Origin of the sequence: Bacillus sp. TH30 (genome assembly GCF_016650875.1) — a bacterium.
Lineage (GTDB): Bacteria > Bacillota > Bacilli > Bacillales > Bacillaceae_G > Bacillus_A > Bacillus_A mycoides.
The window spans coordinates 1,901,222-2,131,907 of sequence record NZ_JAEKEY010000002.1; the positions used below are offsets into that span (position 1 = coordinate 1,901,222).

A 230,686-nucleotide genomic window follows, 5' to 3' on the forward strand; every position below is an offset into this window, starting at 1 on the left:
TGCCGGGATCTCGAATAAAAGATGGAATCATTACTGCATTAGCATTTTTATATTCCATATGGGTTATTAAAACGGGAACTGCTGATTTAAAAACATTCTTCTTAGGCATTGGTTTGTTTGTATTAGGTCTTATTCTTTATCCAGTTTTAATGAAAGATTCACAAAAAAAACAATAAAAAAGAGAAGCTTTTCGCTTCTCTTTTTTTATTAAAAATCAGTTAATAACTTTTCTTTTAGTTCCCCTATATCTAACGGTTTCGCATAATAAAAACCTTGTACAAAGTCGCAACTCATTGATTTTAATAAACTTTCTTGTTCTACCGTTTCTACCCCTTCAGCAACCACTAATAAATTTAAACTATGGGCGATTTCAATAACCGATTTTACAATCGTTCGCTCTGGTTGTGCATGATCATAATGAAACTCACGAATAAAATTACGATCAATTTTCACAATATCAAGTGGTAGTTGTTTTAAATAATATAATGAGGAATACCCTGTTCCGAAATCGTCTAAAGCGATTAAAATTCCCATACTTCTTAATTCTTGTAATGTAGCAATAATATAATCAAAATGACGTACAGCTATACTTTCTGTTATTTCTAATATTAAACGATTTGGCGGAAACCCTGTTCGCTTCAATATACTACGAACAGATAAAATAAATCGCTTTTGCATCAATTGTTGTATTGATAAATTAACAGATAACTTCAGTCCCTCTTGATAATCTGGTAAAGTTTTAAACAGTCGACATGACTTTTCTAGTACCCAGTCTCCTAGTTTTATAATAAGTCCACACTCTTCAGCTACAGGGATAAATTCACTTGGTGAAATAGGACCTTCTTCTGTCTTACAGCGTACTAAAGCCTCAATACCAGTACATTTCTTTGTTTTCAAATCAATAATGGGTTGTAATGCCACTTTTAATTCTTCGTCACGAATCGCTTTTTGCAAAGCAAATTCTATTTTCATTCTACGGTTTATTTTCGCACGTAATTCATCTGTAAAGAAGCACGCCGCATTTCTTCCTTGCTCTTTCGCACTATACATGGCTAAATCCGAATTTTTTAATAACGTTTCAACGTCTTTTCCATCTTGCGGATAGGAACAAAGTCCTAGACTAGCTGAAATATATACTTCATGACCTTCAAGCATAAATGGCGCTTGAAAGCATGATAACACGGATGTCGCTAACTGCCTCATCTCATCATGTGTATGAGTTTTTGTTAACAGCACAAATTCGTCGCCACCAAGCCTAGCCAGAACATCTTTCTCTCCTAGCACATAATGCAACCGTGAAGCAACTTCGCTTAAAAGTAAATCTCCTATCATATGACCTAACGTATCATTCACTAATTTAAAACGATCTAAATCAAAGTAAATCATGCCAAACTCTATTTTCTCTGCAATCATCTTATTTACAGTCGTAATTAACTGTAAACGGTTCGGTAAACTTGTTAACGCATCATGATAAGCAAGTTCCCTATAACGACTTTCGCTTAATCGTAATCTTTGTTCTGCTTCTTTCCTACTACTTATATCATTTCGAATTGCAATAAATTGATAAGGTTCTCCCTTTTCATTTAAAAATGGAACAATTGTTGTTTTAACCCAATAATACGTACCATCTTTTGCTTGATTTCGAATTTCCCCTGTCCAGACTTTTCCACTCAAAATACGCTTCCATAGGATTTGAAAAAATGCTTTCGGATGATATCCGGAATTTAAAATACGGTGATCTTTTCCTATTAACTCTTCTCTTTTATATTTTGAGATTTTACAAAATTTATCGTTCACATATGTAATAAGACCATTTCGGTCTGTAATAGCAACAATTGAAGACTCATCTAATGCTAATTTTAAATCTTGCAATGAAGAGTCATATAATGCATGACCTCTTTGTTCTAGCATGCGCACCTCTCCTTGCTTCCTATCTGACTAAAACACAACTCGTTTCTCTTCATAGAAATAGAGATATTTCATTTTCTAACAATACGCCTTTACATAAAATGAAACTTTAATCAGTGGGGGGGTTGTCCATCCCCCACTGATTATTAGCCTTCACCAATCGGGCTTTTATCTCCCACCTAACTTCCTCACATTCACCGAATTTTGAGGTGGGAGTCTTACTGCCCGTTAATGCGGGATAAATCACAATTTTTTTCTAAATAGGCCAATTAAAATAACATAATATTATTTATAAAAAAAAGCAATATGGTGCTGTTTTAATTATAGTAGAAGCTTCTCATCTCTCTACTTATCTAAGCTTATTATACAGTATTCTCTTACATTCTTTGAATTTGTAAAGTGACAATTTCATCACTATTAGCCTCTGCTCCCTACTAATACGACCTCACACCTAACCTCTTTTATTTCATTAAATGTTAAGATGTAAATCTAACTGCCGATACATAATGAAATAGAGATTAATATACAAAATGCAACGATTCACGAATAATAATATAAAGTGAAACTTTAATCAGTGGGGGTTTTGTTCATCCCAACTGATCACCAATCGGGCTTTTACGGGTAGCAGGGCTTCCACCTAACTTCTTTGTTCCAGCTGAATTTTGAGGTGGGGGTTTTACTGCCCACAAATAGCGGGATAAAGCCAAAATTTGCATTTAACATATTGAATTATAATAACAAAATATTAACATATTTTCACCTTGTTTTTGGAAATATTTTATAAATAAATTATTAAACTAAAAAAGAGGATATCCTCTTTTTTAGTTTAATACTGATATGGTATTTGTTGATAACCCGGGTATGGCATTGGATATGGTGCTGGGTATGTTACTGGGTACGGTGCTGGATAGTAGCCTCCACCTGCCGCACCCGTTAATGCGCCAGCTGTAAGCCCACCTAACATGCCTCCAGCAAAACTTCCTGGGAAAAATCCTCCGCCCCACGAGCCGCCACCCCAGCCCCATCCACCACCGTGATGATGATGATGATCATAATGATTGTGTCCTCCATGTTGATTATGCCCTCCATGGTGATTATGCCCTCCCCCACCATGATGATTACGATAATATCCTCCGTGATTTAGCATATAGTTCATTTCTCTTCCTCTCCTTTTCAATTTCCCTACTTTAATATGTGTTGTATGAATAGTAAGGATACTGTTAATAATCCGTATAGTATGGATAGCAATATCCGCCATAACCAAACGCAGGACTAAGTAAAGCCCCTTCCAGGAAAGAATCCTCCTCCTAAAAATGGAGAATGTACAAATCCACCAAATGGAAGATCGTACATTTTATTCATCCCCTTTTCTATATAAAAATGTAATAATATACTGTATGTAGGACAAATGCGGAAAGCATGGGGAAAATGTCTATATTTTGTAAAAAAAACAAAACACTTTATAATAAGAATGTCAGATTACACCTTTTATATAAGAAGTCTATATTTAAGAAAGATTTGAGGAATTTTATAGAAATGAAGAAACCTATCGTTCAATTATTATTAATATTTACAATCGTATCTATCGTTCTTTTCCTATTAAATACATCGGTTATTTCGTTATATACGTTTGTTGGTGCTCTATGGTCCATCACAATCGTAGGAATTTCATTCGTTATTTTTATCGAAAATAGATCACCCCAAAGTACCTTAGCGTGGTTTTTAGTATTAGCACTTCTTCCTGTTGTAGGTGTACTTTTATACTCTATTTTCGGGCGTAGCCGTTGGAGAAGAAAAAAACATCTTCATCGTTCAGAAGAACAAAGAAAGTTATTCCGCGAAATATTAGAAGGAAGACGACTAGAATTATCACTCACAGTCCCATTACATGAACGTTCTATACATTTAACAGAAGTCGTACAAAAATTCGGAGGCGGGCCTGCCGCAGATAGAACGACAACAAAACTTTTAACAAACGGTAATCAAACCTTTTCAGAAATTTTGAACGCAATCGAGAATGCAAAACATCACATACATATTCAATACTATATTTATAAATCTGATGAGATTGGTACAAAAGTACGAGATGCTTTAATACAAAAAGCAAAAGATGGTGTTATTGTACGCTTCCTTTATGATGGACTCGGAAGTAATACGTTAAGACGACGATTTTTACAACCTATGAAAAAAGCTGGAATTGAAATTGTCGAATTTGACCCTATTTTTTCAGCTTGGTTACTCGAGACAGTTAATTATCGTAATCACCGTAAAATCGTCATTGTAGATGGAGAAATTGGTTTTACCGGAGGGCTCAACGTCGGTGATGAATATCTTGGTCGCTCAAAAAAATTCCCTGTTTGGCGTGATAGTCATTTAAAAATAGAAGGAAAAGCATTGTATAAATTACAAGCCATCTTTCTAGAAGATTGGCTTTATGCGTCTAGTGGATTGAATACTTATTCTTGGGATCAATTTATGAATAGACACTACTTCCCAGGAAAAGAAATTCCGGATGCAGAAGGTGCGGTGCAAATTGTAGCAAGTGGACCAAGCTCAGATGATAAAAGTATTCGTAATACATTACTAGCTGTTATGGGCTCAGCCAAAAAATCTATTTGGATCGCTACACCATACTTTATTCCGGATCAAGAAACTTTAACATTATTACGCTTAAGTGCAATATCTGGCATAGATGTACGCATTTTATATCCTGGTAAGAGTGATAGTATTATTAGCGATCAAGCATCTCAATCCTATTTCACTCCACTTTTAAAAGCTGGTGCTTCTATTTACAGTTATAAAGATGGATTTATGCACGCAAAGATTGTACTCGTTGACGATAAAATTGCAACAATCGGAACAGCAAATATGGATGTACGTAGCTTTGAATTGAATTATGAAATTATTAGCGTACTATATGAATCAGAAACCGTTCATGATATTAAACGCGATTTTGAAGAAGACTTTAAACACTCCACTGAAATTAAATGGAACTCGTTCCAAAAAAGAAGTATCAAAAAAAGAATATTAGAGTCCTTTATGCGACTCATTTCTCCTTTACTATAAGCAATCAATGTGATATTGATTGCTTTTTCTTTTATATTTCCCCCTTCTCCTTTTCTTTGCATACCATATTAAAACAAGTTATCATAAGATGTATTACTTTATGAAAATAATGTTAGGTGGGAAATACATGTTAGAACAATTTCATATACATTCTGATTTAAAACAGCAGCTTTCTACAATTCATGAAAAGAATAAACAAGAAGCTGGTGAAAATGCACATTTAATTGGCAAGAAAATATATAAAGCATCTGATAACAGCATTATTGAAGATGCCATTACAGCACTTTTACTTGGTAAAAACATTCTATTAAAAGGACCAACTGGTAGTGGTAAAACAGTACTAGCGGAAACTCTTTCTTCTTTATTCCAAAAACCAATGCATAGCATTAACTGTTCTGTCGACTTAGATGTAGAAGGTATTTTAGGATACAACACATTACAAACAAAAGACGGCGCATCTGAAGTTACATTCGTTAACGGTCCTCTTATGAAGGCAATGAAAAACGGTCATTTCCTTTATATTGATGAAATCAATATGGCAAAACCTGAAACGTTACCACTTCTTCATGGTGCGTTAGATTACCGCAAAATGATTACAAACCCATTTACACAAGAAGTTGTATACGGTGATGACGAATATCGCGTAATTGCTGCGATTAACGAAGGTTATGTTGGGACAAGTGAACTAAACGAAGCGTTAAAAAACCGTTTCGTTATTATTGAAGTTCCTTACATTCAAGGTGATACATTAAAAGAACTATTACTATCTGAATCAAAATTAAATGATGTTGCAACAATTGAAAAGTTCGTTGCATTCGCAAGCGATCTTATGCCTTTAGCTCGTGATGGGCGCGTAAGTGAAGAAGCAGCTAGTATTCGTGGCATTATCGATGCATGTGATTTAGGTGTATATATTCCTGTTATGCGTGCAATTGAACGTAGTATTATCGCAAAATTAAACGATGAAACAGAACAAATGACTGTCCGTGAATTAGCAGAAAGTTATTTCTTTGAGGGATAATTCATGAGACAAATTTTTAGTGACAAAAAAATTGATGCGTCGCTGTTTCTACAAATGGAAAACTTAATGTATGCTCTTCTAAAAGAAGACGATGCCTATCTTGAGTATGGCTATAAAGCATACTACGACGAAATTGAAAAAAAGGTTGTCATTAGTCACTTTTGGGATGATCGAAAAGAAGAGGATACAGTAATCGGATTAAAAAGCGAAGTGTTCTTAAAGGCACTTGGTAATAAACATTACTCGGACATGACTTTAATTCGTTCTTATGCGATTGAGTTACAAGAATCGCCTCTAAAAAAGTTTTTAACACAATTATTTGTTCTATTAGAAGATTTACGTGTTGAGGAAATCGTCAAAAATTTACGTCCTGGCACAAAACATATTTTTAAACGCCGAAAAGAAATGTATCGCAATTACTTTGGCTCACAAAATGAAATAAATCGTGTTCGTAACTATCACGGTGATCGTCTATTTTGTCTATGCTATCTTTCATTAACGAGTGATAAATATGAAATGTTTAATAATGAATATTTCGAGCTAATTGAATCAATTTTGCATGAAACATTCCAAGCTCGTAATACGGAAGATATTATGTATATTGTTGAGAAAATTCGCTATCGTTTAGAAGGACTTCTTGAAAGTGATATGCTTAATAATTATTTCGGACATGCACCGCTTTATTTATCTGTGATTGCAGATGAGAAAGACAGTCGCGCTGAAAAATTAGCAAATGATGATACGCAGCTCCTAGATGACGATGATAACAAAAACAAAATGGATGAAAGCTTCTCGACATGGCACCGTGAAAATAAAAACAATGAAAACGAGAACTTTTTACGCTTTGATTTAGAAAGCGGAACAAAAACAAATATGATGGGTGATACTGCTCGTGAATCAGAAGATGGTGACCAAGCACTTGGTTCTGTACAAGGTACTTCCCAAAAAAGTACACAATCTAACTTTGATGGTGCTGATACAGAGGAAGCAAGAGCGTCTCATGCTTCTAGCCAAAACGACGGTGCATACGGCAAGTATAATGTGGGAGCTTCTCATACATTTAAAGAAGCTCGCAAATCGAATCCTGATGAGAAAAAAGATTACCAAGCTATCAAATCAGTCGTTAATAAAGATGTAAAAGAATTAAAGAAAATTATCGAAAAAACAATTGAAAACAAAACGAATGCAAACAGTGATAAATATTACGGAAGGCTTCGTAAGAAATTCCTTCGTATTTATACTGAAAAGCAGCCGCGTATGTTTTATAAAAAAGGACAAGAATCACAAGAGCTCGACGTTGCATTCCAACTATTAGTGGACTGCTCTGGTTCTATGTATAACAAAATGGAAGAAACGAAGAAGAGTGTGGTCCTATTCCATGAAGCTTTAAAATCTTTAAAAATCCCGCACGCTATTAGTGGATTTTGGGAAGATGCTTCTAGTGCTAAACCTGAAGATAAACCGAACGTTATCCATGAAGTTGTTACGTATAAAAACTCAACGTTACCAAACGTCGGTCCAGAAATTATGCAACTTCGCGAAGAAGAAGATAACCGCGACGGGTATATTATTCGTATCGTTTCCGAAAAGCTTGCGAAAAGACCAGAAAAACATAAATTCTTACTTGTCTTTACAGACGGTGAACCTTCTGCACTAGACTATCAACAAGACGGAATTTTAGATACGCACGAAGCAGTCAAACTTGCTCGTAAAAGTGGTATGGAAGTAATCGGCATCTTTATCGAAGAAGGCGAAGCGAAAGAAGCGACTTATCAACTAATGAAAAACATTTATAACCATCACTTCTTAGTTGCAAATCATGCTGAAGATTTACGCCTGAAGATTAAACCATTGTTGAAGAAACTATTACTGAAGACGATTGAATAGAAAAACAGGAGCCTCGTGGCTCCTGTTTTTCTTCGTTAACTTACTTTGTTTCTGGTTGAAACTTGTATGGAATGGAAACTTCTAATAATAATTCGAACCCTCCATCGTAGTATGGGAATCGCTCATTCGCGATTTTTCTATCTACCCACTCGATTGCGGAAATTTCTCCTTCATCTTCTGCACCAAGTTCACCTGTTACAACATTTGCTCGGAATGTAAAAAATAATGCATGATGTCCCTTCTCTTCAAAAAACTTCTCATTTATTGCAACAAGTCCACTGAGTGTAGCAGTTAAACCTATCTCTTCTTTCACTTCTCTTACTAGTGCTTGCTCTAACGTTTCACCTTTTTCAACAGCCCCGCCCGGCAGTGACCAAACGTTTTGTTCTACATTATGTACCATTAATATTTTATCTTTTTCGCTATCGTGTATTAGTGCATATACAACATCAACTCTTTGCATGTTGCTTTTCTCCCTTCCTAAAATAAGTAAGAGCCAATTCCTAAGAATCGGCTCTTACTATTAATTCGTCACTAACTCAGCTGCAAGCTTTTTTTTTAACTTAGCAAGCATATCAGTTGTCATTTTGTCTAAATCATATTCTGATTTAAAGCCCCACTCTTTCATTGCTGCTGTTGCGTCAATAGAGTTCGGCCAGCTATCAGCGATTGTTTGACGAGCTGGATCTACAGCGTAATCCATTGTAAAGTTCGGAATGTGTTTACGAATTGACGCTGCGATTTGCTCTGGTTCAAAGCTCATTGCTGTAATGTTAAATGCATTTCTATGCACGAGTTTACTTGAATCAGCTTCCATTAATGAAATGATCGCTTGTAAAGCATCTGGCATATACATCATATCCATGTATGTTCCTTCAGCAATGTATGAGGTGTATGTACCTTTTTTAATCGCCTCATAATAAATTTCAACTGCATAATCAGTTGTTCCGCCTCCTGGAGGAGCTACGTAAGAAACTAAGCCTGGGAAACGTACGCCGCGCGTATCAACGCCGAACTTTTGATGATAATAATCACATAGTAATTCTCCTGCTACTTTGTTTACCCCATACATTGTAGTAGGACGTTGAATTGTATCTTGTGGTGTATTATCTTTTGGCGTTGATGGACCAAATGCACCGATAGAACTTGGCGTGAAAAACTTACAGTTTAATTCACGTGCTGCTTCTAATGCATTTACAAGTCCGCCCATATTTAAATTCCAAGCAAATAACGGATTTTTTTCTGCAGTTGCTGAAAGTAAAGCCGCTAAATGAATAATTGTATCTACTTCATTACGCTTTGCAATATCATGTAATTTTTGTCCATCCGTTACATCTAACGTTTCAAATGGACCAGACGTTACTACTTCACTGTCTGTTTCACGAATATCTGTTGCAATAACATTTGATGCGCCGTATACATCACGAAGTTTCATTACTAGTTCAGAACCAATTTGCCCTAAAGAACCGGTTACTAGAATTTTTTTCATTTTTCCCACTCCCCATTTGCAAGCTATTCAAAAGATGTCGTTACTTAAATGATACCCATTTCTTTCCCTACTTTTTCATACTTACGAATTGCTTCATCTAGCATTTCTTTCGTATGAGCTGCTGTAGGCATATTACGAACGCGTCCCATTCCTTTTGCTACGGTTGGGAATACGATAGATTTTGCGTATACGCCTTCTTCATTTAGACGTTTACTAAATTCTTGTGTTAATACTTCATCACCAATAATACAAGGCGTAATTGGTGTCTCACTTTCTCCAATGTTAAAGCCTAGTTCTTTTAACCCTTGTTTTAAATAGCGACCATTTTCCCATAAACGATCGTGTAACTCTGTGCTTTCCATTAAAATTTCAATTGATCTCATACAAGCAGCTGCATCAGCTGGTGTTAAAGCTGTTGAGAATAAGAATGGACGTGAACGCACTTTTAACCAATCGATTAAGTTTTGTTTCCCAGCTACATATCCACCAATTACCCCAATTGCTTTTGATAATGTACCGATTTGGAAATCAACTTTATCAGAAAGACCGAAATGTTTTACAGTACCTGCACCTTTGCCAAGTACACCTGAACCGTGTGCATCATCTACATATGTCATTAAATCCAGCTCTTCTGCAATTTCAACAATTTCTGGTAATTTTGCAATATCTCCATCCATTGAGAAAACACCGTCTGTAATAACCATTAATTTATTATAAAGACCTGATTCTTTTGCCTCGATTGCTTTTTTGCGTAAATCTTCCATATCAGAATGCTTATAAACGATAATTTTCGCTCTTGATAGACGACTACCATCAATAATAGATGCATGGTTTAATTCATCTGAAAGAATCGCATCATTTTTATCCATAACAGCTGAAATCGCTGCCATATTACAGTTAAATCCTGATTGATAAGCAATTGCTGCTTCTGTATGTTTAAACTTTGCAATTGTTTCTTCTAATTTAATATGCAAATCTAAAGTACCGTTAATTGTACGAACAGCTCCTGCTCCAACGCCGTACTTATGAATTGCACCAATTGCTGCTTCTTGTAAGCGATTATCAGTCGCTAATCCAAGATAGTTGTTTGAAGATAAGTTAATATATTCTTTTCCGCCAATTGTAATAATCGGTCCATTTGGACTTTCAAGCGGATCAATTACGTTATAAAGCCCCTTTGATTTTAAATCCTCTAAATTTTCTTCTAAAAAGTTTGCAAGTGTTTTACTAGACATCGTGAAGCCTCCCATCGTTCATGTAAGCGGATTATTATCTTAATAGTTCTAATAATCCCTCTACTAGCTTAACACGTTTTCAGAATTTATTATAGAAAAATAGTTTAAAGAAACCGCTTACAATTTTAGATTATATATGATTCATTACAAGAAATCTATCATTTACTTTTCATATTTGATAGAATTAAAAAAATATTTAGGAGGCTTTTAAAATGGCATTTACTGAATCTGATGTATATAATAACGAATCGTTTTTAGAGCAATATATGCAGCGAAGATATCGAGAAAATAGTCCAAACGAATCCCTTGAAAAACCAGCATTCTTTCAGCTCATTGACAATGTAACAGGAAAACAAATCCTCGATTTAGGTTGTGGTGATGCTAAATTCGGCGAAGAATTATTAGAACATGGATGCCACTCTTACACTGGTATTGAAGGCTCCGAGCTTATGTATGAAAAAGCTAAAAAACAACTAGAAAATAAAAATGGCACCGTTCATTTTTTAAACCTCAAAGACTACACATACCCTCCTTCTACTTTTGATTTAGTAACATCTAGACTCGCCTTACATTATATTGAACACCTTGATATCATTTTTCAAAATGTGTTTCAAACTTTAAAAACAAACGGAACCTTCACCTTTAGCGTTCAACATCCCGTTATTACCTCTTCATTTGAAAGCTTGCAAACGAGTGGTAAAAGAACTAGTTGGCTCGTCGATGATTATTTCGAAACAGGAAAACGAGTTGAGCCCTGGATTGATCAAGAAGTTATTAAATATCACCGGACTACGGAAGAATATTTTACATTATTACAACAAGCCGGATTTACGATTACAAGCTTAAAAGAAGCTACACCAAATCGAAACTGTTTTCAAGATGAAGAAGAATATGAACGACGTTTACGTATTCCCCTTTTTCTATTATTTTCTTGCCGAAAATAAAGTCAAACTTTAATCAGTGGGGGATGTTCATCCCCCACTGATTATTAGCCCGCACCAATCGGGCTTTTACGGGCAGTTGATCCCCCAACCAGCTTCTTTGCTTTCGCTGAATTTTGAGATGGGGATCTTACTGCCCACAAATAGCGGGGTAAAAAAGACGATGAATACTCATCGTCTTTTTTCGTTATCTCATCGCCTGAACAGCCTCTTTAAGTACACGTCTTCCTCTTCCATGCGGGATACAGAGCGGTGTCCCAAATAACGGATCAGCGCTTATTTGACACTCCATACGGAATACATCCCGAACTAACTTCTGGTCAATAACTTCTTCTGGTTTACCTTGCGCATATATTTGTTTATCTTGAATAGCTACAATGTTGTCTGCATAACGACATGCCAAATTTAAATCGTGCAATACCATAACAATCGTTCTTTGCTCTGTTTCATTTAATTCGAATAATAAATCTAACACTTCAATTTGGTGCGTCATATCTAAATATGTAGTCGGCTCATCAAGCAAAATAATATCTGTATCTTGTGCAAGGGTCATTGCAATCCAAGCACGTTGACGTTGTCCACCTGAAAGGGCATGAACATCACGCTCAGCAAATTCTGTCATACCCGTTGCAGCAAGCGCTTTTTGTACCATTTCCTCATCTTTTTCGGACCATTGCTTCAGCCATGTTTGATAAGGATAACGTCCTTGCTTTACAAGTTGTAATACCGTAAGTCCTTCCGGTGCTTGTGGCCCTTGCGGTAAAATCGCCATTTGACGAGCGATTTGCTTCGTTTGCATACTTTGAATTGCTTGATTATCTAACAAAATGTCACCGGTTGTTGGCTTTAATAATCTAGCTAGTGAACGTAATAAAGTTGATTTCCCACAACCGTTAGAACCGATGAAGATTGTAATTTCCCCTTTTGGAATTTCTAAATTCAGCTCATCAATAATAATCGTTTCACCATACGACAGCGTCAAGCGTTTCGTCTCCAATGCTTTTTGCATATTCATCTCCCTTTATGAATTCCGACTTTTATAAAGTAAATAAATAAAATAAGGTGCACCAATTGCTGATGTAAATACCCCTGCTGGAATTTCAAGTGGTGTGAAAACTGTACGCCCAATTAAATCTGCAGCGAGTACTAGAATTGCACCGATAATCGCCGCAACTGGGAGCAATGCACCGTAGAAAGAGCCAACTAATCTTCGCGAAATATGAGGTGCCATTAAACCAACAAATCCAATTCCTCCTGCAAAGGCAACTGCCCCGCCAATTAAAGCTGTACTAAGTAACAACATAAATACACGCGACTTCGTTAAAGGAACACCAAGTCCCACTGCTATATCATCCCCTAGCTCTTGTGCATTTAAATGTCTCGCAGCGATAAATGATATTGTCGTTAAAATGAGAACCCACGGCGCAAGTACCATAACATTTTGCCATGAAGAACCGTAAACAGTACCTGTGATCCATACATTCGCTTGACTTGCTTGATAAATTGGTGCTAACAACATAAATAAAGTTGTTGCTGCTTTCGTTAATGCCCAAAATCCAACACCAATTAAAACAAGACTAATCGGTGATAATCCATCATTTTTCCAGGCAAATAAATATACAAAAAACGCTACAATTGTTGCCCCAGCAAAAGCTGCTAGCGGCATATAATGAATGCTTACTGTTAACGCATTGTTTTTATCACTAAATATAGCTAAAAAGAGTACAACTGCAACACTTGCCCCGCCCGTAATTCCGATGATATCAGGAGAAGCAAGTGGGTTTCGAACGAGCCCTTGTAAAATACAGCCCGCTACCGCAAGCGCAATTCCTACGAGGATAGCAATTAAAATACGCGGCATACGAAATTTATTTACAACCATATTTGACATCGCATCACCATTTCCGGTAATCGCTTGCCATACGTCATAAGGAGCAATTTTCATATCCCCCATACCTGCACTCGCAAAAAATAATCCTATTAAAACAACTAGTAAACTCAATAAGACGAGACAAGCTCGTTTATACATTAAAAACGAGAGCTCGCCTTTTCCAATACGAAACGGAATATACTTCTTCATTTGCTAAGCCCTCTCTTACGTGCAATATAAATAAAGAATGGGGCCCCGATAAATGCTGTCATAACCCCTACTGGTACTTCTTGTGGCATAATGACATATCTTGCTGCTATATCAGCCAAGATTAATAGTATTGCACCTAACAATCCGCTATAGGGTACTCTCCATCTGTGATCTACCCCAACAAGAGCTCTTGCGAAATGAGGAGTAACGATGCCAATAAATCCAATTGGACCAGCAACCGCAACTGAACCACCAGACAACAGTACAATAATAAGTAACACGAATGATTTCATTAAAATCGTTCGTTGTCCGAGCCCCTTTGCGACATCTTCCCCCATCATTAATGTATTTACTTTCCCTGCCATCATAAAAGATGCAATCCAGCCTATTAATAAATACGGGAATACTGATTGTAAAATCTCTAACTTTCTTCCTTGCACAGATCCGGCAAGCCAAAACAACACTTCTTCAAATGCTTTTTCATTTAATACAAGTAACCCTTGTGTTAATGATGAAAATAAAGCGCTTATCGCTACACCTGCTAATGTTAACTTAAGAGGCGTTGTCCCTTCTTTTCCTAAAGAACTAGAGGCAAATACAAGTACTGCTGCAACTGCCGCTCCTAAAAAGGCAATCCATGTAAAAGCTGATAATGATGTCACGGAAAAGAGTACAATTGCTACAACTATAAAGAACGCAGCGCCTGAATTTAATCCAATAAAATCTGGAGAAGCAAGCGGATTCTTTGTTAAAGTTTGCATCAAACAACCCGCAATGGCTAAACTAGCACCAACACTTGCTGCAATTAACGCCCTTGGTAGACGCACATTTTGAATAATAATATGCTCATTTGAACCATTAAAATGGAAAAAAGCATCTAAAGCTAATTTCCAGCTCGTATTTGTATATCCGAAAATAATACTTCCCCAAATACAAATAACGACTGCAACGATTCCAACAAATAATCCAATCCATTTTGCTTGATTTGTTTTTAATAACATGCAGCGTTTCCCCTTCAATGTATAATGATACGTTGTTAGTTTATTTCAACTTAATTCGCATTGTCAACGATAATGAGAATTATTTTCATTGACAATCGAACCAAAAAGTTTTAATATCATGCTTGCTATTGAAAAATATTCTCAACATGTAGGGGGTACATAATGAATTTCATGCAAAAGAAATCGTTTACAGCATTTGTATTTCTACTAGCTTTTTCACTTCTTTTAAGTGCTTGTGGAAAATCAAATAACAAAGAAGAATCAACAAAAGAAGATAATAAAAAAGAAATGATTACAGTTGAGCACGCAATGGGTAAAACAGAAGTTCCTGCCAATCCAAAACGTGTAGTTATTTTAACTAATGAAGGAACTGAAGCTTTACTTGAATTAGGTGTAAAACCAGTTGGGGCTGTAAAGTCTTGGACAGGTGACCCATGGTATCCACATATTAAAGATAAAATGAAAGATGTCAAAGTTGTTGGTGATGAAGGACAAGTTAACGTTGAAACTATCGCTTCTTTAAAACCAGACTTAATTATCGGTAACAAAATGCGTCACGAAAAAGTGTACGAGCAACTAAAAGCTATTGCACCTACTGTTTTCTCGGAAACATTACGTGGTGAATGGAAAGATAACTTCAAATTTTATGCAAAAGCATTAAATAAAGAAAAAGAAGGTCAAAAGGTTTTAACTGATTACGAAGCACGTATGAAAGATTTAAAAGGCAAACTTGGCGATAAAGTAAATCAAGAAATTTCTATGGTACGTTTTATGCCTGGTGATGTTCGTATTTATCATGGAGATACATTCTCTGGCGTTATTTTAAAAGAACTTGGATTTAAACGCCCTGGTGATCAAAATAAAGATGATTTCGCAGAGCGTAACGTATCTAAAGAGCGTATTTCTGCAATGGATGGTGATGTATTATTCTACTTCACATTCGATAAAGGCGACGAGAAAAAAGGTTCTGAACTCGAAAAAGAGTATATAAACGATCCTCTATTTAAAAACTTAAATGCAGTAAAGAACGGAAAAGCATACAAAGTTGACGACGTTATTTGGAATACAGCTGGCGGTGTAATGGCTGCTAACTTACTACTAGACGACATTGAAAAACGCTTTGCTAAATAATTTCATTCTAACCAGCTCCCTCTTTTATGGAGCTGTTTTTTTCATTTCACTGAAGTGTCACATTATTTCATTTTGTATTTTTATTCCCGATATGTTATATTATAAAAGTAAATATAGAATATTTTCTCTATATCAGAATAAATATTCTAATCTAAATTTTCTGATTTATCACTATTTTACTTTATTTTAGAATTCAATTACTACATTTGAAAACGCTTATTATCTTGTTTTCAGGGGAAAATATAATAACGGTTGAAGAAAAATAGATTTTTTCATAAATTTTCTTGCTATTTCCATATAATTCTATTGACTTCTAAATATTTTGTGAATTAAAATAATTACATAAATATCCGTTATACAGGATTAGGGGGAAACAAACATGGATGCAGCTTTAAAATTAGACAAAGCTGGAGAGCAACAATCACCAAAAAAACATCCACCAGGATTATATTTGTTGTTCTTTACAGAGGCATGGGAAAGATTTAGTTATTACGGAATGCGTGGCTTATTAGTTCTTTATTTAACAACGAGCTTAGTAAGTGGCGGTTTAGGCTTTGATAAAGCAGTTGCTGTACAAATTTACGGTATTTTCACAATGTTAGTATACTTCACACCGATTATTGGTGGTTGGCTAACTGACCATTTCATTACGAAACGACACGCCATTACCATCGGTGGTATCATTATGGCACTTGGTAACTTTGTACTATTTTCCATGAACACTAAAACTGGACTTTTCTTAGGATTAGGATTATTAGTTATCGGTAATGGATTCTTCAAACCAAATATTTCGACTTTATTAGGTCAATTATATAGCGAAAATGATTCTCGTCGTGATAGTGCCTTCACTATCTTCTACATGGGAATTAACTTAGGAGCTTTTATCGCTCCATTCATTTGCGGTTATTTCACAGATTATAAATACGGATTCTTAACAGCTTGTATCGGTATGATCATTGGTCAGATTGCCTTTAATTTCTTAGCGCCTCGTTACTTAGGTACAATCGGAACAACTGTTGTCGGTAAACAATCTAAAGAGCAAAACGCAAAAGTAATTGAGAAAAAACCTTTAACACCACAAGAGAAAAAACGTACAGCTGCAATTTTAATTTTAACTTGTTTCGTTGTATTCTTCTGGGCAGGATTTGAACAAGCTGGTAGTTCTTTAACACTTTATACAGATAAATTCGTAGATCGTACAATTGGTGGATTTACAATTCCAACACCTTGGTTCCAATCTGTAAACCCATTGTTCATCATCTTATTAGCATTACCTGTTTCTGCATTATGGATTAAACTTTCAAAAACAAAAAATGGTGATTTAAAAATCCCAACAAAAATGGCATTAGGTATGATTTTACTAGGAGTTGGATATTTAATTCTAACTTTAGCTGTTTTAAAAACTGGTAGCGATGAAGGTAACATTACAATGAAAGCAAACTTACTGTTCATTGTGTTCACTTACATGTTCCATACAATTGGTGAATTATTCTTATCACCAATCGGATTATCTATGGTAAGTGCAATCGCTCCTCTTAAATTAGCATCTTTATTAATGGGTGTATGGTTAGCTGGTACTGGCTGTGCAAACTTATTAGCAGGACAATTAGCTGCTTTCACTCAATCTTTAGGATATTTAGAAGTATTCGCAAGCATCGGTGTTATCGTAATCGTGCTAGGATTAGTACTTCTTATGTTCTCTAAGAAAATTGCACATATGATGGAATAGTAAATAAAAAAGACGCTTCTACAATTAGAAGCGTCTTTTCTATTACATCTCTTCTAAAGCCGTGACATCCACGTGAACGCTCTCTCCTGGGTTGGATACGTCATACACTTGAGCACTACCCTTCTGCTCATCACAGCTCTCAATCCATACGGGGACTCCCTCGTATGTAACATCAATTCTACTTGAAGAAGATAATATCTGTTTCACACGTTTTACATCCATTATATTATTCCTCCTTTGGCTTACAACACTCCTTTCTATCTTTTCATATCCCTTCAGAATATATTCCGTCAATTTAGCACTTCAACCGATAGTTTGTTTCTTTCTAACGCGCTAATATATACGCTCTCAAATCTTCCTATTATTAGATCCTTTCCAAATAAAAAAAGACGTATATTTCACACGTCTTCTTTCCATAATATTCAAAAATTAAGAAAATAATGTTTTTACTACTTCACTTACTTTATCGTTATGAATTTGATAGTACACTTCTAACCCGCGTCTCTCAAAGCGTACTACTTTATTTTGTTTTAATTTCGTTAAATGCTGCGAAACAGTTGATTGCGGAATTTCTAATACCTCTTGTAATTGTGTTACATTACATGTTCCACGCTGCATCAGTTCCATTACTAAACGTAGACGCAATGGATGAGCTAATGCTCTTAACATCTGTACGTCTTCTTCTGAAATACGACAGTCAAATTGGTTTTGGTTCATAAAATTCCCCTCATTTTCATTTTTTATTTTCTCTTTATTTATTTATATATCTGTTCTTATATTTCCTGTTACGACATAACTTTATCAACCTATAATGCTGAGAAAATTTTCCGACTTTTATCAGCACACAGTTCAAGAAAAAATCCCACCTGATTTTGAATATTATACTATATGATACAATAAAAAAGCAAAACAAAGGGCTAGCAATACTTTGCTTACAAACGTTGTTTTATCAGGCTTTTTGTTATATTTTCACCTTACTGAAATGTACAGTAATGATATTGTAAAATATCGTCCATAATTGATAACCTATCGTAAAGTAATTTGACCATATTTAACCACTTTGTTACGATAAAAAGGAAATTTAAGTAAGGAGGATGATGTAATATTAAAAAATGGTTTATTATTGCGTTAATTAGCATTGCGGTTAGCTGGACTATTATCGATCACTTCCTATTAGACAACAAAGAAGATATAGCTTCAAAATCAAACACCCCCATTGGAACTGAAGTTGGAAATGTTGCCCACAATTTCCTTCTGGAAACAACCACTGGTCAAGAAGTTCGTCTTACAGACTATAAAGGAAAAAAAGTAATATTGAATTTTTGGGCAAGCTGGTGTGGTCCATGCAAAATAGAAATGCCTGATATGGAAAAGTTTTATCACGATACTAAAGATATGGGGATTGAAATTGTCGCTATAAATGCGACAGCTACTGAAAAAGACCCGAATAATGTAAAACAATTTCTTGAAGAAAACAAATATACCTTCCCCGTCCTATTAGATCAGAAAGGCCAGGCAAGTGCCGCATATCAAATTATCAGTATTCCAACATCTTTTGTCATCGATACAAACGGTGTCATTCAATATAAGCATGTAGGACCAATGACATATGAAAAAATGAAAGAATATGTAAATAATTTATAGAAGCGTAATCAAATCAATTTGATTACGCTTTTTGTCTACTTTATGAACAAAATGTTACTTTTAATACTATTATGGAATAATTATACTTTTTCACGTTGACAATAGTGTTGAAGGAGAATATACTAAGCATGTAAGTTGATTGTGAATAGTTTCACAAATAATGTGAATTTCTTCACATATAATAGATAGGAGTTGTCATTATTATGAGTACTTGGACACAAATTTATGACCCATTAAACAATATTTGGTTATCTGCACTAATCGCAGCACTCCCAATTTTTTGCTTCATTATTTGTTTAGTGGGATTCAAAATGAAGGGTTACATGGCTGGGCTTTATAGTGTGATCGTCGCTATTATTCTTGCTATATTTGTTTATAAAATGCCCGCAACTGTAGCTGTAGCATCTGCCGGATTCGGTGTTTTATCTGGATTTTATCCAATTTGTACTATCGTTATCGCAGCTATCTTCCTTTACAAATTAACTGTTAAAACAGAACAATTCAATGTCATTCGTGATAGCATTTCAAGTATTACAAATGATCAGCGTTTACAAGTATTATTAATCGCTTATTCTTTCGGTGCTTTCTTAGAAGGCGCAGCTGGTTTCGGTGTTCCAGTTGCTATTACAGCTGCATTACTTGTAGGTATGGGCTTTAATCCATTAAAAGCAGCAGGTATTTGCTTAGTAGCTAATATCGCTGGTGGTGCTATGGGTGCTATGGGTATTCCAGTTACAGTACCTGCACAATTAACTGGGCTAGATGCATTAACTGTCGGTCGTCAAGCTGTTTACATTTTGCCATTCATTAGCATTGTTTTACCGTTCTTACTTGTTTCAATGGTAGATGGATTTAAAGGCATTAAAGAAACTTGGCAAGGTATTCTTGTAAGTGGTGTTTCTTTCGCAATTACTCAGTTCCTTGTGACTTACTTCTTAGGCGCTGAACTTACTAATATTTTCGCAGCAGTCGTAAGTATGGTCGCTCTTACATTATTCTTACGTGTTTGGCAACCAAAATCTTCTGCTAAAGAAGAAAAACAAGAAGAAAAAGAATCTCATACATTCAATCAAATTTTATATGCTTGGTCCCCATTCGTATTCTTAACTGCATTTGTAACAATCTTTAATTTAAAACCAATTAAAGCTTTATTTGCTCCGGATGGTCCATTGGCAAACTTAGTATTTAACATTCAATTCCCTGGTCTTCATAATGCGGTTATGAAAACTGCACCAATTACAAAGGCTGATACACCTTTCGCAGCGATTTTCAAACTAGATGTATTCTCTTCTACAACTACTGCGATTGTATTAGCAATCATCGTTTCACTTATCGTCTACCGTGTAAACGGCAAAATGATTAAAGAATTAATGATCGAAACAATAAAAGAACTAAAAGTTCCAGTATATACAATTTGTAGCGTTATCGCTTTAGCTTACGTAGAAAACTACTCTGGTATGTCATCTACACTTGGACTTGCATTCTCTTCTACAGGAAATGCATTCCCAGTTCTTTCTCCAATCTTAGGATGGATTGGCGTATTCATTACAGGTTCAGTCGTATCAAGTGGTTCATTATTCGCACCACTTCAAGCAGTAACTGCCGATCAGTTAAACATCGTACCATCTACTCTCGTTTCATTAAACGTAGTTGGTGGTACAATCGCAAAAATGGTTTCACCACAATCTGTAGCAGTTGCTTGTGCAGCAGTTGGACTAGTTGGTCAAGAATCTGCTCTATTTAAAATAGTAATGAAATATAGTTTAATCTTCTTAGCTATTATTAGCTTACTTCAACTTAACTCTGTATTTAATATCTTCTAAAAAAAGCACCGATCCAAATGGATCGGTGCTTTTTACATTACATTTTTTTATTCTTTAATAAAGAAGCACCAGCAATTTCGGGATGCGTCATTTCATATGGATCCAAAATAATATCAAGCTCTTCTGCTGTAAGTACACCATGTTCTAAACATAGCTCCCTAACAGATTTTCCTGTCGCAATTGCTTCACGTGCAATGCGAGAAGCTGCTTCATAACCAATATGAGGATTCACTGCTGTAATAACTCCAACACTTTTTTCAACATATTGCTTAAGCAACTCTTCATTCGCTGTAATTCCCTTTATACAGTATTCACGGAATACACGGAAACCGTTATTCATAATACTGATGGATTGAATTAAATTAAATACTAATACCGGCTCCATTACATTTAACTCTAATTGTCCAGCTTCTGACGCTAAGCAAATTGTATGGTCATTTCCAATTACTTGGAAAGCAACTTGGTTAATTACTTCTGCCATAACTGGATTTACTTTACCCGGCATAATAGATGAACCTGGTTGACGAGCTGGTAATTGAATTTCCGCCAACCCAACACGTGGACCAGACGCCATAATACGAAGGTCATTTGCAATTTTAGACATATTCATCATACATACTTTTAGTGCTGCAGATACTTCTGTATATGCATCTGTGTTTTGCGTCGCATCAACTAAGTGCTCTGCACCAACAAGAGGGAAACCACTAAAAGTTCGTAAATGCTTCACAACTTGTTCTATATAAGTAGGGTTTGCATTTAATCCCGTACCGACAGCTGTCGCACCCATATTAACTTCGTATAAATGTTGACGAGACTGTTTAATTCTTTTTATATCACGCTCTAGCACTCTGCTATATGCTTCAAATTCTTGCCCAAGGCGAATTGGAACTGCATCTTGCAAATGCGTACGCCCCATTTTAATAACGTGATCAAACTCTTTTGCTTTATCATGAAAAGCAGAGTGAAGTTCTTCCATTGTAACAAGAAGTTCTTCCAGCATCATAAGAGTTGCTATATGAATCCCAGTTGGGAACGCATCATTTGTTGATTGGGCCATGTTCACATGAGTGTTTGGGCTAATTTTCGCATATTCACCTTTTTCGTATCCCATACGTTCCAAGGCTCTATTTGCAATTACTTCATTAGTATTCATATTAATTGAAGTACCTGCTCCGCCTTGAATCGGGTCTACGATAAATTGATCATGGAACTTTCCATCAACAATCTCTTGTGCCGCTTCTGCAATTTCTTGTCCGATATCTTTAGCTAAGTAACCTGTATCTATATTCGCAAGCGCTGCCGCTTTTTTTACAATTGCCATTGCCGTAATGAGTGACGGATGAATGCGGTATCCTGTAATAGGAAAGTTTTCTACGGCACGTAATGTTTGTACACCATAATAAGCTACACTCGGTACTTCCTTTTCACCTAAAAAATCTTTTTCTATACGTATATCCTTCGTTGCTATCATTTTTCATCACCTATACTTTTCATTCTAAATCCTTATCTAAAGAATTCGCCCTATAAAATACGAGTATCATTAAATGAATTCTTCAGTATCCACTTTCACTATATAGCACCTTTTTTGAAAGCGCAAACATTTATTTTTCTATATATACTTTTTATTAAAGTTTATATAATAGAAAATCCATTCATTCTTCTACTTTCTTTATTTCAACTCGCTTAATTTGATGCATATCCTTTTCAAGAACTTTAAAAGAAAAGCCGTGTTTCTCAATAATATCCCCCTCAGCAACGATCTGTTTTTGTACCATAATCCAACCACCAATTGTATCAACATCATCAGCGACCAAATGTATGCCAAATAAATCATTTACTTCGCTAATAAGCACTTTCCCCTCTACAATTTTACACACTTCACTTATATGTTCTATAGGCGGGTGTTCATCTTCATCGTATTCATCTCGGATTTCTCCAACAATTTCTTCTAAAATATCTTCTAGTGTAACGATCCCCGCTGTACCACCATATTCATCATATAATACAGCTAATGGAATTCGTTTTCTTTGCATTTGTAATAGCAAATCATGAATAGGGATATTTTCTAACACTTCAATAACTGGCCTTGTATATGGCGTAATCGAGCACCCCTCTTCTCGATTACCATCCATATAACGAATAAATAAATCCTTTACATTAACCATCCCAATAATTTCATCTTTATCTTCACCAAATACGGGATATCTCGTGTACTTTTCTTGTGCGATTATTTTAATATGTGTTTCAAATGGTTCGTCCTCATATAAACCTACAACTTCCGTACGAGGTACCATAATTTCCTTTGCGACTCTATTATCGAATTCAAAAATATTATTTACATATTTAAATTCCCTTTGATTAATCTCTCCACTCTCATAACTCTCAGATAAGATTAATCGTAATTCTTCCTCCGAATGAGCTACTTCATGTTCAGAAGCCGGATGTAATCCGAATAACCCTGTTACAAGCCTTGCAGAACCATTTAAAGCCCAAATAAACGGATACATTACTCGGTAAAAGTAAATAATTGGCTTCGATAATAATAAGCTAACTTGCTCTGCCCTTTGTATAGCGAGCGTCTTCGGAGCAAGTTCACCAATGACAACATGTAAAAACGTAATAACTGCAAAGGCAATAATAAATGAAACTGTACTTGCAATTGCAGGAGATAGGTGTAGTTTTAAAAACAACGGCTCGAGTATATGTTTTATAGTGGGCTCTCCTAACCACCCAAGCCCTAAAGCAGTAATTGTAATACCTAACTGACATGCTGATAAATACTCATCTAAATTCGAAGTTACTTTTTTAGCTGCCAATGCTCCTCGTCGTTTTTCACTAACGAGTTGATCAATACGACTGCTACGCACCTTAATAATTGCAAACTCAACAGCCACAAAAAATGCTGTTAACGCAATAAGGATGGCTACCATCAGTAATTTTAAAATATCCACATATGTCCTTTAGCTTTCTTAGCTAAAGTTACACCTCCTTTAAAAAAGAAGTTTCACTTTAGTTTCTTCATTTATTTGAAAGCAACCCTATATAAAATTCACCAATTTCAAGCCTCATACAATTCTAAAGGCAAGCCATCAGGATCTTGGAAAAAGACAAATTTTTTATCCGTAATTTCATCCATACGTATCGCTTCAGTCTCCACACCGCATTGTTTTAAATGGTTTACAGCTTCTTCTATATTTGTAACAGCAAATGCTAAATGTCTAAGTCCAGCTGCTTCTGGAAAACTTGGGCGCTCAGGTGGACTAGGAAATGAAAATAATTCAATTTGATATTCTTCCCCTACACATAAATCTAACTTATAAGAATCTCGTTCTTTTCTATATACTTCATTTATCGCTTTAAAACCTAATATCCGAGTATAAAAATCCTTTGACAGTTCATAATTCGAACAAATAATTGCAACGTGGTGCACTCTACATATATTCATGCTCTCTCTATTCCTTTCTTTACCAAAGATGCATATTCTCCCTTGAAATGAAAAACATATATAGCAGAATATCTCTTTTAGGGGGCTTACTATGAAATTTATTACTTTTTTCGTGGGACTTATCGTTGTTTTCTTCCTTGCTTATATTGCTAGCAACAATAAGAAACATATTAAATTTAAACCAATTTTCATCATGCTTATTATACAATTGATTTTAACCTATTTATTATTAAATACAGAAATCGGCCTCATCCTTATTACGATAATTTCCAACCTGTTTACAAAGTTACTCGACTATGCTGCATCTGGTATAAATTTTGTGTTTGGAGGTCTTGCAAACAAAGGTGAAATGCCATTTTTCCTTAATGTATTATTACCGATTGTGTTTATTTCCGTCTTAATTGGTATATTACAACATTTCAAAATACTACCATTATTTATTCATTGGATTGGTTTCTTTCTTAGCAAAATAAATGGTCTTGGGAAATTAGAATCTTACAACGCCATCGCTTCCGCTATTGTCGGCCAATCAGAAGTTTTTATTACGGTAAAAAAACAATTAGCTCAAATCCCAAAACATCGACTTTATACACTTTGCGCCTCTGCTATGTCTACCGTATCTATGTCCATTGTTGGTGCCTATATGACGATGATCGAACCAAAATATGTAGTAACCGCACTCGTTCTGAACTTATTTAGCGGTTTTATTATCGTACTCATTATTAATCCTTACGATGTTAACGACGAAGAAGATATTTTAGAAATAAAAGGTGAAAAGCAAAGTTTTTTTGAAATGCTCGGAGAATACATCCTTGATGGTTTTCGCGTAGCAATTGTCGTCGGCGCTATGCTCATTGGATTCGTCGCATTAATGAGTTGTATTAATGACCTATTCCTCATTATATTTGGAGTTACTTTCCAACAAATAATAGGCTATGTATTCGCCCCTATTGCATTTCTTATCGGCGTACCAAGTTCTGAGATTGTCACAGCTGGTAGCATTATGGCAACAAAGCTTGTAACAAATGAGTTTGTAGCAATGATGGATCTTAGCAAAATTTCCAGCACTCTCTCTATCCGTACAGTTGGTATTATTTCTGTCTTCCTCGTTTCTTTTGCCAACTTTTCTTCCATTGGAATTATTTCCGGTGCTGTAAAAGGGTTAAACGAAGAACAAGGAAATGTTGTTGCCCGCTTCGGCCTAAAATTACTATACGGCGCTACTCTTGTTAGTATTTTATCTGCGATTATTGTAAGTATTATGCTTTAATTAGGTAAAATTTTATCATTTTCTTATCCCTGTCTTTTGTATACAATAACGAATAGATGTCTTATAAAGTGAAACTTTAATCAGAGGAGGCTATCCCCCTCTGATTATTAGTTGAACCAATCGGGCATTTACGGGCAGTTATCTCCCACCTAACTTCCTTGCATTCGCTGGACTTTGAGGTGGGAGTTTTACTGCCCGTTAATGCGGGATAAATAATCGAGACATCTATTTTTTATACATGTACAATCGCTTTTATTTAGCGTAAAATATTTTTTATGTGTTTTAATACGCTTCTAGATATATACACTTTGATAGTTTTAAAGGAGAACAAATGATGAAATCCGACGTTAACAAAAATAATCGAACCACAAAAAAACACTTAAAGAAAAAACGCCTACTTTGGTTCATTCTCATTCCATTACTTATTGTAGCAATGGGAGCAGGAGGCTATTCCTTCCATATATACAGTAAAGCAAAATCTGTCTTAAGCAATGCTTATTCTGAACTCGGCCGGGGAGATAAATCCAGCAAACGTGAAAAAGCTGTTAAACCTATGACTGACAACATTTCTGTCCTTATTATGGGTGTTGATGAAAGTGATATCAGGGAAAAAGGTTACGGAAAAGCGACTCGTACAGATGCATTACTACTTGCAACAATTAATAAAAATGATAAATCAGTTAAACTCGTCAGCATTCCACGTGACTCACGCGTCTACATTAAATCACGTGATAAATATGATAAAATCACACATGCACATGTATTTGGTGGTGTAGACAGCACAATTGATACAGTAGAAAACTTTTTAGATGTCCCAGTTGATTACTATGTAAAATTTAATTTCAAATCCTTTATCAAGATCGTTGATTCTCTAGGTGGTATAACTGTCGACGTTCCCGTTGAGTTCACAGAACAAAATAGTAGCGACGAAGCAGATGCAATTCACCTAAAAAAAGGACGTCAACATTTAAATGGAGAAGAAGCACTTGCACTAGCTAGAACTCGCCATATTGACAGTGATTATATGCGCGGTCAACGACAACAACTTGTTTTAGAAGCTATTGCTGAAAAAGCACTATCTCTCAATTCCATTAATAAAATCGGAAGCCTATTAGATGCTGTTGATACAGACTTAAAAACAAATTTAACTTTTGATGATATGATGACTATTGCAAAAAATTCAATGGATTCAAATTTAAAAATGGATAAATTACAAGTGGAAGGTACTGATAAATATATAGATGGTATTTATTATTACGTTCCAAACGAAAAGAGTGTTAATGATATATCGACAACACTTCAAGAACATCTCGGTGTTACGAATAAAAATGAGCATAAAAAATTATAATAAAAAGGCTGCTAGATTTTTCTAAGCAGCCTTTTTATTATAATTTTCAACATATTTCTCATGCATATTGTGACAAAAAGAGACAATTATTACAACAGTGTAACGTTTTTTATGAAAACATTACACACGTAGTGAAAATAATAGTATACTAGGACGTACATAATGTTATTTTCATCATTTTTATACAAAAAATGTAATACATATATTTATACAAATTTTTCTGGGGGGAAATAAATGAAGCTAAGCAAAATACTGATTGGTTCCGCTATTGCTGGTGGCATATTACTTTGTGTTGGTGGTATTGGTGGATATCAATATGTATCCAAATTAAATAATCAACTAAATACAACTGCACTACCAAACACTACATTTGAAGGTATTTCTCTTGATGGAAAAAATAAAGCAGATATTCAAGCCCTTGTTAATCAAAAGATGAATGAATTAAATCAAAAATCTCTTAACTACGTATTCCAAAATGATAAGCAAAATTACACGTGGAAAGATTTAGGAGTAGATTATAAAGAGAAGGATATTGTCGACAATATCTTTAAAGAACAAGAAGGGAACGTAATGAATCGTTACAACATGCGTAAGCAAGCTGAAAACGGTGAAGTAAAACGTGACTATAAATTAACACCACAATTAAATACAACAACTTATGAAACCTTTATAAAGGATAAATATAATGAAACATTAAAAAATCCTGTCAACGCCGAATTAAGTGTTGAAGGCTCTACAGTAAATATTAGCCAAAGTCAAAATGGGGAAAAAATTGATAAAGGAAAATTAACCGATTTAACAAGCGCAGCTATTACTTCTGGCACACCCGATGTTGTATTACCAGTTACACTAATAAAACCTGAACGTTCTACAGAAGATATACAACAAATGGGGATTAAAGAAGTGATTGCTGAATACTCTACCCCAATGGCTGGCCGTAATGGAAATCAGTCCTATAACGTAAATAAGTCAGCTAATACTTTAAGTGGAGTTATTGTAGCACCTGATGAAACGTTTAGTTTTAATGGCCGTGTTGGCGTAACTGATGCTGCACATGGTTATAAATCCGCAGCAGTATATTCACAAGGTAAAGTTATACAAAGTGCAGGCGGAGGCGTTTGCCAAGTAAGTAGTACTTTATACAGCGCAGCTTTAAGGGCAGATTTAGGAATTGTTTCTCGAAGCAATCATTCTATGCCCGTAAATTATTTACCACTTGGGCAGGATGCAGCAGTGGCAGATTATGGTCCGGATTTAAAATTTAAAAACAATACAGGTAAGCATATTTACATTCAAGCATTTTCAAATGGCGGTAGTATTACTACACGTATTTTCGGTACAAATACTGGTAAAAATGTTGAAGTTTCTTCTCAAGTAATTAGTAATACTGGTGATAAAATAACAGCGGTTACGTATAAAAAAGTAACACAAAACGGTGAAGTACTCTCAAATGGACAAATTTCAAAAAGCGTATATAAAAGTGCCCCAAAACAATGAGATAATATCAAACGGACAAATTTCAAAAAGCGTATACAAAAAGGCGTGATCTACTCACGCCTTTTTCTTTTGCAATAATAGTAAAAAAATTTCCAGATGATCTTTCGTTTCTTCTAAAGACCACACACGATTGCCTTGCTTCGCAGCTAATACGCACGCTTCTTCCCACGCGTTCTTTTTCTTCATATTTACTAATTCATCGCGTAATTTCAAAACAATCTCTTCGTCCTCTTGCTCTATAAACTCTTCCATCACGCTTACTATTTCATCCTCACGAATACTTAACGTACAGTACGATTTAAGAAAGTATTGTAATGTTGGATACATATATACTCCCCCCTTTATTTATCTGATGGATAAGAAGTAATAATCTTAAATCCTAGATTTCCTGATTTATCTCTCGCTAAAACAGTAACAGTCTTCACTAGTTTGTCTTTTACATTCATATTTTTCTTTATTACTGTTTTTCCAACTGGGAATGAATGAGTTGTATTCAATACAAGACGAGCCTCTTTAGAGTTTTTCAACCAATCCTGAATTTCTTTATCATGTTGTTTTAAACTATCTTTCACAGCCTTTGTCGCTGTTTCCTTATCATAGTATGTACTTGCCGCTGAAACTTTATCTGTCTTCAAACGATTCTTCAAATCCTCTTCTGATTTGCCTACATGCCTTTCAATCGTATGACCATTTTTAGGTGGCCCTTCCATTTCATCTAAAATATTATCACTAATTTTTTCTACTGATGTAGAATGATCCTCTTTTGGTTTTTCTGTTTTTTGTTCTTTTCCTGCACATCCACTTAAAATCAGCATTAGTGCCAATAAACTACTCAAGAAAAGACTACTTAATCGTTTCATCGTATCACCTCTTCCATGATTATTATCGTAACTCCACTAAAAGTCAATTTCACAAAGAAAAAATGGATACAGTTTTAAAATCCTCATTCATTTTTCTATATTTCCCCCCCCCTTTCATCAAATCACTGTTTTTCGCCCTTTTTAAAATATACCCCCATGTTTTTATAATTATTTCCCAGATTAAAACACCAATCGAAAAAATCCATAAACCCTTTAAATACAGGATTTACGGAGTGTTTTTCAAACAAACTAAATATACCCCTACTTTCATATACCCAATACCTATATAAGGTATACAAATACCTTTCTATCAACTATTTTTTACATTATGTAAATTTGCACTTGCCTATACAATGTAAATATGGTGTAATGCAAAAAAAGATAAAGGATTTTAAAGAATGGCTGAAACAATTCAAAACTTCTTAACAGACTATTATTCAATCGCAATTCCACTTAGTATATTAATCAACATCATCATCAGTCTTTTAGGTTTTATCCCTAGTATTTTTTTGACCGCCATTAATATACAGCTGTTCGGTGTAACAAATGGCACAATCATTTCGATCGCAGGTGAGGCATTAGGGGCTATTATCTCGTTTTATATTTATCGTATAGGCCTTCAAAAGTTCACTCACGATAAAGTAAATACGTATCCAAAGGTAGAACGCCTTCTTTACGTAGAAGGCAGAGAGGCATTTCTACTAGTCCTATCTTTTCGTTTTATTCCTTTCATTCCGTCCAGTATCGTTACTTTATTTGCAGCTCTAGGCAAAATGTCATTACTCTCTTTCAGTATTGCCAGCACAATAGGGAAAATACCGGCTTTATTGATTGAAGTATATTCTGCATATCATGTCATTAACGGAACAAATGTAGCGAAATGGATTATTACAATCGCAGGTTGTGTTGGATTATTTTATTTGTGGAAAAAATGGAGAAAAAAATAAAGAAGGAGCATAGGCTCCTTCTTTATTTTTGAGGTATTTTATTAATAACTATCCCTTAAAGCCTTAGTTTACACCAACAGCACTAAATGATTGCTTAACTGCTGCTACTTCTGCAGAGCTAGCACCATATAAATCAGCTGCAGCTTGTACTGCACCAGCACGAGCTTGACTAAATGTAGTAGATTGCGTGAAATACTGTGTATTTGCACGGTAGTAAATCGCACCTAATTTATCTTTACCGATACCAGTTACAGTTACACCAGAATGCGTACCACCATTTGCTAGTAAATAAGCTTGTTTGTTAATAATACCACTGTTTGTATGAACGCCACCGTTATCACTTGAACCAGTGTAACGCTTAGAATAATGGTCTGGGTCACCATATTTCGCTGGATCACTCATAGAACGAAGTGCATCTCCCGCCTTACCAGGTGTATAAATATCTTCACCAATCTCCCAATCTGGGTTACGGTTATCATAGAATTCTACTAAAGTACCAAAAATATCAGAAATTGCTTCATTTAATGCTCCTGATTCATTTTGATAAATTAAATTCGAGCTATTTTCCGTAACTGCATGCGTTAATTCGTGACCAATTACGTCAATACCACCAGATAATGAAGTGAATGTTACACCATCACCATCTCCGTATACCATTTGTGAACCGTTCCAGAATGCATTATTATACTTACTTCCGTAATGAACAGTTGATTTTAATGGTGCTCCTGCATCATTAATAGAATTTCGGTTAAATGTATCTTTATAGTAATCATATGTTTTACCTGCATAGTAATGAGCATCTACTGCTGCTGCATCATACGCTGCATTGAAAACATTATCTGCATCTGCCCATAATGTTCCTGGTAACGTCGAACGATTTTTCGCATCATATGTGAAAATTGTTGCTCCGCGCGTATTATCTTGCAAGTAGTAAGATGATCCAGATAACGTTGTATTAAGCGATTTCGTATCTCCTAATACACCTTTACCAGTTCCTACTTTATTCGTTCCTGTTACAGGCTTTATAACCGCTTTCGCATCCTGTTTAGGAGCATCTTGTTTAACAGGAGACTTATCATCATTTGTTACATGATCAATTGTATTAAACTTATTTAATACTTTACCGCTTTCCGCCTCAATGAAATAGTAGTAATTTCCTGGGCTTGGATCTAAGAAGTTTAGATTTACAACGTATGCATATGTCGTTTCTTCACCGTTTTGATATACATATAAGTCCGCTTTTGGTTCTACCTCATATTTAGGTGTTACTCCTAAATCTTGCTGCGCGATTTCAATTGCTTTTGCGCCTTCAATCTTATTTTTGTTTTTTAACTTTTCCTTTTTGTCTAAATCAGGCGCAACTGTTCCAGACAATACCTTTAAAGAACCATCTTTACTTACGTGAGCTACTTGAGTAGACCCCCATACAGGTACTCCCTCGTAAACTTGTTGCATACGTACTACTGTTGAATCAGTTACAGCATCTTTTTTCACTTGTTTTACTTTGAAAGAATCTTGCGCACTCTTTTCCCCTAGCTTATAATCACCTTTTGCCGCGTTTAAGTAATCAAACACAACAGATTCCGCTTTCTTACCAGTCGCTCCAGTTAGATCACCAGAAATAAACTCAGGTGACTGTACCGTCTCATTGTACTTCTTAGTAGAGAGTACATTTTTAGAATCCGCAAATGCAGAGCCTGTCCCTCCGAACGTAGTAACTGCCATTCCTGCCGCTAACACTAACGCTAAACTCTTCTTTTTCATCTAACATTCCCCCTAATAAAAAATTTTTGAAAAAGAGTAGTTTCATATTATCATTATGTTTCCACTATTAATATACTAAAAATTCAATTAATTTCTTTCTCAAGTGTTGTAGAATTTTGAGGAACAAATATTGAAAAAAAACCCTTTCCGTTGGGAAAGGGTTTTTTTTATAAATTAATTTGTTCAACTGTTTTAGCTTCTTGCCCTAGAGTATCCGGCTTCCAAGCATACTGAATATCCAATACTACAGCTGCAATTGCCATAACCACAAATGTTCCTGCAATTAACTTTTTCATACTATCCCTCCTCTTTACTCTTCTAATAAAGTAATCGCTAATTTATAATAGCGATTACTTTCTTTAAAATCTGAGCATTCTTCTAAGTATTCAGCTAGTTCTAAGTATACTTTCTTTAAATCTTTTATATTTTCCTCTGTTTTAAAGAAAGGAACTACTTCTGTTTCTAGAAATTTTTTATAGAGGTCTCTTTCTTCAAAATATTTATATCTTAAATTTAACAATAAATATAACATCCCTTTGTATCTATCATCTTTCCTTGCAGCAAGGATACCTTTTTCAATCCATTCAGCCGCTTCCTCAAGTTCTCCTAATTGAATACACTGTAACGAGAGCTCATACATGGCATCAATATAATTCATATCCTCTTCTTTTTTATACTTTAAGCATTCTATATAATACTCTTTCGCCTTGGCATAATTTTTTTGTCGGTAGTACAGATAACCAATATTATTTAAAGCAATAGAAAGAATATTATCTTTATCAGCAAAAGAAGTTGCTTCTCTTATGATATGATTATAGATTTCCATAGCTTCATTATATTGTTTTTTTCTAGTATAACTAAACGCAATTAAAAACTTACAATTAATTATATTTCTAAATTTATATTCACTTTTAAAACCTTCTAATGCCACATTAGCAAAATATAATGTCATATGGTCTATTTCCATCTGACTATATGTCAATGCTAAATTATAATATATTCCTGTTTCATAATATCCTAACTCTTTCGCCATCGATTCCGTCTTTAACAGATATTCTAATGCCTGCGTATATTTGTACTGCACAGAATATAATAATGCCTTATTATACGTATATAACATCTTCTGAAAAGGCGAGTATTTCTTATACACTTTCTTCAATCCGTCCAATTCTTCTTCAACAGCAGGGAGATCCCGCTTCATCATTAAATAACGTGTATACAACAGCTTATAATAATTTATAATTTCAAAATCCAACACATGCTTCATTTCACCTTGCAACTCTTCGTATATGCGCTCTACTTGTTGCTTGTCCAAATGAACTAATGCATTCAACCACTCGTCCAACTTCACCTTCACATCTTCTTCTACATCTCTCAAATCCGTCACAGCAATTTCTAGTCTTGTGCAGAGCAATTGTAGAATTTCTTCTGATGCTTCAATCTTTCCATTTTCGATCTTACTTAAGTATGAGACAGAACAAATGCCCTGACATAATTCTTCTTGTGTCATTTTTTGCTGTAGCCGTTTATAAAAAACTTGCTTGCCTATTTTTTCTAATGTTTGTTGCATTGTCCTCCTCCATTCTCATTACCCCCACTACTCTAATAATACATAAAATCTAGAGAAATATAAATTGATAAATGTAAATTTTCTAAAAAATATGCATTATTTCATTTTTTTCTCTCTTGACTTCAATCGCCTATTACTTCTTTGCTACGAAAGGGGAAAAATTGGTATACTATAACCAAATTACGGAGGTGTTTTCGCAATGAATCATTATAAAGACGATAGTTACGCCTTACATACAGATTTATATCAAATCAACATGGCTTATACATATTGGAAAGATGGTATTCATACTCGCCGTTCTGTTTTTGATCTATACTTTCGAAAGCTTCCATTCGAAAACGGCTATGCTGTTTTTGCTGGTCTTGAAAAAATTGTAGAGTACATAGAAAATTTCAGCTTTACCGAAAGTGACATCGCTTATTTAGCAGAGCTGCAATTTGAAGAAGACTTCCTTCATTATTTACAAAACATGAAATTTACTGGCACGATTCGTAGTATGCAAGAAGGCGAAGTTGTTTTTAATAACGAACCATTATTACGTGTTGATGCACCGCTTGGCGAGGCACAAATAATTGAAACTGCCCTCTTAAATATTGTAAATTACCAAACATTAATTGCTACAAAAGCTGCACGTATGAAGCACGCTGCAAATAATGATGAGCTTTTAGAGTTCGGTACAAGACGCGCTCATGAGTTTGATGCTGCCCTTTGGGGAACACGAGCTGCCTTTATTGGTGGTTTTTCATCTACAAGTAACGTTCGCGCAGGGAAACGATTTGGCATCCCTGTAGCTGGCACACATGCCCATTCTTTCGTTCAAGCATATCGCGATGAATATGTTGCATTTAAAAAATATGCTGAAACACATAAAAAATGTGTATTTCTTGTCGATACATACGACACATTAAAATCTGGTGTTCCAAATGCGATTCGTGTTGCAAAAGAGTTCGGGGATCGTATCGATTTTTATGGCATTCGCCTTGATAGTGGTGATATGGCATATTTATCAAAGGAGGCCAGAAAACAACTTGATGCAGCTGGATTTACAAACACAAAAATTATCGCTTCTAGCGATTTAGATGAATATACGATTATGCACTTGAAATCTCAAGGGGCAAAAATTGATGTATGGGGTGTTGGTACAAAGCTGATTACATCCTTTGAGCAGCCAGCATTAGGGGCTGTTTACAAACTAGTTGCGATTGAAGATACTGACGGGAAATTAAATGACACGATTAAAATTTCATCTAACCCTGAAAAGATTACAACTCCAGGGCTTAAACGAATTTATCGTATTATTAACCGTGTTAACGATCATGCAGAGGGCGATTATATTGCTTTAGAGTCAGAAGAACCCGGAAAAGAAGAGCGTTTAAAAATGTTTCATCCAGTTCATACATATATAAGTAAATTCGTAACAAGCTTTGAAGCACGCGAACTGCATCAAGATATTTTCATTAACGGTAAAAGAGCGTATGAATTACCTAATATATTAGATATTCAAAAGTATAATGAACGCAGTCTCTCACTATTTTGGGAAGAGTATATGCGAACTTTAAACCCTGAAGAGTACCCTGTCGATTTAAGCCAAGAATGTTGGGATCATAAAATGAATTATATTCAAACTGTTCGAGAACAGGTTGAAAAAAACATACAAAAATAAAGTGAAGCTTTAATCAGTGGGTTTTGTCCCTCCCCCACTTCTCCATTTTTCAATACTATATGGATATTTGTAAAAAATATATTGAAATAATAAGAAGAATATTTTTTTGTAAATTTATATATTACATTTTTCAAAAACAAAATAATATTTGATATTATTTTCTTGAGTCCATTTCAACAAAATAACCAATAAAAAAGAGGACACAATTGCGTCCTCTTTTTTATAAATCTTTTACTCGTAGTACACGCATTGCATTTAATACTGCAAGTAAAGTCACACCAACATCTGAGAAGACTGCTTCCCACATTGTTGCAATACCAAAGGCGCCGAGTAATAACACTAACCCTTTTACCCCTAATGCAAATATAATATTTTGCCATACGATGCTACGTGTACGTTTTGCAATTTTTACTGCTGTCGCAATTTTTGAAGGCTCATCAGTCATAATAACGATGTCAGCAGCTTCAATTGCTGCATCTGACCCTAAGCCGCCCATCGCAATACCAACGTCTGCCCTTGCTAGTACTGGCGTATCATTAATACCATCACCGACGAATGCAATCTTTTCTTTACCGCGTTTTGCTGCATCAATTTTTTCGATTTCTTCTACTTTTTGGTGTGGTAATAATTCGGCATGAACTTCGTCTAAACCTAATTCTTTACCAACAGCTTCCCCGACTGATTTTGCATCACCAGTTAACATGACTGTCTTCTTAATACCTAGTTCTTTTAACTTTTGAATTGCTTGTTTTGAATCCTCTTTTACCTCATCAGAGATAACAATATACCCTGCATATTTACCATCTACAGCAACATGAACTAGTGTACCTACTGTATTTGGTTGCTTAAATGTAATGTTTTCTTTGCTCATTAATTTAGCATTACCTGCGAAAATTTCTTTTCCTTGTACTTTTACAACCGTACCATGACCAGAAATTTCACTATAGTCTTCAATAGCATTTTCATCGATTGATTTTCCATATGCATTTCGAATAGATTGTGCAATCGGATGATTTGAATATACTTCTGCAAATGCTGCATATTCTAATAGCTCTTCAGCTGTGATACCTTCACTAGGCTCCATCTTCGTAACTTTAAAGACACCTTTTGTTAATGTTCCTGTTTTATCAAAAACGATATATTTCACATCATTCAATGCTTCTAAATAGTTACTTCCTTTTACTAAAATACCACTTTTAGATGCCCCACCAATACCGCCAAAGAATCCAAGAGGAATCGATACAACGAGCGCACATGGACAAGAGATTACTAAGAACACTAAAGCTCTATAAATCCAATCGGAGAATGTAGCACCCTCTAAAATAAGTGGTGGAATAAATGCCATTATTGCTGCTGTTATAACTACAACAGGAGTATAATAACGTGCAAACTTTGTAATAAAGTTTTCTGTTGGCGCTTTTTTGCTACTTGCATTTTGTACTAAGTCTAAAATTTTCAATACAGTGGATTCACCGAACTCTTTTGTAACTTCGACAATTAATACACCATTTTGGTTTACAAAACCACTTAATACGTCATTACCAACTTCTACTTCCCTCGGTACAGACTCACCTGTTAACGCTGAAGTATCCATCATTGATGTTCCCTCAACTACTTTCCCGTCTAACGGTACTTTTTCACCTGGTTTTACGATAATATACTCACCAATTTGCACATCTTCTGGTGATACTTGTTTCGTTTCGTTTCCAACTTTCACATTCGCATAGTCAGGACGAATATCCATTAATGACGTAATTGATTTTCGAGAACGATTTACTGCAATACTTTGGAACAGTTCCCCTACTTGGTAAAATAGCATAACTGCTACCGCTTCTGGATATTGTTGAATCGCGAAAGCTCCTAAAGTTGCAATTGCCATTAAAAAGTTTTCATCGAACACTTGGCCGCGAGTTATGTTCCTTACCGCTCTCCAAACGATATCTCCACCTATTAATAAATAAGCAAGGACGAATAATGGAATTGTTATCATTTGCGGTAATCCGGCTAACGCAGCAATTCCTGTCAAAATTCCACCGACTACTAATCTTCCTATCATCTTTTTCACATTTCCATCACCATGATCATGGTCGTGTCCTTTTTCCTCTTCACGAACAACTTTTACATCAGGCTCTAATTTTTGAACAACATTTTTTATATTTTGTACAGTCGATTCAAGTTCTCGTTTATTTGCAACTTCTACTCGTAATTTCTTTGATACGAAATCAACAGTCGCTTCTGAAATTGTTGGCATTTCCTTTACCTTATTTTCAATCTTCATTGCACAATTTGCACAGTCTAAGCCTTCTAATACAAATACTTCTTTTACTGATTTTGTTTTTTGCTCTTCTTGCACTTTAATATGTGGCTCTAATTTTGTAACAAGTTGCTTCGCTTCCGTAACAACTTGATTTTCTTTATTTTGCGGTGTTTCTAAAAGCATCGTTTTTGTTGCAAAGTTTACGGAACAAGATGTTACCCCTTCTATATTCCCAACACCTTTTTCAATTTTCATTGCACAATTTGCACAATCTAAACCTTCTAGCATAAGTTTCTTTTTCACTAATGCTTCTGCCATCGTTCTCCCTCCTCGCTTTTTTATTCTTCCTCGTTTACGTGTTCAAACGCTTGCTCGAAGATATGAATTACGTGTTGATCAGCTAATGAGTAATAAACTACCTTTCCTTCTTTACGGTTCTTTACAAGCTTTGCTTGCTTTAATACACGAAGCTGATGTGAGATTGAAGATTGCGTCATTCCTAATAAATAAGCTAAATCACAAACACACATTTCAGCTTCAAATAATGCATGTAATATTCTCGTACGTGTACGGTCACCTAATACTTTAAATAATTCTGCTACTTTACTTAAACTTTCATCAGTCGGAATTGTTTGTTTTACTTGATCCACGATTTCCTCGTGAATTACCGTTTGAGAACATGCTTCCTGTTGCGTTTCTACTTTATTTTCAGCCATCACAGCTCACCTCTTCATTTGAACATATGAACAACTATTCATATGTCTTATACCTTTATTATATGAGCGTCCATTCATATGTGTCAATGAATTCTCATACATTTTTTAAAACATTTCGTTCACATTTCAAAATAAACATATAAATATTCTCCGCATCTATCATGCTCTTCATACAAAAAGGATGCACGAATATCGTACATCCTTTTCTTATTTATTAACTTTCACTGCATCCACAATTAACGAAGCGAATCCTAACTTTCCATCTTGATTTCTATGGTCAAAGCGCTTCGAACGATAAATAAAACCTCCTTGCTCATTCCAATCATTATAATGAAATTCTCCATTTTCATCGCAATACTCTAGCAACTTTACTTGAAAACCCGCTGCTTCAAACATTGATACAATCGTTTTATAGTTATGTACAATTTTATGACTTGCAGCTGGATGATCTAACGGACCGGGTCCTCCCACTTGCACACCACGCTGATATTCTTCATTGGGGAAACATCCATCCGGCACTGCACAACGAATATAACCATCATCTTGTAAAAACTCATAGCATATTTTAGCTGCTTCTATACCTTCTTCATACGATAAATGTTCCCATACGTGCTCAGCCAAAATTACTGATAAAGAATTAGTCTGAAATTTATTAATCCACGTTTCTCTTCTTAATAAATTTAATTCATCCCCATTTGTATGTAACCAACCTGGGTTATTATTATACCCCTCTGCTCCAACGACAACTTTCCTCTCCATCTTTCCACCCCATTTTCATATTCCGACATATAAAATTCGACAAAATAACATAGGTCCCCTTTATTTGCACAAAAAAAACCTTGCGCGCTCCCTAGACGCACAAGGCTTACTACTTTATATCCCTTTAATTAGCTTCTTCTAAATTATCCTGCGAACTTCCATCGTCTTTTAAATGACTATGTTTTTTCGAATAAACAAAGTATACAACTACACCAAGTGCTAACCAAATACCGAAGTATATCCATGTTGTTAATGGTAAATTTACCATTAAGAATAGACAACATGCAACTGAAATAATCGGTAAGATTGGTACAAGTGGTACCATAAATCCGCGTTGTAATTTCGGATGTGTTTTACGAAGAATGATGACAGTTACACCAACCATCGCAAATGTTAATAACGCTCCAATATTCGCTAAATTTGACAATTCTTTTAAATCGATAAATCCAGCAATTAAAGCACTACCAATTCCTGTTAACCAAACTGAGAATGTTGGTGCTTCTGTCTTCTTGTTAATTTTCGCAAAAGATTTTGGTAATAAACCGTCACGGCTCATCGCGAAGAATACACGTGTTGTTGCATAAATGTAAGCAAAAATTACAGCCATAATACCAATTACAGCTCCAATTGCGATTATACCTGCTACTTTGTCTTGTCCTACAACTTCTAACACATATGCCATAGCTTCTGGTACATCTAATTCTTTATAAGAAACCATACCTGTCATAACGAGACAAACTACAACATAAATGATTGTACAAATGACTAATGAAGCAATAATACCAATTGGTAGATCACGTTGCGGATTTTTTACTTCTTCAGCAGAAGTTGCTAATGCATCAAATCCTAAGAAAGCGAAGAATACTGCTGCTCCTCCGGCGAAGACTCCACTTAAGCCGTACGGTGCAAATGGTATCCAGTTTTCTGGTTTAACGTAGAATACACCAACTGCAATGAATAAAACGACAATACCAATTTTAATTAATACCATTATGTTATTCACACGCTTACTTTCTTTTGTACCTCGTGATAATAACCAGGTTATCACCAACGTAATGATAACTGCGGGTAAGTTCACCATACCACCTTGCGATGGAATCGTTAACAATGCTTTTGGAATTTCAAGTCCCAATCCACTCACTAAATTATTGAAATAACCTGTCCATCCGCCAGCTACTGCGGCAGTCGTTACGACATATACGGATAGCAATGTCCATCCCATTAAATGGGCAACAAACTCACCAATTGTTGCATATGAATATGTGTACACACTACCTGAAACAGGAAGTGCAGATGCAACCTCTGCATAACATAAAGCTGCAAATCCACAAACAATTGCTGCAATCATGAATGAAAAAATAACTGCTGGACCAGCATCTCTTGCTGCTACTAATCCCGTTAATACTAGAACTCCTGTACCAATTATCGCACCAATCCCTAGCATTGTTAGGTCAAATGCCCCTAGCGTTTTCGTCAAAGTTTTACTTTTACTTTCCCCTAACAATTGCGTAACGGATTTCTTTTTAAATAGGTTGGCCACGATGAATGCCCCCTTTTACCAAGAAGAGCTAAGAGGTATTATCTCTTAGCTCTTATCATGTTGTTTTATATATTGTTCGATTTTGTTTTGTATAATGCTTCTATTAGCAAGATACTGTTTCTGCTTCTAATAATTCTTTAGCACCTTTGTACTCTACACCGTGAGCTTCTGCAACTGCTTCGAATGTTACGTAGCCTTCTAATGTATTAATACCTTTTAATAATGCAGTATTGCCTAGGCAAGCTTCTTTGTAGCCTTTGTTAGCAATTTGTACTGCATATGGTACTGTTACGTTTGTTAATGCAAGAGTTGATGTACGTGGAACCGCACCTGGCATATTTGCAACTGCATAATGAACAACGCCGTGTTTTTCATAAGTTGGGTTATCATGAGTTGTAATACGGTCAGTTGTTTCGAAAATACCACCTTGGTCAATCGCGATATCTACAACAACAGAACCTTGTTCCATTGATTTAATCATTTCTTCTGTTACAAGTTTTGGCGCTTTTGCACCTGGGATTAATACTGCACCGATTACAAGATCAGATTCTTTTACAGCTTCTGCAATGTTGTACGGGTTAGACATTAAAGTTTTTACTTGGTTTCCGAAAATGTCATCTAATTGACGAAGACGTTCTGCACTTAAGTCGATGATTGTTACATCCGCACCTAGTCCAACTGCAATTTTAGCAGCATTTGTACCAGCTTGTCCACCACCGATAATTGTTACTTTACCACGTTTAACTCCTGGAACACCTGCAAGTAAGATACCTTTACCGCCTTTGTTTTTCTCAAGGAATTGCGCACCGATTTGTGCAGCCATACGACCAGCTACTTCACTCATAGGTGCAAGTAATGGTAATGAACGGTTTTCTAATTGTACTGTTTCATATGCGATAGCAACAACTTTCTTTTCAATTAACGCTTTTGTTAATTCTGGTTCTGGAGCTAAGTGTAAGTATGTGAATAAGATTAAACCTTCGCTGAAGTGTTTGTATTCGCTTTCAACTGGTTCCTTAACTTTCATAACCATTTCCATGTTCCAAGCTTCTTCAGCCGTATCAACAATTTTCGCTCCCGCTTCAACATACTGAGCATCTGTGAAACCAGATCCTACACCTGCGTCCTTTTGAATGAATACTTCGTGATTGTTACGAACTAAATGTACAACACCTGCTGGTGTCATTGCCACACGGTTTTCGTTGTTTTTAATTTCTGCTGGTACCCCAATACGCATAATGAAATGCCCCCTTATAATTAACAGAAAAAAGGAATTCTTTTTTCTTTTTTAAATAATTAATAACTTATGTCCTTATTCTAGCATAACTTAAAAGTTATGAAAACGCTAACATACTATTTTTTTAAAGTTTATATATTTAGAATAGTGTAAATATATAAAACATTGATTTTATTGGGTTCTTCGTACCACTCCATCATCTATTACTCTATTTTTATTATATCCATTCAAAATGCATAGTAATTATTTATTATTTGACAATAATGTAACAATGTAAAAAAACTAAGCAATGACGTATACATATACACTTATTACTTTGTTCAATACTTTAGAAATATATTCTTTTCACAAAAAAACAGCTACTGGCATTTAGCCAGCAGCTGAGTAAATCATAAATAACTTCGAAAATAAATCTTCTGTCGTTTCAGTAATTTTATCAAACATATCACTTTCACGATCTTCTTGCTCTTTTAACATCTTAATTGTTTCACGTGCTTCTTCAGGGTAATCGGTAATGATACCATCCACGTTTAACTTATAATATGCCTTTAAACTTTCCATATCATTTACTGTCCATACGTAAATTGGCTTGTTTAACTTCCTTGCTTCTTTTACTAATTTCTTATTTAACATGTATTCTTCTGCTACATAAAAATCAGCCTTCACATTCTTTAAGTTAGCTCTACTCGCATACAGTATATATCCTACTTTTATATTTGGATTTGCACGTTTAAACTCTTTAATAAGCGGATAGTGTAACGTTTGAATGACACATTGCTTCTCAAATTCATTATCTTTAATCGCTTTTAATACTTTGTTTACGAAATCTTTTTCGCCACCATGAAGCTTCACTTCAATATTAAGTTTGATTTTTCCTTTTGCCAGCTTAATGATCTCATCAAGTGTACTTATTTGTCCTGAAAACCCATCTTGACTAAGGGTAAGCTGTCTTAACTCCTCCATCGTTAAATCTGACACGTGAACATTAGCATTCGCAAGACGTTTTAGCTTCAAATCATGTATAACTGCTAGTTCACCGTCTTTTGTTTGCAGTACATCAATTTCAGCGTAGTCTGCTTTGGCATCAATAGCCCCCTGCAGAGCTTCTTTCGTATTCTCTACACCTTTTGAAATATAACCACGATGAGCCATAATAATTGGTTCTTTATATGAATTTGAAATAAACGTTACAATGAAGGCAACGACCATTCCGGCAGTAATAATTCCTACAATATATACACCAATAAATTTCCAACGATGTTTTTGGAAGAAACATTTATCTGCTTTTGTTTTCGAATAATCTAATCCTTCTTCTAATAAAACATCTTCAACCGGAACCTTTTGTAAATACAATCGTGTTATTGCCATAATATAAAATGGCGTCACGATAAAACTAAATAAATACAATGTACTCGTTAAAAATACAGACATTGTTGATTCTGCTAATAATGCAAATGTTCCCTGTGGATTTGTAAATTCATACATGCCCCATAGACACAATAAATACATTCCAAAAAATACACCGTACACAATCCCTATTGAAATAAAAAATCCTACTAAAAAGAATAGTACTTTAAAAAAACTTTCTTTTACTAACGTTGCACTTTTACGTGCTGCTGTGCGAAACGGCTTTTGCTCTAAAACAACAATAGGTAGAACAAAAATCCAGCGAAGGTTCAAATACGCAACTACAGCAAAGAACGTGTAATAACCAACTTGTCCCATCGTTGTCTTAAACAGTTCTCCTGTAATAAAGTTAGGAATTTGAATTTGCGGAATTAATGCCGTTTCATATCCAAGATTTAAAAGAGGTAACAATACGACAGCATATAAAATAAATCCTGGTAAGCAATATGTGAAAAGAGTAGGTAAATACGTTACGGTTTTATATAAAATCGGACGTAATTTCACCTTTTGTCTTTTATGAGCGAAGTACGAAATGATAATAAGCACCGCAAATTCCGTAAAGATAAGAAACAGTGCTAACAATGATAAAATTACGATTGCCAAAATGCCGTATGGTGTCTTTAAAAACGCTAATAATTCATCATTCGTCGCATTTGCATAACCACCAAAATACAATAACTTATTAAAAATGATCCCAAATAGCGGGACAAATACAATCGCTGCTAATAATTTATAAGCAAGTTGAAAGGTTAATACATTCCAAAAAGCAAATCTAACTGTTTGAAAGGAATGTCCCATTACCCCTGGTATAGATAGTCTTTTACGGTGTTGCATATATTCCTCCACATTCTAAAACGATATTTGAGATGGATTCCACATTTCCATTTCCAACCCATCTTTTTAATAATAATATATTCCGCTTAACATGAACACTCTTATACATACAATGAAAAAGTGATGGCTACTTGCCATCACTTTTTCATTTACTCTATTTTTTCTCTAACCCTTGACCAAATGCTTTCAAGAAGCTAAAACCGAATGTAATTGCTCTATTGATATCTGGATCTTTTAACACTTTAAAGAAATCCATCACTTTTGTTTTCTTTCCGTTTTTCAGCTCATCCGTTGCAAATTGTAATCCAGTGACTAAACTAGATGTTATTTGTTTCGTTATTTCTGGGTCCACTGAAGATAATGCCTCTCCTGCCCCCATCATATTGTTTAATGCGTTTTTTACTGGTTCACGATTCAATTGTTCAACAGCTATTTTGGAAACATCTTCTTTTGCAGCAAGTAAACTAATTGCTGCATCTAAAATTCCAGCTTTTTGCAACTGCGCTAATAGCTGCATCGTCTCTTCTACTGCTTCTCTATTTTCAGCTAGATCATTTAACAACTCATCTGTTACTTGCTGTTTTTTTTCTTCTTCTGTTACAATCTTCTTTTTAATTAAAGTAATCTCTTTTGCCATTATCTCCGCCCCCTAATTCTGGTCCACAAGTGATACGTATTGTTTTCTTTGCCACTTTCGCTCGATTTCAACACCATTTTGCGGATGACGTTTTTTATCTCTCGGGTTTGAAGATGGTAACGGACGATTTCCTTTTTCACGTAATACGCGCAGTTTCACCATTGTTTGTTTATAAGCTGGTGTACACGTATAAATGTCTGTTGCTGTTCCTGTTAAAATATTGATTGCCTCTTCATTTACTGTCGCATGCATCGGCAAATATAACTCATTTCCAGTTACACGATCTGTAACAAGCGCTTGTACTTTGATTTTTCCAAATGGTGATGCTAACTCTACAAGACCACCATCTTTCACATTGCGTTCTTTAGCAAGTTCAGGTGAAATTTCAACAAATACTTCAGACACTTTAGATAAAATACCAGCCGACTTATTCGTCATATTCCCTTCATGGAAATGCTCTAGCATACGGCCATTATTTAATAGTAAATCATACTCATCTGGTGCTATAACTGGCGGAACCCATTCATCTAGTGATAAACGTGCTAGTTTGTCTGGGAAGTTAAATCCATCTACATATAATAATGGTGTATCACTACCATCATGGCTACCCCAACATAAACTATTCCAGCCTTCTAGACGGTCGTACGTCGCTTGAGAGTATAACGGTGCAAGCGATGCAATTTCGTCCATAATTTCACTTGGACTTCCATAATTCCAGTCTCCGCCCAGTGCACGAGCTACTTTTTGTAAAATCCACCAATCTGGTTTTGAATCACCAAGCGGTTTCAATACTTCGTATAATCTTTGAATACGGCGCTCTGTATTCGTAAACGTTCCTTCTTTTTCTAAGCTTGGTGCTGCTGGTAAAATAACATCGGCGAAACGAGCTGTTTTCGATAAGAACATATCTTGAACAACAAGGAAGTCTAAATTCGCTAAAATATGTTGTACATGGTTGGCATTTGAATCTACTAAAGCCATTTCTTCTCCCATAACATACATACCACGCAGTTTTCCTTCTTCGGCCGCAAGTAACATTGCGATATTATTTAATCCCGGTTCTTTCGGAATGGTAGTACCGTATGCTTTTTCAAATTTCGCACGATGCACATCATCTGAAACAGCTTGGTAACCCGGAAGCCAGTTCGGTAATGTCGCCATATCACAAGCACCTTGTACGTTATTATGCCCGCGTAACGGATACGCACCGGCACCAGGACGACGGTAGTTACCTGTAACGAGAAGTAAATTTGAAATTGCTGCTGACGTTGTACTTCCTCCTGTATTTTGAGTTACACCCATTCCCCAAAGTACACAAGTACCATCTGCTTCATATACCATACGAGCCATTTCTTTTAACTGAGCTTTAGAAATCCCTGTAATTCCCTCAGTATAATCAAGCGTATATTTTTCTAGCATTTTGCTATATTCATCAAAATTCTTTACATTTTCAGCTATGAACTTTTTATCGTGCCAATCTTGATCGATAATGTATTTCGTTATCCCAGCAAGCCATACATAATCCGTCCCTTGACTCGGGTGAACAAATATATCAGCACGCTCCGCCATTTCATGTTTACGAAGGTCTGCGACAATTAGTTTTTGTTCATGTAATTTATGAGCACGCTTCACTCTAGTTGCAAGTACAGGATGTCCTTCTGTTGGATTTGCCCCAACAATAATAACAAGACCTGCCTCAGCAATATCTTTCACTGTTCCAGCATCTCCGCCCATACCGACAGTTTTAAATAAACCGTCTGTTGCTGGAGATTGGCAATAACGGGAGCAGTTATCTACATTATTTGTTCCATATATTTGACGAGCTAGTTTTTGCATAAGATAGTTTTCTTCATTTGTTACTTTCGAAGAAGAAATAAACCCAAACGCATCGCTACCATACTCTGATTTAATATGTTGCATATTAGATGCAACAACTTCAAGAGCCTCTTCCCATGAAGCCTCAACAAACATATCCCCTTGGCGAATTAACGGCTTTGTAATACGCTCTTCACTGTTCACAAAGTCCCATCCGAATTTTCCTTTTACACATGTGGAAATACCATTAACCGGTGCATCTGAAACAGGTTGCACTTTTAAAATTTGACGATCTTTCGTCCATACTTCAAATGAACAACCTACACCACAAAATGTACAAACTGTTTTTGTCTTATTAATTTTCGTCTTACGCATCGCGGACTCTACTTCTGAAACTGCTAAAATACTGCTATATCCAGGCTCTACATCTTTTACAAAATCAATCATTGGATTAAGCACATCTGGTTTTAAACCAGTCATAAATCCAGCTTCTCCTAGCATCGTTTTTTCCATTAATGCATTACAAGGACAAACTGTTACACATTGCCCACAGCTAACACAAGACGAGTCATTTATACTCACACCATTGTCCCAAATAACACGTGGACGGTCTAAACTCCAATCAATCGATAAAGTTTCATTTACTTGTAAATTTTGGCATACTTCTACACACTGCCCACAAGCAATACATTGATTTGGATCGTATCGATAGAATGGATGCGACGTATCCACTTCGCATGCACTTACTTTCGGTTCATATGGATATTTCTGTTCTTCAATCTCCATCATATGTACTGTATTATGGACTTTACAGTTACCATTATTGTTATCACATACTGTACAATACAATAAATGATTCTCTAATATTCGATCCATCGCTTCAGTTTGTGCTTCCTTTGCACGTTCCGATTGCCTCTCAATATGCATGCCATCTTCCAACTTCGTCGAACAGGCACGTAGTAAACTTCCATTCACTTCTACAATACATGTATCACAAGTTTGAATAGGATCTACCTCTGGTACATGACAAATTTGAGGATGTTCTAAATTACTTTCGTTAAACAATTGGAGTATCGTCTTTTCACCTGATACGAAAAATTCTTTACCATCAACGGTTACACGGACTGTCTGTTCTGTCATAGTTTCCCCTCTCCTTACAACTAACTGTACAACACAATTATGAATCCGTTTTCATAATTGTGTTGTACATATTTTTGAAGCGCCCTGTTGAAATACTTTCCTTTGGAAGTCGATTCTAGATGTTATAAGGTATAACTACGAAAGCTTGAAAATGTCGCTATTCTACAAATCTATTATATCGTACATATACAATAATAACCAAAATAATCTGCCATCTTCTTGTTAGTAGATGCTTTTGTTTTTTCGATGTTTTATGATAAATATGGAGAAAAATACATATAAAGGGGAATTTAATATGGGGCCTATTCAAGAAACATATACAATTGTACGTTATCAATCTGGTACATTTTCAAAACAAACCGATGAGGTTGTTACGGAATCTCCTATTACAATTAAATTAAATAGCGAAGAATACGTAACAGTTGTATGCACTCCTAATTACATTGAAGATATGGTAACCGGTTTTTTAATTTCTGAAGGAATTATTTCTTCTTATAAAGATATTGAAGAATTATGGATCCAAAAAGAAAACGGAATTGTCCATGTAAAATCATCAAAAATTAATCCGCTCTATCAAACTTTATATAATAAACGGTACGTAACTTCTTGTTGCGGGAAAAGTAGACAAGGCTTTGTTTTCGTCAACGATGCAGCAAAAGCAAAAAAGTTACATGATATACATATAACTATTACTCCGGAAGAATGTTTTCACCTAATGACTTCCTTACAACAATCTTCAACTACATTTCGCCAAACGGGTGGTGTGCATAATACCGCTTTATGTGATCGAAATAACATTCTTTTATCAAGAATGGATATCGGAAGACATAATGCGCTAGATAAAATATACGGTCATTGTTTACGAAACAATATCTCTGTTCAAGGGAAAATCATTGCGTTTAGCGGACGCATCTCATCTGAAATTTTGTTAAAGGTTTCAAAAATAGGTTGCGAAATTGTTCTATCTAAATCAGCTCCAACTAAACTAGCTCTGCAACTCGCCCACGATTTAGGTATTACCGTAGTAGGATTTATTCGAAATGGATCTTGCAATATTTATACACATCCGGAACGAATCGATGGCTACAAAATAAACGATTGAATACGTAAAAGAAAGTGAAAATTTAATCAGTGGAGGGTTTTTCCCTCCTCACTGATTATTAGCCCAACCAATCGGGCTTTTACGGGCAATCCGACTCCCACGAATAGTTGGATAAAAATGACTCCTTTACAAAGCGGGAATTTTAGTTATAAAAATGTAACATATTAAAACCTTGAATAGTTAATAAAGTTAATATATAATTTCATTACATAAAGTGAAACTATAATCAGTGGGGGTGTTCATCCCCCACTGATTATTAGCCTTCACCAATCGGGCTTTTACGGGCAGCCCGACTCCCACCTAACTTCTTTGCTCCAGCCGAATTTTGAGGTAGGAGTTTTACTGCCCGCAAATAGCGGGATAAATAAAATGAAAACATAGTAGCATAATCTTTTCATTCTTTTACAAATTAAGAAAGAATAGTCACAGAATACATTTAACTAAACTTAATCTTACAAAGTTAATGAATTAAATTTGAATCAATCTAGGAGGTTACAACTATGGAAATTCGCTTATTAACAACAGAGGATGCAGAAATTTATTTGAAAGTGTGTATGGAAGGTTTAATGAAAAACCCTGAGGCTTTTAGCTCTTCTTATGAAGATGTTCTTAAACAGGAAAACCCTGTCGCTGCTATGGCAAAGCGATTAAGCAATCCGGATAAGTATACTCTAGGTGTCTTCAAAGATAATGATTTAATCGGTATTGCTACTCTAGAAACAAAACCATTTATTAAGCAAGAGCATAAGGCAAAAATCGGCTCCGTTTTTGTTTCTCCAAAAGCGCGTGGCCTCGGTGCAGGACGAGCTTTAATTAAAGCGATTATTGAAAATGCCGATAAATTACATGTAGAACAGCTTATGCTTGATGTTGTCGCTGATAACACTGCTGCAAAAAAATTATATGAGTCCCTCGGCTTCCAAACTTACGGTGTGCAAGAACGGTCCTTAAAACATAATGGCCAATATTGGGACGAAGAGCATATGGTTTTATTCTTAAATAATTAACATTTTAATATAATTTTTCAAAAGCATCTTCTTATTAATTAAGATGCTTTTTTCATTACAACAATGTAATCTTCATGTCACCTTTATCGATCGTTCCAATCCTTTCCATTCGTTATACTAAAAATATAAAGTGAAACTTCACTCAGCGAGGAGGATCCGTCTCCCGCTAATTATTAAATGAACGTATAGCATGCAATTGATATGTGGAGGAGAATGTAACATGAAACAAAACAAACAAGCTATCTTTTTAATATTTGCTACAGCAATTATAACTTCTGGACTGGCAATTCTACCTTGGTTTATTATATAGAACACATTAAAAAAGCTTATTGCTTCTTAAGAAGCAATAAGCTTTTTTCTATTATAAAATCCCGAAAAATTTATTTACACAACTTATCATAATAAGCATAGATACCGCAACACACATTACAATCGCATTACGATCTTGCTTTTCTTTTTGTAAAAGTTCTACTTTTTTACTCATGTGTACAATCCCCTTTATATTAAAAAAAGTGTGAGATAGGAAATTTTTCTTATCCGATGCGAGGTGAATACGAAAACCCTCTCTATCTCACATACACAATAGAATGGAATTGTCATTTTATAAATAAAATGACATGACGTTATGTCGCAACATAGGGTATTTGTGTCGCTACGTTTTCTATTATAAAAAATAGTTGTGCAAAACTAGTGCATTTTTTATGTCAATTGCCCTGATTGAAAAAATCAGCCATCCATTCAATCACATAAAAAGAGTTTTTTATTATTTTCATGTAAACTATACAAGTAGAATGAATAGTTTGGGGTGCACAAGATTATGGTGAAAATTTTATTAGTAGACGATGAAGAACGTATGTTACGATTGTTAGATCTGTTCTTAAGCCCTCGTGGCTATTTTTGTATGAAAGCTACTTCTGGCCTTGAGGCGCTAGAATTAATCGAACAAAAGGACTTCGATATTATTTTATTAGATGTTATGATGCCGAATATGGATGGGTGGGATACTTGCTATCAAATCCGTCAAATTTCCAACGTTCCAATTATTATGCTAACAGCTCGCAACCAAAATTATGATATGGTCAAAGGCCTGACCATGGGAGCAGATGACTATATTACAAAACCATTTGATGAGCATGTATTAGTTGCACGAATTGAGGCCATATTACGCCGTACGAAGAAAGACGGATTTGTTAGCTTCAATGGTATTGAGTGGGATAAAACGAAACATACTGTTACCGTTTATGGTGAAAGAATCTCACTAACTCCTATTGAATTCTCGTTACTTGGACTCTTTTTACAAAATACAAACCGTGCTTACAGCCGTGATGATTTAATTGAAAAAATTTGGGGATATCAAACAGACATCGAATACAGAACTATCGATTCACATATTCGTAATATCCGTGATAAATTACGCAAAAAAGAATTTCCAGTTGAAGATTACTTAGAAACCGTCTATAAAGTCGGATATAAATGGAAAAGTGAATAATTACTTTAATCAGTGGGGATGGATAAAACCCCACTGATTAAAGTTTCACTCTATATGAAATAAGGTATGGTGAGAAAATGAGCAAACTTTCCCTTAAAGTTGGGACATACTTTTTAATATTAGCTTTATGTATTGAGACAATCGCTTTCGTATCTTTTTATAAGAACCTTTCAAACATACGCATTGAAGAGGAAACTCTTGCTCTTTTAGAGAAAGGAAATCGCTATAGTAAAATGATTAAAAACCGCGCGAAGTGGGGTGCATATTCTAAAGAAAAGAAACTCACAGAAAGCGCTGAACACAGTAAACGGCCTAAACGTGCTGTGTACCCCGAGTTTGATATCAACACTGCGGCTGAACACTTAGTTGAATCAGAATTAATTGCTAACTCTGATATAGCTATCATTATAACAGACAATAACGGCAAAATTATTTCTACCTCAGAACCCGTAACGAAAGAAATGCAAAAACAACTTACTTGTAAAACAGAGACTATCCCAGAAGGTGGATTAATCGTTGAAAAAAACTGGAAAAAATCAAAATTCATCTCAACAGTAAGCCCGCTGGAAATTCAAGGATTTCAAGGTAAGTTATATATGTTATTAAAGACATCTTTCTTAGAAAATATGTTACTTAAACTCATGAATCAATTTCTTATCATTAGTGTTTTGACAATTATTTTAACTACTATTTCTGTCTTTGTTTTTTCTCGTGTTATTACAGAACCGCTTATAAAAATGAAGCGGGCGACAGAAAAAATGTCGAAATTAAATAAGCCGATTCAATTAGGAATTAAACGAAATGATGAACTTGGAAGCTTAGCAAAAACGATTGAAGATTTATCTAGTGAACTTACGTATATGAAAAAAGAACGAAACGAATTTCTCGCTAGTGTAGCGCATGAATTACTAACCCCATTAACCTATATGAAAGGTTATGCAAAGGTAGCAAAAAGAGATTCTCTAACGAAAGAAGAACGTGAAGAATACTTACAAATCATTGAAGACGAAACGGATAGTGTAACTGATCTCGTACAAGATTTATTTATGCTCGTACAATTAGAGCAACATCAATTCGTTATTAAAAAACAAAAAATGCTCCTGAGGCCATTTTTAGAACGCATGGTTGAAAAAACAAAAACAACATTAACGAACAAACAAATGCAAATTCATGTATACTGTAAAAATGATTTAGAAGTTTGTATAGATGAAAGGCGTATGGAACAAGTGATGTTAAATTTATTGCATAATGCTTATCAACATTCGCTAGAAAACACTTCTATAACAATACGTGTACTAGCCAGTGCGAATACTTTTACAATAAGTATACAAGATGAAGGTGAAGGTATTCCTGAAGAAGATATCCCACACATTTTCGATCGCTTTTATCGTGTCGATAAATCTAGAACACGAGCTACAGGTGGAAAAGGTATCGGGCTGGCTGTTGCAAAAGAAATTGTAGAACTTCATAATGGTTCTATTGAAGTTAAAAGCGAAGTAGAAGTCGGAACAGAATTTATAATTGAATTACCATTTGAATAATATATGCGTAAAATCACCAGTAGTAGTCAACACTACTGGTGCTATTTTATTTATAAAACCAACTATTATAAGCTAAGCTTTTGAAATTATTCTTATTTCAATATAAAATATAGGTATAACTGTCAAAGATTTGGAGGGTGATACAATTGGATATCCATGTATTAACAAAAGACGAAGCAGCAATTTACTTAGAACTTCGAGTAGAAGGATTAAAACAAAATCCGGAAGCTTTCAGCTCTTCTTATGAAGATATTATTAATAAAGAGTGTGCTATTGAATATAAAGCCCAAAAATTAGCACAAGATGAGAACTATACGCTAGGTGCATTTAAAGATGGCACTTTAATCGGAGTTGCAACACTGGAAACGAAACCATATGTAAAACAAGAACATAAAGCAAAAATCGGTTCAGTATACGTGTCTCCAAAAGCACGTGGACTTGGAGCGGGAAAAGCACTTATTAAAGAATGTCTTGAGCTTGCTAAATCTTTAGAAGTAGAGCAAGTTATGCTTGATGTTGTTGTCGGAAACGATGGTGCAAAAAAACTTTATGAGTCATTAGGCTTTAAAACATTTGGCGTGCAAGAACGTTCATTAAAATATAACGGACAATATTGGGATGAAGAGCATATGGTTCTTTTCCTAGATGAAGAAAAGTAATAAAAAAACATCCTCCATTTATGAGGATGTTTTTTTACTTTCTTGTAAACCATGCTGTATATAATAATTGAATGGCCTCTTCAATTTCTTCCTCTAATAAAGTCGCAAATCCGAGCAATACTGTACTTTTGGGAGAAGTCCCTTCCTTATAATATATCGAAGCAGGATACACTTTAATACTCCTTTCAGCTGCAGCTTCCATTAATTCTTTCTCTTCCATCCCATTATGCACTTTTAATAAAATATGTAGGCCGGAATCTTCCCCTATTACTTCAATGCGATTAGAAAAATATTTTTCTAATACAGAAACAAGACGGTCTCTCTTCTTTCGGTACACAACACGCATTTTATGAATATGTTTTTCCCAATGCCCGTCATTTAAAAATTTCCTAATGATCTCTTGATCCATTCTTGAAACGCTTTGTGTGTAAAATAAATATTGCTCCTGATACTGCTTAATGAGCGGTTTTGGCAACACCATATAACTCATTCGTAATGATGGCAATAGCGCTTTAGACAGCGTCCCCATATAAATTACTTTCCCATCTCTATCTAACCCTTGCAGCGCTGGAATCGGCTTTCCTGAATAACGGAATTCACTATCATAATCATCTTCAATAATATATCTTCCTTCATCTTTTTTTGACCATTGTAAGAGCTGCATCCTTCTCGTAATCGGCATAATCATCCCATATGGAAACTGATGAGAAGGTGTAACAAACACAATATTAGCTGAACTATTTTCTAACTCTGAAATACAAATACCATCTTTATCTAAAGATAACATTTGAACATTTTGTTCACCCTGCTCGAAAACAACCATCTTTCGGTGGTAGCCTGGATTTTCAACTGCATAACCACTTCCTTTTAACAATTGAAATAACAACTTCACTAATATTTGCGTACCAGCTCCGATTACAATTTGACTAGCCGAACATCGCACACCTCTTGATTCATATATATAGCTCGCTATTTCTTCACGCAAGCTCACTTCACCTTGTGGATGTCCAAGAAAAAGTAATTCTTTATTCTCTAATTGCCATACCTCGTTCGTAATTTTTCGATATACATGAAACGGAAAAGTATTAGTATCCACACCCGTTTGAGTGAAATCAAATTTATACTCCTTATCTTGAAAAGGTGCTTCTCCTATTACCTCTTCGCTGCCTTCCACATGAATCATTTGCTCGATTTCACATACAAAATAACCTTTTCTAGAAATCGACTCAATATATCCTTCGGCAAGAAGTTGCTCATAAGCAGCTTCAACTGTATTTTTACTCACTTGTAAATATGTCGCCAGCTTCCTCTTAGCCGGTAATTTCGTAAGGGCCGAAATCGTTCCATCTTTAATTTCTTTTTTTATATATTCATACAATTGTACATACAATGCCGTCTTACTATTTGCATTCAAATTAGGCGTTAATTCTAACACAATAACTGACCCCTTTCAAAAACACATAACTGATACTTTTTACAGTATCAGAAGTTCTATATAATTCCTTTTATCATGTAACGCATTAATAATCAAATACTAGAGAGGAGATGCATGATAATGAACAAAAGTAGACGTACTGGACTTATTATGATTATTACAGGAGCCACATTATGGGGATTATCTGGACCGATGATTCAATGGCTATTTCAACATACTAACGTATCATCACTTGATTTTTTAACAATTCGCTTGTTGCTTGCAGGAATATTTATTTTGTCTTTCTTACTAATAAAGAAACAAAACATATTTCAAATTTGGAAACACCCTAGACATTCTATACAGCTTATTATTTTCTCTATTCTTGGCATGCTTGGTGCGCAGTACGCTTTTATCGAAACTGTTCATATTAGTAATGCGGTCACAGCAACACTCTTTCAATTTCTAGGCCCTGTTCTTATTACAATGTATGTTGCATTTGAGCAAAGAAAATTCCCTGCTTCTATGCAAATACTCGCAATTATAACTGCGCTAACAGGAACATACTTTATTATTACAAATGGCTCAATCGAAAATATTGTTTTATCTAAAGCAGCCATTATTTTCGGACTATTAACGGCAATAGGATTTGCATTTTATACCCTTCATCCAGCTTCTCTCATTAAAGAATGCGGAACAACTGTAGTAATTGGTTGGGGGATGTCAATTGGAGGGATTGCACTGCTTATTTGTAATCGTTCTTTTGGGTGGAGTCAGATTTCGCAAACTTTCACACTTCAAACTTTTTCTATGCTTATTCTTATCATTATAAGTGGCACTCTTTCTTTCCTTCTTTATATCGGGAGTCTTAAATATTTAGCAGCAACAGAAACAAGTATTTTATCTAGCATTGAACCACTTGTAGCTGCCATCGTTTCAATCGCTTGGCTTAATGAATCTTTTGGAGCATATCAATTATTAGGCGGAGTATGTATCGTCCTTTCTGTTATTTTCTTAACAATGCCTCAAAAAGAGAGAGAACCAACCTTTTCAACTGAACAAATATAAAGTGAAACTTTAATCAGTGGGGGGTTCCATCCCCCACTGATTATTAGCCCTCACCAATTGGGATAGAAAATGTCAAAAGAGGTCGTACAAAACTTACGACCTCTTTTTATGATTTAAAGGAATTGTCTCGTCTTCTAGCAAATACAATTACACTAACAATAAAAATTAGGAGTGTGGCACCATGAAAAAAATCGGAACTATGCTACTTTTCTCCTTCCTCATTACTGGCTGCGCGCAATCGCAACCCGATTCAAATGTACCTAAAAAAGAAGTAATAGAAACGTCATCCTCTCAAATTAACGCACCTTCCTTTTTTCACCTTAGTGTCTTAAAAGATGTAAATTGGGAAGAAGCACCATCATTCGTAGAAGGAAAAATACCGTTAAAAGGCATTGAAAGAAAAATTGCAATGGCTGATAGCTCTATTATCGCAAATGAGCAAAATGAAATAATGTGGTTCTTCCTAGATCCTGAAATGCCAACTGGAAAACTATCTATTATCGCGTTAAAACAAGGAACTACAACTCCAACACCAGTACTCTTTCAAAAAGAAACCTCCAAACAAACTTGGACTACTTCAAATACAGTCGATACAACCGTAAAGGAACTCCCTCTCGTAATGTCACTACCTTCATCTGGATTATGGGTATTAAACATATATGTGAATGAAAGATATTATGATCAATTTGTAATCAATGCCGAATAAAGTGACAAAACTGAAACACTTCCTTACAACAATGTAATTTCTACGTCACGTACTTCGATAGGTGGATTATCTCTCTTCTCTTATACTTAAAGTAAGAAATGACGCGAGGAGAGATGAGAGATGAAAAAAATGATAGAAGTGATCGTAGCAGTAACTGAGGTTTTAATAAATGGTAAACAAGTTGCAATGGAGTTAAATAAATAATGAAAGGGGCTTGAATAAATTTACACTTCTTCATTATTTTGATTTCTTATCTCAAAAAAAGCAGTGCCTTTTTAAGGCGCTGCTTTTGACTATTTATAACTTGGCATTTTCGTAATTTGTGCCACACCTGAATCAATGGCTGCTTTCGCTACTACTTCTGCAACACTTGGAACAACTCTTTTATCTAATGGATTTGGAATTACATAATTCGCATTACGCTCTTCGTCCGTAATTATGTTAGCGATCCCATATGCTGCTGCTAATTTCATCTCTTCTGTAATATCAGTCGCGCGTACGTCTAATGCACCACGGAATATACCAGGGAACGCTAATACATTATTTACTTGATTTGAATAATCAGAACGACCAGTTCCAACTACAGCAGCTCCAGCTTCTAATGCATCTTCTGGGAATATTTCTGGAATTGGATTCGCCATTGCAAACACAATCGCTTTCTCATTCATCGTCTGTACAAGTTCTTTCGTTAATACGTTAGGAGCAGATACGCCAATGAAAATATCAGCCTGATGAATCGCTTCTTTTAATGTTCCACGCACATATTCACGATTTGTCTTCTTTGAAACTTCGATTTGTGCTTCGTTCATCCATGTTTCACCTTCACAAACAATACCTTCTAAGCTAACTAACGTAATATGTTTTGCGCCAGCTTTTAATAATAATTTCCCAATTGCAATTCCTGCCGAACCCGCACCGTTAATAACAATTTTCACATCATCCATTTGTTTACTTACAACTTTTAATGCATTAATAACAGCTGCTAAAACGACAATAGCCGTCCCATGCTGATCATCATGAAATACAGGAATATTCGTTTCTTCTTTTAATCGTTTTTCAATTTCAAAGCAACGTGGCGCTGCAATATCTTCTAAATTAATACCTGCAAATGTAGGTTCTAAATTTTTCACAAGGGTAACGATTTCATCCACATCAGTCGTACCTAAACATAGCGGGAAAGCATCTACATTCGCAAACTTCTTAAATAAAATACTTTTCCCTTCCATAACAGGCATAGCCGCTTTCGGTCCAATATTCCCTAAACCAAGTACTGCAGTTCCATCTGAAACAACTGCAACCATATTCCCTCGTGCTGTATAGTCATAAGCTGTTTCCTCATCTGCCGCAATTGCTTTGCAAGACTCCGCTACACCTGGTGTATAAGTCAAACTTAAATCATCCGCTGTATTCACTTCTACTTTACTTGTAATCTCAATTTTCCCTACTAACTCTTTATGCAATAACAATGATCTTTCATTAATTTGATTTTCTAACATACTTATAATCTCCCCTTAATTTGACAAGCTAGCTATATGAATATAGCTAGCTTGTTTGATCATGAAAACATTTTTAATAAAATTGTCGCTGTTACGACCATTGCAGCCCCACCTAAACGCGTTGAAATTTGTGCGAACGGCATTAATTCCATACGATTTGAAGCTGATAAAATAGCAACATCTCCAGTTCCACCTAAGCCACTATGACATCCAGTTACAATCGCTGATTCAACTGGATACATTTTCATCACTTTCCCTACAAGAAAACCTGACGCTACCATTGTAAGAACAACCGATGCGCACACAACAACATATCCTACCGAAAGAACTGCTGCTACGTCTTTTAACGGAATATATAGCAATCCTAACCCGACCATTAACGGCCAAGTTAAATTCTTTGAAATAAATTTATATAAATGGAATGCTCCTTGCTCCATTTTTGCTGGCATTAATTTAAAGTATTTCACAAGTGCTGCTGAGAAAATCATAATGATTGCCCCAGGAATACCGATGAACTTAGAAGCAAATCCTCCGAAGATGAAGAACGTACATGCAATTAATAAACCTGCTCCCATTAATGAGAAGTCAATTGGCTTCTCTGTATTTTGTTCTTTTAATAAATCTGCTTGATTGCCTGTTTTCACTAATACACCGTTACCACTAAGCTCCGGTTTCTTCTCACCTAAACGCTTCATATACCCTGCACTCACGATTGCAAACATATTCCCAATAATAGCTGCCGGAATAAGCTGTGATACAAATGTTGCTGATGATTCATTTAAAATATCACTATAAGCTAGCGACAATGGTAAAATCCCTTCCCCGATACCACCACTCACAATTGGTACGATGATAAAGAAGAATGTCTGCTTCATTTTAAATCCAAATAGTGAACCGACTAATAAGCCCACTGCTACAGAAGCTAACGTCCCTACTACTAAAGGAATAAACATACGAACGAAACCCTGCACTAACACTTTACGGTTCATTCCTAAAATACTTCCAACTACTAAACAAGAAATATATAAATATAAAAAGTTCGATTTTTTCATTAACATAGTCGCAGCTTCCATTGAAGCTGGATTCATCCAGTTAAAAAATACAAGTAACGATGGAATAAATAATGAGAGAATTGCTGGACCACCGATATTTTTTAATATCGGAATTCTCATTCCAATATCACCTAAGAAAATACCCATGATCATAATAACTGCAAAACCACCAATCATATCTGCTGGTAATTTATTATATACAGATGCTCCATAAATAATAGCAGCCAATACTACGTATAACGGTAAAGGTATAACACCGATTTTAACGTTCATAATTTTAGAAGCGAAAGATTCACTTTTCAATTCATTGCCTTCAGAAAATGATACCGCTTCCACATTCTTTTGAATTCCCATATGGCACCCCCTTGTTTTCTTAATAACAATATTAAAACGCTTTCAATAGTAAAAATAGTTTTTGTAAGTTTTGTAATTGGTTTTGTAATTAAAAAAAGTATAAGCGACCTATAATAAGTCGCTTATACGTAAAAGTCTATTTTATTCCGGTCAATACACCTTAATTTACTCACCGGTCTTCCCACATTTTGATACACCATTTCATTCTCTAATACTCCGATTTCAGTCAAAAACATTACATACTTTCGAATAGAAACTCTCGAAACCCCTACTAATTGCGCCATTTCATCAGTTGTAAATGCTTGTCCATTAAGCGATGCGATTTTCTGCCAAATGAGTTGCAATGTTTGCTTTGTTAATCCTTTCGGAAGCTCTTTAGTGACAGTTGGCTCTCTTCTTTCTTTTTGCAAAATTAATGAATCTAATTCCGATTGACTAATTTTTTGTTGTTCTTTCATGAAAGTAAATTTTTCTCGATATACAGTTAACGCCTCTTTAAATCGTTCAAATGTAAAGGGTTTAATTAAATAATCTACAACCCCGTATTGTAATGCTTTTTTGATACTTCCCATATCATGCACAGCCGAAATCATCATAATATCAATTTCTTTTTCTTGATTTCGAATATACATTAACAGCTCAAATCCAGTCTCCTCAGGCATAAAAATATCAAGTAATATGAAGTCTACCCGTGACTTCTCTAATACTTCTATCGCTTCTTTAACTGAGTTAACTGCATGAACAAGTTCAAATCCTCCCACTTGCTCTAAATAATGTGTATTTAACATTGCCACCATCGGATCATCTTCTACAATTAAAACTTTAATCATATTTGCTTCTCATCCCTACTATTAGGTATTTCAATTGTTATCGTTGTTCCTTCTCCTACCAATGAATGAATATGAATTTCCCCATTTATTCGCTGTATACTTTCTTTTACAAGATACAAACCATAACCGCGATTATCTCCCTTTGTGGAATAACCTTTTGTAAATAATGCATCCATCTCCTCTTCTTGTATACCTTTCCCCGCATCTTGTACTGTAATAGTTAATGTGTCTGTGTCCCCATACTGTATACCAACTTCAACTTGCTTCTTTTTACAATTCGCTACCGCATCTAACGCATTATCAATTAAGTTTCCGACAATCGTAATAAGTTCATGAATCATACTTTCATCATATATTTCTGGTAAATAAGAGCCTTCACTTATAATTAACTTTATATTTTTCTCTCTAGCATAGCTAAGTTTACCTAATAAAAAACCAGCAAATACTGGGCTTTGAATTTTTTTCATAATCCCCCCAATTTCATATTGATGCTCTGATACCATACTACTTACATATTTCTGCAATTCTTCATACTGTTTCATATGTGTTAGCCCTAATACGACATGCATTTTATTCATAAATTCATGAGATTGTGCCCGTAATGCTTCCGCATATAGCCTAATACCAGTTAATTCTTCTGCCAATTTTCTGATTTCTGTTTTATCACGAAATGTTGCAATCGCACCAACTATTTCTCCTTTTACATATAAAGGAACACGATTCGTAACAATCGTAATCCCATAAATTTTTTGTTCTTCGTTTAATTGTACCTCTCCTGTTTGCAACACTTCTTTTATACGTGAATTCGGCATATACAATTCAACATCTTTACCAATAAAGTCTTCTTCAAGTCCACTTTTCTTAAATAGCCGTTTTGCTTCATTATTAATTAACGTTACTTTCGCTTCTTTATCTACAGCAATAATACCTTCTTTGACCGATTGTAACATCGTATTTCTTTCTTCAAGAATTTTCGCTATCCTGTGCGGTTCCAGACCAAACAGACTCTTCTTTATATGTCTAGCTAGCAATATCGCTCCTATAATGCCAATTAACAATCCAACTCCGACACCAATATAAATAATATGTCTACTTTCCTTAACTCTTTCTTTTACATTATCTGCTGAAATACCAACAGCAACCGCACCAAGCTGTTCACCTGTGTCAGCAAAAACAGGAACGAATACTCGCATTGAAATCCCTAAAGTTCCTTCTGCTAAAGATACGTGTTCCTTTCCCTTCAATACCGTTCCTTCATCCCCTCCAACGAAATGAAGACCTATTTTTTGAGGATTTGGATGAGACTTTCTTATCCCATCCATGTCCATAACGACAATAAATTGAACACCTGTATTTTTTAATATCCTATTTGTATACGTTTGGATGGCGGATGTATCTGCTTTCCCAATTAAACCATCGATTACCACCGAATCATTCGCTACAATATGTGCAATCGTTTTTGCCTTCTCTGCTTGGCTTTCTTCTGTCGTTCGTTCAACATTATGGCTGATTAAAATATCTGTCACAAGTAAAGAAAAAATGACAACGGTACATACTAATAATGTAATCGTTTTCCATAAATTCCATAGTCTTTTTCTTTTTTCATCCCGTTAATGACTCCCCTAATTGCTGAATAGAAAAATAAGTAAGGTGATATTATTTTCACCTTACTTATTTGCTGTTATTATACTTTAAATTTACTAGTCATTGCTTGTAGTTCTTCGGCCATCTCAGCTAAGTTTTGTGAAGCTGAACTAATTTCTTCCATCGAATTTACTTGTTCTTCTGTTGAAGCTGCAACACTTTGCATACTAGCTGTATTTTCTTCTGCCGCCGCTGCAATTTCATCAATAGCATTTGTCACTTCATTTGCATCTCCAGCGATTCTCTTCGTTGTTTCTACCATTTGATTAACTTGAGAAACAATATGAGTAGTAGAACTTAAAATTTCTGTAAAACTTACTTTCGTTTTTGTTACAACCTCTAAGCCCTGCTGAACTTCCCCACTCACATTATCCATCGCCTTAACAGTATGTTCAATATCAGCCTTAATTTCTGCAATTAAATTTGCAATCTCTCCAGATGACTCTCCTGATTGCTCTGCTAACTTTCTTACTTCATCTGCTACAATAGCAAAGCCTCGGCCCTGTTCCCCTGCTCTTGCTGCCTCAATAGCCGCATTTAAAGCTAATAAGTTCGTTTGAGTAGCAATGGTTTGAATTGCTTCAGAAATAGCTCCTACCTGCTTTGATTTCTCATCAAGAAGTTTAATAATAGCATCTGACTGGGATACCGACCTAGAAATAGACTGCATTTGTTTTGCGGTTTGTTCAACCAATTCTTCTCCCTCTTCAGCTCTTTCTCTCGCATGTAATGAGGATATGGAAATTGACTCCGCGCTTCCAGTTACATTTTGAATCGCTGTATTTACTTGTTGTAATGTAGCCGCACCTTCTTCAACACCTTGGCTTTGTGATTCAGCCCCACCTGATACTTGTTCCATTGCAATTGTAATTTGATCTGTCGCATCATTCGCTTGCTGTACGCTCGCTGTTAATTCTTCTGCCGATGCTGCAACATGTTCTGCTGAAAAGCTAATTTGGGTAATCACATCTTGTAAAGAGGTAGACATTTCATTAAATGAATCCCCTAATTTTCCTATATCATCCTTGGAGTAAATAGTAATTTTTTCTGTCAAATCCCCCTTACTAATCTTATGTGCCGAATCAGCTATTTTTCGTAATGGCCTTGTAATAGAATTTGTAATGAAATAAATTAATACACTACCAAATGCAATAGCGATAGCAATGACAATCAAAGTTTTATAAAATACTGGATTCGCAGCTTGGGTAATTTCTTCGTCAAACATAACTCCAACTATCTTCCATCCTGTTTTCTCATTTGTTGCAAAGATTAAATTCTTTTTATCATCTTGTTCTGTATAAGATACATTTCCTTGTTTGTCTTCATAAATTGGTTTAATCCAAGGCTCAGTAACCTTTGAACCTGGTTTTCTAGACGGATGACTAACAATTTGCTTATTTTGATCTAAAATAACTGCATAGCCTTTTTCACCAATGTTAATCATTTTTGAAACCTTTAGGATGTTATCCAAATTCAAGTTAATGCCTATAACACCTTTACCATCTTTTACTTCCTTAGCAATTGTCACTACCATATTTTTTGTAGATGCTGATTGATACGGTGCAGTAACAATTACCTTTCCTTTATTTTCATGCGCTTCTTTATACCACGATCTATCTGTTGGATTATAGCCATCAGACATTTGAATAAATGGTTCTCTTATAAACTTCCCCGTCTGCGTTCCAATATAAATACCTTCTACTTCTGGATGAAGCTTTATATATTGTGCTAACTTCGTTCTTACTATTTCTTCTTGTCCATTTGGATATGTATCCTCTGTTAAGATTTCTGCAAAGTACGTCGCATCAACAAATTTCTCTTCTATATTTTGAGAAATAACAGTATTTAAAACTGAAATATTCTCCTTTGCTTTATCTGTCATTTGATGTTCAAAATTTGTTTTGGCAGTTTGATATGAAACACCACCGATAATAAGTCCTGGTATAGTTAAAATAATAAAAAATGAAATGATTAATTTTTTCTTGATACTCATGCTTTTTACCCAATTGAATATATTTTGCATAATAAGCCTCCTTTATGTAATAGAACACTTGTGTAATTTTATACAATCAACATGCATAAAACAACATATAATGATAACATGTAATTTTTTCGTCAATTATGCATTTTTACATATCCGCTTCTCCTAAACATTTTAATCCTAAAAAATAAGAGAACTTTAGCATATATAATAAGCTAAAGTTCTCTTATTTCTTAACAGCTTCTCTTCAAAAAAAATCTGCAAAACTTCTCTTACAATTCCTTAAATCTTTATCCTTCATCTTATAGTTATATAGTTCATGCTCTTCTTCCTAATTTATTTGGAGTTATTTACATAGCTAATTGCCTGGCTCCCCATCTGCACCCATGCCTGTTCAAAGTTTCCTCTTGGCACTTTTACATCTAAGCTATCATCGAGGGGATCTCGAATATATACAGATTCCTTATCGTACCCAACAAGTACAACACAATGTTCATTATACGTAATAGAAACATCCCCACTATTTGTTTCCCATGTAGTAAATTCATCTTCATCTAAAGGAGCATATGTTGCATTCGTAATCATGACTACCGGTTGCCCTGCTTTTACACTCTTATAAATTTCTTCTATACTCTTCCCTGTTAAGTCCACAGCTTTATTAGGTAAATATTTTTTCGCTAACTGAAAAAGTGGTCCGTGATATACACCGTATCCAGATTCAGAAAAGGTATAAATATTCCCTACAAATCCTTCATTCGGATTCCCACGTACACCATCTTCCATAAAATTAACTTTTTTTATTTCATTTGCTAATTTCATCTTATCTACAGAAACACCTGCGTATTGTAACATCATCGCTAAGCTTGTCACTTCGCAGCCTCTCTCTAGCTCTGGTAACTGCTGAATTAAAGGCACATTTGATAACATGACTTTTTCATCGTTATTACTAAACTCTATTCGTTTTTGACTTTGTATACTTGATAATAGTAATCCCTTTACTTTCTCCACATACTCTGTAATCCCATTTGTATATGCACCCCATATTCCTATACATAGTACGGACATACATATATACCACTTCCATTTTCGTATCACTCTCACGCCCTTTTTAATTCGTTAAATACGAATAAAACGCATCAGCATCTGTTTGAATCATCGGTACAAATTTTAGTTCGTTTCCTTTTTCAGGTTGTTCTCGTTTTATTTTTTCCGCTAGCTCTTGAATGCCTATATTCGTTCTATCCATATTAAGCTCATTTGCCATTTCTACTACTTTTTGTTCATTAATTTCTCTTAATACTTGATATATATCTTTGCCGTATAAATCAATATGATATTTTTTTGCTTCTCCCTGCACTTTTTGTTCGTACACTTCTTGTGCTAAATCTTCCATCTCTTTTCCTTTTTGAGAAATACCTAACTTTCCTGCTTCTTCTCTTACTTTCGTTCCATAGATTTCTTCGGCAATGTCTTCTATTTCTTTTCCATTTGTCGAAATACCTAATTTATCCGCTTCATCATTAATTTTAATCGTATTAATTTGAGTAATCAAATTCACAATCGATGTATTATCTATAGATATGCCTAGTTTTGACGCTTCTTGCTTCACTTTTGTTTCATAGATTTCTTCTGAAAGAGTTCCGACATCTTTTCCTTCTGCCGAAATACCTAATTGTTCTGCTTCTCTTCCTACCTCAGTCTCATGAATTTCTTTTTCTAACGTAATTTGTTCTTTCCCATCCGTTTCAATGCCTAACTTTTCCGCTTTTTCTTCCGTATGCATTGCATGTATTTTCCCATCATTTAATTGTTCTTTACTACGCTGCGTGTAATCTGTCTTTCCTTTTTTCATTCCAGAAGGAGAGGCACCCCCTAATATACTTAAACTCATTACTCCAATAGTGAATACCGTCATCATTTTCTTTTGCAAAATTAATTCCTCCCTCTCACGCTTTCTTTTCCCAGCTTTCCCATAATTTTTTTTATACTATACATAAACTTCATCTCTGTTAGAAATAACCTTATGATTTATCCAGTTCATTCAAAAAAACCTTACAGCTTTTCTTTCCATCACAAGCTTCCATGATGTAATACATGATACAAGTTGTTCCTTAACTTTCCCTTAAAAAAAGACGACCTTGTAAAAAACAAGGTCGCCTTCTCACTTATAATCTTTGGTTTTTAGGAAAAATCACTTCAAAACAAGTTCCTTCTCCCCATTTGCTCTCTACCGATATTTTCCCATAATGCTTTTCTACAATCCAATTAGCGATTGAAAGACCTAACCCAGCTCCTTCTGACATACTTCTTGCTTTGTCTCCTTGATAAAAACGATCAAATAAATTTGGAATATCTTCTTCTTTAACTCCTATCCCATTATCTTTCACCCGTATACGAATTGAATTACTCGTTTGTGTGCAATCAATTTGAATATGCCCATCTTCATTCGTATACTTCATCGCATTATCTAACAATATGACCATCATTTGATGGATTCTCTCTCTATCACCCATAAACGTTATATCACGTTCTACTTTTAATATCATCGCTTTTTCTTGATAAGAGGCAATTTCTTTATATGGATTTATAATTTCTTCTAACAACTTATCCAGTTCGAATGTTTTCTTATCCATCTCAATTTGATTAGAATCCGAACGTGCTAACAACAATAAATTGCTAACGAGTTTCGATAGCCGCCTACATTCTTTTGAAATTGTAGAGATATCCACGGCTTTTTCTTCTATCGTAGCAGATGGGGACTGGAATAATACATCCGTTTTTGATTGAATAACTGCAAGCGGTGTTCTTAATTCATGTGATGCATCGGAAACGAATTGCTGCTGTTTCTCCCATGAATTTTGAATAGGTATGAGTGCCCTGCCAGCTAGGAAAAAACCGATACCTATTGCACATAGACTTCCTATGCTACAACCTATTATGAGAATTAAAAATAAAGTATTTAGCATTTCTTCTTCAGCTGTTGTATCACGTACAATTTGAACTATTTTTCCATCTTCTTGAAACGCAAACGTTCTAAAATATCGTCCTTGCACTTCAATATCTTGCAAATCCCCTACCTTTTTGGGAGAAAACTTTTCCAAATCCTCTTCAAAGTTAGAGCGAAATTTATGGTTATCGCCTTCTATCTCCACTATTTTTCCATTCCAAGTTATTATAGTTATCCGTGGGTCTCGAATTTTGATATTCTCTATACGTTTTCTTGGTGGTGGCATTTTAACATCAAATTTTTCTCTATACTGAGTTATCATTTTTATAGATTGATCCACTTCATTATAAGTACGCTTGTATGTGTACGAATAAATAATACTACCTAATACACCTATTAATAGGATAAATACTAACGAATTCAATATAGTTAGACGAATACGTGTCTTTTGAAACATGCTTCCCTTTCTCATTGTTCTTTTAATATATATCCAATACCTCGAACGGTTTGAATATCTTTCTGATAACCGAATGGTTCTAATTTTTTACGTAAATGATGTACATACACTTCTACAATTGCTACTGTCGTATCTGAATCAAATCCCCAAACACGATCGAAAATTTGTTCACGCATTAAAATCTTCCCGCTATTTTGAATGAGATACTCTAGTAGCTCGTATTGTTTTAATGTCAGCTTAATACCTTGTCCATCTACTTGAATGTCTTTATCTTTTCCGAACAATTCAATTCCTTTATAGCGAATGGTCTGCTGTGTTGTTAAACTACCACTTCTGCGTAGTAATGCACGAATTCTCGCTTTTAATTCAGGGGCCTGAAACGGCTTAACAATATAGTCATCTCCACCAAAGTCCAATCCTTTCACTCGATCTTCTAAAGAATCTCTCGCTGTCAAAAACAGGACTGGCGTTTCAATCTTTTCATCACGTATTTTTTGAATCACTTCAAATCCGTCCATTTCTGGCATCATCACATCAAGCAAAATTGCATCATAAATGTTTTGCAGCGCCAAAAACAAGCCGTCTTCCCCATTCATTGCCGTATCCACTTCAAATTCATCACGTAAAATTTGTACGATAGACTCTAATAACGAGGCATTATCTTCTACTACAAGTAAGCGCATATTCTCACCTTCCACAATCTATTTCAACTCTCTTTATTATTGCATCTCTTCTCTTCATAACGAAATAATGTAATCATATTATGTAATTTCATTTTCAACTATTTCCTTCTAAAGTTTTACTCGATATAAAATTTTGAACCTTTATTATAAAGGCTCTTTCTTAAATTTTGCTTAATAAAAAATTGAAAGAAATAAGATTCCTCTTATCTCTTTCAATTTTTTACTACATATACCTTTTTACTTGGCAACTCCAAACAATTTAACTGACCACCATACACAGCCCCGCCATCAATTCCAATAATACGATTACTACCAAAATACACTCCGCAATTCTCACTACCATGAAGCGTTTTTGTTTCCGTATGGCCAAATACAACAACCTTTTCGCCGCTATATCCATTATGAAATTCATTACGGATCCACATTAATGTATATGGTTCTGATTCAGAAACTCGATTCATCGGCTCAACACCAGCATGTACAAAGATATACTCTTCTGTTTCAATGTAATGATCTAATTCTTGAATAAACGTTACATGTTCCTCTAATATATGAGATTGTAAAATCGGTTTTTGGAAGTTTTCCTCATTAACCGCAATGTCTTCTTCTACAAATCCATAGCTATATAACGTTTTATCTCCACCATTCCTTTTTACCCAATGGTTCCATGAACGTTCCTCATCTGTCGTTAACGCCTTAATCATCATATCTTCATGATTTCCCTTTAAAACGAAGGCTCCCTCTTCTTTTAACTCTTTTACCTTTTCAATGACAGCACTTGCATTCGGGCCACGATCTACATAATCCCCCAACAAAATTAGTTGATCCTGTCTTGCATCGTATTGAGCTTCTTCCAATAACTGTTCGAACTTTTCTATTTCTCCATGAATATCACTAATAACAAGTATTCTCTTCATTTCTTCTCCTTCTTTCTAAACCATTCTCTTTCTAATTATAGATTGAAATGAAGGAAATTTCTGAATACTAATCCGAAATAACATTTATTACAAATAAAACTATTATCCTTACAACACTGTAAGTCTCTTGTCATTCAATTCGATAGTTGCAATTACTATATTTCCTTATACTAAAAGTAAGAAATGAAACAAAAAACAAGGAGAGATGAGATATGAAAAAAGTGATGGAAGTTGTAGTAGCGGTGGCAGAGGTTTTCGTAAATGGTAAACAAGTTGCAATGGAGTTAAACAAATAATGAAAAAGACAATATTCGTTCTAGATCCTTTACTCATATAAAAGAGATAAGAGTTCATCATTTCTTTGATCCCTTATCTCCCTATAAAGAAAGCCGTATCCCTCATAAGGATACGGCTTTCTCTTATTTTTGACTCGTACGAGCTGAAATACTAATTGCTCTATCTGTTGTTTTTGCAGCTTCATCTAACGCTTCTTTACTATTTTTCCCGTCATACATTGCTTCTAATGCTTTTACAACTGCATCTCGTGATTCTGGGAATACACTAATTAATGCACCTTGAGTTGCTGGAGATTGCTTCGTTGCTTGTAATTGCTCTACCGTTACTTTTAACTGTGGATACTTTTCATACTGCTCTTTTACTAATGGCTCATTATATGCATCTGGATTAATTGAGAAATATCCTGTTGCTGTATGCCATTTTGCTTGTACGTCTGGCTTCGTTAAATATTTCATAAAGTCCCAAGCACCTTGCTGTGTATCTTCTGAAACCATGTTCGTCATCCATAACGATGCCCCGCCAATAACAACACCATTTTGCTTCGAATCTTCTGGATATGGAATATATGAAACGCCTACATTAAACTTAGAAGCATCAATTAAATCACGAACACCAGCAGAAGAATCTAAATACATAGCAACTTGTCCAGACTGGAACGCGGCACGAATATCATCCCAACTTGCCCCATACTTTCCAAGCGCACCAGCTTTATTTAATTCATCTAACATCCCAAACACTTTTTGACCTTCTTTTCCGTTAAATACTGCTTTCTGTGCAGCATCTTTACGGCCATTTTCATTATCTACATATAAAGCCCCTTGTGTCGCTAACAATTCTTCAAAGAACCAACCATAATTGAGCATAGAGAATCCATACTGCTTTACATTTCCGCCTTCTTTAATCGTTAACTTTTTCGCCGCTTCTTTTAATTCCGCATATGTTTTCGGAGCTTTCTCTGGATCTAATCCAGCCTTTGCGAAAGCATCTTTATTATAAATTAATACTGGTGTAGATGAATTAAACGGCATAGAATACATTTTTCCATCAACTGAATAATAATTCGTAATTGCTTTTTCTAATTTTGATGTATCGTACTTATCTTTTTTAATCCAACTATCGATAGGCGTAATCTTTTTGCTATCAATCATATACTTCGTTGTAATTTCGCTCGATTGAACAAGCGCTGGCGCTTCTTTCGTTGCAGACATCGTTTTAAATTTCGTTAAAGACTCTTCGTATGTTCCTTGGAACTCTGCCTTTATCTCGTATTTATTCTGCGACTTATTATAGTCTGCAACAAGCCCATCTAGTACACCTTGTGTTTTTCCACCCATTGCATGCCAGAAACGAATTACAGTTTTATCACCATTCTTTTCAACTGGAGCTACTTTTGCCTGTGCTTCAGGTTTTCCCTCTGTTTTACTATTTGAACAAGCTGCGCCGGTTAATGCCATTGTGGCTGCCATTAAAAGAGCAGCACTTTTTTTCAATAAACTCATCTCAATCCCACCTTTTCCTATGTATGCTTATTTAATTGCACCTTTTGTTAATCCTTTTTGTAATTGCTTTTGCCCTAAAAATAGTAAAATCAACGTTGGAATGACGATAACCGTAACACCGGCCATTACACTGCCCCAATCAGTTGCAACTTCTTGAGATTGAAGCTGCTTTACACCAATTTGAACCGTTCTTACTTTTTCATCAGTGGTTACTAAGAGCGGCCACAAATACATATTCCACGTTGTTAAAAAGCTATATACTCCAAGCGTAATAAAACTCGTTTTACAATACGGAATTACAACACTGAATAAAAACCTTACATTTCCAATCCCTTCAATAAAAGCAGCTTCTTTCAGTTCATTCGGAAGTGTCATAAAATGTTGACGTAGTAAGAAAATACCGAAAGCTGTTGCAAAAAACGGCACCGTCATCCCAGCAAAACTATTAATCCATCCGAAGTTTTGAATCGTTAAAAAGTTCGGTACCATCGTTGCTTCCCACGGAATAAGCATTGTTGAAATAAACAAGAAGAAAATTAAGTTTCTACCTTTAAACTGAAGAAAAACAAAAGCATAAGCTGCTAAACTGGATACGATAAGTTGTCCAAGCATAACAACTGTCGATACAATTAAACTGTTATATAAGTATGTAAAAAGAGGTACTTTTTGAAAAATATTAATGAAATTATCAAAAGTAAATTGAGTTGGAAATAACCTTCTCATTTGAATATCGTCTGGTGTCATAAAGCTTATTAAAAACGCATACAGTACAGGAAAAAACACCATTACTGCACTAATAATGAGCAGCATGTATAATAGGAAATTTTGTTTCCACTGTTTAACGATCATTTATAATGCACCTTTCTCTCAGCAAACTTAAATTGAAGTAATGTAGCAATAAAAATGAAAATAAATAATACCATCGCTTGTGCACTTGCTGTTCCAAATTGATGATTCACAAATGCCTCTTTATAAATCGAGTACACAATTAAATTCGTTGCATCATTCGGTCCACCGTGCGTTAAAATATCAATTTGTCCAAAGCTTTGGAATGCACTAATTAACGTTACTGTCACGATAAAAAATAAAGTTGGTGATAGCATCGGTAATGTAACGCGGCGAAGCTTATGTAAATAACTAGCACCATCTATAGATGCACTCTCATATAAAGACGTATCAATATTTTGTAAACCACCTAATATAACTAAAAATGCAAATCCTGTATTCACCCAAACCGTTGTAACCGATACAGAAAACAGTGCCCATTCTGGACTCGTTAACCATGCGATTGCAGGAAGATTCATAGAGGCTAATATATTATTAAATAACCCTACACTTGGATGAAATAAAAATAGCCAAATCACTGCACTAGCAGCTACTGATATTCCCATCGTTGAAGAAAACAGTACTCGGAATAACCCAATCCCTCTTACTTTTTCATTTGCAATTAATGCAAGAAATAAGGCGAATACAATGCTAGTAGGCACTGTATATAAAACAAATAATAAAGTTGACTTTATACTTTTGTAGAAAGCAGGATCCGAAAATAAATATTGATAATTTTCTAAGCCAACGAAAAGATTAGCTTCTCCGTGTATATCTGTTAAATAAAAGCTATAGTAGATCGTCCTAAACAATGGATAGAAAAGAAAAATTGAAAATAACAAAATAGATGGCGCCAAAAACAATAATCCTATTCTTAAATCTTTCGTTCTGCCCCATAAACTCTTCTTTTTTGACACTGTTGTTTGAACTGGTAACTTACCTACTTCAATCATTATTTCGCCACCACTTTCAACTCTTCTTCAGCCACCACTTTTAATCGTTCATTCGTATTTTGGTGAAAGAAGCATAGTTTTTCTTGCGAGAATAATAATTTTACTTTGTCACCTTTGTTCAGGAGTAACTGTCCGATGGCTTTCGCACTCCAAGTTGTTCCATTTACCGCAAAGTTTAATATAGATTCATTCCCTAATACTTCTACAGATTGCAGCGTCACTTCTTGTCCTTCCTCAGACAGTGCAATATGCTCAGGACGCATACCTATTCGAATAGTTCCTTCTGGTAATTGCTTTAGCTGTCCAATAGATAATGGGATTTGCAATTGCCCTATATGTAATATGCCTTTTTCTTTATCCACTTCCCCATCATTTATATTCATAGAAGGAGAACCTATAAAACTTGCAACAAATTCGTTTGCTGGTTCGTTATATATATCAAGCGGTGTTCCAACTTGTTGTATACTTCCTTTATTTAAAACCATAATACGATCTCCCATAGTCATTGCTTCTATTTGATCGTGAGTAACGTAAATCATCGTAATTCCTAATCGTTGCTGAATTTCTCTAATTTCAATCCTCATCTGTGCACGTAATTTCGCATCTAAATTCGAAAGTGGTTCATCCATTAAACAAATCGGTGCTTGACTGACGATGGCCCTAGCAAGTGCAACACGCTGTCTTTGTCCACCTGATAGTTGCCCAGGCTTCATTTTGACATATTCCTTCAACCCTACCATCTCAACAGCTTCCATCAATCGTTTTTGTCGTTCTTCTTTCTGTACTTTTCTTACCTTAAGTCCAAATAAAATATTTTCTTCTACAGATAAATGTGGGTATAGCGCATAATTTTGAAATACCATTGATAGATTACGATCTTTTGGCTCTAAATCATTTGCAACATGTTCATTAATAATTAAATCTCCCGAAGAAATTTCTTCTAAACCAGCCAGCATTCGTAATAATGTACTTTTTCCACATCCCGAAGGTCCAACTAAAACAAAAAATTCTCCTCTTTTAATATGAACTGATACGTCTTTAACTGCTGTCTCTTCCGCATTTTTATATACCTTTGAAACATTTTTCAATTCAATCACAAGGTTGCACTCCTTTTTTCTTCTTGTATCCACACTTCATAATGACTCGTTGAAATTGCACTTGCTCCTGCACGAATTGCGATTTCTGCATCCTCTCGCGTTTGAATCAGCCCACCTGCAATAATAGGGAATTTTATTTCCTCCGCTAGCTGTTTAATAATAGAAGGCATAATGCCAGGCATAATCTCTACTGCATTCGGTTTAGTCGTTTTACAATTTTCAATTGATTTTGTAAGAGATAAAGTATCAACAATAAAAATGCGTTGAATCGTTTTCAATCCAATTTTATTGGCATTTCGAATTGTCGAACCCTTTGTTGAAATAATACCTTGTGCTCCGATAACATCTTGAATATACAAAAGAGCTTCCTCTGTGTTCGTATTTAAGCCTTGTATAAAATCACAATGAAGAAATACATCATGTCCATGTTTCTGTAATTCGTATACACGCTCTGGTAACTCCAGCATTGAACCAGTCATAAGAAAAACTGTTTTCGGTAATTTTTTGTATGTTTTGTACCCTTTCCAATCCTTTATCATCGCAATATAAGGTTCTTTAAACATTCATTCCACCTAGCTTTTCTATTTTTATCCAAACTAAAAACACCTACTTACATAGAACACCTTTCTCCTTATTTGAACTCTAGGGAATAGAGCACACCTAAGAAAGTGGCACGTTATATGTAAGCGGGTGTTCTCAAATGTTCTCTACCCTAATTATTTTGTTACCTTTACTATATTACGCATTTATTAAGTCAGTTTTGATAAATTGTTAATTAGGTGTTAATCGAATGTTAATATTCACCATATTATTTTTACAATAATCTAGATATACGAATAAACTCCAACAGAACACAACAATGTTTAAAATTCAATCAATATGTAAATTCATTCCATAGTTAATGAGTTTTAGTTTTCTCGCCACTGCTTGTGAAGCACAATTATCCCAAGAAGTACTATAAAGCGGAATGTGCTTTTCCTCTTGTATTGATATTGCCCAGGCTGTAACGACATCAGCACCATATCCATTCCCTTGAAACTCCGCTAAAGTTTCCACACTTTCCTCAGCAGCTACGGTCGTACTTCTGGCACTGCAACATATAGAAACTACCTTTTCATTTTTTACAATTGCAAAATAAGGTTGCCTCCATTCCATCTGTTCTATTAGATTAGGGAAATTTTCTCGCAAAAGCTCTTTATTTTTCTCTGTTATTTGTATCGCCCTAGTCGGCTTATTTAAATTATTTGGAAACATGTAAGCAAAACCTATCCAAATATTCTCCACCGTTCTCTCATCATTTAATACTTTAATAATCTTTGCTATCTCTATGTGATTTGAGCGTTCTCGAATTAATTTCTCAATCTTACTTATCATTTCACTATCCAGGTTATAATGATATCTCGTTATATTCCCTTCACGAGTTCGGCCAAGAAAAAAACGCGGCGCTTTCAGATTTCCATTTTCATTTACACTCTTTATTCTTCCTACTTGATTATGAACAAATAAAACCTCTGCCTGAATTGCTATTAACTCAAGTTCTGAAAATTTCATTTGTAGCCTCCTTAGTTACTATGTATATAAATTCCATCTAGTAAAGCTTTATAGAATACGCACATAAGAATTCCTTATCTATTCCTCTTTTTAAATAATTTTTTCAAAACAAAAATCCCATTCAAATACACATTACTGAATCCATCATATACTAACTGATTTCTTCATTCTGTCTATCTAAATGGGATTATTTCGTATTTTTTATTTCTTCAGCTTGTTATTCCGCCAGTTGTGGTTGCGGCTGTACTACTTCATTCGCTCCAGCTATCCTCAACATATTCGCAATATCTTTAAAACCTCTTTTTTCAGCATACTGCAGCGGCGTAATATTTTCCTTATTGGCCATATTTACATCTGCCCCGTGGTCAATAAGCATTTGAATTACTTTCTTATGACTTTCACTACCATTTCCTAATACAATTGCTTCTAATAAAGCTGTTCCACCACGTTCATTCTTATAATTCACATCAATATCTGTATGCTCTAATAATTCTTTAACAACCTCTACATGGCCACGCTCAGATGCAGAAATAAGTGCTGTTCCACCTGACTTAGTCGTTTCCTTCGTATTAACTCCTGCATTAATTAATACTTTTACAATATCCGTATATCCTTCTCTACTTGCATAAAGAAATGGATTGCTTTGTTTTTCGTCTTGAATTTCAATATCAGCACCCGCACCAATTAATGCTTTAACTGTCTCTACATGATTTTGATACGTCGCTGCAAGGACAGGCGTTTCTCCATTGTCACCTTCTACATTGATATTCGCTCCATCTTGGATCAGCTTCATAGCTGTTTCTGTGTCTCCAAGCGTCGCAGAAAGTAGCAACTGTTTGTCCATTAAATTTATACTTTTTTCTTCTTTAGATTCTTCCTGTTCTTTATGCTTTTCTTTTTTCTTTTCGTTTTTCACATGAACCGGTTTTGATTCTGGCTCTTCTTGCTTATCGCAAGCCACTACCGTCATTAAAAGTCCTAATAACATACATAATAAAATTTTTTGTTTTCTCACAACTACAGCTCCTATGAAAGATAATGTTTTCTTAACCATTCCTCCATCACATACAATAACTCTTCTTGAGTACATTTATCCATAAGCCCTTTAGATTCCTTCTTTAATCGGATTATCTTAAACTTATACTATGTTTCTCAACCTATTGGAATGATACGCCTGATGGCCTCATCATTAACATTATGAAGCAATTAGTTTAGCACGTTTTTACCGCATTTGTATACATTTCTAAAAAGTACATAAATGATTGCTTTAGGTTACTATATTCCATTGTAACCGTTCTTCTAAAATTTTTACACCTTTTCTATATTTGCACCTGAGTAATAATAGAAAAAGACAACTATATAGTTGTCTTTTTCTATTATTAATGATGCCCACCGTGATTCCCTGTTTTCGGTTTTCCCATCATCTCTTTATTCATTTCCCATTTATGCTCTGATAGCTCTTTATACGAAAGAACTTTCCCCTTATAGTTAGATACAAAACTCTCTGCATCTTTTTTATTTTTAAATGAAATGACATTATAAGCCATCGGTGTCGTTATTGTTTTATCATATACGTAAGTAGCATCTTCCAACGAAACCCAATCTTTCGAATCATAATCTCGAACAAATTTTTCTTTCGTCTTTTCACCTGAATTGATCTCCATCCATTTATACATGCAACCGATATCATCAAACTTTAACGCTTTTCCACTTTCTAAAATGATTTCTGTTGCAAATTGATTATCCATTACCCCGATTTGGCAAATATCACATTTATCATGTTTCTCATTAATTGCCACAGCTTTTATTTCCTGTTTTCCACATCCTACTGCCATAAAGATGAAACATACACATATAACAAGTACGACATATTTTCCCCTCATTAATATTCCTCCCTAAAAACCGTATACTCCACGAAAAGAATAGCAGAAGGTTGTGTGAGATTTGTGAAAAAACAATGTTCTTTTTGTAATATAAGGAACAAAAAAGAGATGTGCAGTTACTTCTACACATCCCTCATCATTCACAACCAGTAATTAATAAATCATCTTCCAGCTTAACTAATAATGTATCCGTATCAATTTCCTGTCCAACTTCTACATTTACTAATCTTATATTTCCACTGATCCCTATCCCGATTTTCTCAAGCTCACCATCGTGCTTTCGAATCATCATTAATTTTTCCCATTCATATACGTAAGAGGATTCATTAATAAAAATCTCCTCTACTTTGCCTTTACATGAACTATAAATCTCTTCTATTCTTGTTTCCATTCAAAATCTACTCCCTACTTCACGCGCTTCTCGTTTTCACCTTATTCTACCATTCTTGTACGAAGGCATTTATCTTTTTAAAAATTCAAAATTACCTCATGAACAAAATGATCAAAATAAAGATTATGTTTCTAATGATGTTATTTCTTTAATTATTTACCATTCGAATTGAACCTTTTATTATAAATAAAAAACCTTTTATCTGAATTTTCGTTTTATATTGAAAGCGCAATCATTTTTTGAGGGGGAGATTACATGGTAGCATTACTTGGATTTGCAATGGTATTCGTCTTTATGTTTTTGATTATGACTAAACGTATGTCAGCCTTAGTAGCATTAATATTAATTCCAATTACTTTCGCATTAATTGGTGGCTTTTATGCCAATATGGGCCCGATGATGTTAGAAGGAATTCAAAAGCTAGCACCTACTGGTATTATGCTTATGTTCGCCATTTTATATTTCGGAATTATGATTGATAGCGGTTTATTCGATCCTGTTATTAGTAAAATTTTAAAATTTGTAAAAGGTGATCCTTTAAAAATTGTTGTTGGTACAGCTATTCTTACTATTATCGTTTCATTAGATGGTGACGGAACAACAACATATATGATTACAGTTTCCGCAATGTATCCACTATATAAACGTCTTGGAATGAATCCACTTATATTAGCTGGGGTTGTTATGTTAGGAGCAGGTGTGACAAATCTTACACCTTGGGGTGGACCAACTGCTCGGGTTATGAGTGCTCTTGGACTTGATGCCTCAGAACTCTTCACACCACTTATACCAGGAATGATTGCTGGTGCAATTTGGGTAGTTTTCGTTGCCTATTATCTTGGAAAAAAAGAAAGAAAACGTTTAGGAATTATGGATGTACAATATTTAAAACAAATGCAAACAATGGATGAGCAAGCTGCGACAGTTGAAGCTGAAATACATAAACGCCCGAAACTGCTATGGATTAACTTTTTATTGACCGCTACATTACTTGTCTGTCTCATACTAGAAGTTATGCCGCTACCTGTTCTATTTACAGTCGCTTTTGCTATTGCCGTTATGATTAACTATCCAAACTTAGAGCAACAAAAAGAGCGTATTGCGTCTCACGCTGGAAACGTATTAGCGGTTGTTTCTCTCGTCTTTGCTGCTGGAATTTTCACAGGTATTCTATCTGGAACAAAAATGGTAGATGCGATGGCTCAAAGTGTTGTTACTCTTATACCAGATGCACTTGGCCCACAGCTTCCAATTATTACAGCTTTACTAAGTATGCCGTTCACATTTTTCATGTCTAATGATGCTTTTTACTTCGGCGTATTACCTATTTTAACGAAAGCTGCTGCCGCTTACGGAATTAGTGCAGCAGAAATGGGACGTGCTTCGTTACTCGGTCAACCTGTTCACTTACTGAGTCCCCTCGTTGCTTCCACTTATTTATTAGTCGGAATGGCCAAGGTTGATTTTGGTGAACACCAACGATTCACTTTACTTTGGGCTGTTGGAACGACAATGGTTATGTTGATTACTGGAATTGTAATTGGAATTATTCCAATATAAGATGAAACTAGAAAAAACAGTAAAGGAAATGTAATAATCCTCTACTGTTTTTATTGTTGTAAAAATCCCCTATGAAGAACCGCGGAAATACCTTCTTTCTGGCCTTCCCACACTTCCATATATAAGCTCCGCATGCACTTTCTTTCCAGAGATCAAATACTCTAAATAGCGCCTCGCAGTTGATCGGCTTACACCTACCATTGAACTTAGTATCTCTGCAGTAATTCCCTCTTCATTAATAGTTAGCATATGCTTTTTTATTTTTGCTAACGTTAAAGGGTCGATTCCTTTTGGCGCATATTCTATTTGATTTGCCTGCACCCCTCTTTGGGACCATAGATGTTCAATCTGTTCTGAAGATAATTGAGTATTTTTCTTTAACTTCGTAATCTTCTTTTGATAACTTTCTAAACTTGTTTTAAACCGATCAAATGTAAGTGGCTTTACAATATAATCTGTTACTCCGCCTCGTAAAGCATGTCGCACTACATCCGTCTCTGATGCGGCTGTAATCATAATAATATCTGTATCATGCAAATTATGCCTAATATATGTGACGAGTTCAGTCCCTTGCATGTCAGGTAAATATACATCTAATAAAACGAGTTGTGGCTTTACAAACTCTAACCATTCTTTCGCCTGTTCCCCAGTCGTTGCTGTTCCAATTACTTTAAACCCTTCAATTTTTTCAGTAAAACGACGATGAATTTCCGCAATCCGAATATCATCTTCTACAATCAATACTTCAATCCCCTCATTCATTACAATTCGCCTCTCTCTTTCGGTAATGCAATGATAAATAAAGCACCACCTAAATCCCCTTTTTCAATCGCAATACTTCCATTTAAATCTTCCACTAACTCTTTCACTTTCGCTAATCCATATCCACGTTTTTCGCCCACTTTCGTCGAAAAACCTTTATAGAATATACTTGTAATTATTTCATCATGAACACCTTGTCCTGAATCTTCTACTTCAATTAATATTTCTTCCCCAATGTCTGTTACAAACATTCTTACTTTCTTATCATGATCTTGATTTCTTTCAATTGCTTCAAATGCATTCGTGATCAAATTCCCTAAAATAGAAACAACGTAATTACTCTCAATATGCGGACTTAACTCTTCTAAACTACTTTCCCGATCTAACATAAAATCAATCTTCAACTCTCGCGCCCTATTATAAAATCCAATTAAAATCCCACCTAACCATGGATTTTGAATTCGTTTCATAATAAATTGAACGAACTCTTGATATACTGCCGTTTCCTTATGAATAAGCTCTAAAGCATCTTCATAAGACTCTAATTGAATAAGACCTGAAAGCGTATACAATAAGTTGTTATATTCGTGCGTTTGCGCCCGCAATGCCTCTGTATACTGCCGTGTTTGAGATAATTCCGCTGTTAATTGATCCATCTCAGATTTCAGGCGTAAACTGGATACTACACCAGTTACTTTATGATTAACTTTAATAGGTAGGCGATTGGCAATAACATCCTGCCCCTTTATATTTAATTGGCGATCAAATTGTTCTTCTCCGGTTTGAAGCACATCCAGTATCGATGAATTAGGAATAACATCTAAAATAAATTCTCCCATTATATTTTGTTGTTTATCTAAAGAAAGGATATCGTATGCCGCTTGATTTACTAAACTAACCATTCCATTTTTATCGATTACTACAATCCCTTCACGTACAGATTGAATAACTGTACTATGCTCCTCGTATAAAGATGAAATTTCTTCTGGCTCCATTCCAAACATCATCCGCTTAATACTTTTTGCTAAATATACAGAGCCTATTATCCCAATTAACAGACCTGTTATTGTAATCCAAAACACACGCTTTCCATACACTTCTATCGCTCCATGAATATCATCCATTGAAAAACCAACAGATACTACACCAATAATTTCATTATCCTGATTACGAATCGGGACTTTTCCGCGTAGTGAAGGCCCTAATGATCCCGTTGCTTTCGAAACATAAGATTCCCCTTCTAATAGAACCCCTTCATTATCTCCGCCAACCATTCTCTCTCCTATTTTATCTCGCTTAGGATGCGCATAACGAATACCATCTTTATTTCCAACTACAATAAAATCAGCATCTGTTTCGATTCGAATTTTTTCTGCAATTGGCTGAATAATAGAAGCTGGATTTTCTTTTTGAAAAGCTTCCCCGATTTCCGGTATAGCAGCAACTGTTTTCGCAACATACAGCGCTCTTTTTCCGATTTGGTCTTCTACTGTTTCAGATAATATGTAGTAAAATAAATAACTCGTTAACAGCCGTACAACAAGAATAAGTGTACTAATAGTTAATGTAATTCTCGGTTGCAGTTTCAATTTCTTCAATTTCAAAATCATTCCCCTAACATGGCTAAAGATAGAATTTAAAGAAAATACAGTTTTTTTAATTATCACCTTTTATCATAACACGGTTACTATATATTTCTTTATCTTTATCTTCATAAAGTGAAACTTTAATCAGTGGGGGTTTTGTTCATCCCCCACTGATTATTAGCCTTCACCAATCGGGCATCTACGGGCCGCCCGACTCCCACCTAACTTCTTTGCTCCAGCCGAATTATGAGGTGGGAGTTTTACTGCCCACAAATAGCGGGATAAAAAAAGAAACGAAGTAAAATTACTACCTCGTTTCTTAATGCTTGTTATTACACTTTAAATTTACCAATCATCTCTTGTAATTCTTCAGCCATTCGCGATAAGTGAACTGCTGCTGAATTTATTTCTTCTACTGAAGCTACTTGTTCTTCAGAGGAGCCAGCAATATTTTGAACGCTTGCTGCATTTTCTTCAATCGTTGCTGCAATTTCATTAATAGATGCACTTACTTGTTTTGTATCTATCGTCATTCGCTTCGCTACATCTACCATACTATCAATTTGTACAACTGTATCATTTGTAGATTTCAATATTTCTACAAAGCTTTGCTTCGCCTCATTTGCAACTACAAGCCCTGATTGTACCTCTGTCCCAACTTGATTCATAGAACTTACAGTTTCTTTTATATCAAATTGTATCTCTTTCACTAACTTTCCAATTTCCGTAGAAGACTGTCCCGATTGCTCCGCTAGTTTACGTACTTCATCTGCTACAATTGCAAAACCTCTTCCTTGCTCTCCAGCTCTTGCAGCCTCAATTGCAGCATTTAATGCTAATAAGTTTGTCTGCTGTGCAATATGTTGAATCACTTCTAGAATAGCTCCAATTTGCTTCGACTTATCATCTAATAAAGAAATGACTTCGTCTGACTGTGACACAGACTCATGAATTAATTGCATTTGATTCACAGTTTGTTCAACTAACTTTCCACCATCTTCAGCTTTTTGCTTCGTATACATAGAGGCTGTGGATACTAATGAAGAGCTATCCGCAACACGCTGAATTCCTTCTGTAACTTCTTCTAACAGAGTCGCTCCTTCTTCAACTTCCCGCGTTTGTATTTCTGCCCCACTCGATACTTGTTCCATCGCCCTTGTAATTTGTTCCGTCGCTTCACTTGCTTGCTTCATACTAGCCGTTAATTCTTCCGAAGAAGCTGCTACATGACCAGCTGAAGTATTAATATTTGAAATTACATCATGTAATGATGCCGCCATCTCATTAAAACTTTCACCTAACTGTCCAATTTCATCCCTCGAACGAACAGCAATTGATTCCGTTAAGTCACCTTCGCTAATTTTCCTCGCTGATATAACAAGTTGCTTTAACGGTTTAATAATAGAAGCGATTATGAAGTAAATTATAATTCCACCAATTATTAACGAGATACCAATAACAGTTAATGTTTTATAGAAAATAGGTTCAGCCGCTTCAATTATTTCTTTTGAAGGCATAATTCCTGCTATTTTCCATCCAGTTTGCTTATTTGTTTTAAAGGTAATATTACGATCCTCACCATCTAATGAGAATTTAAAATCACCTATTTCCTGCTTGTACAGCTCTTTTTCAAGTTTCTCTTCTACCTTCTCCCCCGGCTTTAACGCTGGATGTGCTACTACATTTTTATCTTGATCAAAAATTGCAACATACCCTTCTTTACCGATATTAACCATTTTTGAAGTATTTACAATATCATTAATAATTAAATCAATACCGAGAACGCCACTTTTATCTTCATTTTGTTTTGCTATTGTAACAACAATATTTCCTGTCGTTTTTGATTTATATGGAGCCGTAATAATTACTTCTCCACCTTTTTTCACTGCCTCTTTATACCAATCTCTTTCTGCCGGATTATACCCTTCTGGCATTTGAATTGCCGGTGATTGAATAAATTGCCCATTAATAGATCCAGTATATATTGCTTCCATTTCTGGATGTAATTTATTATATTCTTCTAATTTATTTTGCACGTTTTGAAGCTGATCTGCTTGATAACTCGCTCCAGTGAATAATTTTGTAAAATATGCTGCATCTACTTTCTTACTATCTAACTCTTTATTAATTACATTATTTAAAACCTTCACGTTATCTTTTGCTGATTGCAAAATTGTTTCATTAAAATTTGTCTTCGCCTGCTGATAAGACGTCCAACCAATTACAATACTTGGTGCAATTAAAATAATAATAAATGATACAAGTAACTTTGTTTTTAAGCTTCTACTCCTTAATTTTCCTTGAAACATATTCCTACCCCTCCATACCGTTTTAAATGCAATTGTTTTACATTTAATCTCTTTATACAAATCATACGATTTAAATGTATTGATGAGAGCCTCTTTCTCTTTTCCCTCATCTTTCTCTACATTTAAAGTATTGTTACATACCTTTTTCATTCTATAGAATTTAAATAATTAAAACAATATATAAAAATGTACATTATTCGAAATATTACATTTCACGAAAGAACCTCTAGTATCCCATTTACTAGAGGTTCTTTTCATCTTGCTATTCTTTATCTTTTTTTATTTCTTTCTTCTCACCTTCTACTACAGATACGACAGGTTTATCGTTTGATAGTTGCTGCACGGCACCTTTTCCAGCGAATCCTTCTAGTAATTCTTTTAAATCAATGCCAGAAGAAGCTTTTAACGTTTCTTGCATTGTTGCCATTAAATCAGTCGCATAGCCTGCAACCTTCCCGGCACCGCTATTCTTACCACCGCCGCCTGTATCAACAACTGTAATTTTATCAATATTGCTAAGTGGACTTGCAATTTCTTTCGCATAACTTGGAAGCATTTTTAGAACCATATCCATAATTGCCGCTTGCCCATATAATTCAAATGCTTCTGCAATTTTTTGTTTCGCTTCTGCTTCTGCTAAACCTTTTAACCTAATAACATCTGCTTCCGCTGTACCTTGCGCTTTTTGTACTTCCGCTTTCGCTTGACCTTGCGCTTTTTCAATTTCTGCTTTTGCTAAACCCTCTACACGTACTTCTTCTGCACGTGCTCTTGCTTCTGCTTCAATTTTATATTGATCCGCATCTGCTTTTTTCATTTGTTTTACTTTTTCCGCTTCGGCTGATTGTTCAACAGCATAGCGATCTGCATCTGCCTTTTTCTTTACTTCTGCATCGTATTGCTTTTCACGACGCGCAATCTCTTTTTCTTCTAACTCAATTTGCTTTTCACGCTCAATGATTTTAACTCGCATTTGCTCTTCTGTAACACCTTGTTGCGCTTTCGCTTGTTGTAATTCGTAAGAAAGATCTGCATCTGCACGAGCTTGTTCTTGGTCTCTCTTATAAGATTGTACTTTTAATTCCTTATGTTTTTCAGCTTCAGCGATTTGTGCATCACGCTGGTACTCTGCTTCTTTCGCTTCTTTCTCAGCACGAGCTTTTTCAATTCGTGCCTCTTTTTCACGCTCTGCATTCGCAACTGTTGCATCACGCTTAACCATTGCAATTTGCGGCTGACCAAGTGCATCTAAGTAACCGTTTTTATCCATTATTTCTTTAATTGTAAAGGAAACGATGCGAAGTCCCATCTTCTTCAAATCAGTAGAAGCCACTTCATGCACCTTTTGTGCGAATTGCTCTCTATTACTATAAGCATCTTCTACTGTCATAGAAGATAAAATAGCACGTAGATGCCCTTCTAAAACTTCTTTTGCTTCTACTTTTAACTCTTCCGTTTCTTTTCCTAAATATTGTTCAGCTGCTGTAGAAACTTCTTCAATTGTCGATCCTACTTTAATAATAGAAACACCGTTTACTGTAATCGGTACACCTTGTTTCGTATATGTATCACGTGTTCCAACTTCTAATTTGTAGTTTAATAAGCTAAGAAGTTCTGCCCGTTGCATAATTGGAACAACGAAAGTACCACCACCGCGGATAATCTTAATCTTCTTTCCATCATCAGTGGTAACGACATTCTTTCCACCACCAAGCCAGTTCCCTGTTACAATTAATGCTTCGTCCGGGCCAACTGTACGATACTTCGTAATAAATACTAAAATGAGTAGAAGTAAAATTGCGAGTAAAACTCCACCGATAATTAATGGAATCGTCATGTAAATTCCCCCTTATAATTTTGGTTTTTTTAAAGAATAAGCGATGTTTTGTACAAGCAAAACACCATCTTGAACTCCCTCAATAATGACCTCGGTTCCTTGTGAAATATCTTTTTTCCCAATTGTTTTCGCTGGTATTGCATTACTTCCAAATTGAGATGAGATTAATACTTCACCAAATCCTTCTGTAGGAATTGTCGTAATGACTTCTCCCTTGCGACCAATGAATTCATCCATACGTTGCACAGTATTTTGTTCCGCTTCTGCAATTGGTTTTAAAATTAGTATTTTCATTATGAAAACACCGATAAAAGATATAGCAAATGAGGACCCGAAAATAACGAGACTATTATAAGAATATAAATATTCTCCTATATAACTAAGTCCACATAACATGGCGAAAAAACTAAGTAGCAACGTTACAACGGATACAGATCCTCCACCAAAGCTAAATATTGATTCAAATATATCTCCAAAGAAGATATAAATGACAGTAAGTATAGTTGCAATTATGAATCCGTATAAATAAATTGTTTCAAGTGGATAACCAAACAAGACCATTTCTTATCCCCCTTTCTTAAACAATTCCTTTTTTGTTATATGTATGCCCCACCTCTTCCAAAAATATTAATCTTAATTTTCAGTTATTTACTTTTTAAAGAAAAACCTGTAAGACAGGTCTCTAAAAAAGAACAGGAGAAACCTATTGTGACAGGCTCCTCCTAGTAAATAACCGATATATTGTATATCTATATAATATACTATTTTCCACAAAAAGTAAAGTTAAACATACATTGGAAAAGCACTTATTTTACTGATAATGCGTACGCTCCATCGCCATTATCATATTTATATACATACAAATAATACTTACCTGGTTTTGCATTAAATTTTGCTTCTATATGATTTCCATTAGCTTGACCGTAAGCTGCGTAATTTTGCATATCTGATTCATGGTGAAGTACCCATGTCATCCCGATTCCATACTCATTTAAAACAGAAATATCGATATCTTTCGCTGATGCGACATTAAATGTATAAACATCGGTGTGATCCCCACCGATAAGGCTACCTTTTATAGTAGTGTTTAACCCAATACGATTTGCTTCTTCTGGACGATTATTTGGTTCTGATTCTGTTACACTTCCATCTTTAATTGTAACAGTTGTTTCGCTTCTACTCTCTTTTCCTTTATCATCTTTTACTACTAACGCTACTTTATAAGTTCCTTCTCTTTCATATGCATGTACTGGATTAACTTCTTTACTTGTTCTGCCGTCTCCAAAATCCCATAAATAAGAAACGATTTTTCCATCTTCGTCTTTTGATCCATCACTTTTGAATTGAATTCCTTCTTTTACAAACCCATTATAAGGTCCGTTTACATTAACCGTCGGAGCTTTATTTTCTCCGTCATCTTTTGCGATACCATGGAAGACTACATCATATTCAAATTTATTTGAACTATTCACGCGATAATTAACGAAGTATGCTGTAACCGTTTTGTAGCCACTCCATTCTTTTTGCGTCAATTGTTCTAAAGCCTCATTTACTCTTTTACTCATTGCTTTCCAGTCTTCTGACTCACCTTTTGTTACACTACCTGTAAACGTGCCTTCTAATGTAAATGTATTAAAGAATTGAGATGTATGCTTTGTCATTTTTGTATCTTTCATAGACAACGTTTCACTAATTTCTTTCTTCACTTCTGTTAGTGCTTTTGGTGCATGTTCAGCTAAATAATCATCTGCTACTTCCGGCACATTGTACTTATCTTGATTATCAATTAGCTGCTGCATATACTCTTGATACTCTTTATTTAACTTAGAATCTTTACTTAAAGTCTCACGATACGTATCATAATTTCCCACATCATTCGCACGAATTAAATCTTGAATTTTATCAAACGTTTCAAATTGATGAGTATATAAGTAAGACTGCAATGCGAACGAGTAGTTATAGAAATCCCAAGAACCATATTTAGCAAATAGTGTACGCTCTGCTGTATAACGGCTTGCAGGATCAGATGATAATCCACTAATTATGCTCTTTCTTGGTACAACGTTATTTGTACGAGTAGATCCTGCGAAAAATTCTGCATTCCCTTCTTGGAACCAAGTTAATCTTTCATTTTGATACATATCTCCTCTTCCAAATAAACCGGGAACTTCATATCTCCCTTGAAGATAATGGGTAAACTCATGACGGAATAACTCTTCTAAACTATAAATACTTTGCTCTGGCGTACGCTCATATGTAAAGAATGTGCCTGTCTCTTCAATATAAATCCCACCGTTGTTTGTTTCATATCCGTACAGTTGTCTATTTAATTGATATTCATCTGGAGTGTTATAGATTACTATCGTTAATACATCGTCTGCATTACCTTGTTCTAAAGCTTTGTCATTTCCGATCACACGGTGATATTGCGCTTTTACTTCCTTCGCAGCCCAATATAATCTCTTAATTTTTTCTTCTGACACTTTATCCCCAGTTTTAAATACAATAGATCCATCATCGAATGTATACGTTTTTGGTAAGTATTGCTCTTTTCCTTCTTTACGTATCTTCTCTAAATCTACCGTATTCCCGCTATAATCTTTCCCATTATAGTTTGTTGTAATTTGTTCTACTGCAACAAAATACGACTCACTTAAACGCGGGTACATATGCATTGCCTGTGTAACAACCTCTAATCCTTTATTTGGATTACTATGAAACTTACCTAAACGACTAGCAAAATAAATTCCATTATTAACGAGCCACTTATTTTCTGGCGTTACTTCATTTAAAAGAGCAATACGATTTATTTCATTAATAAACCCATCTACTTTTCCATACCACATCGTTTCATTCGCTTCTTTACGAGCCTCATTTAAGTAAGACTGTATATCATAATCAATGCCTTGCATCATATCGTATACAGCTTGTCCTTTCATACGATCGTCTACATATGCATTAAAATTATCATTATATTGTTTTAAAATATTCGATGCGTATTGCACCGTTTCAACATCACTTGATGCATTACTAATTAATTTTCCGTATGCAGATACGACTGTATCTTGCTCATTTGTTCCAAGCTTAAAGTTGGGATTTTTCGCAATAGCTTTTAACGCTGGTAAACATTTGTCCTGGAAGCTTCTTTCATTTAAGTCGCTTAATTCATTATTATAAAATGCAAGATAAAAAGCTGAACGTAATACTTCAGTAAACGTTTGAATTCCTTTTGAATCATCTTTCGTAAATGTACTACCTCTATGAGCTAATTCGTCTATAATTACTTGCATTTTTCCGTTATCTTTATAAAAGGCTTTTGCATCTTCATTAAACTGGAATAAGTCTGTAATTTGGTGCCACTTAATACTGCCTAACGTTTCAATTAATTCTTGATCATTCATTTTGTTTAAATCAGCCATTGAATAGCTTTCTTTAGCTTGCTTTACTGCCGATTTCTTCGTAATAGATGCTGGTCGCTGTGAAAAATCTCCTACTTTTAAACGTTCTTGAAATGATAATGTTTCCTCGGCTTTAGAAGCGTGTCCGATCTCATCTACTGTTTTTTCAATTCCAACTGGTTTCGAATGCAATACATTATACGGTACCTTTTCTTCTGCTGATACATTCGTTTGAATTGCTCCGAGCGATAGCGCCATTGTACTAATACTAAGCAACACTTTATTGATCTTTGATTGCTTGTTCATATTATTGCCCCCTATTTATATATTCCATTCAAGAAATTAACATATTATCTAGATGAAATGATATAAAATGCAATATTTCATATTATTTCTTCATACATTTTGAACATATAGTGAACGAAAGGGACTTACAGTTTCCGCTACAGTTGCTCCATTATTTAAGCAATCGAAACATCCTCGTATTAATATCCTTCCCCTATTCAAAAAGCCCTTATCATAAGCATATTTCAACATGAAATTGCTATAATAAGGGCTTCTCAAAAACTTATATAATCATTTTGTATAATAATAAGATAAAACGTTATTTATTTCTTAAATAATCTCTTTCTAAATACAAACATACTTAATGCTGAAAGAACAAGTGCTAATCCAGAAAGTAAGGTCGGTGTGTTAGCTTGACCACCAGTTGCTGCTAAAGACTTCTGATTTTCCTCTTGCTTATTAGCATGTTGTTTATTTGAATCTTTTTCTTTCGCACTCTCTTGTCCTACCACTTTTACTGGACCAACTTGATTATTCCCTTTTGGCTCTTGATCCAATCCAGTTGCTGATTCTTTTACCTCTTCTTTTGTACCTGCAACTTCTTTCGCCGGTTCTTTCACTTCTTCTTTTGTACCTGCAACTTCTTTCGCCGGCTCTTTTACTTCTTCTTTTGTTTCTTCAATTTCTTTTACCGGCTCTTTTACTTCTTCTTTTGTTTCTTCAATTTCTTTTACCGGCTCTTTTACTTCTTCTTTTATTTCTTCAACTTCTTTTATCGGCTCTTTTACTTCTTCTTTTATTTCTTCAACTTCTTTTATCGGCTCTTTTACTTCTTCTTTTATTTCTTCAACTTCTTTTACCGGCTCTTTTACTTCTTCTTTTATTTCTTCAACTTCTTTTACCGGCTCTTTTACTTCTTCTTTTTCAACTATATTCTGGATAACTGTTCCATTAAAGCTTATACTAGTTTCATCCGAATCTAAATCAAATTTATATACCTTTTCACCTGGAGTACTCCATTTCATTACTCCGTTATTAAACGTTCCACCCTCACTTGTTAGTTTAATATTCTCAATAGTTTCTCCTTCTAAGTCATATACCGGAACTTGAATTTCTTCATTTACTTTCGCTTCATTTAAAATGATTTTTTGTCTTCCGGCATCAATTGAAAACCATTGACCTAATTGTATTAACGGCCTTACATCACGAATCTCATTTCCAGCTAATTTTAAACTGAGTAGGTCTAACATTGAACCAAGAACTGATACATCTTTAATATGATTATCCGCAAGGTTTAACCACTGTAAATTTTCCAGTGAAGATAACGGCGTTATATCTTCAATTTTATTATGAGATACATTCACGTCTTTCAATTGTTTCAAGTTTGAAATGAACTCAATATTTTTCAACCCTACTCCTTCTAAAGTGAGGTTTTCTAAGTTCGTCATGTATTCTAAACCAGTTAGATCTTTTATCTCTTTTCCTTTTTCTTTAAGTATCTCTAATGTTTTAATCTGTAATAAATCTTCTTTTGTTATAGGGGCATTTAGATTCTCTCTACCAAAATTCTTTTTATTAATATGTTGTTGTAAATTTTTATCAAGAATTACATTTTTACTTTCTGTTTGTTTTTCAACTATACTTTGTATAACCGTCCCATTAAATCTTATTTTACTTTCAGCAGAATTCGTATCTAGTTTAAATTCATATGTTTTTTCTCCAGGGCTATTCCATTTTATAAACCCGTTATTCAGAGTAGCCTCTTCACTTTTCACATTAATATTTTGAAGTGTTTCTCCTTTAAGATTGTATATTGGAATTTTTATTTCTTCATCCACGCTTGCTTCATCTAAAAAGATTTTTTGTCGTTGAATATCAATTGAAATTCGCTTACCTAATTCCTCAACAGGCCTTACGTCAACAATTTCATTTGCTCCAAGGTTCATCTCATGTAAATTTGTTAAATTACTCAGCGGCGATATATCAGAGATATAATTCTCTTCTAAATTCAATACTTGTAATGTTACTAATTTAGATAATGGTGATATATCTTTTATTTCACTATCAGCAATTTCTAGTTCAATAAGATTACTCATTTTACTAATAGGCTCAACATCACTAATTTTATTATTTCCTATCCATAGTAGTTTCACATTCTTTAACTTCTCAATACCCGAAAGATTACTAATTTGATTATTTGCTAAGTATACTTCTTCTAACGATAACACTGTAAATAATGATGTAAGATCCTTTATATTATTACCAATTAAATCTAATATTTTAATCTTTTTCATTTGACTTAACGGTGTAAGATCTGCAATTTTGTTATCTCTTAAAAAGAGCATGTCAAGATTCTCTAGCTTAGAAACGGGTTGAATGCTTTCAATTGGATTAGAGGATAAATCTAAATATTTCAAATGTCTCAATCCCGAGATAACAGATATGTCTGCTACATTAGACTCTCTTAATGTCAACTTCTCTAAGTTTGTCATATATTCTAAACCAGCTATTTCATTTATCCCCTCACCTGAGTATATGGATAATGTTTTAATTTGTAATAAATCTTCCTTCGTTATAGGTTCATTTATATTTTTTCTCTCTAAATTATATTTATTAATATGCTGTTGTAATTTCTTATCAACTATTACATTTGCACTTTCATCTTGTTGTTCCACTTTATTCTCTTTATTTTCCTTTTGTTCTTCTGGAACATTGTTTTCTAAATTTAATGCATTTACTTCAAACTGTACTTGATACTTATTGTCATAAGCCATCGTCGGAATATAAATATGCATTTGCATATTATATCTTTTTCCTAATTCTCCAACTTCAAATTGAATAACCTTCGTCCCATTTTTCTTTTTATCCTCTGATATGACTTTTACATCATGGAATACACCAGGAGTATCAATATCCTCTGTTTTCAAGTATTCGAAGAAATCACTATCACTTAACGTTGCCGTTACAATTTTCTTCCCATTCTCAATGGTTAATTTAGGATCTTTTATATAAACAGCTGCCATAGACTCTTCATTCGTTTTATCTTTATATGCTTTAATAACAGCATCATATGTACCATCTTCTAAAGCATGTCCAGTTTTGTTCGCCTCAATTGCTACAGCTGCTAAAGCAGGCGTTGAATACGTAGCAAATGGAAGCGATAACGCCGCAGCGATAATCATCGCATTTATATGTTTTCTTTTATTTCTTTCCAACTTTACATCTCCTCCAAAATATATAAATCAAAATGTAATCATTTCTCGAATAAATGATAATGATTTTCATTATCGTTGTCAACTAAAAAAATAAAAAGTTTACAAAAAAAATAATCCCTTTAAAAGGGATTATGCCATTTTTTCTCCTGATTCTTCTTTAAAAAAGCTCTTCATCGCATGAAATACATCTGCTTTTTGCTTTAAAATATAATATCTGAAATTCTCGTCTTTAATATTTTTATATGCTGACATAAGCGTACTGTGGCGGTTGTATTGATTCACTTCCCCATACCCAAACATATTACACTTCTTCATCAACTCTTCCACAAGCTTTACGCATCTAGCATTATCCGAAGTTAAATTATCACCGTCTGAAAAATGGAATGGATAAATATTATAACGGTCTGGTGAATATTTATTATCGATTAACTCAAGTGCTTTTTTGTATACGGAAGAACAGATCGTTCCACCACTTTCCCCTTTTGAGAAAAACTCTTCTTCTGTGACGACCTTCGCTTCCGTATGGTGAGCAATAAACTCAATGTCTACGGTTTCATACTTTGTGCGTAAAAATCTTGTCATCCAGAAAAAGAAGCTACGTGCCATATACTTCTCCCATATCCCCATCGATCCACTCGTATCCATCATCGCTAATACAACGGCTTTTGAATCTGGCTTTAACACTTCATTCCAAGTACGGAACTTTAAATCTTCTTGGTGAATTGGATGGAAAGATGCTTTACCACGCATTGCATTTCGTTTATATGCAGATATCATCGTCCGCTTCTTATCAATATTTCCCCATAATCCTGTTTTTCTAATATCATTAAATTCAATATGTTCAATCCGGTTTTCATCCATTTCTTTTCTCTTTAAATTAGGCAGCTCTAACTCTTTGAAAAACGCTTGCTCCAATTCTAAAATTGAGACTTCTGCTTCATAATAATCTTCTCCAGCTGCATCTCCTGCCCCTTGCCCTTTTCCTGGTCCCTTCTGCTTTTGACCACCTGATCCATCTCTTGCAACAACATCACCAACTTTGCTGTCACCGTTTCCTTGCCCAACGTGTTTGTTTTTATCATAATTGTATCTAATCTTATATTCATCTAAAGAACGAATCGGTATTTTCACAACATCCTTGCCATTAGACATAACTATACTTTCTTCTGTTACAAGGTCTGGTAAATTATTTTTGATTGCCTCCTGCACTTTTTCTTGATGGCGTTGTTGGTCGTCATATCCTTTGCGATGGAGGGACCAATTTTCCTGTGAAATCGTGTAATTTGGTTGGTTCTCTTCGCTCATTCCTTTCCCTCCTTACTGTAATTGTCTTCCCCTATGAACAGCAATCTATAATTTTGTTTTCTAGTGTGCGTAACTAGAATATTTGAAAAATAACTGTTCATCGAAAATCATCCCATAAACATATATAGCGTTTTTCATACAATACTCCGAGCATCCTAAACAAAATTTTGCCACTCACATAATAGAAAGAAACATTCAGCCGTTGATAAGAAAGAAACACAATGCATTGTTGCACACATTTTCGTTTTGCAACATATTGTATTGTGTTGGCTTTTTTGTATGAATGGTTGGTTACTCTATCATATGCATATTGTAAAAATAATTGACAAGAAATTCATAAAATCGCATCTTAATTTATTATATTTGGACAAGCTATGACATTTTTTACAAATATCAATAGATAACAAAACGCCGTCCCAAGAATAAGAGACAGCGTTTTGTTATCAAACTATCGATTTAACAAACTACCTACATATCGTAACAATTCATTCGCAGATGAAGAATTATAGCCATGCTCATCAATTAAGCGTGCAACAACATCATTGATTTTCTTAAGCTGATTTTCGTCTGGTGTTTTCGTTGATGTTGTAATTTTCACTATATCTTTTAAATCGGCAAATAGTTTTTTCTGAATCGCTTCACGAAGACGTTCGTGTGAATTATAATCAAAGCGTTTTCCTTTACGTGCATAAGCAGAAATGCGAATTAAAATTTCTTCACGGAATGCCTTTTTAGCATTTTCTGAAATTCCAATTTGCTCTTCAATCGAACGCATAAGTTTTTCATCTGGGCTCATTTCTTCACCAGTTAACGGATCACGTAATTTTGATTTATTGCAGTATGCTTCGACGTTATCTAAGTAATTATCCATAAGTGTCTTAGCTGATTCTTCGTATGAATAAACAAATGCTTTTTGTACTTCTTTCTTAGCAATTTCATCGTATTCTTTTCTCGCTAATGAGATGAAATTCATATAGCGCTCTCGGTCCTCACTACTAATTGACGGGTGCTGATCCAATCCGTCTTTTAACGATCTCAGTACATCTAGTGCATTAATAGATGGTACCTCTTTTCGAATAATTGTAGAAGAAATTCGGTTAATGACATAACGAGGGTCAATCCCCTTCATACCTTCATCTTGATATTCGCGTTGCAGTTCCTCTACATCAATCGTATTATATCCTTCTACCGTTTCTCCATCATATAAACGCATCTTTTTAATTAAATCAATATCTGGACGCTTCGGGTCTTTTAAACGAGTTAAAATAGTGAACATTGCTGCAACACGAAGTGTATGCGGTGCAATATGAACATTGGACACATCACTTTCACGAATCATTTTTTCATAAATATGTTCTTCTTCACTAACCCGTAAATTATATGGAACCGGCATTACAATAATTCGTGAATGCAATGCTTCATTTTTCTTATTTGCTATAAATGAGCGATACTCTGTTTCATTTGTATGCGCTACAATTAATTCATCTGCTGAAATAAGCGCAAATCTTCCTGCTTTAAAATTCCCTTCTTGTGTAAGCGATAGTAAATGCCATAAAAATTTCTCATCACATTTTAACATCTCTTGGAATTCCATCATGCCGCGGTTCGCCTTATTTAATTCTCCATCAAATCGATATGCACGAGGATCTGATTCCGAACCGTATTCTGCAATTGTAGAAAAGTCTAGACTACCTGTTAAATCGGCAATATCTTGTGATTTTGGATCAGAAGGACTAAATGTACCAATTCCTGTACGGCGATCTTCAGAGAAGAAAATACGCTCTACAACTACATCCTCAATTCTTGACCCATATTCTTGCTCTAGACGCATAACATTTAATGGTGATAAATTCCCTTCAATCCTTACTCCATATTCATCAAAGAAATCATTCCGTAAATGCTGTGGAATTAAATGAAGTGGATCTTCATGCATTGGGCATCCTTTTATTGCAAAAATCGCTCCACGATCTGTTCGTGAATATGTTTCTAATCCTCGTTTCAACATCGTAACTAATGTTGATTTCCCCCCACTAACAGGCCCCATTAATAACAAAATACGTTTCCTAACATCTAATCGTTTTGCAGATGGATGAAAATATTCTTCCACAAGGCGTTCTAAAGCATCCTCTAATCCAAATAGCTGATTACTAAAGAAGTTATATTTTCTTCTACCATCAACTTCTTCAATTCCAGCATCTTTTACCATATTGTAAATGCGAGAGTGTGCTGTTTGAGCCACCCATGGTCTTTCTTTCACAAGCTCCAAATACTCCGCAAACGTACCTTCCCATTGTAAACGTTCTTCTGCTTCCCGATATTGTTCAATTTTCTTTAGAATATCCATTATAGCTCCTCCCCCATCTCCTTGTTCAATCGGATTATTATAAAAGGTATGCTAGGATGTCCTTAAACATTCTTTAAATCAAAACGAAATATACAATAGCGCTATAAAATTCTCTCCAAAATTCAAAGAAAATTCTGTATAATAAAGGTATTAAAGTTTTCACGCTGCTATTCATTGTAAATAAATTCTTTTCTTCTAGGAACCTTACATACATTTCGATTCACAAATAGGATTCGTAAACCGAAAAAGTAAGGAGGAAATTAGTATGAAGTTATTATTAATTTTAGGTGTATCGCTCACATTTCTTACAGCTATTTTCACATCTGGTTATAACGATAAGCCAGGTACACAAAAAAAGTGATGTGCTTTTCAGCACATCACTTTTTTTCTTGTTTTTTATACACTATTTAAAATAAATATTTTCCACATCGTATATCGATAAAGGGCGATTATAAAAATAACCTTGTGCTATTTTTACATTTTTCCCCTTTAAAAATTGTATTTGTTCCGCCTTTTCTACTCCTTCTGCAATTACATTTAACCCTAGAGTATGTGCTAAATTAATAATTGCAGCCGTAATATTCGTATCTCTTTCATCTTTATATATACCTTCCATAAAAGAACGATCAATTTTTAACGTATCAATCGGATATGTTTTTAAATAACTTAAAGATGAATATCCCGTTCCAAAGTCATCTAAATGAATCTTTAAATTTTGTTCTTTTAACTGCAATAACACTCTTTTTGATACATCTTTATGTATAAGAGCCCCTTCTGTAACTTCTATTGCTAATAAATGAGGGGGAACGTTGTACTTATTTAAAGCACGTGTAATCATCTCTATTAATGTAATAGAACGAAAATGTTTAGCTGAAATATTAACTGCGATTGGTACAACCACATATCCTTTATTTAACCATTCACGTATCTGTTCACAAACTTGATGTACTACCCATTCATCAAGTTTAATAATAAACCCTGTTCTTTCAGCAAGTGGGATAAATTGATTGGGCGAGACAAAACCTAGCTCCTTATTCTCCCACCTTATTAATGCTTCCATACTGGCTATCTTCCCCGTTTCAATATTAATTTGAGGTTGATAATATAGGGAAAATTCATTTTTCTCTATAGCACGATGTAACTGATTTTCTATTATAAACCTTTGTTCACGTTCACAATCTAATCCACTACAATAAAAATGATAATACCCTTTTCCTTTTTCCTTTGCTTTTTCCAAAGCTGCGTCGACTCTTTGGAAAAGGATTTTTTCATCCATTCCATCTTCTGGGGCCATTACAATCCCAATTGATGCACTCAAATAAACATCCTCTTCTTCTATTACAAAATGCCCACTAATTTTTTTTAATATTGTTTGTGCAACTTCCTCTACGTATTCTCTCGTTATATTTTCTATTAACATAACAAATTGATCATCATGTTCTCTAAATAAATGCATATCTTCTATTTTTAGGTCTCGTAAGCATTCAGTAACTTTTTTTAAGACTTGATCCCCTTCTTTATGACCAAATGTATCATTAATAAGGTGAAATTCATCCAAATCTATAAAAACCAATGCGAATTCTTTATTCTCAGCTAAAAATTCATTTAGCTTATTTGTACATGATATTCTATTCATTAACCCCGTTAACTGATCAAAGTAAGCCAAATATTCTGTTTTCATCTCATTTAATACTTGCCTTGTAACATCCCTCGTAACAATGTACACCCCGACGATTTCACTATTCACAATAATGGGGATTGTCCTCACGGAAATATAAAGTTCATATCCTTCTTTATGAATATATTTCTTTGCAACAATTTGTTTTGCTCTTCCCTGTAAAGCATTTTTAAATATAATTTGAAAAGTTTTTTCATATTCTTTATTTATAAACTGAAAAATAAATTGGTCCTTTAACTCTTCATATCGATACCCAAAAATTTCATAAGTCGCTGGATTTGCATATGTAATTCTTCCAATAGAATCTACAGATATAATGGAATCATTATTATATTCTAGTAATGACTTAAAGAACATTTGTTTTTCTTCTATTTCCACTTTTTTCTTAACCTGTGCTGTAATATCTCTAGTAATACAAATAATAAACTGACATGTTCCATTTACATCGCATACTGGATTAAGTGAAGATTCATAATGTATATCACCAGTTGGCAAACTAATTACATCACAAAATGTAATTGCTCTCGCTTCTCTCATTACTTTTTCATATTGTCCTTGCAATAACCTTGCCGTATCTTCTGGTAATACTTCTGCAAAAGTTTTTCCATAACATTCTTTCCCTAGCCTGGCGTGATCCATTCCTATTTTATTCACATAAATATATTTAAAAGTTTCATCATCAATAACTTTCACAATAAACACTAAATCTTGAATAGCATGTAACAATCCCTGTCTTACTAAATCCATATCTATCATACTTAAAAAGGTATTTTGATTATTATATTGTTCCTTCATATTTATCTCAACCCGTCTTATCTATTTTTATTCATATATCTCATTCTATATGAATATGTACCTTTTTTAAAATGTATGATTACATATTTTTTTAAAAATAAAAAAGCCGCCAAATGGCGACTTTTAATAAACGATTTCTAAATCTAATCCTGGATAATTTTGTTGACGGAACGCTTCATAAATTAAAATTGCTGCTGTATTAGATAAATTTAACGAACGTACTTTATCCGTCATTGGAATACGTAAACAATGATCGAAGTTTTCTTCAATTACATTAGCTGGTAATCCATTTGTTTCTCTTCCAAATACGAAATAGTAATCCTTCTCACGTTTGCTATAATCAAATGCTGTATGAGCTTTCTCGCCATACTTTGTTAAATAAAAGAATTCACCATCTTTATTTTTCTCATAAAATTCTTCGATTGAATCATAATACGTAACTTTTACGTGCTGCCAATAATCTAATCCTGCACGCTTTAACATTTTGTCATCCGTTGAAAATCCAAGCGGTCTAATCAAATGCAATTCTGTTCCAGTTGCTGCACAAGTACGTGCAATATTTCCTGTATTTGCTGGAATTTCTGGTTGATATAAAACAACATGTACTCCCACGCGATATTCACCTCTATTTTTTATCTACTACGTATTATACCACTTGAACGAAAAATCTCTACCCATTAATAATATGAAAGAATTTATATTTCATTTGTGGTGTATATTTACTAGAATCTTCATAGTTCCAATAACGCCTGCGGCTATTCGCTGAATGTGCATTTACAAGCGGCATACCATCTGCGTCTTTTGCTACTACAATTGTCGTATGATTCCACCTACCATCATCCTCAAAATCATACGCAATTACATCGCCAAGAATAAGGTCTTCTGGCCTTTCCACTGCTTCTGCTCGAAGCCCTGTTGTAGCACCTGACAAATACCAATAAAAAGAGTGTGCTACAGCCCAGCTCCAACTCCACTGGTTTCCCCTTTGCCACCACCCTTTACGAATGTTAGGATGTCCATTCATCGGTACTTCTCCAGTGTGCAGACATTGTGAAATGAAATTTGTACAATTATCCGGAAAATTACGGTATGCAGAATTACGATCATCCCACCAACGCTCTGCATATTTCACTGCCTCTAAACGATTATATTGATATGAACCGTATTTTTCTTTCGTGACTTCCCGTTCTAACGTTTCACCTATTCCTATTTCTTCTGACACTTCAAGAGCATAATCATCTATTATACAACTATTTTTTAAATAAACTCGTCGTTTTAATTGTTCCTCTTCGATATAAAATAATTCTTTATGCTTAATTAAATATTTCAAGTGTATTTGATAATCAATTTCTTGATGCTCATTACTATTTAATTGTCTAATGAAAGAAATATCTGCAGTTGCTTTCACTATATGTGCACTACGCTTTTGAAACAATTGTTTCTTTCTCTGTACCATTTGTAACAAATCTACTGCAATACCATCTACATCTGTTCGTTTCTCTGTTATATATGCTAAAAACTGTTGCACTTGCTTTTCAATATTCGCTTTTACAACCATTTCGTCTCCCTCCCATATTACAATATGAAAAAGGGAGATATTATCTACTCTTTTTTCTGTGCTAACAATTCAAGTCCACGATTCATTTCATGAAGAACCTCTTCATCTTTCTCACGTTCCATCGCTTTTTCAATCGCTTCTCCTACTCCATCTCCACCAATTTTCCCAAGTGCCCATGCTGCTGTTCCTCGAAGTACTGGTCTTGGATCATCTTTCATAACACCGATTAAATCAGGAATTGCTGCTGTTTCTTTAAAATGTGCAAGTGCTAAAATAGCATTTCGTTGCAATGGTTTTTTACCTCTCCATGAACCAGACATAATTCCATACTTATCTTTAAAATCACGATTACTAATTGTTAAAAGTGGTGTTAATAACGGTTTAACTAACTCAGGGTCAGGCTCCATTTCAGGATGGTTATGAAAATCCATTCCTTTATTTTTCGGACAAACAGTCTGACACGTATCACATCCATATATACGGTTTCCTATTTTATCGCGATATTCTTCAGGCAGAAACCCTTTTGTCTGTGTTAAAAATGCAATACATTTCTTCGAGTCCAACTGCCCGCCTTGTACTAAAGCACCTGTAGGACAAATATCAATACATTTCGTACAACTTCCACATTGATCTTCTATTGGCCGATCAGGAGGGAATGGAACATTCGTAATCATTTCTCCTAAGTATACATACGAACCAAATTCCGGCGTAATAATAGCGCAGTTCTTACCACTCCATCCAATACCGGCACGCTCTGAAACAGCTCGGTCACTTAGCTCCCCTGTATCAACCATTGATTTCACTTCTATATCCGGCAGCTTTTCGATTAAATACGCCTCTAACTTTTGCAAACGATCTCGTAGAACAAGGTGATAATCTTGGCCCCAAGAAGCACGGCAAAAAATCCCACGTCGTTCCCCACGTTTACTTAATGGTGCATTTTTTAATTTTGAAGGGTATGCTAAAGCAATCGCAATAATTGATTTCGCACCAGGTAACAATAGCTGTGGATTCGTTCTCTTCTCTATATCAGGCTCTTCGAATCCAGACTGATAATTCAATTGTTGTTGCTGGATTAGACGCTGCTTTAATTCCTCAAATGGTGAAGCACTGGCAAAACCTATTTTATCTATACCAATCGTTTTACTATACGCAATTACATCTTGCTTTAATTGTTCAAAGTCCATTTCCAATCGCCTCCACCGATGAATCCATCCCTTATGTAACGACTATACTGGTTATCAATTCACTTTTGGAATAATATTCTTCACTTCTATTTTCGCATACAATTATGATTTTCAAACATTAAAAAACGCAATGCTTCGTTTATCTTAGAAACGAAACACTGCGTTGATCACAATTTATTAGAAAAACATTAAATAAAATTTGGAGCGGGTGAAGAGAATCGAACTCTCGACCAGAGCTTGGAAGGCTCTTGTTTTACCACTAAACTACACCCGCAAATATGAAAAAAATATAAGATATTGAAATAACTTATGTAAAGTAGTATAGCATGTAAAAAAAATCGAAGCAAGAAATTTATCGAAAAAAGTCGAAAAAGTGATGAGATACCTCATCACTTTTTCAATTCTTTATCAATCGCCTTCTTCATACTATCGAAATCAGGGTTTGCAAGATTCCCATTTATATATACTGAAGGAGCACCTTGAACTTTTAATTTTTGAGCACGATCTGAATCTTTACGTACTTTGTCTTTCATTTCTTTACTGTGTAAATCTTTTTTAAACTGTTCTACATTAATTTTCGGAAGCTTTTCTTTCACAATATTAAGAAGTAATTCTTCTGTAATCCATTCTTCCGTATCTTTCTTTTGATTTTGATAAATCTCATCATAGAAAATCCAGAATGAATCTTGATCTTGTTTATAAATTGCTTCACCGGCAGCTGCACCTAAATCAGAGTCTTTTCCTATAAACGGGAAGTTAATAAAATATAACTGCACTTTACCTTTATCAATATACTCTTCTTTTAATCGTGGTAATACTGTTACATCCCAAGTACGACAAGCTGGACATTTAAAGTCTCCAAATTCAACTACCTTAACTGGAGCATCATCTTTCCCTAAAGATTGTTGCGTAGAATAAGCAAACATCTCATTCCCTTTATCTTTCTTGTCATTTATGATGCTATACACAATCGTCCCGATTACAATCAATACTGCGATAGAAAAAACTATACCAAGAGCCATGAGTTTGTTTGATGATTTCATATACATTCCTCTTTAATTTCATATTCTGTATACATCATTGTACACAATACACATAATATCAATACTTACATAGATCACGCAATGAACACGCTCACATAAATTACAAAAATACAACATTTGTGACAATATTGTGTCGCCTTTTGTCACAAATTATCCAAAAAAAGAAGCTCCTATGTAGGAACTTCTTTTAACTTACTGCTTTTTCACGGGCATTTTTTAACATGGATTGCTCTGTTTTTATATCATGACGAATTACTAATTTCTCACTAACTGCTTGCACATATTCATCATGATTTATATACCCTTCTTTCTCCATTAGCCTTAAAACTACATTCCGTCTCTCAACTGCTTTATCATAATTTTGTGCAGGTGAGTAATAAGCCGGTGCTTTTACTACAGCAGCCATCATTGCACTTTCAGCCAGTGTTAATTGATTCACTTTTTTACCGAAGTAAAGGTTTGCTGCTTTTTCAATCCCCCATGCGCCTTCTCCGTAGTAAATATTACTTACATACAATTTTAATATCTCATCCTTTGTGAATGTACGTTCAATCTTTTTCGTATAAAAAATTTCTTTCCACTTACGGGAAAATGTACGTTCATTAGATAAGAAAGCATTTTTAGATAACTGCTGTGTAATCGTGCTTCCTCCTTGCACAACACCACCAGCTTTTATATTTTCAATAGACGCCCTGATAATCGCTATATAGTCTAAACCGTTATGATGATAAAACCTTTTATCTTCCGTCGCAATAAATGCGTGTGTTAATGATTCTGGCACCTCTAACTTAGCGGGTACATGTAATTTACTAATATCACTTCGCTCAATCATTACATTTCCAACGAATAATAATGCAAAACTTAACAATAATAATAATATAATGGCTTTATAAAGAAATTTAGTTAATGGATTTAATGCAACTTTTTGATGATAATTCACTCTAGATAATACTCGTTCTTTCATCTCGAACACCTCTTTTCCACACAGCATATAACTCTTAATTTAAGAATACCTTGTTATAAAAGAATATCCCATCGATTTCTCTTACACCTACCTTACAACATTGTAAGGTGTAAAAATGTATTGTATCACAGTCCCTTTTTATCTACTATTCATATGAAATGTTGAATATACATTTATTTATCACACTATTTATAGGAAGTAGGACTCTCCTTAATTTCACTTTATTCTTTTATTATATCAGTTTATACATTTATACTTTTAAACATCTAGCAATCTAATTATATACGATATATCACTATTATACAGAACGAACGTTCTGCAAATCAATACTAGCTTTCGGATTATCTCGCTATTTGTGTGCAGTAAGAATTCTCCCTCAAAACTTGGCTAAAGCTAGGAAATTAGGTGGTAGTCCTGCTTCCTCCACCAATTATTAGCCTACACTTTATTATTGTGACCTTTTTCTGAAACAGTATACATAAAGAAAAGGTTAGCAATTTGAGCTGTCCTCAAATAACTAACCTTTTCTTTACAACCTTCCTATAAGATTATATGGCTGAACTTCCCATGTTTCGTATGGAATAAAATGCATTGCTTTCATCGCATCAAGTGTCCTTGATTTCATATGAGGACGCGTTATATACTCATCAATGTTCTCTTCGTTTAAAGCAACAAATTTAGCCTCTTGTATTTCTTCAGATTGAATTTTTATTTCACCACTAACATATGCTACTTTAAAAACAACAGCTACAATATGCATAGAAGCATTATAATAAATCCCTGTAACTCCGATAGGCTTCACAGTTAATCCTGTTTCCTCCATTATTTCTCTGCAAACAGCTCGATCGAGCGCTTCCCCTTCTTCTACCTGTCCTCCAGGCATTTCCCACGTATCTGCTCGCCAGTGCACTTTCGTTAAAAGCACCTCATTCTTTTCATTTGTTAAATAACCTGCTACGGCAACAATATGCTTTGGTGTTTTATGCTCCACAGAAATACCTCCTAGAAATATGATTATTTAAAATACAAACCTATAACCATATTCCCTAGCAGCTACAAAATACCTTTAATACTTTACCAACTTAATTAACTCCATAAAAAAAGACCCTATCCGTTAAAGGAAAGGGTCTTCTGTCTTATATTATTCCCCTAAGTCTACGTTGTGGTAAACTTGCTGTACATCTTCTAAATCTTCTAATGCATCAACCATTTTTTCAAATTGTACTTGAGCATCTTCAGGAAGTTCTACATCACTTTGTGCAAGCATTGTTAATTCTGCAACTGTAAATTCTTCAACACCAGCACCTTTAAGTGCAGATTGTACTGAATGGAACTGATCAGGTTCAGCATAAACGATAACAGAATCTTCTTCTTCTAGAATGTCACGTGCATCTACATCTGCTTCCATTAAGATTTCAAGAACTTCATCTGATGTTTTACCTTCAAGACCGATAACAGCTGTCGCATCAAACATGTAAGCGACAGAACCGTTTACACCCATGTTACCACTGTTTTTGCTAAATGCAGCACGTACATCTGCTGCAGTACGGTTTACGTTATTTGTCAGTGTATCTACAATTACCATAGATCCGTTTGGTCCAAAGCCTTCATAACGAAGCTCGTCATAGTTTTCTTCTGAACCGCCTTTTGCCTTTTCAATCGCACGGTCAATAATTGTTCTTGGCACGTTGTATGTTTTCGCACGTTCTAATACAACTCTTAACGTTTGGTTTGATTCTGGATCTGGCTCGCCTTGTTTTGCTGCCACATAAATTTCACGTCCAAATTTCGCGTATATACGGCTTGTATTTGCATCTTTTGATGCTTTTTTTTCTTTAATATTGTTCCATTTACGGCCCATACTTTCCACTCTCTTTCCCATTTTAAATCTACATAAAAATATTAATATGAAATATAATGTGTATTCAACACATTTTTAAAAGAAATATAAAAAGTTCATTTTTGATTCATATTACAGACATAATATAAATCACTATCATTTTGTTCTTTCGACAAGTTATATTATACATGAATTCCTAAGTTTATTACGAATTTTAGAATCACATAGCATAATTTAACAAAAAAGACCCTAACATTTCTGTTAGGGTCTTTTTAGGTGACATTTATATAGAGTGCTACCCTTAAAATCCTTTATTTTAAAGCATTTTAAAAATTTTGAGCTTCTTTAAACATGATAAATTAAAATGAAACGGGCCAAAATGGAATCATATTAAATAACTGACACCTTTTACTTTCATTTCTCTCCCTTGATTAAATTTATCATATTTCATTTATTACTGTGATGATTTATTTTATTATTTCTCGCTAAACAATAAGAAACAGGGCAAAGCTGCCATGTCCTTTTAAAGATTTGTTATGTAGTATGTTATGAACTATTCATTATCAAACTAAAGTTATTCCTTTTCATTCCTCTACTAATCCCATAATATTTCCTTAATTACTTTCTATTGCTGTATAATTAAAATAGGGAAAAATTTGAAGGAAAGATGGAGGGAGAATTATGACACATTCAAATGAGAAAAAATCACATGGTTTTAAAGGAATAGGAGAGAAGTTAAACCCAACTATCTATCAAGTGAGATTCATAAAATTGGATGGTCCAATTCAATTTGATTCGTTCCCTAAATTAAAGAAATTAGGGGACTGGTTGAGTACTTCAACGCAAATATGGTCGTGTCACTCAACTATGTACAAGTACAACAGAGAAGAGTTTGAAAAGAAGTTTTTCGAAATTACGAAATTACCAGCTGATAATGTGGTAATTTCAACTGGTGGTATCGGATTTAACTTCATGTCACCAGGGTGGAGAGATTCTCTCTAGAGTGCTCGAAAAAATTCTTATATATGTAATATTCTACTGAAATTTTATCCTTTTAATACTTCATAGTTTCTTCCAACTGTATCTAAAGTTCGTCACTTACTCACCGCACACTACCCCAACGCACTATTAGTGCTTATTTTGTAGTGTGAAGAAAACACAAAAAAACTCTACACAATTAGTGTAGAGCCTTGATGTTACGCCGTTCGTGATACCGATGGTCGGGGTCGAACCGACACTCCCGAAGGAACACGATTTTGAGTCGTGCGCGTCTGCCAATTCCGCCACATCGGCATAAAATAAAGGCGGCAACCGGATTTGAACCGGTGGTAAAGGTTTTGCAGACCTCTGCCTTACCACTTGGCTATGCCGCCATATGAAGTTAAAATGGAGCGGAAGACGGGATTCGAACCCGCGACCCCAACCTTGGCAAGGTTGTATTCTACCACTGAACTACTTCCGCAAAAATGGCTGGGCTAGCTGGATTCGAACCAGCGCATGACGGAGTCAAAGTCCGTTGCCTTACCGCTTGGCTATAGCCCACCGAAGTTTTACTTAATTATATGTAAGTATCCATTAATTTATTTGTAATTTTTAAAAATAAAATGGGGCGACTGATGGGAATTGAACCCACGAATGCCGGAGCCACAATCCGGTGCGTTAACCACTTCGCCACAACCGCCATGTTGTGTTTATATATTTGGCAGGGGCAGTAGGAATTGAACCCACACTGGAGGTTTTGGAGACCTCAGTTCTACCTTTAAACTATGCCCCTATGTAAAATGGTGGAGGGGGGCAGATTCGAACTGCCGAACCCGAAGGAGCGGATTTACAGTCCGCCGCGTTTAGCCACTTCGCTACCCCTCCGAAACTTACATGGTGCCGGCTAGAGGACTTGAACCCCCAACCTACTGATTACAAGTCAGTTGCTCTACCAATTGAGCTAAGCCGGCATATTTTATTAAAATGGTGGCTCGGGACGGAATCGAACCGCCGACACGAGGATTTTCAGTCCTCTGCTCTACCGACTGAGCTACCGAGCCTTATTAAAATGGCGGTCCCGACCGGGGTCGAACCGGCGATCTCCTGCGTGACAGGCAGGCATGTTAACCACTACACCACGGGACCATTTGGTTGCGGGGACAGGATTTGAACCTGCGACCTTCGGGTTATGAGCCCGACGAGCTACCGTACTGCTCCACCCCGCGACAATATTATTCATATAATTTATATGGTGGAGGATGACGGGATCGAACCGCCGACCCCCTGCTTGTAAGGCAGGTGCTCTCCCAGCTGAGCTAATCCTCCAAAAGTGGTGACCCGTACGGGATTCGAACCCGTGTTACCGCCGTGAAAGGGCGGTGTCTTAACCACTTGACCAACGGGCCAAATATTATAAATTCCTTATGGCGGAGAGCAAGGGATTCGAACCCTTGATACGCTTGTGACGTATACACGATTTCCAATCGTGCTCCTTCGGCCAACTCGGACAGCTCTCCAATGGCTCCGCAGGTAGGAATCGAACCTACGACCGATCGGTTAACAGCCGATAGCTCTACCGCTGAGCTACTGCGGAATAATATTGCCTGGCAACGTCCTACTCTCACAGGGACAAGGTCCCAACTACCATCGGCGCTAGAGAACTTAACTTCCGTGTTCGGTATGGGAACGGGTGTGACCTCTCTGCCATCATTACCAGACATTATTCTTTTGAGACAATCATTATTATAACTTATTCACCCTGAAAGTCAATAAATTTTTTATATTCTCTCAAAACTAGATAACGTTGCTTCATATTATATGGTTAAGTCCTCGATCTATTAGTATTCGTCAGCTCCACATGTCACCATGCTTCCACCTCGAACCTATCAACCTGATCATCTTTCAGGGATCTTACTAGCTTACGCTATGGGAAATCTCATCTTGAGGGGGGCTTCATGCTTAGATGCTTTCAGCACTTATCCCTTCCGCACATAGCTACCCAGCTATGCCCTTGGCAGAACAACTGGTACACCAGCGGTGCGTCCATCCCGGTCCTCTCGTACTAAGGACAGCTCCTCTCAAATTTCCTGCGCCCACGACGGATAGGGACCGAACTGTCTCACGACGTTCTGAACCCAGCTCGCGTACCGCTTTAATGGGCGAACAGCCCAACCCTTGGGACCGACTACAGCCCCAGGATGCGATGAGCCGACATCGAGGTGCCAAACCTCCCCGTCGATGTGGACTCTTGGGGGAGATAAGCCTGTTATCCCCGGGGTAGCTTTTATCCGTTGAGCGATGGCCCTTCCATGCGGAACCACCGGATCACTAAGCCCGACTTTCGTCCCTGCTCGACTTGTAGGTCTCGCAGTCAAGCTCCCTTATGCCTTTGCACTCTACGAATGATTTCCAACCATTCTGAGGGAACCTTTGGGCGCCTCCGTTACACTTTAGGAGGCGACCGCCCCAGTCAAACTGCCCACCTGACACTGTCTCCCGGGTCGATAAGACCCGTAGGTTAGAATTTCAATACAGTCAGGGCGGTATCCCACCAGCGCCTCCACCGAAGCTAGCGCTCCGGTTTCAATGGCTCCCGCCTATCCTGTACAAACTGTACCAAAATTCAATATCAGGCTACAGTAAAGCTCCACGGGGTCTTTCCGTCCTGTCGCGGGTAACCTGCATCTTCACAGGTACTATAATTTCACCGAGTCTCTGGTTGAGACAGTGCCCAAATCGTTACACCTTTCGTGCGGGTCGGAACTTACCCGACAAGGAATTTCGCTACCTTAGGACCGTTATAGTTACGGCCGCCGTTTACTGGGGCTTCAGTTCAGAGCTTCGCTTACGCTAACCCCTCTCCTTAACCTTCCAGCACCGGGCAGGTGTCAGCCCCTATACTTCGCCTTACGGCTTCGCAGAGACCTGTGTTTTTGCTAAACAGTCGCTTGGGCCTATTCACTGCGGCTTTCCGTTAAGAAAGCACCCCTTCTCCCGAAGTTACGGGGTCATTTTGCCGAGTTCCTTAACCAGAGTTCTCTCGCACACCTTAGGATTCTCTCCTCGCCTACCTGTGTCGGTTTGCGGTACAGGCACCTTTTATCTCGCTAGAAGCTTTTCTTGGCAGCGGGGAATCAAAGACTTCGCTCCATAAGGAGCTTCCCCATCACAGCTCAGCCTTCACGATAAGCGGATTTGCCTACTTATCAGCCTAACTGCTTGGACGTGCACAACCAATCGCACGCTTCTTCTATCCTTCTGCGTCCCTCCATTGCTCAAACGATAAAGAGGTGGTACAGGAATATCAACCTGTTGTCCATCGCCTACGCCTGTCGGCCTCGGCTTAGGTCCTGACTAACCCTGAGCGGACGAGCCTTCCTCAGGAAACCTTAGGCATTCGGTGGACGGGATTCTCACCCGTCTTTCGCTACTCATACCGGCATTCTCACTTCTAAGCGCTCCACCAGTCCTTCCGGTCTGACTTCACTGCACTTAGAACGCTCCCCTACCACTGATACCATTGGTATCAATTCGCAGCTTCGGTGGTGTATTTAGCCCCGGTACATTTTCGGCGCAGAGTCACTCGACTAGTGAGCTATTACGCACTCTTTAAATGGTGGCTGCTTCTGAGCCAACATCCTAGTTGTCTAAGCAACTCCACATCCTTTTCCACTTAATACACACTTTGGGACCTTAGCTGGCGATCTGGGCTGTTTCCCTCTTGACTACGGATCTTATCACTCGCAGTCTGACTCCTAAGGATAAGTCATTGGCATTCGGAGTTTGACTGAATTCGGTAATCCGATGAGGACCCCTAGTTCAATCAGTGCTCTACCTCCAAGACTCTTACACTTAAGGCTAGCCCTAAAGCTATTTCGGGGAGAACCAGCTATCTCCAGGTTCGATTGGAATTTCTCCGCTACCCACACCTCATCCCCGCACTTTTCAACGTGCGTGGGTTCGGGCCTCCATTCAGTGTTACCTGAACTTCACCCTGGACATGGGTAGATCACCTGGTTTCGGGTCTACGACCACGTACTAAACGCCCTATTCAGACTCGCTTTCGCTGCGGCTCCGCCTCTTCAGCTTAACCTCGCACGGGATCGTAACTCGCCGGTTCATTCTACAAAAGGCACGCCATCACCCATTAACGGGCTCTGACTATTTGTAGGCACACGGTTTCAGGATCTCTTTCACTCCCCTTCCGGGGTGCTTTTCACCTTTCCCTCACGGTACTGGTTCACTATCGATCACTAGGGAGTATTTAGCCTTGGGAGATGGTCCTCCCAGATTCCGACGGAATTTCACGTGTTCCGCCGTACTCAGGATACATTCAAGAGAGAACGAAGTTTCGACTACGGGGTTATTACCCTCTGTGACGGACCTTTCCAGGTCGCTTCGTCTACCTCGTTCCTTTGTAACTCCGTATAGAATGTCCTACAACCCCAAGAGGCAAGCCTCTTGGTTTGGGCTAGATTCCGTTTCGCTCGCCGCTACTCAGGAAATCGCATTTGCTTTCTCTTCCTCCAGGTACTTAGATGTTTCAGTTCCCTGGGTCTGTCTTCCATACCCTATGTATTCAGGTAAGGATACCATACCATTACGTATAGTGGGTTTCCCCATTCGGAAATCTTCGGATCAAAGCTTACTTACAGCTCCCCGAAGCATATCGGCGTTAGTCCCGTCCTTCATCGACTCCTAGTGTCAAGGCATCCACCGTGCGCCCTTTCTAACTTAACCAAACTAAAATTAAAAAAATATGAGCTACACTGTTATCTAGTTTTCAAAGAACATACATTTAAACTTGAGAGATAGTTCTCTCAAAACTGAACGAAACAAAACAAGTCAACGTTTATTGATGAACTGCGTTCATCAATTCTCCATAGAAAGGAGGTGATCCAGCCGCACCTTCCGATACGGCTACCTTGTTACGACTTCACCCCAATCATCTGTCCCACCTTAGGCGGCTGGCTCCATAAAGGTTACCCCACCGACTTCGGGTGTTACAAACTCTCGTGGTGTGACGGGCGGTGTGTACAAGGCCCGGGAACGTATTCACCGCGGCATGCTGATCCGCGATTACTAGCGATTCCAGCTTCATGTAGGCGAGTTGCAGCCTACAATCCGAACTGAGAACGGTTTTATGAGATTAGCTCCACCTCGCGGTCTTGCAGCTCTTTGTACCGTCCATTGTAGCACGTGTGTAGCCCAGGTCATAAGGGGCATGATGATTTGACGTCATCCCCACCTTCCTCCGGTTTGTCACCGGCAGTCACCTTAGAGTGCCCAACTTAATGATGGCAACTAAGATCAAGGGTTGCGCTCGTTGCGGGACTTAACCCAACATCTCACGACACGAGCTGACGACAACCATGCACCACCTGTCACTCTGCTCCCGAAGGAGAAGCTCTATCTCTAGAGTTTTCAGAGGATGTCAAGACCTGGTAAGGTTCTTCGCGTTGCTTCGAATTAAACCACATGCTCCACCGCTTGTGCGGGCCCCCGTCAATTCCTTTGAGTTTCAGCCTTGCGGCCGTACTCCCCAGGCGGAGTGCTTAATGCGTTAACTTCAGCACTAAAGGGCGGAAACCCTCTAACACTTAGCACTCATCGTTTACGGCGTGGACTACCAGGGTATCTAATCCTGTTTGCTCCCCACGCTTTCGCGCCTCAGTGTCAGTTACAGACCAGAAAGTCGCCTTCGCCACTGGTGTTCCTCCATATCTCTACGCATTTCACCGCTACACATGGAATTCCACTTTCCTCTTCTGCACTCAAGTCTCCCAGTTTCCAATGACCCTCCACGGTTGAGCCGTGGGCTTTCACATCAGACTTAAGAAACCACCTGCGCGCGCTTTACGCCCAATAATTCCGGATAACGCTTGCCACCTACGTATTACCGCGGCTGCTGGCACGTAGTTAGCCGTGGCTTTCTGGTTAGGTACCGTCAAGGTGCCAGCTTATTCAACTAGCACTTGTTCTTCCCTAACAACAGAGTTTTACGACCCGAAAGCCTTCATCACTCACGCGGCGTTGCTCCGTCAGACTTTCGTCCATTGCGGAAGATTCCCTACTGCTGCCTCCCGTAGGAGTCTGGGCCGTGTCTCAGTCCCAGTGTGGCCGATCACCCTCTCAGGTCGGCTACGCATCGTCGCCTTGGTGAGCCGTTACCTCACCAACTAGCTAATGCGACGCGGGTCCATCCATAAGTGACAGCCGAAGCCGCCTTTCAATTTCGAACTATGCAGTTCAAAATATTATCCGGTATTAGCCCCGGTTTCCCGGAGTTATCCCAGTCTTATGGGTAGGTTACCCACGTGTTACTCACCCGTCCGCCGCTAACTTCATAAGAGCAAGCTCTTAATCCATTCGCTCGACTTGCATGTATTAGGCACGCCGCCAGCGTTCATCCTGAGCCAGGATCAAACTCTCCAATAAAGTTAGTTTGTCTAGCATCTAAAAATAAAAATTGACGTTCACGTTGTTTGTTTCGTTCAGTTTTCAAAGAACTACTTCGCCGCTCAATTGCGACTTTCTTATGTTAACATCTTCGTTTCCCGATGTCAACTAAGTTTTTCAAAATTCTTTTTTGTCGTTCACTGCGTTTCTGCATCAGCGACGTTTATTAATATATCATGCAGTATATGTAGGGTCAATACTTTTTATAAAAAAATTTCACATCCCGTTAAAAGCTTAAAAAATCATATCTCCTTATCATTTTACTAAGTTTACACACGAGTGAAAATTCTAAATTTTATGTTATATTATTATTATAGGAGCGTGGTGAGAATGAGCATTAAATATTCGAACAAAATCAATAAAATTCGGACCTTCGCATTAAGTTTAGTATTTATCGGCCTCTTCATTGCATACTTAGGAGTCTTTTTCCGTGACAACATTATTATTATGACAACATTTATGATGGTTGGCTTTTTAGCTGTTATCGCTAGTACTGTCGTTTATTTTTGGATTGGTATGTTATCTACTAAGACTGTACAAATTATTTGTCCAAGCTGCGATAAGCCAACAAAAATGCTTGGTCGTGTCGACGCATGCATGCATTGCAACCAACCTTTAACACTGGATCCGAGTTTAGAAGGAAAAGAATTTAATGAGAAGTACAATAAAAAAAGCTATAAAGGATAACACGTACTTTCACTTTAGTATTTTTTCATCCCTATATAATAAAGAAAGAGGGTGACGATTAAGTCACCCTCTTTCTTTATTATATATTACGCCTTATGACACTCTGGGCAAACGCCATAAATTTCTAAGCGATGACTATTAATAATGAATCCTGTCGTTTTCGCAGCTTCCTCTTCAAGCTGTTCCAAACCTCCATAAGGAAAATCAACAATCTTACCACATTTTTCGCAAATCACATGATAATGTTGACTTGTAACATAATCAAATCTACTTGAAGCGTCCCCATAAGTTAATTCCTTTACAAGTCCAACTTCTTTAAACACACGTAAGTTATTATAGACAGTCGCAACACTCATATTTGGAAACTTACCTTCTAATGCTTTATAAATGTCATCCGCTGTTGGGTGCGTCATAGATTCCACAAGGTACTCTAAAATAGCATGACGCTGTGGAGTAATGCGTACACCCGTATTTTTCAGCATTTCTAGCGCTTCTTTTAATTCTTCTTTGACCACCGTCATGCACCCCGATTCTATACGGATTATTATTTTATAATTCTTATAAAGAGTGTACTCTTTTTCTTATAAATCGTCAATATTTCTACTATAAGTATGTGGTTTATTTTTGTATATAGCCTTATTCTTATGTAACTTCCCGTATTTCCTATACATTTACATAGAAAAAAGTGCGACATAATCGCACTTGGAATACTATCATCTGAGGAGGTATGCCCTACACTTTCACTTTATGTATCGCAAGAAAATATGTATAGACGCATGCCTTACATATGTATTTTTTTCCACATTAATATAGATTTATTTTATATAAGAAAGAACGTCCTCAATATGTCCCTTCACTTTCACTTTACGCCATTCTTTTACAAGTTCACCATCTTTATTGATAAGGAATGTAGAACGCTCGATTCCCATGTACTCTTTTCCAAAGTTCTTTTTCAACTTCCAAACATCGTACAATTCTGCTACTTTATGATCTTCATCTACTAAAAGTACAAATGGAAGCTCATGCTTCTCGATGAATTTCATATGTCTGTTCACCGAATCAGGACTTACGCCAAGGATGACCGTGTCCTTCTCTTGGAATAATCCATATGCATCACGAAAATCACATGCTTCAGTTGTACACCCTGGAGTCATATCTTTCGGGTAAAAATATAAAACTACATTTTTACCTCGGAAGTCAGCTAAGCGAATTTGTTCTCCGGTACTTCCCTCTAATGTGAATTCCGGTGCTATTTCTCCTACTGTGATCATTGTTATCACTCCTTTTCTTTTCTATTACTATAACAAATGCTACCTTATTTTTCATTGTCCATTACAGTCCTTACCACAAAAGCAAACGGTAATGTATATCCAATTAATGCTTCTCCAATTGCAATCCATCTTCCGATTCCAATCGGAGCTATATCACCATATCCAACGGACAATAAAGTAACCGCGCTAAAATATAAACATATTTCAACGAGTTGAAAGGAATGAGCACTTAGCCTATCCCCATCTTCTTTTAAAACCGCAAAACCCATTTCCTCTAGCACAACATAACTTAATCCAAACGCAATCAGTACCGTTGTATAAATTAAAAACAACGTAGCTAAATTGTACAGCGAAAAGAAACGATTGGAATTTGAATATGAACTCCATAATAATTGGACACTTCTCAAAATAGCGATTGCCGCAATTAATAGAATAAATCCCCATAACATGTCCTCCACCTCATTTTATATGTATGAGGACTATAGCGGATTTATCCCTTAGAAACGAACAAGCTTCTATAATTAATTTCCCGCACCACGATATCGTTTAACCCCTTGATTCCAGAGGGTAATTGCAATAGTAAAACAGATAACACCAACAATTGGCGTTGCGAAAGCATAGCTATTCCACTCTGTTTTTCTTAAAAAGTATGCTGCTGGATATACCCCAACAAATGCAAACGGTAAAACAAACGTTAAAACAAAGCCAATAACACGGTTATAAATATCAACAGGATAGCGTCCATAATTCCCTATGTTATACATAAGCGGCATAATGGAACTTTTCGCATCCGACCAAAAGCCAAGACTTGCAAGCGTAACAAATATCCCGCCGTACACAAGTGCCCCTCCCCCTACCATAAGTAGGAATAAGAAGAAATCATACCAGTAAAAAGATAATTGCAGCTCCATTGCTGCATAACCCATCACAATAATCCCCGTAATGGCTCCAATTAAAGATTCAAGTTCCATTCTTTCTAATATAATTTGAAATAAACTATGAATCGGTCTCGTTAATATACGATCCATTTCTCCTTTAATAATGTAACGATCATTAAAATCCCATATATTAAAGAAAGCTGAAAAAATGGCAAACGGTACTAAAAAGAAACCATAAATAAAGATTACTTCTTCTCGGCTCCACCCTTTTAGTGCTTGGGTATGCCCAAACACAACGAGAATGAAGATTAAATTAACAGCTTGTAGTGATAAATCTGAAAGTAATCCGACGATAAAATCGCCACGATACTCCAATTTTGTTTTTATATATTGACTTGCATATTGCAAAAATAATTTTATATATATCATCTCGTCATCCCCCTTGTACGATTAGACGTTTTCTCGCCGTTTTCCACATCAGTACAATTGGAATAATAAGTATAATTGCCCAAATCACTTGAAATAATAAAGCTTCATATAACTTACTTCCTTGTATACCTTCAGAGAAAATCATACTCGGAATATAACTAATTGCTTGAAACGGTAAAAACACCATTGCTTTTTGGGCCCATAACGGATAAAAACTAATCGGTAATAATAAACCAGAAAATAAATCGATAACAACACGTTTCGCATACATAATTCCACTATTATTAAATAAGAAGAATGTAAGCATCCCTGTCATTAAATTTATTTGTGTATTAATGATAAAACTAAATATTAAAGATAGGAAGAAATATAACCACGTTTGAAAATTCGTTGTAATTTGTAATGAAAATAATAACGTAACAATAACCATACCCGGAATTGAAAAGAAAGCAAAACGAAATATCCCTTCTCCAAGCCCTTGCATAACTTTCATACCTAAATAGTTGTACGGACGAATTAGCTCTACCGCCACACGTCCTTCTTGAATTTCCATCGCAATTTCTCTATCTATATTATTGAAATAAAAAGCGCGTGCCATCCATGCGATCGCAATATACGTAGTCATTTGTGAAATAGATAAACTTTCAATATTCTCTTTCCCGCTATAAATTGCTTGCCATAAAAAATAATACGCACCAATGTTAATCGTATAAATTAAAATCCCACTGTAATAATTTGTACGATAAGCAAGCATCATTAAAAAGCGAATCCGAATCATTTCAATATACTTACCCATGCATAATACCTTCTTCATAAATGTTACGAATAATTTCCTCTGTAGACACTTCGTTAATTTTCAAATCTTTAATTTGAAAGGCTTGTACTACTTTAGAAATCAACATAGAAATGATAACTTCTTCATTCGGTATTTTTGCAACCCATGCGTTTTCTTCTTTCGCTTTTAACCAAACAACATGGCTATCTGGCATAACCATTGATAACTCCTGGTATGAAACTGGGGCAACAAACTGAAAATGTATTTCCTTCTCTACTCCCCACTGCGTACGAAGATTATCTAAAGATCCGTCATACATAATATTTCCTTCATCAAGCATGATGACACGTTCACATAAAGCTTCAATATCAGTAATATCATGTGTCGTTAATAAAATTGTTGTTTTATAACGTTCATTCATCTCTTTTAAGAATTCTCGTATTTTCAATTTCACAAGAACATCTAGTCCAATTGTTGGCTCATCTAAAAATAATAACGGCGGATTATGAATTAACGCCGCTGCCAATTCACAACGCATTCTTTGACCAAGAGATAATTTCCGTACCGGTTTATCTAACAAAGGACCGATATCTAACGTTTCAATAACATGTTCCATATGTTCCTTATACTGAGCGTCTGATACACCGTACACTTTCTTCAATAAACGAAATGATTCTTGTACAGCAATATCCCACCAAAGCTGAGAGCGCTGACCAAAAACAACACCAATTGTTCTCACAAATTCTTCTCTTTGTTTATGTGGATTCATTCCGTTCACTGTAATTTGCCCTGAAGTCGGAGTCAAAATCCCCGTAAGCATTTTAATTGTCGTTGATTTACCAGCACCATTCTCACCAATATAACCAACCATTTCACCTTGTTTTACAGTAAAAGAAACATCATTTACTGCTGGTACTATTTTATAATTACGATTTAATAAATCGCGAAATGCACCCTTTAATCCCGGACGACTTGAATAGGCTGTAAACTCTTTACGTAACCCTTGTACCTCAATTACCGATTTCATAATCGGACCCCCTTCCTAAATGTCACAACGAATAGTTTACCCAACTGCTCCTTCTATCACAAACAATACGTCTTTTCAAAAAACATGTTAGAATAATACATAGATTTTTGTAAGGAGATGAATTGTAGTGAATTTCACAAAATCAGAAGCGTTACATAAAGAAGCTTTAGAACATATCGTTGGTGGTGTTAATAGTCCTTCCCGTTCTTTTAAAGCAGTTGGAGGCGGTTCTCCTGTTGCAATGGAACGCGGAAAAGGTGCTTATTTCTGGGATGTAGATGGAAATAAATATATCGATTATTTAGCAGCGTATGGCCCTATTATTACTGGACATGCTCACCCACACGTGACAGAAGCAATTAAAACAGCGGCTGAAAACGGCGTACTATACGGTACTCCAACAGCATTAGAAGTAAAATTCGCAAAAATGTTAAAAGAAGCAATGCCCGCTTTAGATAAAGTTCGCTTCGTGAACTCTGGTACAGAATCCGTTATGACAACCATTCGTGTTGCCCGTGCTTACACTGGCCGCACAAAAATTATGAAATTCGCTGGTTGTTACCACGGTCATTCCGATTTAGTACTTGTAGCAGCTGGCTCTGGTCCTTCTACTCTTGGAATTCCTGATTCAGCAGGTGTGCCACAAAGTATCGCTCAAGAAGTTATTACTGTTCCATTTAATAATGTAGAAACTTTAAAAGAAGCGTTAGATAAATGGGGACATGAAGTAGCAGCTATCCTTGTAGAGCCAATCGTTGGAAACTTCGGTATTGTTGAGCCAAAACCTGGCTTCCTTGAAAAAGTTAATGAACTTGTTCACGAAGCTGGTGCACTAGTAATTTATGATGAAGTTATTACTGCTTTCCGCTTTATGTATGGCGGCGCTCAAGACTTACTTGGCGTAACCCCAGATTTAACAGCACTTGGTAAAGTTATCGGCGGTGGACTTCCAATTGGTGCTTACGGTGGTAAGAAAGAAATTATGGAACAAGTTGCACCGCTCGGCCCTGCATACCAAGCTGGTACAATGGCTGGGAACCCTGCTTCTATGGCATCAGGGATTGCCTGCCTAGAAGTACTTCAACAAGAAGGCGTATACGAGAAATTAGATGCACTTGGCGCAATGCTTGAAAAAGGAATTTTAGATCAAGCTACAAAACATAACATCGATATTACAGTAAACCGTCTAAAGGGTGCATTAACTGTATACTTCACAACAAATACAATTGAAGATTACGATGCAGCCAAAAATACAGATGGTGAAATGTTCGGTAGATTCTTCAAGCTGATGCTTCAAGAAGGTATTAATTTAGCACCTTCTAAATATGAAGCATGGTTCTTAACGACAGAACATACAAAAGAAGATATTGAATATACAATTGAAGCTGTTGGCAGAGCATTTTCTACCCTAGCGAACAATAAATAATCTCTTCATTACAAAAGGAAAAAAGAAAGCCCATCTTTCTTTTTTCCTTTTTTCTATTTCATAAATCCCTCATTAATAGTATAATTATTCATAATTATCTGTTTTATATTCTTTTATATCCTTACTATCCATGTATACAAGGCAGTTCACGCCTTAAATAGTAAGATTATTCAAAATTTATTTTCCAGAGGGGGGATTGACGGATGCTCAACAAAAAAAACAAATGGACACCGTCTTTATTTCGGAATTATAAAAATGCAGAACATGATGCGTGTGGAATCGTTTCCGTTATGGAAAAACGAAGAATTCCTACAAAAGAAAACATCGATCTTTGTATACAATCGCTAGTCAAAATGAATCATAGAGCTGGTTTCATTAATGGCGAAGGAGATGGTATCGGAATTCATATCGACATGCCAAAAGCACTTTGGAATGAAAAACTGAAAAGTAGCGGATATAATCCAACGATTGTGGATCATCCCCACTTTATCGTTGGACATTTTTTTCTAAACAAAAAAGAAAACATTGCTGAGTTAAAAGATTACATTCGTACGCAACTAAACAATGAAAGCTTTACAATTGTTCTCGAAAATGATGATGTAATAAACTCAGATGCACTCGGTCCTCTTGGTAAACAAGAAGAACCTTTATTTTGGCAAATTGCCCTTATCGCCGAAAGTGAAGTTAAAAATATTGAACAAACATTATTTTCTGTAACAATAAAAATCGAAGAAAATGAAGCAATTCATGTTGCCTCATTAAGTCATGAACATGTTGTATATAAAGTTCTCGGTGCTGGCGATACACTCGTTGCTTATTACAATGATTTACAACACCCACTTATCGCTTCAACTATGACACTAGGACATAATCGCTATTCTACTAATACGTTATCTAATTTTTTTCGTGTACAACCATTTAGCATTCTCGGACATAATGGCGAAATTAACACGATTGCAAAATTACGCGATCAAGCTGAAATGATTAATGTACCACTTACTGCCGGGGGCAGTGATTCCCAAGATTTAAACCGCACCTTAGAAACCCTTCTCGTTCAGTATAACTACAGTTTATTTGAAGCAATGGATATATTATTTCCACCAATTATTAATGAAATAAAACTTTACGAAACAAACTTACAAAACTTATACACTTATATACGTGAGGCTTGGGGGCATTTCGCACAAGGTCCAGCTGGTATTATTTCACGTTATAAAGATGAAGCTGTTTTCAGTGTCGATTCCCTTGGATTACGCCCAGTTTGGAAAGTAGAGACAGAGAGCTCCTATATTTTCTCTTCTGAACCTGGAGTTGTATCACCAACTGAATATGTAGCAGAGCCGAAACCACTCGCTCCTGGAGAAAAAGTTGGATTAAAATGGAATCAACAAGATGAGCTCGTTCTCTATGAATACGACAATTATCAAATTGAAGTATATAACCGTTTTAAGAAAAGAATCGATGTTACCAATTATCATGTAAACTTATCTATCCCTGAAACGAAAGAAACTGAGGGATTATGTGCTTCGGTTCAAGTTGAAACGAATCAATACGTCGCTTTTGGCTGGGATCGAGAACATATTCAGCTCCTTGAACAAATGGCGACAAAAGGCGTCGAACCAATTCGGTCACTTGGGCATGACTCACCACTTGCCGCACTTGATACAGATAGACGAAATATTGCTGATTTCATTAAGGAAAGTGTAGCCGTTGTTACAAATCCAGCAATCGATCGCGATCGAGAAGTTGAACACTTCTCCACACGTACTGTACTCGGAGAGCGTCCGGGTTTATTAGATAACTCTAAACAACCATTTGTAATCGAGATGCTTTCACCCATTATTTTAGAAGGGCATTTAGCTCAATCTATCGCGGCAGACTTACACACGATTACGTACGAACAACTTATACAGCTATTCATTACTCATAGCTCTGTCTCTACAATTTCTATTACATTTAGTCCATCAGAAACTCTACAGATCGCATTAAATCGAATTAGTTCCGAAGCGATAGCAGCCGTTAAAAATGGTGCTTCCCTACTATTATTAGATGATGCTAAATCTCATCAAAATGAACTGTTATGGATTGACCCACATTTAGTTACTGCTAAAGTACATCAAGCATTAACTGAAAATAAATTACGTCGGAAATGCTCTCTCGTTATACGTTCCGGTGCCCTTCGCTCCTTACACGATATCGTCACGCTATACGGATTAGGGGCAGATGGTATTAATCCATATTTATTGTTCGCAACGGTAAATGATGAAACAAAAGTACCAATTACTAATTTGTATACCGCACTTAATAAAGGACTAGAGAAAGTAATTTCAACGATTGGAATTCATGAATTACGCGGTTACGGTCGCCTCTTCTCCTCTATTGGATTACATGAGGAAATCGCAAATATATTACAAATTACAAACTTCTGCGGTTCAAATAATTTAGCTTTTTCACTTGAATCACTTGCTGAAGATGCAAAAATTCGAGCTGAGGATTTTAACAATCCAAAAGTTAGAATGCGAAAATCATTTCATATATTCCCGCGGATTTGGAAAGCAATTGGTGATGTTGCAAAAGGAAACTCTTATGATGATTACCGCGACAAGTTAAGTGAATTAGAAGAAAACACTCCCATCGCAATCAGGCACCTTGTTCAAACAAAACAAGCACAGCATGTAGTTCCGACTGAAGAAGTGTCCATCGGCATTCACAATCATGATTTACCATTTATTATTAGTTCTATGTCATTTGGTTCTCAAAATGAAATTGCCTTTCGCGCGTATGCAGAAGCTGCCGATCAGCTAAATATGATTAGTTTGAACGGTGAAGGCGGCGAAATTAAAGATATGATTGGTAAGTACCCACATACACGCGGACAACAAGTTGCATCTGGCCGATTTGGAGTAAACGCTGAACTACTAAATTCATCAAATTTAATTGAAATTAAAATAGGTCAAGGAGCAAAGCCTGGTGAAGGTGGACATTTGCCTGGCTCAAAAGTGACTGCCAAAATTGCGGAAGCACGTAATGCTACAATTGGTTCGGATTTAATTTCACCTTCTAACAACCATGATATTTATTCAATTGAAGACTTGGCTCAAATGATTACAGAAATTAAAACGGCTAATCATCTTGCAAAAGTAGCTGTAAAAGTTCCTGTCGTTCCTAACATCGGAACAATTGCTGTCGGTATCGCAAAAGCTGGCGCTGACTTTATTAACATTAGTGGATTTGATGGCGGAACAGGTGCTGCGCGTATTCACGCATTGCAACATGTTGGTCTTCCTGTAGAGATTGGTGTTAAAGCTGCTCACAATGCGTTACTAGAAGCAAATATGAGACATAAAGTAGAGATTTGGGCAGATGGCGGTATTCGAAGTGTAAATGACGCCTTAAAAATCATGCTCCTCGGAGCAAACCGGATCGGATTTGGCACATTATCAATGATTGCAATTGGCTGTACAACTTGCCGTGGTTGTCATCTTGATACGTGCCACGTCGGAATTGCAACACAAATTGAATCTGAAGCTCAAGCGAAAGAACATGGACTGCGCCGTTTCGTTCCACGTGAATTAGAAAGCGCAGTTACAGGGCTATTAAGCCTATTCACTACTTTCGGTACAGAATTGAAACGTTTAACAGGGCAGCTCGGTTACACAAACTTACAAGATATTATCGGACGATCGGATTTATTAGAACAAACTCGAGGCAAGGACTTATTAGACTTACGTAATTTAATACAAACGATAGAAGATTCATCTGTGAAAATAACGGCATCTGTACAAGAAAAACAATTTGAAACAACAAATTCTCTCCAGTCAAAAGAATTAGTAAGCGTCGGCGTAGAGCAACGCGTAATGGGCGGTCTAGAATCCTGTTATCGTATTCGTAGCAAATTATATGAAAACACTCATCTTGAACCACTTACATTAAAGTATACAAACGGATCTGTTCCCGGAAACGGATTAGGCGCGTACAATAGCGAGAACTTATTTATACACGTAAATGGTGGCGCGCAAGATGGAATTGGAAAAACTTCATTTGGCGGTGGCATTTATATAACGAAAGCAAAAGGAAAAGATGGAACATATTATAACGGTTCTGTCGGAAAAGGATTTGGATACGGCGCTCAAAAAGGTGCATTATACGTGCAAGGTAACGCTGATGCTCGTGCTGGCATTCGCCTTTCTGGAGCAGATATGATAATTGGAGGCAGAATTACAAAACCACTCCGCGAAAAAGAACAAGGAAATATCGGAGTATATTCTAATATAAAAGGATTTGCTTTTGAATATATGACAAATGGTCGCGCTCTTGTTTTAGGAGATCCTGGTCCATGGATTTGTGCCGGCATGACTGGTGGTGTTGTTTATTTACGTCATGAGCCAAACTTAGGTTTAACAGAACACGCTTTAAAAAGAAGAATTGCTAAAGGTGCAAATGTAACATTGCAGCCAATTAGTAAAAATGGTTTGCAAGATGTGAATGAACTATTATTAGACTACATTCGTGTATTAAATGAGCATGAACAATATGAAGAAGTTGCTTTGTTAACACCATTATTAGATGATATCCAGCTTCACTTCTATGAAATTATCCCGAAAAAAGAACAGGCGGATCCATCCATTTCAACCGAATGATATGTATAGTATTTATTTTCATAAAAAAATTGACGAAGCGAGCATCGCATAGTAATCTAGAATAACAATTTGAAACCTGCTGAAATTCAGCAGGTTTTTTTATTAAAGAATAGATGTTTAAAGAGAATTTGGAGAAATTATAAATTGATTGTAATTTATTTATTAAACTTTTTAACGTCACTAAAATATCACTTGCTAACATATTGTAATGAATGTATAGTATCATGTTGTACATTCATTATGACAAGAGAAAGGATATCAATAAGGGTATGAAACTTGGTGCTCGCATTTTAAAAACGGGTATTGCCATTACATTAGCTTTATTTGCTTGTATTTTACTTCAATTACCGAGTCCAGTATTTGCGGGAATCTCAGCTATCTTTGCTGTTCAACCGTCTGTATATCGCTCGTATTTAACAGCTCTTGAGCAAATTCAAGCAAACGTAATTGGTGCTGTATTCGCTATCGTATTTGCTACTGCTTTTGGACATAATCCTTTTATTATTGGATTAACGTGTATATTAGTAATTGCTCTTACTTTACAATTACGCTTAGAAAAAACAATATCAATCGCTTTAGTAACAGTTATCGCCATTATGGAGTATCAAGGCGAAGATTTCTTTAATTTTGCCTTACTTCGATTCGCGACGATTATGATTGGAATTATTGCGGCTTCACTTGTAAATTTAGTATTTATGCCGCCAAAATATGAAACAAAACTTTACCATCGCATCGTTGATAATACAGAGGAAATTGTTAAATGGATTCGTATGAACAGTAGGCAAGCTTCTGATTTTACAACGCTAAAAACCGATATTGATCGCATGAAAGAAAAAATGATTAAACTAAATCATTACTATTTGCTGTATAAAGAAGAAAGAAGCTATACGAAAAAAATACAATTCGCGAAAATTCGTAAGCTCGTTTTATTCAGACAAATGTTAGCGACAACAAGCCGCGCTTTAAGCACGTTAAAGTCATTGCATCGCACTGAAAATGAACTGCGCTACATGCCAGAAGAGTTTCAGGAATCTATTCAAAACGAACTTGATTCATTAACGCATTATCACGAACAAGTGTTATTAAAATTTATTGGTAAAGCAAAGAAACAACAATCTGTTGAAATGCTTGATGAAGTTGAAACAGGTAAACAAGAATTGATTGATATCTTTATGGATTATCAAAATAAGGACGATGAGGAAGCATATAAAATATGGTTACATCTCTTCCCTCTTATTTCTTCAATTATTAACTACAGTGAGGAAGTAGAGCATTTAGATTTACTTGTGGATAGCTTCTACACATACCATAAACCAGAGAGTGAACTCCAAATCGAAGATAAAAAAGAAGACGAATAAAAAACAGCTCCTTTTACGCTAAAGGAGCTGTTTCTGTTATATGCTGAAGTTGATATAGATTGTAATAAAATTCCCTCTTTTTCATTAACTCTTCATGAGAACCCTTTTCTTTTATTTCACCATCTTCAACATAAATAATTGTATCGACATGCGTAATCGTCGCTAATCGGTGTGCAATGATAATTGTTGTCCGATCTGCAGCTAACGTTTGCAGTGCCTCTTGAATATATCGTTCATTTTCTAAATCTAAAGCGGAAGTTGCTTCATCTAATATAAGTAAAGACGGATTCTTTAGAAAAACCCGTGCGATTGCTACACGCTGTCTTTGTCCACCAGATAATTTCACACCACGTTCCCCAACAACAGTATCATAGCCCTCTGGCAACTCTGTAATAAAATTATGAATTTGTGCAGCTTTGGCAGCTGAAATCACTTCCGCCTCTGTAGCTTTCGGATTGCCATATAAAATATTAGCCCCGATTGTATCACTAAATAATAAATTATCTTGTAGCACAATTCCAATATTACTACGCAAATTTCTCATATCATACTTTCTTACATCTATCCCGTCTATATAAACTGCACCTTCAGAAACATCGTAAAAACGCGGAATTAAACTAGCAAGAGATGACTTTCCTCCTCCGCTTGCCCCTACAAGCGCAACCTTCTCTCCCGGGCGCATAGTTAATGACAGATTATGCAATATCTCTTTTTCATCCGCATTATAACGAAAAGAAACATTATCAAATATAACTTCCCCATCTAGCCTTTTCGTTTGCACCGCATTTGGCACATTAACAATATCGTATTTTTCATCCAACAATTCAAACACTCGATCCATCGAGGCGAAAGACTGTGTTAATGTTGTAGATGAATTAACAAGGCGACGAAGCGGACTATATAAACTATCCATATATCCAACAAAAGCAACCATCGTACCCAGTGTTAACGCCCCTTGAATTACCTCATATGCCGCAAAACCAATAACAAGTAACGGCCCTAAATCCGTTAACGTATTCACTACCGAAAACGTTCTCGCCGTCCAACTCGTATGAGTTAGTGCTTTCGTTAAAAATTCATTATTTCTCTTTTCAAACTGTCCTCTTTCATATTCTTCTAATGCAAAACTACGTGTCACTTGCATCCCTTGAATACGTTCATGTAAATACCCTTGCATAGTTGCTAACGCTTGCGAGCGCTCTTTCGTCAATTTTCGAAGGCGCCCGAAAAAATATTTCACTGCAACTACATAAATAGGTAAGATTAATAAAGCAACAAAGGTTAATTTTATATTCATAGAAAACATAACGATAATGGCAATAACAATTGTTGCAGTATCTAACCAGACATTCATAAGACCAGTAATTACAAAGTCCTTCGTTTGTTCTACATCATGGATTACACGTGAAATAAGCTCCCCTGTTTTTGTGTTCGAATAATAACGTAAGCTCAATTTTTGCAAGTGCCCAAAAATGTATTTTCGTAAATCGTATAGTATTGTATTGGCAATGCGCTGCGCGAAATATTGACGATAATATTCTATCGGCGGTCTTACTACTGCAAAAATAAAAAAAGCAATCCCAATTGCGGTTATTAATTGAGACGTTTTTTCTTGAAGCGATCCCGTACCTTGAATAACATCATCAATAATATACTTTAATAACCATGGCATAATAAGCGGGATACCGAACTTCACAAGACCAATAATAATTGTAATAGCAATAAGCCATCGATATGGTTTAACAAATTGTAAATATCTTTTTATACCTTGCACATAATCCCCCCTCTAATAGGACAAACCTGCCGGGAAATTCCCTGCAGGTTTGTTTTAATTTCTGTACATTAAATATCTTTCGTACCACATATCTACGAAATCCGGTGCGAATGGACCTTTTCTTTGATGAATCCACTGTGTTAAATGTGCTACATTTCGTTTTAAAATTGTATCAATAACAGGTGGATACTGCATGATTTGACTATGCTTTTCATACTCATCTTCATCCAAAAGTGTATATGTCATATCTGGATACACTTTAATGTCTAAGTCGTAATCAATATACTTTAATGCTTCAGAGTCATATGCAAAAGGAGAACTTAAATTACAATAATAATATACTCCTTCTTCTCTCAGCATTCCAATTACATTAAACCAATAATTAGCATGGAAGTAACAAATCGCAGGTTCGCGAGTAACCCATGTTCGACCATCTGATTCCGTAACTACTGTACGATCATTTGCTCCGATCACAAGGCTCTGCGTCCCTTTTAAAATTGTTGTCTCTTCCCACATTCTATGAATGGAGCCATTATGTTTATAACTATGTATTTGTACCTTTTCTCCTTCTTTGGGAAATCCCATATATGCTCCCTTCTTTCAACCGCAAATGCTTTTCTTAAGTTGTCTTAACTACCCCTTGAACTGCATTCACTTTTTTTCTATTATAACTTTTTTGTCAAAATTTTAAAACTAAAGCGATAGGACACTTGTTTTCATGAGGAATATAATGAAGTTTGTATTATTGAATACCACATCACTAACCCTTTTAACGAAGGAACATTTCCTATGAATTAGCAATACTTATTTTAGAAGATTAAACGAAGATATAACAAAAAGAAAAGCCCCCTCACCTCTGTTTAAGAAAGGACTTTTCACCTAAAATCAACAACATATCTCACCCTTAATTTGAAATTATTTTTTCGGTTTCAAAAGATTGAATCACATTATTCGTTTGCTGTTCAAATTTTTCATGCAAAAGTTTTAATGCTATTTCTGTTCTGTATATTTCTTGACGGATAAAATGCAATTCTTTTTTATCGCACGTATCCCTTCCACTCATTTCAATTTGCTGATACTTCTCTAAATGTGATTGTAACTTTAAAAGCTCATCCATCGTTTCCAACTGCTCTCCTACCAACTTATCAAAATCGTTCATCACTTACCCCCTTTTTGATTCATTCGCCAGTTATAATTCCTATTACATATTTCTAATCGTGAACTTCTTTCTCCTTTGACTATATTTGTTGACTTATTAGAAGTTATGTCGTTCCCTTTATTTCCATTACAGTGACACGCACACAAAGAAAACACTTCTCTCGAATTGGAGAAGTGTTTTTCTTTCATTACTCGTTTGAACTAGAAGATTGTGATTGTTTTGCAGCTGATTGTGCATTTTGTTTTTTCACTGCATGCACATCTGTTTCAGTTGCAAACTCTGTACCATAACTAGCATTTGCACTTTGAGCAGCAGAAGCTTGTGCTTTCTGTGCCTCTGATTGTGCGTTCGCTTGTTTTACTGCTTGTACATTCGTTTCAGTTGCAAACTCTGTACCATATCTAGCATTTGTACTTTGAATGCTAGCACCAGAAGTTGCCTTATTATAACCTTGTTGTTTTTTACTCATCTTTCTCACCTCCACAATCAATAATGTAACCAATTCACTTAGAAGTTATCCCTAATTTTCTTTTTAAAAATTCACGTATATATCTCTTATCACTCATTCAAACTACATATGATGGAGGTGGGAATATGTATACTGGACGTGATATGACTGAGCTAACTATGATTTCCAAAAATGAATGGAATGAGGATGAATTAGCTTATTTTCATCATTCATTTCAGCAAATTATGCCTTATCTAAATGTAGAGGGACAAACGATTTATAAAGAAGTTGTGAAAGAAATCGAGTCTCGGGGCGGATTATAAACGCGTGGATTTTCAACCTCAAAATACAAATTTATTTTCAATATAAAAAACGTGTTCCAAAGTTCTGGAACACGTTTTTATTATTTATCCCGCTATTCGCCGGGCAGTAAGACCCCACCTCAAAATGCAGCGAAAGCAAAGAAGTTAGGTTGGGGCCTTGCTGCCCATAAAAGCCCGATTGGTGAAGGCTAATAATCAGTGGGGGATGAAGAAAACCCCCACTGATTAAAGTTTCACTTTACTGCATTGTAATTTTCTCAACACACTTTTCGTAAATTGTACGATGTGATTTCGAGAAAGGTAACTGTTCAAACGCTTCTTTCGATACAAACTTTAATGTATCCGTTTCGACAATATTACCTGTTACTTTTCCGTAAAATATGAAGATATCCCAAGTACGATGTGTAAAAGTATGTTGTACATTCATCGCGTATTCATCAATAGAAACAGAGAGATCAAAGCTCTCCTTCATATAATCCGTAAGCTGTTGTTTTTGATTACGAATACCTTCACTTAGTTCAATATTCGGGAACTCCCACATATTAGCCAGTAATCCCGTACTTGGGCGTTTATTAATTACGTAACGGCCATCTTCAGTTTGAAGTACTCCCGCAACGAGCGGTACCATTGTAGGTGCTTTCGCTTTACTCTTCACTGGTAGTTCTTTTTGAACACCTTCAGCATACCCTCTGCAATGTTCACGTACAGGACAAAGTAAACAAGATGGATTTTTCGGTATACAAATTAATGCCCCTAATTCCATCAAACCTTGGTTAAAATAAGATGGATTTTCTATAGAAATAATTTCACGCACAATCTCTTCAAAAACTTTTCTCGTTTTCGGTTTTGCAATATCATCCCACACTGATAAAATACGAGATAATACGCGCATAACATTTCCATCAACCGCTGGCTCTGGTATGCCATATGCAATACTTAAAATGGCACCTTTTGTATATGGTCCCACTCCTTTTAATTTTTCAATTTTCTTTACATCGCTCGGTACTGTCCCGCCGTATACTTCTTTTACCTCTTTTACTGCAGCATGTAAATTTCGTGCTCTAGAATAATAACCTAAGCCTTCCCATGCTTTTAATACTTCTTCATCATCGGCAGTTGCTAGCGCTTCAAGCGTAGGAAACTTCCCCATAAAATTTGCGTAATATGGTTTTACAGCCTCTACCCTTGTTTGCTGTAACATAATTTCTGAAACCCAAACACGGTATGGATCTTTATTTTTTCGCCACGGTAAATCACGTTGTTCTTTTTCAAACCAACCAATTAAATCATTTTGAAACTGTTCTATGTTAAACTCATTTAATATTTCAAGTGTCAAACTTGATCCCCCTCATTTTTTTGCATATACGTACTATTATAAAGATTTTAGGAAAAAATTTAAGTAAGATGACATAGGAAATAGAAGGCAAAGGACTTGAGGTATCGAATAAAAAGAGTTACATTAATAAAAAACGGAGGTGGATTTCTATGGACACAGCCACTCACCTTGTTATGGGCGTTACTCTAGGCAGTTTGGCAACATTAGATCCAGCTATAGCACAAAGTGATATTGGGCCACAAGCAGTGATGCTTGCAACAATTGCCGGTTCCAATATTCCTGACATCGATACAGTTTTAAAATTGCGTAATAACGCTAAATATATAAGAAATCATCGCGGGATTACTCATTCCATCCCTGCAGTGATCCTTTGGTCACTCCTTATAAGCGGCATCTCTTTCGCCTTCTTTTCAGACGCTCCCTATCTGCATCTACTACTTTGGTCATTTATTGCCGTCTTTCTTCATGTCTTTGTGGATATTTTCAATGCCTATGGTACACAGGCATTAAGGCCCTTCACAAAAAAATGGGTAGCGCTCGGCATAATTAATACGTTTGATACTGTCATTTTCTTTATCCATATACTAGCTATCGCCTGTATGCTTGTCGGAGCACATAAAGGCTATACTGCTTTAGCAGCGTATATATTAATGTTTGTTTACTACATTGGGCGCATTATGATGCATCGAAATATCAAAAGCGTAGTATACAAACGTTTCAAAAATGTAGAGAAAGTAATTATTTCTCCTTCTTACAAATTTTATCATTATCATTTAGCCGTCGTTACAACTGAACATTACTACGTCGCAAGATGGCACCGCGGTAACATCCTTGTATACGACAAATTCGATCGCGTACCGTTCCCGAATACCGCCATTATGCAAGCTGCTGTGCGAGATGAAAATATATCTGCTTTCTTATCTTTCTCGCCTGTATATCGCTGGGATATTTTCGATTATGATAACTATTATGAAGTTCGATTTATTGATTTGCGGTATCGAAGTAAAGATTATTATCCATTCGTCGCAATCGTTCAGCTCGATCAAAATTTAAATATTATTAGTTCATATACAGGATGGATTTTCAGCGAAGAGAAACTTCGAAAGAAACTGGAATTGCTTCCACATTAAAAAAAGCGACCTACGTCGCTTTTTTTAATGTTTCAAATGATCTTCTTGATTGATTAAATGGCTATACTTCGGATTATTTGTACGCATTTCATGAAGGCGCCCTCCATGATTATTAACCCATGTTCGTACCACTTGTTCAGTCATTTCCTCACCTTGGTAACGACCTGATTTAGCATAAGTTGTTCGGAAATCTTCCCACAGTAATTCAACCCATGCACGAGCTTGTGCGTAAGAAAGGTTGTCATTTTTATCTAATAATTCTTTCGTTAATGTTTCATAAATATCATTCATGTTCTATTCTCCTTTTACCTATTTATTCCCTTAATTTCTAAAGGATAGTTTCTTCTATTTTGCACATTCTATAAGTGATACTTCTTAAAGAGGTATCAACTGATAATGAGGGGGCGTTCTTAATGGGTAGACAAGCCGAATTTTGGTCTGAGTCAAAAAACAACAGCAAAATCGACGGTCAACCGAAAGCGAAATCACGCTTCGCTTCGAAACGACCTAACGGCACAATTAACACGCACCCACAAGAGCGTATGCGTGCTGCAAATCAGCAGGAAGAGTAGTACAAATTAAATTCCTACACGAGGTGATAAAGATGAGCTACCGTGACCATTTAGATCGTCGTTCTGAATTATTTAACCATACGTGGACTCGTCCAAAACATGCGAAGGCGCAAGTTAACGGACAGACGCAACAAACCCAGTCTCTCATTATACTGGCAAACGAATGTAAAAAACGCCAATTTTAGAATCTCCTATCTCCTTTAACGCCTACCAAAGATGAAAACCAGAGAGATTCGCTCTCTGGTTTTTATTTTTCTTGCAATAGGGAAATTGGTATTCCAATCTCTTCATTATCATGTTGCTTATATCCCCAAGCAAATACCCCATTGAAATACGTAATTTTAAATACCACACCAGGTTCTTCTACTAATTCATATGTCTCACCAATATGGAATTTATTTATATCTATCATATAAGCACGAGCCATAGCCATTTTTCTCATTAATACATCGAATTCATTTACAATTCCAAGTTGCTCAGCCTTTACTGCTTGCTCCTTCAAAACCCCAATTTCTTCCCTTAGCTCATGTGGTGTCATTTCACTGTAGCGTTTTGGCGTACCCATCTTATTTCCTCATCCCTCTTCACGTTTCATTTGTAAAAATATATCTATCTCATCAATAGAGAATCCTTTTCGATATAACGCTTGCTTCACCTTATTTTCGAATGTCCAACCATCATACTTCTTATATTTCTCATAATATTTATTCCCATGATAGTGTAACGCTTCTTGTTGCTGTTCGTCATCTTTTTCGTCTTTCAATTCTTCCAAGCAAATTTGAATCACATCTCTAGAATATCCTTTACGAACAAGCATTTCATCTAACTTTAGCTTCATTTGTAAAAATGAATGCTTTTGATAAGATTTTTTCTTCTTTTCTATAAGAAACAAAGCATTCTCCATTTGCTTCTCCTTTGGATACTCTTGTAAACTATGTGTAATGATTAAATCCTGAACACCTTTACTTAATAGCCCTCTCCTAATAACAGTTGGACCTTTTTGATTCACATTACTTTGCGTTCGCACGTATGAAATAGCGTACTCTTTATCATTAATATATCGATCATGTAATAATTTCGAAACGACTTCAGAGATGATGGCCTGTCCCACTTCTTTTTTTCGTAAGAAATCTTCTATTTCTTGTTTTGTTCTCATTTGATAGGATAAATAGGAAATCGCTTGTAAATATGCTTTTTGTACCTCTTCATTGTACAAAATATTCCCTAACGCTACTTCATCAATTTCTAAGCCTTTTTGTAACCCATGTTTCATTAAGATTGATTGATTCACACTAAACCCGTACTCTTCACCTTGACCTTTATCAATATAAATATTAAATCGTTCTTTCGATCGTTTTTGCACTTCTATTTTTGTAATGACAGTCATACTCTCACCTCTCTATTATTTTAACATAGTCAAGGAACGTTTTTTCTTTTCGAGAATATATATAATGAGGAGGAAATAATTGTGAAAATCGCAATTTCTGGTGGCTCTGGCTTTATAGGCAAATCCCTTTCTAGTTTTTTTATTCAAAGGGGATTTACTGTTTACATTCTTACTCGAAAAAAAATTACTGAAACTTCACACACTAACCTTCAATACGTACAGTGGACACCGGATTTACAGACCTTCCCTCTCTCCTCTATCGATGTAGTTATTAATCTAGCTGGAGAATCTATTAATAGTAGATGGACAAAAACACAAAAAGAATTAATTTTAAACAGTAGAATTCAAACAACAAAAGGACTCATTAAACAATTACAAACCCTTGAAACAAAGCCACACACATTTATTAATGCAAGTGCCATTGGATACTATGGGACATCTGAAACCGAATCTTTTACAGAACAGCAAGAGACTTCAGGAGATGACTTTTTAGCAAACACAGTATATTTGTGGGAGCAAGAAGCATCTAAAGCCCGCTCCATTGGAATAAGAACTGTCTACACAAGATTTGGAGTCGTATTGGGCGCAGATGGAGGAGCTCTTCCAAAAATGCTACTTCCCTATCAATTATATATCGGCGGTACACTTGGATCTGGAAACCAATGGTTATCATGGATTCATATAGACGATGTCGTTCGCATGATTGATTTCATCATTCACAAAAAAGAAATTGACGGACCTTTTAATATTACAGCGCCAACGCCAATACGGATGAAAGAGTTCGGTGAAATTATTGCCACTATAACTAGGCGACCTCATTGGCTACCTGTTCCTTCATTTGTACTTCGCGCTTTACTCGGTGAGATGAGTATACTTGTATTAGAAGGGCAACATGTATTACCCAATAAAGCTATTAAACATGGATATCAATACACATTTCCAACAGTTAACCATGCATTACAAAATATCCTCTTGCATACAATGTAGTACTTTTAAAATACAGTTTTACGGGTAGTCTATCTCCTCCAAGAATTCTTACTTTTTAAACACCGGAGCATTACTACACGAAAAACCTTTCAGTTACTTTGTCTAAACCTATTCTACACATTACAAGGTGACGGAAATGAGGTCTCTATGAAAATATTGCTCAAACAAGCCATTGTATATCCTATTACATCCCAAAAGTTTCAAGGAGATGTACTCGTTATAGGAGAACGCATTGCCGCGGTCAAACCTCATATTGATACTACTCAGGATATGACCGTTATAGATGCACGAGCTCTTCATCTCTTGCCTGGATTTATTGATGTTCATACTCACCTTGGCCTCTACGATGAAGGTACTGGTTGGGCTGGTAATGATGCAAATGAAACATCCGAAGTTTCAACACCACATATCCGTTCTTTAGACGGGATTCATCCTTTTGATATTGCATTTCAAGACGCTGTACAAAATGGTGTTACGACTGTTCACGTGATGCCCGGAAGCCAAAACATTATCGGCGGTACTACTTGCGTAATAAAAACTGCTGGAACTTGTATTGATCATATGATTATTCAGGAACCTGCTGGTTTAAAAATTGCCTTTGGAGAAAACCCTAAAAAGTTCCATAGCAACGGTACAAAAGAATCAATAACACGTATGGGAATTATGGGGTTACTTCGTGAATCATTCTATGACGCACAACACTACGGGCATGAAGCTGATTTTCGAATGCTACCTATTTTAAAAGCACTCCGCCGAGAAATACCGGTACGTATCCACGCTCACCGCGCAGATGATATCACTTCAGCTTTACGCTTTGCGACAGAATTCAATCTTGATTTACGTATTGAACATTGTACAGAAGGACACTTTATTGTTGAAGAGCTTTCGAAACACAATTTAAAAGTTTCAGTTGGACCTACTCTTACGCGACGTTCGAAAATCGAACTTAAAAACAAAACGTGGGATACTTATCATATTTTATCGAAAAATGGAGTAGAAGTTTCTATTACAACCGACCACCCTTATACACCAATTCAATATTTAAATGTTTGCGCTGCCATTGCAGTAAGAGAAGGATTAGATGAGAAAACAGCGTTGGAAGGAATCACTATTTTCCCAGCTCGAAATTTACGTTTGGAGGATAGAATTGGAAGCATTGATGTTGGAAAAGATGCTGACCTCGTGTTATGGACACATCATCCTTTCCATTATTTAGCCAAGCCTGTACTCACTATGATTGACGGAAAAATAATTTACAAAAAAAATAAAAAAAACTAGTTTATTTTTTTGACTAGATACAGTATTATACGATTATAAACTGAATGAAACCATAATCAATTTGTGTCGTGATTATCATTTTCAAATTGATGAATGGGGAAGGCAAATGGTGCGCCACCAGCGTTAGAAACTGGTTCTAGTGGGTTCGATTCCCACCCCGAAATTTTTTAAAGATTGATATAAAAATTTCGAGGGTGGGTGCTTTTTCGTCATGCTACCCTCGTGTGAGGAGGAGTTAGTGTGTTGAAAAAACGCGACTTACACGACAGCCACGTTCTATACGAATTAATGGTGGATCCTGCTGTCTTCCCTTTTGTGCGTCAAAAGGCCTATTCTTATGAAGAATATTTATTTTTAACGAAACAAACAATCGAAGCCGAAGAGCGTGGAGAATTAATCTCACGCACAATTTTAGATGAATGGGGTAACCCCATCGGCACAATTACTTTATTTGATGTGCAAGAAAAAGCTGGATTCCTCGGAACTTGGCTTGGCAAACCATATCATGGTAAAGGATATAATAAATTGGCGAAAGATTCATTTTTTAGCGAACTTTTCTATGAATTAGATATTGAAACGATTTTTATGCGTATTCGTAAAATAAATATTCGGTCTATTAAAGCTGCCGAAAAACTACAATATGTAAATCTAGCAAACGAAACAAGAAAAGCCGTTTATGATGAAATTAACGCGCATGAAGAAGTATATAATTTATATGAAATTCCAAAAGATCAGTATACACTTGCAACAATGCGAGATACAACATTCCAAGAAGCACACCAATTAAAAGAGGCGTAGTCTAAAAATTCAGAAATGATAATTAATCATTACTAGTTTGACATATATGTATATCACCCCATGTCTTTGGAAACGATAGATAGTGACTTTAGGACACGAGGTGATTTGTAATGGATAAAAAGAAACGTGATAAAGCAAAAAACACATTATCTAGTACACAAGAAGTTCTCTATCAGCGAGAATTTCGAAAAGCAGATCGTGCAGCGGGCTATCGCTCAAAAAGTATTTAAAGTGAAACTGAATAATTAGAAGGTTTCCCCCTAATTATTCAGTTTCATTACATAATATTTTCCAATTAATTAGCAAAAAAGGTTCCTTATTTATAAGGAACCTTTTTTGTGGACAACCTTATCCACAAAAACCGTAGAATTGTGCATAAATTACAAAAGTATTTTACGAATTCATTTATTTAAATGAATTCGTAACGTGAGAATTGTGGATAATTTTCTAAAAATTGTGGACTATGTGGATATAGTTGTTAATATTTCGACTTTACTGTCTAATAGAAGCGCAATCCTTTGTGGATAAAGTGAAACTTTAATCAGTGGGAGTTTTGTTTATCCCCACTGATTATTAGCCCTCACCAATCGGGCTTTTACGGGCAGTTGATCCCCACCTAACTTCTTTGCTTTCGCTGAATTTTGAGGTAGGGGTCTTACTGCCCACAAATAGCGGGATAAGTTAATAATTCACGCTTATTTTTTTTACAACAATAAAAAAAACCCTCTTTAAATGCTTAAAAGAGGGTTTCATATTAAGTAAAAGATTCGGCAAGAACTGGTGATTTAATAGGTATATGATTCGGCTCTGCATGATTTTCTGCCAAAATTGTATCCACAATATGACCAGCTGGCTCAGGACGATAAATACTTTTCATTGCTTCTTTCATCTGAAGAAGCTTCATATCATCTTGTAATAACGCCTCTGTTTTTGCAAAAACTTCACTATCATCACGAATTACAACTGCAGCCCCTTTTTTTTCAAAATACAACGCATTTTCATTCTCTTGTCCTGGGACAGGTTTATATAAAATGACAGGTACTTGTAATGCTGCTGCTTCGCTTAATGTAATACCACCTGGCTTCGTAATCATACAAGAAGTAACACGGAACAATTCATCAATGTTTTCAACATAACCAAATACTTTTAAAGCATCAGAACTTTGTTCCTGTAGTTCCATTAAATCCTGCTTTAAAGCTTCGTTTTTCCCACAAACGACAACTACTTGTAAGTTTGGTACTGACATAAATGACTGGCATAGCTCTTTTACACTCCCTAGCACACCATGAGCACCTGCTACAATTAGTAACATCTTTTTATCCTTACATAACTGATATTTATTATATATAATTGCTGGATTTATCTTTAGCTCAAAACTGCTACGAATCGGAATCCCTGTTTCAACAATTTGTTCTGCAGGTACACCGATATCAACCATCACTTTTTTCACATGATCGGTTGCTACAAAATAACGATCTACTTCTCGATGGATCCATATTTTATGCACGCAAAAATCCGTTAATACGTTATAAACAGGAATAGAAATACCTATTTGCTTTTTCAATTCTGGTACAGCGATGATTGGAAAGGTATTAATAACAATATCCGGTTTCTCCACCTGTAATAGCGTCTTCAAACGCTTTCTCCCAAAATTCGCATACCAAGATGCTATTTTTTTATCATAAATTTTCTCTACACCATAATAAAACAAACGATATAATTCTTTTCCTACCGTATAGCTTTTTAAATATAAAAATTTTGTAATATCGGTTATAACTGGATGTGATTCTCCAAACAAGTCGCATACAATTACATCTTCGATTCCTTTTTGGCGAAATGTTTGTTCTAATGTTTTTGCCACTTGCACATGACCGTTACCGTAATGTGCAGTTAATATTAAAACCTTGGGGTTTTTTATCAAACAAATCCACTCCTAGCTTTTTGTTTCTCCATATTGCATATACGACAATAGGAAAAACATTTTCCTTAAAAACTACATACTCGGATTCTAATACTTCCCTGTTAGCTATGTATCTGTCGTGGATATGCAAAGCATATAAGATTGACCCCTTAATCCTATCTGTGCTCATATCTTTACATTATACTTTCCTATAAGAGCTTTCGCAATAACTTACAAATGTTCTATATTCCATAATACTCACTCTTTTACTTCTTAATTCTTTTTACTATTTTGATTTCCCTTTACAATTATGTAAATTTCTCCGCTTATTCTTTACAAAAATATGGATATTCTCTTTTCAGTATACTCTTTTCTAAATATATACTCTAGATTTTATTATGAAGAAACAAAAAGCCTAACCAAATGTTTAGGTTAGACTGCTTGTAAAATATGTTTTGCATGTTCAACATTTTCTTCTGTCGGTGGATTCACATCCGCAAGTGGATACTTATGTCCAAGTGCCTCCCATTTATAAACACCGAGCTTATGATATGGCAGCACTTCCACTTTCTTAACATTAGATAGACTTTGAATAAAGTTTGATAATTTTTGCAAATCCTCTTCACCATCGGTAACACCGGGAACCAATACATGTCTTACCCAAATTGGTTTCTTTCTATCCGATAAATAACGAGCAAATTGTAAAATGTGTTCATTTGGTTTCCCTGTTAATTTACGATGTTTCTTTGAATCAATATGCTTCAAATCCAATAAAACTAAATCTGTATACTCCATTAAAATATCTAGCTTATTTTGGAATTCTGGTTCTTCAGAATAACAACCGCCAGAAGAATCGATTGTTGTATGGATACCAGCTTCTTTGCACTTTTTAAACAACTGGGTTAAGAAGTCTAGCTGTAATAGTGGCTCTCCACCGCTAACTGTTATACCGCCTCCAGAAGCTTCAATAAATGGAAGGTAACATGTCACATCCTGCATCACTTCTTCAACTGTTATTCCTTTACCTTTACCGATTTCCCATGTATCAGCATTATGACAATATTGACAACGTAATAAACACCCTTGTGTAAATATGACATAACGAATCCCTGGGCCATCAACAGTACCACAAGACTCTACAGAATGTATTCTTCCTTTTACCATGTTACTTCCTCCTTTATTGAAACAGCCTCCCTCCGCTATATATTAAAAGCGGAGGGACACTTTTTTCACTTACATGCTTTCATGCATTGTACGGTTTATTACATCAATTTGTTGTTCACGAGTTAATTTAATAAAGTTAACAGCGTAACCAGATACACGAATTGTTAATTGTGGATATTTTTCAGGATGCTCCATTGCATCCATTAATGTTTCACGGTTAAATACGTTAATATTTAAGTGGTGTCCTTCTTTTATTGCATATCCATCAAGCATAGATACTAAGTTGCGTACTTGTACATCATCTTCTTTACCAAGTGCTTTTGGAATAATAGAGAATGTATTTGAAATACCATCTTGTGCATCTTCATATGGTAATTTAGCTACAGATAATAATGATGCTAATGCACCTTTTGTATCACGGCCATGCATTGGGTTTGCGCCCGGTGCAAATGGTTCTCCAGTACGACGTCCATCTGGAGTGTTACCAGTTTTCTTACCGTATACAACGTTAGATGTGATTGTTAAGATTGACATTGTATGAACAGAATTACGGTATGTTTTATGTTTGCGAATCTTGTTCATAAATGTTTTCACAAGATTTACTGCGATTTCATCTACACGATCATCATTGTTACCATATTTAGGGAAATCTCCCTCAATTTCGAAATCAACTGCAATACCATTTTCATCACGAATTGGTTTTACTTGTGCATATTTAATTGCACTTAAAGAGTCTGCTACTACAGATAATCCAGCGATACCTGTTGCCATTGTACGAAGAACATTTGTATCATGAAGTGCCATTTCAATACGTTCATAGCTATATTTATCGTGCATATAGTGAATTACATTTAATGTATTTAAGTATAGACCAGCTAACCATTCCATTGTCATATCGAATTTACGCATAACTTCTTCATAATCTAATACTTCAGAAGTAATTGGTGCATATTCAGGACCAACTTGTGCTTTTGACTTTTCATCTTTACCACCGTTAACCGCATATAGTAATGCTTTCGCTAAGTTTGCACGTGCTCCGAAGAACTGCATTTGTTTACCGATTCTCATTGCTGATACACAACAAGCAATACCGTAGTCATCACCGTAGTCAGGACGCATAATGTCATCATTTTCGTATTGAATTGCTGATGTTTTAATAGACATTTTCGCACAGTAGTTTTTAAAGTTCTCTGGTAATTGTTTAGACCAAAGAACTGTTAAGTTTGGTTCTGGTGCTGGTCCTAAATTATCTAATGTATGCAAGAAACGGAATGAGTTTTTTGTTACTAACGGACGACCGTCTAACGCCATACCACCGATAGATTCAGTTACCCAAGTTGGATCTCCAGAGAATAGTTCATTATAATCAGGTGTTCTTGCAAATTTCACAAGACGTAATTTCATAATGAAATGGTCAACAATTTCTTGTGCTTTTTCTTCTGTTAAAGTACCATTTGCTAAATCTCTTTCAATGTAAACATCTAGGAATGTAGATGTACGTCCAAGGCTCATTGCTGCCCCGTTTTGCTCTTTAATTGCTGCAAGATAAGCAAAGTATAACCATTGGAAGGCCTCTTGTGCATTTGTAGCTGGCTTAGAAATATCGAATCCATGAGAAGCAGCCATCTGTTTTAACTCTTGAAGTGCACGCATTTGCTCAGATAATTCTTCGCGTAAACGCATTGTATCTTCGCTCATTACACCGCCAGTTAAATTATAATCAGCTTTTTTCGCTTCAATTAAATGATCTATACCATATAGCGCTACGCGGCGATAGTCACCGATAATACGTCCACGTCCATATGCATCTGGAAGACCAGTAATAACACCTGATTTACGAGCCGCTTTCATTTCTGGTGTGTATGCATCAAATACACCTTGATTATGAGTTTTACGCCAGTCTCTGAAAATCTTGCTAAGTTCTTTATCCATTTCATATCCATACGCTTCACAAGCTTGTTCCGCCATACGAATACCACCATATGGTTGTAAAGAACGTTTAAATGGTTTATCAGTTTGGAAACCGACCACTTTTTCAATCTCTTTATTTAAATATCCTGGTTCATGTGATGTAATAGAAGAAACAATTTTTGTATCCATATCAAGAACGCCACCGTTTTCACGTTCCTTTGTTGTTAAATCCATTACTTGATCCCAAAGTTTTTTCGTTGCTTCAGTTGCTTCCGCTAAGAAAGAGTCTTCTCCCTCGTAAACGTTTACATTATTTAAAATGAAATCGCGAACATCAATCTCTGCTTTCCATTTTTCACCTTTAAAGTTTTCCCACGCGTTTTTTACATTTTCTAATACTTGAGTCATCCTAATCTCCTCCATTTTTGATTAGTACAGGACTGCGTTTTTTTATATAACAGCTTACACACTTAGAATACTACTTTTTTTCGGAGGTGGACGAAATAGTTGTGACATGTTTGTGAAATGTTGAGCAAACTACTACATACATAGTGTTAACCTCATATAAAACTCTTTAGAATTAACCCTTTCTTTAATTGTATTTTTTTGGTATCCTTATATACGAGTCCTATTTTGTAATATAAGAACGATACCCATTGTAGAGCTGTAATACTCTTATCTCCTAATCTGTTATAGTTTTTATAACAGAGCAAAAAAGTGTACATACGTTGTACACTTTTTTTGTTACCACTATAAAACATCTCTTTTTCTATTTCCATCATAAAATCCACCACGACTGTTTGTTAATGCAATTAATTGCTCTAATCCTTCTATATGATCACCAATAATTCGAAGGACAGCTGGAGGATGACCTATTTTTGCGAAATGTTCACTGGGACGAATACGGTTCATCTTATCAACATCGACACGACTTACACAAGCGATTTCAAAACCTGAAAGTACAGCCTTCACTTGTGCTACACAAGGTGACAATAATGATTTATACCCTATTTCCTTCAAACAAGTACGACTAAACGCATTAGGTACAGCAATAAGAGAGCCTACTCCTAAATCTTTTCTATCACAAGCTAAATTTAATGCATATTTAAATGCTGTTACAAGATGAAGTGGTACTCTCAAATCTAAATAATGATTTAAATCATTTAATGCGACATCCGTTCCATCTGCAATAGCTTTTGCAAAGGGATATAGCTCACTAGCTGGAATAACAAAATCACCGTCTATAAATAAAACAATTTCTCCTTTTGCAAAATAAGTTCCAAGCGAACGCCCCACATCGTTTCCAAGTGCTTCTTTATACACAATTGTTGTTGCTCCCTTGTCTTTTGCAATTGTTGCCGTTTTATCGGACGAACCATTTACAACAACGATGATTTCAAAAGGTTCAATTTTGCGAAGCTCTTCTATAACGTTTCCAATTGTTTTCTCTTCATTTTGCACAGGAATAATTACCGATAATTGCTCTCCTTTATACAAATTAGATGTAACGCCCCATCCTTGATAAAAATCTTCAAAATTTAGAGTATGATAGACACTCTCTCTTTTCCTATTTCCATCATAATATCCTCCGCGCCCATCGCTGCCTAATATCCGCTCTGCTACAGCTTCTATATGATCACCTATCATTCGTTTTTCAGATTGAGAAAGATCCGTGCCATATGCAGCATGCTCGAATGGACGAAATTTATTTGGCGTAATAACGTCAATTGCACAATGACGACTAATTCTCCATTTACTTTGTGCTAGGCGTAGATGAGCCACAATAGGATTAACAAAACATTCGTCTCCAATACTTTGCACAACTTCCTTCGTCAGCGCATGAGGTACAGATAATAAAGAATCAATTTTTAATTCTTCACGCTCTAACATTGCATTTAATATTTGGCGCCATACTGTCACGGAGTGCGGTTTTTGTTTCTTTAAAAATAATGCGTCCAAATTATTTAAAACGATGTCCGCCTGATCATGTAAAATCGGATTAAGGAATAATTGTAATTTTGAAGTTTGAATAGCAAAATCTCCATCTACAAACAGTAATACATCACCTATCGCATGTTTTGCACCAACTGCGCGTCCAACGTCGTTACCAAGTGACTCTTTATGCTGGATTACTGTACATCCTAAGCTCTCAGCAATCGCTTCTGTACCATCATTACAACCATTTGCTACTACAATAATCTCTACTGGATTCAATGGTTTTACCGATTGAACCACATCTGAAATCGTATCCACTTCATTACATACGGGAATAATAACTGATAACGACTTAGCCATTGTTTTCTTCACGAAACCATTTAATAGTTTCTTTCAATCCTTGTTCCCATGTTACTTTCGCTTGAAACTGAACAAGTTCTCTTAATTTCGTTACGTCTGGTCTTCTATTTGGAATCTCTTCAAATCCATGTGGATATACTTTCTCAAATGGAACGTGCACAATTTTGGAAATAGACTTCGTTAATTTTTTTATATCTTCCGCTACTACCCTTATATTTTTTTCATTCTCAGAACCTATATTAATAATTTCACCATTTACCTTCTCATCCATTGCACGAATTGTTGCCTCGACCGCATCACTTACATACGTAAAGCAGCGTGTCTGCTTTCCATCTCCATACACGAGAATATCGTCACCTTGCAAAGCCGCACGAATAAATCGTGGAATTACTCCTGCGTACGGACCATCTTTCGCTCTTGGACCATAAATATTAAAATAACGAACAATCGTTACAGGTAAACCTTCTAATGCGTACCCTAAACATAATGTTTCCTCTAACGTTTTACAAATTGCATAACTCCAACGTATTTTGGAAGTTGCACCGTATAAACGATCTCCTTCTTCAGAGAATGGCGGCTCTCCCTTTCCATATACTTCAGAAGTAGATGCAAATACTACTTTCTTCTTCCCTTTTAACGCTGCTTGTAAAATATTTCTCGTTCCATCGAAATTTGTTTCAATAAGCTCTACACTTTTTTCCATTGTAGTTTTGACTCCCAAAATTGCAGCTAAATGAAACACCACATCATGTTGATTCACTAATTCATAAATTGAATTTTTATCTAAAACGCTTATTGGAATAACCCGGAGCTCTTTCATTAACTCATTATGATATTTATTTTTTCCTTTATAGAAGTTATCCACAATAGTAACTTCATAACCTCTTTTCACCAACTCTTCAGCTAAATGCGAACCAATAAATCCTGCTCCACCTGTAATTAAACATTTTTCACTCATACACTCACCTTCTTTACGATTCCACGTGTATCTATTAATCGCTCAATCCCTTTAAAAAGATTCCAATCGATACTAGAGTGATCCGTTACAATTAAAATACAATCTGCTTGTTTAATTCTTTGTTCATCTAATGGAACAGATTGATATAGTGTATCTCCAATTTTCGCTGTAGAAATATACGGATCATGATATTCTATCTTGTATCCTTCTTTTATTAATAATTGAATAATTGGCAACGCCGGTGATTCTCTCAAATCATTTACATCTTTCTTATATGCAATCCCTACTATTAAAACCGTTGCGGGTGATTGCACCACACCTTTTACTTTCCCAATTATTTTCGCTGGCATTTCTTCATTAATTACATGTGCTGCCTCAATTAATTGACTAATTGCTCCACTCTTTTTTATTCTCCATTGAAAATATAAAGGATCTACCGGAATACAGTGTCCTCCTATTCCTGGTCCTGGCCAATACGGAGTAAATCCAAACGGTTTTGTAGATGCCGCTTCAAGCACCTCATAAAAATTAATATTCAAACTTTCACAAAGTATATTTAACTCATTTACTAATGAAATATTAACTAAGCGCTGAATATTTTCAAATAGCTTACACATCTCGGCCACTTTCGGAGAGCTAACTGGAACGACTACATCAAATATAGTGCTATACAAATCCTGTACTTTTTGTTTACACTGCTCGGTTTGTCCACTAATAACTTTCGGAATAGTTTGGACTGAATACTGGCTATTCGCTGGATCAATTCGTTCTGGAGAATAGCCAATATAATAATCTTCTCCTACCTTTTTACCTGTTTGAGAAATAATCGGAATGATAACTTCCTCCAGTGTACCTGGATATGTGGAGCTTTCAAAAATGAAGGTTTGTCCTTCTTGAAGGTGTTGTTGTATATAATGGGAGGCTGAAACGAGTGCACTTAAATCGGGTTCTTTATTCTCATTAATTGGCGTTGGCACAGTCACAATAACATACTCACTATTTTGGAACTCCGCAACACCTTTATCTGGTGTATTTACTATTAATTTTCTCTCGTTCAATAAATTTTGTAATACGTTAGAAGAAACATCAGGAATATAACTTTCTCCTTTAATTATTGATTCTATCTTCCTAGTATCTTTATCTAATCCAAGTACAGCATGTCCTCTTTCTGCAAAAAGGACCGCTAAAGGAAGGCCAACATATCCTAATCCAATAATGGTTACTTTACTACTAGCATTCATCTATATTCTCTTCTTCCCTTCTCAATTGTAGTATTATATCTCTATCCCTTTCTCCGTCTGTAAAACTCCCGCGCCCATTCGTATGTTGTAATAAATAAGCAATCGCCTCAAGCTGATCACCGAAAATACGATCAAATGCAGGAATTCTTCCATTTACAAACCCATGTTGCTCTGGACGTACTCGATTTGTTTTTATAACATCTACAAATTCCACTGCTGTAATAGAGCATTCTTCTAAAATAGCTTTCATTTGAGCTAATGGTGGAATGATAAGGGAATCATATCCAATTTTTTCCATTACCTTTTTATGCATAGCATGTGGCACTGCCGTTAATGAGTTGTTCCATAAATCTGGTCGTTTCGCTACCAAATTCACGAAATATTTCCCCATACTAATTGGATCTGCCGGGTGAAACATATCTAACAAACATTGCAAATCATTTAACGCCACATCATTTCCGTCTTCAATAGCATGCAAAAATGGAATTAGCTTTTTTGCCGGAATAGCAAAATCACCATCAACAAATAAACAAATATCTGCCGTAGCATGCATAGCCCCTATCGCTCGAGCTACATTATGTCCAAGTGCCTTCGCGAATTCAACTACAATAACATTCTCTAGTTTTGCTTGTTTAATTGTCTCTACATCCGCTCCATTCGCAACAACTATAATTTCATCTACACCTGCTTTTTTCACTTCTTGTATGACAGATCTTATAGTCATTCTTTCTTCTGATACTGGTATAATCGCACTGTATTTCGCTTTTTCCTTTTGTAATAAAACTGGTTTATACTTCCCTATAAACTCTCTATCCCTGTTTCCCTCCGAAAAACCGCCGCGTTTACCATATGTTTCGATTACATATTGCAAAGCACGTAAATGATCACCCATAATACGACTAGTCGCTTTCGGATAAGGAGAACCAGGTGATGTACCCGTATGCACAGGACGAACCTTATTCGTGTGAATTACATCGACCGAAGCCATATCGGCAATATCTACTCCTCTAGACATCGCCATCGCTTGAAATAGTGCTGGATCTGCTAAGTTCCACCACCCAAGATTCTGAATAACTTCCCTACTCATCGCATGTGGAATTGCAATTAAAGAACCAACAACAAGCTCTTTTTTATTCAAATAACGATTCAACATACATTTTCCAACTGTTGTATAATGTGGTCTCATCTTTAAATACACAGACCATGTTAAATTATTCACAACGATTTGATGACCCTGCTGAATTCCTTTCACGAAACGTTGTAGTTCTTTACTCTCAATGACAATATCACCGTCTAAAAACAATATAATTTCACCTTGTGCTTCTTTAGCTCCAACTGCCCGTCCCACATCATTACCGAGGGGATTTCTATAGTAAATCACATGACAATTATGCTCTAATGCGATTTCCCTCGTTCCATCTGTCGATCCATTATCTACTACAATAATTTCATAAGGCTTCAACTTTTCCACTTCTATTAAAACTTGTGATAAAGTACTTGCTTCATTATGCGCTGGAATAACAACTGATATTCTCATACTTGTATCACTCTTACCCTTCCAAGCGAACATAAGCAATAATAGGAATACGCACAAGTACATCTTCAGGTGGTCCATAAGAAGGAGATGTACGAACGCTTACTGCTCCATCCGTCACTGATAAAAGAATGCCTGCAACAATTTCAACAGCTGTCACAACTTGCACTAATTCACCAACATGGTTACGCAATTCATCAGTAAATAACATATATAAGTCTCCTTTCTTACGCTTCTTTCATTGATATAATGCTTGTAAATGGTAATAAAACTTCTGTTCCTATCCCTTCTTGCAACGTTAAGAAATCGTCACCAACTGCTACAATAACACCTGCTAACTGTCCAACTGTCACAGTAATTTCTACGTTTTTACCTAAATACTGCTTTGCAATCTCTTTAAAAGGTGATGTATTGCATTCTTTTAAAATGTTACAAATAATAGATTGAAATTGACTTGATTCTATAAACTCTTCCGTAGCTTGCTTAGAATTTCTTTGAATAAATCTCGCGAAGTTTTGTGAAAATAAAAGTCGTTCCACAGCAGGCAGTAACTTATTATCTAAAAAATAATCTAATTGTCTATTAAACAATCTTGATAATTTTTTCCAATTCTTACCAAACAGACACATACACTTCTCCTCCTATTATTTTTAAAGTATAAAAATTTACATCCATACATCTTAATTTATACAAAGCAGGCTTTTTTTGTGATAGGTAAGGCATACATTTTCTAAAAGAAATAATTGTTTCAGAGCATAAAAAAAGATAGATGGTTTCCCATCTATCTTTATATATATTTTAATTTTTAATTGTAATAATGGCAGCTATACTGTAATACACAAAGTTCGTTTCGCATTGCGTGCATGATGCTTATGTATACTCATACCCCTCCCCCTTTCCATTTATTTCATTATCACACCGTACATATATTTCCTCAATACAAAAAAAACTATCCAAAAGGATAGCCTCTTACACTTCTATATTTCGTAATATTGTATAAATGTCGTTATTCACTTTACCAAATGATTTGATGTTGTTTTGAATGTTAGATAATAAAACGACATACACACTTCCGTTTTTACTAAATCCATTTAAGCAATTCCAACCTGGCATTACACCGTGATTTGAATAACTTCCTGGGTCTACATACCAACCAAATCCGTAATCCTTTTTCACGGCTGTAAACATTTGATCATAACTCTCTTTTGAAATTAACTTTCCAGAGAAGAGTGCTTCATTAAATAAATATAAATCATGTGCACTTGTATATATATCACCACAACCATATAGTTGTGACATACTTGGAATATTAGGTGTTGTCATATTGTTATTTACTATTTTATAACCTGTCGATGGAAACCTTGTTTGCTCTAACGCTTTACCGAAACCAGAATGTTTCATACCAGCTGTCGCAAAAATATGTTGTTTAATGTATTCTTCTAACGGTTGTCCACTTACCTTCTCAGCGATATAGGCAAGTATCGAATAGTTCGAATCGGAGTATTTCCATTTTTCTCCTGGACTCCCAACACGCTTTTGCTTTCCTATCCGTTTTATCAACTCTTCATGAGAGATATCTTCTGTTCCCTGCTCATATTCTGGAATCCCTGATGTATGTGTTAATAAATGTTTTAGCTGAATGCTATTACCTTGAGGAAAATCTGGAATATATTTTGCAACCGTGTCCTCTACTTGTAATTTATTTTGATCTTTTAATTGCATAATAGCAGTCGCTACAAATGCCTTTGAAATAGAGCCAATATAAAAGGTCGTTTCTGAATTATTCGGTACTTGCTTCTCTTTGTTCGCCATACCGTATCCTTTATTCAAAAGAACTTTTCCGTTCTTCACAATAACAGCTGTTCCACTAAATCCTGCGTTTTGTAAATATTGATCCAATTGAGCGTTTTCATTAATTTCTTGAGGCGGTCCTTCAGCAGGCTGCTCTATAGCTTGCGCTTGTTTCACTTGTTCTTCCTGCTCTTTTTGTTTTTGTGCTTCTTGCTTCTTTTTTTCTTCTTCTTTCTTTTTCAACTCTTCTTGCTTCTTCATTTCTGCTGCTGCTTTTAAAGTTTCCTCTTTTTTATTATGCGCAACAATTTTTGTATACATGAAATATACAAGTGACAGTAGTAGGGCTAGAATGATTGTTCTTTTTATGTATACAATTGACCGATTTGCTTTCCCATTAACAGTATTTTTTTCCTGATCCATGATTACCTTTTTCCCCTTATTTACCGATAATTTAATTCATCTACACAAGACTTATTTCAAATCATTTTCGCAGATTATGGACACTCCATTTTATGTCATCACTACTGTATCACGCACCGAACATATTACCAACCTATATGTTCAAAAAAGAAAAAGAAAATTTATAAAAGTAAGATTCCCTTTAAAAAATTAACAAAAAAAGAGGATATCCTGTAAAAGACTGTTGTTATCAATCTTTTTGGATATCCTCTTATCTAACTATTTACACGTGTTTTTTCATATCATCGGCAACAGATTCAACATTTGTACCTACGATAACTTGTACACTTGTGTTACTTAATTTCATAACACCTTTTGCACCGGCACGTTTTAATGCTGGTTCATTTACTAAACTTGCATCTTTCACTTGTAAGCGTAGACGAGTTGCACAGTTATCAATAACTGCTAAGTTTTCTTTTCCGCCTAAAGCAGCTACGTAAGTTTCACCAATTGAACCTGCAACTGGTGCATCACCCTCTTCAGCTAACTCATCTTCATCTTCACGACCAGGAGTTTTCAAGTCGAATTTCTTAATTAAGAAGTAGAATACTACAAAGTAAATTGCTGCGTAAATTAAACCGATTCCTGCTAGTAACACTGGTTTTGTTGCAATACCGAAGTTTAAAACGTAATCGATTGCACCGGCACTAAATGAGAAACCATCATGAATGCCAAGTGTTGTTGTAATGAATAAAGAAAGACCTGTTAATACTGCATGAATACCATATAGTACTGGAGATAAGAACATGAATGAGAATTCAATTGGTTCTGTAATACCAGTTAAGAATGAAGTTAATGCTAGGCCACCTAACATACCTGTAACCATTTTACGTTTTTCTGGTTTCGCAGCCGCAATCATTGCGAAACATGCTGCCGGTAAACCGAACATCATGATTGGGAAGAAACCAGTCATAAACATACCTGCTGATGGATCTTTTGCGAAGAAGCGTGCAATATCACCATGAACGATATCACCAGCTGCGTTTGTAAAGTCACCAAGTACAAACCAGAAGTATGTATTCATTACGTGGTGTAAACCGATTGGAATTAATAAACGGTTTAATAATCCGAATAAACCAGCACCAACTGAACCTAAGTTTACGATACCGTGTGCTACTGAATCAATACCACTTTGAATTGTTGGCCAAATTTGACCGAATACTAATCCTAAAAGAAGCATTACAATTGAAGTAATGATTGGTACGAAACGTTTTCCAGCAAAGAATCCTAACCATTCTGGTAGTTTAATCTTATGGAATTTGTTGTATAGTAATCCAGCAACAACCCCAGCAATAATACCACCGAGTATGGCCATATTTATTTTTGGCGTTAACGCCGCTGCTTTTGAAACTTTTGTCATTGTATCTGCTAATTTAGTTGGATCTGCTGAACCGACTAAATCTTGAACACTTTTTAATTTATCATTCAGCTCTGCTGCTGAATATGCCTTACTTAGAGCGTTCGTTGTATTTTGTAAAACAAGATATCCGATTGCCCCAGCAAGTCCTGCTGCTCCACTACCATCAATAGACAAACCTATTGCAACACCAATTGCAAAAATAAGTGCTAAATTATCAAAAATTGCTGCACCGGCCTGTGCCATAACAGGAATATTAAATACATCTTCTTGCCCTAAACGAAGCAATAATCCTGCTGCTGGTAGCACTGCGATTGGAAGCATTAACGCTTTACCAATACGTTGTAAAAACTGCAACATTTTAATTCCCCCTATCAAATTTATGAAATCGTTATCATTATAAGTACGCCTTAGAAAACGCTTTCTATTTACATAACCATAATAACATATAGTTGTATAGATGTGTAGTTTTTATTTCCGAACTTTTTATGGATAAATCTCCTATTTCCAAACTGTTATATAAAAGGAAAATTCTCCTTTTTTAACACGGAATAATCGAAACTGAAGACTCACTATAGAACATTCAACTTTCGTTTTATCATTCCACTTTTTCATGTTATTATTTATTTCCGAGCATATCGGGAAAAGTAAACTTAGTTAATTCGAAATAGGAGCGTTGGTACTATGCAGTGCATTGAAACAAACAACTTACAGCAGTTGTTAGAACAAGTAAAACCATATACGAAAAAAGGAAAACTTGCTACTTATATCCCCGAACTAGGAAATGCAAATCCAGATGATCTAGGGATTGCTATTTTTCATAAAGAAACAGAATATATCCATGCTGGTAACTCACAAACACTATTTACTCTTCAAAGTATTTCTAAAGTAATTACACTTGCCCTTGCCCTTTTAGACCGTGGTGAAGAATATGTATTTTCTAAAGTTGGAATGGAACCAACTGGTGACCCATTTAATTCTATTATTAAGCTTGAAACGACAAGTTCTTCCAAGCCTCTTAATCCAATGATTAATGCAGGTGCATTAGCTATTACAAGTATGCTAGCTGGTAATGATAACGAGGAGAAGATGGAACGCATTCTTCAATTTGTGCGTGATATAACAGACAATCCTACTATTAGTTATTCTTCTAAAGTTGCCACTTCTGAATTAGAAACAGCTTACTTAAACCGTTCACTTTGTTACTATATGAAACAAAATGGCATCATCGATAACGATATTGAAGAACTTATGGATTTATATACGCGTCAATGTGCAATTGAGGTTAACTGTATCGATCTAGCACGTATTGGTTTAATCTTTGCAATGGATGGATATGATCCTTATAAAAAGAAACAGATCATCCCTAAACATATTACGAAAATTTGTAAAACATTTATGGTTACTTGCGGGATGTATAATGAATCTGGTGAATTTGCAATTCGTGTTGGAATCCCTGCAAAAAGTGGTGTAGCGGGTGGCATTTTCGGCTGCGTAAAAGGCGAAATGGGAATCGGTATTTTCGGACCAGCTTTAGATGCAAACGGAAATAGTATCGCTGGTTTTAAAATTCTTGAATTACTTTCTGCCCAAGAAGGTTGGAGTATGTTTTAATTTAGAAGTTATCCTGCTATATTGGCAGGATTTTTTATTTCACAAAAAATCCGTTCTACTAGGCATCAACACAATTAAAAAAACAGTAATAAAAGTTCTCTTTATTATGCATATTTGCTCCCCCCTCCTGAATAATATAGTACAACCTAGCGCTGTATGTGGAGGTGTAAAAGATGAAACTCATATTTCAAATGGAGAAACAACCTGTTCTCGAAAAAACAATTCTTCTTTTCATATTGAGTATTGTAGAAAGTTTGAAACTAAAAGTTGTTTCACTCGATGAATCTCACCGATACATATTCAATTTAGAAGTGCTTGAACTATTAATGGATCGGAACATCGATGATCAAGTATTAGAACTTATTCATTTCGGAATGGGACTTGAAGACATTTACCATGTACTTCCCGAAGAACTTGAGCATAGTATTGAAGAACTGAAATGGCTTTGTATTCAAGTTTTAAGTGAGTACAGTATGCATGATGAAGAATGTGCACAACTAATTGAAGATATACGCTAAAAAGCACCTATACAGGTGCTTTTACTTTTTTAAACCTTTTTACACACAAAGATTTGGATAATACTTACAACCTTTCATTACCTTGAAAAGATTTCACGTCGATATATGCAATTTTTTAGTGTATTTCCAAGGAAATACTCGAATACTGTTTTCCCTATCCTTCTTACAACAATTGATCAATTCCAATAAGAATTAATAACACACCTGCAATTATAGTTGCCCATTTCCCTAAGTATTCAGCTAAAAATCTTTTACCAACATACGTAAAACCACTAATACAAATAAAACTAAAAACTCCAGAAATACATGCCGTAAGCCAAAGATTTAAATTTGTTACTCCAGCATCAAATCCACCTGCAATATTGTTTATGGACAATGCAACTCCTAAAACAATTGCTTCAGAAAAACTAATTGTTTTAGAACCATCAAAATCTGCTTTTTCTGGATCACGTAAAACCCCCATAAGTACACTACTATCTTTAGATTCTACGGTATCTTTTTGACTCAAGAAAGGCTGACATAAAATAAACACCCCGATTATTCCTAAAACGATTGCTCCAATAATGTTTGCTGTGAACTCTGAAATAAATAATGCGATCCAATTCCCAAAAAATCCAGCTAGTAAGGTAAATAAAAATCCAAAAAATGCGATGATAAAATTGTTAAGCCACGAAATTCGAATTTTACGAATGCCATATGCAATCCCAACACCTGCATTATCTAAATTAGACGCAATCCCGATTAAAAAAATTGAAAATAAACCTGCCGTACTCATCGTACAGTCACCCCTTTTCTCACTTTTCGTTGCATATTATGAAAATGTTGAGCAACTGTGCCTGTCTGTTTCATATACTTGTAATAAATGCTCAACATTTTTTCAACGATAGACAATAGAAAAGGAGTGCCTACATTATGCCCAATAAAAATCCAAATGAGCGGCTCGGTAAATTAATAAAGAAACTGTTAAAGGAGCGCGCTCTATCTATGCGCCAACTAGGAACACTTACAAATATTGATCCTGCAACAATTTCAAGAATAATTAATGGCAAACAACAACCGAAGCAAAACCATTTACAAAAATTCGCAAACTGTCTACAAGTTCCACCGCAATTATTACTTGATGAAATGTACCCTAACTCTCCACACATAAATAAGGAAAAAGCAGATATGTACACATCTCTCGATACAATTCAACAAACATTACAATCCTCTAACCTATTCGACTTCGAATACACAACAACTCGTGTAAAACAAGAACTTGAAAATTACGAGCGCTATGCTCAAACTACTGAAGGCGAAAAACGTATTCACGAGAGTTTCAAAAGTAAAATAGAACAAATTGATAGTGCTGGTCCTTTCATTGAGCAATTAACAAATATGTACCAACAATTTTGTACAGAAACCATTTCAACCGAAGAGCGTGCAATTATTGGGGGTGCCTTACTATATTTCATTTTATCAACAGACATTATCCCCGATTATCTTTTTCCAATCGGCTATTTAGATGATGCGATTGCCGTTGAATTAGCTAAAGAGAAATTAATTGAAATAAAACGAAAAACATAGAAAAATAAAGAACTATTTCAGTTGTTTATGTTCAACTCTGAAATAGTTCACTAAAAAAGCGTACAAGTACATACCTGTACAATTTCAATATACTAATCTATTTTTTTGTATGACACCATTCATATATGAACGCCGTTATTACTTTTGTAAATTCAATTAACTGCTCAACTTCAACTTTCTCATTTATTGAATGAGCTTCTTCTAATGTACCTGGTCCGTAAATAACAGCTGGAATGTTAAACTCACTAAACCATCCGCCATCAGTTACCGTTGCTGACATATTTAAAATTGCATTTTTAGATAAAATAGATTCATGTACTGAACTTAGCATTTTGACAGCAACATGTTCGCTATCTACTTCTAAAGAAGGAAAAATTTCGCCACGATCCACAATCATTGATTCTCCGCCCCACTTAAATTGTGGTGGGTTCTCTCTTAACCATAGATCTGCTGCTGCCACTTTTCCTAAATACTCTTCTATTTCTTCTATTATTTGTTCATGCGTTTCATTTGGATAAAAATGTACGGTTATCCACAATCGGCACTCATCCGCAATAAATGCCGCATGACGTCCTCCTTCAATAACAGCTGGATTAATTGTTGTTGTTCCAGATGGATAGCCTTCATATGTTTTCATGACTGCCCAATGACGCTCTAATTCTTGTAAGCTTTGGACAATCTTCATCATTTTCTCAATCGCACTCGCTCCAAATAGACGTCCTCCAGCATGGATCATTTGTCTACGTGTTGCATCATGAAACGTTTGCGGGCTTTTCACTGTAATCCATCCAGTAATTACGCCGCCCTGCCCTTGCATATGTAAATTACTTGTATCAACTACTACTGCAAAATCAGCATCATAACCACGCTTACAACATTGAAGTGTCCCTGCTTCTCCTACTTCTTCGCCAATTACCGATTGAAAAATTAAATCTCCAGGTAATTCAATCCCCACTTCTTCTAAAAGCTGAATAGCAAATAAGGCTCCAGCTAGTCCACCTTTCATATCTGCCGCGCCTCTCCCAACTAACCAACCATCTTTTATAAACGGCTCAAACGGCTTTGTTTCCCACGGTTCGTCCTTTGATACTTCTGCAACATCTATATGTCCATTAATAATGAGACTTTTATGTGACTCACTTGCTGTCCCTTTTTTCACTCCAACAACATTCGGATCATTTGGATATACATCCCACTTATCAATACTAAAATTTCGTTTTTTTAGAAACTCTGCAACAAATTCTTGCGCCTCATTTGTATTTCTTGCTGGTGGTGCTGGTGTTTCAAAACGAATTAAAGTTTTTGTAAGTTCTAGTAGCTCCTCTTTTCGTAAATCAATCTGTTCTAATAGCTGTGAAACTTCTTGATTCATTGCTAATTCCCCTTTGCATACGTAGTATGTTTCCAAATTTATTTTCACAAAAAAAGAGACTGTTTACAATCTTACAGTCTCCAAATTAATCACTATTATAAACTTTCTAATTCGGTTGTATTTGTCTTTTCAATATGTTCTACTTTACTTCTCTTATTTCTAGTAGCACGATAAAACAGTAAACAAACAATCATAAATGGAATACCACAATACAATGCCATTCTTTGTTCCGGAATGAAAGCCATGCCAACAATTACTGCTAAATTTAATACTAACGCAAGAAGTGGAACAAATGGATACAATGGTGTTTTAAATTTTAAGTCCTTAATATCCCCGCCTTGCTTCAAATATGTCCTTCTAGCCAATAAATTTGAAAGAGCAATAGATGCCCAAACTAATATCGCTCCAAACCCAGCAATAGAAAGAAGCCATAAATAAACTGTATCTTCCGCATAAATACCTGATAGTAATGAGAGACACCCTACAAACGTACTTACAATCAATGCATAAATAGGAACACCGTTTTTAGATAACTTACCAAAAATCGGGCTAATCATTCCTTGATTAGACATAGACCATAGCATACGGGAAGTTGCATATAATCCTGAATTCGCAACTGATAGTACAGCTGTAATAATAACAAAATTTATAATATCAGCCGCATAAGGAATACCAATTTTATCAAATACAACTACGAATGGACTTTCTATCACTCCTGCTTGCTGCCAAGGAAATAGTCCCGCAAGAATAAAAATAGATAGTACAAAGAAAATAAGTATGCGCCAAACTGTATTATTAATTGCCTTCGGGATAGTTTTCTCTGGATTTTCACTCTCACCAGCTGCAATACCAACTAGTTCTGTTCCTTGGAAGGAAAAATTAACTGCAATCATCGTAATTAAAATGGCTGATAATCCATTTGGGAACAATCCACCATAATCAGTAAAGCTAGAAAACATCGGCGCTGGTTCATTTCCTTTCATATCTAGAAAACCAAACATTGCTGCCCCGCCCAAAATAATAAATGCAATAATTGTAATTACTTTAATACTTGCAAACCAGAATTCAACCTCCGCAAAACTTCTTGAAGATAACGCATTAATAACGAAGAGTAATACGGCAAACACTACGCACCAAATCCATGATGATACATCTGGAAACCAACGTTTCATTAATATACTAACTGCAATTAATTCAATGCCTATCGTAGCCGTCCAGTTTAGCCACGACATCCATCCCACTACATAACCCGCTGCAGGTGAAATATGTTTTGTAGCATATGTTTGATACGATCCTGCATCAGGCATCGCAACCGCTAACTCTCCAAGACAGAGCATCGTTAAATACATAACAAATCCACCGACAAGATACGCTACAATCGCTCCTCCAGGTCCAGCTTCATGAATTGTATAACTGGATCCTAAAAAAAGCCCAGTACCAATAACCCCTCCGAGTGCAATCATAAATATGTGCCGACTTTTCAATTCTCTTTTTAATCCCTGGTTTTGATCCATCATATAAATCCCCCCCTTTTCACTTTGCAAACCCATTTAATGTAAGCGTTTTTAAAATTCTTCATAGTAAAAAAAATTATTTAAAAGAGCAAAATACATATTACTACTATTAATCACTACCTGTTATTAATAGGTCATCCCTCACTGTTATTAATAGTTTTTGATCAGCGATAGCTTGTCCTTCTACCACTTCTAATGATTCGATATAACCACTGATTCCCACTTTAATTTCCACCTGCTGCTTATCTATTGTTTCAATTAACGCTAATTTTTCCCACTCATATACGTAAGAACTTTCAGTAACAAATAATTTCTCTACTTTCCCGTAACAAGGACTATACACGCCTTCTATAACCGTCTTCACTTTATAAATTCCTCCCTCTTATTAATTGAAACTGAAACGTTGCATACACTATAAAGATTCATAATCCCCCTACTCTTTAAATTTAGAGATCTTAACTACTATTCATGCAAAATACGTACCAACCTCAATACCTATGTAAAATTAGGATTTCTTACGAAAAAAATCTGCATAACCGCAAAAATTTTCTATCATTTGAAAATTTTTAAGAGAAAATAGCAAAAAAATTTTGCGATTTTATAAGAATTTTAATAAAATTATAAAAAGTCAGTCTTCATAGGGTATAACGAGGAGAAGATAATACATGCATACAGAAGAAATCAATTTTAAAAAGATTATTGAAATGAATGTGCTATACGAAACTTTACTCAATGAACTAGATATTGGGATCCATATTATTAATGAGGAAAGTAAAACGATTATCTATAACCGTAAAATGATGGAAATTGAATCAATGGATCGCTTAGATGTGCTAGATAAAAATCCTTTAGAAGTATTTGCATTTGAAGAAAATAAAAATAGTACTCTTATAGAGGCTTTAAAACTTGGAAAAACAAACAAAAATATAAAACAAACGTATTTTAACAATAAAGGACAAGAGATTACGACGATTAACGATACCTTTCCTATAATAGAAAATGGAAAAATTAAAGGCGCTATTGAAATTTCAAAAGAGATTAGTCATTTAAAGCAAACAATGAAAACGAACCTTTCTCGAAAACAAAATACTAAGTTTACCTTTGATCACATAATTGGTGATTCTAGAGCTATTCAATCGGTCATTACAGAAGCAAAGAGAGTAATACGTACGCCATCCTCCATACTTATCATCGGGGAAACAGGGACCGGTAAAGAGCTATTTGCGCAAAGCATCCATAATGAAAGCCAGCGTTCAACAAAACCATTTATTTCGCAAAACTGTGCCGCTATACCAGAAACCTTAATGGAAAGTTTACTATTTGGTACAAATCGAGGTGCTTTTACAGGAGCAATAGATAAACCTGGTTTATTTGAAGAGGCAAATGGGGGAACTTTGTTATTAGATGAAATCAACTCATTAAGCCCAGCACTTCAAGCTAAATTATTGCGCGCTATACAAGAGAAAACAATACGAAGAATTGGGGGGGCGCAAGAAAAAGAAATTGATGTTCGTATTATAGCAACTATTAATGAAGATCCTCTTGAAGCCATAGCACACAATCGATTAAGACAAGACTTATATTACCGATTAAGCGTTGTTACTTTATGTCTTCCACCTTTACGGGAACGAAAAGAAGATATTGCATATCTTGTTCAACACTTTATTGAAAAATACAATATCCAATTTGATCTTAGCGTAAAAGATGTAGATTTAAACGTAAATAACTTCTTCTATAAATACGATTGGCCTGGTAATGTGAGAGAACTAGAACATATAATTGAAGGCTCCATGAACTTAATAGAAGATGAAGATATCATTACAGCGTTCCATATGCCAACGCACTTTCGCGAACTAGCAAAAAAGGAACTGAATATGCAGACTCCGCTAACTGGTCACAATACTGATACGCCACAAACTTTAAAACGTATAATCGAAGAAATGGAAAAGAAATATATCCATCAAATTCTTAAAGAAAATAAAGGTAATATCTCACAAGCCGCAAAGTTTTTAGGATTGAGCAGACAAAACTTACAATATCGAATTAAAAAATTGCACTTACACATATGAAATGAATATTTCTCCAAGTACAAGTAACCATTTGGAAAAATATGTTATAATTACATGTGACATGATAGAAAGGGGCGATATATATGAGTAATGATAAAAAATTAAAGTTATTACAATACTTATACCTTCTTTCTGCCGTTCTATGTATGATGTTATTCATTAATATTGATATGAACAGCTTTCCTTATGCAAAGCTATTAGCCACAATTAGCGGCTCCTTTGCAGCTATTATGCTTGCTGCTTTTTGGAATTTGAAGCTACGTATGAAAAGAGAAAAATCTTCTTAAACGAACAAAGTTAATTATCATAAAAAACACGAGACGGTTACCGCTCTCGTGTTTTTTCATTCTACTCTCTTTATCTCAATGATTTGAAATTTAACTCAAAATTAGTTATATACTGAAAAAATGTACTTTAGTAAAATCGACAAATTTCGACATTCTGTTTTCATTATATTTGTTATCATGTAAGTTCTAAATCTGACATTTCAACATCTTTGAAGATTGTTTATATAAACTTCACTTATGTTAATAACATGTAGTTCATTTTGTTGAACTAACAAATTGTGAGTTGGATGAAAAAGCTAATAAATATTTTCTAAAAGGTGGTTACTATGAAAAGAACAGCAGAATTTGTATTAGGATTAATTGGTGGTATATTCGGGATTTTATGTGCATTCATCGCTTTATTTATCGGAGGCATAGGAGCAGCAGTTGAAGCTGACGGAGCTAATCAAATTATTGGATTAGGCTGGGCTGCTGTAGCTCTTTCGATATTGGGAATTGTTGGATGTGTTATGGTTAAGAGCAAAGCTAAAGTAGGTGGCATTATGATGACTATCGCTGCCATTGGTGGATTTATTTGTATTTCTATTGTTTACTTATTACCAGGTGTTTTATTATTAATCGGCGGATTAATGGGGATTTTCCGAAAAGATAAGACTACTGCATCAGCATAAAAGAAGAAGCACTCAAATGAGTGCTTCTTTCTTATCCATATCTTTTCTAAAATTCAACATTCTCCAAATACAATCCACTCGCCTCAGCAAGACAATTAATTTGATTACGTTGTTTTTCCTCTAAAATGTTTGGAATTGCGTCCGCCTCTAATTGCCCTAATCCAACTTCAATTAATGCTCCAACAATTTTCCGCACCATGTTATGAAGGAATCCGTTACCACTTACTCTAATTTGTACAAATCCTGATTCTTCGGAAACATCAAGTGTATACACTTCTCGAACCATAGATTTTTTCTTAGACTTTGCATTTGAAAAGGCAGTGAAGTCATGTGAACCAACTAAATGTTTCGCAGCTTCTTTCATGCTTTTCACATTTAATTGTTTATTCACGTGCATGCTGTATTTACGCATAAATGGGTTCGTATGCTCTTCATTCCAAATTTTATAAAGATATGTTTTTGCTTTAGAATTGTAACGAGCATGGAAACGATCTGGTACTTCTTCTACACTCGTAATACTAATATCATTTGGTAAATATTGATTTAAATACTTTTTTACTTTATGTTCTACTAACTTCTCATCACTTTGAAAGTTAGCTACTTGATTCAAAGCGTGTACACCAGCATCCGTTCTACTACAGCCGATAATTTCAATTTCTTTTCCGACCATTTCAGATATTATACTTTCGATTTTCCCCTGAATCGTATTGTCATTATTACCAAGACGTTGCCACCCTTTATAACGCGCACCATCATATTGAATCGTCAATTTATAATTGTTCATTATATTCTCCTTACTTCCATTCGCTAAATAAAATATACCCTCACATAGCTCCTGCTTTGTGAGGGACATATCCTTATTGAATGTTACTTTCTAACAAGTTTCACTACATTTTCTACATGCGCAGTATGTGGGAACATATCAACTGGTTGTACATACTCCACTTCATAGCTCTCCATTAATGTTTCCACATCACGTGCTAATGAGGAAGGGTTACAAGACACGTAAACAACTTGTTTCGGTTTCACTTTTAAAATCGTTTCAAGTAATTTATCATCACAACCTGTACGCGGTGGGTCGACAACAATGACATCTGGACGCCAGCCTTCTTTTACCCACTTTGGTAACCATTGTTCCGCTTTACCAGCTTCATACTTTGCATTTGTGAATCCGTGGCGTTTTGCATTTTTCTTTGCATCTTCAATCGCTTCTGGAATTACATCCATACCACGTACTTCCGCTGCATCATTCGCAAGCCAAAGTCCAATTGTACCGACACCGCAATACGCATCCACAATCTTCTCGTTTCCTGTTAAAGCAGCTGCTTTTTTCGCTTCATCGTATAAAACAACCGTTTGTTCTGGATTTAATTGGAAGAATGCGCGTGCTGATAATTCAAATGATAAATCACCTAGTGTTTCTTGAATTACTTCTTTTCCAGCTAATTTAAATGTTTTATCACCGAAAATAACAGATGTTTTACGCCAGTTTACGTTTTGCATAATTGATTTAACACTTGGCATTTGTTTTTGCACTTCTGCGATAAATTGATCTTTATTTGGTAATTCTTCTTTTGTTGTAATAAGTGTGACTTGCACTTCCCCTGTTTGAACTGCAGTACGTGTCACAATTGTGCGTACTAAACCTTTTTGTTTTTTCTCATTGTAAATAGAAACATTTAATTTTTCTAATATACGTCTTACAACTTTTGTCGCTTCATTCGTTGCTTTATGTTGAATCATGCAATGAGAAATATCAATTAACTGATGTGAGTTTTGCTTATATAACCCTGTAATAACCTTTTCGTCTTTACGCCCCACTTGCAATTGACTTTTATTACGATAATGCCATGGATTTTCCATACCAAGCGTCGGACGAATTTTCTCTTCCAGACTGTTATTCATGTACTTCTCAAATGCTTGTACAACGATATCACGCTTTTGATTTAATTGTTCTTTATAATCTAAATGCTGCAATTGACAGCCACCACACTCCTCATATACTGAACATGGTGCTTTCACACGATGTGGTGAGGATTTACGAACTTTTTTCACTTTCGCTTCAGCGAAGCCACGCTGAATTTTCGTTGCTTCAGCAACAACTTCTTCTCCTGGTAATGCCCCTGGAATGAAAACAACTTGTCTCTTAAAATAACCAACGCCTTCTCCGTTAATCCCAAGACGTTTAATTGTCACAGGAAACGTTTGACCAACTTCCAACTTACTCTCTTGTTGCTTTTGTATCATTATTACACCTCTACTCTATACTTTTCCATAAATATAACGCTGCATAACTGCAATATGGTTCACACTCTTGTTTCACTTTTTCTAAAAATGCATCATCAGGCTTATTATCTAATTGAAATACACCTTGCACTGCGCGCTGAATTCCAATGTCTGCTTTTGGAAACATATTTTTCCGACCAAGCCCAAACATTAAAAAGTTTTGCACTGTCCATGCTCCAATACCCCTTATTGGTAACAATTGTGCCGATACTTCTTCTTCTGTTTCGTTTTGTATCCTTGCTAAATCTAATTTACCGCCTACAATATGTTTTGCTAATCCTACTATATATTCGGCTTTTCGCTGACTAAACTTCTGCTCTCTCAATTCTTCTATTGAAATGTTTGCTACTCTTTCTGGTGTTGGGAAAAAGAAAACGCCGTTCTTCTCTGTCCCATATCGTTTTACAAATTGATCTGTTAGCACAGTAGCAAATTTCAAATTTATTTGTTGATGAATAATACAGCGAAGAAGACAAGCGAAATAATCAAATTCTAAAATAATTGGAGTATAAGCATATGTTTCAAATAGTGGACGTAATGATGTGTTTAAAAAATGATTTTGTATATTTTGAAACGGTTCATTCCAGTGAAAAATGGATCTCATTCGTTTCATTACTTTCTCTTGATCTCCTGCCTGACTAGAGATCCAAAACTGTGGATTTTGAACAGTACCAATCCCTTGCAAACGAACAACAATCTGTTCTTCGTCTATAAAAAGCGGGACATAAATTACTTTCTCGTCTAATTGAATAACGTTTAACGGGTCGAAAGATAAACGCTTTAGTACTTCCTCAAAATGGTACGGATATTCTAACGTAACATGTTCGCTCCACATACGTTTCCCCATCCTTTTTACACATCATTATAGCATGAGAAAACCGCAAGCATACATGCTTACGGTTGATTGCTTTTTACTAAATCATCTAGGCTTTTAAAATGATACCCTTTCTCGCGCAAATCATCAATGATTTTCGCAAGTGCTTCTGCATTATCTTTTGATATTGCATGAAGTAACAAAACAGATCCTGGATGAATCATAGTCATTACATTATTATGAGCGTATTGCCATCCTCTTTGCTGATCTACTTTCCAATCAAGAAATGCAAGCGACCAAAACACGTTATAATATCCCATGTCTTTCGTAAGCGCTAGCGTTCTTTCACTAAACACGCCTCGCGGAGGGCGTACATATTTCACTTCTTTTTGCCCAGTAACTTTTTTAATCTCTTCCGTTACGCTCGTTAATTCTTCACGAAGTTTTGCATCATTTACTGTTGTAAAATCTGGATGACTCCAAGAATGATTACCAATAATATGTCCTTCATTTTTCATTCTTAATAATAAATCTTTTTGTGTTTTTATATAATGTCCCGTCACAAAGAAAGTTGCTGGTACTTTTTTCTCCTTCAGTACATCTAAAATCTTTCCTGTATATCCATTTTCGTATCCATTATCAAATGTTAAATAAATATCTTTTTTCTTCGTATCTCCTAAATAAAACCCACCATTTTTTTGTAGTAATTCTGTATATAGTTTCCCTGCATCTGGCACCGTTTCATTTTTAGGACGTGGGATTCCCCAGTTATGTGGTGTATTCGTATAAGCAAATGTTGAAACTGGAACAAGTGCCATCATAATTGAAAAAATGAGACCTATATATAACCATTTATATTTCATAAATAGTCTCCTTTCCATATATAATCGTACCTGTAGTTTCTGTTTCCCTGCTTTCTTTCATGCTGAACATGTTTTTCTATATATACCAAAAAAATGCACCTCGAATAATTCGAGATGCACTTCTCTTTACTTAAATACAGGTTCTTTAAAGCTCGCCAATTTTTCAAGTGATGTTTTATCAACATCAGCATGTAGACTTTTACCATGAGAATCCATCGTTACAACTGCTTTAAAACCATCGATACGTAAATGCCACATTGCCTCTGGGATACCGAATTGTAAGAAATCAACATCTTTCACTTCTTTAATACATTCAGCATAATATTGCGCTGCACCACCAATTGCATTTAAGTACACACCACCGTGTTCTTCTAAAGCTGCTAATGTTTTAGCACCCATACCACCTTTACCAATTACAGCACGAATACCGAACTTTTTCATAATATCGCCTTGATATGGCTCTTCACGAATACTTGTCGTTGGACCTGCCGCTTTAATTTGCCAATTGTCATTCTCATCTTTCACTACAACTGGACCACAATGATAAATAATTTGTCCCTTTAAATCTACTGGACAATCGTTATCCATTAAATGTTTATGAATCGCATCACGTCCTGTATACATCATGCCGTTAATTGTAACAACATCACCAACACGAAGTTCACGAATTTGCTCTTCTGTAATTGGAGCTTGTAATACGATTTCACGCTGCTCTGTTTGTTCTTGCGCAGCATCTTGTTGAAGCGTATCTTCACCTTCTTGGTATAACCAATCCATAATTTCACCTGTTTCAGGATGAATTGTTACGCCAAGACGACGATATGCCCAACAATTATACGCAACAGATACGTAGAAGCTCGCTGGCAAACGATTATATACTCCAACTTTGCAACCTAATAAAGTTGTTTCTCCGCCAAATCCCATCGTACCAATGCCAAGCTTATTCGCATTCTCTAATACGTACTCTTCAAGCTTGTGTAATTCTGGAACTGGATTTACATCATCTAATGTACGGAATAATTGATTTTTTGCTAATTCGTAACCTGATGTGCGGTCTCCCCCGATACCGACGCCGATTACTCCTGCGCTACACCCTTGACCTTGCGCTTGATATACTGCATGAAGAAGGCATTTACGAATTCCTTCTAAATCACGCCCAGCTCGTCCAAGTCCTTCTATTTCACAAGGCAGGCTATATTGAATATTTTTATTCTCACAACCGCCGCCCTTTAAAATTAAACGTGCATCAATGTAATCTTTTTCCCATTGTTCAAACTTAATAACAGGTGTACCTGGTCCTAAATTGTTTCCGCTATTGTCCCCAAAAAGAGAATCAACAGAGTTTGGACGAAGTTTACCATCTTTTGTCGCCCGCTCAAGCGCACTATAGATAGCTTCCTTCACTTTTAATTGATTCACACCAACTGGTGTATAAATTTTAAACGTTGGCATCCCTGTATCTTGGCAAATTGGCGAGATATTATCATCTGCCATTTTAATGTTATTCGTAATTGTGCCAAGTGCCATCGCTGAACGAGTCCCTGCATTTTCTCGCTCTTTCGCTTGTTGAATCGCACGACGAACATCCTTCGGTAAGTTCGTTGACGTTTCAACAACTAGTTGATACATGCTTTCTTGAAGCTTTTCCATTGTACTTCCCCCTCAATTGTGAACGCTACCAAAACGTTATGAGATGAAAATTCCATTGTTATGCTCTTCAGCTTTTTATTTATTTCATGCTATTAAAGTATAAATGAAATTTTTCACAATTTGATTATACCTTTTTTTCTATATTCCTTCTATTATCCGTACAGAAAAAGGCTGCCAATTTTGTAGTGGCAGCCTTTTTAATATATTATTCGTCTTTTTTAAATTGCTCACATTTCAGTTCTAATTCATCTAACATTGCAAGAAGACGATCTACATCCTCTAATTCTACCTCTTCTGGTTCAATCGTATCAATTACTTCAATGAACATATTTAAACGTTCTTTCAAATATACTAGTTGTGAATCTTTACCTTGAATTGCTTTTCCCATGAAGGCACTCTCCTTTTAATTCGAGTTGCTTTTATTATACCGCAAAAATGATTGCTATGGGGCATGTAATTTCATCAATTTTTTCACAGTAATTCATTATAATGTAAGCCCTCTCTCTTTTTTCACAAAAAAGTTTCACTTTATAAAAAGCACATATTCTTCTATTATAGAGAATGGACAAATTGTTATTTCAATAGTCAAAGGAGTATTTCATATGACGATATCACAAATAATGAAGCCGATTACTCCTTCTTACGATCCATGGGAAGCGTATATGGACCTTGAAGAGTACGGCAAACTACTATTAACAAACGTTGAGTTTACAACGACGACGTTATGCAATATGCGTTGCGAGCATTGCGCTGTTGGTTACACATTACAGCCGAAAGATCCAAACCCGCTTCCGATGGAGCTTTTATTAAAACGATTAGATGAGATTCCTCATTTACGTTCTTTAAGTATTACAGGCGGAGAACCTATGCTTTCAAAAAAATCCGTCGACAACTATGTAACACCACTCTTAAAATACGCCCATGAACGAGGCGTTCGCACTCAAATCAACTCAAACTTAACTATAGATTTAGCACGTTACGAACAAATTATTCCCTACTTAGATGTATTGCACATTTCACATAACTGGGGAACAATCGATGACTTCGTTGAAGGCGGATTTGCAATGATGGAGCGTAAGCCTACTTATGAACAGCGCGCTAAATTATTTGAAAGAATGATTACAAATAGTAAAGCTCTATCAGAGGCAGGTGTACTCGTATCAGCCGAAACTATGTTAAACAAACGAACTCTACCACATATTGAACATATTCACCGTCAAATCGTTGAAGAAATGGGCTGTAAACGTCATGAAGTTCACCCGATGTATCCGAGTGACTTCGCTAGCACACTTGAAATTTTAACAAAAGAAGAAATTCGAAATGCAGTTGAACATTTATTAGAGATCCGTGATGAAAATGTGTGGATGTTATTCGGAACATTACCTTTCTATGCATGTAGTGATAATGAACACGATTTAGCTACACTAAAGAAATTACATGAAAGTAAAAATGTAACTGTCCGCAATGATCCAGATGGTCGTTCTCGTTTGAACGTAAATATTTTCGATGGAAATATTATCGTGACCGACTTCGGTGATGTCCCGCTTCTAGGTAATGTACAAACAAATACACTACAAGAAGCTTACGACAAATGGTGTGACTCAAAAACAGCAAAATCATTAAGTTGCCATTGTCCTGCCGTGAAATGCCTTGGACCAAATGTTCTTGTAAAAAATAGCTACTATCCAAAAGAAGATTTCTTATCAAAAACATCAAACATTATGTTATAAAGTGAAACTTTAATCAGTGGGGGTTTTGTTCATCCCCCACTGATTATTAGCCCACACCAATCGGGAGTTTACGGGCAGCAGGGCCTCCCACCTAACTTCTTTGCTCCAGCCGAATTTTGAGGTGGGAGTTTTACTGCCCGCAAATAGCGGGATAAATAAAAGACGTCAGCTTATAGGCTGACGTTTTTTATTTCATTGTGCATGCGATGAAGAAATAAATTTAAAAAATAAATGATCATGAATTGGAATAGCGGCTCCGATTCCTTGAGATGTAATATTTTTCACGACAAGCTTTTTTTGATTCCCTTTTAACACAAGGTAGACTTCTCCAAATGTTACTTTTCCTTTTTCATTTACTGCTGGTGTATACGCATATAAATATCCAAGTTGACTTGGACTAATATTATAAACACGCTCATGTCCGGTACCATAACCAATGGTTGTTTTAAATGAAAGTGGCAATTGTACTTTTTCAAGCGCTTTTAGAAGCATCATTTTTTTCACATCTGTAGTATCTTTCATATCTGCTGTTAAATCACCTTCGATTGTCTTTTGGGTTTCTTGCTTATAGCGAAGTGGGTATAAGCGATCCCCTCCACGATTATCATATACATTTCGATTTACTTGCTTATATTCCCAATTAATCGATGTGTCTATTGACTCATAATTTAATGCCCATTGCCCTAAATAAATTTTCGCTCGGTACCCTACTGCAAGCGGTGCATTCGAAATTGTCGTTTCATTAAACATTCGAATTAAATCTGGGTTTTCAATTTTGATATTTGCTGTTTTCAATAGTTCTTGCGCAAACTTACTTGGCTGTAAACGCGGTAAATCTTGTGCGTCATTTGGAAATGTATTATCCTTTGAAATATTTAAAACAGATGAAGGCATTTTTACTTCTACCGTTGTCTTTGCAAAACTACTGTTAGGAAATAATAAAATAAACGAGACCATGGTTGAAAGACATATGCTGTATACTCGTTTCACCTGTCTGGCTCCTTCCTATGTAAAGGTATATAAATTACTGTATTTAGTGTTTTCCCTCTGAAGCATTGTTATCCCTATTTTTCATAATAAATAAAAACCAATTCCCATAATGACATACGCAGCTAATAAAGTGCCTCCTTCAAACCAGTTTGTATCCCCATCATTTGAAATAGCAATAGTTAAGAAAACAGCTGTAATCATGGAAACAAGCTCTGGTATTGTAAATACTAACGGCATCTTTTGTGCAAAAAACATCGACAGAAGCACTAACGCAGGAGCAACAAACATGGCGATTTGTAATGTAGAACCTACTGCAATTTCTACTGCGATATTTACTTTATTTTTATATGCCATAATAATCGCAGATGCATGTTCTGCTGCATTCCCAACAATTGCAACGATAATAACCCCTATAAATAACTCTGACCAGCCAAACGACTTTGCGACCGTTTCAAAAGTATGTACGAGTGCCTCTGACACATAAGCAACTGCAAGTGTTGCTATCGCTAAAATGAGTAGCGCTTTACCTTTGGACCACTCTGGCTCTTCCTCATGCGCTACTTCATCACTTTTATGTTGATATACACCACGGTGCGTAACTAACTTAAATAGCAATGCAGCAAGATACATAATGATCATGATAATAGAAACACCGATACTTAATTGATACGTCTTTCCAGCATCCATCTTCATTGAAAAAATCTCTGGAATAACAAAGGCTACGACAACAGCAAATATTAATAAAGCTGAATTATGTCTTGCATCATAAACATTGAAACTTTGTCTTTTATACTTAAGGCCACCTATAAAGAAGGATAACCCTCCTACCAGTAATAAGTTTCCAAGTACAGAACCAGTTAAGGAAGCTAAAACAACTTCTGTTAATCCTGCCTGGAGTGCAAAAATTGAAATGATAAGTTCCACGGCATTACCGAAAGTTGCATTTAATAAACCACCTATCCGAGGCCCAGAAACAATTGCTAAACTTTCTGTCGCCCTCCCCATAAAACCAGCTAATGCAATAATAGTAATGCAGTATACAGCAAACATAATAGTTTGTGGCCAATGAAGTGTTTTTCCGATTACAGAAAGTGGTACACCTATAAGCGCTACTATGAGAAATATTTTATTAAACATGCTTTTCATCCTTCCATCGTATGTATTTCTCCTCGATATTATTATTATTCATCTCCTAACTTGTCCGATTTCATCACAATTACGTTTAAAAAATCGGATTGAAGAAAACAGTATGAAAGATATTTAAATTATCTTGTTCAGACAGAAAAAATTATGAATTATGAAAAGAGGCTAAAAATATGCACTTAAAAGAAAAAATCGCAACTATTATTCAAGGTCAACGCACTGGTGTATTATCTACTGTACGTAACGATAAGCCACATAGCGCCTTTATGATGTTTTTCCACGAAGATTTTGTACTATATGTTGCAACAGATCGAAATTCAAAAAAGATAACAGATATTGAAAAAAATTCCAATGTACATGTACTACTTGGACGTGAAGGAAAGAAATTAGATGAGGATTACATTGAAGTTGAAGGTATCGCTTCCATCGAAGAAGATCAAACATTAAAAAACAAATTTTGGACTAATAGCTTAAAACGCTGGTTACTCGGTGCGGAAGACCCTAATTACGTACTAATAAAAATCAATCCCGATACAATTTATTACATCGATGGTGCTGGTACGACCGAGCCCGAGTTTTTACGACTATAAAATAAAAACAAGCCCCCTTAGGTGGGCTTGTTTTGTCGAAAGGTTCTTCTGAAAAAAACAATAAAATAGGTGGAACTTTCTAAAGATTCTGTTATATAATAGCAGTAACTTAAATAAACTGTATTAAAACAGATCGAGGGGAGAAATTAAAATTGATGAAAAGAGAAGAACGAAAAAACATGATTGAGTTTATTGAAAAGAAAAAAGGGATTGAACGTGACGAATTATTATTTATGACTGATGATGAAGTAGAGCATATTTATAATGTAACGTACTTTTTATATGAAGAAATAGCAGAGTAGTATAATAAACCCCACCTTATTAAATATATAGGGCGGGGGTTTATTTCGTTTTTTATACATGAGAATGATTTTCATGTATAATAATGTAAGATTGGAGGAGTTTCACTATGAGTTCATGGCTATTATTCGCACTATTATCAGCAATTGCTGCTGCCCTCGTATCTATTTTCGGAAAGATTGGCTTAGATGGAATCGATGCCAACGTCGCAACAACGGTTCGCTCTATTATTATGGCATTATTTATGGTAGGAGTTATTATTATACAAGGTAAATTTCAAAATATCGGTGATGTCCTCCTAAATAAAAAAGCACTGCTATTTATCACATTAAGTGGAATCGCTGGTGCTTCGTCATGGCTATTTTATTTTCTTGCGTTAAAAACAGGAAAAGTTTCACAAGTAGCACCTATCGATAAATTAAGTGTAGTATTTTCCATTATTCTCGCGATGATTATATTAGGTGAAAAGTTAAACTTTATGACCGGTATTGGTGTAGTCTTTATTACAGCTGGTGTATTATTTATTGCTTTCAGCTAAAAAAACCGCTATTAGCGGTTTTTCTTTTTCTTTATGTAAAACCATACAATGCATGTAACAACTGCTGAGATGATTAAAATCCATATTCCATAATGATGTAAACTATACTCAACAAATCGCCACTTCTCTCCTAACTTCCAGCCAAGTCCGATAAAAACACTTATCCAAATGAGCGCACCACCGTAAGCGTACAAGCAAAAACGCCAAAATGTTAAATTTGAAACTCCCGCAAAATATGCTGTTAAATGACGTACTCCCGGTATAAAGTAACCAATCATTAAAAGAAATGGACCGTATTTTTCAAATAAAATATGTGTTTTTTCAATATGATGTTCCTTAATTCTAACTTTCGGACCATATTTTTTTAAAACAGGGAGCCCAAGTTTTAAACCTAATATGTAACTTAATGTAATGCCAAGCATTGCACCTGCCATTCCACTTAAAAAAGCAGCTGTTCCGGACATAACTCCTTTTGAAATGTTATAGCCAATAAAAGTCAACAAAAACTCATCCGGTATAGGTAATCCAACAATCCCGCCAGCTAAAGCTATAATAATTCCAAAATAACCATAATGTGCGATTAACTCGCCAATATGTTGTTCCATTCGGAAGACACATCCTATGCACGATCGTTATTCCATATTGTGCCCATTCTATCTTTAAGACAAACATGGTATACATATTCACTATACATTGTTTTTATAATGAACTCTACTTCTATTCCATTCCTTAAACAGAGATTTAATCAGTGGTTTTTTTTATCCATCCTCACTGATTATTAGCCTGAACCAATTGGGATTTTACGGGCAGCAGGGCTCCCACTTAACTTCCTTGCATTCGCTCAATTTTGGAGTAGAAGTCTTACTGCCTATAAATAGCGAGATAAAAAAATAAAAATTCATAGGCTTATTTTTTTGTTACAATAAAGGGAAGTTACTTTTTGCAACGGTTTAACTCTCAAGAAAAATGATATATCTAGCAAAAACATAGTTTGGTCTATATAATGCAACTTCTACCTATTAGAGTAACATGCACCCTTTTACATACAACATCATTTTTCTAAATTATACAGGGGGAACGAACATGACCATTGAAAAACAATTTATCCAAAAGATTTACTATAAAACATTTTTAACAGAAGACTCTTCCATTCCGGTAGCGGAAGTACTCGGTGAAGCATATATAAATGAATCAAAGAATGAATTCTCCAATATATCTAATATTCGCTTTGCACAAGGTGAAGTTTATTTTCAAACTAACGACTTTGAAGCCGCTATATTCAAATGGGAGAAAGTAAATAATGAACTTGCTCTCTGGGCTATGAAGAATATTGCAGATGCTTATTTCGAATTAGATTTCTTGCCAAAAGCAGAAGAAATTTATACATCTATCCAAACAGAAGATACAACTCTTACAATGGAAGTTTCCCTACAACTTCTTTCCCTTTATATAGAGCAAAATCGTTTAGGACTAGCATTTAAGACGATTAGCGAAGCTGTTGCATTTCAACCAGACTATCCAAATATTACTGCAATCGCTCGATCGTTCTATGAAAAACAAGAAGATTGGAATAACGCTATTGAACTCGCTGTTCAAGAAGGAATTCGAACAAAATCATTACACTGGTTCGATACTTTAATCAATTATGTGAACAGAGGCTTTACTAAAAAAATTAAACCTGAGTATTTCTATGAATCTTTAAAAGCCTTATATACAATTGATCAAGTTCAATTTAAAGAGCTTGTTATCTCACTTTGGAACAGCTATGAAAATGAATCATTCCATCTACCTTGGATTCAAACAATAAATCACCTATTCTTACATGTTGAAGTAGATGCTCATGACGATTGGAATGAAATTTCTACTCGCTATCAAGAGACGTACTTCGAATTGATTACTGGACAACATTTCATTCACGAATTACAAGGACTTGTACCAGATTTATTAACAAATTGGTTTAGTTTAATGAGAGCGGAAGATTCTTTACTTGTCTCCGCAGCAGTATTAGCATGGAATGAAGTTTCACCGACAACTCTAGAATCATTACTCGTAAAAAGCGCATGTGCCTTACTTTCAAATGCATCAGCTCATGCAAATGTTGATATGGCAGACGTATCAGCATTATTTGAAACGATTGCTGTATGGGCTGAGAAGAATGATGTAGATTTAGGTCATCAATTCACACTACTTGTTCGTGAGTTATACGATTTAACTGTTACACAACTTCTAGTAGCAGGATCTAGCGATTATGATAAATCAGCCTTTATTAACTCTATACTAGGAGAAAATATATTAAATGAGGCTATAACAACTTCAATTACATTTAAAGATGATAGTCAAACTGAAATAACGGAGCTTACAGAACTAGATATACGAAATATACCAAACTTTGACGAACTTCATAACATACTAGCGGTACCTTCTCAGTCAAAACTAGAAAGAAAATGTATTGAAGTTAAATTACCAAGTAGATTTTTACGAAAAAATAAGTTTTCATTCCTTGTCACACCTACTGTGCATGGACAACTTGACAAAAACAGCTCTCACTTTGAATACTTACAGGCAGCAGATAGTCTCATCTATGTCCTAAATTCAGCTTCACCATTACATGATGAAGAGCTCGATACATTATTATATATTCGTGAGCAAGTACCAAATTTACAAATTAAATTCGTCTTACAAACAATTGATACGAATACTAGTGAAAATATCACGAACAGCATTAAAAAGAAAATACTCGTACATTTCCCAGAAGCACACTTTTTCCCTTACTCTCCTTCACAAGAGAGTAGTGAACAGCTAGGTAACGTAACAGACTCTATTCTTTCTAACCTTACTCAGCGTAACGTGGAAAAAGAACGCATTGAAAAATTATTATGGTTTATCCAAAAAACAATTGCATACCTTGTAAATGAACGTGTGGAATTAGAAAATACGTTAGTGAAATCCGTTCGCTGGAATAAACATATTTTAGTAAAACTTGATGGTTTTATTAATAATCTTACTGCCATTCAAAAAGATAAAATTCGTTCTATTACAGAATCTTATCTCTTAACGAAAGAAGAGATTACGCAGGATATACATTCTCAAATTCCTGAATTGTTGCAGAGTTGCTCTGACCTCGTTCAAGAAGATAGTGATTTCAAACTGGTCCATGAAGAACTAAATGTAGCAATGAATGAAAGAATTCAAAAACATGTACAGCAAGTGCTTCTTCCTAAATTTACTGGATCTATTCAAGAATGGATTGAAACTGCTCATAATGAATTCATTCAAGCTCAGGCTTATTTAGATGAAATGAGCGATACCTTTAATAAGCTCTATGAGGAAGAGCGTATTAAACTTCCTTGTGATTTCAAATTACTAGATGACTGGGATAGAGATGTTGCAAGAATGACGAATAGAATTACAGTAGCTAACATCAATATTTTATTACGCTTTACACCGACACAATTCTTCTTAAAGAGTGCAGGGAAATTATTCGGTAATATGCAAAAAAATCAATCTATGCTATCAAATAAATATAAACAATATATTGAAACAGAAGATTATACAGAAGTTGCTCAGATGATTTCAAAACAATTCTTCCTTCAATTTGAAGTATTTGAAGGTGCGCTAGAACGGGATATCATGATGTTCTTTAAAGACCCTCTTAGCATATTGAAACAAACCGTAGAAGCGGCCCAACTTGAAATACAAGAAGATGAGCAAACATTAACAAAGCTAAGAACGAACCCAGAAACTTATCATGATCCTTTAACACTCTTTAAATTGCAATTGTTACAACGAAAATTCATGTTAAATATCGACCAAAATAATGAACATATTGCTTCACAAGAAACAATAAATAAAACACCAACTGTTTAAATAAGAAAAACCAAGCAACTAATTCGCTTGGTTTTTCTTATTTTTAATCTACAATTTTCACATGTTCAAATGGATAATATATCGCCATGAACTTTCCTAATACTTCTGTTCTATCAATGAGCCCTAAGCCGTTCCTACTATCCCTACTAACTAAACGATTATCTCCCATCACAAAAATTTTATTTTTAGGAATTGTAATCGGTCCAAAATCTTCAGTTAAATTGATAAGTAATTTTTCTGCCTGTTTTTTATTATTCTTTAAATACTCTTCATTTTTCACTTGATGATTAACATATAATTGATCATTCTTCATCTCAATTACATCTCCTGGCAATCCAATAACTCTCTTCACATAGAAATTATCTGTCTTCACGACAATAATATCCTCTCTCTCATAACTTTCAAATCTCTTTGCAAGTTTATTAATAATCACTTTATCTCCATCTTGTAACGTCGGTCTCATCGATGCTCCTTTTACAGTCGTAGGGAAAAACAAAAAGATTTTTGCCAAAAACACTAATAAACATGCAATTGCAATTATTTCAAAGAATTCACGCAAACGTTTTTTCTTTTGCATCATTCCACCATCTCATCATCTTTTTATTTTTATTATAAGTACTCCGACTGGTTAATTTCCACAAAATTCTGAATTATAACATTAGAATATTACAAATATAAAAATAATAATCCCTATAAATTCACTATTTTTATATACTATGTTTTCCATCTATCAAACAGGACTTTTCCTATGAAATTTATGCTTAGAAAGTATAAAATACTGCACAAATTAAACAAACAAATATAATAGCATAGCAATAAAAAAGATACTCTCAAAATAGTCTATCAACTATTTTTGAGAGTATCTTTTTATAATCCTACATATACAATACACATCTGCGCTGCGACATATGTAACCCAAATCCAAAGCGGTTCATACTTCAGTTTGCGCCCTCCGATATCTGTCACGCCGATAATAAAATCAGAAATCACAAACAGTAAACCACCAAGTGCTGGTATCCACCATATTCCTATATTCTCGTAATATAAGGCAAATGCAAAACATGCCATTCCTCCAACCCACAAACCGTAAATTAGAGCGCCTATTGTAAAAAGTTTGTCTTGTTTTTCATTTCGAATAAAGAAAAACCACCCTATAATTAGAAAGAGTCCGTATACGAGTAAACCGATCCAAAAACCATTCCATGAAATACCTGTTTGTAAAAATGCTTTCACATAGAAACAATGTGCAAGAGCGAAAGTAACCATTCCTCCAATTAATCGATGACCAATTGGAATTAATCCTGCCATAAATAAATCCCCTACAGTTGATAAAGTCATACCGAGTGCAACCCACGTACTGTACTCAGCCGATGGATCTTGTAACCATATCCAAATTGCACTTCCTGTTAAAGAAAAACTAAGAATAAGACGAATCGCTAAAGGTAACGGCATATTATTTCTCGTTCTCTTCGTCTGTCCTATTGCATAAATTGCTCCCATTAAAAAAAGAATAATTTGCCCGACTAACACAATGTAAAGTACATTCATAATATGTTCTCCTCAATAAATGCTTTATTCTATCTTTTTTCGTTACATATATCACGTTCTCCTTTTTCTATGTAAAAAAAGAAGAACAATACTGTTCTTCCATTTTAATCGTTTTTCTGTTCTCTATGCTACTTGTTTTTCTTGCTCAACTTTCTTTTTAACCGGGTTACGATTTACTACAATAATTCCCGCTGCGACACATGCTAAACCAAATAGTACAAAGGAATGGATTGCTTCCCCTAAAATTAGACTTGATAGTAGCACACCAAACACTGGTATAAAGAACATATACATCGAGACTTTCCCTACTTTGTTATACTTCATAATTGTATTCCATATACAGAATCCGGCTGCTGATAAGAACGATAAATATATGAGCATAAGTATTGCATGTAGATTAAATGTGAATGGCATCATTCCAACTTGAAATGCACCTATACATAGCAACCCAATTGATCCGAAAATCATCTGATATGCTGTCATATACCCAATATCTAATGTTTTACTACCTTCTTTCGCTAATATGTTTCCATACGAATACATCATGGCTGCCCCAAGAAGTAATAAGCTACCTATTCCAAAATGAAATGATAAACTTCCATCACTCGGTACATTCACTAAAATCACACCGCAAAAACCGATAGCTACTCCAATTACTTTTCGCCTATTTAGAGCATCATCTTTATATAAAAAGTGTGCGAGTAAAATTTGAAAGAATGATGATGTTCCTGAAATAATCGCTCCTTCAATTCCTGAGCTGTAACTCATTCCAATATAAAAACATATATATTGAAGAAAAGTTTGAAACAAGCCAATTTGAACTAACTGCTTTCCTGTTCCTTTTTTGAACTTCATATCTTTTCCTAACGCTTTAAAAAATAATAAGAGCATTACACCAGATAAGAAAAAGCGATAGCCAGCAAATAATATTTGTTCCCCGACTTCTTGTGGCTGAATTCCAAGTTCAGCATAGCTTAATTTAATAAAGGGAAATGCGCTTCCCCATAAAAATGTTGCTACTATTGCAGCAATAAACACGCCAATCGGATGGGTAAAAAATTTCTCTGTCTTCAACTTGATGTCTTCCTTTCCGACCTTTTTATGAACAATATTCATATATACCAAAGGAAATGCGAAAACACAAGTTTTCAGTTTATCCCGCTATTCGCCGGGCAGTAAAACTCCCACCTCCAAATTCGGCTGGGGCAAAGAAGTTAGGTGGGAGCCCTGCTGCCCGTAAAAGCCCGATTGGCGAGGGCTAATAATCAGCGTGGGATGAACAAAACCACCACTAATTAAAGTTTCACTTTATACTAAAACAAAAACATATCATCTAAGAAAAACATATGCTATACTATAGAATAATTACAACATAATAACTATTAAAATCAGATTCAACAGAAATGCTGCTATCCATTATGGATGGCAGCTTTCGTCGTTTTATAGGGGTTTCGATTTTGATTCTTTTTCTCAATAAGAATTCGGAAGGAGCGAGTATTAATGAACGCAGAAGTAAAAACATTACAAGCACAAAAAGATATTTCTAATCCCTCTTTATGGGATACATTAAAGAAACATTATGAACTTATATTTGCAATCGCATCTGGTATTTTTATTTTAGCTGGTTGGTTATTCACAAAAAATGATGCAATAAGTGCAGGTATTACTTTATATATCCTTGCTTATGTAATTGGAGGATTTGCAAAAGCGAAAGAAGGTATTGAAGACACAATTGAAGAGAAAGAGCTAAATGTTGAAATGCTCATGATTTTTGCAGCTATCGGTGCCGCAGTTATTGGTTACTGGGCAGAGGGTGCTATTTTAATCTTCATCTTTGCATTAAGCGGAGCAATGGAATCTTATACATTAAGTAAAAGCCAAAAAGAAATTTCAGCGCTTCTTGATCTACAACCTGAAGAAGCATTACGTATTTCAAACGGAATTGAGGAACGTGTTCCAGTTGAACAATTACAAATTAACGATATTATTTTAATTAAGCCAGGTGAGCGTGTTCCTGCTGATGGCACTATTCATACTGGTGAAACAAATATTGATGAAGCTGCTATTACAGGGGAACCTATTCCGAATGAGAAAAAATTCGGCGATGAAGTATTTGCCGGCACTGTAAATTTACGTGGTGCTATTGAAGTTAAAATTACGAAGCCGAGCGATCAAACATTATTCCAAAAGATTATTCGTCTCGTTCAAAATGCACAAAGCGAAAAATCACCATCACAACTATTCATCGAAAAATTTGAAGGAACATACGTAAAAGGTGTACTACTTGTTGTTACGCTTATGATGTTTGTTCCTCATTTCTTACTTGATTGGAGTTGGAATGAAACGTTTTATCGCGCTATGATCTTACTTGTAGTCGCTTCTCCTTGTGCGCTAGTTGCAGCCATTACACCGGCAACTTTATCAGCAATTTCAAATGGAGCGAGAAACGGTATTCTCTTTAAAGGTGGTATTCATTTAGAACGTCTAGCTTCAGTAAAGGCGATTGCCTTTGATAAAACAGGAACATTAACACAAGGAAAACCTACTGTAACAGATGTATATGCTCGAGAAGGCATAGCAGAAAGTGAATTGCTTTCTATTACAGCAGCCATTGAAAGTCACTCTACACATCCTTTAGCAGAATCGATTGTTAAATATGCAAAACATGCTTACGACATTACGATAAAAAAACCAGAAAACGTTGAAGATGTAACTGGTTTTGGATTAAAAGGAATATTAGAAAACAAAGCTTATAAAATTGGTAAAGCTGATTTTATCGGGGAAGAAACAAAAACATTTCATAATGGCATTTCTGCCTCACTTGAAAAAGAGGGGAAAACTGTCGTTTATATTAGTGATGAGGGTGGTATTCTTGGACTGATCGCTTTAAAAGATACCCTTCGCCAAGAAACAATAGCTGCTATTCGTGATTTACAAAACATTGGTGTCAAAGCAATCATGATTACTGGTGATAATGAAGAAACAGCAAAAGCAATTGCCAATGAAAGTAATATAAAAGAATATTACGCATCATGTTTACCGGAAACAAAAGTTGAAACGATAAAGCAGTTAAAAGAAAAGTATGGCATAGTCGCCATGGTTGGAGATGGTATAAACGATGCACCTGCACTCGCTACTGCTAGTATTGGTGTTGCAATGGGTGAAGGAACAGACGTAGCATTAGAGACTGCAGACGTTGTTCTTATGAAGAACGAATTATCTCGTCTCTCTCAAGCAATCCGTTTATCAAAACGAATGAACCGTATTGTGAAGCAAAACGTTATCTTCTCTTTAGCTGTCATTGCAATGCTGATTTGTTCTAACTTCTTGCAGTTTTTAGCTCTTCCATTCGGTGTTATTGGACATGAAGGAAGTACCATTCTTGTAATTTTGAATGGCTTACGATTATTAAAAGGAAATAAGTAACGGGTCCCTGATAAAGGACCCGTTTTTTTTTAATGGTAGCTATTGTGACCGTTCGCACTACTACTCGTCTTATGCTTTGGATGCGAACTGCTCTTTTGTTTGTTATTTTTATTATTGTGGTTCTTTTTATTATTACTCATGAAATATCCCCCCTGTTCCTTTTTATTATGGAACAAGAGCCCGTTATTCATTACGGGAATTATTGTCATCCGTTCTATAATGATGGAGTAAACCATTAATTTCACCGCCAAGTAAAATTACCCACCCAGTTAAGTAAAACCATAACATTAAAATAATGATACCACCGAGACCACCATATGTATTGGCGTAATTCGCAAACTTATCTACATAATAAGCAAATGAGTACGATACCACAATCCATCCTACAGTAGCAAATAACGCTCCTGAAATGACTTCTCTTCTTTTTAATTTCCGATCTGGTGCAAACGTATATAAAAAACTAAACAAGGCAAATAGTACGAAGAAACTCGCTACTAACCGTGTAATACTCCACACGTAAGAAAAACTATCTGATAAACCGAGCGCTTTAAACACCGCTGCTCCAATAACTTGTCCGAATACCGGGACAATTAACGCAAAGACAATCATAAAAATGATAGCTAATGTAAACACAATTGATAACGCTCTTGTTTTAATAAAAGATCGTGTTTCTTTCACATCATAGGCGCGGTTAAAAGCGTTCATAACCGCATTCACCCCGTTTGAAGCAAACCATAACATCGATAGTAAACCGAATGATAATAAACCACCATTTTGCTGATTTACAACTTTATCTACGTTTACTTCAATTAAGTTCATCGCATCATCTGGTACATAAACCTCTAATAAGCTAAGCACATCCTCTGTTTGAATGGGAATAAATCCAAGAAGCGTAATTAAGAAAACGAGCCCAGGAAAAATTGCAAGCAAGAAGAAATAAGCGAGCTGTGCTGCCAAGCCCGCTACATCATCGCGCATTGTCCGGTCATATAAATCTTTTCCAAACGAATAAGTGCGATTTCTTCTCACCTTTTCTAAAATTTTTCTCATATATGTTTAAACGCTTTTCTTCTCTTCTTTATCTTGCTTTAACTCAATGTACGCTTCAGTTTTTTTTTCCTCTGCATTTGAGTCTTTCATAAATAATTCACGCGCTTCTTTCATACCGCCATCTTCAGCAACTACCGGCTCTTCTTCTGCTTTAAGCTCATCTACCTTTGGAGATACAGCTTGAATTTCAATCGTTTCTGGCTTTTCTTCTCGCTCAACTTTTCTCTTACTAAAAATTTCTTTCGTTTCTTTTAACGTTTCTACAACAGACGGCGTCAATTTTTTAATTTCTGCTACTTTCGCTTTCACTACATTGAAATCAGCAAGTTCACGTCCTTTATCTGTAACAGTTTGCACTTTTTCTTTTATCTTCGAATTTTCACCAATTTCAATCATCTTTGTCTTTGCTTTTTCTGCCGTGTTTTTTACTTTTTCACGGTTTTCTTTCTTTAACATAGATACAGCTACACCTGCAGCTACACCAATCGCAATGTTTCGAGCAATATTATTTTTCTTTGCCATATTCCTTCACCCTTTCATTTCTTATATTAGAAAGTATTACTTTCTAAGCTTCCTCATATTCCTTGTTCATTTCGAATGAAAGCTACTAGCTTTGCACACCCTTCTGTTACAAGGTCATACACTTCTTGAAAGTTCCCTGTATAGTAAGGGTCAGGAACGTCTGTCCAGCCACCGTCTGGACCAAAATCGGACAGCCTACCAATATAGCCTCCAGTTTTACCTAAACTTTTTAAATCCGCTATATTCTTGTTGTCCATGGCAATAATATAATCAAACTTTGTTAAGTCTTCTTTTTCTACTTGCCTTGCTTTAATTCCTTCAAAAGCGACTTCATTTTCTTTTAAAATTTTTTGTGTTCCTTTATGTGGTGGATGACCAATATGCCAATCTCCAGTTCCTGCAGAATCAATGACAATTTTCTCTTCGAGTCCCTCTTTTACGACAAAATCTCGAAAAATTGCTTCTGCCATTGGAGAACGACAAATATTCCCAAGACAAACAAACAATACTCGGACCATATTTTTGTCTCTTCCCTTCTTGGTGCATTTCTTAATATATATCTATAGTATAAGCAACCAATTATTAATTATAAAGGAAATCCCTACTAATTTAATAGGATTGAAAAGTTTCATTAACGAAAATGATAAAAAAATGTTAAGATAACCTTATGTTATTTTAAAGGGGGACACTTCGGTGGATTTATCCGTAAAATCAGAAGCAAACGTTGAATATATGGTAGAAGCTATTAAAGAAAAATTACGCATGGTTAATGCTGGAGCAATGAGAGCTGCTAGTTTTAACGAAGAAATGTACGAGGACTTACGTGACATTTATGAGCACGTTATGAAACGTGAAACATTCAGTATTAGTGAAATGCAAGCTATTACTGAGGAATTAGGTACATTAATTAAAAAATGACAAAGAGCCTCACGTATTCGAGGCTCTTTTAATTTCAACAAATTCATGACAACTCTTCTCTTTTCCTCCTCACATTCTAAATTACTGTACAATGAAAGTAGAACCTCACCTTAGATTTTTTCTCCATACATACTACTCTAAAAAAATTGCCACACTACCATTGCTAACTGTTTTTACTGGAGGTGCTTACTTATGAGCAATTGGTACAGTAAGACGAAAAATCAAACATTAATCGACCTAGAAACAAATGAACAACACGGTTTAACAGATAAAATCGTAAATGAACGTTTAAAGCAATATGGTTTTAATGAATTAGCTACCAAACAAAAACGTACTTTATGGCAGCGCGTTTTCGCCCAAATTAATGACGTCCTCGTATATGTCCTTATTATCGCGTCCCTTATTTCCGCCTTTGTAGGTGAATGGACCGATGCAAGTATTATCGCGCTCGTTGTAGTTTTAAATGCTGTTATCGGTGTAATCCAAGAATCGAAAGCGGAACAGGCTTTAGAAGCATTGAAAAAGATGGCAACACCTAAAGCTATCGTAAAGCGAGATGGTGAACTAAAAGAGATTCCATCTGAGCACGTCGTTCCAGGTGATATCGTCATGCTTGATGCTGGGCGGTATATCCCCTGCGATTTACGACTTATCGAAACTGCGAATTTAAAAATTGAAGAATCTGCTCTCACTGGTGAATCTGTCCCTGTCGATAAAGATGCAGTCTACCACCCTTCCATGCAAAATGATGAGCAAGTACCATTAGGTGATCAAAAAAACATGGCCTTTATGTCGACGTTAGTAACATACGGACGTGGCATCGGTGTTGCTGTTGAAACTGGGATGCATTCACAAATTGGCAAGATCGCTACCCTTTTACATGAAGCAGACGATGATATGACACCACTTCAAAAAAGCTTAGCACAAGTAGGAAAATATTTAGGATTTGTCGCTGTAGCTATTTGCACTACTATGTTTCTCATCGGTTTTTTACAGGGCCGGGATACGTTAGAAATGTTTATGACCGCAATTAGTTTAGCTGTTGCAGCCATTCCAGAAGGCTTACCAGCTATCGTTTCCATCGTTCTTGCAATTGGTGTTCAGCGTATGATTAAACAAAACGTTATCATTCGTAAACTACCAGCTGTTGAAGCTCTCGGTTCTGTCACAATTATTTGTTCAGATAAAACAGGTACATTAACTCAAAATAAAATGACCGTTACTCACTTTTATAGTGATCGCACATACGACCAACTAAAAAATTTGAATGTAAATAATGATGCACACCGTCTATTATTAGAAAATATGGTTTTATGCAACGATGCCTCTTACGGTGCCGACTCACAAACAGGGGATCCTACAGAAATTGCCCTTCTTGTTGCCGGAAGCTCTTTTAACATTCAAAAAGATCATTTAGAAAATAAACATGAACGTGTTAACGAATTGCCTTTCGATTCTGATCGTAAAATGATGTCAACTGTACATACGTACGATGAAGGCTACTATAGCATGACGAAAGGTGCTATTGATAAACTTTTACCTCACTGTACCCATATCTTTATAAATAATAAACTTGAGGTCCTAAAAGATTCTGATAAAAATCAAATATTAGAAGCTGCCGGGTCAATGTCGCAAGAAGCCTTAAGAGTACTTTCATTCGCATATAAACGATACGATTTAAACGATATGGATATAAATCATCTCGAAAAAAATCTCATCTTTATCGGTCTTGTCGGTATGATTGATCCACCACGTACAGAAGTAAAAGATTCAATTACAGAATGTAAAAAGGCTGGTATTCGCACAGTTATGATTACGGGTGATCATAAGGATACCGCCTTTGCAATTGCCAAAGAACTTGGCATTGCTGAAGAAATATCTGAAATCATGATTGGAACTGAATTAGATAACATTCCAGATACAGAACTAGCAAGTAAAATTAATCACTTAAATGTATTCGCTAGGGTCTCTCCAGAACATAAAGTGAAGATTATAAAAGCATTACGTGCTAAAGGAAATATCGTTTCCATGACTGGTGACGGTGTAAATGATGCTCCATCTTTAAAACAAGCAGATGTTGGAGTAGCAATGGGAATTACAGGAACAGATGTCGCAAAAGGCGCAGCAGATGTAGTTTTAACAGACGATAACTTCTCATCTATTGTGAAAGCTGTTGAAGAAGGAAGAAATATTTATCGTAATATTAAAAAGTCTATTCTCTTCCTACTCTCTTGTAACTTCGGCGAAATTATAGCTCTCTTTTTAGCTATTTTACTCGGCTGGGCAACACCACTACGCCCTATTCACATTTTGTGGGTAAATTTGATTACAGATACACTGCCTGCATTATCACTCGGTGTTGATCCTGAAGATCCAGATGTGATGAAGGAAAAACCACGACATGCGAAAGAAAGCTTATTTAGCGGCAGCGTTCCTTTTCTTATTTTCAATGGGGTTGTAATTGGACTTCTTACTTTAACAGCCTTTATCGTTGGGGCAAAGCTCTATACAGGAGATACAAATTTATTTCCTCTCTTCCCAGATCAAATTGATGAAGACGCTCTATTACACGCCCAAACGATGGCATTTGTCGTTCTTAGTTTTTCTCAACTCGTTCATTCATTTAACTTACGTTCAAGAACGAAATCAATTTTTTCAATTGGGATATTTACAAATAAATATTTAGTCTTCTCACTTCTAATCGGTGTTCTTATGCAAGTGTGTATCATCTCCATCCCACCTCTTGCCAATATATTTGGTGTGCATGCATTAACAATGCGAGATTGGGGATTTGTTCTCTTGTTAAGTATCATTCCGCTTGTTGTGAATGAAATCATTAAATTAGTTAAGAGAAACTAAAAGGCAATGAGGACTGTTCCTCATTGCCTTTTCTTTATCCTTGTAATTCTTTTTTGATGTTCTCTGTTAATGTAGCCATGCGCTTGCGACTTTCTTCACGCTCACGTTTATTTTGCTCTTCAATTTGTTGTGTTTCTTGCATACCTCTTGAAATAATGTTCCAAGTTTCCTCAAGTGTTTCCATCTTAATACTAGAAGAACCTGATAATCTCGCTACTTCCACACTTTGAGTTGCGATATTTTGTGCATTTTTCTTAAGTAATTCATTTGTACGGCGATCAAGTTCAGCCATAGAGTCCGCAACAAGCTTTTGACGTTTCGCATTTACCGCTTGAATGATACCATTTTTAAAGATAGGAATCGTTGTAATAAATGCCGTATTGATTTTACCGATTAATTTATTGTTACCGCGTTGAATCATACGAATTTGTGGTGCTGTTAATAGAGCAACCATACGAGCTTTTTCTAAATCATCAATACGTTGTTCTAAAATTTCAACAGAGTTTTTAAGCGATTCTAATTCAATACCCGCCAACTGATCATTATTGCGTATGCGCTCTTCGTACATCGGAACTAACTCTGTATTTAAACGCTCTAATAACATTTCCCCTGCTACTACGTATTTTTCTAAGTCTAAATAATACTTTAAGTTTTGCTCATATAAACCATCTAACGTACCAATTGATTTTTTCATTTCATCTTGATACTTCGTAATTTCTACGTATACTTTATCCATTTCGCGACCCATCGTCTGATACTTACTAAAGATTTGTTCAATCATTTTATCTGCTTTTTTGAACATACGTGAGAAGAAACCACTTTTCTCTTCCGCAAAGTCTTTACTATCAAATCTGTCCATAATTTTACCGAGCTGTTTTAATAATTCACCAGAGTCTTCTATTTTTGATAAAGACATTGTATGTAAAATTTGATCAGCGAAACGTGAAATCTCCATAGAAGGCTCTTTTCCAAGCTCGATTAATTCTAATTGGTCTTTAATGTCTACTGCATTATAAATACGTTGTACTTCAGCATCTTGCCTAAGTTGTAAGCGAACATCTTGTGCGGTTTGCTCATTCAATTCTGTTTTCGAATCTAGTACGACTGGGTTATTCATATGGTATTCTCCCTTTCCTTATAAAAATGGACGAAATAGTCCTTTTATTGTTTGTGATAAATTTTTATAGGCTGATGAACCATGAAATTCAAGATCGAAATTAACTTCTTCAAGCCAATGTGAATCAAATGCTCCTGATTCAATATACGGTTCAATATCGTTTCTCCCCGTTGGATTAAAGTGAAATACATCTACTCCAATTTGATTTAAAAATAGTAATAACACAGCATCAGAACGACTTAATTCTCCGCTCTTCTCATTATTAAATATAACAATTTTCGGTACTTCTTGCGAATAATCAAATTTCTCAAGCTGCTCTAAAATGTTCGGTGGTATTTGAGAGAGTTGTGCGAAAACATACAGTGCTACATCTTGTTTCGTCTCTTTCGCAATTGGTTTACACATTTCACTTTCACACGTATGGATCATTGCTTCTGCAATACCATGTTGTAATCCTTCTGGTAAACGCTTATGTGGCCACCAATGGCTGTTCATAATTAAATCCGGATGTAACTTCCCTGCGCGGTCCAATGCATCTCGATAATGATATTGGAAATTCGCTTTTTGTTCTTTCGTAAACGGGAATGTATTAATCAAGAAACTGTTATCAAATGATGTAACAGCCTTTAATCGCTGAAAATATTCTTTATCATTCTTTGAAACACCTGATATTTTTGCAAATAAAGAAGGAATATAAATATGCTTATTTTCAACAAAGAATGTTGGACGTACAAATGCCTTTTCTTTCGTAATTAAAAAGAGTTCATCGTACGTTGTTTTGAGCGTACGGGCTACAGGTGTATACGAACGGAATTGCCACGGTTTATATAATAATGAATTATCGTGGTGAAGTACTTGCTCGATTTCTTTTGAAGCTTGATAAGCTACCGTTGCGACGCGTTCACGACGCCGATCAGGAAATGGTTCCAATGAAATACGGCCTGAATGAGATACGACAAAGGTCTTTCCTTCCTCATCTACACTCTCAAATCCATCTTTTCCTTCTGGGTGATAATAAAGTACATCGCAACCGAGCATAATAAGAAAGTATAAGAAATATATACGACTCTCCGTCGCATCACCGTACCAAACGACACGCGGCATTTGTTTCTTATAATTAATCGTAGAGAACCACTTCGTTACGTAATTTTCACTTAATTTAATCATATCGATTAAGAAACGCCGGAATCCTTCTGTTTTTAAAGATTGATTATGTTGTTTCTCATACAATTTCAATACAGAAATAAACGTCGTATGTATATAATGCTGTAAATCAGGATTGTCTACTTGCGGTAATAGTTGTTTTCCAGACAAATGTGCTACAAGCCTATTTACTGTAAGTCCATTCGGCGCTTCTTGATGTAATGCAAAAACTTCTTGAATATGGCGCAGTTTTTCGGGATCAATCACCTTATTTAAATTTTGTTCATGCAAAACCTCGATCCCTTTTGCTTCATTATAATCAAATAGTTCATTGAAATATTCATCTACATCATTCGGAACACCAAGAATGCGACTTGCTATATAACTAAATTTCATCTCATTCTCTGTCAGTTCATATTGTGGGCGTTTTTCTAAAAGCGCTTCAAATTGCTTTAAATCTGATTCATCTTTTAATGCACATGGTTGAAGTGTAAAACGTGAAAACACAACAGTTCACCTCCAAAAACATTTACGTTTTTTATAAAGTCTCTCTTCTATTATAAACTATTTTTAGTTATAAAAAATGGGCGCTCGCATAACGAGCAAACCCATTTCAATTATTTATGTTCACTTTTAGTAGCTGCAACTTCTTCTTTAGCTTGTCCAGAATTCTTCATGTAGTGAAGTATAAATGTTGCTCCAAACGCTATAACTAAAATAATAAAGAACAGCATATGACTTACTTCAATATGAACGACAGACAGTAGCATTTTTGCTGCAATAATTAAGATTAAAATATATGCTGTCGTTTCAAGTTCTGGAATACGCTCTAACAATTTTAAGAATACGCCAGCGATACCGCGCATCATTAAAATACCGAGCATTCCACCTAATAGTAAAATCCAAACTTCATTCGATACACCAAATGCAGCAAGTACACTATCTACAGAGAACGCAATATCCATTAACTCAACCATCGCAACCGTTCCCCAGAAGACACCAAACATTCTGAAGAGAATACTATTTTGGTTCATACCATGAGCTTCCTCTTCTTCTGCATTACCTTTTCGTTTATCAATGAAGTATTTAATTGATAGCCAAGCTAAGTAAAGTGCACCTAACACTTTTACCCATGCTAATTTAATTAAGAACATTCCGATTCCAATTGCAATAAAACGGAATACATAAGCTCCAATAAGTCCATAGAATAATGCTTTTTTTCGTTTTTCTTCTGGAAGATGTTTTACCATTACCGCTAACACAAGTGCATTGTCAGCAGATAATAACCCTTCAAGTACAACAAGTGTACCTATTAACCCCCAAGATACTGGATCTTGTAACACTTTAATCCACATGTCCAAGTCGAAAAACTGAGCATACGTATCAAGGATTCCTTGCAAAATACTCATCTTACCTTTATCCCCTATTCTTTGCTAGATTTATAGAAAGGTCAAAAAAAGGAAACGAATACCGTTTCCCTTCTTATGCATCCAAGCCATACGCTCTTACAAGCGCACCTAATCCACCTTGGAATCCACTTCCTACTGCACTAAACTTCCACTGTCCATTATGACGATATAATTCACAAAAGACAACTGCTGTTTCAATGGAGAAATCTTCCCCTAAATCAAAACGAAGAACTTCTTCGTTTGTTTCTTCATTTGCTAAACGAACGAATGCATTTGCAACCTGTCCAAAGTTTTGATTACGGCCTTCTCCATCATAAATTGTAACTGTAATAGCAATTTTATGAACATCTGCTGGAACCTTTTTCAAATCGACAACAAGTTGCTCATCATCACCGTCACCTGCACCTGTACGGTTATCTCCTGTATGTAAAACTGATTCACAAGGAGACTGTAAATTATTATAGAAAATAAAATCAGTTTCCTTCGTACATTTCCCGTTCGCATCTAATAAAAAGGCAGATGCATCTAAATCGAAATCAGATCCACCATCATAAGATTTAATATCCCATCCAAGACCAATTACTGCTCTTGATAAACCTGGGCTTGTTTTAGCTAAATCAATTTTCTGTCCTTTTTGCAATTGAATAACCATATATATTCACCTCTATATTTTAATTTTTAAAAATATATCCATCAGTAAATACGCGTTTCACTGATGGATATATAAATCTATTACTCTACATCTAAACCAAAGTTATTACATAGAGAACCTAATCCACCTTGGAATCCACTTCCGATTGCATTGAATTTCCATTCACCTGCGTGACGGTATAATTCGCTCACTACTACAGCTGTTTCAATAGAGAAATCTTCTCCTAAATCGTAACGAATTAATTCTGCATTCTTTTCTTCATCCATAATACGTACGAAAGAATTAGAAACTTGTCCGAAGTTTTGGCTGCGGCCTTCTCCATCATAAATTGTAATTGTGAAACAAATACGCTCAATGTTAGCAGGAACATTTTTTAAGTCTATTTTAATTGTTTCATCGTCGCCTTCACCTTCACCTGTACGGTTATCTCCTAAATGCTCTACAGCACCATTCGCACCTTTTGGGTTATTATAGAAGACGAAATCCTCTGCACCTGAAACTTTACCGTTAGCACCTACTAAGAAGATACTAACATCTAAATCGAAATCATTTTGTCCGTCATAACGATTCGTATCCCAACCAAGTCCTACAAGAACTTTCGAAAGACCTGGATTTGTTTTTGTTAAGTCTACCTTTTGTCCTTTTTTCAATGAAATAGATGCCATATTATACTATTCCTCCTTCGTTTATTTTATTGGTAACGTGATACAATCTCACTTAAGTTTTTATCTTGTGTTCCTTCTCCAACTGCTGAAAACTTCCATTCGTTTCCGTGTCGGTACATTTCACCTGCAATTAAAGTCATTTTGCCAGCATAATTATCTGACAAGTTATAACGCGCTAATTCTTCACCTGTTTGTGGGTTTTGAATACGAATATATGCATTGCGAATCATCCCAAAGTCTTGACGACGATTTACACAGTCATAAATATTTACAACGAATACTAAACGATTAATACGGCTCGGAACTTTATGTAATTCTACGAAAATTGTTTCGTCGTCACCAGCGCCTTCACCTGTTAAATTATCTCCTGAATGAATAATACTACCACAAGTAGAAAGTTTATTTCCGAAGTAAACTAAATCATTTTTGTTTAAAAAACGATCCCCTTCTAACATAACAACTGATGCATCACAATCTACATTTGGTTTACTTCCAAATAACGAAGACAGAAATCCACCTGATTGCCCAATTGGATCCCAGCCTAAGCCAACCTGTAGTTTTGCTACTTTTGGTTGTCCTTTCGTTAAATCGATTTTTTGACCTTTTTCTAAAATAATAGGCATGAAGTTTCTTCCTTTCTACAAAGCATTTTCCGAATCGGAAAACATTGTATTCTTCTCTTATATTGTAGCATTATTTATCTAATGAGAAAAAGGATAAATTCTCAATTATATGAAAACAGATACTATATTTATTTATACTGATGTAATAAGTGGTAAATAGAGCCAATCATTCCTGCACAATTACCGCTTTGCGCAAGTTTAATCTCACAATTACTATAAATCTCTTGATTTAAGTATGTTCCTATCTCTTCCTTCACTTCATTTAAGAAATCATCGCCTCTTTCAGTAATTCCCCCACCAATAATAATCATTTTCGGATTAAAAATATAAGCAAGATTGCTAATACCAATCGCCAAATGTTTAAAGAAAATCTTCACGGCTTGAGTAACACCGCTATCACCCTTATCATATAATTCGAAAATTGTTTTACCATCCCACTCCTTTTTACCTTTATATCTTCGTACAAGATGAATTAATCCCGAAATTGAGGCAACCTCCTCAAAAGTTTTCCCTTCTATTAACATGTTCCCCCATTCCCCAGCTCCAAACGAATGTCCACGGTATAACTCCCCATTTATAACAATTGCTCCACCAATGCCCGTTCCAAGCGTAAGCATAATAAAATCGCTTTCTCCCCTCCCTGTACCTTTCCATTTCTCGCCTAAGGCTGCACAATTAACATCATTTTCAATAGATACAGGAACTTTTAATACTTCTTGTAATCTCTCAACAATAGAAATATTAGCATAATGTGGAATATGATCCACACCTCCCGTTATAACTCCTTTATCAATATCAACAATTCCCGCTGTACTAATACCAATTCCGGAAATAGTATGTTCAGTCATTAACTTTTTTGATAAATATATAAGCTTTTGAACAATTTGTTCCCCGCCCAAGTGAATTTCTGTTGAGACCTTTTTATGTATTAGTACTCCCCCTATTTCTGAAACAATTCCATATTTAATTTGCGTACCACCAATATCAAATGCAATATATTCTTTCATCCGTTGCCACTTCCTCTACTGTTATGAGTGTAAATTCTCCATCACTCTACTATTTGCAAGGAATTTACATTAACTCTTTTCTCCCTTTAGAAATACACCACCTTTTTCTATATATAGTTTTTTTTGCATAAAACTCTTTTTCCTATGAAATATTACAAAGGGGTGTATTTTAGATGGAACAATAATTTTTTCTTCAGGAGGAAAACAATGACAAAAATATTTATTTTAGCATCAACACTTTCTTTATCCTTTTTTAGTGGCTTAAATATTGGTAATGCTGCAACTGAAAACTTCCATCCAATAACAAACGCTATTGTACAAAATAACGATACTTTAGCAGAAGGTAATTCAAAAGATAATAATAAACCTCCAGGAAACAATGGTTCTCAGGACGATAGTGGTTCTGGCGGCAACGGCTCTGGCGGCAATGGTTCTGGTGGCAGTGGTTCTGGTGGCAACGGTTCTGGCGGCAGTGGTTCTGACGGCAACGGTTCTGGCGGTAATGGTTCTGGTGGCAGTGGTTCTGGCGGCAGTGGTTCTGACGGCAACGGTTCTGGCGGCAATGGTTCTGGTGGCAGTGGTTCTGGCGGCAACGGTTCTGGCGGCAATGGTTCTGGTGGCAGTGGTTCTGACGGCAACGGTTCTGGCGGCAATGGTTCTGGTGGCAGTGGTTCTGGTGGCAACGGCTCTGGTGGCAGTGGTTCTGGCGGTAACGGCTCTGGTGACAATGGCTCTGGCGGCAACGGTTCTGGCGGCAATGGTTCTGGTGGCAGTGGTTCTGGTGACAATGGCTCTGGTGGCAACGGTTCTGGCGGCAACGGTTCTGGCGGCAGTGGCTCTGGTGGCAGTGGTTCTGGCGGTAACGGCTCTGGTGGCAGTGGTTCTGGTGACAATGGCTCTGGTGGCAACGGTTCTGGCGGCAACGGTTCTGGCGGCAGTGGCTCTGGTGGCAGTGGTTCTGGCGGTAACGGCTCTGGTGGCAGTGGTTCTGGTGGCAGTGGCTCCGGTGGCAATGGCTCTGGTAGCAATGGTTCTGGTGGCAATGGTTCTGGTGGCAGTGGTTCTGGTGGCAGTGGCTCTCAGGGCGGCAACCGTGTTAAAGGCGACAGTAGTTCTCAAGGTGGTAATGGCTCTCAGGGCGGCAACCGTATTAAAGGCGATAGCGGCTCTCAAGGTGGCAATGGCTCTCAGGGCGGCAACCGTGTTAAAGGCGACAGCAGTTCTCAAGGTGATAATGGCTCTCAAAATGGCAAAGCAAAAGATAATTCAGTAAAACAAGGCGATAAGTTACCTAATACTGCAACACATTATCCTGCATCTATTTTAATGGGACTTTCAACATTCCTAATTGGTATGTTACTATTTATTCGCCGTAAAAACGCAAAATAAAAAACAACATCCTTCCATCTAAAAAATACATGAAACAAATTGTAAAACTAAAAAGGACTTTGGATTGCATTTTATTATGCAGCTCAAAGTCCTTTTCATCATCTATCAAAAAAGCATTAATACGCTTTTCCCCAATACACCATTTGCTTAGCTTCTTTACCACAGCAAATACATTCGTCAGCTAAATGCTCTTGCTCAAAAGGCATACAGCGTGAAGATACTCCAACTTCTTCTTTTAGTTTCTCTTCACAAGCTAATTCTCCGCACCACATTCCCTTAATAAACCCTTGCTTTTCATCAGCTATTTTTTTCATCTCTCCGAAATTCGTCACACTATAAGTACTCTCATCTCTAAATACTTTTGCTTTACTAAATAAAGAATGATGAATCTCCTCAAGTAATGATGGGATGCGCTCTTCTAATTGATCCATTGCTATAAACTCTTTTTCTTTCGTATCTCGCCTTACAAGTACAACTTGATTCTTTTCAATATCCTTTGGACCAACTTCTAATCTAATTGGAACACCCTTCATTTCATACTCATTAAATTTCCAGCCAGGTGTTTTATTACTAGCATCTATTTTTACTCTCGCAACCTTTTGAATACGCCCTTGTAACTCTGTTGCTTTTTCTAAAACTCCTTCTTTATGCTGAGCAATAGGTACGATAACAACTTGTAATGGTGCAACTTTTGGCGGCATTACAAGTCCGTTATTATCGCTATGAACCATAATAAGTCCACCTATCATTCTTGTTGATACACCCCAAGATGTTTGATGTACGTATTGCCATTTACCGTTACGGTCTAAAAACTTAATATCAAATGCTTCAGAGAAATTCGTTCCAAAGTTATGAGATGTTCCTGTTTGAAGTGCTTTTCCATCATGCATTAAACTTTCAATCGTATAAGTTGCCTTCGCTCCTGCAAACTTTTCTTTTTCTGTTTTTTGCCCTTTAATAACCGGAATCGCTAAATACTCTTCACAAAAAGCAGCATATAGATTTAAAATATTTAATGTTTCAATTTGAGATTCTTCTGCCGTTTCATGAATCGTATGACCTTCTTGCCATAAAAATTCAGTTGTACGAAGGAATGGTCTCGTCGTCTTCTCCCAACGAACTACTGAACACCACTGGTTATATAACTTTGGTAAATCATTATATGATTGAACAATTTTTGAAAAATGCTCACAAAATAAAGTTTCAGATGTAGGGCGTATACAAAGTCTTTCCGCCAATTTCTCATCCCCACCATGAGTAACCCATGCTACTTCAGGAGCAAATCCTTCAACATGATCTTTCTCTTTTTGTAATAAACTCTCTGGAATAAACATTGGCATGTACACATTTTCATGACCAGATTCTTTTAATTTTTCATCCATTACTTTCTGCATATTTTCCCATAATGCATAACCGTATGGACGTAAAATCATACAACCTTTCACACTTGAATAATCAACAAGCTCCGCTTTTTTTACAATATCGGTATACCACTGAGCAAAGTCTTCTTCCATCTTCGTAATGGCTTGTACTTGTTCTTTTACCATAGTTATTCTTCCTCCTTTAGAAAATAGAAAAAGCCCGCGTCCCCAAATAGGGACCGAGCTTTGTCAGCGTTACCACCCTGATTCATACACAAAAAAATTGAGTATGCTCTCTTTTTGATAACGGGAATTTCCCGCTGCATATGCAGAACTCAAAGGTAGGTTCCATATCGCCTCTTTAAGAATCTTCCAGCCAAAAGGATTCTCTCTCTGCAAAAAGGTAAGACATGTACTATTCCTTTTTCATCGTTATAACAAAATAAATTTGTTGAATATCATAATATAAATTTCATTTCAAAACAAGAGCCAATTTTCTTATTTTTATACATTTTTTCAATTATCACTGTTTTATACGTAACTTTTCCGAACTATTTTTACAAGTTGATGAGCAACCATACCAATTAGTGTACCAATTAAAACGAAGAAACAAATAAATCCGTATCCCATTCCTTCCCAACCACCAATAGCGATCATTGTTACAGGAAAGAAAGCTAAACAAAGAAGTACTAAACTAAGTGCAAATATAATATCAAACTGTTTGTCTGGAAAACGTTTCTTTAGTAAATATGACATAAAAAATACAAGGAGAACGGTGACTCCACCAATGATGTAAAAGATACCAAATCCATCTAGCCAATCCATAGTATTCCCTCCTTCCATTCATTCCCTTATACTTATTATATGTTTAATTTTTCTGAAAATAAATAACAAAATTTTATTCGAAAATATATTTTTATTACCAGGTATTAATAGTAATATATAAGAATAGGTTTTATATAATCAGGAGGGAAACTTTATGGATAAAGCATTAACAAATCGCGTCATTATTTTATCTTTCGACTGCTTATCAGCTTTAGATTTTCCTATATTACAAAAACTACCTAATTTCCAAACTTTAATAAAAAGGGGCGCGATTGCGAAAAAAGTGGAGCCAATTTATCCTTCTGTAACATATCCAAGCCACTCAACAATCGTAACCGGTAATTATCCTAATAAGCATGGCGTTGTCAGCAATACATTACTTCAACCAGGACGTGAGTCACCAGATTGGCATTGGTACCGAAAGTCCATTAACGGGACAACTTTATATGATGAAGCACGCAAAGCAAATTTAACGACAGCAGCCCTTCTATGGCCTGTTACTGGAAGAGCAAATATCGATTACAATTTACCAGAAATTTTTCCAAATAGACCGTGGCAAAATCAAATTTTAGTTTCATTATTTAGCGGTAGCCCGCTATATCAATTAGATTTAAATCGTCGTTTCGGCCATATACGAAATGGATTGTCACAGCCTGAGCTTGATAATTTCGTCCTTGCTTCTGCCGTACATACAATTCAGACGAAAAAGCCTAATGTTATGTTTGTACATTTTACTGATTTAGATACTCAAAGACATTACCATGGCTTCGAGTCCGAGGAAACAGTAGCTGCAATCCACAGACACGACGAACGCCTCGGAAAAATTATCCATACATTAAAAGAAAGTGGTATATACGAAGAAAGTACAATTATTGCACTTGGTGACCATAGCGCTTTAAGTGAAAACAAAGCAATCCAATTAAATGTCCTATTCTGTCAAAATGGGCTTATATCCGTAAATAAACGTGGAAAAATACACGATTGGAAAGCTTATTGCCAAAGCTGTGATGGATCTGCCTACGTACATGTAAAGGATAAAAATGATACTGAAACGATTAAAGAGGTTCAACTTCTTCTTGAAGAGCTTCTTCAGGATAAACAAAATGGAATTGAATTTATTCTGCACGATGAAGATGCAAAAGAACGTGGCGCTGATGGTAATTGCTTATTTATGCTAGAGGCCATGGAAGGTTATTACTTCATTGAAAATTATACAGGTGATTTCATAAAAGAAATTAATAAAGAAGATGTTAATTCTAGTAAGAAATATACATTTGGAACACATGGATATTCCCCAACAAAACCTAACTATGAAACAATTTTTATGGCTGCTGGGAAAGGCATTCAAAGCGGCGTTACAATTCCGTATATGAGACTGATTGATGAAGGTCCGACTATCGCTAGGTTACTCGGTTTGCACTTAGGTGAAACAGACGGCGCAATTGTAGAGGATTTACTTCAATTGTAAAGAACTGTGTATATATGTAAAAGTTATGTAAAAATCATCACTGTTTCTCTTTTTATAATTTTTATTTTTGTACACTGTTAGTAGAACAAATTTAAGGGGGAACATTATATGAAAAAAATGTCCAGACAAGAAAAAAGCTGGATATTGTACGATTGGGCGAACTCGGTATATTCGCTCGTCATTACAACTGCATTATTTCCAATTTACTTTAAAGCAGCTGCAAAAGAAGCTGGACTATCTGGTGCAACTTCAACAGCCTATTGGGGATATGCAAACTCGTTCGCTACACTTTTAATTTCTATACTCGCTCCTATTCTCGGCACGGTTGCTGATTATAAGGGATTTAAAAAACGATTTTTCACATTCTTCTTTGGACTCGGTATCGTATTTACAAGTATGCTAGCAGTTGTTCCAACATCTCAGTGGTACTTATTACTAGGATGCTATATGCTCGCATTAGTTGGCTTTGCTGGAGCAAATATTTTTTATGATGCATTTCTAGTAGATGTTACCTCTGGAGATAGAATGGACCGAATTTCTACGCGAGGTTTTGCATTAGGTTACATTGGGAGCACAATTCCTTTTATCGGTTGTATTGCTCTTATTATTCTTGCTCAAAAAGGAACTATCCCCTTATCAGTCGGAATTGCTAGTCAAATTTCCTTTGCAATAACAGCTCTTTGGTGGGGACTATTTACGATACCAATGCTAAAAAATGTAGAGCAAACACACTATATTGAACGTCATCCAAGACCAATTGCAATGAGCTTCAAGCGCCTTGCTAATACGTTTAAAAATATTAAAGAATATAAAACTGTATTTATGTTCCTAATAGCTTACTTTTTCTACATTGATGGAGTAGATACAATTATCACTATGTCTACTGCTTACGGAACAGATCTCGGTATTAGTGCAACCAATCTATTAATCATCTTATTTGTAACACAAATTGTCGCTTGTCCATTTGCTTTATTATATGGAAAACTATCGGAAACATTTACCGGTAAAAAAATGCTATATGTCGGCATTATCATTTATATCATTATTTGCACATATGCTTATTTCTTAAAAACGACGTTTGATTTCTGGATTTTAGCAATGTTAGTTGCTACTTCTCAGGGCGGAATTCAAGCACTTAGCCGTTCTTATTTCGCAAAACTAGTACCGAAAGAATCTGCAAATGAATTCTTCGGATTTTATAATATCTTTGGTAAATTCGCGGCAATTATGGGTCCGGTATTAGTTGGTGTCACAACACAATTAACAGGAAAAACAAACGCTGGTGTCCTTAGTATTATTGTCTTATTTATTATCGGTGGATTCTTATTAACTAGAGTACCCGAAAATGATACGTCCGTTACACCACCTAATCCGAAAACTAAAACAATATAAGAAAAAGATCCCCTTCACACAAGAAGGGGATCTTTTTCTTATATTTTTAACGATAACGCCCCACAATTAAAAACTCTAAAGCTTGTACAAAAATAGTTTATCGACAGTTGTTCCTAATACTTCTGCTAACCGGAATGCTAGTGCTAAGCTTGGATCATATTTATTATTCTCAATTGCATTTATCGTCTGTCTTGATACGTTACACTTATCCGCTAATGCACCTTGTGAAATATTATTTGCAGTGCGCAATTCATAGATTTGATTTTTCACACCGTTTCTCCTAACCTGTAAAATCGTTTTTACATCATCAGTATATAGTTGGTACATTTCATTGTCAAAAGATTTCCATAGAAAAAGGGAACAGTTCTGTCCCCTTACAATAGCTATTTCGAAACCAATGAATTCGTCATTTCCTCTCGATTAACAACATCTTCTTTCTTTATTTGCATACGTAAAACCGGACCTATTGCTAATAAAATAAGTGACATCGCTATACAAAACACAATAACTAGTGACGTCATTTCCTTCAATCCTCCAGCTAGTGAAGTTCCAATTAACATTGCCCCCATGAACAGTGGTAAAATCGTTCCATTTACTCTGCCAATCATATTTTCTGGTACAAGTTGAATCATAAGCGTACCGACAACGATATTAACACAAGCTAAACAAATACCTGTTCCAAATCTCATGAAACTAGTAATCCAAAATGATGTAGATAACCCTTCTACTAAAAATGATATCGCTAATATGCTCATACCGAATACAAACATCTTTTTCGGATTCACTTTTGAAGCGAAAACTGCAGCAACAATACCACCAATTAACATACCGATTCCATCAGCTGCGGCTAAATATTGAACGGCTTCTTTTTCCATTCCAAGCCGTTCTATTACAAGAAACACTTCTAATGGATTCGTTAGTCCAACAGCTAAGCCCATAATGGTGAAAGTGATCGTAATCATACGTAAATTTTTCGTATGAAGAACGTATTTCCAACCTTCTTTTATATCATTTTTTAATGAACCTCTCGCCACTTGCTCTTGTTCCACCCATTTTGGTAAAAATGAAAGAGCGATAGCAGATAACAAAAATAAAATAATTAAGCTATATAGTGACGTAAATAAACCAAGTTGTGTGTACACAAGCGATCCTACCACTGGTCCAAAAATCATAAATAGCGACTGTAATGTTTGATTAAATGCAATCGCATTTGCTACCTGTTCTTCTTTTACATAGCGTTTAAATATACGCGAAGATGATGGCTGAGAAAACTGACCTACAATCGCGGAAATGAGTGTTGCAAAAAATATAGCCTGCCAATAATCCAGCTTTAACAACAAGACAATTCCTACAATAGACAGTACACTTAATACATCTCCAGCAACCATCGTTCTTTTCGGATTCCAGCGATCAGCTAGCGCCCCACCGATAAACGAGAAAATAAAAATAGGTGCATATTCCATAACCGATAATAAAGAAACTGAAACTGGATCATTATTCGTTCGCTCCATTATGAAATACAAAAGAGCCATATTTCTGATCCAAATTGCAAATTGTTGTAAAATATCAGATGCCATAACGAGCATAAATGCTCGGTTTTTAAATAAAGCGTTCATTTTCATTCCCCTTTCATAAACCGACCGTTCGGTCTAATTTATTTTGTAAGAAAAGCAACTGACCTATTATTCAGCTGCCATTCCTTTTAACAATACATCTATTGCCTTTTTATAAATACGTTTCAGCTCTTTATAATCTAACTCGTAGTAAAGTACTCCAAGCCCCGATAATAATCCATTCACAATATACATAAGATCACGCGTATCATCTTCTTGAAACTCTTCAGACTGTATACCTGCTTCAATTAATTTCTCAACCATAACATATGATTCTCTAGTTAAAGCTAACAGTTCATCCAGAATTTCTTTACTTACAACTTGGCTCATTGAGAATTCCTCTATTGCATTTGAAATGGGTTGCTGTATGTCCTCTACATAATATTCCGCGAGACCATATAGTTTTTCAGTACTAGTACTATACAACTTCTCTTTTTCATTCCATTTTTCAAGCCAATCATACGTATGCTGTTTCACTACAAATAAAAATAATTCTTCTTTACTTTTAAAGTGATAATAAATGCTTCCTTTACTTCTCTCTGTAATTTCACAAATCTCTTCCATAGATGTAGCTGCATAGCCCTTCTGTGAAAACAGACTTTCTGCTTTATAGGCAATTTCTTTCTTTATCTCTTCTGCGCTTCTTCTCATATTCACACCTCTTTAAACCGACCGTTCAGTCTAATAATAACAAATAAAAAAACTCTATCGCAAGAGGCTATACTCCTTATTTAAGAAAACGTACTTTCAAACCACATTCGAATCATATGTATTATTCCAAATTTAAATCCTAATTTAGTAAGAAATACGGTTCCCTTTTCATTTCCCCTAGCATGTTAAAAATATTTAATCAAACGTTTGTTTAACTGTTTTTATGCATATGTAAGCCAACTAATCAAACGTTTGTTTAAAAAGAAATACGCCCCCTATAAGGCGTATTCTCATCAATCACCGCCGCCTCCACCACCGCAGCTACCTCCACTATCTCCACCAAAAGAACCTCCGCAATCATGTGAACCTCCATCGTGCGAGCTATCATTATCCGATCCAGCAAAGAAAAATAATGGTGATGAGCTGTTGGATGAATTATGAATGTTATTTTGTTTTGTAAGATTTACCTTCTTTTTGTTTGATTGAACTGCTGTTACGATCGTTCCAACTACAACAAATAATAGTATGACAATAATAAATTCCATATAAAAGCCTCCCTTAATCTTCGAATAATTGAATGGTTCTCTCTAAATTTTCAAGTGAAATGAAGCGCGATTCACGAAGGATCTCTTTTCCATTATAAAATAATAAAACTGTTGGCCCTGTAAATACTGCATATCGCCCCGCAATCTCTTGCATGTCTTGTAGTAATATTTCTACTTTCTCTACGTAATCATAATTCTCTAATACGCAATTTACTTTTCTTAACATAACATCACAAACACCACAATTTTCCGTTTTAATAAACAGCAGTACTAATTGTTGTCCTTCAATATATGTCGCTAATTCTTCTATCGTTTCAAATGTATTCATCTTATCCCTCTTAGCGTAATTTACGAAATACTTTACCCTGATACATACGAAAAGCTGAACTATCTTTAATCTTTCTCTTTTCCATTACCTGCTGAAAACGCAGCGTTTTTGCTGTTAACTCTTCTTGTAATTCTTTTCTCTCTACTTCATCATAACAGCACGCAATTAAGTCTTCTATTTTTAATATATCTTTTTGTAGTTCCATTTCTGGTGGAATCATACCTGCATTTTTCAAGATTTTATAACTCATTCTAAGTTCTGGAGGTACCATTGAAAGGTCTTCTAATTGTAGTGGTTTTCCTTTCCCCGGAATATGATCGAGATCACCATTCCGTATTGCTTGTCGAATTTTTTCTTCAGCAATGTTCAAAAAGACATCCACACCATTCGCTCCTTTACATATTTTTACTATTATTTTACATGATATTTTCTCATCTTGCTACGCTATTACAAATTGACTTTATACAATTTTTTCTCAAATTTAATTACAAGGAGCCTTTTCCTCCCTAATCAATATTTTATTTTCATGTGTAGTCTGTATTAGAGCCATTTAATATTGAGAAAATCTTTGTGAATCAAATAAAGCGTTTACACCAAATCTTGCATTTGCTACGATTTAATCACCCCCAGCTCCCTTGTATAGACTTCGTGATGTCTGATCATTTTTATCTAGACGTTTCATACGTCTAGATTCACTTTGGTTTATTGGCGCATGCCTTTAAATATATCTTTTATTTTGAAAGGAGAAATGACTATGAGATCAAAAAAATTCACGCTGCTATTACTATCCCTACTACTTTTCTTACCTCTTTTTCTCACAAACTTTATTACTCCAAATTTCGCATTAGCAGATTCACCAAAGCAAGGTCAAAAAATTGTTGGGTATTTTCCTTCATGGGGCGTTTACGGACGTAATTATCAAGTTGCAGACATTGATGCATCAAAGCTAACTCATTTAAACTATGCTTTCGCTGATATTTGCTGGAATGGAAAACATGGAAACCCTTCTACTCACCCCGATAATCCAAATAAACAAACGTGGAACTGTAAAGAATCTGGTGTACCACTGCAAAATAAAGAGGTCCCTAATGGCACTCTCGTACTCGGTGAACCATGGGCTGATGTCACAAAATCTTATCCGGGATCGGGTACAACTTGGGAAGATTGTGATAAATATGCCCGCTGTGGAAATTTCGGAGAACTGAAACGATTAAAAGCTAAGTATCCTCACTTAAAAACAATTATTTCAGTTGGTGGCTGGACTTGGTCTAACCGCTTTTCTGATATGGCCGCTGATGAAAAAACAAGAAAAGTGTTCGCTGAATCTACAGTAGCTTTTCTTCGCGAATATGGATTTGACGGCGTTGATTTAGACTGGGAATACCCGGGTGTTGAAACGATTCCTGGTGGTAGTTATCGTCCTGAAGATAAACAAAACTTCACCCTTCTGCTTCAAGATGTTCGAAATGCATTAACGAAAGCTGGTGCAGAAGATGGTAAACAATATTTACTAACAATCGCGTCAGGTGCAAGCCAACGTTATGCGGATCATGCAGAGCTAAAGAAGATTTCTCAAATACTGGATTGGATTAATATTATGACATACGATTTCCACGGTGGATGGGAAGCTACTTCTAACCATAATGCTGCACTATACAAAGATCCAAATGACCCCGCAGCGGATACGAAATTTTACGTAGATGGTGCGATAGACATTTATACAAATGAAGGGGTTCCAGCGGATAAACTCGTATTAGGTGTACCTTTTTACGGACGTGGATGGAAAAGTTGCGGAAAAGAAAATAATGGGCAATACCAACCTTGTAAACCAGGTAGTGACGGAAAGCTCGCTTCTAAAGGTACTTGGGATGATTATTCTACCGGTGACACAGGTGTGTACGATTATGGCGATTTAGCATCTAATTATGTGAATAAAAATGGTTTTGTTCGCGGATGGAACGATGTAGCGAAAGTACCTTATTTATATAATGCGACTACAGGAACCTTTATTAGCTATGATGACAATGAATCTATGAAATATAAAACAGACTATATAAAGACAAAGGGTTTAAATGGCGCAATGTTTTGGGAACTAAGCGGGGATTGCCGTACAAGTCCAAAATATAGTTGTAGTGGACCAAAATTACTTGATACGCTAGTAAAAGAATTACTTGGTGGACCTATTACTCAAAAAGATACTGAACCACCAACAAACGTAAAAAACATTGCTGTTACAAATAAAAATTCAAACTCAGTTCAATTAAACTGGACTGCATCTACTGATAACGTAGGCGTTACTGAATATGAAATTACTGCCGGAGAAGAGAAATGGAGTACAACAACAAATAGCATTACAATTAAAAACTTGAAACCTAATACAGAATACACATTTTCAGTATTAGCAAAAGATGCTGCTGGTAACAAATCACAACCTACTTCTATTCTTATAAAAACAGATGATGCTAGCACAACACCTCCTGGTGGAAATGGCAATGCTACCTTTTCAGTCACTTCAAATTGGGGAAGTAGTTACAACTTCTCAATTATAATTAAAAATAGCGGAACGACCCCTATTAAAAACTGGAAATTAGAATTTGATTATAACGGCAATTTAACACAAGTTTGGGATTCTAAAATTAGTAGTAAAATAAATAATCATTACGTAATTACGAATGCAGGATGGAATGGTGAAATTCCTCCTGGTGGATCAGTTACAATCGGAGGGGCAGGAACAGGCAATCCCGCCGAACTTGTAAATGCATCCATTAACGAAAACTAAACGTAACCTCCATTAATTATTTCACTAAAGTTTGAATTTAGGTTTGAGTGCTCTATCCTAAATTCAAACTTTTAATTTTATGAAAAATCACAATTTATATTATAATAACCTATTATAATTATATTTAGTTTCTAATATGAAGTTCGCGTGAAGTTCATCTGAATTTTACATGAATTTCCTTTAAGTTCTATTGTCTTCCCATACTAATCACATTATCCTTTACATATAGGAATCATTTCCATTTCATTTCAAACTATCTATATATATAAAAAAAGATAGTAGCCTATTAGGGAAAGGCATCTAGTATTATTATAAATATAACCAAAGAAAAAGAACTCTTATGGTGCGCTTATAAGCGCACCATAAGAGTTCTTTTTCTTACAATTCTCATTTGAGAGTTCTCGAAAATCATGTTAATCACAAAGAAAAGGCATTAGCTCATAAAAGCTAATGCCTTTTCTTTGTGATTATTGTTAAACGTTCCATTTTTCGATATTCCATATTTTCGTTATCCATGCTTCATAGAAAGAGGGCTCATGTGAAACAATTAAAACTGTACCTTTATATTGTTTTAACGCTTCCTGTAAATCCGTCTTAGTCTCTGTATCCAAATGGTTAGTTGGTTCATCTAAAATTAAAACATTGCTTTTAGTTACGATAAGTTCGCATAATCGTACTTTTGTTTGTTCTCCTCCACTTAATAACTGGATAGGTTTTAATACATGTTCTTCTTTCAATCCGCACTTTGCTAATGCTTGTCGGATTTCTTTTCTTGTCATATCTGGTCTCCCTGCCCATACTCTTTCTAGTGCAGTTATTTCTGAGGAAAATTCCTCTTGTGCAAAATAAGCGGGTTTTACTCGTTCCCCAACAGAAACTGAGCCGCCTAACGGTTTTATTTGTCCTAGTAATGTTTTTAACATTGTTGTTTTTCCAATCCCATTATGACCAATAATCGCAATCTTTTCCCCTTTTTTCACTTGAAAATCCAATTCCGGAAATAACGGTTCACCATAACCAATTTTCAGTTTCTCTACCTGTAATATACGACTCACTGGCTCAGTATAAACATTAAAATCAAAACGGGCGCGAGGTACATCGTTAACCTTTTCAACCTTTTTCATTTTCTCTAATACTTTTTCACGACTTTTCGCTTGTTTCGCTTTACGAATTTTATTTTTTTGAATAAAACCCTCTAAATGTACAATTTCTTTTTGTTGTTTCGCATACGCCGCTTGTAATTGTTTCCTTTGTAATTGATAACTTTGCAAAAAGGTTTCATAATCTCCCGCATAGCGCTTAACCTTTCGTTCTTCTAGATGATAAATAACATTCGTAATATTGTTCAAAAATATTTCATCATGCGAAATGATAATATAAGCTTTTTCATACATTTGTAAATATGATTGCAACCATTCTATATGTGCTGTATCTAAATAGTTAGTTGGCTCATCTAATAATAAAACATCCGCTTTTTCTAAAAGGAGTTTCCCAAGTAACAACTTTGTCCGCTGACCACCACTTAACTTTGAAACATCCTTTTCCAATCCTATTTCAAACAAGCCTAAGCCTGTTGCTACTTCCTCAATTTCTGTATGAATTTGATAAAAATTAGAATTCTCCAATATAGTTTGTAACTCTCCATACCTTACTAACAATTTCGCTACTTCTCCTGCTCCAGCCATCTCTTCTGTAAGTTTTAACATGTCACGTTCCAACTCATACAGGTTAGAAAACGCACTTTGCAAGTATTCTTCAATTGTTATGCCTTCTTGTAAATCTATATGCTGTTGCAAAAAGCCAATCTTCACATGTGGAAACCATTCAATTTTCCCATCATCATGTATAAGTTCTCCCGTTAACAAGCGTAATAATGTTGATTTTCCAATTCCATTTTTCCCTACTAGCCCAACATGTTCGCCCTTTAATAATCGAAAGCACGTATTATATAAAATGGTTTTCTCACCATATGAATGACTTACATTTTCTACTGTTAATATACTCATCTTTTCTCTCTCCTTTTCTTATGATCCATAAGCTAAATAGAGAGAACAACAGTATAAAGCCTTATTTAGTTATACATATAAAAATGGGTAAGGTGAATACACCTTACCCATTACATATTATCGTAAGAAAGGATTAAGGTTCTTTACCTGCTGTCTTCAATTTAGCTTCATCTTTAAAAATGGGCAGACTTCTCCCGTATCAAGCTAAAACCATTTGAAGAACAGTTGATAAAGTCATTTTATCCTTTCACTCCTTTAACGTTTGTTATATTAAGAGTATAAATCACTCTGTTATATTCTATTCTCTACTTTTTCTTTTGTTCCTTCTTCCAATTTATCCGATGTTAATGAACCCACTATTTCCCCTATAGATTTCATCTTTCTCCTTCAATAGAAAAAAGCCTCTTAACAGCAATTATACAAAAAACTGTTAAAAGACTTTTTTCTATTTTTTCATGTAAGGAGCCAATACTCTTAAAATTTCTTCCTTATCCTTCTTTAACTCAAGAGATGTTAACATATCCATCGTTCGCGGCCTAGGTAATTCCACTTGGACCTCGCCAACTATTGATGCTGGTCTTTGAGATAAAATAAATACGCGATCAGAAAGTAAAATTGCCTCATCTAAGTCATGTGTAACCATAACAATTGTTTGCTTTTCTTGATGCCAAGAATTTAAAAGCCAACTGTGTACTTCCATTTTTGTAAATGCATCTAATTTTCCAAAAGGCTCATCCAGCAGCATAATTGGCTTTTCACATAAATATGTGCGAAGGAAACTAATTCTTTGACGCATTCCACCTGATAACTCATCTGGATAATGGTCCGCATATTCATCTAGCTCAAACTGCTTTAATGCTTCCATTCCTTCTGTCAGCCTTTGTTTTTTAGGCTTTCCTTCAATTTCCAATGGAAGAACGATATTTTGCAAAGCTGATCGCCAAGGTAGTAATAAATCTTGTTGCGGCATATAACTAACAACATCTTGTTTTTTTACATACTCTTCGTTATAAAACACTTCTCCGCTCGTTGGCTCTTCAACACTTGCAATCATATTTAATAATGTACTTTTTCCACAACCACTCGGACCTACAAAAGAGACAAACTCTCCCTCTTGTATAGAAGCACTAATATTTGCTAATACATTCTTTCCATCGAAAGCTTTTACAATATCTTTTATTTGTAATCCACTCATTTTTCACTTGGAAGGAATTCATTTGTAAAGGCATCTTTTACATCGATTTTCTTTTTAATAACTTTGTTGTCATATAAGAAATTCATGTAATTCGTCCAAATCTCTTCCTTCTGTACTCCCCACGCTTTTGCATCATCTTGATACTTTGTACTTAACCACTTTTGGCTTTCTTGTACTAATTCTTTATTCACATCTGGAACAGCTTTAATTAAAATATCCGCAGCTTCTTTCGGTTCTTTAATTGCAAAATCATAACCTTCTGTCGTTGCCGTCATAAATTTTTTCACAAAATCTTTATCTTGCTTCGTATGTTTTTCACTTGTAATAATAACAGGACTATAGAAATCAAGCGCTGGATCTAAGTCTTTTACCATAATTGTATTTAACTCTTTTCCTTGACGCTTCGCTTCAATTCCATCCCATCCATAATAAATCCATTCAAAGTCTGCATCACGACCGATTGATTTAAAGAAATCTGTTTGTCCAAGAATAATTTTTTCAACTTTATTAAAATCAGCTTGATGTTTCTCCATAATCGTCTTTAACGTCGCTTCTTCTGCTGGTCCCCCCCAGCCGCCGTAACGTTTACCTTCAAAATCTTTTGGTGACGTCATATTATCTTTTTTTAGAGATGCAAAAGCAGAGGTATTATGCTGAATAATTGCACCAACAGAAACAACTGGGATTCCTTCAACACGAGCTAATGTTACATTTTCTTGTGCGCTTATTGCAAAATCAGCTTTTCCTGAAGCAATCATCTGCTCTGCCGTTACATTATCACCAGGCTGGATAATTTCTACATCAAGTCCTTGCTTTTTGTAATAATCTTTCGTTTGCGCTACATATAAGCCAGTATGATTCGTATTTGGAAACCAATCTAAAACGACTTTTACTTTTTTATCTTTACTTGAACTTTCTTCTTTCTTCGCCGGATTACATCCGGCAACAGTTACTGCTAATAATGCAGCTAACATAATTTTTAAACCTTTTTTCATTTTCTGCCGCCCTTTCTGTATATCCATGGTGCTGTTATTCTTGCCATAAATTCAACAATAAAGTACAGACATAATGTCACCATGACGATAATCGCTGCAACACCAAATACTCGAGCCGTTAAAAAGGATTTTGTTGCTCTTGTAAGCATAACTCCTAATCCTTCACTGGCACCAAGCCATTCCCCAATAATCGCCCCCATCACACTATATGTAACAGCAATTTTTAAACCTGAGAAAAAGTATGGGAGTACTGCTGGAAACTTTACTTTCTGGTAAACTTGCCATTTCGTTGCCTTCATTGTTTGTAACAGTTTCAGCATATTTTTATCTACCGTTTGGAAACCTTCTAAAATGCTAAGCGCAATTGGGAAGAAACAAACAAGAATAACAACCATTACTTTTGGCAACATTCCGTATCCAAACCAAATAATAAATAATGGTGCGAGCACAACGATTGGAATTGTTTGCGAAATAACGAGCAATGGATTCATTAAAATCCGAAATAAAGGGATGACATCCATAATGATAGCAATGCTCGTCCCAAGTAAAATTGCAAAAAACAACCCAATTATTACTTCCTGTAACGTTTGCACTGTATTCGGTAATAGTAAATCTTTCATTCCAATTAACTCTTGCACAATTGCAGACGGCTTCGGTAAAATCCACGGCTCAATTTTAAATAATGAAACAGATCCTTCCCATATAGCAATGAGAAGGATAAGCCAAATTGTTGTGATTATTTTAGATCGCTTCTGGTTTTGCATATTCATCACGGTACTTCCAAACTTTTTCGTCAATCGTTACGCCTGTACTTGGACGATAGTGAATTTTAATAGAAGTGATTACTTCTTCTGCTCCAGCATCGACGCAAGCTTGTTGCGCGCGTTTAATGACGTCAAGAAGTACATCTAATTCTCCTTCCAACGTTGTTTCCATTGCCCCTACTTCATAACGAACTCCCGACTGTTGTACAACTTCAATTGCTTTATCAACAACGGAATACACATCTTTGTTCTTCGCTTGTGGTACTACTGAAAATGAAATTGTAACTTGTTGTGACATAATAAAATCCCCCTTACAAAATATGGTTTCAAAAAAAGAAAAGGCTTTCCTACCATGTAGGAAAGCCTTGTATACAAGTTATTCTATAATAACTTATGCTACATCACTTTAAAGTAACTCCCTACGCTGGCATTATCCAGATCAGGTTGAGGGTCGATGTATACTTACATCCTCTCAGCCAATTGGCTCCCCGGTTCTTAATTCGTTTTCATTGTAGCATGATTTATTTTATTGAACAAACAAAAGCGTACATATCATTTCATTATTTTTGGAAAATATCCAACTTCTTCACCATGAGCTAATAATTGCTGAATAAATTCTTTATTAATCGCTGGCACTACCAGTTCTTTTTTCTTAATCCATTCATTCGTTCTACGAGTACCCATTACAATTTCAGATTGCTGTGCTCCATCTCCTGCAACTTGAGAAGCAATTAGCTCTGCTATTACTTCATTTCCCTTCGCTAATTCAAGCCCGGTATTTACATATTCCGAAAGTGGAACCATTTCAAGGTTGTATCCACATCCCTCAATTAGCTTTATAAAATGTTCAAATTCAATTTGATATGGGTGACAGATGTGTAACATTTCTCCAGCTATTTGTGAATCTTGTACATATGTTACAATCGATTTACTAGCAAAATCAATTGGTGTAAAATCAATTTTCCACTTTACATTCGGAGCTTGTCCAATAAGTAACATCGCTTTAATCAGACGATAAAATGCATTTCCTTCAATATTTTGTTGGAACCTTCCTGTTTTTGAATGACAAGCTAAGTTACCCGCACGATAAATATTTCCTCGTACACCATCTTTTATCGCTTCACGAACAAGGTTTTCTGCCTGTAGTTTACTATTAGAATACACATTCTCCAACACCACATCGTAGTTAAAATCACCTGTTTTTTCATATATATCCCATTGATCCATCGCTAATTCTATCGGAATACCAATTGTTGAAACAAAGTGGAATGTCGCTCCTTCTTCAGTTAACGCTAGCATACGACCCGTTCCTTGCACATTCACATTTTCAAACTGAGCCACATCTCCAAAATGTCTTACATCTGCACCACAATGAATTACAGTATCAACCTTGGAACGAATGACTTTAAATTCTTCCTCACTCATACCAAGATTCTCTGCCCCAAGATCACCAGGTACTGCTGTTATACGTTGTAGCCATTCTTTTTTTATATTTTTAAAGTAATTTGTTAATGTATTAACAATTCTTTGTTGTATATCTTGCGTTGGTCTTACTAAGCAATAAATATGTGCTGTTGTATCTTTTAGTAATTCATACAATATGTGAGAACCTAAATAACCAGTAGCTCCTGTTAAAAAGATATTTGAAACTTTACCGCTTTTCACTTCTTTTATATGTGAAATTGTTGCTGGCTCATGAATTACTTTATATTCACGGAATACGTCTTCTTCCTCTACTTTTAATTCCCTTTGAATTTGCGATAACCTATATATTGTGCGTTCCTGGAAAAAGTCTTGAATTGTTAAATGCGGGAAATCCTCTTTCAACAGAGTTAAAACTCGTAATACCTTTAACGAATGCCCACCAACTGTAAAGAAGTCGTCATGGACACTAACTTTTGAGACACCTAATACATCAATCCAAGCTTTTGCTATTTTTTCTTCCGCTTCAGTAGATGGTGCGATATATTCTTGTGAACGAACTGGCTCATACTCTTCTTCCAGTTGTGCTAATCGCTTCACATCAACCTTTTTATTTGGTGTAAGTGGCAATTCATTAATATAAATTAACTTAGATGGCACCATATAATCTGGTAATTGTTCTCTTAAATCGTGTATTAAGGTTTCCATGGCAACTTCATTAACAGTTGTATAGAAAGCAACTAAATAATGACTACCTTCTTCACTTTTCTTCGTAAATACAACGGCATCTTTTATCATTTCATATTTTGCAATTGTATTTTGGATTTCACCTAGTTCAATTCGGTGCCCTCTAATTTTCACTTGATTGTCTTTACGGTGTAGAAATTCAATATTTCCATCTTCCAATATTTTAACAACATCACCTGTTTTATATATCCTACTATCGTAATTTAAGAGGTGTGGAATAAACACTTCTTCTGTTTTCTCTGGCTTATTAAAGTAACCTTTCGCGATACCTACTGATTCTATATATAATTCTCCTGGAATACCAATTGGACAAACTTTCATATTGTCATTTAATATCCAAACTTTATAATTATCCGCTGGCTTCCCAATTGGAATACTAGCAAATTTATCATTTAACTCCGCTGGAATTGGATAAGTAGTTGTTGTAATTGTACATTCCGTCGGACCATATGCATTATTCAATTGAACATGAGTACCAATTCTCTGTCGCCATAATTTCACTACTTCAGCAGTAAGCATTTCTCCACCAACTGCAATTCTCTTTAATGAATCCAACTTATATTTACTTTCATCTGGAAGGTATGTTGCTACTTGTTGTAAGAAAATTGTAGCTAATCCTAAAATAGATGTTGCCTTTTCTTTATAAATTGCATTTGCAAAAGCATCGACTGAAAGTCTTTGCTCATCTAATAAAACATATACATTTCCACCACAAAATAATGAAGCAAATAACTCCCAAATAGACGCATCGAAACTAAATGATGGGAACTGTGCAAAAATATCTTCTTCAGTTAATTCATAATGTCTTTGCATCCATGTACATAAATTAACTACCCCGCGGTGCGCAAGCATTGTTCCTTTCGGGTTTCCTGTAGAACCTGATGTGTAGATCATATATGCAATATCATCAAGATGAATTGACAATTTCACATCTGCATCTGAAAATTGTTCAATATCATAAAGAGACAACTCGCGAATGCCTTCATACGGAATTTTTGTTTCTTTTGTTAGCACTAATTTCGATTGGCTATCCTCAATAATATACTGCACCCGATTGGCAGGATAATCTGGATCGATTGGAATATACGCAGCGCCTGCTTTTAAAACCGCTAATAAACTTACTACCGTATCAATACTTCGTTTCATGAAGATACCAACATAATCACCTTGCTTCACTCCATTATGTAATAACATATGAGCGATTTGATTACTCCTTTTATTTAGTTGTTCATATGTTAATGTTCCTTCTACTGAAGACAAGGCTATACGATTTGAAAACTTTGTTACTGTTTCATAAAACATATCGGAAATACTCTTATTCGGATATGGTACTTCTGTATGATTGATCTCTTTATATATTGCTAACTCTTCTTCTGGAATAATATCCATAGATACAATACATTGCTTCTCGTTTGTAATTCCTTGATGTAATACATACTCAATTTGCTCTATATAACGAGTCGCTGTTTTTTCTTCCAATTGCATTTTATTATAAGAAACCTCAAAGTAATTATTCTTTAATTCAATAAAGTTCAACTGACTATTTCTATTCTCTTTTCCTACTGTAACTGCAGGTTTCCCCCATTTTCCCTCATCATATTGTAATAATACCTTTTGTACTTCTTCCATGTTTTCTAACTGCACAATTTGATTATTAATTTCTACTTTTAGCTCTTCATAAGAAAGTTCCTCTGAAATCGTAATACATAACGGATAACTACTCTGTTCCATATAATGAGGAATCACTATACATTTTTCATTACTAACATGATGCAACCATACAAAAGTAGCGACTATTATATCTAACTTACTATGTTCGATCGCTTGTATATCCTCAATTTTCATCTGCTTATATTCGTTTACTTGAAAATCCTTCGGTATCATAAGTGGTTCATAATTTTGTTGCAAAAATTGTTCATATCTCTCCACATATGAACGTTTTAAGAAAATACTCATACTGAATCCTCTCGCTCTCCATAAAATAAAGTAAAACTTTAATCAGTAGGGGTGTCCATCCCCCACTGATTAAAGTTTCACTTCTAACATCCTTAAATTTAGATATTAGACTATTGATTAAAGAAAGAAAGGTGCAGATTATATCTACACCTTATATTTTTTATTAACTTTTAAATTCTCCAATCAACTCTTGTAACTCCTGTGAAAGCCAACTTAAAGAAGTAGCTAATTCTGCAATATCTTGTACTGATATTTCTTGCTCCTTCATACTTTCTTCAACATTACTACTGCTATTCGCATAAGTATTCGCGATATGTGATAATTCATTTACGACTTGAACGATATTCTGGCTATTTTGTAAAATATCACCTGAGTTGCTAGAAACAGCCCTAACTTGATCTGTAACAGACTGTGCTGACTTTGAAATTTTCTCGAAGAACGCACCACTACTTTGAACAAGAGTAATTCCAGATTCTACTTCTTTTGAACCTTTCTGCATTGAAACTACAGCCTCTTCTGTTTCAGTCTGCGTTTCACTAATTAATTTCGCTATATCTTTCGCTGACGTTTCAGTTTGTTCTGCTAATTTGCGCACTTCATCAGCAACAACTGCAAACCCTCTTCCAGCTGCTCCAGCACGTGAAGCTTCAATAGAAGCGTTTAAGGCTAATAAATTTGTTTGATTTGAAATACCTGTAATTACAGTTACAATATCACTAATTTCTTTTGACCTTGTTTCTAACGAATAGATGATAGAAGATAAATCTTGTACTGCATTTTGGATTAAACTCATTTGATTAATGATTTGTCCAATGACTTCATTACCTTCAATTGAATGTTGCTCCATACCTTCTGAAGCAACTGCAACTTGTTTCGCAGCCCCAGTTATCTCTTCTACCTTATCTTCCATTCCATGTACAATTCCTAGGCATTGTTGTACTGAAGTTTCTTGAGATTGCGCTCCTACTCTTAAACCTTCAATAGAACTTGCAATCTCTTGAACTGCCATACTGTTTTCCTCTGTACTTGCCGACAATTCTTGTGAAGAAGAAGAAACTTGCTCAGCAGTCTGTCTTACTTTATCTATAATCCCTTTAAATTTATCAATCGTATTATTGAAATACACATTAATAATTCCAATATCATCAGGTCTTTCTTTTAATTTAATACTTAAATCACCTTCACCAATCTTACGTAATCCCTCTCGTAAATCTTTTAATGGAGCTAACGAGTGACGTACGATAAAGAATTGAGTAATAGTTGCCATTGCTAATGAAATAATAATAAAGAGTATACCCTGTATCACAAAATTCTTCTTTGTACTAGGAACGATAGAAGCATCTAAGTCAGCCGCAACAATTGCAACAATATTATTTTCTCCATCTGTAATTGGCTCTAATATTGTCACCCACGAACCTAATTCATCTTCATATACTTCTGTCATCTGAGCCTTTTTCGTATCCATCACTTTATCGTATGCATTCATCCAATGAGCGGGTTGTTCATAATAATCTCCCGGCTTTACAGGGACTGCATTTGTTAACTCTGTAGTCAAACCAACGAGTTGTAACTCTCGCTTTTCATTCGCTTTTGCTCCTGTAACATACGTTTGTCCAACACTTTTCAATTCTTTTGACACTTCATCTAATTGCCCTGTTAACTTTTCTTTTTTCACTCTTTCGGCTGTAGGATCTTTCGTCATGTCTCTAACTAATTCTACATCCAGTTTTTTTAGCACTATCTCTCCCGTTTCAATAGACTGTCTTTCAAATAAAGACATCATACTATTTTGAAACATGTTGAAGCTTAATGCACCCATACTTCCAACAAGCGTCAAAATAACTAAGACAGTTAATAAGACGTTCTTTTGAAGAAATGATAACTTATGCCAATACTTTTTCACTAATATTCACCTTCCTTAATTATCAAAATTAAAAACAAAAAAACAAAATATACGAATATTTTGTTTAGAAATGATTCTCAATATGTTCGAGAATAAAAAAAGACCAATGTAAAAGCATTGGCCAAGACCAACCCTATCCGTCCGGTAACTGGCTAGCATAGCCTTTCGACCTTAGCTCCTGTAGTTTTGCGTCCTCATGTTTCCATAAGTTTGCCTTTCTCGCTGAACGAGTTGAACGATATGGGAGTTCTATGAGAATTACAATATTCTCTTTCAAAGATTACAACATAAAAATTAAAATGTCCACCCATTTGTACATATAAATATAAAGTTTTAACGGATTATTTTTTCGAAATAATTTAACAAAGTACGTGAATGTTACATTTCTTGTGTTATATAATAAAAAATGTATATAAAATAAGGATTATCACGGATATTTATTTAATTTTCATTCAAATTAAATTATTCGAATATATCTTAACTTACGAATTTCGGAGGTAGTTTATCATGTTTTGGCTACAATTTCTTACGTTACTACTCTGCATTTTTATTGGCGCACGCCTAGGCGGAGTTGGTCTAGGAGTAATGGGTGGCGTTGGTATGGCAATACTTGTTTTCGTCTTCCACTTACAACCTACAGCCCCTCCTATTGATGTAATGCTTATGATTTTAGCAGTAATTACAGCTGCCGGTGCTTTGCAAGCTGCTGGAGGAATGGATTACCTTGTCTACCTTGCTGAGAAAGCATTACGAAAAAATCCAAAGCGTATTACATTTTTTGCTCCTATTGTTACTTATTTATTCACGCTATGCGCGGGAACTGGTCATGTCGCTTATTCTGTACTTCCCGTTATCGCCGAAGTATCTCGCGAATCAGGAATTAGACCTGAACGACCAATGTCAATTGCCGTTATCGCTTCCCAGCAGGCAATTACAGCTAGTCCAATATCGGCTGCAACAGTTGCACTTTTAGCAATGTTAGCCGACTATAAAATCACCTTGTTAGATATTTTAAAAGTCAGTATCCCTTCTACTTTTATTGCTTGTATGGTAGCTGCATTCGTTGCTAGTAAAATGGGAAAAGAATTAAATGAAGACCCTGAATACTTGAAGCGATTAAAAGAGGGAATGATCCCTAAACTTGAAGAGAAAAAAGAATTTGCGGGTGTAAAAGGCGCTAAATTATCAGTTATCCTTTTCCTAGTAGGAACTTTCCTTGTCGTACTTCTTGGTTCATTTGAAGCCCTTCGTCCGGGATGGATGGTTGACGGGAAGTTAGCTCGTCTTTCCATGCCAAACACAATTGAAATGGTCATGTTAACCATTGCTGCTCTTATTATTATTTTCTGTAAACCAAATGTGGAAAGCATTGTAACTGGTAACGTCTTTAAAGCAGGCGCAACAGCAGTTGTTGCTATTTTTGGTATCGCTTGGATGGGAGATACTTTCTTCAACGGAAACTTAAATATAATTCAAGGATCAATTCAACACTTAGTGACAAGTGCACCATGGCTATTTGCTATTGCACTATTCATTCTATCTATTTTACTGTATAGCCAAGCAGCAACAGTTCGTGCTTTAGTGCCACTCGGACTATCACTTGGTATTCCGCCGGCATTACTTATTGCGATGTTCCCTGCAGTAAATGGATATTTCTTCATTCCAAACTACGGGACAATCGTTGCTGCAATTAACTTTGACCGTACTGGTACAACAGGAATTGGTAAATATGTTTTAAATCATAGCTTTATGATTCCGGGCCTGATCGCAACCTTTACTTCTATCGGAATTGGAATGCTCTTAATTTCAATTATGTTTTAAATAAAGTGAAACTTTAATCAGTGGGGGGTTTTGTTCATCCCCCACTGATTATTAGCCCGCACCAATCGGGCTTTTACGGGCAGTTGATCTCCCACCTAACCTCTTTGCTAAAGCCGAATTTTGAGGTGGGAGTTTTACTGCCCGGCGAATAGCGGGATAAAAGCACAAACCTACAATTTTAAAGGGTTTGTGCTTTTTTAATCAAACGTTTGTTTAAATAAATTGAAACTTTAATCAGTGGGTTTTGTTCATCCCCCCACTGATTATTAGCCCGCACCAATCGGGCTTTTACCGGCGTAAGACTCCCGCAAATAGCAGGATAAACGAAACAACTCATTTTGCGACTCTACAAACTCTTATTTACTTCCTCAACTAATTTCTTCGTACTTTCATATGCAGATTCCGCTAAGCTAATCGCTGAAATAACTGAAACACCATCCGCACCCGCTTCTATAACAGAAGCTGTATTTTCAATTGTAATCCCACCAATCCCAACGATCGGTATTGTAATCTCTTGTTCCCTAAAATACTTTAGACCTTTCGTTCCTTGAACCGCTTTTGTATCTTTTTTCGTACTCGTCGGGAAAATTGGACCAACGCCTAAATAGTCGGCTCCATTTTCAATCGCCCAGCGTGCTTCTTCAATTGTATGTGTAGATACTCCAATAATTTTATCTCCCATTTTTTTACGAACAGATGTAATTCCTTCATCATCTTGTCCAACATGCACGCCATCTGCATCTAACTCGAGGGCTAGTTCCACATCATCGTTTACGAGGAATGGTACACCGTACTCCTTGCAAAGTGCTTGTAGTTCTTTCGCAAAATCAATACGTTTCTCTCCCGTTAAAGCCCCTTCTCCCTTTTCACGAAATTGAAAAATTGTTATACCACCTTCTAGTGCATCTCTCAATACTTGTAGTGGCTCCTTCGTACAATTGTTACTTCCCATAATAAAATATACTGGTAATAACCTAGACATTTCATCCATTGTAATACACGACATCGAGTTCTCCTCCTTACTGTATAACCTCAATCTTTCCATACTTCTCAATATCATCTGAAGTTGTATTCGCTAACTGATTTAAAAATTCAATTTGAAAGCTTCCTGGTCCACTCTCTACTGTTTTCGAAGCCGCTATTTCTGCTGCTACTCCATAGAATGTTAATGCGGCTACTGCTGCCTTTACATAATCCTTTTCTACCGCTACAAATGCTCCTATTACAGAAGTTAGTAAACAACCTGTTCCAGTAACTTTCGTTAAAATAGGATGTCCATTTCGAATAAGAATAGTTCGCTCTCCATCTGTAACAACATCTTCTTGTCCAGTAATTACCGCAACTGTATTTAATTCATCTGCTGCCTGTTTTGCAATATTTACAACATTACCGTTGCCAGTACCAGCGTCTACACCTTTAATTTCCCATTTCTCATTAATAACGTTCGCTATTTCAGCTGCATTTCCGCGGATAACAGCTAAATCGATTTCAGCTGGAATATATCTCGCAACTTCTGTTCGATAAGAAGTTGCTCCTGCCCCAACTGGATCAAACAATACTGGTACACCATTTGTATTTGCCGATTTACCAGCAAGTAACATCGCTTCTACCTCTTCAGGACGAAGTGTACCCATATTTAAAACAAGAGCTCCCGCAATGCTAGCCATTTCTGCTACTTCTTCTTTTGCATACGCCATTACAGGTGATGCTCCTAATGCTAACAAACCGTTTGCTGTAAAATTTGTTACAACAACATTTGTAATATTATGCACGAGTGGATTAGACCCTCTCACCAATTCCACTATTTTACTAATTTCTTGTACATTCATTCTATTCATCTCCTAACTTTAATGATGGGAGATACACAAAAAGGCACTTTGCGCGTACGCAAAGTGCCTGAACATGTGCTTTTACACTCTCCCTACGCTGGCATTATCCAACAGGTTCAAATGGTCAATGACGGATTAGTCATACTCTCAGTTTGCATCCACAAACTCCCATGTGTTTATTATTCATCTACTTCAAAGTCTACTCTTATTCTAGTAAAATAACAAGTTCTTTACTTTTATAAAATGATAGAGATCATAACTCTCCTGGTTCAACCATTCTTCGCCTTTATATAAGTAAAACTCTCACACGTATATTTCACCACAAATAACTCAAACCGTCCGCAAGACTGAATAGAACAAAGATGTATGCTATATTTAACGTATGGAAATTTGAAAGGATGTTTTTAAATATGGCAAAAAGTATTGTAATTGCTGAAAAACCTTCTGTTGCACGTGATATCGCACGTGTACTGAAATGTGATAAAAAAGGGAACGGCTATCTTGAAGGTAGTAAATATATTGTTACTTGGGCTTTAGGTCATCTCGTTACATTAGCTGATCCAGAAAGCTATGATGTGAAATATAAACAGTGGAATTTAGAAGATTTACCAATGCTACCGGAGCGTTTAAAACTAACCGTTATTAAACAAACAGGGAAACAGTTTAACGCTGTAAAAAGTCAGCTTCTTAGAAAAGATGTAAATGAAATCATTATAGCTACTGACGCCGGTCGTGAGGGAGAGTTGGTCGCACGCTGGATTATCGATAAAGTTAAAATGCAGAAACCGATTAAACGTCTATGGATTTCATCTGTTACCGATAAAGCAATTAAAGATGGCTTCGCAAATTTAAAACCAGGAAAAGCATATGACAATCTATACGCTTCAGCTGTCGCACGTTCAGAGGCTGACTGGTATATCGGACTTAATGCGACTCGAGCATTAACTACTCGCTTTAATGCCCAACTAAATTGTGGTCGTGTTCAAACACCTACTGTAGCCATGATTGCAAGCCGTGAAGATGAAATCAAACATTTCAAAGCTCAAACTTACTATGGTATCGAAGCTCAAACAGCTGAGAGATTAAAGCTAACTTGGCAAGATACAAAAGGAAATAGCCGTAGCTTTAATAAAGAAAAAACTGATGCAATCGTGAACAAAATTAGTAAACAAAATGCTACTGTTGTAGACATTGATAAAAAACAAAAGAAATCGTTCGCTCCTGGTCTTTACGATTTAACTGAGCTACAACGTGATGCGAATAAAATATTTGGTTACTCTGCGAAAGAAACATTAAACATTATGCAAAAATTATATGAACAGCATAAAGTTTTAACGTACCCTCGTACAGATTCACGCTATATTTCATCTGATATTGTCGGAACACTTCCAGAGCGTCTGAAGGCTTGCGGAGTTGGAGAATACCGTCCTTTAGCACATAAAGTATTGCAGAAACCTGTAAAATCTAATAAATCATTTGTTGATGATAGTAAAGTAAGTGATCATCACGCAATTATTCCAACAGAGAGCTATGTAAACTTCTCAGCTTTCACAGATAAAGAACGTAAAATTTATGACTTAGTTGTAAAACGCTTCTTAGCTGTTTTATTCCCGGCCTTTGAATATGAACAACTAACATTGCGCACGAAAATTGGTGACGAAACGTTCATAGCACGCGGAAAAACAATTTTACATGCTGGTTGGAAAGAGGTTTATGCAAATCGGTTTGAAGATGATGATGCAAGCGATGATGTAAAAGAACAAATCTTACCTCGCATCGAAAAAGGCGATACATTAAACATAAAACTAATTGTCCAAACATCAGGTCAAACGAAAGCACCTGCACGCTTTAATGAAGCAACATTACTTTCAGCAATGGAAAACCCAACAAAATACATGGATACGCAAAACAAACAACTTGCTGACACGTTAAAGTCAACTGGTGGATTAGGTACTGTAGCTACACGAGCTGATATTATCGACAAGTTATTCAATTCGTTCTTGCTTGAAAAACGTGGTAAAGATATTCACATTACTTCAAAAGGCCGTCAGTTACTTGATTTAGTGCCAGAAGAACTGAAATCTCCTACACTAACTGGTGAATGGGAGCAAAAGTTAGAAGCTATCGCTAAAGGAAAATTAAAGAAAGAAGTATTCATTTCAGAAATGAAGAACTATACGAAAGAAATTGTTGCTGAAATTAAATCGAGTGATAAAAAATATAAACATGACAACATTTCAACGAAGTCTTGTCCAGACTGTGGTAAACCGATGTTAGAAGTAAACGGTAAAAAAGGTAAAATGCTTGTATGCCAAGATCGCGAATGTGGTCACCGTAAAAATGTATCCCGCACTACAAATGCACGCTGTCCTCAGTGTAAAAAGAAACTAGAACTTCGTGGTGAAGGAGCGGGCCAAATTTTCGCATGTAAATGTGGCTATCGTGAGAAACTTTCTACATTCCAAGAGAGACGTAAAAAAGAATCCGGCAGCAAAGCTGATAAACGTGACGTCCAAAAATATATGAAACAACAGAACAAAGAGGAAGAACCATTAAACAATCCATTCGCAGAAGCATTAAAGAAATTAAAATTTGATTAAATAAAAAGGTTCCTACCTCTATCGGTAGGAACCTTTTTATTAATGAATGATTTTACTTCCTTTTGCATTCTCAACAAATTTTTCACTTGATTTGTTAATTGGTGTTTTCAGTAATAACGCAGCAACAATCATAACTACTACGAAAACACTTAACACAAGTAAATCTCTAGTTACTATATCCCAAAGCATTCCGCCAACTGTTTCACGAATTGCACTAATTGCATATGTGAATGGTAAGAACGGATAAATCGCTTGGAAGAACGGTGGTGTCATTTGAATTGGGAATGTTCCGCCTGATCCCGCTACTTGCAGTACAAGTAAAATGATCGCCATCGATTTCCCAACGTTTCCGAAAATAGAAACGAGTGAGTATACGATACAAACAAAGACTCCCCCAATAAATAAACTAAATAACACAAACCAGAACTTATCGACTACGTACGTACCGAGTAAGAATATATCTCCCATTGATACGATAAACGCTTGTGAAAGACCTATCGTTAAGAATGTTAATAAACGTCCGAAGTAAACTTCATGGCTCTTATAATTCGCGCCCTCTTCGTGTACTTCTACCGTTAATAATGAAACCATTAATAATGCGCCTACCCATAATGCAAGCACTGTATAGAATGGTGACATTGCTGAACCGTAGTTCGGCATTGCAAATAATTTATTCTCTTTTAAATTTACTGGATTTGCAAAGTAGTCACTTTGCTTTTCAACATCATTCTTTAATAAGCGTATGATGTCTTTTATATCCTCTTCAGATTCAAAATCACGAATTTTATCTGCTAATTCTTTAATCTTTTTCTCAGTCTCCGGCATTTCAGCTTTAATGTCTGCTAATTTCTTTCTACCGTCTACTAAGCCTTTGGATGAATCTTCTAGTAATTTTTTAACATCTGGAAGCTTTTTGTCTGCATCATTTAAAATTTGAGTTGTATTTTTCGACATCTCTTTTGTACGAGCAATTGCTGTATTAAAGTTCGGAACAATTTCTGAATCATACGTGGACAATACATCTGCTAATTGAGCTGCTCCACCTTTTGCTGCATTGTTAATACTTTCAATTACATCTTTTGTAGGTTTCTGGCCATTGTTAAGAAGTGTAATCCCCTTATTCGTTGCCTCTACACCTTTTTGCAAACTGCTTTTCGCTTTATTTAATTTTGCAATTCCATTATTAAGGTTTTTATCACTATTTACATCCGCTAAAACCTTATTTGTGCTTTCTAGAACTGGAATCATATCATCAATTAAACCGATTCCAGATTGGAATTGACCATTTAAACTATTTAAAGCTACTTTCGTTGAATCTAAATCGTTAATACCTCTATTTTTTACATCTTCTTTCGCCTTTTGTAAATCAGCTTTTGCACCTTCAATGCCATTTTTTACTTTATCGTAATCTGCTTTTGCATTATCATATGCTGCATTTGCATCAGCTTTAGCTTGATCTACTGTGCTAACTGCTTTTTTATAATCTGCTACAAATGTTTCATTATAATCTTTTTCAGCTTGATCAATTAACGCATTTGCTGCATCTAATTTTTGATTAGCTACATCTGTTACATCTTTCTTTACTTCTTGTCCTGTACCAATAGCATTTACAATATCTTTAATACCGTTATTTGCATTTTCCATACCGCCTTTAAGCTTCGTCAGGCGATCCACTCGTCCTTGGAAAAAGCTTTTACCAAAATCAGTCGTTACTGATTTCTGAAGTTCGGTAAATACATTAATAAGATACGAAATACCCTCTGTACGAGATTGCAATTGATCTGATACCGCATTTAAATCTTTCTTTGCTTGTTCCGGATCAAATTTTCCATTTTGCAATCCATTTACAACACTTTTCCCATAAGCCGTTCCTGCACGGGATGAACTTAAAACATTATTTACTGTTTGATTAATATTTTGCGCTATACTTTTGTAACCATCATTGTTCAACTTAGAAAGATCAGGTCTCGCCGGGAATTCAGGTAATCCATTCATTCCAGAAAAATCAGGGATATTTAAATCTACACCCGGATTCATTAAAAAGTCAGTAAATGCAGCTGCGCTATCCATAACACCTTTGGCTGCTACTAAATCATTTCTTATCGTTCCTGGAGCATTCTTTAATGTTTGATCTTGTCTTGCAAAGAACTTATCTAAATTTGCCAACGCTTCTTGCCCATCATTTATTACACTCTCTACAACAGGTAGATCTTTTTGTGCTACTTTCACGATATCTTCCGCTCGAGTCGCATCATCTAATGCCTTATCCATAAGTGTATTCATTTCTGGGAACTGCGCTTCTAATTTAAATACGAGATCTTTTACTTTCTCGATACTTGGTAAGTTTGTTTCTAAATCGATTCCAAGGTCATTGAAGATTTCAAAAATCTCACCGTTTGCTGTTTTAACAAAGTTTTTACTAACCTCTTCTGTAAGACCCGATGCACCTTTAGCTGTAATTTTCGGTGCAATCGCATTTACTTTTTCATTTACATAGTAATCAAGTTCTGGTTTCTGTGGGTTTTCATTCAAGACTGTTGCAATCTTTTCAGAAAAATCTTTTGGAATAGTAATACTTGCGGAATAATCTCCACGCTCTACTCCATAAATTGCTTGCTTTTCATCGACAAACTTCCATCCGAAATTTTTGTCCTTCTTAAGTGAATCTACAATTTCTTTCCCGATGTTAATATCTTTCCCTCTTAAATTTGATCCAACATCTTGGTTAGAAACTGCAATCTGGATTCCTTTCGTATTTCCGTAAGGATCCCAAGAAGCTTTAATGTTAAACCATGCATATAACGATGGTAAAATCATTAACCCTAAAACAATAACAATTGCAGCCCAATGTTTGGCTACATTCCGTAAATCTGTCTTATAAATACGCCAAATCTGTTTCATATAAGCAATCACCTAATTATATATTTTTCCTTCTTTAGAAAATGATACATACATTTTGCAATTATATCACTTTCTACATCGTGGATTAAACGAAAACATACTATTTTTCCCATTAAATATTTCACTTACTTCATTATATAACGAAATAAAAAAAGTATGCATACAAAATGACCAAATTAGTTTTACATTCAATAATAACAAATATATAGGAAATGTCATAAAAAATACAAGTATTTTCTCTTGGAAATACTTGTATTTATCAAAAAAACCCTCCCAGCTTTTCATTATCTGTGAGGATTTCTTCTATTATATATCTAATTGTACTTCTACACCGAAATGGTCAGAAATTACATTTCGATTTGTTCCATTAAAAATGACTTTTGAAGAATTAACTGTTTTACTTTGATTGCTTAATATTAGGTCGATTCGTAAGTTTTGTTTATTTTCATCCCAACCAGCAATTTCCCCTTGGACAGTTGTTCCTTCATCCTTCTCTATCGCTAGTTCATATGTGTCATATAAACCTTTTTGCATCATATACTCATAGCCCTCTCCTTCTAAACGAGCATTGTTATTAAAATCACCCATTAAGAAGGAAAGTTCATTGCTATTTACACGCTCCATTAAACGATCAACTTGGTCTTTGAATGATTCTTCTTCATCATTCCACCAACCGAGATGGCAAGAATAAAACGTTATATTCTTATCATTATAAGCAATTGTTGCACTTACAATTTTGCGTGTTTTCCAATACGTTGTATCCTTATTTTCTGAGACAAAGAGCGTATCTTCCTTTACAATGTTGTGCTTTGTTATAATTGCTAATCCTTCTTCGTACACATCATATCCAATATGAGAGAAATCCCAAATAATATTGTATTCTTTTACATTTAATGCTCTTAACTCTTCTAGCAGTAAAAGTCCAAAATTATCTTTTTTCTTGTTACCGCATACATTTTCAGCTTGTATAGACTGACTTACTTCTTGCAATGCGATCACATCATAATCTTCTTCTTGAATTGCTTTAGCAAGATACTTTATTTTTTCAATTTGATTCTCTTCTTGCCAAGAGTGACAATTTAAAGTTAGCAATTTCATATTATTACGCACCTAACATATCTTGAATATCTGACTTTAATACGTCAGCTTTCGGGCCATATACTGCTTGTACACCTTTATCTTTTACAATAAGTCCTAAAGCACCATTTTGTTTCCATTTTGCTTCTGGTGCAACAGCATCTAAATCTTTTACTGTTACACGTAAACGTGTCATACAAGCATCTACGTCAGCAATATTATCTTTTCCGCCCAATAAATCAATAACTTTTGTTGCTAATGAACCATCTTGTACATTTCCTGTTCCTTCTGTTGACTCATCTTCATTATCAATATAGTTTCCTGCACGCCCTGGCGTTGGTAAATTGAATTTTTTAATTAAGAAGTTGAATAACGTAAAGTTAAGGCCGAAGAACACTAATGAAACAATGACAAAGTTGATTAAATCTCTCGTTAAACCTGCATTGATCATCATTGGTGTACGTGTAATTAACTCAATAAATCCAAATGCATGAACACGTAAATTAATTAAATCCGCTAATGCGAATGCAAGTCCTGTTGTAATTGCATACACAACATATAATACTGGTGCAATAAACATGAACATGAATTCAATTGGTTCTGTTACACCTGTTAAGAATACTGCTAATGCAGCTGATAAGAACATTGGTTTATATTTTGCACGTTTTTCTTTATCAACATTACGGAACATCGCAAACGCAATCCCCATTAACGCTGCCGTTGAGCCGATAACTTGTCCAGCTTTGAAACGAGCTGGTACAACGTTATTTAATAAATCGTTATATGCTTTCGTATCTCCATTTGCTAATAAGTTATTTAAATCTGTAATCCATGCAAGCCATAACGGATCTTGTCCCGCTACAATTTGTCCAACCTTTGAGCCAGTTAACATCGTATATGTTCCGCCTAGCTCTGTGTAGTTCATCGGAATTGTTAACATATGATGTAACCCAAATGGTAATAATAAACGTTCTAACGTTCCATATACAAACGGTGCAATAACTGGTGCACTATCTTTAGATGCTGCAATCCAGCGACCAAATTCATTTAATCCACTTTGGATAAATGGCCATACAAGTGATAATACAATCGCAGTGACTGTAGACCAAACAATTACAACGAATGGTACGAATCGTTTTCCATTAAAGAATGCTAATGCCTGTGGCAGTTTATTATAATTGTAGTATTTGTTATATAAAGTAGCTCCTAAGAAACCTGTGATAATCCCTACGAAAACTCCCATGTTTAATGCTGGTGCACCAAGTACAGAAGTAAAGTAATCTTTTACAAGTAAATCTCCTGCTAAAAATGAAGAAACCGTCGCTTTTGAATCCGTTAACATTTGAGCGTTTACGCCAAATATAGCTCCTGTAATTCTGTTTGTTAAAACGAATGCTAATAGTGCTGCAAATGCACCACCTGCTCGATCCTTCGCCCAAGATCCCCCAATTGCTACTGCGAATAAGATGTGTAGATTTGTAATAATTGCCCAACCGATGTCTTCCATTACTCGAGCAATGGTATGAACTGCGTTAACATCCCCAGCAGACATCCCAATTAACTTACCGATGGAAATCATTAAACCAGCCGCTGGCATTACAGCTACAACAACTAGTAACGCTTTCCCGAACTTTTGCCAAAAATCAAAAGACGTAATTTTCATCTGTTTTTCCTCCCCTTTATTTATAACAACATAATGATTTAAATTATAATTTCTGTTTCTCTTATGAAAACGATTCCTTATGTTTCTTTTTCTCTTTACGCAACCGTTTTCATAAATCTATTTTAATAAAAGCGTTTTCACATTGCAATAGAAATTTATTTTTTTTCATAAAAAAAGATGCTCAAGGAGCATCCTTTTTCATTATAAAATGCGATAAACCCTTGTTTCATAAGGTTTCAACGTGATTGTAGTTATTTGTTCATGTTCCGCAACTTCATAGTTATTTAAAAGCAAACGTTTGCGTTCTAATGCGAATAAACTCTCATTATACACAGATTCCTCTTTTGAGATATTACTAATTACAATGACTTTTTCATCCTGTAGCGTACGTGTATATGCATAAATTTGTGGATCGTCTTCTAATAGTAAATCGTACGTACCGTAGTTCAGTACATCGTGCTCTTTTTTCAAGGCAATCATTTTCTTATAGAAATTGAAAATAGACTTTTCTTCATTTTTTTGCTTTTCAACATTAATTTCTTTGTAATTTGGATTCATGCTAAACCAAGGTGTACTTGTTGTGAAGCCAGCATTCATTTCATCGTTCCACTGCATAGGTGTACGTGAATTATCGCGGCAAGAAGCCCATATAATTTCCATCATATCTTGATGTGATACGCCCTCTGCAATTTTCTCACGATATAAATTTTTAATTGCTACATCATCGTAATCTTCAATATTTGGGAACTGAACATTTGTCATACCAATTTCTTGTCCTTGATAAATAAACGGTGTGCCGTGCATAAAGAAATACATCGCTCCTAAAGCCGTTGCACTTTCACGCCAATATTCTTTATCATTTCCCCAAGTAGACACAATACGTGGCTTATCATGATTTTCAATATATAAAGCATTCCATCCCTTATTTTCTAAACCTTTTTGCCACTTTGTTAATACTTTTTTCAACTCAACAACATCAAGATCTTTCTTCTTTTCTGCATCCCATAAGCTTAAATGCTCAAATTGGAATACCATATTGAATTTACCATTCTCTTCTCCAACCCAAAGATCAGCATCTTCAACTTTCACACCATTTGCTTCTCCAACAGTCATAATATCGTATTTAGCAAATGTGTTTTCTTTTAATTCTTCTAGTAATGGCTGAATACCATTTACATTCATATGTTTGTCAAAAGAAGGCACATACTTTAACCCTTTTGGGTTTGGCATATCCTTGAGGCCATCTTCTTTTTTTATATGACTAATCGCATCGACGCGGAAACCATCAATACCTTTATCAAGCCACCAATTAACAGTATCATATAAAACTTCACGAACTTCTTTATTCTCCCAGTTCAAATCTGGTTGTTTACGCGAGAATAAATGTAAATAATATTGCTCTGTCACTTCATCATATTCCCATGCAGAACCATTAAAGATACTTTCCCAATTGTTTGGTTCCGCGCCGTCTTTACCATCCTGCCAAATATACCAATCACGCTTCGGATTGTCTTTAGAAGAGCTTGATTCAATAAACCATGGATGTTCATCACTTGTATGATTAATAACTAAATCAATAATAAGCTTCATGTCACGCTTATGAACTTCATCTAGTAGCATATCAAAATCTTCCATCGTACCAAATTCATCCATAATATCTTGATAGTCACTAATATCATAACCATTATCGTCATTAGGTGATTTATACATTGGACAAATCCAAATTACATCTATACCTAAATCTTTTAAATAATCCAGCTTTGCAATAATCCCCTGTAAATCTCCAATACCATCACCATTTGAATCCATAAAGCTACGTGGATAAATTTGATAAGCGACAGCTTCTTTCCACCATGTCTTATTCATACTAATTCTCTCCTTTTGCATCCCATCGGATTTTTTATGCAAACGTTTTCGTAACACTATCATAACAAAATATGAATAGTTTGCAACTGTTTTCATTGAACTCTATGTAGTTTCCTTATTCTTATGCCTTATTTATTTCTCACAAAGATAAAGTGAAACTTTAATCGTTAAGGAGATGTCCATTCCCCGCTGATTATTAGCCCTTACCAATCGAGCTTTTACGAGCAGCCCTATCTTCTTTGTTTCAGCCGGATTGTCTTACTGCTCGCAAATAACGGGATAAATCTAACCCTTCTCTTCTTCTCGTCCATGCGTGTTAAATACACTCTTCATATACTAATACAAGCTCATATTATTTCAGAAAGGAGATATAAATTGAAACAAACAAAATTAACTGGTCGTATCGTCGTTCCCTCGGATCCTAGGTATAACATAGCCCGAATAAATTTAAATTTAAGCATTCCAAAATTTCCTTGTATTATTGTTTTTTGTCAAAATAAAAATGATGTGTGTAACGCCTTAAAATGGGCACGTGAGCGTCATATACCATTTCGCTTAAGAAGTGGACGACATAGCTACGAAAATTTCTCTCTTTTAAATGGCGGGCTTATTATTGATGTGAGTGAAATGAAGCAAATTACGGTTAGTACAGGAAAATTAACAGCAACAATTGAAGCGGGTGCAAATCTTGGCACTGTGTATAAAGAACTTTGGAAATATGGTGTTACAATACCAGCTGGCACAAGTGCAAGTGTCGGAATTGTGGGGTTAACACTCGGCGGTGGCATTGGCATGCTTTCACGCTTATTTGGACTAACATGTGATCAATTAGTAGAAGTCGAAATGGTACAAGCGTGCGGGAAATTTGGTGCAAAAATCATTCGTGCAAATGAACAAGAAAACCCTAACCTATTTTGGGCATGCCGTGGCGGTGGCGGTGGAAATTTCGGGATTATTACTTCCTTAACCTTTCGAGTCCACCCTATTAAAAACGTATCAATTTTCTCACTTACATGGGAATGGAAAGACTTTATTGCTGCATTTCAAGCTTGGCAAAACTGGGCACCTTATATAGATGAACGTCTCACTTCATCAATTGAATTATTCTCTAAACAACGAAATAAAATCGAGGTGAAAGGTGAATTTGTCGGTTCTCCTTCTGAACTCTATCATCTATTATCTCCTCTTCTTGAAACTGGTAATCCTTCTCTCTTTATAGATGAAGTCCCGTATATAAAGGCTGTTCAATTCTTTAATAGCGGCAATATTCCTGAAAAATTCAAACGCTCTGGTTCCTACGTATATAAACCTATCCCTCTTAAAGGTATTCAAATCTTACAATATTTTCTTTCTCATGCACCAA

General features: G+C 35.6%; 193 protein-coding genes, 16 tRNA genes, 3 rRNA genes, 4 pseudogenes, 3 riboswitches and 1 other annotated feature (2 of these 220 cut by a window edge). Of the genes and pseudogenes, 56 read left to right on the forward strand and 160 right to left on the reverse strand.

The window, feature by feature from the left end; genetic code table 11:
• On the forward strand, nt 1–176 hold the 3' end of the coding sequence (locus tag JFU20_RS12025) for an amino acid permease (RefSeq protein ID WP_002010500.1). 1,222 nt of this gene lie to the left of the window's left edge; only the last 176 of its 1,398 coding nucleotides appear in the window; its start codon lies beyond the left edge, outside the window; the stop codon is at nt 174–176.
• Nucleotides 177–207: 31 nt separating this feature from the next.
• Here JFU20_RS12025 and JFU20_RS12030 read toward each other — a convergent pair whose 3' ends face one another.
• A complete protein-coding gene (locus tag JFU20_RS12030) occupies nt 208–1,911 on the reverse strand; it encodes a putative bifunctional diguanylate cyclase/phosphodiesterase (protein ID WP_002010499.1) in 1,704 nt (567 codons plus the stop codon).
• A gap of 823 nt (nt 1,912–2,734) precedes the next feature.
• Entirely contained in the window at nt 2,735–3,064 is a 330-nt protein-coding gene (locus JFU20_RS12035) for a hypothetical protein (RefSeq protein ID WP_002167086.1), read from the reverse strand.
• Nucleotides 3,065–3,444: 380 nt separating this feature from the next.
• Between JFU20_RS12035 and JFU20_RS12040 the strand changes: the two genes are divergently transcribed.
• The 3 genes from JFU20_RS12040 to JFU20_RS12050 all read left to right on the forward strand — a co-directional run bounded on the left by JFU20_RS12040 (nt 3,445) and on the right by JFU20_RS12050 (nt 7,882).
• The gene (locus tag JFU20_RS12040) at nt 3,445–4,974 is read left to right on the forward strand and encodes a cardiolipin synthase (protein ID WP_201038647.1); all 1,530 of its coding nucleotides are present in this window, start codon (nt 3,445–3,447) and stop codon (nt 4,972–4,974) included.
• 127 nt (nt 4,975–5,101) lie between these two features.
• Nucleotides 5,102–5,995 (forward strand): ATP-binding protein, encoded by an 894-nt coding sequence (locus tag JFU20_RS12045; protein ID WP_000892986.1) that lies wholly within the window; start codon nt 5,102–5,104, stop codon nt 5,993–5,995.
• A gap of 3 nt (nt 5,996–5,998) precedes the next feature.
• The gene (locus tag JFU20_RS12050; RefSeq protein ID WP_002010480.1) at nt 5,999–7,882 is read left to right on the forward strand and encodes a vWA domain-containing protein; all 1,884 of its coding nucleotides are present in this window, start codon (nt 5,999–6,001) and stop codon (nt 7,880–7,882) included.
• Nucleotides 7,883–7,922: 40 nt separating this feature from the next.
• Here JFU20_RS12050 and JFU20_RS12055 read toward each other — a convergent pair whose 3' ends face one another.
• Genes JFU20_RS12055 through JFU20_RS12065 form a run of 3 tightly spaced genes read right to left on the reverse strand, consistent with a single transcriptional unit; the run spans nt 7,923 to nt 10,606 of the window.
• Nucleotides 7,923–8,345, reverse strand: coding sequence for an NUDIX hydrolase (locus JFU20_RS12055; protein WP_002010481.1), 423 nt, complete (start codon nt 8,343–8,345; stop codon nt 7,923–7,925).
• A gap of 60 nt (nt 8,346–8,405) precedes the next feature.
• On the reverse strand, nt 8,406–9,371 hold the full coding sequence (locus tag JFU20_RS12060; RefSeq protein WP_002167085.1) for an L-threonine 3-dehydrogenase: 966 nt from the start codon (nt 9,369–9,371) through the stop codon (nt 8,406–8,408).
• 44 nt (nt 9,372–9,415) lie between these two features.
• Entirely contained in the window at nt 9,416–10,606 is a 1,191-nt protein-coding gene (locus JFU20_RS12065) for a glycine C-acetyltransferase (protein ID WP_000095918.1), read from the reverse strand.
• A 212-nt stretch (nt 10,607–10,818) separates the two neighbouring features.
• Here JFU20_RS12065 and JFU20_RS12070 point away from each other — a divergent pair, with 212 nt between their 5' ends.
• A complete protein-coding gene (locus JFU20_RS12070; protein ID WP_002167084.1) occupies nt 10,819–11,550 on the forward strand; it encodes a class I SAM-dependent methyltransferase in 732 nt (243 codons plus the stop codon).
• A 184-nt stretch (nt 11,551–11,734) separates the two neighbouring features.
• Here the strand turns inward: JFU20_RS12070 and JFU20_RS12075 are convergent, their stop codons facing one another.
• The 3 genes from JFU20_RS12075 to JFU20_RS12085 are packed head-to-tail and all read right to left on the reverse strand — an operon-like array spanning nt 11,735 to nt 14,628.
• Nucleotides 11,735–12,556: an ABC transporter ATP-binding protein gene (locus tag JFU20_RS12075; RefSeq protein WP_002167083.1), complete on the reverse strand. Its 822-nt coding sequence runs from the start codon at nt 12,554–12,556 to the stop codon at nt 11,735–11,737.
• Between the two features lie 12 nt (nt 12,557–12,568).
• On the reverse strand, nt 12,569–13,627 hold the full coding sequence (locus JFU20_RS12080; RefSeq protein ID WP_002125167.1) for a FecCD family ABC transporter permease: 1,059 nt from the start codon (nt 13,625–13,627) through the stop codon (nt 12,569–12,571).
• Nucleotides 13,624–14,628 carry a FecCD family ABC transporter permease gene (locus JFU20_RS12085; protein ID WP_002010489.1) on the reverse strand — a complete coding sequence of 335 codons (1,005 nt, stop codon included), beginning with the start codon at nt 14,626–14,628 and terminating at the stop codon, nt 13,624–13,626. The genes JFU20_RS12080 and JFU20_RS12085 overlap by 4 nt, the downstream gene beginning before the upstream one ends.
• A gap of 162 nt (nt 14,629–14,790) precedes the next feature.
• On the opposite strand from JFU20_RS12085, the gene JFU20_RS12090 reads away from it, so the two are divergent.
• Nucleotides 14,791–15,759 carry an ABC transporter substrate-binding protein gene (locus tag JFU20_RS12090; protein ID WP_002167082.1) on the forward strand — a complete coding sequence of 323 codons (969 nt, stop codon included), beginning with the start codon at nt 14,791–14,793 and terminating at the stop codon, nt 15,757–15,759.
• Nucleotides 15,760–16,138: 379 nt separating this feature from the next.
• On the forward strand, nt 16,139–17,488 hold the full coding sequence (locus tag JFU20_RS12095) for a peptide MFS transporter (protein ID WP_002010491.1): 1,350 nt from the start codon (nt 16,139–16,141) through the stop codon (nt 17,486–17,488).
• A 42-nt stretch (nt 17,489–17,530) separates the two neighbouring features.
• Here the strand turns inward: JFU20_RS12095 and JFU20_RS12100 are convergent, their stop codons facing one another.
• Nucleotides 17,531–17,710, reverse strand: coding sequence for an acid-soluble spore protein H (locus JFU20_RS12100; protein WP_002010492.1), 180 nt, complete (start codon nt 17,708–17,710; stop codon nt 17,531–17,533).
• A 207-nt stretch (nt 17,711–17,917) separates the two neighbouring features.
• Complete coding sequence (locus JFU20_RS12105) at nt 17,918–18,205, reverse strand: ArsR/SmtB family transcription factor (RefSeq protein WP_001075217.1); 288 nt, start codon at nt 18,203–18,205, stop codon at nt 17,918–17,920.
• 498 nt (nt 18,206–18,703) lie between these two features.
• Here JFU20_RS12105 and JFU20_RS12110 point away from each other — a divergent pair, with 498 nt between their 5' ends.
• Together JFU20_RS12110 and JFU20_RS12115 are read left to right on the forward strand one after the other, a co-directional pair.
• Complete coding sequence (locus JFU20_RS12110) at nt 18,704–19,132, forward strand: TlpA disulfide reductase family protein (RefSeq protein ID WP_079998939.1); 429 nt, start codon at nt 18,704–18,706, stop codon at nt 19,130–19,132.
• Between the two features lie 203 nt (nt 19,133–19,335).
• Nucleotides 19,336–20,955: a lactate permease LctP family transporter gene (locus JFU20_RS12115; RefSeq protein WP_002029741.1), complete on the forward strand. Its 1,620-nt coding sequence runs from the start codon at nt 19,336–19,338 to the stop codon at nt 20,953–20,955.
• Nucleotides 20,956–20,992: 37 nt separating this feature from the next.
• On the opposite strand, the gene aspA is transcribed toward JFU20_RS12115, so the two are convergent.
• The 3 genes from aspA to gloA2 all read right to left on the reverse strand — a co-directional run bounded on the left by aspA (nt 20,993) and on the right by gloA2 (nt 24,400).
• Nucleotides 20,993–22,426, reverse strand: a complete 1,434-nt coding sequence (aspA, locus tag JFU20_RS12120; RefSeq protein WP_002010496.1) for an aspartate ammonia-lyase — start codon at nt 22,424–22,426, stop codon at nt 20,993–20,995.
• Between the two features lie 181 nt (nt 22,427–22,607).
• A complete protein-coding gene (locus JFU20_RS12125) occupies nt 22,608–23,906 on the reverse strand; it encodes a hemolysin family protein (protein WP_002125161.1) in 1,299 nt (432 codons plus the stop codon).
• A 107-nt stretch (nt 23,907–24,013) separates the two neighbouring features.
• Nucleotides 24,014–24,400, reverse strand: coding sequence for an SMU1112c/YaeR family gloxylase I-like metalloprotein (gene gloA2 / locus JFU20_RS12130; RefSeq protein ID WP_001017670.1), 387 nt, complete (start codon nt 24,398–24,400; stop codon nt 24,014–24,016).
• A gap of 91 nt (nt 24,401–24,491) precedes the next feature.
• Between gloA2 and JFU20_RS12135 the strand changes: the two genes are divergently transcribed.
• The 3 genes from JFU20_RS12135 to JFU20_RS12145 all read left to right on the forward strand — a co-directional run bounded on the left by JFU20_RS12135 (nt 24,492) and on the right by JFU20_RS12145 (nt 28,515).
• Entirely contained in the window at nt 24,492–25,670 is a 1,179-nt protein-coding gene (locus JFU20_RS12135) for a NupC/NupG family nucleoside CNT transporter (RefSeq protein ID WP_002167081.1), read from the forward strand.
• A 331-nt stretch (nt 25,671–26,001) separates the two neighbouring features.
• On the forward strand, nt 26,002–27,018 hold the full coding sequence (locus JFU20_RS12140; RefSeq protein ID WP_002167080.1) for an LCP family protein: 1,017 nt from the start codon (nt 26,002–26,004) through the stop codon (nt 27,016–27,018).
• Nucleotides 27,019–27,252: 234 nt separating this feature from the next.
• Entirely contained in the window at nt 27,253–28,515 is a 1,263-nt protein-coding gene (locus JFU20_RS12145; protein WP_002010475.1) for a VanW family protein, read from the forward strand.
• A 54-nt stretch (nt 28,516–28,569) separates the two neighbouring features.
• Here JFU20_RS12145 and JFU20_RS12150 read toward each other — a convergent pair whose 3' ends face one another.
• Together JFU20_RS12150 and JFU20_RS12155 are read right to left on the reverse strand one after the other, a co-directional pair.
• Nucleotides 28,570–28,842 carry a hypothetical protein gene (locus JFU20_RS12150; protein ID WP_002167079.1) on the reverse strand — a complete coding sequence of 91 codons (273 nt, stop codon included), beginning with the start codon at nt 28,840–28,842 and terminating at the stop codon, nt 28,570–28,572.
• Nucleotides 28,843–28,856: 14 nt separating this feature from the next.
• Nucleotides 28,857–29,375, reverse strand: a complete 519-nt coding sequence (locus tag JFU20_RS12155; protein ID WP_002125157.1) for an RNase A-like domain-containing lipoprotein — start codon at nt 29,373–29,375, stop codon at nt 28,857–28,859.
• Nucleotides 29,376–29,773: 398 nt separating this feature from the next.
• On the opposite strand from JFU20_RS12155, the gene JFU20_RS12160 reads away from it, so the two are divergent.
• Nucleotides 29,774–30,322 (forward strand): TVP38/TMEM64 family protein, encoded by a 549-nt coding sequence (locus JFU20_RS12160; RefSeq protein ID WP_002010471.1) that lies wholly within the window; start codon nt 29,774–29,776, stop codon nt 30,320–30,322.
• 63 nt (nt 30,323–30,385) lie between these two features.
• On the opposite strand, the gene JFU20_RS12165 is transcribed toward JFU20_RS12160, so the two are convergent.
• The 3 genes from JFU20_RS12165 to JFU20_RS12175 all read right to left on the reverse strand — a co-directional run bounded on the left by JFU20_RS12165 (nt 30,386) and on the right by JFU20_RS12175 (nt 33,656).
• Nucleotides 30,386–32,086, reverse strand: a complete 1,701-nt coding sequence (locus JFU20_RS12165; protein ID WP_002010469.1) for a M4 family metallopeptidase — start codon at nt 32,084–32,086, stop codon at nt 30,386–30,388.
• Nucleotides 32,087–32,253: 167 nt separating this feature from the next.
• On the reverse strand, nt 32,254–32,382 hold the full coding sequence (locus JFU20_RS12170; protein ID WP_000733136.1) for an NprX family peptide pheromone: 129 nt from the start codon (nt 32,380–32,382) through the stop codon (nt 32,254–32,256).
• 14 nt (nt 32,383–32,396) lie between these two features.
• Nucleotides 32,397–33,656, reverse strand: a complete 1,260-nt coding sequence (locus JFU20_RS12175) for a tetratricopeptide repeat protein (RefSeq protein WP_002010467.1) — start codon at nt 33,654–33,656, stop codon at nt 32,397–32,399.
• A 199-nt stretch (nt 33,657–33,855) separates the two neighbouring features.
• Here JFU20_RS12175 and JFU20_RS12180 point away from each other — a divergent pair, with 199 nt between their 5' ends.
• The gene (locus JFU20_RS12180; RefSeq protein ID WP_002010465.1) at nt 33,856–35,319 is read left to right on the forward strand and encodes a nicotinate phosphoribosyltransferase; all 1,464 of its coding nucleotides are present in this window, start codon (nt 33,856–33,858) and stop codon (nt 35,317–35,319) included.
• A 220-nt stretch (nt 35,320–35,539) separates the two neighbouring features.
• Here the strand turns inward: JFU20_RS12180 and JFU20_RS12185 are convergent, their stop codons facing one another.
• From JFU20_RS12185 to fdhF, 8 genes are all read right to left on the reverse strand, one after another.
• Nucleotides 35,540–37,894: a heavy metal translocating P-type ATPase gene (locus tag JFU20_RS12185; protein ID WP_201038648.1), complete on the reverse strand. Its 2,355-nt coding sequence runs from the start codon at nt 37,892–37,894 to the stop codon at nt 35,540–35,542.
• A gap of 20 nt (nt 37,895–37,914) precedes the next feature.
• On the reverse strand, nt 37,915–38,292 hold the full coding sequence (locus JFU20_RS12190) for an ArsR/SmtB family transcription factor (RefSeq protein WP_002010461.1): 378 nt from the start codon (nt 38,290–38,292) through the stop codon (nt 37,915–37,917).
• Between the two features lie 207 nt (nt 38,293–38,499).
• On the reverse strand, nt 38,500–39,051 hold the full coding sequence (locus JFU20_RS12195) for a class I SAM-dependent methyltransferase (protein WP_002010459.1): 552 nt from the start codon (nt 39,049–39,051) through the stop codon (nt 38,500–38,502).
• 124 nt (nt 39,052–39,175) lie between these two features.
• A complete protein-coding gene (locus tag JFU20_RS12200; protein WP_002010455.1) occupies nt 39,176–40,591 on the reverse strand; it encodes an amino acid permease in 1,416 nt (471 codons plus the stop codon).
• 103 nt (nt 40,592–40,694) lie between these two features.
• Nucleotides 40,695–41,828: an alanine dehydrogenase gene (gene ald / locus JFU20_RS12205; RefSeq protein ID WP_002010453.1), complete on the reverse strand. Its 1,134-nt coding sequence runs from the start codon at nt 41,826–41,828 to the stop codon at nt 40,695–40,697.
• Nucleotides 41,829–42,197: 369 nt separating this feature from the next.
• Nucleotides 42,198–44,069: a glycerophosphoryl diester phosphodiesterase membrane domain-containing protein gene (locus tag JFU20_RS12210; RefSeq protein WP_002167077.1), complete on the reverse strand. Its 1,872-nt coding sequence runs from the start codon at nt 44,067–44,069 to the stop codon at nt 42,198–42,200.
• 154 nt (nt 44,070–44,223) lie between these two features.
• The gene (locus JFU20_RS12215) at nt 44,224–44,706 is read right to left on the reverse strand and encodes a helical membrane plugin domain-containing protein (protein WP_002010449.1); all 483 of its coding nucleotides are present in this window, start codon (nt 44,704–44,706) and stop codon (nt 44,224–44,226) included.
• A gap of 12 nt (nt 44,707–44,718) precedes the next feature.
• Nucleotides 44,719–47,661 carry a formate dehydrogenase subunit alpha gene (gene fdhF, locus JFU20_RS12220; RefSeq protein WP_002010447.1) on the reverse strand — a complete coding sequence of 981 codons (2,943 nt, stop codon included), beginning with the start codon at nt 47,659–47,661 and terminating at the stop codon, nt 44,719–44,721.
• 295 nt (nt 47,662–47,956) lie between these two features.
• Between fdhF and fdhD the strand changes: the two genes are divergently transcribed.
• A complete protein-coding gene (gene fdhD, locus JFU20_RS12225) occupies nt 47,957–48,763 on the forward strand; it encodes a formate dehydrogenase accessory sulfurtransferase FdhD (protein WP_002125147.1) in 807 nt (268 codons plus the stop codon).
• A gap of 500 nt (nt 48,764–49,263) precedes the next feature.
• A complete protein-coding gene (locus JFU20_RS12230; RefSeq protein ID WP_002010444.1) occupies nt 49,264–49,770 on the forward strand; it encodes a GNAT family N-acetyltransferase in 507 nt (168 codons plus the stop codon).
• 361 nt (nt 49,771–50,131) lie between these two features.
• On the opposite strand, the gene JFU20_RS30435 is transcribed toward JFU20_RS12230, so the two are convergent.
• Entirely contained in the window at nt 50,132–50,254 is a 123-nt protein-coding gene (locus JFU20_RS30435) for a hypothetical protein (RefSeq protein WP_002010441.1), read from the reverse strand.
• A gap of 333 nt (nt 50,255–50,587) precedes the next feature.
• Here JFU20_RS30435 and JFU20_RS12235 point away from each other — a divergent pair, with 333 nt between their 5' ends.
• From JFU20_RS12235 to JFU20_RS12245, 3 genes are all read left to right on the forward strand, one after another.
• Nucleotides 50,588–51,259, forward strand: coding sequence for a response regulator transcription factor (locus JFU20_RS12235; protein WP_002010439.1), 672 nt, complete (start codon nt 50,588–50,590; stop codon nt 51,257–51,259).
• A 77-nt stretch (nt 51,260–51,336) separates the two neighbouring features.
• A complete protein-coding gene (locus JFU20_RS12240; protein WP_002010438.1) occupies nt 51,337–52,800 on the forward strand; it encodes a HAMP domain-containing sensor histidine kinase in 1,464 nt (487 codons plus the stop codon).
• A gap of 146 nt (nt 52,801–52,946) precedes the next feature.
• Nucleotides 52,947–53,459, forward strand: coding sequence for a GNAT family N-acetyltransferase (locus tag JFU20_RS12245; protein ID WP_002010435.1), 513 nt, complete (start codon nt 52,947–52,949; stop codon nt 53,457–53,459).
• 34 nt (nt 53,460–53,493) lie between these two features.
• Here JFU20_RS12245 and pdxR read toward each other — a convergent pair whose 3' ends face one another.
• Nucleotides 53,494–54,894: a MocR-like pyridoxine biosynthesis transcription factor PdxR gene (gene pdxR / locus JFU20_RS12250; RefSeq protein WP_002167076.1), complete on the reverse strand. Its 1,401-nt coding sequence runs from the start codon at nt 54,892–54,894 to the stop codon at nt 53,494–53,496.
• A gap of 120 nt (nt 54,895–55,014) precedes the next feature.
• Between pdxR and JFU20_RS12255 the strand changes: the two genes are divergently transcribed.
• Both JFU20_RS12255 and JFU20_RS12260 read left to right on the forward strand, forming a co-directional pair.
• Nucleotides 55,015–55,941 (forward strand): DMT family transporter, encoded by a 927-nt coding sequence (locus JFU20_RS12255; RefSeq protein WP_201038649.1) that lies wholly within the window; start codon nt 55,015–55,017, stop codon nt 55,939–55,941.
• A gap of 181 nt (nt 55,942–56,122) precedes the next feature.
• Nucleotides 56,123–56,647: a DUF4871 domain-containing protein gene (locus tag JFU20_RS12260; RefSeq protein ID WP_002010428.1), complete on the forward strand. Its 525-nt coding sequence runs from the start codon at nt 56,123–56,125 to the stop codon at nt 56,645–56,647.
• 293 nt (nt 56,648–56,940) lie between these two features.
• Here the strand turns inward: JFU20_RS12260 and JFU20_RS12265 are convergent, their stop codons facing one another.
• The 20 genes and pseudogenes from JFU20_RS12265 to JFU20_RS12355 all read right to left on the reverse strand — a co-directional run bounded on the left by JFU20_RS12265 (nt 56,941) and on the right by JFU20_RS12355 (nt 77,504).
• A complete protein-coding gene (locus JFU20_RS12265; RefSeq protein WP_002010426.1) occupies nt 56,941–58,143 on the reverse strand; it encodes an NAD(P)-dependent malic enzyme in 1,203 nt (400 codons plus the stop codon).
• A gap of 59 nt (nt 58,144–58,202) precedes the next feature.
• Nucleotides 58,203–59,549, reverse strand: coding sequence for a 2-hydroxycarboxylate transporter family protein (locus tag JFU20_RS12270; protein ID WP_201038650.1), 1,347 nt, complete (start codon nt 59,547–59,549; stop codon nt 58,203–58,205).
• Nucleotides 59,550–59,671: 122 nt separating this feature from the next.
• On the reverse strand, nt 59,672–60,379 hold the full coding sequence (locus JFU20_RS12275) for a response regulator (RefSeq protein WP_002063727.1): 708 nt from the start codon (nt 60,377–60,379) through the stop codon (nt 59,672–59,674).
• Nucleotides 60,376–61,983 (reverse strand): annotated as a pseudogene (locus JFU20_RS12280) (sensor histidine kinase); the annotation flags it as partial. The pseudogene JFU20_RS12280 and the gene JFU20_RS12275, both read right to left, overlap by 4 nt.
• Nucleotides 61,984–62,063: 80 nt before the next feature.
• On the reverse strand, nt 62,064–63,011 hold the full coding sequence (locus JFU20_RS30860; RefSeq protein WP_483862167.1) for a methyl-accepting chemotaxis protein: 948 nt from the start codon (nt 63,009–63,011) through the stop codon (nt 62,064–62,066).
• Nucleotides 63,003–64,046, reverse strand: a pseudogene (locus JFU20_RS30865) (HAMP domain-containing protein); the annotation flags it as partial. The gene JFU20_RS30860 and the pseudogene JFU20_RS30865, both read right to left, overlap by 9 nt.
• A 294-nt stretch (nt 64,047–64,340) precedes the next feature.
• A complete protein-coding gene (locus JFU20_RS12290; protein WP_002010417.1) occupies nt 64,341–65,069 on the reverse strand; it encodes a C39 family peptidase in 729 nt (242 codons plus the stop codon).
• A 43-nt stretch (nt 65,070–65,112) separates the two neighbouring features.
• On the reverse strand, nt 65,113–65,934 hold the full coding sequence (locus JFU20_RS12295) for a hypothetical protein (protein WP_002010416.1): 822 nt from the start codon (nt 65,932–65,934) through the stop codon (nt 65,113–65,115).
• A gap of 235 nt (nt 65,935–66,169) precedes the next feature.
• The gene (locus JFU20_RS12300) at nt 66,170–67,408 is read right to left on the reverse strand and encodes a sensor histidine kinase (protein WP_002063722.1); all 1,239 of its coding nucleotides are present in this window, start codon (nt 67,406–67,408) and stop codon (nt 66,170–66,172) included.
• Nucleotides 67,409–67,419: 11 nt separating this feature from the next.
• Nucleotides 67,420–68,091, reverse strand: a complete 672-nt coding sequence (locus tag JFU20_RS12305; RefSeq protein WP_002091066.1) for a response regulator transcription factor — start codon at nt 68,089–68,091, stop codon at nt 67,420–67,422.
• Between the two features lie 212 nt (nt 68,092–68,303).
• Nucleotides 68,304–69,008, reverse strand: a complete 705-nt coding sequence (locus tag JFU20_RS12310) for a metallophosphoesterase family protein (protein WP_002010411.1) — start codon at nt 69,006–69,008, stop codon at nt 68,304–68,306.
• Between the two features lie 419 nt (nt 69,009–69,427).
• A complete protein-coding gene (locus JFU20_RS12315; protein WP_002010409.1) occupies nt 69,428–70,804 on the reverse strand; it encodes an ABC transporter substrate-binding protein in 1,377 nt (458 codons plus the stop codon).
• 27 nt (nt 70,805–70,831) lie between these two features.
• A complete protein-coding gene (locus tag JFU20_RS12320) occupies nt 70,832–71,653 on the reverse strand; it encodes a carbohydrate ABC transporter permease (RefSeq protein ID WP_002125118.1) in 822 nt (273 codons plus the stop codon).
• Nucleotides 71,650–72,582, reverse strand: coding sequence for a carbohydrate ABC transporter permease (locus JFU20_RS12325; RefSeq protein ID WP_002010404.1), 933 nt, complete (start codon nt 72,580–72,582; stop codon nt 71,650–71,652). Before JFU20_RS12325 ends, JFU20_RS12320 begins: the two co-directional genes overlap by 4 nt.
• Complete coding sequence (locus tag JFU20_RS12330; protein ID WP_002167071.1) at nt 72,582–73,679, reverse strand: ABC transporter ATP-binding protein; 1,098 nt, start codon at nt 73,677–73,679, stop codon at nt 72,582–72,584. The genes JFU20_RS12325 and JFU20_RS12330 overlap by 1 nt, the downstream gene beginning before the upstream one ends.
• The gene (locus tag JFU20_RS12335) at nt 73,676–74,242 is read right to left on the reverse strand and encodes a glycerol-3-phosphate responsive antiterminator (RefSeq protein WP_002010401.1); all 567 of its coding nucleotides are present in this window, start codon (nt 74,240–74,242) and stop codon (nt 73,676–73,678) included. The genes JFU20_RS12330 and JFU20_RS12335 overlap by 4 nt, the downstream gene beginning before the upstream one ends.
• A 307-nt stretch (nt 74,243–74,549) precedes the next feature.
• The gene (locus JFU20_RS12340) at nt 74,550–75,230 is read right to left on the reverse strand and encodes a GNAT family protein (protein WP_201038651.1); all 681 of its coding nucleotides are present in this window, start codon (nt 75,228–75,230) and stop codon (nt 74,550–74,552) included.
• Nucleotides 75,231–75,447: 217 nt separating this feature from the next.
• Nucleotides 75,448–76,320, reverse strand: coding sequence for an ankyrin repeat domain-containing protein (locus JFU20_RS12345; RefSeq protein ID WP_002167070.1), 873 nt, complete (start codon nt 76,318–76,320; stop codon nt 75,448–75,450).
• A gap of 289 nt (nt 76,321–76,609) precedes the next feature.
• Nucleotides 76,610–77,113 (reverse strand): nitrous oxide reductase accessory protein NosL, encoded by a 504-nt coding sequence (locus JFU20_RS12350; RefSeq protein ID WP_201038652.1) that lies wholly within the window; start codon nt 77,111–77,113, stop codon nt 76,610–76,612.
• 136 nt (nt 77,114–77,249) lie between these two features.
• Nucleotides 77,250–77,504, reverse strand: coding sequence for a hypothetical protein (locus JFU20_RS12355; protein WP_002010394.1), 255 nt, complete (start codon nt 77,502–77,504; stop codon nt 77,250–77,252).
• Nucleotides 77,505–77,759: 255 nt separating this feature from the next.
• On the opposite strand from JFU20_RS12355, the gene JFU20_RS12360 reads away from it, so the two are divergent.
• Nucleotides 77,760–79,064 carry a CitMHS family transporter gene (locus JFU20_RS12360; RefSeq protein ID WP_002010390.1) on the forward strand — a complete coding sequence of 435 codons (1,305 nt, stop codon included), beginning with the start codon at nt 77,760–77,762 and terminating at the stop codon, nt 79,062–79,064.
• Nucleotides 79,065–79,133: 69 nt separating this feature from the next.
• Here JFU20_RS12360 and JFU20_RS12365 read toward each other — a convergent pair whose 3' ends face one another.
• The 19 genes and pseudogenes from JFU20_RS12365 to JFU20_RS12450 form a co-directional block, all read right to left on the reverse strand.
• A complete protein-coding gene (locus JFU20_RS12365; RefSeq protein WP_002010389.1) occupies nt 79,134–79,826 on the reverse strand; it encodes a response regulator in 693 nt (230 codons plus the stop codon).
• Entirely contained in the window at nt 79,826–81,436 is a 1,611-nt protein-coding gene (locus JFU20_RS12370; RefSeq protein WP_201038653.1) for an ATP-binding protein, read from the reverse strand. The genes JFU20_RS12365 and JFU20_RS12370 overlap by 1 nt, the downstream gene beginning before the upstream one ends.
• Nucleotides 81,437–81,744: 308 nt before the next feature.
• Nucleotides 81,745–82,692 (reverse strand): methyl-accepting chemotaxis protein, encoded by a 948-nt coding sequence (locus JFU20_RS30715; protein ID WP_373695849.1) that lies wholly within the window; start codon nt 82,690–82,692, stop codon nt 81,745–81,747.
• Nucleotides 82,684–83,871: pseudogene (locus JFU20_RS30720) on the reverse strand (HAMP domain-containing protein); the annotation flags it as partial. The gene JFU20_RS30715 and the pseudogene JFU20_RS30720, both read right to left, overlap by 9 nt.
• Before the next feature lie 112 nt (nt 83,872–83,983).
• A complete protein-coding gene (locus JFU20_RS12380) occupies nt 83,984–85,558 on the reverse strand; it encodes a flotillin lipid rafts scaffold protein FloT (RefSeq protein ID WP_002010383.1) in 1,575 nt (524 codons plus the stop codon).
• A 12-nt stretch (nt 85,559–85,570) separates the two neighbouring features.
• Entirely contained in the window at nt 85,571–86,119 is a 549-nt protein-coding gene (locus JFU20_RS12385) for an NfeD family protein (protein ID WP_002010382.1), read from the reverse strand.
• Nucleotides 86,120–86,364: 245 nt separating this feature from the next.
• Nucleotides 86,365–89,262 (reverse strand): collagenase ColA, encoded by a 2,898-nt coding sequence (gene colA / locus JFU20_RS12390; RefSeq protein ID WP_201038654.1) that lies wholly within the window; start codon nt 89,260–89,262, stop codon nt 86,365–86,367.
• A 302-nt stretch (nt 89,263–89,564) separates the two neighbouring features.
• On the reverse strand, nt 89,565–92,456 hold the full coding sequence (locus JFU20_RS12395) for a leucine-rich repeat domain-containing protein (protein WP_201038655.1): 2,892 nt from the start codon (nt 92,454–92,456) through the stop codon (nt 89,565–89,567).
• Between the two features lie 129 nt (nt 92,457–92,585).
• Nucleotides 92,586–93,761 (reverse strand): sporulation protein YhbH, encoded by a 1,176-nt coding sequence (yhbH, locus tag JFU20_RS12400; protein ID WP_002010376.1) that lies wholly within the window; start codon nt 93,759–93,761, stop codon nt 92,586–92,588.
• A gap of 448 nt (nt 93,762–94,209) precedes the next feature.
• Nucleotides 94,210–96,105, reverse strand: a complete 1,896-nt coding sequence (locus JFU20_RS12405) for a PrkA family serine protein kinase (protein ID WP_002010375.1) — start codon at nt 96,103–96,105, stop codon at nt 94,210–94,212.
• Between the two features lie 403 nt (nt 96,106–96,508).
• The gene (locus JFU20_RS12410) at nt 96,509–98,578 is read right to left on the reverse strand and encodes a sensor domain-containing protein (RefSeq protein ID WP_201038656.1); all 2,070 of its coding nucleotides are present in this window, start codon (nt 98,576–98,578) and stop codon (nt 96,509–96,511) included.
• Nucleotides 98,579–98,701: 123 nt separating this feature from the next.
• A complete protein-coding gene (trmL, locus tag JFU20_RS12415; protein ID WP_000538149.1) occupies nt 98,702–99,190 on the reverse strand; it encodes a tRNA (uridine(34)/cytosine(34)/5-carboxymethylaminomethyluridine(34)-2'-O)-methyltransferase TrmL in 489 nt (162 codons plus the stop codon).
• Nucleotides 99,191–99,248: 58 nt separating this feature from the next.
• Nucleotides 99,249–100,136, reverse strand: a complete 888-nt coding sequence (locus JFU20_RS12420) for an amidase domain-containing protein (protein WP_113937851.1) — start codon at nt 100,134–100,136, stop codon at nt 99,249–99,251.
• 44 nt (nt 100,137–100,180) lie between these two features.
• Nucleotides 100,181–101,323, reverse strand: a complete 1,143-nt coding sequence (gene queG, locus JFU20_RS12425; RefSeq protein WP_002091099.1) for a tRNA epoxyqueuosine(34) reductase QueG — start codon at nt 101,321–101,323, stop codon at nt 100,181–100,183.
• A gap of 200 nt (nt 101,324–101,523) precedes the next feature.
• Nucleotides 101,524–101,597 (reverse strand) — tRNA-Gly (locus JFU20_RS12430).
• A 115-nt stretch (nt 101,598–101,712) separates the two neighbouring features.
• Nucleotides 101,713–102,366 (reverse strand): DsbA family protein, encoded by a 654-nt coding sequence (locus tag JFU20_RS12435; protein WP_002091101.1) that lies wholly within the window; start codon nt 102,364–102,366, stop codon nt 101,713–101,715.
• 187 nt (nt 102,367–102,553) lie between these two features.
• On the reverse strand, nt 102,554–103,330 hold the full coding sequence (locus JFU20_RS12440; protein ID WP_201038657.1) for a transglycosylase domain-containing protein: 777 nt from the start codon (nt 103,328–103,330) through the stop codon (nt 102,554–102,556).
• A 529-nt stretch (nt 103,331–103,859) separates the two neighbouring features.
• Nucleotides 103,860–104,321 carry an NUDIX hydrolase gene (locus JFU20_RS12445; RefSeq protein WP_201038658.1) on the reverse strand — a complete coding sequence of 154 codons (462 nt, stop codon included), beginning with the start codon at nt 104,319–104,321 and terminating at the stop codon, nt 103,860–103,862.
• A gap of 150 nt (nt 104,322–104,471) precedes the next feature.
• A complete protein-coding gene (locus tag JFU20_RS12450; protein ID WP_002113875.1) occupies nt 104,472–105,191 on the reverse strand; it encodes a YebC/PmpR family DNA-binding transcriptional regulator in 720 nt (239 codons plus the stop codon).
• 660 nt (nt 105,192–105,851) lie between these two features.
• Here JFU20_RS12450 and JFU20_RS12455 point away from each other — a divergent pair.
• Nucleotides 105,852–106,172, forward strand: a complete 321-nt coding sequence (locus JFU20_RS12455; protein WP_201038659.1) for a DUF3884 family protein — start codon at nt 105,852–105,854, stop codon at nt 106,170–106,172.
• A 209-nt stretch (nt 106,173–106,381) separates the two neighbouring features.
• Here the strand turns inward: JFU20_RS12455 and JFU20_RS12460 are convergent.
• The 18 genes from JFU20_RS12460 to JFU20_RS12545 form a co-directional block, all read right to left on the reverse strand.
• Nucleotides 106,382–106,463 (reverse strand) — tRNA-Leu (locus tag JFU20_RS12460).
• A gap of 9 nt (nt 106,464–106,472) precedes the next feature.
• Nucleotides 106,473–106,543 (reverse strand) — tRNA-Cys (locus JFU20_RS12465).
• Between the two features lie 14 nt (nt 106,544–106,557).
• A tRNA-Gly gene (locus tag JFU20_RS12470) sits at nt 106,558–106,632 on the reverse strand.
• A 5-nt stretch (nt 106,633–106,637) separates the two neighbouring features.
• Nucleotides 106,638–106,712 (reverse strand) — tRNA-Gln (locus JFU20_RS12475).
• Nucleotides 106,713–106,775: 63 nt separating this feature from the next.
• Nucleotides 106,776–106,851: transfer RNA gene (locus tag JFU20_RS12480), tRNA-His, on the reverse strand.
• Nucleotides 106,852–106,870: 19 nt separating this feature from the next.
• Nucleotides 106,871–106,944 (reverse strand) — tRNA-Trp (locus JFU20_RS12485).
• A gap of 8 nt (nt 106,945–106,952) precedes the next feature.
• Nucleotides 106,953–107,036 (reverse strand) — tRNA-Tyr (locus JFU20_RS12490).
• Nucleotides 107,037–107,046: 10 nt separating this feature from the next.
• A tRNA-Thr gene (locus JFU20_RS12495) sits at nt 107,047–107,122 on the reverse strand.
• Between the two features lie 14 nt (nt 107,123–107,136).
• Nucleotides 107,137–107,212, reverse strand: a tRNA-Phe gene (locus tag JFU20_RS12500).
• Between the two features lie 9 nt (nt 107,213–107,221).
• Nucleotides 107,222–107,297: transfer RNA gene (locus tag JFU20_RS12505), tRNA-Asp, on the reverse strand.
• A 3-nt stretch (nt 107,298–107,300) separates the two neighbouring features.
• A tRNA-Met gene (locus JFU20_RS12510) sits at nt 107,301–107,377 on the reverse strand.
• Nucleotides 107,378–107,401: 24 nt separating this feature from the next.
• Nucleotides 107,402–107,477 (reverse strand) — tRNA-Val (locus JFU20_RS12515).
• 5 nt (nt 107,478–107,482) lie between these two features.
• Nucleotides 107,483–107,557: transfer RNA gene (locus JFU20_RS12520), tRNA-Glu, on the reverse strand.
• 19 nt (nt 107,558–107,576) lie between these two features.
• Nucleotides 107,577–107,668, reverse strand: a tRNA-Ser gene (locus tag JFU20_RS12525).
• 2 nt (nt 107,669–107,670) lie between these two features.
• Nucleotides 107,671–107,745: transfer RNA gene (locus JFU20_RS12530), tRNA-Asn, on the reverse strand.
• 8 nt (nt 107,746–107,753) lie between these two features.
• Nucleotides 107,754–107,869, reverse strand: a 5S ribosomal RNA gene (rrf, locus tag JFU20_RS12535).
• A 100-nt stretch (nt 107,870–107,969) separates the two neighbouring features.
• Nucleotides 107,970–110,891 (reverse strand): 23S ribosomal RNA (locus JFU20_RS12540).
• A gap of 146 nt (nt 110,892–111,037) precedes the next feature.
• Nucleotides 111,038–112,589, reverse strand: a 16S ribosomal RNA gene (locus JFU20_RS12545).
• The 16S, 23S and 5S rRNA genes sit together here with 15 tRNA genes alongside, the layout of an rRNA operon.
• Before the next feature lie 351 nt (nt 112,590–112,940).
• Between JFU20_RS12545 and JFU20_RS12550 the strand changes: the two genes are divergently transcribed.
• Nucleotides 112,941–113,297 (forward strand): YgzB family protein, encoded by a 357-nt coding sequence (locus tag JFU20_RS12550; RefSeq protein WP_002063699.1) that lies wholly within the window; start codon nt 112,941–112,943, stop codon nt 113,295–113,297.
• 86 nt (nt 113,298–113,383) lie between these two features.
• Here JFU20_RS12550 and perR read toward each other — a convergent pair whose 3' ends face one another.
• From perR to JFU20_RS12580, 6 genes are all read right to left on the reverse strand, one after another.
• Nucleotides 113,384–113,812: a peroxide-responsive transcriptional repressor PerR gene (perR, locus tag JFU20_RS12555; RefSeq protein ID WP_165762387.1), complete on the reverse strand. Its 429-nt coding sequence runs from the start codon at nt 113,810–113,812 to the stop codon at nt 113,384–113,386.
• Nucleotides 113,813–114,112: 300 nt separating this feature from the next.
• Entirely contained in the window at nt 114,113–114,568 is a 456-nt protein-coding gene (gene bcp / locus JFU20_RS12560; protein ID WP_002010353.1) for a thioredoxin-dependent thiol peroxidase, read from the reverse strand.
• A 44-nt stretch (nt 114,569–114,612) separates the two neighbouring features.
• Complete coding sequence (locus JFU20_RS12565) at nt 114,613–115,017, reverse strand: potassium channel family protein (RefSeq protein ID WP_002091112.1); 405 nt, start codon at nt 115,015–115,017, stop codon at nt 114,613–114,615.
• A gap of 72 nt (nt 115,018–115,089) precedes the next feature.
• A complete protein-coding gene (locus JFU20_RS12570) occupies nt 115,090–115,875 on the reverse strand; it encodes an ABC transporter permease (RefSeq protein ID WP_002091114.1) in 786 nt (261 codons plus the stop codon).
• 4 nt (nt 115,876–115,879) lie between these two features.
• Nucleotides 115,880–116,671 (reverse strand): ABC transporter permease, encoded by a 792-nt coding sequence (locus JFU20_RS12575; RefSeq protein WP_000521522.1) that lies wholly within the window; start codon nt 116,669–116,671, stop codon nt 115,880–115,882.
• Complete coding sequence (locus JFU20_RS12580; RefSeq protein WP_002010347.1) at nt 116,664–117,677, reverse strand: ABC transporter ATP-binding protein; 1,014 nt, start codon at nt 117,675–117,677, stop codon at nt 116,664–116,666. Before JFU20_RS12580 ends, JFU20_RS12575 begins: the two co-directional genes overlap by 8 nt.
• A 127-nt stretch (nt 117,678–117,804) precedes the next feature.
• Here JFU20_RS12580 and hemL point away from each other — a divergent pair, with 127 nt between their 5' ends.
• The 3 genes from hemL (at nt 117,805) to JFU20_RS12595 (ending at nt 125,101) form a co-directional block, all read left to right on the forward strand.
• Nucleotides 117,805–119,103: a glutamate-1-semialdehyde-2,1-aminomutase gene (gene hemL / locus JFU20_RS12585; RefSeq protein WP_002010346.1), complete on the forward strand. Its 1,299-nt coding sequence runs from the start codon at nt 117,805–117,807 to the stop codon at nt 119,101–119,103.
• A gap of 203 nt (nt 119,104–119,306) precedes the next feature.
• Nucleotides 119,307–123,743, forward strand: a complete 4,437-nt coding sequence (locus JFU20_RS12590; protein ID WP_002010344.1) for a glutamate synthase-related protein — start codon at nt 119,307–119,309, stop codon at nt 123,741–123,743.
• A gap of 269 nt (nt 123,744–124,012) precedes the next feature.
• The gene (locus JFU20_RS12595; protein ID WP_002010342.1) at nt 124,013–125,101 is read left to right on the forward strand and encodes an aromatic acid exporter family protein; all 1,089 of its coding nucleotides are present in this window, start codon (nt 124,013–124,015) and stop codon (nt 125,099–125,101) included.
• 13 nt (nt 125,102–125,114) lie between these two features.
• On the opposite strand, the gene JFU20_RS12600 is transcribed toward JFU20_RS12595, so the two are convergent.
• The 4 genes from JFU20_RS12600 to JFU20_RS12615 all read right to left on the reverse strand — a co-directional run bounded on the left by JFU20_RS12600 (nt 125,115) and on the right by JFU20_RS12615 (nt 128,503).
• On the reverse strand, nt 125,115–126,875 hold the full coding sequence (locus tag JFU20_RS12600) for an ABC transporter ATP-binding protein (protein WP_201038660.1): 1,761 nt from the start codon (nt 126,873–126,875) through the stop codon (nt 125,115–125,117).
• Nucleotides 126,876–126,929: 54 nt separating this feature from the next.
• Nucleotides 126,930–127,460 (reverse strand): nucleoside tri-diphosphate phosphatase, encoded by a 531-nt coding sequence (ntdP, locus tag JFU20_RS12605; RefSeq protein WP_000506630.1) that lies wholly within the window; start codon nt 127,458–127,460, stop codon nt 126,930–126,932.
• 319 nt (nt 127,461–127,779) lie between these two features.
• The gene (locus JFU20_RS12610) at nt 127,780–128,034 is read right to left on the reverse strand and encodes a YgaB family protein (RefSeq protein ID WP_002010338.1); all 255 of its coding nucleotides are present in this window, start codon (nt 128,032–128,034) and stop codon (nt 127,780–127,782) included.
• Between the two features lie 187 nt (nt 128,035–128,221).
• Nucleotides 128,222–128,503, reverse strand: a complete 282-nt coding sequence (locus JFU20_RS12615; protein ID WP_201038661.1) for a gamma-type small acid-soluble spore protein — start codon at nt 128,501–128,503, stop codon at nt 128,222–128,224.
• 125 nt (nt 128,504–128,628) lie between these two features.
• On the opposite strand from JFU20_RS12615, the gene JFU20_RS12620 reads away from it, so the two are divergent.
• Entirely contained in the window at nt 128,629–128,805 is a 177-nt protein-coding gene (locus tag JFU20_RS12620; RefSeq protein ID WP_185949914.1) for a hypothetical protein, read from the forward strand.
• 238 nt (nt 128,806–129,043) lie between these two features.
• Here JFU20_RS12620 and mutY read toward each other — a convergent pair whose 3' ends face one another.
• Nucleotides 129,044–130,141: an A/G-specific adenine glycosylase gene (gene mutY, locus JFU20_RS12625; protein ID WP_002091125.1), complete on the reverse strand. Its 1,098-nt coding sequence runs from the start codon at nt 130,139–130,141 to the stop codon at nt 129,044–129,046.
• Nucleotides 130,142–130,290: 149 nt separating this feature from the next.
• Here mutY and JFU20_RS12630 point away from each other — a divergent pair, with 149 nt between their 5' ends.
• Nucleotides 130,291–131,271 (forward strand): metal-dependent hydrolase, encoded by a 981-nt coding sequence (locus JFU20_RS12630; protein ID WP_002010329.1) that lies wholly within the window; start codon nt 130,291–130,293, stop codon nt 131,269–131,271.
• A gap of 24 nt (nt 131,272–131,295) precedes the next feature.
• Here the strand turns inward: JFU20_RS12630 and JFU20_RS12635 are convergent, their stop codons facing one another.
• The gene (locus JFU20_RS12635; RefSeq protein WP_002010328.1) at nt 131,296–131,562 is read right to left on the reverse strand and encodes a YfhJ family protein; all 267 of its coding nucleotides are present in this window, start codon (nt 131,560–131,562) and stop codon (nt 131,296–131,298) included.
• Between the two features lie 122 nt (nt 131,563–131,684).
• Here JFU20_RS12635 and JFU20_RS12640 point away from each other — a divergent pair, with 122 nt between their 5' ends.
• Both JFU20_RS12640 and JFU20_RS12645 read left to right on the forward strand, forming a co-directional pair.
• On the forward strand, nt 131,685–131,843 hold the full coding sequence (locus JFU20_RS12640; protein ID WP_002010326.1) for a small, acid-soluble spore protein K: 159 nt from the start codon (nt 131,685–131,687) through the stop codon (nt 131,841–131,843).
• 32 nt (nt 131,844–131,875) lie between these two features.
• Nucleotides 131,876–132,028: a YpzG family protein gene (locus JFU20_RS12645; protein ID WP_002010325.1), complete on the forward strand. Its 153-nt coding sequence runs from the start codon at nt 131,876–131,878 to the stop codon at nt 132,026–132,028.
• A gap of 62 nt (nt 132,029–132,090) precedes the next feature.
• Here JFU20_RS12645 and JFU20_RS12650 read toward each other — a convergent pair whose 3' ends face one another.
• Together JFU20_RS12650 and recX are read right to left on the reverse strand one after the other, a co-directional pair.
• Nucleotides 132,091–132,408, reverse strand: a complete 318-nt coding sequence (locus JFU20_RS12650) for a YfhH family protein (protein ID WP_002010323.1) — start codon at nt 132,406–132,408, stop codon at nt 132,091–132,093.
• A 9-nt stretch (nt 132,409–132,417) separates the two neighbouring features.
• Nucleotides 132,418–133,230, reverse strand: a complete 813-nt coding sequence (gene recX, locus JFU20_RS12655) for a recombination regulator RecX (protein WP_002029629.1) — start codon at nt 133,228–133,230, stop codon at nt 132,418–132,420.
• Nucleotides 133,231–133,311: 81 nt separating this feature from the next.
• Between recX and JFU20_RS12660 the strand changes: the two genes are divergently transcribed.
• The 4 genes from JFU20_RS12660 to JFU20_RS12675 all read left to right on the forward strand — a co-directional run bounded on the left by JFU20_RS12660 (nt 133,312) and on the right by JFU20_RS12675 (nt 136,523).
• The gene (locus JFU20_RS12660; protein WP_002010320.1) at nt 133,312–134,217 is read left to right on the forward strand and encodes a TIGR01777 family oxidoreductase; all 906 of its coding nucleotides are present in this window, start codon (nt 133,312–133,314) and stop codon (nt 134,215–134,217) included.
• A 147-nt stretch (nt 134,218–134,364) separates the two neighbouring features.
• On the forward strand, nt 134,365–135,495 hold the full coding sequence (locus JFU20_RS12665; RefSeq protein ID WP_002010318.1) for an amidohydrolase: 1,131 nt from the start codon (nt 134,365–134,367) through the stop codon (nt 135,493–135,495).
• A gap of 240 nt (nt 135,496–135,735) precedes the next feature.
• Nucleotides 135,736–136,293 (forward strand): GNAT family N-acetyltransferase, encoded by a 558-nt coding sequence (locus JFU20_RS12670; protein WP_002091129.1) that lies wholly within the window; start codon nt 135,736–135,738, stop codon nt 136,291–136,293.
• Between the two features lie 110 nt (nt 136,294–136,403).
• A complete protein-coding gene (locus JFU20_RS12675) occupies nt 136,404–136,523 on the forward strand; it encodes a YfhE family protein (protein WP_000358484.1) in 120 nt (39 codons plus the stop codon).
• A gap of 524 nt (nt 136,524–137,047) precedes the next feature.
• On the opposite strand, the gene JFU20_RS12680 is transcribed toward JFU20_RS12675, so the two are convergent.
• The 12 genes from JFU20_RS12680 to nagE all read right to left on the reverse strand — a co-directional run bounded on the left by JFU20_RS12680 (nt 137,048) and on the right by nagE (nt 151,266).
• Nucleotides 137,048–138,214, reverse strand: coding sequence for a diglucosyl diacylglycerol synthase (locus JFU20_RS12680; protein WP_033715623.1), 1,167 nt, complete (start codon nt 138,212–138,214; stop codon nt 137,048–137,050).
• 411 nt (nt 138,215–138,625) lie between these two features.
• Complete coding sequence (gene pflA, locus JFU20_RS12685) at nt 138,626–139,357, reverse strand: pyruvate formate-lyase-activating protein (protein WP_201038662.1); 732 nt, start codon at nt 139,355–139,357, stop codon at nt 138,626–138,628.
• Between the two features lie 69 nt (nt 139,358–139,426).
• Nucleotides 139,427–141,676: a formate C-acetyltransferase gene (gene pflB, locus JFU20_RS12690; protein WP_201038663.1), complete on the reverse strand. Its 2,250-nt coding sequence runs from the start codon at nt 141,674–141,676 to the stop codon at nt 139,427–139,429.
• 152 nt (nt 141,677–141,828) lie between these two features.
• On the reverse strand, nt 141,829–142,050 hold the full coding sequence (locus JFU20_RS12695) for a hypothetical protein (protein ID WP_201038664.1): 222 nt from the start codon (nt 142,048–142,050) through the stop codon (nt 141,829–141,831).
• Nucleotides 142,019–143,563 (reverse strand): glycosyltransferase family 2 protein, encoded by a 1,545-nt coding sequence (locus JFU20_RS12700; protein ID WP_002166984.1) that lies wholly within the window; start codon nt 143,561–143,563, stop codon nt 142,019–142,021. Before JFU20_RS12700 ends, JFU20_RS12695 begins: the two co-directional genes overlap by 32 nt.
• A complete protein-coding gene (locus JFU20_RS12705) occupies nt 143,556–144,521 on the reverse strand; it encodes an NAD-dependent epimerase/dehydratase family protein (protein ID WP_002166985.1) in 966 nt (321 codons plus the stop codon). Before JFU20_RS12705 ends, JFU20_RS12700 begins: the two co-directional genes overlap by 8 nt.
• Complete coding sequence (locus tag JFU20_RS12710) at nt 144,518–145,762, reverse strand: nucleotide sugar dehydrogenase (RefSeq protein ID WP_201038665.1); 1,245 nt, start codon at nt 145,760–145,762, stop codon at nt 144,518–144,520. Before JFU20_RS12710 ends, JFU20_RS12705 begins: the two co-directional genes overlap by 4 nt.
• Entirely contained in the window at nt 145,752–147,299 is a 1,548-nt protein-coding gene (locus tag JFU20_RS12715) for a glycosyltransferase family 2 protein (protein WP_201039229.1), read from the reverse strand. The genes JFU20_RS12710 and JFU20_RS12715 overlap by 11 nt, the downstream gene beginning before the upstream one ends.
• 13 nt (nt 147,300–147,312) lie before the next feature.
• Entirely contained in the window at nt 147,313–147,507 is a 195-nt protein-coding gene (locus tag JFU20_RS12720) for an LSm family protein (protein WP_002029614.1), read from the reverse strand.
• Nucleotides 147,508–147,523: 16 nt separating this feature from the next.
• Entirely contained in the window at nt 147,524–147,925 is a 402-nt protein-coding gene (locus JFU20_RS12725) for a DUF2642 domain-containing protein (protein WP_201038666.1), read from the reverse strand.
• 340 nt (nt 147,926–148,265) lie between these two features.
• Complete coding sequence (locus JFU20_RS12730; protein ID WP_201038667.1) at nt 148,266–149,510, reverse strand: serine hydrolase domain-containing protein; 1,245 nt, start codon at nt 149,508–149,510, stop codon at nt 148,266–148,268.
• Between the two features lie 262 nt (nt 149,511–149,772).
• Nucleotides 149,773–151,266, reverse strand: coding sequence for an N-acetylglucosamine-specific PTS transporter subunit IIBC (gene nagE / locus JFU20_RS12735; RefSeq protein WP_201038668.1), 1,494 nt, complete (start codon nt 151,264–151,266; stop codon nt 149,773–149,775).
• Between the two features lie 324 nt (nt 151,267–151,590).
• Here nagE and glsA point away from each other — a divergent pair, with 324 nt between their 5' ends.
• Both glsA and JFU20_RS12745 read left to right on the forward strand, forming a co-directional pair.
• On the forward strand, nt 151,591–152,520 hold the full coding sequence (glsA, locus tag JFU20_RS12740; protein WP_002151698.1) for a glutaminase A: 930 nt from the start codon (nt 151,591–151,593) through the stop codon (nt 152,518–152,520).
• 173 nt (nt 152,521–152,693) lie between these two features.
• Nucleotides 152,694–153,038: a DUF3969 family protein gene (locus JFU20_RS12745; protein WP_002125038.1), complete on the forward strand. Its 345-nt coding sequence runs from the start codon at nt 152,694–152,696 to the stop codon at nt 153,036–153,038.
• 163 nt (nt 153,039–153,201) lie between these two features.
• Here the strand turns inward: JFU20_RS12745 and ytaF are convergent, their stop codons facing one another.
• Nucleotides 153,202–153,813: a sporulation membrane protein YtaF gene (ytaF, locus tag JFU20_RS12750; RefSeq protein WP_002091150.1), complete on the reverse strand. Its 612-nt coding sequence runs from the start codon at nt 153,811–153,813 to the stop codon at nt 153,202–153,204.
• Between the two features lie 137 nt (nt 153,814–153,950).
• On the opposite strand from ytaF, the gene JFU20_RS12755 reads away from it, so the two are divergent.
• Nucleotides 153,951–154,604, forward strand: a complete 654-nt coding sequence (locus tag JFU20_RS12755; RefSeq protein WP_201038669.1) for a helix-turn-helix domain-containing protein — start codon at nt 153,951–153,953, stop codon at nt 154,602–154,604.
• A gap of 97 nt (nt 154,605–154,701) precedes the next feature.
• Here JFU20_RS12755 and JFU20_RS12760 read toward each other — a convergent pair whose 3' ends face one another.
• The 3 genes from JFU20_RS12760 to JFU20_RS12770 form a co-directional block, all read right to left on the reverse strand.
• Nucleotides 154,702–156,024 carry an acetylornithine deacetylase gene (locus JFU20_RS12760; protein WP_307838387.1) on the reverse strand — a complete coding sequence of 441 codons (1,323 nt, stop codon included), beginning with the start codon at nt 156,022–156,024 and terminating at the stop codon, nt 154,702–154,704.
• Between the two features lie 47 nt (nt 156,025–156,071).
• The gene (locus JFU20_RS12765) at nt 156,072–157,493 is read right to left on the reverse strand and encodes an amino acid permease (RefSeq protein ID WP_201038671.1); all 1,422 of its coding nucleotides are present in this window, start codon (nt 157,491–157,493) and stop codon (nt 156,072–156,074) included.
• Nucleotides 157,494–157,599: 106 nt separating this feature from the next.
• Nucleotides 157,600–157,854: a biotin/lipoyl attachment domain-containing protein gene (locus JFU20_RS12770; RefSeq protein WP_002010281.1), complete on the reverse strand. Its 255-nt coding sequence runs from the start codon at nt 157,852–157,854 to the stop codon at nt 157,600–157,602.
• 301 nt (nt 157,855–158,155) lie between these two features.
• Between JFU20_RS12770 and JFU20_RS12775 the strand changes: the two genes are divergently transcribed.
• The 3 genes from JFU20_RS12775 to JFU20_RS12785 all read left to right on the forward strand — a co-directional run bounded on the left by JFU20_RS12775 (nt 158,156) and on the right by JFU20_RS12785 (nt 160,517).
• Nucleotides 158,156–159,559 (forward strand): sigma-54 interaction domain-containing protein, encoded by a 1,404-nt coding sequence (locus tag JFU20_RS12775; protein ID WP_201038672.1) that lies wholly within the window; start codon nt 158,156–158,158, stop codon nt 159,557–159,559.
• 83 nt (nt 159,560–159,642) lie between these two features.
• Nucleotides 159,643–159,846 carry a hypothetical protein gene (locus JFU20_RS12780; RefSeq protein ID WP_201038673.1) on the forward strand — a complete coding sequence of 68 codons (204 nt, stop codon included), beginning with the start codon at nt 159,643–159,645 and terminating at the stop codon, nt 159,844–159,846.
• Nucleotides 159,847–160,172: 326 nt separating this feature from the next.
• Nucleotides 160,173–160,517, forward strand: a complete 345-nt coding sequence (locus JFU20_RS12785; RefSeq protein WP_002091161.1) for a DUF4064 domain-containing protein — start codon at nt 160,173–160,175, stop codon at nt 160,515–160,517.
• 46 nt (nt 160,518–160,563) lie between these two features.
• Here JFU20_RS12785 and truA read toward each other — a convergent pair whose 3' ends face one another.
• The 6 genes from truA to JFU20_RS12815 all read right to left on the reverse strand — a co-directional run bounded on the left by truA (nt 160,564) and on the right by JFU20_RS12815 (nt 166,518).
• Complete coding sequence (truA, locus tag JFU20_RS12790) at nt 160,564–161,301, reverse strand: tRNA pseudouridine(38-40) synthase TruA (RefSeq protein ID WP_002125027.1); 738 nt, start codon at nt 161,299–161,301, stop codon at nt 160,564–160,566.
• 83 nt (nt 161,302–161,384) lie between these two features.
• Nucleotides 161,385–162,764, reverse strand: a complete 1,380-nt coding sequence (gene rlmD / locus JFU20_RS12795; RefSeq protein ID WP_002029595.1) for a 23S rRNA (uracil(1939)-C(5))-methyltransferase RlmD — start codon at nt 162,762–162,764, stop codon at nt 161,385–161,387.
• A 10-nt stretch (nt 162,765–162,774) separates the two neighbouring features.
• A complete protein-coding gene (locus JFU20_RS12800) occupies nt 162,775–163,638 on the reverse strand; it encodes a DNA-3-methyladenine glycosylase family protein (protein ID WP_002125025.1) in 864 nt (287 codons plus the stop codon).
• 59 nt (nt 163,639–163,697) lie between these two features.
• Nucleotides 163,698–164,480 (reverse strand): delta-lactam-biosynthetic de-N-acetylase, encoded by a 783-nt coding sequence (gene pdaA / locus JFU20_RS12805; RefSeq protein WP_002029593.1) that lies wholly within the window; start codon nt 164,478–164,480, stop codon nt 163,698–163,700.
• A gap of 126 nt (nt 164,481–164,606) precedes the next feature.
• Nucleotides 164,607–166,130, reverse strand: coding sequence for a class I fumarate hydratase (fumA, locus tag JFU20_RS12810; RefSeq protein ID WP_002166994.1), 1,524 nt, complete (start codon nt 166,128–166,130; stop codon nt 164,607–164,609).
• Nucleotides 166,131–166,335: 205 nt separating this feature from the next.
• Nucleotides 166,336–166,518 carry an SE1561 family protein gene (locus JFU20_RS12815; protein WP_002010264.1) on the reverse strand — a complete coding sequence of 61 codons (183 nt, stop codon included), beginning with the start codon at nt 166,516–166,518 and terminating at the stop codon, nt 166,336–166,338.
• A 214-nt stretch (nt 166,519–166,732) separates the two neighbouring features.
• Here JFU20_RS12815 and yfkAB point away from each other — a divergent pair, with 214 nt between their 5' ends.
• On the forward strand, nt 166,733–167,860 hold the full coding sequence (gene yfkAB, locus JFU20_RS12820) for a radical SAM/CxCxxxxC motif protein YfkAB (protein WP_002125019.1): 1,128 nt from the start codon (nt 166,733–166,735) through the stop codon (nt 167,858–167,860).
• Between the two features lie 192 nt (nt 167,861–168,052).
• Here yfkAB and JFU20_RS12825 read toward each other — a convergent pair whose 3' ends face one another.
• Both JFU20_RS12825 and cax read right to left on the reverse strand, forming a co-directional pair.
• On the reverse strand, nt 168,053–168,850 hold the full coding sequence (locus tag JFU20_RS12825; RefSeq protein WP_201038674.1) for a YfkD famly protein: 798 nt from the start codon (nt 168,848–168,850) through the stop codon (nt 168,053–168,055).
• Between the two features lie 81 nt (nt 168,851–168,931).
• Nucleotides 168,932–169,987 carry a calcium/proton exchanger gene (gene cax / locus JFU20_RS12830; RefSeq protein WP_201038675.1) on the reverse strand — a complete coding sequence of 352 codons (1,056 nt, stop codon included), beginning with the start codon at nt 169,985–169,987 and terminating at the stop codon, nt 168,932–168,934.
• 179 nt (nt 169,988–170,166) lie between these two features.
• Here cax and JFU20_RS12835 point away from each other — a divergent pair, with 179 nt between their 5' ends.
• From JFU20_RS12835 to JFU20_RS12845, 3 genes are all read left to right on the forward strand, one after another.
• Nucleotides 170,167–170,583: a pyridoxamine 5'-phosphate oxidase family protein gene (locus JFU20_RS12835; protein ID WP_002010256.1), complete on the forward strand. Its 417-nt coding sequence runs from the start codon at nt 170,167–170,169 to the stop codon at nt 170,581–170,583.
• A gap of 155 nt (nt 170,584–170,738) precedes the next feature.
• The gene (locus JFU20_RS12840; RefSeq protein WP_000817786.1) at nt 170,739–170,885 is read left to right on the forward strand and encodes a BH0509 family protein; all 147 of its coding nucleotides are present in this window, start codon (nt 170,739–170,741) and stop codon (nt 170,883–170,885) included.
• 107 nt (nt 170,886–170,992) lie between these two features.
• Entirely contained in the window at nt 170,993–171,421 is a 429-nt protein-coding gene (locus tag JFU20_RS12845) for an EamA family transporter (protein ID WP_002029573.1), read from the forward strand.
• An 11-nt stretch (nt 171,422–171,432) separates the two neighbouring features.
• Here the strand turns inward: JFU20_RS12845 and JFU20_RS12850 are convergent, their stop codons facing one another.
• Nucleotides 171,433–172,026 carry a DedA family protein gene (locus JFU20_RS12850; RefSeq protein ID WP_002010251.1) on the reverse strand — a complete coding sequence of 198 codons (594 nt, stop codon included), beginning with the start codon at nt 172,024–172,026 and terminating at the stop codon, nt 171,433–171,435.
• A 478-nt stretch (nt 172,027–172,504) separates the two neighbouring features.
• Between JFU20_RS12850 and JFU20_RS12855 the strand changes: the two genes are divergently transcribed.
• Entirely contained in the window at nt 172,505–175,288 is a 2,784-nt protein-coding gene (locus tag JFU20_RS12855) for a tetratricopeptide repeat protein (protein ID WP_201038676.1), read from the forward strand.
• A gap of 43 nt (nt 175,289–175,331) precedes the next feature.
• Here the strand turns inward: JFU20_RS12855 and lepB are convergent, their stop codons facing one another.
• From lepB to JFU20_RS12870, 3 genes are all read right to left on the reverse strand, one after another.
• Entirely contained in the window at nt 175,332–175,868 is a 537-nt protein-coding gene (lepB, locus tag JFU20_RS12860) for a signal peptidase I (protein ID WP_002010249.1), read from the reverse strand.
• Between the two features lie 287 nt (nt 175,869–176,155).
• Nucleotides 176,156–176,836: a lysoplasmalogenase gene (locus JFU20_RS12865; RefSeq protein ID WP_002166998.1), complete on the reverse strand. Its 681-nt coding sequence runs from the start codon at nt 176,834–176,836 to the stop codon at nt 176,156–176,158.
• Between the two features lie 123 nt (nt 176,837–176,959).
• Nucleotides 176,960–177,910 carry a DMT family transporter gene (locus JFU20_RS12870; RefSeq protein WP_002125011.1) on the reverse strand — a complete coding sequence of 317 codons (951 nt, stop codon included), beginning with the start codon at nt 177,908–177,910 and terminating at the stop codon, nt 176,960–176,962.
• A 426-nt stretch (nt 177,911–178,336) separates the two neighbouring features.
• Here JFU20_RS12870 and JFU20_RS12875 point away from each other — a divergent pair, with 426 nt between their 5' ends.
• Nucleotides 178,337–180,262 carry a heavy metal translocating P-type ATPase gene (locus tag JFU20_RS12875; protein ID WP_201038677.1) on the forward strand — a complete coding sequence of 642 codons (1,926 nt, stop codon included), beginning with the start codon at nt 178,337–178,339 and terminating at the stop codon, nt 180,260–180,262.
• A gap of 183 nt (nt 180,263–180,445) precedes the next feature.
• Here the strand turns inward: JFU20_RS12875 and JFU20_RS12880 are convergent, their stop codons facing one another.
• Genes JFU20_RS12880 through JFU20_RS12890 form a run of 3 tightly spaced genes read right to left on the reverse strand, consistent with a single transcriptional unit; the run spans nt 180,446 to nt 182,352 of the window.
• On the reverse strand, nt 180,446–181,312 hold the full coding sequence (locus JFU20_RS12880; protein WP_002010242.1) for a YihY/virulence factor BrkB family protein: 867 nt from the start codon (nt 181,310–181,312) through the stop codon (nt 180,446–180,448).
• A gap of 6 nt (nt 181,313–181,318) precedes the next feature.
• Complete coding sequence (locus JFU20_RS12885) at nt 181,319–181,834, reverse strand: DUF4075 domain-containing protein (protein WP_002167008.1); 516 nt, start codon at nt 181,832–181,834, stop codon at nt 181,319–181,321.
• A gap of 53 nt (nt 181,835–181,887) precedes the next feature.
• Entirely contained in the window at nt 181,888–182,352 is a 465-nt protein-coding gene (locus JFU20_RS12890; RefSeq protein WP_002167009.1) for a low molecular weight protein-tyrosine-phosphatase, read from the reverse strand.
• A gap of 175 nt (nt 182,353–182,527) precedes the next feature.
• On the opposite strand from JFU20_RS12890, the gene JFU20_RS12895 reads away from it, so the two are divergent.
• Nucleotides 182,528–182,752: a DUF1128 domain-containing protein gene (locus JFU20_RS12895; protein WP_002010236.1), complete on the forward strand. Its 225-nt coding sequence runs from the start codon at nt 182,528–182,530 to the stop codon at nt 182,750–182,752.
• 192 nt (nt 182,753–182,944) lie between these two features.
• A complete protein-coding gene (locus tag JFU20_RS12900) occupies nt 182,945–185,611 on the forward strand; it encodes a cation-translocating P-type ATPase (protein WP_201038678.1) in 2,667 nt (888 codons plus the stop codon).
• Nucleotides 185,612–185,645: 34 nt separating this feature from the next.
• Here the strand turns inward: JFU20_RS12900 and JFU20_RS12905 are convergent, their stop codons facing one another.
• From JFU20_RS12905 to JFU20_RS12935, 7 genes are all read right to left on the reverse strand, one after another.
• Nucleotides 185,646–186,728: a toxic anion resistance protein gene (locus tag JFU20_RS12905; RefSeq protein WP_002010232.1), complete on the reverse strand. Its 1,083-nt coding sequence runs from the start codon at nt 186,726–186,728 to the stop codon at nt 185,646–185,648.
• A gap of 18 nt (nt 186,729–186,746) precedes the next feature.
• Nucleotides 186,747–188,378 carry a YceG family protein gene (locus JFU20_RS12910; protein WP_002010231.1) on the reverse strand — a complete coding sequence of 544 codons (1,632 nt, stop codon included), beginning with the start codon at nt 188,376–188,378 and terminating at the stop codon, nt 186,747–186,749.
• Nucleotides 188,379–188,488: 110 nt separating this feature from the next.
• Nucleotides 188,489–189,280, reverse strand: a complete 792-nt coding sequence (locus tag JFU20_RS12915; protein WP_002010230.1) for a TerC family protein — start codon at nt 189,278–189,280, stop codon at nt 188,489–188,491.
• Nucleotides 189,281–189,353: 73 nt separating this feature from the next.
• The gene (locus JFU20_RS12920) at nt 189,354–189,932 is read right to left on the reverse strand and encodes a TerD family protein (RefSeq protein ID WP_002010227.1); all 579 of its coding nucleotides are present in this window, start codon (nt 189,930–189,932) and stop codon (nt 189,354–189,356) included.
• Nucleotides 189,933–190,012: 80 nt separating this feature from the next.
• Nucleotides 190,013–190,597, reverse strand: a complete 585-nt coding sequence (locus JFU20_RS12925) for a TerD family protein (RefSeq protein WP_002010225.1) — start codon at nt 190,595–190,597, stop codon at nt 190,013–190,015.
• 26 nt (nt 190,598–190,623) lie between these two features.
• On the reverse strand, nt 190,624–191,220 hold the full coding sequence (locus JFU20_RS12930; protein WP_002010223.1) for a TerD family protein: 597 nt from the start codon (nt 191,218–191,220) through the stop codon (nt 190,624–190,626).
• A gap of 128 nt (nt 191,221–191,348) precedes the next feature.
• Complete coding sequence (locus tag JFU20_RS12935) at nt 191,349–192,227, reverse strand: ROK family protein (protein ID WP_002010221.1); 879 nt, start codon at nt 192,225–192,227, stop codon at nt 191,349–191,351.
• A gap of 207 nt (nt 192,228–192,434) precedes the next feature.
• Between JFU20_RS12935 and JFU20_RS12940 the strand changes: the two genes are divergently transcribed.
• The gene (locus JFU20_RS12940; RefSeq protein WP_201039230.1) at nt 192,435–193,616 is read left to right on the forward strand and encodes a cell wall anchor protein; all 1,182 of its coding nucleotides are present in this window, start codon (nt 192,435–192,437) and stop codon (nt 193,614–193,616) included.
• Nucleotides 193,617–193,732: 116 nt separating this feature from the next.
• Here JFU20_RS12940 and proS read toward each other — a convergent pair whose 3' ends face one another.
• Both proS and JFU20_RS12950 read right to left on the reverse strand, forming a co-directional pair.
• Nucleotides 193,733–195,163 carry a proline--tRNA ligase gene (gene proS / locus JFU20_RS12945; RefSeq protein WP_002010220.1) on the reverse strand — a complete coding sequence of 477 codons (1,431 nt, stop codon included), beginning with the start codon at nt 195,161–195,163 and terminating at the stop codon, nt 193,733–193,735.
• A gap of 45 nt (nt 195,164–195,208) precedes the next feature.
• Nucleotides 195,209–195,416, reverse strand: a binding site (T-box leader).
• Between the two features lie 92 nt (nt 195,417–195,508).
• Nucleotides 195,509–195,802 carry a YesK-like family protein gene (locus JFU20_RS12950; RefSeq protein ID WP_002124993.1) on the reverse strand — a complete coding sequence of 98 codons (294 nt, stop codon included), beginning with the start codon at nt 195,800–195,802 and terminating at the stop codon, nt 195,509–195,511.
• 154 nt (nt 195,803–195,956) lie between these two features.
• On the opposite strand from JFU20_RS12950, the gene JFU20_RS12955 reads away from it, so the two are divergent.
• Nucleotides 195,957–197,270, forward strand: coding sequence for an alkaline phosphatase family protein (locus tag JFU20_RS12955; RefSeq protein WP_002010216.1), 1,314 nt, complete (start codon nt 195,957–195,959; stop codon nt 197,268–197,270).
• Nucleotides 197,271–197,378: 108 nt separating this feature from the next.
• Nucleotides 197,379–198,662 (forward strand): MFS transporter, encoded by a 1,284-nt coding sequence (locus JFU20_RS12960; RefSeq protein WP_002140249.1) that lies wholly within the window; start codon nt 197,379–197,381, stop codon nt 198,660–198,662.
• Nucleotides 198,663–198,737: 75 nt separating this feature from the next.
• Here the strand turns inward: JFU20_RS12960 and JFU20_RS12965 are convergent, their stop codons facing one another.
• From JFU20_RS12965 to JFU20_RS12995, 7 genes and pseudogenes are all read right to left on the reverse strand, one after another.
• Nucleotides 198,738–198,989, reverse strand: coding sequence for a helix-turn-helix transcriptional regulator (locus tag JFU20_RS12965; RefSeq protein WP_002010192.1), 252 nt, complete (start codon nt 198,987–198,989; stop codon nt 198,738–198,740).
• Between the two features lie 56 nt (nt 198,990–199,045).
• Complete coding sequence (locus JFU20_RS12970) at nt 199,046–200,278, reverse strand: MFS transporter (protein ID WP_002167013.1); 1,233 nt, start codon at nt 200,276–200,278, stop codon at nt 199,046–199,048.
• A 66-nt stretch (nt 200,279–200,344) separates the two neighbouring features.
• Entirely contained in the window at nt 200,345–200,926 is a 582-nt protein-coding gene (locus JFU20_RS12975) for a TetR/AcrR family transcriptional regulator (RefSeq protein WP_002167014.1), read from the reverse strand.
• Nucleotides 200,927–201,006: 80 nt separating this feature from the next.
• A pseudogene (locus JFU20_RS12980) lies at nt 201,007–201,090 on the reverse strand (histidine kinase); the annotation flags it as partial.
• Between the two features lie 129 nt (nt 201,091–201,219).
• A complete protein-coding gene (locus JFU20_RS12985) occupies nt 201,220–201,471 on the reverse strand; it encodes a hypothetical protein (RefSeq protein WP_002010197.1) in 252 nt (83 codons plus the stop codon).
• A 13-nt stretch (nt 201,472–201,484) separates the two neighbouring features.
• On the reverse strand, nt 201,485–201,799 hold the full coding sequence (locus tag JFU20_RS12990; protein WP_002063639.1) for a thioredoxin family protein: 315 nt from the start codon (nt 201,797–201,799) through the stop codon (nt 201,485–201,487).
• Nucleotides 201,800–201,809: 10 nt separating this feature from the next.
• Complete coding sequence (locus tag JFU20_RS12995; protein ID WP_002010200.1) at nt 201,810–202,181, reverse strand: DnaJ family domain-containing protein; 372 nt, start codon at nt 202,179–202,181, stop codon at nt 201,810–201,812.
• Nucleotides 202,182–202,553: 372 nt separating this feature from the next.
• Between JFU20_RS12995 and JFU20_RS13000 the strand changes: the two genes are divergently transcribed.
• Complete coding sequence (locus tag JFU20_RS13000) at nt 202,554–204,578, forward strand: glycosyl hydrolase family 18 protein (RefSeq protein ID WP_002167015.1); 2,025 nt, start codon at nt 202,554–202,556, stop codon at nt 204,576–204,578.
• A gap of 473 nt (nt 204,579–205,051) precedes the next feature.
• On the opposite strand, the gene JFU20_RS13005 is transcribed toward JFU20_RS13000, so the two are convergent.
• From JFU20_RS13005 to JFU20_RS13035, 7 genes are all read right to left on the reverse strand, one after another.
• On the reverse strand, nt 205,052–206,584 hold the full coding sequence (locus JFU20_RS13005) for an ABC-F family ATP-binding cassette domain-containing protein (protein WP_002167016.1): 1,533 nt from the start codon (nt 206,582–206,584) through the stop codon (nt 205,052–205,054).
• Between the two features lie 445 nt (nt 206,585–207,029).
• Nucleotides 207,030–207,779, reverse strand: a complete 750-nt coding sequence (locus JFU20_RS13010; RefSeq protein WP_002139487.1) for an ABC transporter ATP-binding protein — start codon at nt 207,777–207,779, stop codon at nt 207,030–207,032.
• A complete protein-coding gene (locus tag JFU20_RS13015) occupies nt 207,776–208,774 on the reverse strand; it encodes an ABC transporter substrate-binding protein (RefSeq protein WP_002124979.1) in 999 nt (332 codons plus the stop codon). The genes JFU20_RS13010 and JFU20_RS13015 overlap by 4 nt, the downstream gene beginning before the upstream one ends.
• Nucleotides 208,771–209,544, reverse strand: a complete 774-nt coding sequence (locus JFU20_RS13020; RefSeq protein WP_002091231.1) for an ABC transporter permease — start codon at nt 209,542–209,544, stop codon at nt 208,771–208,773. The genes JFU20_RS13015 and JFU20_RS13020 overlap by 4 nt, the downstream gene beginning before the upstream one ends.
• Entirely contained in the window at nt 209,516–209,836 is a 321-nt protein-coding gene (locus JFU20_RS13025) for an MTH1187 family thiamine-binding protein (RefSeq protein WP_000082898.1), read from the reverse strand. Before JFU20_RS13025 ends, JFU20_RS13020 begins: the two co-directional genes overlap by 29 nt.
• Nucleotides 209,837–209,937: 101 nt before the next feature.
• Nucleotides 209,938–210,039: riboswitch (TPP riboswitch) on the reverse strand.
• Nucleotides 210,040–210,090: 51 nt separating this feature from the next.
• On the reverse strand, nt 210,091–213,663 hold the full coding sequence (locus JFU20_RS13030; RefSeq protein ID WP_207198958.1) for a non-ribosomal peptide synthetase family protein: 3,573 nt from the start codon (nt 213,661–213,663) through the stop codon (nt 210,091–210,093).
• 163 nt (nt 213,664–213,826) lie between these two features.
• A complete protein-coding gene (locus JFU20_RS13035) occupies nt 213,827–215,566 on the reverse strand; it encodes a methyl-accepting chemotaxis protein (protein ID WP_201038679.1) in 1,740 nt (579 codons plus the stop codon).
• A gap of 140 nt (nt 215,567–215,706) precedes the next feature.
• Nucleotides 215,707–215,791, reverse strand: a riboswitch (cyclic di-GMP riboswitch).
• A gap of 282 nt (nt 215,792–216,073) precedes the next feature.
• Between JFU20_RS13035 and JFU20_RS13040 the strand changes: the two genes are divergently transcribed.
• The gene (locus JFU20_RS13040) at nt 216,074–217,387 is read left to right on the forward strand and encodes an anaerobic C4-dicarboxylate transporter family protein (protein ID WP_002029556.1); all 1,314 of its coding nucleotides are present in this window, start codon (nt 216,074–216,076) and stop codon (nt 217,385–217,387) included.
• Nucleotides 217,388–217,565: 178 nt separating this feature from the next.
• Here JFU20_RS13040 and JFU20_RS13045 read toward each other — a convergent pair whose 3' ends face one another.
• From JFU20_RS13045 to thiM, 3 genes are read right to left on the reverse strand one after another with little or no spacing between them, the layout of a single operon-like run.
• A complete protein-coding gene (locus tag JFU20_RS13045) occupies nt 217,566–217,724 on the reverse strand; it encodes a hypothetical protein (RefSeq protein WP_002091237.1) in 159 nt (52 codons plus the stop codon).
• Between the two features lie 9 nt (nt 217,725–217,733).
• Nucleotides 217,734–218,393: a thiamine phosphate synthase gene (gene thiE / locus JFU20_RS13050; protein WP_201038680.1), complete on the reverse strand. Its 660-nt coding sequence runs from the start codon at nt 218,391–218,393 to the stop codon at nt 217,734–217,736.
• A 13-nt stretch (nt 218,394–218,406) separates the two neighbouring features.
• Entirely contained in the window at nt 218,407–219,216 is an 810-nt protein-coding gene (gene thiM, locus JFU20_RS13055) for a hydroxyethylthiazole kinase (protein ID WP_002016683.1), read from the reverse strand.
• 72 nt (nt 219,217–219,288) lie between these two features.
• Nucleotides 219,289–219,398: riboswitch (TPP riboswitch) on the reverse strand.
• A gap of 228 nt (nt 219,399–219,626) precedes the next feature.
• Here thiM and topB point away from each other — a divergent pair.
• The gene (topB, locus tag JFU20_RS13060) at nt 219,627–221,816 is read left to right on the forward strand and encodes a DNA topoisomerase III (protein WP_002140241.1); all 2,190 of its coding nucleotides are present in this window, start codon (nt 219,627–219,629) and stop codon (nt 221,814–221,816) included.
• 39 nt (nt 221,817–221,855) lie between these two features.
• Here the strand turns inward: topB and JFU20_RS13065 are convergent, their stop codons facing one another.
• The 4 genes from JFU20_RS13065 to JFU20_RS13080 form a co-directional block, all read right to left on the reverse strand.
• On the reverse strand, nt 221,856–224,717 hold the full coding sequence (locus tag JFU20_RS13065; RefSeq protein WP_002167018.1) for a YhgE/Pip domain-containing protein: 2,862 nt from the start codon (nt 224,715–224,717) through the stop codon (nt 221,856–221,858).
• Between the two features lie 306 nt (nt 224,718–225,023).
• Nucleotides 225,024–225,815, reverse strand: coding sequence for an endonuclease/exonuclease/phosphatase family protein (locus tag JFU20_RS13070; RefSeq protein WP_002016686.1), 792 nt, complete (start codon nt 225,813–225,815; stop codon nt 225,024–225,026).
• Between the two features lie 4 nt (nt 225,816–225,819).
• Nucleotides 225,820–227,457: a PTS transporter subunit IIBC gene (locus tag JFU20_RS13075; protein WP_002016687.1), complete on the reverse strand. Its 1,638-nt coding sequence runs from the start codon at nt 227,455–227,457 to the stop codon at nt 225,820–225,822.
• Nucleotides 227,458–227,658: 201 nt separating this feature from the next.
• Nucleotides 227,659–229,323: a glycoside hydrolase family 13 protein gene (locus JFU20_RS13080; protein ID WP_002167020.1), complete on the reverse strand. Its 1,665-nt coding sequence runs from the start codon at nt 229,321–229,323 to the stop codon at nt 227,659–227,661.
• Nucleotides 229,324–229,698: 375 nt separating this feature from the next.
• On the opposite strand from JFU20_RS13080, the gene JFU20_RS13085 reads away from it, so the two are divergent.
• Nucleotides 229,699–230,686: the 5' portion of an FAD-binding oxidoreductase gene (locus JFU20_RS13085; protein WP_201038681.1), read on the forward strand. The gene runs 347 nt beyond the window's last position; the window shows 988 of its 1,335 coding nt (coding positions 1–988); the start codon lies at nt 229,699–229,701; the stop codon falls past the right edge of the window.

Excerpts from the sequence above, each read along its gene's own strand:
- JFU20_RS12195 (WP_002010459.1), bottom strand. The coding sequence starts at position 39,051 with ATGGAGAGGAAAGTTGTCGTTGGAGCAGAGGGGTATAATAATAACCCA.
- JFU20_RS12570 (WP_002091114.1), bottom strand. The coding sequence starts at position 115,875 with ATGATATATATAAAATTATTTTTGCAATATGCAAGTCAATATATAAAA.
- JFU20_RS12705 (WP_002166985.1), bottom strand. The coding sequence starts at position 144,521 with ATGAGTGAAAAATGTTTAATTACAGGTGGAGCAGGATTTATTGGTTCG.
- JFU20_RS12615 (WP_201038661.1), bottom strand. The coding sequence starts at position 128,503 with ATGAGTAAAAAACAACAAGGTTATAATAAGGCAACTTCTGGTGCTAGC.
- JFU20_RS13015 (WP_002124979.1), bottom strand. The coding sequence starts at position 208,774 with ATGAAAAAAGGTTTAAAAATTATGTTAGCTGCATTATTAGCAGTAACT.
- JFU20_RS12710 (WP_201038665.1), bottom strand. The coding sequence starts at position 145,762 with ATGAATGCTAGTAGTAAAGTAACCATTATTGGATTAGGATATGTTGGC.
- rlmD (WP_002029595.1), bottom strand. The coding sequence starts at position 162,764 with ATGATACAAAAGCAACAAGAGAGTAAGTTGGAAGTTGGTCAAACGTTT.
- JFU20_RS12170 (WP_000733136.1), bottom strand. The coding sequence starts at position 32,382 with ATGAAAAAGTTAATTGCAGGAACATTTGTGGTTATGGCAATTGCAGCT.
- JFU20_RS12355 (WP_002010394.1), bottom strand. The coding sequence starts at position 77,504 with ATGGAAACAAGAATAGAAGAGATTTATAGTTCATGTAAAGGCAAAGTA.
- JFU20_RS12725 (WP_201038666.1), bottom strand. The coding sequence starts at position 147,925 with ATGTGTCTGTTTGGTAAGAATTGGAAAAAATTATCAAGATTGTTTAAT.
- JFU20_RS12720 (WP_002029614.1), bottom strand. The coding sequence starts at position 147,507 with ATGTTATTTACTGATGAATTGCGTAACCATGTTGGTGAATTAGTGCAA.
- fumA (WP_002166994.1), bottom strand. The coding sequence starts at position 166,130 with ATGGAAAAGCTTCAAGAAAGCATGTATCAACTAGTTGTTGAAACGTCA.
- JFU20_RS12845 (WP_002029573.1), top strand. The coding sequence starts at position 170,993 with ATGAGTTCATGGCTATTATTCGCACTATTATCAGCAATTGCTGCTGCC.
- JFU20_RS12970 (WP_002167013.1), bottom strand. The coding sequence starts at position 200,278 with ATGAACGCTTTATTTAAAAACCGAGCATTTATGCTCGTTATGGCATCT.
- topB (WP_002140241.1), top strand. The coding sequence starts at position 219,627 with ATGGCAAAAAGTATTGTAATTGCTGAAAAACCTTCTGTTGCACGTGAT.
- JFU20_RS12965 (WP_002010192.1), bottom strand. The coding sequence starts at position 198,989 with ATGTACCAACTATATACTGATGATGTAAAAACGATTTTACAGGTTAGG.
- nagE (WP_201038668.1), bottom strand. The coding sequence starts at position 151,266 with ATGTTGCAGTTTTTACAACGTATTGGTAAAGCGTTAATGCTTCCAATC.
- JFU20_RS12160 (WP_002010471.1), top strand. The coding sequence starts at position 29,774 with ATGGCTGAAACAATTCAAAACTTCTTAACAGACTATTATTCAATCGCA.
- JFU20_RS12835 (WP_002010256.1), top strand. The coding sequence starts at position 170,167 with ATGCACTTAAAAGAAAAAATCGCAACTATTATTCAAGGTCAACGCACT.
- JFU20_RS12345 (WP_002167070.1), bottom strand. The coding sequence starts at position 76,320 with ATGTACTCAAGAAGAGTTATTGTATGTGATGGAGGAATGGTTAAGAAA.
- JFU20_RS13025 (WP_000082898.1), bottom strand. The coding sequence starts at position 209,836 with ATGTCACAACAAGTTACAATTTCATTTTCAGTAGTACCACAAGCGAAG.
- JFU20_RS13045 (WP_002091237.1), bottom strand. The coding sequence starts at position 217,724 with ATGAGTTGTTTCGTTTATCCTGCTATTTGCGGGAGTCTTACGCCGGTA.
- JFU20_RS12755 (WP_201038669.1), top strand. The coding sequence starts at position 153,951 with ATGCCCAATAAAAATCCAAATGAGCGGCTCGGTAAATTAATAAAGAAA.
- bcp (WP_002010353.1), bottom strand. The coding sequence starts at position 114,568 with ATGATCACAGTAGGAGAAATAGCACCGGAATTCACATTAGAGGGAAGT.
- thiE (WP_201038680.1), bottom strand. The coding sequence starts at position 218,393 with ATGTCGTGTATTACAATGGATGAAATGTCTAGGTTATTACCAGTATAT.
- JFU20_RS12310 (WP_002010411.1), bottom strand. The coding sequence starts at position 69,008 with ATGAAGAGAATACTTGTTATTAGTGATATTCATGGAGAAATAGAAAAG.
- JFU20_RS12640 (WP_002010326.1), top strand. The coding sequence starts at position 131,685 with ATGGGTAGACAAGCCGAATTTTGGTCTGAGTCAAAAAACAACAGCAAA.
- truA (WP_002125027.1), bottom strand. The coding sequence starts at position 161,301 with ATGAACAATTATAAATTGACGATTCAATATGATGGTGCGCGTTATAAA.
- JFU20_RS12150 (WP_002167079.1), bottom strand. The coding sequence starts at position 28,842 with ATGTATCCAACATTACAATACTTTCTTAAATCGTACTGTACGTTAAGT.
- JFU20_RS12730 (WP_201038667.1), bottom strand. The coding sequence starts at position 149,510 with ATGGATCAGGAAAAAAATACTGTTAATGGGAAAGCAAATCGGTCAATT.
- JFU20_RS12275 (WP_002063727.1), bottom strand. The coding sequence starts at position 60,379 with ATGATTAAAGTTTTAATTGTAGAAGATGATCCGATGGTGGCAATGTTA.
- JFU20_RS12450 (WP_002113875.1), bottom strand. The coding sequence starts at position 105,191 with ATGGGCCGTAAATGGAACAATATTAAAGAAAAAAAAGCATCAAAAGAT.
- JFU20_RS12370 (WP_201038653.1), bottom strand. The coding sequence starts at position 81,436 with ATGATTTTGAAATTGAAGAAATTGAAACTGCAACCGAGAATTACATTA.
- JFU20_RS12365 (WP_002010389.1), bottom strand. The coding sequence starts at position 79,826 with ATGAATGAGGGGATTGAAGTATTGATTGTAGAAGATGATATTCGGATT.
- JFU20_RS12035 (WP_002167086.1), bottom strand. The coding sequence starts at position 3,064 with ATGAACTATATGCTAAATCACGGAGGATATTATCGTAATCATCATGGT.
- JFU20_RS12435 (WP_002091101.1), bottom strand. The coding sequence starts at position 102,366 with ATGAAATCATCAAACAAACTCATGGCTCTTGGTATAGTTTTTTCTATC.
- JFU20_RS13040 (WP_002029556.1), top strand. The coding sequence starts at position 216,074 with ATGTTTTGGCTACAATTTCTTACGTTACTACTCTGCATTTTTATTGGC.
- JFU20_RS12620 (WP_185949914.1), top strand. The coding sequence starts at position 128,629 with ATGTATACTGGACGTGATATGACTGAGCTAACTATGATTTCCAAAAAT.
- JFU20_RS12695 (WP_201038664.1), bottom strand. The coding sequence starts at position 142,050 with ATGATGGAAATAGAAAAAGAGATGTTTTATAGTGGTAACAAAAAAAGT.
- JFU20_RS12630 (WP_002010329.1), top strand. The coding sequence starts at position 130,291 with ATGGACACAGCCACTCACCTTGTTATGGGCGTTACTCTAGGCAGTTTG.
- JFU20_RS12045 (WP_000892986.1), top strand. The coding sequence starts at position 5,102 with ATGTTAGAACAATTTCATATACATTCTGATTTAAAACAGCAGCTTTCT.
- JFU20_RS12930 (WP_002010223.1), bottom strand. The coding sequence starts at position 191,220 with ATGCCTATTATTTTAGAAAAAGGTCAAAAAATCGATTTAACGAAAGGA.
- JFU20_RS12800 (WP_002125025.1), bottom strand. The coding sequence starts at position 163,638 with ATGTGGAGCGAACATGTTACGTTAGAATATCCGTACCATTTTGAGGAA.
- JFU20_RS12565 (WP_002091112.1), bottom strand. The coding sequence starts at position 115,017 with ATGTTATGGGGATTTATTCTATTAATTGCGGCAATCGCTATTTTGAGA.
- JFU20_RS12360 (WP_002010390.1), top strand. The coding sequence starts at position 77,760 with ATGGTAGCATTACTTGGATTTGCAATGGTATTCGTCTTTATGTTTTTG.
- JFU20_RS13010 (WP_002139487.1), bottom strand. The coding sequence starts at position 207,779 with ATGAGTGGATTACAAATAAAAGATATTGTAAAAGCTTTCGATGGAAAG.
- JFU20_RS12875 (WP_201038677.1), top strand. The coding sequence starts at position 178,337 with ATGAACGCAGAAGTAAAAACATTACAAGCACAAAAAGATATTTCTAAT.
- JFU20_RS12900 (WP_201038678.1), top strand. The coding sequence starts at position 182,945 with ATGAGCAATTGGTACAGTAAGACGAAAAATCAAACATTAATCGACCTA.
- JFU20_RS13030 (WP_207198958.1), bottom strand. The coding sequence starts at position 213,663 with ATGAGTATTTTCTTAAAACGTTCATATGTGGAGAGATATGAACAATTT.
- JFU20_RS12165 (WP_002010469.1), bottom strand. The coding sequence starts at position 32,086 with ATGAAAAAGAAGAGTTTAGCGTTAGTGTTAGCGGCAGGAATGGCAGTT.
- JFU20_RS12040 (WP_201038647.1), top strand. The coding sequence starts at position 3,445 with ATGAAGAAACCTATCGTTCAATTATTATTAATATTTACAATCGTATCT.
- JFU20_RS12325 (WP_002010404.1), bottom strand. The coding sequence starts at position 72,582 with ATGATTGAAGTAGGTAAGTTACCAGTTCAAACAACAGTGTCAAAAAAG.
- JFU20_RS12100 (WP_002010492.1), bottom strand. The coding sequence starts at position 17,710 with ATGGATGTAAAACGTGTGAAACAGATATTATCTTCTTCAAGTAGAATT.
- JFU20_RS12300 (WP_002063722.1), bottom strand. The coding sequence starts at position 67,408 with ATGTTTCAAAAGACACGTATTCGTCTAACTATATTGAATTCGTTAGTA.
- JFU20_RS30715 (WP_373695849.1), bottom strand. The coding sequence starts at position 82,692 with ATGGCGGCATCATTACATGATGTAATTTCAAATATTAATACTTCAGCT.
- JFU20_RS12880 (WP_002010242.1), bottom strand. The coding sequence starts at position 181,312 with ATGAGAAAAATTTTAGAAAAGGTGAGAAGAAATCGCACTTATTCGTTT.
- yhbH (WP_002010376.1), bottom strand. The coding sequence starts at position 93,761 with ATGAGCGAAGAGAACCAACCAAATTACACGATTTCACAGGAAAATTGG.
- JFU20_RS12075 (WP_002167083.1), bottom strand. The coding sequence starts at position 12,556 with ATGCAAAAAGCATTGGAGACGAAACGCTTGACGCTGTCGTATGGTGAA.
- JFU20_RS12350 (WP_201038652.1), bottom strand. The coding sequence starts at position 77,113 with ATGAGGGGAAAATATGTCGTACTTGTTATATGTGTATGTTTCATCTTT.
- fdhF (WP_002010447.1), bottom strand. The coding sequence starts at position 47,661 with ATGACAGAACAGACAGTCCGTGTAACCGTTGATGGTAAAGAATTTTTC.
- JFU20_RS12340 (WP_201038651.1), bottom strand. The coding sequence starts at position 75,230 with ATGAAATTTTCAGAACTTGAGTTAATAGCAATTCAGGCAGAGGTTTTA.
- JFU20_RS12260 (WP_002010428.1), top strand. The coding sequence starts at position 56,123 with ATGAAAAAAATCGGAACTATGCTACTTTTCTCCTTCCTCATTACTGGC.
- JFU20_RS30435 (WP_002010441.1), bottom strand. The coding sequence starts at position 50,254 with ATGAGTAAAAAAGTAGAACTTTTACAAAAAGAAAAGCAAGATCGTAAT.
- JFU20_RS12115 (WP_002029741.1), top strand. The coding sequence starts at position 19,336 with ATGAGTACTTGGACACAAATTTATGACCCATTAAACAATATTTGGTTA.
- JFU20_RS12580 (WP_002010347.1), bottom strand. The coding sequence starts at position 117,677 with ATGAAATCGGTAATTGAGGTACAAGGGTTACGTAAAGAGTTTACAGCC.
- JFU20_RS12775 (WP_201038672.1), top strand. The coding sequence starts at position 158,156 with ATGCATACAGAAGAAATCAATTTTAAAAAGATTATTGAAATGAATGTG.
- thiM (WP_002016683.1), bottom strand. The coding sequence starts at position 219,216 with ATGAATGTACAAGAAATTAGTAAAATAGTGGAATTGGTGAGAGGGTCT.
- JFU20_RS12700 (WP_002166984.1), bottom strand. The coding sequence starts at position 143,563 with ATGGCTAAGTCGTTATCAGTTATTATTCCCGTATGTAATGAAGTGGAT.
- JFU20_RS12780 (WP_201038673.1), top strand. The coding sequence starts at position 159,643 with ATGAGTAATGATAAAAAATTAAAGTTATTACAATACTTATACCTTCTT.
- JFU20_RS12230 (WP_002010444.1), top strand. The coding sequence starts at position 49,264 with ATGGAAATTCGCTTATTAACAACAGAGGATGCAGAAATTTATTTGAAA.
- JFU20_RS12030 (WP_002010499.1), bottom strand. The coding sequence starts at position 1,911 with ATGCTAGAACAAAGAGGTCATGCATTATATGACTCTTCATTGCAAGAT.
- JFU20_RS12090 (WP_002167082.1), top strand. The coding sequence starts at position 14,791 with ATGAATTTCATGCAAAAGAAATCGTTTACAGCATTTGTATTTCTACTA.
- JFU20_RS12065 (WP_000095918.1), bottom strand. The coding sequence starts at position 10,606 with ATGTCTAGTAAAACACTTGCAAACTTTTTAGAAGAAAATTTAGAGGAT.
- JFU20_RS12060 (WP_002167085.1), bottom strand. The coding sequence starts at position 9,371 with ATGAAAAAAATTCTAGTAACCGGTTCTTTAGGGCAAATTGGTTCTGAA.
- pflA (WP_201038662.1), bottom strand. The coding sequence starts at position 139,357 with ATGGTAAAAGGAAGAATACATTCTGTAGAGTCTTGTGGTACTGTTGAT.
- JFU20_RS12905 (WP_002010232.1), bottom strand. The coding sequence starts at position 186,728 with ATGAATAACCCAGTCGTACTAGATTCGAAAACAGAATTGAATGAGCAA.
- JFU20_RS30860 (WP_483862167.1), bottom strand. The coding sequence starts at position 63,011 with ATGTCTACCTCTTTACAAGATGTGATTACCCAAATTAGCTTTTCAGCA.
- gloA2 (WP_001017670.1), bottom strand. The coding sequence starts at position 24,400 with ATGAATATATGTAGAGTGCACCACGTTGCAATTATTTGTTCGAATTAT.
- ntdP (WP_000506630.1), bottom strand. The coding sequence starts at position 127,460 with ATGGGATTTCCCAAAGAAGGAGAAAAGGTACAAATACATAGTTATAAA.
- JFU20_RS12420 (WP_113937851.1), bottom strand. The coding sequence starts at position 100,136 with ATGGTTGTAAAAGCGAATATTGAAAAGCAAGTGCAACAGTTTTTAGCA.
- JFU20_RS12575 (WP_000521522.1), bottom strand. The coding sequence starts at position 116,671 with ATGGGTAAGTATATTGAAATGATTCGGATTCGCTTTTTAATGATGCTT.
- queG (WP_002091099.1), bottom strand. The coding sequence starts at position 101,323 with ATGGACTTTGAACAATTAAAGCAAGATGTAATTGCGTATAGTAAAACG.
- JFU20_RS12175 (WP_002010467.1), bottom strand. The coding sequence starts at position 33,656 with ATGCAACAAACATTAGAAAAAATAGGCAAGCAAGTTTTTTATAAACGG.
- JFU20_RS12675 (WP_000358484.1), top strand. The coding sequence starts at position 136,404 with ATGGATAAAAAGAAACGTGATAAAGCAAAAAACACATTATCTAGTACA.
- JFU20_RS12550 (WP_002063699.1), top strand. The coding sequence starts at position 112,941 with ATGAGCATTAAATATTCGAACAAAATCAATAAAATTCGGACCTTCGCA.
- JFU20_RS13005 (WP_002167016.1), bottom strand. The coding sequence starts at position 206,584 with ATGAGTATATTAACAGTAGAAAATGTAAGTCATTCATATGGTGAGAAA.
- pflB (WP_201038663.1), bottom strand. The coding sequence starts at position 141,676 with ATGACTCAAGTATTAGAAAATGTAAAAAACGCGTGGGAAAACTTTAAA.
- colA (WP_201038654.1), bottom strand. The coding sequence starts at position 89,262 with ATGAACAAGCAATCAAAGATCAATAAAGTGTTGCTTAGTATTAGTACA.
- JFU20_RS12745 (WP_002125038.1), top strand. The coding sequence starts at position 152,694 with ATGAAACTCATATTTCAAATGGAGAAACAACCTGTTCTCGAAAAAACA.
- JFU20_RS12610 (WP_002010338.1), bottom strand. The coding sequence starts at position 128,034 with ATGAACGATTTTGATAAGTTGGTAGGAGAGCAGTTGGAAACGATGGAT.
- yfkAB (WP_002125019.1), top strand. The coding sequence starts at position 166,733 with ATGACGATATCACAAATAATGAAGCCGATTACTCCTTCTTACGATCCA.
- JFU20_RS12960 (WP_002140249.1), top strand. The coding sequence starts at position 197,379 with ATGAAAAAAATGTCCAGACAAGAAAAAAGCTGGATATTGTACGATTGG.
- JFU20_RS12210 (WP_002167077.1), bottom strand. The coding sequence starts at position 44,069 with ATGCAACACCGTAAAAGACTATCTATACCAGGGGTAATGGGACATTCC.
- JFU20_RS12095 (WP_002010491.1), top strand. The coding sequence starts at position 16,139 with ATGGATGCAGCTTTAAAATTAGACAAAGCTGGAGAGCAACAATCACCA.
- JFU20_RS12815 (WP_002010264.1), bottom strand. The coding sequence starts at position 166,518 with ATGGGAAAAGCAATTCAAGGTAAAGATTCACAACTAGTATATTTGAAA.
- JFU20_RS12050 (WP_002010480.1), top strand. The coding sequence starts at position 5,999 with ATGAGACAAATTTTTAGTGACAAAAAAATTGATGCGTCGCTGTTTCTA.
- JFU20_RS12140 (WP_002167080.1), top strand. The coding sequence starts at position 26,002 with ATGATGAAATCCGACGTTAACAAAAATAATCGAACCACAAAAAAACAC.
- JFU20_RS12840 (WP_000817786.1), top strand. The coding sequence starts at position 170,739 with ATGAAAAGAGAAGAACGAAAAAACATGATTGAGTTTATTGAAAAGAAA.
- lepB (WP_002010249.1), bottom strand. The coding sequence starts at position 175,868 with ATGATGCAAAAGAAAAAACGTTTGCGTGAATTCTTTGAAATAATTGCA.
- ytaF (WP_002091150.1), bottom strand. The coding sequence starts at position 153,813 with ATGAGTACGGCAGGTTTATTTTCAATTTTTTTAATCGGGATTGCGTCT.
- JFU20_RS12255 (WP_201038649.1), top strand. The coding sequence starts at position 55,015 with ATGAACAAAAGTAGACGTACTGGACTTATTATGATTATTACAGGAGCC.
- JFU20_RS12380 (WP_002010383.1), bottom strand. The coding sequence starts at position 85,558 with ATGACGATTCCATTAATTATCGGTGGAGTTTTACTCGCAATTTTACTT.
- JFU20_RS12315 (WP_002010409.1), bottom strand. The coding sequence starts at position 70,804 with ATGAGTTTATTGAAAAAAAGTGCTGCTCTTTTAATGGCAGCCACAATG.
- fdhD (WP_002125147.1), top strand. The coding sequence starts at position 47,957 with ATGGGGCCTATTCAAGAAACATATACAATTGTACGTTATCAATCTGGT.
- JFU20_RS12985 (WP_002010197.1), bottom strand. The coding sequence starts at position 201,471 with ATGGAATTTATTATTGTCATACTATTATTTGTTGTAGTTGGAACGATC.
- JFU20_RS12410 (WP_201038656.1), bottom strand. The coding sequence starts at position 98,578 with ATGAAGGAACAATATAATAATCAAAATACCTTTTTAAGTATGATAGAT.
- JFU20_RS12440 (WP_201038657.1), bottom strand. The coding sequence starts at position 103,330 with ATGAAAGAACGAGTATTATCTAGAGTGAATTATCATCAAAAAGTTGCA.
- cax (WP_201038675.1), bottom strand. The coding sequence starts at position 169,987 with ATGTTTAATAAAATATTTCTCATAGTAGCGCTTATAGGTGTACCACTT.
- JFU20_RS12940 (WP_201039230.1), top strand. The coding sequence starts at position 192,435 with ATGACAAAAATATTTATTTTAGCATCAACACTTTCTTTATCCTTTTTT.
- JFU20_RS12925 (WP_002010225.1), bottom strand. The coding sequence starts at position 190,597 with ATGGCATCTATTTCATTGAAAAAAGGACAAAAGGTAGACTTAACAAAA.
- glsA (WP_002151698.1), top strand. The coding sequence starts at position 151,591 with ATGCAGTGCATTGAAACAAACAACTTACAGCAGTTGTTAGAACAAGTA.
- pdaA (WP_002029593.1), bottom strand. The coding sequence starts at position 164,480 with ATGAAATATAAATGGTTATATATAGGTCTCATTTTTTCAATTATGATG.
- JFU20_RS12890 (WP_002167009.1), bottom strand. The coding sequence starts at position 182,352 with ATGGTCCGAGTATTGTTTGTTTGTCTTGGGAATATTTGTCGTTCTCCA.
- JFU20_RS12850 (WP_002010251.1), bottom strand. The coding sequence starts at position 172,026 with ATGGAACAACATATTGGCGAGTTAATCGCACATTATGGTTATTTTGGA.
- proS (WP_002010220.1), bottom strand. The coding sequence starts at position 195,163 with ATGGTAAAAGAACAAGTACAAGCCATTACGAAGATGGAAGAAGACTTT.
- JFU20_RS12955 (WP_002010216.1), top strand. The coding sequence starts at position 195,957 with ATGGATAAAGCATTAACAAATCGCGTCATTATTTTATCTTTCGACTGC.
- JFU20_RS12855 (WP_201038676.1), top strand. The coding sequence starts at position 172,505 with ATGACCATTGAAAAACAATTTATCCAAAAGATTTACTATAAAACATTT.
- JFU20_RS12590 (WP_002010344.1), top strand. The coding sequence starts at position 119,307 with ATGCTCAACAAAAAAAACAAATGGACACCGTCTTTATTTCGGAATTAT.
- JFU20_RS13020 (WP_002091231.1), bottom strand. The coding sequence starts at position 209,544 with ATGAATATGCAAAACCAGAAGCGATCTAAAATAATCACAACAATTTGG.
- JFU20_RS12595 (WP_002010342.1), top strand. The coding sequence starts at position 124,013 with ATGAAACTTGGTGCTCGCATTTTAAAAACGGGTATTGCCATTACATTA.
- JFU20_RS12335 (WP_002010401.1), bottom strand. The coding sequence starts at position 74,242 with ATGTTTAAAGAACCTTATATTGCGATGATAAAGGATTGGAAAGGGTAC.
- JFU20_RS12240 (WP_002010438.1), top strand. The coding sequence starts at position 51,337 with ATGAGCAAACTTTCCCTTAAAGTTGGGACATACTTTTTAATATTAGCT.
- JFU20_RS12785 (WP_002091161.1), top strand. The coding sequence starts at position 160,173 with ATGAAAAGAACAGCAGAATTTGTATTAGGATTAATTGGTGGTATATTC.
- JFU20_RS12270 (WP_201038650.1), bottom strand. The coding sequence starts at position 59,549 with ATGGGAATTCAAAAGAATGTGGAAGCGGTATCATTTTCTGAAGGCAAT.
- JFU20_RS12975 (WP_002167014.1), bottom strand. The coding sequence starts at position 200,926 with ATGAGAAGAAGCGCAGAAGAGATAAAGAAAGAAATTGCCTATAAAGCA.
- JFU20_RS12455 (WP_201038659.1), top strand. The coding sequence starts at position 105,852 with ATGACACATTCAAATGAGAAAAAATCACATGGTTTTAAAGGAATAGGA.
- JFU20_RS12155 (WP_002125157.1), bottom strand. The coding sequence starts at position 29,375 with ATGAAACGATTAAGTAGTCTTTTCTTGAGTAGTTTATTGGCACTAATG.
- JFU20_RS12070 (WP_002167084.1), top strand. The coding sequence starts at position 10,819 with ATGGCATTTACTGAATCTGATGTATATAATAACGAATCGTTTTTAGAG.
- JFU20_RS12990 (WP_002063639.1), bottom strand. The coding sequence starts at position 201,799 with ATGAATACATTTGAAACGATAGAAGAATTAGCGACATATATTGAAGGA.
- recX (WP_002029629.1), bottom strand. The coding sequence starts at position 133,230 with ATGACTGTCATTACAAAAATAGAAGTGCAAAAACGATCGAAAGAACGA.
- JFU20_RS13065 (WP_002167018.1), bottom strand. The coding sequence starts at position 224,717 with ATGAAACAGATTTGGCGTATTTATAAGACAGATTTACGGAATGTAGCC.
- JFU20_RS12305 (WP_002091066.1), bottom strand. The coding sequence starts at position 68,091 with ATGCGCTTACTTGTAGTAGAAGATAATGCCTCGTTATTAGAGTCTATC.
- JFU20_RS12135 (WP_002167081.1), top strand. The coding sequence starts at position 24,492 with ATGAAATTTATTACTTTTTTCGTGGGACTTATCGTTGTTTTCTTCCTT.
- JFU20_RS12080 (WP_002125167.1), bottom strand. The coding sequence starts at position 13,627 with ATGAAGAAGTATATTCCGTTTCGTATTGGAAAAGGCGAGCTCTCGTTT.
- JFU20_RS12935 (WP_002010221.1), bottom strand. The coding sequence starts at position 192,227 with ATGAAAGAATATATTGCATTTGATATTGGTGGTACGCAAATTAAATAT.
- JFU20_RS12635 (WP_002010328.1), bottom strand. The coding sequence starts at position 131,562 with ATGAATGATATTTATGAAACATTAACGAAAGAATTATTAGATAAAAAT.
- JFU20_RS12650 (WP_002010323.1), bottom strand. The coding sequence starts at position 132,408 with ATGGGTACGCCAAAACGCTACAGTGAAATGACACCACATGAGCTAAGG.
- JFU20_RS12145 (WP_002010475.1), top strand. The coding sequence starts at position 27,253 with ATGAAGCTAAGCAAAATACTGATTGGTTCCGCTATTGCTGGTGGCATA.
- JFU20_RS12385 (WP_002010382.1), bottom strand. The coding sequence starts at position 86,119 with ATGGTCTTGTTTGGTTATCCACTTGAAACAATTTATTTATACGGATTC.
- JFU20_RS13075 (WP_002016687.1), bottom strand. The coding sequence starts at position 227,457 with ATGAAAATTACGTCTTTTGATTTTTGGCAAAAGTTCGGGAAAGCGTTA.
- JFU20_RS12920 (WP_002010227.1), bottom strand. The coding sequence starts at position 189,932 with ATGGTTATTCAATTGCAAAAAGGACAGAAAATTGATTTAGCTAAAACA.
- JFU20_RS13070 (WP_002016686.1), bottom strand. The coding sequence starts at position 225,815 with ATGAAATTGCTAACTTTAAATTGTCACTCTTGGCAAGAAGAGAATCAA.
- JFU20_RS12290 (WP_002010417.1), bottom strand. The coding sequence starts at position 65,069 with ATGTCCGTACTATGTATAGGAATATGGGGTGCATATACAAATGGGATT.
- JFU20_RS12950 (WP_002124993.1), bottom strand. The coding sequence starts at position 195,802 with ATGGATTGGCTAGATGGATTTGGTATCTTTTACATCATTGGTGGAGTC.
- aspA (WP_002010496.1), bottom strand. The coding sequence starts at position 22,426 with ATGATAGCAACGAAGGATATACGTATAGAAAAAGATTTTTTAGGTGAA.
- JFU20_RS12320 (WP_002125118.1), bottom strand. The coding sequence starts at position 71,653 with ATGATCGTTAAACAGTGGAAACAAAATTTCCTATTATACATGCTGCTC.
- JFU20_RS12765 (WP_201038671.1), bottom strand. The coding sequence starts at position 157,493 with ATGATGGATCAAAACCAGGGATTAAAAAGAGAATTGAAAAGTCGGCAC.
- JFU20_RS12265 (WP_002010426.1), bottom strand. The coding sequence starts at position 58,143 with ATGTTAGAAAATCAAATTAATGAAAGATCATTGTTATTGCATAAAGAG.
- JFU20_RS12190 (WP_002010461.1), bottom strand. The coding sequence starts at position 38,292 with ATGGCTGAAAATAAAGTAGAAACGCAACAGGAAGCATGTTCTCAAACG.
- JFU20_RS12865 (WP_002166998.1), bottom strand. The coding sequence starts at position 176,836 with ATGAATGTACTTTACATTGTGTTAGTCGGGCAAATTATTCTTTTTTTA.
- JFU20_RS12645 (WP_002010325.1), top strand. The coding sequence starts at position 131,876 with ATGAGCTACCGTGACCATTTAGATCGTCGTTCTGAATTATTTAACCAT.
- JFU20_RS12085 (WP_002010489.1), bottom strand. The coding sequence starts at position 14,628 with ATGTTATTAAAAACAAATCAAGCAAAATGGATTGGATTATTTGTTGGA.
- JFU20_RS12885 (WP_002167008.1), bottom strand. The coding sequence starts at position 181,834 with ATGGCAAAGAAAAATAATATTGCTCGAAACATTGCGATTGGTGTAGCT.
- JFU20_RS12180 (WP_002010465.1), top strand. The coding sequence starts at position 33,856 with ATGAATCATTATAAAGACGATAGTTACGCCTTACATACAGATTTATAT.
- JFU20_RS13000 (WP_002167015.1), top strand. The coding sequence starts at position 202,554 with ATGAGATCAAAAAAATTCACGCTGCTATTACTATCCCTACTACTTTTC.
- JFU20_RS12185 (WP_201038648.1), bottom strand. The coding sequence starts at position 37,894 with ATGGCAGAAGCATTAGTGAAAAAGAAACTTATGCTAGAAGGTTTAGAT.
- JFU20_RS12715 (WP_201039229.1), bottom strand. The coding sequence starts at position 147,299 with ATGAGAATATCAGTTGTTATTCCAGCGCATAATGAAGCAAGTACTTTA.
- JFU20_RS12915 (WP_002010230.1), bottom strand. The coding sequence starts at position 189,280 with ATGAGTATTTTGCAAGGAATCCTTGATACGTATGCTCAGTTTTTCGAC.
- JFU20_RS12055 (WP_002010481.1), bottom strand. The coding sequence starts at position 8,345 with ATGCAAAGAGTTGATGTTGTATATGCACTAATACACGATAGCGAAAAA.
- JFU20_RS12405 (WP_002010375.1), bottom strand. The coding sequence starts at position 96,105 with ATGGATATTCTAAAGAAAATTGAACAATATCGGGAAGCAGAAGAACGT.
- ald (WP_002010453.1), bottom strand. The coding sequence starts at position 41,828 with ATGCGTATTGGGGTACCAGCAGAAATTAAAAACAACGAAAACCGTGTG.
- JFU20_RS12235 (WP_002010439.1), top strand. The coding sequence starts at position 50,588 with ATGGTGAAAATTTTATTAGTAGACGATGAAGAACGTATGTTACGATTG.
- JFU20_RS13080 (WP_002167020.1), bottom strand. The coding sequence starts at position 229,323 with ATGAATAAGACATGGTGGAAAGAAGCTGTCGCTTATCAAATTTATCCA.
- JFU20_RS12215 (WP_002010449.1), bottom strand. The coding sequence starts at position 44,706 with ATGGCAAAAGAGATTACTTTAATTAAAAAGAAGATTGTAACAGAAGAA.
- JFU20_RS12105 (WP_001075217.1), bottom strand. The coding sequence starts at position 18,205 with ATGAACCAAAACCAATTTGACTGTCGTATTTCAGAAGAAGACGTACAG.
- JFU20_RS12665 (WP_002010318.1), top strand. The coding sequence starts at position 134,365 with ATGAAAATATTGCTCAAACAAGCCATTGTATATCCTATTACATCCCAA.